Source organism: Pseudomonas sp. Pseusp18, from assembly GCF_059506005.1.
On the sequence record NZ_CP169240.1, the window covers coordinates 5616540 to 5844530 of the forward strand.

209 protein-coding genes, 6 tRNA genes and 3 rRNA genes (2 of these 218 running past the window's edge) are annotated in these 227991 nt (G+C 59.6%); 99 read left to right on the forward strand and 119 right to left on the reverse strand.

The window, feature by feature from the left end; translation table 11 throughout:
* The 5 genes from gatA to ACEN9A_RS25260 all read left to right on the forward strand — a co-directional run.
* Positions 1-35: the 3' end of an Asp-tRNA(Asn)/Glu-tRNA(Gln) amidotransferase subunit GatA gene (gatA, locus tag ACEN9A_RS25240; RefSeq protein ID WP_258671165.1), read on the forward strand. 1417 nt of this gene lie to the left of the window's left edge; 35 of the gene's 1452 nt are visible here — the last part of the coding sequence; the start codon falls outside the window, past its left edge; the stop codon is at positions 33-35.
* 10 nt (positions 36-45) lie between these two features.
* On the forward strand, positions 46-1491 hold the full coding sequence (gene gatB / locus ACEN9A_RS25245; protein WP_019647645.1) for an Asp-tRNA(Asn)/Glu-tRNA(Gln) amidotransferase subunit GatB: 1446 nt from the start codon (positions 46-48) through the stop codon (positions 1489-1491).
* A gap of 191 nt (positions 1492-1682) precedes the next feature.
* A complete protein-coding gene (locus ACEN9A_RS25250; RefSeq protein ID WP_007941217.1) occupies positions 1683-2057 on the forward strand; it encodes a septal ring lytic transglycosylase RlpA family protein in 375 nt (124 codons plus the stop codon).
* Between the two features lie 50 nt (positions 2058-2107).
* The gene (locus ACEN9A_RS25255; protein ID WP_258671166.1) at positions 2108-3169 is read left to right on the forward strand and encodes a calcium/sodium antiporter; all 1062 of its coding nucleotides are present in this window, start codon (positions 2108-2110) and stop codon (positions 3167-3169) included.
* Positions 3166-3546: a carboxymuconolactone decarboxylase family protein gene (locus ACEN9A_RS25260; protein WP_007941215.1), complete on the forward strand. Its 381-nt coding sequence runs from the start codon at positions 3166-3168 to the stop codon at positions 3544-3546. Before ACEN9A_RS25255 ends, ACEN9A_RS25260 begins: the two co-directional genes overlap by 4 nt.
* A 30-nt stretch (positions 3547-3576) precedes the next feature.
* On the opposite strand, the gene ACEN9A_RS25265 is transcribed toward ACEN9A_RS25260, so the two are convergent.
* The 15 genes from ACEN9A_RS25265 to ACEN9A_RS25335 all read right to left on the reverse strand — a co-directional run bounded on the left by ACEN9A_RS25265 (position 3577) and on the right by ACEN9A_RS25335 (position 20099).
* On the reverse strand, positions 3577-4518 hold the full coding sequence (locus ACEN9A_RS25265) for an AEC family transporter (RefSeq protein WP_018927222.1): 942 nt from the start codon (positions 4516-4518) through the stop codon (positions 3577-3579).
* Between the two features lie 129 nt (positions 4519-4647).
* Positions 4648-6951, reverse strand: a complete 2304-nt coding sequence (locus tag ACEN9A_RS25270) for a PqiB family protein (RefSeq protein WP_028940287.1) — start codon at positions 6949-6951, stop codon at positions 4648-4650.
* The gene (locus ACEN9A_RS25275; RefSeq protein WP_007941211.1) at positions 6944-7567 is read right to left on the reverse strand and encodes a paraquat-inducible protein A; all 624 of its coding nucleotides are present in this window, start codon (positions 7565-7567) and stop codon (positions 6944-6946) included. Before ACEN9A_RS25275 ends, ACEN9A_RS25270 begins: the two co-directional genes overlap by 8 nt.
* Positions 7554-8213: a paraquat-inducible protein A gene (locus ACEN9A_RS25280; RefSeq protein ID WP_258671167.1), complete on the reverse strand. Its 660-nt coding sequence runs from the start codon at positions 8211-8213 to the stop codon at positions 7554-7556. The genes ACEN9A_RS25275 and ACEN9A_RS25280 overlap by 14 nt, the downstream gene beginning before the upstream one ends.
* A 149-nt stretch (positions 8214-8362) precedes the next feature.
* A 5S ribosomal RNA gene (gene rrf / locus ACEN9A_RS25285) occupies positions 8363-8478 on the reverse strand.
* 154 nt (positions 8479-8632) lie between these two features.
* Positions 8633-11524: ribosomal RNA gene (locus ACEN9A_RS25290) — 23S ribosomal RNA — on the reverse strand.
* A gap of 246 nt (positions 11525-11770) precedes the next feature.
* A tRNA-Ala gene (locus tag ACEN9A_RS25295) sits at positions 11771-11846 on the reverse strand.
* A gap of 29 nt (positions 11847-11875) precedes the next feature.
* Positions 11876-11952 (reverse strand) — tRNA-Ile (locus tag ACEN9A_RS25300).
* Positions 11953-12034: 82 nt separating this feature from the next.
* A 16S ribosomal RNA gene (locus ACEN9A_RS25305) occupies positions 12035-13573 on the reverse strand.
* Together the 16S, 23S and 5S rRNA genes with 2 tRNA genes alongside form the textbook arrangement of a ribosomal RNA operon.
* 544 nt (positions 13574-14117) lie before the next feature.
* Positions 14118-14738, reverse strand: coding sequence for a protein-methionine-sulfoxide reductase heme-binding subunit MsrQ (gene msrQ, locus ACEN9A_RS25310; RefSeq protein WP_258671168.1), 621 nt, complete (start codon positions 14736-14738; stop codon positions 14118-14120).
* Positions 14738-15751, reverse strand: a complete 1014-nt coding sequence (gene msrP / locus ACEN9A_RS25315) for a protein-methionine-sulfoxide reductase catalytic subunit MsrP (RefSeq protein ID WP_258671169.1) — start codon at positions 15749-15751, stop codon at positions 14738-14740. Before msrP ends, msrQ begins: the two co-directional genes overlap by 1 nt.
* A gap of 63 nt (positions 15752-15814) precedes the next feature.
* The gene (gene pssA, locus ACEN9A_RS25320) at positions 15815-16672 is read right to left on the reverse strand and encodes a CDP-diacylglycerol--serine O-phosphatidyltransferase (protein WP_008006914.1); all 858 of its coding nucleotides are present in this window, start codon (positions 16670-16672) and stop codon (positions 15815-15817) included.
* 145 nt (positions 16673-16817) lie between these two features.
* Positions 16818-17834, reverse strand: a complete 1017-nt coding sequence (gene ilvC / locus ACEN9A_RS25325; protein WP_003228216.1) for a ketol-acid reductoisomerase — start codon at positions 17832-17834, stop codon at positions 16818-16820.
* A 46-nt stretch (positions 17835-17880) separates the two neighbouring features.
* Positions 17881-18372, reverse strand: a complete 492-nt coding sequence (gene ilvN, locus ACEN9A_RS25330) for an acetolactate synthase small subunit (protein WP_003205610.1) — start codon at positions 18370-18372, stop codon at positions 17881-17883.
* A gap of 2 nt (positions 18373-18374) precedes the next feature.
* Entirely contained in the window at positions 18375-20099 is a 1725-nt protein-coding gene (locus ACEN9A_RS25335) for an acetolactate synthase 3 large subunit (protein WP_026331976.1), read from the reverse strand.
* Between the two features lie 399 nt (positions 20100-20498).
* On the opposite strand from ACEN9A_RS25335, the gene ACEN9A_RS25340 reads away from it, so the two are divergent.
* Positions 20499-20921 carry a DUF4124 domain-containing protein gene (locus ACEN9A_RS25340; RefSeq protein WP_258671170.1) on the forward strand — a complete coding sequence of 141 codons (423 nt, stop codon included), beginning with the start codon at positions 20499-20501 and terminating at the stop codon, positions 20919-20921.
* A 20-nt stretch (positions 20922-20941) separates the two neighbouring features.
* Here the strand turns inward: ACEN9A_RS25340 and ACEN9A_RS25345 are convergent, their stop codons facing one another.
* Genes ACEN9A_RS25345 through mrcB form a run of 3 tightly spaced genes read right to left on the reverse strand, consistent with a single transcriptional unit; the run spans position 20942 to position 24346 of the window.
* Positions 20942-21277: a YqcC family protein gene (locus ACEN9A_RS25345; RefSeq protein WP_258671171.1), complete on the reverse strand. Its 336-nt coding sequence runs from the start codon at positions 21275-21277 to the stop codon at positions 20942-20944.
* The gene (locus ACEN9A_RS25350) at positions 21277-22011 is read right to left on the reverse strand and encodes a tetratricopeptide repeat protein (RefSeq protein WP_019582850.1); all 735 of its coding nucleotides are present in this window, start codon (positions 22009-22011) and stop codon (positions 21277-21279) included. Before ACEN9A_RS25350 ends, ACEN9A_RS25345 begins: the two co-directional genes overlap by 1 nt.
* A gap of 16 nt (positions 22012-22027) precedes the next feature.
* Positions 22028-24346, reverse strand: a complete 2319-nt coding sequence (gene mrcB, locus ACEN9A_RS25355; RefSeq protein WP_258671172.1) for a penicillin-binding protein 1B — start codon at positions 24344-24346, stop codon at positions 22028-22030.
* A gap of 118 nt (positions 24347-24464) precedes the next feature.
* On the opposite strand from mrcB, the gene ACEN9A_RS25360 reads away from it, so the two are divergent.
* From ACEN9A_RS25360 to ACEN9A_RS25370, 3 genes are all read left to right on the forward strand, one after another.
* Positions 24465-26021, forward strand: coding sequence for a bifunctional aminoglycoside phosphotransferase/ATP-binding protein (locus ACEN9A_RS25360; RefSeq protein ID WP_258671173.1), 1557 nt, complete (start codon positions 24465-24467; stop codon positions 26019-26021).
* Between the two features lie 91 nt (positions 26022-26112).
* On the forward strand, positions 26113-26457 hold the full coding sequence (locus ACEN9A_RS25365) for a pentapeptide repeat-containing protein (RefSeq protein WP_019582853.1): 345 nt from the start codon (positions 26113-26115) through the stop codon (positions 26455-26457).
* A gap of 243 nt (positions 26458-26700) precedes the next feature.
* The gene (locus tag ACEN9A_RS25370) at positions 26701-26973 is read left to right on the forward strand and encodes a TfoX/Sxy family protein (RefSeq protein ID WP_009050884.1); all 273 of its coding nucleotides are present in this window, start codon (positions 26701-26703) and stop codon (positions 26971-26973) included.
* 268 nt (positions 26974-27241) lie between these two features.
* Here the strand turns inward: ACEN9A_RS25370 and ACEN9A_RS25375 are convergent, their stop codons facing one another.
* From ACEN9A_RS25375 to ACEN9A_RS25385, 3 genes are read right to left on the reverse strand one after another with little or no spacing between them, the layout of a single operon-like run.
* Positions 27242-28108, reverse strand: coding sequence for a ChaN family lipoprotein (locus ACEN9A_RS25375; RefSeq protein ID WP_258671174.1), 867 nt, complete (start codon positions 28106-28108; stop codon positions 27242-27244).
* A gap of 12 nt (positions 28109-28120) precedes the next feature.
* Positions 28121-28888, reverse strand: a complete 768-nt coding sequence (locus ACEN9A_RS25380; RefSeq protein ID WP_258671175.1) for a heme ABC transporter ATP-binding protein — start codon at positions 28886-28888, stop codon at positions 28121-28123.
* Positions 28888-29871 carry a FecCD family ABC transporter permease gene (locus tag ACEN9A_RS25385; protein WP_258674215.1) on the reverse strand — a complete coding sequence of 328 codons (984 nt, stop codon included), beginning with the start codon at positions 29869-29871 and terminating at the stop codon, positions 28888-28890. The genes ACEN9A_RS25380 and ACEN9A_RS25385 overlap by 1 nt, the downstream gene beginning before the upstream one ends.
* A 248-nt stretch (positions 29872-30119) precedes the next feature.
* On the opposite strand from ACEN9A_RS25385, the gene ACEN9A_RS25390 reads away from it, so the two are divergent.
* On the forward strand, positions 30120-30437 hold the full coding sequence (locus tag ACEN9A_RS25390) for a Rieske (2Fe-2S) protein (RefSeq protein ID WP_007938052.1): 318 nt from the start codon (positions 30120-30122) through the stop codon (positions 30435-30437).
* Here ACEN9A_RS25390 and sfsA read toward each other — a convergent pair.
* Positions 30434-31141, reverse strand: a complete 708-nt coding sequence (sfsA, locus tag ACEN9A_RS25395; protein WP_258671176.1) for a DNA/RNA nuclease SfsA — start codon at positions 31139-31141, stop codon at positions 30434-30436. The genes ACEN9A_RS25390 and sfsA overlap by 4 nt on opposite strands.
* Positions 31141-32313: a pyridoxal phosphate-dependent aminotransferase gene (locus ACEN9A_RS25400; RefSeq protein WP_258671177.1), complete on the reverse strand. Its 1173-nt coding sequence runs from the start codon at positions 32311-32313 to the stop codon at positions 31141-31143. Before ACEN9A_RS25400 ends, sfsA begins: the two co-directional genes overlap by 1 nt.
* 334 nt (positions 32314-32647) lie before the next feature.
* Here ACEN9A_RS25400 and dksA point away from each other — a divergent pair, with 334 nt between their 5' ends.
* The 15 genes from dksA to ACEN9A_RS25475 all read left to right on the forward strand — a co-directional run bounded on the left by dksA (position 32648) and on the right by ACEN9A_RS25475 (position 52706).
* Complete coding sequence (gene dksA, locus ACEN9A_RS25405) at positions 32648-33088, forward strand: RNA polymerase-binding protein DksA (protein ID WP_007902025.1); 441 nt, start codon at positions 32648-32650, stop codon at positions 33086-33088.
* Positions 33089-33165: 77 nt separating this feature from the next.
* Positions 33166-34062 carry a tRNA glutamyl-Q(34) synthetase GluQRS gene (gluQRS, locus tag ACEN9A_RS25410; RefSeq protein WP_258671178.1) on the forward strand — a complete coding sequence of 299 codons (897 nt, stop codon included), beginning with the start codon at positions 33166-33168 and terminating at the stop codon, positions 34060-34062.
* A gap of 77 nt (positions 34063-34139) precedes the next feature.
* Positions 34140-34316, forward strand: a complete 177-nt coding sequence (locus ACEN9A_RS25415; protein ID WP_003176118.1) for a hypothetical protein — start codon at positions 34140-34142, stop codon at positions 34314-34316.
* On the forward strand, positions 34300-37254 hold the full coding sequence (locus ACEN9A_RS25420) for a sensor histidine kinase (protein WP_258671179.1): 2955 nt from the start codon (positions 34300-34302) through the stop codon (positions 37252-37254). Before ACEN9A_RS25415 ends, ACEN9A_RS25420 begins: the two co-directional genes overlap by 17 nt.
* 22 nt (positions 37255-37276) lie before the next feature.
* The gene (locus ACEN9A_RS25425; RefSeq protein ID WP_019582860.1) at positions 37277-38716 is read left to right on the forward strand and encodes a sigma-54-dependent transcriptional regulator; all 1440 of its coding nucleotides are present in this window, start codon (positions 37277-37279) and stop codon (positions 38714-38716) included.
* Between the two features lie 876 nt (positions 38717-39592).
* Positions 39593-40993, forward strand: a complete 1401-nt coding sequence (locus tag ACEN9A_RS25430; protein WP_018930200.1) for a polynucleotide adenylyltransferase PcnB — start codon at positions 39593-39595, stop codon at positions 40991-40993.
* A 3-nt stretch (positions 40994-40996) separates the two neighbouring features.
* Positions 40997-41482: a 2-amino-4-hydroxy-6-hydroxymethyldihydropteridine diphosphokinase gene (gene folK / locus ACEN9A_RS25435; protein WP_019650997.1), complete on the forward strand. Its 486-nt coding sequence runs from the start codon at positions 40997-40999 to the stop codon at positions 41480-41482.
* Between the two features lie 335 nt (positions 41483-41817).
* On the forward strand, positions 41818-42618 hold the full coding sequence (gene panB, locus ACEN9A_RS25440) for a 3-methyl-2-oxobutanoate hydroxymethyltransferase (protein WP_019650996.1): 801 nt from the start codon (positions 41818-41820) through the stop codon (positions 42616-42618).
* Positions 42615-43475, forward strand: coding sequence for a pantoate--beta-alanine ligase (gene panC / locus ACEN9A_RS25445; RefSeq protein ID WP_258671180.1), 861 nt, complete (start codon positions 42615-42617; stop codon positions 43473-43475). Before panB ends, panC begins: the two co-directional genes overlap by 4 nt.
* A 230-nt stretch (positions 43476-43705) precedes the next feature.
* Positions 43706-44086: an aspartate 1-decarboxylase gene (gene panD / locus ACEN9A_RS25450; RefSeq protein WP_003228271.1), complete on the forward strand. Its 381-nt coding sequence runs from the start codon at positions 43706-43708 to the stop codon at positions 44084-44086.
* 227 nt (positions 44087-44313) lie between these two features.
* Complete coding sequence (pgi, locus tag ACEN9A_RS25455) at positions 44314-45978, forward strand: glucose-6-phosphate isomerase (RefSeq protein WP_018930196.1); 1665 nt, start codon at positions 44314-44316, stop codon at positions 45976-45978.
* Positions 45979-46210: 232 nt separating this feature from the next.
* Entirely contained in the window at positions 46211-48148 is a 1938-nt protein-coding gene (gene acs, locus ACEN9A_RS25460; RefSeq protein WP_258671181.1) for an acetate--CoA ligase, read from the forward strand.
* Positions 48149-48344: 196 nt separating this feature from the next.
* Positions 48345-49361, forward strand: a complete 1017-nt coding sequence (locus ACEN9A_RS25465; protein ID WP_258671182.1) for a class I SAM-dependent rRNA methyltransferase — start codon at positions 48345-48347, stop codon at positions 49359-49361.
* A 94-nt stretch (positions 49362-49455) separates the two neighbouring features.
* Complete coding sequence (locus ACEN9A_RS25470; RefSeq protein ID WP_258671183.1) at positions 49456-52410, forward strand: DUF748 domain-containing protein; 2955 nt, start codon at positions 49456-49458, stop codon at positions 52408-52410.
* Complete coding sequence (locus tag ACEN9A_RS25475; RefSeq protein WP_007938996.1) at positions 52410-52706, forward strand: DUF2845 domain-containing protein; 297 nt, start codon at positions 52410-52412, stop codon at positions 52704-52706. The genes ACEN9A_RS25470 and ACEN9A_RS25475 overlap by 1 nt, the downstream gene beginning before the upstream one ends.
* Positions 52707-53033: 327 nt before the next feature.
* Here the strand turns inward: ACEN9A_RS25475 and ACEN9A_RS25480 are convergent, their stop codons facing one another.
* Together ACEN9A_RS25480 and ACEN9A_RS25485 are read right to left on the reverse strand one after the other, a co-directional pair.
* Positions 53034-53390 (reverse strand): BON domain-containing protein, encoded by a 357-nt coding sequence (locus tag ACEN9A_RS25480; RefSeq protein ID WP_019650991.1) that lies wholly within the window; start codon positions 53388-53390, stop codon positions 53034-53036.
* Positions 53391-53716: 326 nt separating this feature from the next.
* A complete protein-coding gene (locus ACEN9A_RS25485; RefSeq protein ID WP_019650990.1) occupies positions 53717-54127 on the reverse strand; it encodes a pilin in 411 nt (136 codons plus the stop codon).
* A 226-nt stretch (positions 54128-54353) separates the two neighbouring features.
* Here ACEN9A_RS25485 and pilB point away from each other — a divergent pair, with 226 nt between their 5' ends.
* Genes pilB through yacG form a run of 5 tightly spaced genes read left to right on the forward strand, consistent with a single transcriptional unit; the run spans position 54354 to position 58965 of the window.
* Entirely contained in the window at positions 54354-56054 is a 1701-nt protein-coding gene (pilB, locus tag ACEN9A_RS25490) for a type IV-A pilus assembly ATPase PilB (RefSeq protein ID WP_258671184.1), read from the forward strand.
* A gap of 2 nt (positions 56055-56056) precedes the next feature.
* Positions 56057-57274, forward strand: coding sequence for a type II secretion system F family protein (locus tag ACEN9A_RS25495; RefSeq protein WP_019650988.1), 1218 nt, complete (start codon positions 56057-56059; stop codon positions 57272-57274).
* Between the two features lies 1 nt (position 57275).
* Positions 57276-58148, forward strand: coding sequence for a prepilin peptidase (locus ACEN9A_RS25500; protein ID WP_258671185.1), 873 nt, complete (start codon positions 57276-57278; stop codon positions 58146-58148).
* Positions 58145-58768 carry a dephospho-CoA kinase gene (coaE, locus tag ACEN9A_RS25505; protein ID WP_026346004.1) on the forward strand — a complete coding sequence of 208 codons (624 nt, stop codon included), beginning with the start codon at positions 58145-58147 and terminating at the stop codon, positions 58766-58768. Before ACEN9A_RS25500 ends, coaE begins: the two co-directional genes overlap by 4 nt.
* Positions 58765-58965, forward strand: coding sequence for a DNA gyrase inhibitor YacG (gene yacG / locus ACEN9A_RS25510; RefSeq protein ID WP_007938961.1), 201 nt, complete (start codon positions 58765-58767; stop codon positions 58963-58965). The genes coaE and yacG overlap by 4 nt, the downstream gene beginning before the upstream one ends.
* Before the next feature lie 9 nt (positions 58966-58974).
* On the opposite strand, the gene ACEN9A_RS25515 is transcribed toward yacG, so the two are convergent.
* Both ACEN9A_RS25515 and ACEN9A_RS25520 read right to left on the reverse strand, forming a co-directional pair.
* Entirely contained in the window at positions 58975-59190 is a 216-nt protein-coding gene (locus ACEN9A_RS25515; RefSeq protein WP_007938959.1) for a hypothetical protein, read from the reverse strand.
* Positions 59191-59253: 63 nt separating this feature from the next.
* The gene (locus tag ACEN9A_RS25520; RefSeq protein ID WP_258671186.1) at positions 59254-59943 is read right to left on the reverse strand and encodes an energy-coupling factor ABC transporter permease; all 690 of its coding nucleotides are present in this window, start codon (positions 59941-59943) and stop codon (positions 59254-59256) included.
* Positions 59944-60830: 887 nt separating this feature from the next.
* Between ACEN9A_RS25520 and ACEN9A_RS25525 the strand changes: the two genes are divergently transcribed.
* Positions 60831-61073, forward strand: coding sequence for a DUF2790 domain-containing protein (locus ACEN9A_RS25525; RefSeq protein ID WP_018930181.1), 243 nt, complete (start codon positions 60831-60833; stop codon positions 61071-61073).
* A 9-nt stretch (positions 61074-61082) separates the two neighbouring features.
* Here the strand turns inward: ACEN9A_RS25525 and ACEN9A_RS25530 are convergent, their stop codons facing one another.
* The 3 genes from ACEN9A_RS25530 to ACEN9A_RS25540 are packed head-to-tail and all read right to left on the reverse strand — an operon-like array spanning position 61083 to position 64959.
* Entirely contained in the window at positions 61083-62351 is a 1269-nt protein-coding gene (locus ACEN9A_RS25530; protein WP_258671187.1) for an OprD family porin, read from the reverse strand.
* Between the two features lie 17 nt (positions 62352-62368).
* Positions 62369-63595, reverse strand: coding sequence for a benzoate/H(+) symporter BenE family transporter (locus ACEN9A_RS25535; RefSeq protein ID WP_258671188.1), 1227 nt, complete (start codon positions 63593-63595; stop codon positions 62369-62371).
* Entirely contained in the window at positions 63592-64959 is a 1368-nt protein-coding gene (locus tag ACEN9A_RS25540; RefSeq protein WP_258671189.1) for an aromatic acid/H+ symport family MFS transporter, read from the reverse strand. Before ACEN9A_RS25540 ends, ACEN9A_RS25535 begins: the two co-directional genes overlap by 4 nt.
* Positions 64960-65211: 252 nt before the next feature.
* Here ACEN9A_RS25540 and ACEN9A_RS25545 point away from each other — a divergent pair, with 252 nt between their 5' ends.
* The 6 genes from ACEN9A_RS25545 to ACEN9A_RS25570 all read left to right on the forward strand — a co-directional run bounded on the left by ACEN9A_RS25545 (position 65212) and on the right by ACEN9A_RS25570 (position 69960).
* Positions 65212-66315 (forward strand): AI-2E family transporter, encoded by a 1104-nt coding sequence (locus ACEN9A_RS25545; protein ID WP_258671190.1) that lies wholly within the window; start codon positions 65212-65214, stop codon positions 66313-66315.
* Between the two features lie 22 nt (positions 66316-66337).
* Positions 66338-66787: a potassium channel family protein gene (locus ACEN9A_RS25550; RefSeq protein ID WP_019650980.1), complete on the forward strand. Its 450-nt coding sequence runs from the start codon at positions 66338-66340 to the stop codon at positions 66785-66787.
* Between the two features lie 110 nt (positions 66788-66897).
* A complete protein-coding gene (locus ACEN9A_RS25555) occupies positions 66898-67524 on the forward strand; it encodes a DUF1780 domain-containing protein (protein ID WP_007938395.1) in 627 nt (208 codons plus the stop codon).
* A gap of 161 nt (positions 67525-67685) precedes the next feature.
* Entirely contained in the window at positions 67686-67859 is a 174-nt protein-coding gene (locus ACEN9A_RS25560) for a DUF3094 domain-containing protein (protein ID WP_007938396.1), read from the forward strand.
* Between the two features lie 60 nt (positions 67860-67919).
* Positions 67920-69218: an NAD(P)/FAD-dependent oxidoreductase gene (locus ACEN9A_RS25565; protein WP_019650979.1), complete on the forward strand. Its 1299-nt coding sequence runs from the start codon at positions 67920-67922 to the stop codon at positions 69216-69218.
* 340 nt (positions 69219-69558) lie between these two features.
* Positions 69559-69960 carry an HvfA family oxazolone/thioamide-modified RiPP metallophore gene (locus ACEN9A_RS25570; RefSeq protein WP_138866324.1) on the forward strand — a complete coding sequence of 134 codons (402 nt, stop codon included), beginning with the start codon at positions 69559-69561 and terminating at the stop codon, positions 69958-69960.
* A gap of 62 nt (positions 69961-70022) precedes the next feature.
* Here the strand turns inward: ACEN9A_RS25570 and ACEN9A_RS25575 are convergent, their stop codons facing one another.
* The 8 genes from ACEN9A_RS25575 to rluD form a co-directional block, all read right to left on the reverse strand.
* Positions 70023-71648, reverse strand: a complete 1626-nt coding sequence (locus ACEN9A_RS25575) for a methyl-accepting chemotaxis protein (protein ID WP_258671191.1) — start codon at positions 71646-71648, stop codon at positions 70023-70025.
* Between the two features lie 150 nt (positions 71649-71798).
* A tRNA-Pro gene (locus tag ACEN9A_RS25580) sits at positions 71799-71875 on the reverse strand.
* Positions 71876-71970: 95 nt separating this feature from the next.
* Positions 71971-72046: transfer RNA gene (locus tag ACEN9A_RS25585), tRNA-Lys, on the reverse strand.
* A gap of 5 nt (positions 72047-72051) precedes the next feature.
* A tRNA-Pro gene (locus ACEN9A_RS25590) sits at positions 72052-72128 on the reverse strand.
* Between the two features lie 9 nt (positions 72129-72137).
* A tRNA-Asn gene (locus ACEN9A_RS25595) sits at positions 72138-72213 on the reverse strand.
* A 317-nt stretch (positions 72214-72530) separates the two neighbouring features.
* Positions 72531-75095, reverse strand: a complete 2565-nt coding sequence (clpB, locus tag ACEN9A_RS25600; RefSeq protein WP_019650976.1) for an ATP-dependent chaperone ClpB — start codon at positions 75093-75095, stop codon at positions 72531-72533.
* A 130-nt stretch (positions 75096-75225) separates the two neighbouring features.
* Positions 75226-75948: a peptidoglycan editing factor PgeF gene (gene pgeF / locus ACEN9A_RS25605; RefSeq protein WP_019650975.1), complete on the reverse strand. Its 723-nt coding sequence runs from the start codon at positions 75946-75948 to the stop codon at positions 75226-75228.
* Positions 75945-76907: a 23S rRNA pseudouridine(1911/1915/1917) synthase RluD gene (rluD, locus tag ACEN9A_RS25610; RefSeq protein WP_007901932.1), complete on the reverse strand. Its 963-nt coding sequence runs from the start codon at positions 76905-76907 to the stop codon at positions 75945-75947. The genes pgeF and rluD overlap by 4 nt, the downstream gene beginning before the upstream one ends.
* 151 nt (positions 76908-77058) lie before the next feature.
* On the opposite strand from rluD, the gene ACEN9A_RS25615 reads away from it, so the two are divergent.
* The 4 genes from ACEN9A_RS25615 (at position 77059) to ACEN9A_RS25630 (ending at position 81367) form a co-directional block, all read left to right on the forward strand.
* Positions 77059-78075 carry an outer membrane protein assembly factor BamD gene (locus tag ACEN9A_RS25615; RefSeq protein WP_258671192.1) on the forward strand — a complete coding sequence of 339 codons (1017 nt, stop codon included), beginning with the start codon at positions 77059-77061 and terminating at the stop codon, positions 78073-78075.
* A gap of 136 nt (positions 78076-78211) precedes the next feature.
* The gene (locus tag ACEN9A_RS25620; RefSeq protein WP_007938406.1) at positions 78212-78445 is read left to right on the forward strand and encodes a PP0621 family protein; all 234 of its coding nucleotides are present in this window, start codon (positions 78212-78214) and stop codon (positions 78443-78445) included.
* The gene (locus ACEN9A_RS25625; RefSeq protein ID WP_258671193.1) at positions 78435-80024 is read left to right on the forward strand and encodes a sensor histidine kinase; all 1590 of its coding nucleotides are present in this window, start codon (positions 78435-78437) and stop codon (positions 80022-80024) included. Before ACEN9A_RS25620 ends, ACEN9A_RS25625 begins: the two co-directional genes overlap by 11 nt.
* Positions 80021-81367, forward strand: a complete 1347-nt coding sequence (locus ACEN9A_RS25630; protein WP_019650972.1) for a sigma-54-dependent transcriptional regulator — start codon at positions 80021-80023, stop codon at positions 81365-81367. Before ACEN9A_RS25625 ends, ACEN9A_RS25630 begins: the two co-directional genes overlap by 4 nt.
* A gap of 19 nt (positions 81368-81386) precedes the next feature.
* Here the strand turns inward: ACEN9A_RS25630 and thiO are convergent, their stop codons facing one another.
* Genes thiO through ACEN9A_RS25665 form a run of 7 tightly spaced genes read right to left on the reverse strand, consistent with a single transcriptional unit; the run spans position 81387 to position 88189 of the window.
* Positions 81387-82487: a glycine oxidase ThiO gene (gene thiO / locus ACEN9A_RS25635; RefSeq protein ID WP_258671194.1), complete on the reverse strand. Its 1101-nt coding sequence runs from the start codon at positions 82485-82487 to the stop codon at positions 81387-81389.
* Positions 82488-82543: 56 nt separating this feature from the next.
* Positions 82544-82945 carry a type IV pilin protein gene (locus ACEN9A_RS25640; protein ID WP_019581258.1) on the reverse strand — a complete coding sequence of 134 codons (402 nt, stop codon included), beginning with the start codon at positions 82943-82945 and terminating at the stop codon, positions 82544-82546.
* A 14-nt stretch (positions 82946-82959) separates the two neighbouring features.
* The gene (locus ACEN9A_RS25645; RefSeq protein WP_258671195.1) at positions 82960-86082 is read right to left on the reverse strand and encodes a pilus assembly protein; all 3123 of its coding nucleotides are present in this window, start codon (positions 86080-86082) and stop codon (positions 82960-82962) included.
* Positions 86069-86548, reverse strand: coding sequence for a pilus assembly PilX family protein (locus ACEN9A_RS25650; protein WP_258671196.1), 480 nt, complete (start codon positions 86546-86548; stop codon positions 86069-86071). The genes ACEN9A_RS25645 and ACEN9A_RS25650 overlap by 14 nt, the downstream gene beginning before the upstream one ends.
* An 11-nt stretch (positions 86549-86559) precedes the next feature.
* Positions 86560-87273, reverse strand: a complete 714-nt coding sequence (locus ACEN9A_RS25655; RefSeq protein ID WP_019650968.1) for a PilW family protein — start codon at positions 87271-87273, stop codon at positions 86560-86562.
* On the reverse strand, positions 87270-87719 hold the full coding sequence (pilV, locus tag ACEN9A_RS25660) for a type IV pilus modification protein PilV (RefSeq protein WP_026346003.1): 450 nt from the start codon (positions 87717-87719) through the stop codon (positions 87270-87272). The genes ACEN9A_RS25655 and pilV overlap by 4 nt, the downstream gene beginning before the upstream one ends.
* Positions 87716-88189, reverse strand: coding sequence for a GspH/FimT family pseudopilin (locus tag ACEN9A_RS25665; protein WP_064620450.1), 474 nt, complete (start codon positions 88187-88189; stop codon positions 87716-87718). The genes pilV and ACEN9A_RS25665 overlap by 4 nt, the downstream gene beginning before the upstream one ends.
* 131 nt (positions 88190-88320) lie before the next feature.
* Between ACEN9A_RS25665 and ACEN9A_RS25670 the strand changes: the two genes are divergently transcribed.
* Positions 88321-88878, forward strand: a complete 558-nt coding sequence (locus ACEN9A_RS25670) for a GspH/FimT family pseudopilin (protein WP_258674216.1) — start codon at positions 88321-88323, stop codon at positions 88876-88878.
* Here ACEN9A_RS25670 and ispH read toward each other — a convergent pair.
* The 6 genes from ispH to murJ all read right to left on the reverse strand — a co-directional run bounded on the left by ispH (position 88847) and on the right by murJ (position 96282).
* Positions 88847-89794, reverse strand: a complete 948-nt coding sequence (gene ispH, locus ACEN9A_RS25675) for a 4-hydroxy-3-methylbut-2-enyl diphosphate reductase (protein WP_018925888.1) — start codon at positions 89792-89794, stop codon at positions 88847-88849. The two genes, ACEN9A_RS25670 and ispH, sit on opposite strands and share 32 nt — an antisense overlap.
* An 87-nt stretch (positions 89795-89881) precedes the next feature.
* The gene (fkpB, locus tag ACEN9A_RS25680; protein WP_258674217.1) at positions 89882-90319 is read right to left on the reverse strand and encodes an FKBP-type peptidyl-prolyl cis-trans isomerase; all 438 of its coding nucleotides are present in this window, start codon (positions 90317-90319) and stop codon (positions 89882-89884) included.
* Positions 90320-90326: 7 nt separating this feature from the next.
* Complete coding sequence (lspA, locus tag ACEN9A_RS25685) at positions 90327-90839, reverse strand: signal peptidase II (RefSeq protein ID WP_007938422.1); 513 nt, start codon at positions 90837-90839, stop codon at positions 90327-90329.
* Positions 90832-93663, reverse strand: coding sequence for an isoleucine--tRNA ligase (ileS, locus tag ACEN9A_RS25690; RefSeq protein ID WP_204124866.1), 2832 nt, complete (start codon positions 93661-93663; stop codon positions 90832-90834). The genes lspA and ileS overlap by 8 nt, the downstream gene beginning before the upstream one ends.
* Entirely contained in the window at positions 93664-94614 is a 951-nt protein-coding gene (gene ribF / locus ACEN9A_RS25695; protein ID WP_019650963.1) for a bifunctional riboflavin kinase/FAD synthetase, read from the reverse strand.
* A gap of 129 nt (positions 94615-94743) precedes the next feature.
* Positions 94744-96282 (reverse strand): murein biosynthesis integral membrane protein MurJ, encoded by a 1539-nt coding sequence (gene murJ / locus ACEN9A_RS25700; RefSeq protein WP_258671197.1) that lies wholly within the window; start codon positions 96280-96282, stop codon positions 94744-94746.
* 387 nt (positions 96283-96669) lie between these two features.
* On the opposite strand from murJ, the gene rpsT reads away from it, so the two are divergent.
* Entirely contained in the window at positions 96670-96948 is a 279-nt protein-coding gene (gene rpsT / locus ACEN9A_RS25705) for a 30S ribosomal protein S20 (protein WP_007901883.1), read from the forward strand.
* A gap of 222 nt (positions 96949-97170) precedes the next feature.
* Here the strand turns inward: rpsT and ACEN9A_RS25710 are convergent, their stop codons facing one another.
* The 5 genes from ACEN9A_RS25710 to rplU all read right to left on the reverse strand — a co-directional run bounded on the left by ACEN9A_RS25710 (position 97171) and on the right by rplU (position 100928).
* Positions 97171-97635 carry a CreA family protein gene (locus ACEN9A_RS25710; RefSeq protein WP_007938427.1) on the reverse strand — a complete coding sequence of 155 codons (465 nt, stop codon included), beginning with the start codon at positions 97633-97635 and terminating at the stop codon, positions 97171-97173.
* A 12-nt stretch (positions 97636-97647) separates the two neighbouring features.
* Positions 97648-98766, reverse strand: a complete 1119-nt coding sequence (proB, locus tag ACEN9A_RS25715; RefSeq protein WP_258674218.1) for a glutamate 5-kinase — start codon at positions 98764-98766, stop codon at positions 97648-97650.
* Between the two features lie 137 nt (positions 98767-98903).
* Positions 98904-100127: an Obg family GTPase CgtA gene (gene cgtA, locus ACEN9A_RS25720; RefSeq protein WP_018925882.1), complete on the reverse strand. Its 1224-nt coding sequence runs from the start codon at positions 100125-100127 to the stop codon at positions 98904-98906.
* 195 nt (positions 100128-100322) lie between these two features.
* Complete coding sequence (rpmA, locus tag ACEN9A_RS25725) at positions 100323-100580, reverse strand: 50S ribosomal protein L27 (protein ID WP_003228360.1); 258 nt, start codon at positions 100578-100580, stop codon at positions 100323-100325.
* 33 nt (positions 100581-100613) lie between these two features.
* A complete protein-coding gene (gene rplU / locus ACEN9A_RS25730) occupies positions 100614-100928 on the reverse strand; it encodes a 50S ribosomal protein L21 (protein ID WP_007901869.1) in 315 nt (104 codons plus the stop codon).
* A 239-nt stretch (positions 100929-101167) separates the two neighbouring features.
* Between rplU and ACEN9A_RS25735 the strand changes: the two genes are divergently transcribed.
* From ACEN9A_RS25735 to ACEN9A_RS25745, 3 genes are all read left to right on the forward strand, one after another.
* Positions 101168-102136 carry a polyprenyl synthetase family protein gene (locus ACEN9A_RS25735; RefSeq protein ID WP_019650960.1) on the forward strand — a complete coding sequence of 323 codons (969 nt, stop codon included), beginning with the start codon at positions 101168-101170 and terminating at the stop codon, positions 102134-102136.
* A gap of 190 nt (positions 102137-102326) precedes the next feature.
* On the forward strand, positions 102327-102668 hold the full coding sequence (locus tag ACEN9A_RS25740) for a zinc ribbon domain-containing protein YjdM (protein WP_007938431.1): 342 nt from the start codon (positions 102327-102329) through the stop codon (positions 102666-102668).
* A gap of 204 nt (positions 102669-102872) precedes the next feature.
* Positions 102873-103130 (forward strand): PA4570 family protein, encoded by a 258-nt coding sequence (locus tag ACEN9A_RS25745; protein ID WP_018925879.1) that lies wholly within the window; start codon positions 102873-102875, stop codon positions 103128-103130.
* Between the two features lie 61 nt (positions 103131-103191).
* Here ACEN9A_RS25745 and bamJ read toward each other — a convergent pair whose 3' ends face one another.
* The 3 genes from bamJ to ACEN9A_RS25760 all read right to left on the reverse strand — a co-directional run bounded on the left by bamJ (position 103192) and on the right by ACEN9A_RS25760 (position 104856).
* Positions 103192-103809: a BamJ family beta-barrel-assembly machinery protein gene (gene bamJ, locus ACEN9A_RS25750; RefSeq protein ID WP_007938433.1), complete on the reverse strand. Its 618-nt coding sequence runs from the start codon at positions 103807-103809 to the stop codon at positions 103192-103194.
* A 130-nt stretch (positions 103810-103939) separates the two neighbouring features.
* Positions 103940-104233 carry a DUF6482 family protein gene (locus ACEN9A_RS25755; protein WP_258671198.1) on the reverse strand — a complete coding sequence of 98 codons (294 nt, stop codon included), beginning with the start codon at positions 104231-104233 and terminating at the stop codon, positions 103940-103942.
* A 134-nt stretch (positions 104234-104367) separates the two neighbouring features.
* On the reverse strand, positions 104368-104856 hold the full coding sequence (locus tag ACEN9A_RS25760; RefSeq protein ID WP_007938436.1) for a TIGR00645 family protein: 489 nt from the start codon (positions 104854-104856) through the stop codon (positions 104368-104370).
* A gap of 160 nt (positions 104857-105016) precedes the next feature.
* Between ACEN9A_RS25760 and ACEN9A_RS25765 the strand changes: the two genes are divergently transcribed.
* Positions 105017-106846, forward strand: a complete 1830-nt coding sequence (locus ACEN9A_RS25765; protein ID WP_258671199.1) for a hypothetical protein — start codon at positions 105017-105019, stop codon at positions 106844-106846.
* Between the two features lie 6 nt (positions 106847-106852).
* Here the strand turns inward: ACEN9A_RS25765 and ACEN9A_RS25770 are convergent, their stop codons facing one another.
* Both ACEN9A_RS25770 and ACEN9A_RS25775 read right to left on the reverse strand, forming a co-directional pair.
* A complete protein-coding gene (locus tag ACEN9A_RS25770; protein ID WP_019581273.1) occupies positions 106853-107194 on the reverse strand; it encodes a PA4575 family protein in 342 nt (113 codons plus the stop codon).
* A gap of 344 nt (positions 107195-107538) precedes the next feature.
* The gene (locus tag ACEN9A_RS25775; protein WP_019650957.1) at positions 107539-109977 is read right to left on the reverse strand and encodes a Lon protease family protein; all 2439 of its coding nucleotides are present in this window, start codon (positions 109975-109977) and stop codon (positions 107539-107541) included.
* A gap of 275 nt (positions 109978-110252) precedes the next feature.
* On the opposite strand from ACEN9A_RS25775, the gene ACEN9A_RS25780 reads away from it, so the two are divergent.
* From ACEN9A_RS25780 to ACEN9A_RS25795, 4 genes are all read left to right on the forward strand, one after another.
* Positions 110253-110741 carry a DUF3015 domain-containing protein gene (locus ACEN9A_RS25780; protein WP_019650956.1) on the forward strand — a complete coding sequence of 163 codons (489 nt, stop codon included), beginning with the start codon at positions 110253-110255 and terminating at the stop codon, positions 110739-110741.
* A gap of 106 nt (positions 110742-110847) precedes the next feature.
* Positions 110848-112701: an Lnb N-terminal periplasmic domain-containing protein gene (locus ACEN9A_RS25785; protein WP_258671200.1), complete on the forward strand. Its 1854-nt coding sequence runs from the start codon at positions 110848-110850 to the stop codon at positions 112699-112701.
* Positions 112702-112877: 176 nt separating this feature from the next.
* Complete coding sequence (locus ACEN9A_RS25790; protein WP_258671201.1) at positions 112878-113234, forward strand: hypothetical protein; 357 nt, start codon at positions 112878-112880, stop codon at positions 113232-113234.
* Positions 113235-113304: 70 nt separating this feature from the next.
* Positions 113305-113799, forward strand: coding sequence for a GreA/GreB family elongation factor (locus ACEN9A_RS25795; RefSeq protein ID WP_258671202.1), 495 nt, complete (start codon positions 113305-113307; stop codon positions 113797-113799).
* 87 nt (positions 113800-113886) lie between these two features.
* Here the strand turns inward: ACEN9A_RS25795 and ettA are convergent, their stop codons facing one another.
* On the reverse strand, positions 113887-115551 hold the full coding sequence (gene ettA / locus ACEN9A_RS25800; protein WP_018925869.1) for an energy-dependent translational throttle protein EttA: 1665 nt from the start codon (positions 115549-115551) through the stop codon (positions 113887-113889).
* A 278-nt stretch (positions 115552-115829) separates the two neighbouring features.
* Here ettA and ACEN9A_RS25805 point away from each other — a divergent pair, with 278 nt between their 5' ends.
* The 5 genes from ACEN9A_RS25805 (at position 115830) to ACEN9A_RS25825 (ending at position 124213) form a co-directional block, all read left to right on the forward strand.
* On the forward strand, positions 115830-119678 hold the full coding sequence (locus ACEN9A_RS25805; protein WP_258671203.1) for a sensor domain-containing protein: 3849 nt from the start codon (positions 115830-115832) through the stop codon (positions 119676-119678).
* A gap of 239 nt (positions 119679-119917) precedes the next feature.
* A complete protein-coding gene (gene glyA, locus ACEN9A_RS25810) occupies positions 119918-121171 on the forward strand; it encodes a serine hydroxymethyltransferase (protein ID WP_018925867.1) in 1254 nt (417 codons plus the stop codon).
* Positions 121172-121425: 254 nt separating this feature from the next.
* Entirely contained in the window at positions 121426-122739 is a 1314-nt protein-coding gene (locus ACEN9A_RS25815) for a C4-dicarboxylate transporter DctA (protein ID WP_018925865.1), read from the forward strand.
* Positions 122740-122792: 53 nt separating this feature from the next.
* Positions 122793-123497 (forward strand): FadR/GntR family transcriptional regulator, encoded by a 705-nt coding sequence (locus ACEN9A_RS25820; RefSeq protein WP_018925864.1) that lies wholly within the window; start codon positions 122793-122795, stop codon positions 123495-123497.
* Positions 123498-123523: 26 nt separating this feature from the next.
* Positions 123524-124213, forward strand: coding sequence for a GntR family transcriptional regulator (locus ACEN9A_RS25825; RefSeq protein WP_258671204.1), 690 nt, complete (start codon positions 123524-123526; stop codon positions 124211-124213).
* Between the two features lie 93 nt (positions 124214-124306).
* Here the strand turns inward: ACEN9A_RS25825 and yjiA are convergent, their stop codons facing one another.
* The 3 genes from yjiA to ACEN9A_RS25840 form a co-directional block, all read right to left on the reverse strand.
* Positions 124307-125278: a GTPase gene (yjiA, locus tag ACEN9A_RS25830; RefSeq protein WP_258671205.1), complete on the reverse strand. Its 972-nt coding sequence runs from the start codon at positions 125276-125278 to the stop codon at positions 124307-124309.
* Positions 125279-125399: 121 nt separating this feature from the next.
* Positions 125400-125597, reverse strand: a complete 198-nt coding sequence (locus tag ACEN9A_RS25835) for a YbdD/YjiX family protein (protein ID WP_007937254.1) — start codon at positions 125595-125597, stop codon at positions 125400-125402.
* A gap of 15 nt (positions 125598-125612) precedes the next feature.
* Complete coding sequence (locus ACEN9A_RS25840; protein WP_258671206.1) at positions 125613-127679, reverse strand: carbon starvation CstA family protein; 2067 nt, start codon at positions 127677-127679, stop codon at positions 125613-125615.
* 160 nt (positions 127680-127839) lie between these two features.
* Between ACEN9A_RS25840 and ACEN9A_RS25845 the strand changes: the two genes are divergently transcribed.
* Positions 127840-128208: a PilZ domain-containing protein gene (locus ACEN9A_RS25845; protein WP_019650945.1), complete on the forward strand. Its 369-nt coding sequence runs from the start codon at positions 127840-127842 to the stop codon at positions 128206-128208.
* A 31-nt stretch (positions 128209-128239) separates the two neighbouring features.
* Here the strand turns inward: ACEN9A_RS25845 and radA are convergent, their stop codons facing one another.
* From radA to katB, 3 genes are read right to left on the reverse strand one after another with little or no spacing between them, the layout of a single operon-like run.
* On the reverse strand, positions 128240-129607 hold the full coding sequence (gene radA, locus ACEN9A_RS25850; protein WP_019581287.1) for a DNA repair protein RadA: 1368 nt from the start codon (positions 129605-129607) through the stop codon (positions 128240-128242).
* Between the two features lie 45 nt (positions 129608-129652).
* Positions 129653-130207: an ankyrin repeat domain-containing protein gene (locus ACEN9A_RS25855; RefSeq protein ID WP_258671207.1), complete on the reverse strand. Its 555-nt coding sequence runs from the start codon at positions 130205-130207 to the stop codon at positions 129653-129655.
* 57 nt (positions 130208-130264) lie between these two features.
* A complete protein-coding gene (gene katB, locus ACEN9A_RS25860; protein WP_258671208.1) occupies positions 130265-131806 on the reverse strand; it encodes a catalase KatB in 1542 nt (513 codons plus the stop codon).
* 285 nt (positions 131807-132091) lie between these two features.
* Here katB and mscL point away from each other — a divergent pair, with 285 nt between their 5' ends.
* On the forward strand, positions 132092-132505 hold the full coding sequence (mscL, locus tag ACEN9A_RS25865; RefSeq protein WP_019650942.1) for a large-conductance mechanosensitive channel protein MscL: 414 nt from the start codon (positions 132092-132094) through the stop codon (positions 132503-132505).
* Between the two features lie 44 nt (positions 132506-132549).
* On the opposite strand, the gene ACEN9A_RS25870 is transcribed toward mscL, so the two are convergent.
* Complete coding sequence (locus ACEN9A_RS25870; RefSeq protein ID WP_019650941.1) at positions 132550-133326, reverse strand: ferredoxin--NADP reductase; 777 nt, start codon at positions 133324-133326, stop codon at positions 132550-132552.
* Between the two features lie 294 nt (positions 133327-133620).
* On the opposite strand from ACEN9A_RS25870, the gene ACEN9A_RS25875 reads away from it, so the two are divergent.
* On the forward strand, positions 133621-134331 hold the full coding sequence (locus ACEN9A_RS25875) for an autoinducer binding domain-containing protein (protein ID WP_258671209.1): 711 nt from the start codon (positions 133621-133623) through the stop codon (positions 134329-134331).
* Positions 134332-134503: 172 nt separating this feature from the next.
* Positions 134504-135628: a methyltransferase gene (locus ACEN9A_RS25880; protein WP_258671210.1), complete on the forward strand. Its 1125-nt coding sequence runs from the start codon at positions 134504-134506 to the stop codon at positions 135626-135628.
* Between the two features lie 71 nt (positions 135629-135699).
* Here ACEN9A_RS25880 and ACEN9A_RS25885 read toward each other — a convergent pair whose 3' ends face one another.
* The 3 genes from ACEN9A_RS25885 to ACEN9A_RS25895 are packed head-to-tail and all read right to left on the reverse strand — an operon-like array spanning position 135700 to position 138375.
* Positions 135700-135867, reverse strand: a complete 168-nt coding sequence (locus ACEN9A_RS25885; protein ID WP_081625770.1) for a DUF2474 domain-containing protein — start codon at positions 135865-135867, stop codon at positions 135700-135702.
* A gap of 57 nt (positions 135868-135924) precedes the next feature.
* Positions 135925-136932 (reverse strand): cytochrome d ubiquinol oxidase subunit II, encoded by a 1008-nt coding sequence (gene cydB / locus ACEN9A_RS25890; protein ID WP_018925814.1) that lies wholly within the window; start codon positions 136930-136932, stop codon positions 135925-135927.
* 3 nt (positions 136933-136935) lie between these two features.
* The gene (locus ACEN9A_RS25895; protein ID WP_258671211.1) at positions 136936-138375 is read right to left on the reverse strand and encodes a cytochrome ubiquinol oxidase subunit I; all 1440 of its coding nucleotides are present in this window, start codon (positions 138373-138375) and stop codon (positions 136936-136938) included.
* A gap of 526 nt (positions 138376-138901) precedes the next feature.
* On the opposite strand from ACEN9A_RS25895, the gene ACEN9A_RS25900 reads away from it, so the two are divergent.
* Positions 138902-140140, forward strand: coding sequence for an MFS transporter (locus ACEN9A_RS25900; protein ID WP_258671212.1), 1239 nt, complete (start codon positions 138902-138904; stop codon positions 140138-140140).
* A 9-nt stretch (positions 140141-140149) separates the two neighbouring features.
* On the opposite strand, the gene ACEN9A_RS25905 is transcribed toward ACEN9A_RS25900, so the two are convergent.
* Together ACEN9A_RS25905 and ACEN9A_RS25910 are read right to left on the reverse strand one after the other, a co-directional pair.
* The gene (locus ACEN9A_RS25905) at positions 140150-140701 is read right to left on the reverse strand and encodes a DJ-1 family glyoxalase III (protein ID WP_018925811.1); all 552 of its coding nucleotides are present in this window, start codon (positions 140699-140701) and stop codon (positions 140150-140152) included.
* A 67-nt stretch (positions 140702-140768) separates the two neighbouring features.
* Entirely contained in the window at positions 140769-141224 is a 456-nt protein-coding gene (locus tag ACEN9A_RS25910; protein WP_258671213.1) for a YolA family protein, read from the reverse strand.
* Between the two features lie 226 nt (positions 141225-141450).
* On the opposite strand from ACEN9A_RS25910, the gene ACEN9A_RS25915 reads away from it, so the two are divergent.
* Together ACEN9A_RS25915 and trmA are read left to right on the forward strand one after the other, a co-directional pair.
* A complete protein-coding gene (locus ACEN9A_RS25915; protein WP_019650933.1) occupies positions 141451-142746 on the forward strand; it encodes an NCS2 family permease in 1296 nt (431 codons plus the stop codon).
* Complete coding sequence (gene trmA, locus ACEN9A_RS25920; RefSeq protein WP_019650932.1) at positions 142743-143822, forward strand: tRNA (uridine(54)-C5)-methyltransferase TrmA; 1080 nt, start codon at positions 142743-142745, stop codon at positions 143820-143822. The genes ACEN9A_RS25915 and trmA overlap by 4 nt, the downstream gene beginning before the upstream one ends.
* A gap of 52 nt (positions 143823-143874) precedes the next feature.
* Here the strand turns inward: trmA and ACEN9A_RS25925 are convergent, their stop codons facing one another.
* Positions 143875-144321 carry a DUF2442 domain-containing protein gene (locus ACEN9A_RS25925; RefSeq protein WP_258671214.1) on the reverse strand — a complete coding sequence of 149 codons (447 nt, stop codon included), beginning with the start codon at positions 144319-144321 and terminating at the stop codon, positions 143875-143877.
* A complete protein-coding gene (locus ACEN9A_RS25930) occupies positions 144318-144746 on the reverse strand; it encodes a hypothetical protein (RefSeq protein WP_026346000.1) in 429 nt (142 codons plus the stop codon). Before ACEN9A_RS25930 ends, ACEN9A_RS25925 begins: the two co-directional genes overlap by 4 nt.
* 285 nt (positions 144747-145031) lie before the next feature.
* On the opposite strand from ACEN9A_RS25930, the gene ACEN9A_RS25935 reads away from it, so the two are divergent.
* The 3 genes from ACEN9A_RS25935 to ACEN9A_RS25945 all read left to right on the forward strand — a co-directional run bounded on the left by ACEN9A_RS25935 (position 145032) and on the right by ACEN9A_RS25945 (position 147374).
* Positions 145032-145943 carry a LysR family transcriptional regulator gene (locus ACEN9A_RS25935; RefSeq protein ID WP_258671215.1) on the forward strand — a complete coding sequence of 304 codons (912 nt, stop codon included), beginning with the start codon at positions 145032-145034 and terminating at the stop codon, positions 145941-145943.
* Positions 145944-146073: 130 nt separating this feature from the next.
* Positions 146074-146514, forward strand: coding sequence for a type II 3-dehydroquinate dehydratase (aroQ, locus tag ACEN9A_RS25940; protein WP_007937291.1), 441 nt, complete (start codon positions 146074-146076; stop codon positions 146512-146514).
* Positions 146515-146519: 5 nt separating this feature from the next.
* Positions 146520-147374 carry a shikimate dehydrogenase gene (locus tag ACEN9A_RS25945; RefSeq protein ID WP_258671216.1) on the forward strand — a complete coding sequence of 285 codons (855 nt, stop codon included), beginning with the start codon at positions 146520-146522 and terminating at the stop codon, positions 147372-147374.
* 108 nt (positions 147375-147482) lie between these two features.
* Here the strand turns inward: ACEN9A_RS25945 and ACEN9A_RS25950 are convergent, their stop codons facing one another.
* Both ACEN9A_RS25950 and quiC read right to left on the reverse strand, forming a co-directional pair.
* Complete coding sequence (locus tag ACEN9A_RS25950; RefSeq protein WP_258671217.1) at positions 147483-148160, reverse strand: TetR/AcrR family transcriptional regulator; 678 nt, start codon at positions 148158-148160, stop codon at positions 147483-147485.
* Between the two features lie 103 nt (positions 148161-148263).
* Positions 148264-150165, reverse strand: a complete 1902-nt coding sequence (gene quiC / locus ACEN9A_RS25955; protein WP_258671218.1) for a 3-dehydroshikimate dehydratase QuiC — start codon at positions 150163-150165, stop codon at positions 148264-148266.
* 490 nt (positions 150166-150655) lie between these two features.
* Here quiC and ACEN9A_RS25960 point away from each other — a divergent pair, with 490 nt between their 5' ends.
* Together ACEN9A_RS25960 and ACEN9A_RS25965 are read left to right on the forward strand one after the other, a co-directional pair.
* Positions 150656-151993: an MFS transporter gene (locus ACEN9A_RS25960; protein ID WP_018925801.1), complete on the forward strand. Its 1338-nt coding sequence runs from the start codon at positions 150656-150658 to the stop codon at positions 151991-151993.
* A gap of 97 nt (positions 151994-152090) precedes the next feature.
* Complete coding sequence (locus ACEN9A_RS25965) at positions 152091-153713, forward strand: methyl-accepting chemotaxis protein (protein WP_258671219.1); 1623 nt, start codon at positions 152091-152093, stop codon at positions 153711-153713.
* 6 nt (positions 153714-153719) lie between these two features.
* Here ACEN9A_RS25965 and ACEN9A_RS25970 read toward each other — a convergent pair whose 3' ends face one another.
* From ACEN9A_RS25970 to ACEN9A_RS25985, 4 genes are all read right to left on the reverse strand, one after another.
* The gene (locus ACEN9A_RS25970) at positions 153720-154598 is read right to left on the reverse strand and encodes a DMT family transporter (RefSeq protein WP_019650921.1); all 879 of its coding nucleotides are present in this window, start codon (positions 154596-154598) and stop codon (positions 153720-153722) included.
* Positions 154599-154715: 117 nt separating this feature from the next.
* Positions 154716-155531: a sugar phosphate isomerase/epimerase family protein gene (locus tag ACEN9A_RS25975; RefSeq protein WP_258671220.1), complete on the reverse strand. Its 816-nt coding sequence runs from the start codon at positions 155529-155531 to the stop codon at positions 154716-154718.
* A 2-nt stretch (positions 155532-155533) separates the two neighbouring features.
* Positions 155534-156589, reverse strand: a complete 1056-nt coding sequence (locus tag ACEN9A_RS25980) for a Gfo/Idh/MocA family protein (protein WP_258671221.1) — start codon at positions 156587-156589, stop codon at positions 155534-155536.
* Between the two features lie 145 nt (positions 156590-156734).
* Positions 156735-157511 (reverse strand): IclR family transcriptional regulator, encoded by a 777-nt coding sequence (locus ACEN9A_RS25985; RefSeq protein WP_018925796.1) that lies wholly within the window; start codon positions 157509-157511, stop codon positions 156735-156737.
* Between the two features lie 173 nt (positions 157512-157684).
* Here ACEN9A_RS25985 and ACEN9A_RS25990 point away from each other — a divergent pair, with 173 nt between their 5' ends.
* From ACEN9A_RS25990 to ACEN9A_RS26000, 3 genes are all read left to right on the forward strand, one after another.
* A complete protein-coding gene (locus tag ACEN9A_RS25990; protein ID WP_258671222.1) occupies positions 157685-159397 on the forward strand; it encodes an FAD-dependent oxidoreductase in 1713 nt (570 codons plus the stop codon).
* A gap of 195 nt (positions 159398-159592) precedes the next feature.
* Positions 159593-160486 carry a KPN_02809 family neutral zinc metallopeptidase gene (ypfJ, locus tag ACEN9A_RS25995; protein ID WP_018925794.1) on the forward strand — a complete coding sequence of 298 codons (894 nt, stop codon included), beginning with the start codon at positions 159593-159595 and terminating at the stop codon, positions 160484-160486.
* Complete coding sequence (locus tag ACEN9A_RS26000) at positions 160486-161448, forward strand: alpha/beta fold hydrolase (protein ID WP_258671223.1); 963 nt, start codon at positions 160486-160488, stop codon at positions 161446-161448. The genes ypfJ and ACEN9A_RS26000 overlap by 1 nt, the downstream gene beginning before the upstream one ends.
* Before the next feature lie 32 nt (positions 161449-161480).
* Here the strand turns inward: ACEN9A_RS26000 and ACEN9A_RS26005 are convergent, their stop codons facing one another.
* The 3 genes from ACEN9A_RS26005 to ACEN9A_RS26015 all read right to left on the reverse strand — a co-directional run bounded on the left by ACEN9A_RS26005 (position 161481) and on the right by ACEN9A_RS26015 (position 163616).
* Positions 161481-162074, reverse strand: coding sequence for an HAD family hydrolase (locus tag ACEN9A_RS26005; protein ID WP_258671224.1), 594 nt, complete (start codon positions 162072-162074; stop codon positions 161481-161483).
* On the reverse strand, positions 162071-162940 hold the full coding sequence (gene tesB / locus ACEN9A_RS26010) for an acyl-CoA thioesterase II (protein ID WP_028938855.1): 870 nt from the start codon (positions 162938-162940) through the stop codon (positions 162071-162073). The genes ACEN9A_RS26005 and tesB overlap by 4 nt, the downstream gene beginning before the upstream one ends.
* A gap of 106 nt (positions 162941-163046) precedes the next feature.
* Positions 163047-163616 (reverse strand): GNAT family N-acetyltransferase, encoded by a 570-nt coding sequence (locus ACEN9A_RS26015; protein ID WP_258671225.1) that lies wholly within the window; start codon positions 163614-163616, stop codon positions 163047-163049.
* Positions 163617-163706: 90 nt separating this feature from the next.
* On the opposite strand from ACEN9A_RS26015, the gene ACEN9A_RS26020 reads away from it, so the two are divergent.
* Both ACEN9A_RS26020 and ACEN9A_RS26025 read left to right on the forward strand, forming a co-directional pair.
* Complete coding sequence (locus tag ACEN9A_RS26020) at positions 163707-164627, forward strand: histone deacetylase family protein (protein ID WP_096479508.1); 921 nt, start codon at positions 163707-163709, stop codon at positions 164625-164627.
* Between the two features lie 185 nt (positions 164628-164812).
* The gene (locus ACEN9A_RS26025) at positions 164813-166054 is read left to right on the forward strand and encodes a TIGR03862 family flavoprotein (RefSeq protein WP_258674220.1); all 1242 of its coding nucleotides are present in this window, start codon (positions 164813-164815) and stop codon (positions 166052-166054) included.
* Positions 166055-166090: 36 nt separating this feature from the next.
* Here the strand turns inward: ACEN9A_RS26025 and rhlE1 are convergent, their stop codons facing one another.
* Entirely contained in the window at positions 166091-167425 is a 1335-nt protein-coding gene (gene rhlE1, locus ACEN9A_RS26030) for an RNA helicase RhlE1 (protein WP_258671226.1), read from the reverse strand.
* Between the two features lie 65 nt (positions 167426-167490).
* Positions 167491-168423 (reverse strand): drug/metabolite exporter YedA, encoded by a 933-nt coding sequence (yedA, locus tag ACEN9A_RS26035; protein WP_258671227.1) that lies wholly within the window; start codon positions 168421-168423, stop codon positions 167491-167493.
* 164 nt (positions 168424-168587) lie between these two features.
* Between yedA and ACEN9A_RS26040 the strand changes: the two genes are divergently transcribed.
* The gene (locus ACEN9A_RS26040) at positions 168588-169040 is read left to right on the forward strand and encodes an Lrp/AsnC family transcriptional regulator (protein ID WP_258671228.1); all 453 of its coding nucleotides are present in this window, start codon (positions 168588-168590) and stop codon (positions 169038-169040) included.
* Between the two features lie 153 nt (positions 169041-169193).
* On the opposite strand, the gene ACEN9A_RS26045 is transcribed toward ACEN9A_RS26040, so the two are convergent.
* The 3 genes from ACEN9A_RS26045 to ACEN9A_RS26055 all read right to left on the reverse strand — a co-directional run bounded on the left by ACEN9A_RS26045 (position 169194) and on the right by ACEN9A_RS26055 (position 171333).
* Positions 169194-169805 carry a 3'-5' exonuclease gene (locus tag ACEN9A_RS26045; protein ID WP_018925784.1) on the reverse strand — a complete coding sequence of 204 codons (612 nt, stop codon included), beginning with the start codon at positions 169803-169805 and terminating at the stop codon, positions 169194-169196.
* A gap of 22 nt (positions 169806-169827) precedes the next feature.
* On the reverse strand, positions 169828-170307 hold the full coding sequence (locus ACEN9A_RS26050; RefSeq protein WP_018925783.1) for a LabA-like NYN domain-containing protein: 480 nt from the start codon (positions 170305-170307) through the stop codon (positions 169828-169830).
* A gap of 252 nt (positions 170308-170559) precedes the next feature.
* A complete protein-coding gene (locus ACEN9A_RS26055) occupies positions 170560-171333 on the reverse strand; it encodes a DUF2076 domain-containing protein (protein WP_258671229.1) in 774 nt (257 codons plus the stop codon).
* 177 nt (positions 171334-171510) lie between these two features.
* Here ACEN9A_RS26055 and ACEN9A_RS26060 point away from each other — a divergent pair, with 177 nt between their 5' ends.
* Complete coding sequence (locus tag ACEN9A_RS26060; RefSeq protein ID WP_019581325.1) at positions 171511-172185, forward strand: YciC family protein; 675 nt, start codon at positions 171511-171513, stop codon at positions 172183-172185.
* Positions 172186-172259: 74 nt separating this feature from the next.
* Positions 172260-173339 (forward strand): endonuclease/exonuclease/phosphatase family protein, encoded by a 1080-nt coding sequence (locus ACEN9A_RS26065; protein ID WP_258671230.1) that lies wholly within the window; start codon positions 172260-172262, stop codon positions 173337-173339.
* A gap of 124 nt (positions 173340-173463) precedes the next feature.
* On the opposite strand, the gene hrpB is transcribed toward ACEN9A_RS26065, so the two are convergent.
* Positions 173464-175983: an ATP-dependent helicase HrpB gene (hrpB, locus tag ACEN9A_RS26070; protein WP_258671231.1), complete on the reverse strand. Its 2520-nt coding sequence runs from the start codon at positions 175981-175983 to the stop codon at positions 173464-173466.
* A gap of 97 nt (positions 175984-176080) precedes the next feature.
* Between hrpB and pmcY the strand changes: the two genes are divergently transcribed.
* Together pmcY and ACEN9A_RS26080 are read left to right on the forward strand one after the other, a co-directional pair.
* Complete coding sequence (gene pmcY / locus ACEN9A_RS26075) at positions 176081-176500, forward strand: periplasmic Zn2+ metallochaperone PmcY (protein WP_258671232.1); 420 nt, start codon at positions 176081-176083, stop codon at positions 176498-176500.
* 29 nt (positions 176501-176529) lie between these two features.
* Positions 176530-177426, forward strand: coding sequence for a cation diffusion facilitator family transporter (locus ACEN9A_RS26080; RefSeq protein ID WP_258671233.1), 897 nt, complete (start codon positions 176530-176532; stop codon positions 177424-177426).
* On the opposite strand, the gene ACEN9A_RS26085 is transcribed toward ACEN9A_RS26080, so the two are convergent.
* On the reverse strand, positions 177420-178517 hold the full coding sequence (locus ACEN9A_RS26085) for a DUF6515 family protein (protein WP_258671234.1): 1098 nt from the start codon (positions 178515-178517) through the stop codon (positions 177420-177422). The two genes, ACEN9A_RS26080 and ACEN9A_RS26085, sit on opposite strands and share 7 nt — an antisense overlap.
* A 448-nt stretch (positions 178518-178965) precedes the next feature.
* Here ACEN9A_RS26085 and ACEN9A_RS26090 point away from each other — a divergent pair, with 448 nt between their 5' ends.
* The gene (locus ACEN9A_RS26090) at positions 178966-179445 is read left to right on the forward strand and encodes an Lrp/AsnC family transcriptional regulator (RefSeq protein ID WP_007937367.1); all 480 of its coding nucleotides are present in this window, start codon (positions 178966-178968) and stop codon (positions 179443-179445) included.
* 279 nt (positions 179446-179724) lie between these two features.
* On the forward strand, positions 179725-179934 hold the full coding sequence (locus ACEN9A_RS26095) for a DUF2788 domain-containing protein (protein WP_007937369.1): 210 nt from the start codon (positions 179725-179727) through the stop codon (positions 179932-179934).
* On the opposite strand, the gene ACEN9A_RS26100 is transcribed toward ACEN9A_RS26095, so the two are convergent.
* From ACEN9A_RS26100 to ACEN9A_RS26115, 4 genes are all read right to left on the reverse strand, one after another.
* Entirely contained in the window at positions 179929-180564 is a 636-nt protein-coding gene (locus ACEN9A_RS26100; protein WP_258671235.1) for a pseudouridine synthase, read from the reverse strand. The two genes, ACEN9A_RS26095 and ACEN9A_RS26100, sit on opposite strands and share 6 nt — an antisense overlap.
* A gap of 71 nt (positions 180565-180635) precedes the next feature.
* Positions 180636-182135 (reverse strand): AMP nucleosidase, encoded by a 1500-nt coding sequence (amn, locus tag ACEN9A_RS26105; protein WP_018925774.1) that lies wholly within the window; start codon positions 182133-182135, stop codon positions 180636-180638.
* Between the two features lie 118 nt (positions 182136-182253).
* On the reverse strand, positions 182254-183903 hold the full coding sequence (locus tag ACEN9A_RS26110; protein ID WP_258671236.1) for an acyl-CoA dehydrogenase family protein: 1650 nt from the start codon (positions 183901-183903) through the stop codon (positions 182254-182256).
* A gap of 75 nt (positions 183904-183978) precedes the next feature.
* Positions 183979-186360, reverse strand: a complete 2382-nt coding sequence (locus tag ACEN9A_RS26115; protein WP_258671237.1) for a hybrid sensor histidine kinase/response regulator — start codon at positions 186358-186360, stop codon at positions 183979-183981.
* Between the two features lie 427 nt (positions 186361-186787).
* On the opposite strand from ACEN9A_RS26115, the gene ACEN9A_RS26120 reads away from it, so the two are divergent.
* The 4 genes from ACEN9A_RS26120 (at position 186788) to ACEN9A_RS26135 (ending at position 190320) form a co-directional block, all read left to right on the forward strand.
* The gene (locus ACEN9A_RS26120; protein ID WP_019581334.1) at positions 186788-187585 is read left to right on the forward strand and encodes a hydroxymethylpyrimidine/phosphomethylpyrimidine kinase; all 798 of its coding nucleotides are present in this window, start codon (positions 186788-186790) and stop codon (positions 187583-187585) included.
* Positions 187586-187617: 32 nt separating this feature from the next.
* On the forward strand, positions 187618-188241 hold the full coding sequence (gene thiE / locus ACEN9A_RS26125) for a thiamine phosphate synthase (RefSeq protein WP_018925770.1): 624 nt from the start codon (positions 187618-187620) through the stop codon (positions 188239-188241).
* A 16-nt stretch (positions 188242-188257) separates the two neighbouring features.
* Entirely contained in the window at positions 188258-189541 is a 1284-nt protein-coding gene (gene hemL / locus ACEN9A_RS26130; RefSeq protein WP_258671238.1) for a glutamate-1-semialdehyde 2,1-aminomutase, read from the forward strand.
* 224 nt (positions 189542-189765) lie between these two features.
* Positions 189766-190320, forward strand: coding sequence for a tetratricopeptide repeat protein (locus ACEN9A_RS26135; protein WP_258671239.1), 555 nt, complete (start codon positions 189766-189768; stop codon positions 190318-190320).
* Between the two features lie 178 nt (positions 190321-190498).
* On the opposite strand, the gene ACEN9A_RS26140 is transcribed toward ACEN9A_RS26135, so the two are convergent.
* The gene (locus ACEN9A_RS26140) at positions 190499-190828 is read right to left on the reverse strand and encodes a DUF1820 family protein (RefSeq protein ID WP_003185742.1); all 330 of its coding nucleotides are present in this window, start codon (positions 190826-190828) and stop codon (positions 190499-190501) included.
* Positions 190829-190962: 134 nt separating this feature from the next.
* Between ACEN9A_RS26140 and miaB the strand changes: the two genes are divergently transcribed.
* The 5 genes from miaB (at position 190963) to lnt (ending at position 196414) form a co-directional block, all read left to right on the forward strand.
* Positions 190963-192291: a tRNA (N6-isopentenyl adenosine(37)-C2)-methylthiotransferase MiaB gene (miaB, locus tag ACEN9A_RS26145; RefSeq protein ID WP_018925767.1), complete on the forward strand. Its 1329-nt coding sequence runs from the start codon at positions 190963-190965 to the stop codon at positions 192289-192291.
* Positions 192292-192538: 247 nt separating this feature from the next.
* Positions 192539-193543 carry a PhoH family protein gene (locus tag ACEN9A_RS26150; protein WP_019650896.1) on the forward strand — a complete coding sequence of 335 codons (1005 nt, stop codon included), beginning with the start codon at positions 192539-192541 and terminating at the stop codon, positions 193541-193543.
* Complete coding sequence (gene ybeY / locus ACEN9A_RS26155) at positions 193536-194030, forward strand: rRNA maturation RNase YbeY (protein WP_007937400.1); 495 nt, start codon at positions 193536-193538, stop codon at positions 194028-194030. Before ACEN9A_RS26150 ends, ybeY begins: the two co-directional genes overlap by 8 nt.
* Positions 194031-194035: 5 nt before the next feature.
* The gene (locus ACEN9A_RS26160) at positions 194036-194875 is read left to right on the forward strand and encodes a CorC family transporter (RefSeq protein WP_007909641.1); all 840 of its coding nucleotides are present in this window, start codon (positions 194036-194038) and stop codon (positions 194873-194875) included.
* Between the two features lie 15 nt (positions 194876-194890).
* Positions 194891-196414, forward strand: a complete 1524-nt coding sequence (gene lnt, locus ACEN9A_RS26165; RefSeq protein ID WP_258671240.1) for an apolipoprotein N-acyltransferase — start codon at positions 194891-194893, stop codon at positions 196412-196414.
* 42 nt (positions 196415-196456) lie between these two features.
* Here lnt and ACEN9A_RS26170 read toward each other — a convergent pair whose 3' ends face one another.
* The gene (locus ACEN9A_RS26170; protein WP_258671241.1) at positions 196457-197236 is read right to left on the reverse strand and encodes a YdcF family protein; all 780 of its coding nucleotides are present in this window, start codon (positions 197234-197236) and stop codon (positions 196457-196459) included.
* Between the two features lie 106 nt (positions 197237-197342).
* Complete coding sequence (locus ACEN9A_RS26175; protein WP_019650894.1) at positions 197343-197663, reverse strand: hypothetical protein; 321 nt, start codon at positions 197661-197663, stop codon at positions 197343-197345.
* Positions 197664-197943: 280 nt separating this feature from the next.
* Between ACEN9A_RS26175 and leuS the strand changes: the two genes are divergently transcribed.
* From leuS to ACEN9A_RS26200, 5 genes are all read left to right on the forward strand, one after another.
* Positions 197944-200550, forward strand: a complete 2607-nt coding sequence (gene leuS, locus ACEN9A_RS26180; protein WP_258671242.1) for a leucine--tRNA ligase — start codon at positions 197944-197946, stop codon at positions 200548-200550.
* Positions 200551-200640: 90 nt separating this feature from the next.
* A complete protein-coding gene (locus ACEN9A_RS26185) occupies positions 200641-201246 on the forward strand; it encodes an LPS-assembly lipoprotein LptE (protein ID WP_019650892.1) in 606 nt (201 codons plus the stop codon).
* A 39-nt stretch (positions 201247-201285) separates the two neighbouring features.
* The gene (holA, locus tag ACEN9A_RS26190; RefSeq protein WP_007937416.1) at positions 201286-202323 is read left to right on the forward strand and encodes a DNA polymerase III subunit delta; all 1038 of its coding nucleotides are present in this window, start codon (positions 201286-201288) and stop codon (positions 202321-202323) included.
* A 244-nt stretch (positions 202324-202567) separates the two neighbouring features.
* On the forward strand, positions 202568-202732 hold the full coding sequence (gene arfA / locus ACEN9A_RS26195; protein ID WP_065908951.1) for an alternative ribosome rescue factor ArfA: 165 nt from the start codon (positions 202568-202570) through the stop codon (positions 202730-202732).
* A 62-nt stretch (positions 202733-202794) separates the two neighbouring features.
* Positions 202795-204117 carry a lytic murein transglycosylase gene (locus ACEN9A_RS26200; protein ID WP_258671243.1) on the forward strand — a complete coding sequence of 441 codons (1323 nt, stop codon included), beginning with the start codon at positions 202795-202797 and terminating at the stop codon, positions 204115-204117.
* A gap of 94 nt (positions 204118-204211) precedes the next feature.
* On the opposite strand, the gene ACEN9A_RS26205 is transcribed toward ACEN9A_RS26200, so the two are convergent.
* From ACEN9A_RS26205 to ACEN9A_RS26265, 13 genes are all read right to left on the reverse strand, one after another.
* Positions 204212-205159 (reverse strand): S66 peptidase family protein, encoded by a 948-nt coding sequence (locus ACEN9A_RS26205; protein ID WP_018925758.1) that lies wholly within the window; start codon positions 205157-205159, stop codon positions 204212-204214.
* Between the two features lie 174 nt (positions 205160-205333).
* Positions 205334-206356: a lipoyl synthase gene (lipA, locus tag ACEN9A_RS26210; RefSeq protein ID WP_007937422.1), complete on the reverse strand. Its 1023-nt coding sequence runs from the start codon at positions 206354-206356 to the stop codon at positions 205334-205336.
* Position 206357: 1 nt separating this feature from the next.
* Positions 206358-207005, reverse strand: coding sequence for a lipoyl(octanoyl) transferase LipB (gene lipB / locus ACEN9A_RS26215; RefSeq protein ID WP_007937425.1), 648 nt, complete (start codon positions 207003-207005; stop codon positions 206358-206360).
* Positions 207005-207280 (reverse strand): DUF493 domain-containing protein, encoded by a 276-nt coding sequence (locus tag ACEN9A_RS26220; RefSeq protein ID WP_258671244.1) that lies wholly within the window; start codon positions 207278-207280, stop codon positions 207005-207007. Before ACEN9A_RS26220 ends, lipB begins: the two co-directional genes overlap by 1 nt.
* Positions 207281-207363: 83 nt before the next feature.
* Positions 207364-208521 (reverse strand): D-alanyl-D-alanine carboxypeptidase family protein, encoded by a 1158-nt coding sequence (locus ACEN9A_RS26225; protein ID WP_018925757.1) that lies wholly within the window; start codon positions 208519-208521, stop codon positions 207364-207366.
* Between the two features lie 183 nt (positions 208522-208704).
* On the reverse strand, positions 208705-209715 hold the full coding sequence (locus tag ACEN9A_RS26230; RefSeq protein ID WP_026286382.1) for a septal ring lytic transglycosylase RlpA family protein: 1011 nt from the start codon (positions 209713-209715) through the stop codon (positions 208705-208707).
* Positions 209715-210725, reverse strand: coding sequence for a lytic murein transglycosylase B (gene mltB / locus ACEN9A_RS26235; RefSeq protein WP_258671245.1), 1011 nt, complete (start codon positions 210723-210725; stop codon positions 209715-209717). Before mltB ends, ACEN9A_RS26230 begins: the two co-directional genes overlap by 1 nt.
* 17 nt (positions 210726-210742) lie before the next feature.
* A complete protein-coding gene (gene rodA, locus ACEN9A_RS26240; protein ID WP_019650887.1) occupies positions 210743-211846 on the reverse strand; it encodes a rod shape-determining protein RodA in 1104 nt (367 codons plus the stop codon).
* A 31-nt stretch (positions 211847-211877) separates the two neighbouring features.
* On the reverse strand, positions 211878-213773 hold the full coding sequence (gene mrdA, locus ACEN9A_RS26245) for a penicillin-binding protein 2 (protein WP_258671246.1): 1896 nt from the start codon (positions 213771-213773) through the stop codon (positions 211878-211880).
* 10 nt (positions 213774-213783) lie between these two features.
* The gene (gene rlmH, locus ACEN9A_RS26250) at positions 213784-214251 is read right to left on the reverse strand and encodes a 23S rRNA (pseudouridine(1915)-N(3))-methyltransferase RlmH (RefSeq protein ID WP_258671247.1); all 468 of its coding nucleotides are present in this window, start codon (positions 214249-214251) and stop codon (positions 213784-213786) included.
* A 9-nt stretch (positions 214252-214260) separates the two neighbouring features.
* Positions 214261-214755 (reverse strand): ribosome silencing factor, encoded by a 495-nt coding sequence (rsfS, locus tag ACEN9A_RS26255; RefSeq protein ID WP_019581345.1) that lies wholly within the window; start codon positions 214753-214755, stop codon positions 214261-214263.
* A 72-nt stretch (positions 214756-214827) separates the two neighbouring features.
* Positions 214828-215517: a nicotinate-nucleotide adenylyltransferase gene (gene nadD / locus ACEN9A_RS26260; RefSeq protein WP_018925751.1), complete on the reverse strand. Its 690-nt coding sequence runs from the start codon at positions 215515-215517 to the stop codon at positions 214828-214830.
* 1 nt (position 215518) lies between these two features.
* Positions 215519-216790 carry a glutamate-5-semialdehyde dehydrogenase gene (locus tag ACEN9A_RS26265; RefSeq protein ID WP_258671248.1) on the reverse strand — a complete coding sequence of 424 codons (1272 nt, stop codon included), beginning with the start codon at positions 216788-216790 and terminating at the stop codon, positions 215519-215521.
* Positions 216791-216967: 177 nt separating this feature from the next.
* On the opposite strand from ACEN9A_RS26265, the gene ACEN9A_RS26270 reads away from it, so the two are divergent.
* Both ACEN9A_RS26270 and ACEN9A_RS26275 read left to right on the forward strand, forming a co-directional pair.
* Complete coding sequence (locus tag ACEN9A_RS26270) at positions 216968-217666, forward strand: DNA-3-methyladenine glycosylase (protein ID WP_258671249.1); 699 nt, start codon at positions 216968-216970, stop codon at positions 217664-217666.
* A gap of 100 nt (positions 217667-217766) precedes the next feature.
* Positions 217767-219083, forward strand: coding sequence for a bifunctional DedA family/phosphatase PAP2 family protein (locus ACEN9A_RS26275; protein ID WP_258671250.1), 1317 nt, complete (start codon positions 217767-217769; stop codon positions 219081-219083).
* A 17-nt stretch (positions 219084-219100) separates the two neighbouring features.
* Here ACEN9A_RS26275 and ACEN9A_RS26280 read toward each other — a convergent pair whose 3' ends face one another.
* Genes ACEN9A_RS26280 through ACEN9A_RS26290 form a run of 3 tightly spaced genes read right to left on the reverse strand, consistent with a single transcriptional unit; the run spans position 219101 to position 220777 of the window.
* Positions 219101-219691, reverse strand: coding sequence for an LON peptidase substrate-binding domain-containing protein (locus tag ACEN9A_RS26280; RefSeq protein ID WP_018925747.1), 591 nt, complete (start codon positions 219689-219691; stop codon positions 219101-219103).
* Between the two features lie 10 nt (positions 219692-219701).
* Positions 219702-220418 carry an LrgB family protein gene (locus ACEN9A_RS26285; protein ID WP_007937459.1) on the reverse strand — a complete coding sequence of 239 codons (717 nt, stop codon included), beginning with the start codon at positions 220416-220418 and terminating at the stop codon, positions 219702-219704.
* Positions 220415-220777: a CidA/LrgA family protein gene (locus tag ACEN9A_RS26290; protein ID WP_258671251.1), complete on the reverse strand. Its 363-nt coding sequence runs from the start codon at positions 220775-220777 to the stop codon at positions 220415-220417. The genes ACEN9A_RS26285 and ACEN9A_RS26290 overlap by 4 nt, the downstream gene beginning before the upstream one ends.
* Before the next feature lie 193 nt (positions 220778-220970).
* Between ACEN9A_RS26290 and ACEN9A_RS26295 the strand changes: the two genes are divergently transcribed.
* From ACEN9A_RS26295 to ACEN9A_RS26305, 3 genes are all read left to right on the forward strand, one after another.
* The gene (locus tag ACEN9A_RS26295; RefSeq protein WP_018925744.1) at positions 220971-221426 is read left to right on the forward strand and encodes a MaoC family dehydratase; all 456 of its coding nucleotides are present in this window, start codon (positions 220971-220973) and stop codon (positions 221424-221426) included.
* A gap of 115 nt (positions 221427-221541) precedes the next feature.
* A complete protein-coding gene (locus ACEN9A_RS26300) occupies positions 221542-223257 on the forward strand; it encodes a C13 family peptidase (RefSeq protein ID WP_258671252.1) in 1716 nt (571 codons plus the stop codon).
* A gap of 27 nt (positions 223258-223284) precedes the next feature.
* A complete protein-coding gene (locus tag ACEN9A_RS26305; protein WP_019650883.1) occupies positions 223285-223926 on the forward strand; it encodes an oxidoreductase in 642 nt (213 codons plus the stop codon).
* 156 nt (positions 223927-224082) lie between these two features.
* Here the strand turns inward: ACEN9A_RS26305 and ACEN9A_RS26310 are convergent, their stop codons facing one another.
* The 4 genes from ACEN9A_RS26310 to ACEN9A_RS26325 form a co-directional block, all read right to left on the reverse strand.
* Complete coding sequence (locus ACEN9A_RS26310) at positions 224083-224367, reverse strand: YceK/YidQ family lipoprotein (RefSeq protein ID WP_019650882.1); 285 nt, start codon at positions 224365-224367, stop codon at positions 224083-224085.
* Positions 224360-224992 (reverse strand): flavin prenyltransferase UbiX, encoded by a 633-nt coding sequence (gene ubiX / locus ACEN9A_RS26315; protein ID WP_258671253.1) that lies wholly within the window; start codon positions 224990-224992, stop codon positions 224360-224362. Before ubiX ends, ACEN9A_RS26310 begins: the two co-directional genes overlap by 8 nt.
* Positions 224989-226338, reverse strand: a complete 1350-nt coding sequence (gene mpl / locus ACEN9A_RS26320) for a UDP-N-acetylmuramate:L-alanyl-gamma-D-glutamyl-meso-diaminopimelate ligase (protein ID WP_258671254.1) — start codon at positions 226336-226338, stop codon at positions 224989-224991. Before mpl ends, ubiX begins: the two co-directional genes overlap by 4 nt.
* 258 nt (positions 226339-226596) lie before the next feature.
* A protein-coding gene (locus ACEN9A_RS26325) for a sigma-54-dependent Fis family transcriptional regulator (protein ID WP_258671255.1) crosses the window boundary here: on the reverse strand, positions 226597-227991 show its 3' portion. Its footprint extends 519 nt past the window's final position; only the last 1395 of its 1914 coding nucleotides appear in the window; its start codon lies beyond the right edge, outside the window; the stop codon is at positions 226597-226599.

Genomic DNA, 227991 nt, shown 5'->3' on the forward strand with positions numbered 1-227991 from the left:
CTGACTGGCACACCCGCACCCCAACCGGCTTCTGAGGAGAAACACATGCAATGGGAAGTCGTGATCGGGCTGGAGATTCATACCCAGCTCACCACCCGGTCGAAAATCTTTTCCGGTAGTTCCACCACCTTCGGTTCCGAGCCGAACACCCAGGCCAGCCTGGTTGACCTCGGCATGCCCGGCGTATTGCCGGTGCTGAACCAGGAAGCGGTGCGCATGGCGGTGATGTTCGGCCTGGCCATCGATGCCGAGATCGGTCAGCACAACGTGTTCGCCCGCAAAAACTACTTCTACCCGGACCTGCCCAAGGGCTACCAGATCAGCCAGATGGAATTGCCGATCGTCGGCAAGGGCCACCTGGACATCGCCCTCGAAGACGGCACGGTCAAACGCGTCGGCATCACTCGCGCGCACCTGGAAGAAGACGCCGGTAAAAGCCTGCACGAAGAATTCAGCGGCGCCACCGGCATCGACCTGAACCGTGCCGGCACGCCGCTGCTGGAAATCGTTTCCGAGCCGGACATGCGCAGCGCCAAGGAAGCCGTGGCTTACGTCAAGGCGATCCACGCGCTGGTACGCTACCTGGGCATCTGCGACGGCAACATGGCCGAAGGCTCGCTGCGTTGCGACTGCAACGTGTCGATCCGTCCGAAAGGCCAGGCCGAGTTCGGTACTCGCTGCGAGATCAAGAACGTTAACTCGTTCCGTTTCATCGAGAAGGCGATCAACAGCGAAGTACAGCGCCAGATCGAGCTGATCGAAGACGGCGGCAAAGTGATCCAGCAGACTCGCCTGTACGATCCGAACAAGGACGAAACCCGTCCGATGCGCAGCAAAGAGGAAGCCAACGACTACCGTTACTTCCCCGACCCGGACCTGCTGCCGGTGGTCATCGAGGACTCGTTCCTCAATGACGTACGCGCCACCCTGCCAGAGCTGCCACCGCAGAAACGCGAGCGCTTCCAGGCGCAGTTCGGGCTGTCGGTGTATGACGCCAGCGTCCTGGCTACCAGCCGTGAGCAAGCCGATTACTTCGAGAAAGTCGTGAGCATCAGTGGCGACGCCAAACTGGCAGCCAACTGGGTCATGGTTGAACTGGGCAGCCTGCTGAACAAGCAAGGCCTGGACATCGACCAGTCGCCGGTTTCGGCCGAGCAACTGGGCGGCATGCTGCTGCGCATCAAGGACAACACCATCTCCGGCAAGATTGCCAAAGTGGTGTTTGAAGCCATGGCCAACGGCGAAGGCAGCGCGGACGAAATCATCGACAAGCGCGGCCTCAAGCAAGTGACCGACACCGGCGCAATCTCGGCGGTACTGGACGAGATGCTCGCGGCCAATGCTGAACAGGTCGAACAGTACCGCGCGGCAGACGAAGCCAAACGCGGCAAGATGTTCGGCTTCTTCGTCGGCCAGGCCATGAAAGCCTCCAAAGGCAAGGCCAACCCGCAACAGGTCAACGAACTGCTTAAAAGCAAGCTCGAAGGCTGATGAGAATGGAGCCAGCTCTCAATATTGGCTCCATTCCTTGTGGCGAGGGAGCTTGCTCCCGCTGGTCTGCGAAGCAGGCCCAAATCGGCAACCGCACTCTTTCAGCGAGAATGCATCAGCCGATTTTGCGACTGCTTCGCGGTCGAGCGGGAGCAAGTTCCCTCGCCACATTTATTTTGGGAGCCCTCCAAATGAAACGTCTGCTAAGCGCCTGCGCCCTGCTCTCCCTGCTGGCCGGTTGTGCCAGTACGGATACCATCGATCCACACGGCTACGACAAGACCGGTACGGCTTCGTATTACGGCGCCAAGCATCATGGCAAACGCACCGCCAGCGGTGAGCGTTTCAACCAGCATGGCCTGACCGCCGCCCATCGCCAGTTGCCGTTCGGCACCCGAGTGAAGATTACCAACCTGAATAACGACAGATCCTGCGTGGTGCGTATCAACGACCGCGGGCCATATTCCCGTGGACGCCTGATCGACGTGTCCCGTGAAGCGGCCGAACAGTTGGGCATGCTGCGCAGTGGCACCGCGAAGGTTCGCGTGCAAGCCCTCGACGACTGATAGATGGAGCGCTGACTATTTTCGGACTGGCCGATTTACCCCTGATCAGCGTGATTGAATTGCTCTGCGGTCTGTTTTTACTGATCGCCGGCGCCGAACTGATGGTGCGCGCCGCCGTACGCCTGGCCGCGCGCCTGCATGTGCGGCCACTGATCATCGGCCTGACCATCGTGGCCCTCGGCAGCAGCGCGCCGCAGATGGCGGTCAGCCTGCAAGCCACCCTGGCGCAAAACGCCGACATCGCCGTCGGCAGCGTGATCGGCAGCAGCATCTTCAACATCCTCGTCACCCTCGGGCTCTCCGCACTGATTATTCCGCTACGGGTTTCGCGGCAATTGGTGCGCCTGGATATTCCACTGATGATCGGCGCCAGCCTGCTGGTGTCCGTACTGGCGTGGAATGAAGAACTGACTCGGGTCGACGGCGTGATCCTGCTGACAGCGCTGGCGCTGTATCTGGGCTTGCTACTGCGTCAGTCACGGCACTCGTCCCGTCCGCCATCGGGGGCTCATGAAGCGCCGCAGGCACCGTGGTTCAGCAGTCTGCTGATAATTGTCGCCGGGTTGGCAATGCTGGTGTTCGCCGGGCACTTGCTGCTCGGCGCCGCTGTGGCGGTCGCGACCGACCTGGGGTTGTCGGAGCGGATCATCGGCCTGACCATCGTCGCCGTCAGCACGTCCCTGCCGGAACTGGCCACTTCGTTGATCGCCGCGTTGCGTGGCCAACGAGACATCGCGGTGGGCAACGTGATCGGCAGCAACCTGTTCAACCTCTTGGGCGTACTTGGGCTGACCGCGTTGATCGCGCCGTCACCGCTGTCGGTCTCGCCCAACGCGCTGGATTTCGATTTGCCGGTGATGCTCGGAGTCGCGGTGCTGTGCCTGCCGGTGTTCTATTCCGGCTACCGGGTGACCCGCGCCGAAGGCCTGCTGTTTTTGGGCTTGTACCTGGCCTATGGGCTGCACGTGGTGTCGTTCACCACGGGCATGCCGCTGGCCGGCAAGCTTGAACACCTGATGCTGTTTTTCGTTCTGCCGGCGCTGGTGGCGTTTTTACTGTTCACCTCGCTTCGCGCCTGGCGTCGCCAACACCACAAGAAGGAATTACCATGAGCACTGATAAGAAGCCTGGGGTTGAAATCCGCCGCCAAGTGATGGGCGACGCGTTCGTCGACCGCGCCCTGGGCAACGCCACCGAATTCACCCAGCCGCTGCAGGACTTCGTCAATGAGCATGCTTGGGGCGGCGTGTGGAACCGCGAAGGTTTGCCGCTGAAAACCCGCAGCCTGATCACTCTCGCTGCGCTGACCGCGCTGAAGTGCCCGCAAGAATTGAAAGGCCATGTTCGCGGTGCGTTGAACAACGGTTGCACGGTGGAAGAGATTCGCGAAGCGCTACTGCATTGCGCGGTGTATGCCGGTGTGCCGGCGGCGATCGATGCATTTCGGGCGGCGCAGGAAGTGATCGACACCTATCAGAAGCCGGAGTAGGCGACCTGAAGAACGCCGCAAGTCCCGAGGTTAGATCCACCCACCCCACTGCAACAAAAAGATCCCGATGTTGGTGGTGACCGCCGCCATCAGTGTAGTAATCACGATGATCGCCGCCGCCAGTTCATGATTGCCATTGGCCTGCCGGGCCATGACGAAACTGGCCGCGGCGGTCGGGCTACCGAAGTACAGAAACAGAATCCCCAACTCCGCCCCACGAAAGCCCCAGAGCCAGGCGCCGAGTGTCGCCAGCACCGGCAGGCCGATCATCTTCACCAGACTTGAACTGAGCGCCATCGTGCCGCTTTTGCGCATTGCCGCCAGCGACAACGTGCCTCCGATGCAGATCAATGCCAATGGCAAGGTGGTTTGCGCCAAATATTGACCGGACCTCTCCAGCCATCCCGGCAAGCCGATCTGGAACCAGGCAAATGGTGCGGCCGCAATCACACTGATGACCAGCGGATTGGCCATCACACTTTTGCAGATGCTCCACGGATCAGACTTGATCACCGGGCTGTAGACCGCCAGCACAATGGTTGAGAGCGTGTTGTAAAACAGGATCACCAGCGCCGCGAGAATCGCCCCAAGGGAAATGCCATAGTCGCCGTACATGCTCGCCGCCAGGGCCAGGCCGATTACCCCGTTATTGCCGCGAAACGCGCCTTGAGTGTAAATGCCCCGATCTTCCCGCGGGCATTTCCAGATCGCCCACCCCCAGGCAATTGCAAAGCACATCAGGGTCGCGACCGAGAAATAGATCAGCAGCGCCGGTTGCAACGCAGCGTGCAGGTCGGCATGCAAGATACCCAGAAACAGCAACGCCGGCATGGTGACATTGAACACCAGGGCCGACGCAGTATGGATGAAATTGTCGTTGATCCAGTCGATGCGCTTGAGCAGCACACCCAGAAACAGCATGGCAAACACCGGCGCAGTGATGTTCAGGGTTTCGAGGAAAATAGCCAGCATGCCGGGGGAACCTTGGGTGGGCGTCGTTAGGGGGCTAATGATAAGCCACCGGAGACGTCGGCGTCTGGTAGACCGTCTTCGCGGGCTTGCCCGCGAAGACGTCCTGATAAACGCCAAATTAACCTCGGGTTACTTACCGATAGAAATCTTCGGCGCCCAAGTCAGCCATTCATCTTCAAACTTGTCGAACAGCGGAAACGTTTGCTCGGGCCGCGCCGGGACACCCATGCGGTCGCCATCCGGTGTGGCAAAAGCGATACCGCCCTGGATCAGTGTCTCCAGCGATTCGGTGCGTATGGTTGCGCCTTTGAACAAGCCGTAGTCAAAACCAAAACCACTGGTGTTCCAGAACCGCGTGCCACTGCGTACCAATGGCGCGTATTTCGGCTCGATCAGGATGTGCACCAACACTCGATCCGCCGTCTGGCCCAGTTCATAGCCGGTTACTTTGCCCACCGTGATTTCGCGATAGGTGACGGGCACACCGGTCTTCAGCGAACCTCGACGAGCAGCACTCAATACCAGGCTCAAACCGGCCTCTTCCTTGGCGGTTTCCGGGGGATTGGTCAGGGCTACGAAGTCCTTTTGCGGACCGAGGTTCTTCGGCGCCGGTTGCACTTCGATGTACTGTCCTGTCACCAGTGTCTCAAGGTTGGACGTCTTGATCAGACCCAATTCGGGTTTGACCACCCAGAACTGACTGCCTACCCGAGCGATACGTTCCGGCACCTCAGTGATCCGCGCGGTCAGCAGCACTGATTGCAGGTCGTCACTGAGGTCAACGTCTTCGACCTTGCCGACGTCGAGGCCTTTGAACCGGATCGGCGTGCCCGTGCGCAGACCATCGGCGCGATCGACCTTGATGGTCACCACGGCGCCTTTCTGGTTTGCCTCTTCATGACTGGCGAACAGACGGAAACGTGGAATGCGCTTCCGCAACGGCGCTTTGGCTTCTGGGGTTTCGAAAGCAATGCCGCCAGCCATCAGGCTTTGCAACGACTCACTTTTGACCTGGATGCCACCGGTCAGCCCACCTGTCAGCGTAATGCCGCTGGCATTCCAGAAGCGCGTCGAGGCGTTGACCAGCCCCTCGTACTCCTTCTCGATGTGCACACCGATCACCAGCTGTTTTTTAGTGCGAGAGAACTGGTAGCTCTGCACCGAACCCACCTTGACCTGCTTGTAGAGAATCGGACTGCCGACTTCCAGTGAGCCTAGGTTTTCGGTGAACAGCACCAGATGCAGGCCCGGCGAACGCAGATCCAGCGGCGGCGCCTTGGCCCGCGCTTCGAACTCGCGCTGCGGTGCGCCCCCCTTGTCGCCAGGGCGCACGGCGATGTAGTTACCTTTGACCAATGCTTCCAGACCGGTGATACCAGCCAGCGAAATCGATGGTTTGACCACCCAGAACTGCGTGCCGGTGACCAGGTAATCCTCAGCCAATGGGTCGAGCGTCAGCTCGGCGGTTGCACTGGAGAGGTCCGGGTCAATCTTGAGCGCCTTCAGATTGCCGACCTGAATGCCTTTGTACATCACCGGTGTACGACCGGCCTGCAGGCCTTCGAAATCGCTGAGTTTGACCTTGACCCGAATACCGGCGGCGGCTGCATCGAAGTCTTCATAGAGACGGAACGGCAGGCTCGGGTCGGTGGGCGGGCTGTCCTTGCGGTTTTCCGGTGTAGCAAACGCAATACCACCAGCGACGATGCTGGCGAGGGACTCGCTACGCACTTTCACACCGGACAGGTTGGCATCGATGCTGATGCCGCTGGCATTCCAGAAACGCGTGTGTTTGCGTACCAGGCTGGCATAGGTCGGTTCGATGAAGACTTTGAGTTCAACGGTGTTCTGGTCCGCGGACAGCAAATAGCTTTTGATCTGACCGACCTGGATCTGCTTGTAGAACACCGGGCTGCCGCGATTCAGCGAACCAAGACGATCAGCCTTGATGGTCAGGTGCAGACCAGGCTTGGCGTCCGACAGCGGCGGCTCTTCGGCCAGGGCCTTGAACTTGCGGGTCGGCTCGCCCTCTCCCGGGCTGACAGCCACATAGTTACCCGAGACCAGCGTCTCCAGGCCCGTGATACCGGCCAGGGTTACGCTCGGCTTGACCAGCCAGAAACGCGTGCTGGTTCTGAGGTATTGCTCCACGTCCTTATTCATCTCGATAGTGGCGATCACGCCTTTGGCGCTGCCTTCGTCATCGAGTGTGAGGGCTTTCACCTTACCGACCGACATACCTTTGTAAACGACTTCGGTCTTGTTGGCCTGAATACCTTCGCCGCTTTCGAAGCGCACATGGATCTCAATGCCTGTCTCGCTATAGGCACGCCAGGCGAGCCAACCACCAATGAGCAAGGCGATAAGAGGCAATACCCAGATGGCAGACCAGTTAGAGGCCGGTCGGGTTTTCGCTGTAGGCAAATCAGTCATGGTCGTCGTCCGACTCCGTGTTATCCCAAATCAGTCGGGGATCGAAAGTTACTGCGGCAAGCATCGTCAGAATCACCACACTGGCGAAGGCGATGGCGCCAAGATTGGCTTCGACGCTGGCAAGCCGTCCGAAATTCACAACCGCCACCAGGATGGCGATCACAAAAATATCGAGCATCGACCAGCGGCCGATGAACTCGATAAAGCGGTACATCCATATACGTTGGCGTGCGGAAAGTGGCTGGCGGCGCTGCACCGAAAACAGCAGCAACCCGATGCCCACGAGTTTGAACGTAGGAACCAGAATACTGGCGATAAAAACCACAGCCGCGATGGGAATCATGCCGTGCTGAACCAGTTGGATCACGCCGGACATGATGGTGCTCGGATCGCCCTGCCCCAGGGAACTGACGGTCATGATCGGCAGCACATTGGCCGGGATATAAATAATCGCAGCAGTGACCAGCAGCGCCCAGGTACGCATCAGGCTGTTCGGTCGGCGCGCATGAACCAACGCACCACAGCGGGTGCAGACCTGCTCGTCAGTGCCAGCTTCCTGCTTGTTCAACTCGTGGCATTCGGCACAAATCAGAATGCCCGCATCAATCGCCCGCATGGGCATCTTCTCCTGATAATGCCTGCCAGATCTGGTGCGGCGACATCACCACTTCCAGCCAGACCTGGACCAACAACAAACTGATAAAGCACGCCAAACCAAGACCTACGGTAATCGCCGCCATATCGGCCAATTTGACGATCGCGACCAGCACGCCCATGAGGTAAACCTCAAGCATCCCCCAATCCCGAAGATGGTGATAAATGCGGTAGAGCAGCAAACCGTAACTGCGTCCGATATTGAATCGGATACTCAGCAGCACCACCAATTGGCAGAGCAGCTTGAGCAGCGGAATCCCCATGCTGCAGAGAAATACGACTGCTGCTACGCCCTGCATACCGGTATCGAACAAACCGACAACACCGCTCCAGACGGTGTCATTCGATGACTGCCCGAGTAGATGGAGCTGCATGATGGGTAAAAAGTTCGCGGGGATATACAACAACAGTGCGGCAATGACCAAGGCGAGACTGCGCTGCACGACATTGTGCCGATGGGCATACAGCTCATAACCGCAGCGTGGACAAATGGCCTTCTCACCATGGGCGAGTTCAGGCTTGCGCATCAGCAAGTCGCACTCATGACACGCCACCAAACCGTCCAGTGGTAAATCTGACAGCCCATGGGTGTCAACCGGATCTGGCATAAAGGCTCTGGCTCCAAAAAAGTTGGACCTATTCTAGTGCCCTGACTCGAAAATAACTGTGCAATTTTGTGTTGCCAGAGAAGTAGACTTTTTCTGCGGGCAAAACAAAACCCCTACCTGCATACGCAGATAGGGGTTTCGGAATTTAATCTTGACGATGACCTACTCTCACATGGGGAAACCCCACACTACCATCGGCGATGCATCGTTTCACTTCTGAGTTCGGGATGGGATCAGGTGGTTCCAATGCTCTATGGTCGTCAAGAAATTCGGGTACCGAACCGTCTTTCGACGCTTCAGCAAATTGGGTATGCGATAGTTTGTGCGGCTTTTGTGAATGGTTGCGAACTTTCGGTTCATTGCGTCTTCACACACCGCAATCTGGCCTCTTTCGAGTTCACAAATTGCTTGGGTGTTATATGGTCAAGCCTCACGGGCAATTAGTATTGGTTAGCTCAACGCCTCACAGCGCTTACACACCCAACCTATCAACGTCGTAGTCTTCGACGGCCCTTCAGGGGACTCAAGGTCCCAGTGAGATCTCATCTTGAGGCTAGTTTCCCGCTTAGATGCTTTCAGCGGTTATCTATTCCGAACATAGCTACCCGGCAATGCCACTGGCGTGACAACCGGAACACCAGAGGTTCGTCCACTCCGGTCCTCTCGTACTAGGAGCAGCCCCTCTCAAATCTCAAACGTCCACGGCAGATAGGGACCGAACTGTCTCACGACGTTCTAAACCCAGCTCGCGTACCACTTTAAATGGCGAACAGCCATACCCTTGGGACCGGCTTCAGCCCCAGGATGTGATGAGCCGACATCGAGGTGCCAAACACCGCCGTCGATATGAACTCTTGGGCGGTATCAGCCTGTTATCCCCGGAGTACCTTTTATCCGTTGAGCGATGGCCCTTCCATACAGAACCACCGGATCACTAAGACCTACTTTCGTACCTGCTCGACGTGTCTGTCTCGCAGTCAAGCGCGCTTTTGCCTTTATACTCTACGACCGATTTCCGACCGGTCTGAGCGCACCTTCGTACTCCTCCGTTACTCTTTAGGAGGAGACCGCCCCAGTCAAACTACCCACCATACACTGTCCTCGATCCGGATAACGGACCTGAGTTAGAACCTCAAAGTTGCCAGGGTGGTATTTCAAGGATGGCTCCACGCGAACTGGCGTCCACGCTTCAAAGCCTCCCACCTATCCTACACAAGCAAATTCAAAGTCCAGTGCAAAGCTATAGTAAAGGTTCACGGGGTCTTTCCGTCTAGCCGCGGATACACTGCATCTTCACAGCGATTTCAATTTCACTGAGTCTCGGGTGGAGACAGCGCCGCCATCGTTACGCCATTCGTGCAGGTCGGAACTTACCCGACAAGGAATTTCGCTACCTTAGGACCGTTATAGTTACGGCCGCCGTTTACCGGGGCTTCGATCAAGAGCTTCGCGTTAGCTAACCCCATCAATTAACCTTCCGGCACCGGGCAGGCGTCACACCCTATACGTCCACTTTCGTGTTTGCAGAGTGCTGTGTTTTTAATAAACAGTCGCAGCGGCCTGGTATCTTCGACCGGCGTGGGCTTACGCAGCAAGTGCTTCACCCTCACCGGCGCACCTTCTCCCGAAGTTACGGTGCCATTTTGCCTAGTTCCTTCACCCGAGTTCTCTCAAGCGCCTTGGTATTCTCTACCCAACCACCTGTGTCGGTTTGGGGTACGGTTCCTGGTTACCTGAAGCTTAGAAGCTTTTCTTGGAAGCATGGCATCAACCACTTCGTGTTCTAAAAGAACACTCGTCATCAGCTCTCGGCCTTAAGATCCCGGATTTACCTAAGATCTCAGCCTACCACCTTAAACTTGGACAACCAACGCCAAGCTGGCCTAGCCTTCTCCGTCCCTCCATCGCAATAACCAGAAGTACAGGAATATTAACCTGTTTTCCATCGACTACGCTTTTCAGCCTCGCCTTAGGGACCGACTAACCCTGCGTCGATTAACGTTGCGCAGGAAACCTTGGTCTTTCGGCGTGGGTGTTTTTCACACCCATTGTCGTTACTCATGTCAGCATTCGCACTTCTGATACCTCCAGCAAGCTTCTCAACTCACCTTCACAGGCTTACAGAACGCTCCTCTACCGCATCACCTAAGTGATACCCGTAGCTTCGGTGTATGGTTTGAGCCCCGTTACATCTTCCGCGCAGGCCGACTCGACTAGTGAGCTATTACGCTTTCTTTAAAGGGTGGCTGCTTCTAAGCCAACCTCCTAGCTGTCTAAGCCTTCCCACATCGTTTCCCACTTAACCATAACTTTGGGACCTTAGCTGACGGTCTGGGTTGTTTCCCTTTTCACGACGGACGTTAGCACCCGCCGTGTGTCTCCCATGCTCGGCACTTGTAGGTATTCGGAGTTTGCATCGGTTTGGTAAGTCGGGATGACCCCCTAGCCGAAACAGTGCTCTACCCCCTACAGTGATACATGAGGCGCTACCTAAATAGCTTTCGAGGAGAACCAGCTATCTCCGAGCTTGATTAGCCTTTCACTCCGATCCACAGGTCATCCGCTAACTTTTCAACGGTAGTCGGTTCGGTCCTCCAGTCAGTGTTACCTAACCTTCAACCTGCCCATGGATAGATCGCCCGGTTTCGGGTCTATTCCCAGCGACTAGACGCCCTATTAAGACTCGCTTTCGCTACGCCTCCCCTATTCGGTTAAGCTCGCCACTGAAAATAAGTCGCTGACCCATTATACAAAAGGTACGCAGTCACCCAACAAAGTGGGCTCCCACTGCTTGTACGCATACGGTTTCAGGATCTATTTCACTCCCCTCTCCGGGGTTCTTTTCGCCTTTCCCTCACGGTACTAGTTCACTATCGGTCAGTCAGTAGTATTTAGCCTTGGAGGATGGTCCCCCCATATTCAGACAAAGTTTCTCGTGCTCCGTCCTACTCGATTTCATGGCCAAGAGATTTTCGCGTACAGGGCTATCACCCACTATGGCCGCACTTTCCAGAGCGTTCCGCTAATCTCAAAGCCACTTAAGGGCTAGTCCCCGTTCGCTCGCCACTACTAAGGGAATCTCGGTTGATTTCTTTTCCTCAGGGTACTTAGATGTTTCAGTTCCCCTGGTTCGCCTCTTGCACCTATGTATTCAGTACAAGATAACCATCTTATGATGGCTGGGTTCCCCCATTCAGACATCTCCGGATCAAAGTCTGTTTGCCGACTCCCCGAAGCTTTTCGCAGGCTACCACGTCTTTCATCGCCTCTGACTGCCAAGGCATCCACCGTATGCGCTTCTTCACTTGACCATATAACCCCAAGCAATCTGGTTATACTGTGAAGACGACATTCGCCGAAAATTCGCGCGCTCAATTAAGAGCAACTCACAAATTTTACCTTAGCCTGATCCGTTACCAGTGAAAGTAACGTTCAGTCTATCTTTCTATCACATACCCAAATTTTTAAAGAACGATCTAGCCAAAGACTAGAAATCAACATTCACCATCATCACGATGGAATGCTCATTTCTAAGCTTTCAACAACAGAAGCAGTAGTGGTGGAGCCAAACGGGATCGAACCGTTGACCTCCTGCGTGCAAGGCAGGCGCTCTCCCAGCTGAGCTATGGCCCCGTATTTCTACAGGTATTCCCACACAAAATTGGTGGGTCTGGGCAGATTCGAACTGCCGACCTCACCCTTATCAGGGGTGCGCTCTAACCAACTGAGCTACAGACCCAATTTCGGGCTGCTTCGTATCGTCTTCTTCAATGAATCAAGCAATTCGTGTGGGAACTTATGGAGCAGCTGATGTCGTCGATTAAGGAGGTGATCCAGCCGCAGGTTCCCCTACGGCTACCTTGTTACGACTTCACCCCAGTCATGAATCACACCGTGGTAACCGTCCCCCCGAAGGTTAGACTAGCTACTTCTGGTGCAACCCACTCCCATGGTGTGACGGGCGGTGTGTACAAGGCCCGGGAACGTATTCACCGCGACATTCTGATTCGCGATTACTAGCGATTCCGACTTCACGCAGTCGAGTTGCAGACTGCGATCCGGACTACGATCGGTTTTGTGGGATTAGCTCCACCTCGCGGCTTGGCAACCCTCTGTACCGACCATTGTAGCACGTGTGTAGCCCAGGCCGTAAGGGCCATGATGACTTGACGTCATCCCCACCTTCCTCCGGTTTGTCACCGGCAGTCTCCTTAGAGTGCCCACCATTACGTGCTGGTAACTAAGGACAAGGGTTGCGCTCGTTACGGGACTTAACCCAACATCTCACGACACGAGCTGACGACAGCCATGCAGCACCTGTCTCAATGTTCCCGAAGGCACCAATCCATCTCTGGAAAGTTCATTGGATGTCAAGGCCTGGTAAGGTTCTTCGCGTTGCTTCGAATTAAACCACATGCTCCACCGCTTGTGCGGGCCCCCGTCAATTCATTTGAGTTTTAACCTTGCGGCCGTACTCCCCAGGCGGTCAACTTAATGCGTTAGCTGCGCCACTAAGAGCTCAAGGCTCCCAACGGCTAGTTGACATCGTTTACGGCGTGGACTACCAGGGTATCTAATCCTGTTTGCTCCCCACGCTTTCGCACCTCAGTGTCAGTATCAGTCCAGGTGGTCGCCTTCGCCACTGGTGTTCCTTCCTATATCTACGCATTTCACCGCTACACAGGAAATTCCACCACCCTCTACCATACTCTAGCTCGACAGTTTTGAATGCAGTTCCCAGGTTGAGCCCGGGGATTTCACATCCAACTTAACGAACCACCTACGCGCGCTTTACGCCCAGTAATTCCGATTAACGCTTGCACCCTCTGTATTACCGCGGCTGCTGGCACAGAGTTAGCCGGTGCTTATTCTGTCGGTAACGTCAAAACAATTACGTATTAGGTAACTGCCCTTCCTCCCAACTTAAAGTGCTTTACAATCCGAAGACCTTCTTCACACACGCGGCATGGCTGGATCAGGCTTTCGCCCATTGTCCAATATTCCCCACTGCTGCCTCCCGTAGGAGTCTGGACCGTGTCTCAGTTCCAGTGTGACTGATCATCCTCTCAGACCAGTTACGGATCGTCGCCTTGGTGAGCCATTACCTCACCAACTAGCTAATCCGACCTAGGCTCATCTGATAGCGCAAGGCCCGAAGGTCCCCTGCTTTCTCCCGTAGGACGTATGCGGTATTAGCGTTCGTTTCCGAACGTTATCCCCCACTACCAGGCAGATTCCTAGGCATTACTCACCCGTCCGCCGCTCGCCACCAGGTACAAGTACCCGTGCTGCCGCTCGACTTGCATGTGTTAGGCCTGCCGCCAGCGTTCAATCTGAGCCATGATCAAACTCTTCAGTTCAAACATCTTTGGGTTTTTAAGAAACCCTAAACTTGGCTCAGCAATCGTTGGTTACATCTTTGATTTCTCGCGGAGTAACTTGTGATGCTGATAATCTTGTTGACTATCAGTCTGACTCCACAAGCACCCACACGAATTGCTTGATTCAGTTGTTAAAGAGCGGTTGGTTAAGATCTTTCGTCTCAACCGAGGCGCGCATTCTACAGCAGCCTCTGTTGCTGTCAAGCGGTTATTTTCAGAAGTTTTCAAAGTTTCCTTTGCAACTTCAACCACTTGCGCTTCCGATCTCTCGTTAGCGGGAGGCGAATTCTACAGCGTTAGTCGCTGCTGTCAACACCTCTTTTTCTCCGCTTTCGACCGAGAAGATCGAACCGTCAATAAGGCGACAACACCCTGCCCTACCAACTCCTTCTGGCTTCGATAAACTGAAGCGTAACCGCTGCCTAAAACTGCGTAACTCATTGTTTACCAAGGAGTTTTCCGTTTCGACTGCGCCGGAAGTGGGGCGAATTATAGACGTCCAAAATCTGCCGTCAACCTTTAATTACGCCTTTCTTGCAGAAGGTACCTTTTTAACAATTAAGCGTGGAATTCGGCGGGTTACAGGCGGCAATCTCAAGACTAATAACAACGCGCCTATAGAAGCGTAGATCGCCCACTCCCTCAGATCGGCACGAACAATCCACAACATATGCAGCAGCCCAAGCCCGAGAATCACATAGACCAACCGATGCAATCTTTTCCAGCGAACGCCCAAACGCCGCTGACTGTAACGACTGGAGGTAACCGCCAGCACCAACAAACCGAGAAACCCCAGCACCCCGACGATAATGTACGGCCGCTTGCGCAACTCGATACCCAGTTGTGACCAATCAAAGCCGAGGATGAACGCCGTATAGCCGCTCAAATGCAAAGCCACATAGGCGAAACACCACAACCCCAACTGCCGTCGGACAGCTATCCACCCCGACCAACCGGTGAGCTTCTGCAAAGGCGTCATGCTTAACGTAATGAGCAGCAGGACAAGCGCCCCCAACCCCAGACGATCAACCAGCACCTTTCCCGGATCAGGCCCCAGCACATCCGCCCAGGCTTGATACAACCAAAGCAGCGGCCAAATCGCCGCGGCGATAAAGACACCAATACGCCAGAACAGATATCGCATCAGTAATTCTTCCGCAGATCGAGCCCTGCATATAAAGAAGCGACTTCATCCGAGTAGCCGTTGAACATTTGCGTGTCCCGCACATTGGGCTTGAACAGACCGCTCGGCAAACGTCTTTCCCGTGCCTGCGTCCAGCGCGGGTGGTCGACTGTCGGGTTCACGTTCGCATAAAAACCATACTCATTCGAGGCAATGCTCTGCCAGGTGGTTTTCGGCTGCTCACTGACCAGACTGATTCGCACGATGGACTTGATGCTCTTGAAGCCGTATTTCCACGGCACCACCAGACGTAGCGGTGCACCGTTCTGATTGGGCAACTCACGTCCATACATGCCTACAGCGAGAATCGCCAACGGATTCATCGCCTCATCCAGGCGCAGCCCTTCTACATATGGCCAGTCGATCAAGGCAAAGCCAGAACGCTGTCCAGGCATACTCTTGGGATCTTGCAGGGTTTCAAAGCGAATGAATTTGGCCTTGGACGTCGGTTCTACTTCCTTCAGCAAAGCCGAAATGGGAAAACCTATCCATGGAATGACCATCGACCAGGCCTCCACACAGCGAAGACGATAAATACGCTCTTCCAGCTGATAAGGCTTCATGAAGTCTTCCAGCGCATACCGCCCCGGCTTACCCACCTCCCCGTCTACCACCACGCTCCACGGTTCGGTTTTCAGCCCGCCGGCGTTGGCCGCAGGATCGCCTTTGTCGGTACCGAACTCATAGAAGTTGTTGTAGTGGGTCGCATCCTTGAAAGGCGTGATTGCTTCATCCTTGACGTTGACCGCGCCCCATTTAGTGGAAGGCAGTTTTTCGGCAAACCAGGACGGCGCCTTGCCAGGCTCGACATCGGCATAACGCGCAGCATCGTCGGCACTCGCCCAGCGCGGCAGAGTACTCACAGCCAAACCGGCGACAGCGGCGCCTAATATATTGCGACGGGAAAGGTAGAGAGATTCAGGCGTGACGTCCGACTCATGACAGTCAGACGCTTTGGGGACTTTGATCAGCATGGCAACTCCGCAGCAATGGAGGACAGATGCACCCATAGACTGCGGAGTATGAGGGAAATTACATTACTCGGCTTTTTTGTGCCGACGAAGACGCAGCAGGTACTGCACCGGCCCGGAAGCCGCATAGGCAAGGAAAACCAGCAGCAGGATGCGCGGCGGATCACTGAATACAACGGCAAATACCAGCACCACTGCCAGGATCGCGACAAAGGGAACGCGCCCCTTCAAGTCCAGCTCCTTGAAGCTGTTGTACTTGATGTTACTGACCATCAGCATGCCCGCGGCGGCGACCATCAGCGCAACCAGGAACGACATTTTGGAACCCTGAATGCCGTAATCGCTGAACGCCCAGACAATGCCCGCGACCACACCGGCCGCAGCCGGGCTGGCCAGACCGATGAAGTAGCGCTTGTCAGCGGTGCCGACCTGCGTGTTGAAGCGCGCCAGGCGCAACGCCGCACCCGCCACATAGATGAAGGCGACCATCCAGCCGACTTTGCCCATATCGCCCAAGGCCCAGCCGAATGCCAGCAAAGCCGGCGCGACGCCAAAGGCAACCATGTCCGACAGCGAGTCGTACTCCGCACCGAAGGCGCTTTGGGTGTTGGTCATGCGAGCGACGCGACCGTCGAGGCCGTCGAGCACCATGGCGACGAAAATCGCGATCGCGGCAAACGCAAAATATTTGCTCGCGCCGATTGCATCACCGGCACTCAAGGCGCTTTGGGCGCTCATCGAGTTGATAATGGAATAGAACCCTGCGAACAGGTTCGCAGTGGTGAACAGATTCGGCAGAAGATAGATACCACGATGCCGGACTTTACGGCCTTCAGCGTCATGCCCTTCTTCGATGTGCTCATCGATGGGCAGAAGGCTTTCGGCGTCAGAAGCCTGCTTTGGCTCTTCGGGACGTTCGCTCATGGACATTACCTTGCAACGGGGTGGAAAGTTTCGACAGGTGTCTGGGACGACGGTTCGACCGCAAACGATGCAGCTTTATACCAGAACCGGCGGATCCAAACGAAAAAACGCGGCCTAGGCCGCGTTTTCCGTACAAGCTCGTGACTTAGTTCTTGGCTTTGTCGACGATCTTGTTGGCACCGATCCACGGCATCATGGAGCGCAGTTGCTCACCGATGATTTCGATACCGTGAGCGGCGTTGTTACGACGCTTGGCGGTCATCGAAGGATAGCCGGTGGCGCCTTCGCTGATGAACATCTTGGCGTATTCGCCGTCCTGAATACGTTTCAGGGCGTTGCGCATGGCCTGACGGGATTCGGCGTTGATTACTTCCGGACCTGTCACGTACTCGCCGTACTCAGCGTTGTTAGAGATCGAGTAGTTCATGTTGGCGATACCGCCTTCGTACATGAGGTCAACGATCAGCTTCAGTTCGTGCAGGCATTCGAAGTAGGCCATTTCCGGCGCGTAGCCAGCTTCAACCAGGGTTTCGAAACCGGCTTTTACCAGTTCAACGGTACCGCCGCACAGAACGGCTTGTTCGCCGAACAGGTCGGTTTCGGTCTCGTCCTTGAAGGTGGTTTCGATGATGCCGGTACGACCGCCACCAACGCCGGCAGCGTAGGACAGTGCAACGTTTTTGGCGTTGCCCGAAGCATCCTGGTAGATAGCGATCAGGTCAGGGATACCGCCGCCTTTGACGAACTCGGAACGCACGGTGTGGCCCGGAGCTTTCGGCGCGATCATGATCACGTCGAGGTCAGCGCGCGGCACAACCTGGTTGTAGTGGATCGCGAAGCCGTGGGAGAAGGCCAGGGTGGCGCCTTTCTTGATGTTCGGCTCGATTTCGTTCTTGTACAGGGAGGACTGGAACTCGTCCGGGGTCAGGATCATGACCAGGTCGGCAGCTGCTACGGCGGAAGCAACGTCGGTCACTTTCAGGCCGTGGGCTTCGGCTTTGGCAACGGTGGCCGAACCTTTACGCAGGCCGACGGTAACGTCAACACCGGAGTCTTTCAGGTTGCACGCTTGAGCGTGGCCTTGGGAGCCGTAGCCAATGATGGCAACTTTCTTGCCCTGGATGATCGACAGGTCGCAGTCTTTATCGTAGAAAACTTTCATGAATTTCCCCTTTATATCTGGCCCTCAGGCCATTCGCTAATTTGGTTTAGATGCTCAGTACTTTGTCGCCGCGGGCAATCCCGGTGACGCCACTGCGTACGGTTTCCAGAATCGAGGCAGTGCCGATCGATTGAATGAAGCTGTCGAGCTTGTCGCTGGTACCGGTCAATTGAACGGTATACACGCTGGCGCTGACATCAACGATCTGCCCACGATAAATATCGGTGGTGCGCTTGATCTCGGCGCGCTGGGCGCCGGTGGCCTTGACCTTGACCAGCATCAGTTCGCGCTCGATGTGAGCACTCTCCGACAAGTCGACCAGTTTGACCACTTCGATCAGTTTGTTCAGGTTCTTGGTGATCTGCTCGATGATTTCATCATGGCCGACAGTGGTCAGCGTCAGACGCGACAAAGTCGGGTCTTCGGTTGGCGCCACGGTCAGGCTTTCGATGTTGTAGTTGCGCTGCGAAAACAGGCCGACTACACGAGACAGAGCGCCCGGTTCGTTTTCCAGAAGCAGGGAAATAATGTGCCGCATGATTAAGTACGCTCCGTCTTGCTCAACCACATATCACGCATGGAGCCGTCTTTGATCTGCATCGGGTAGACGTGCTCGCTTGTGTCAACCGAGATATCGATAACCACCAGGCGATCTTTCATGGCGAACGCCTCCTCCATCTTCGACTTCAAATCTTTCGAGTCGGTGATGCGCACGCCAACGTGACCATAGGCCTCTGCCAGTTTGACGAAGTCAGGCAGCGATTCCATGTAGGAGTGCGAGTGACGGCTGCCATAACTCATGTCCTGCCACTGGCGAACCATACCCAGCACGCCATTGTTCAGGATGACGATTTTTACCGGCAAACCGTATTGCAGGCAGGTCGACAGTTCCTGAATGTTCATCTGGATGCTGCCCTCGCCTGTTACACAGGCGACATCGTCATCCGGGAAGCTCAGCTTGATGCCCATGGCCGCCGGAAAACCGAAGCCCATGGTGCCCAGGCCACCGGAGTTGATCCAGCGATTCGGCTTGTTGAACTTGTAGTACTGCGCCGCGAACATCTGATGCTGACCCACGTCGGAGGTCACAAAGGCGTCGCCCTTGGTCACTTCGCACAGGGTTTCGATCACGGTCTGCGGCTTGATCACGCTGCCGTCGCCCTTGTCGTAAGGGAACAGACCGCGGTCACCGCGCCACTCATCAACTTGCTTCCACCAGCTGGCAACGGACTCCTTGTTCGGGGTCTCGCCGATTTCCTTGAGGATCGCGACCATTTCGGTCAGGACGCTCTCGACCGGGCCAACAATAGGCACGTCTGCCTTGATGGTCTTGGAAATCGAAGCCGGGTCGATGTCGATGTGAATGATCTTGGCATTCGGGCAGAACTTGGCCGGGCCGTTGATCACGCGGTCATCGAAACGCGCGCCGACTGCAAGGATCACATCAGCATGGTGCATCGCCAGGTTGGCGGTGTAGCTGCCGTGCATGCCGAGCATGCCGATGAACTGACGGTCGGTGCCAGGGTAGGCACCCAGGCCCATCAGGGTATTGGTCACTGGCAGGTTGAGCATCTTCGCCAGCTCGGTCAGCGGCGCAGAGCCACCACCGAGGATCACGCCGCCGCCCGAATACAACACAGGGCGCTTGGCCGCCAGGAGCATTTCGGCTGCCTTGCGGATTTGCCCGGAGTGACCGCGAACGGCCGGGCTGTAGGAACGCAGCTTGGCTTTTTTCGGGAAGATGTATTCGAACTTCTCGGCCGGGTTGGTCATATCTTTCGGGATATCAACAACGACCGGACCAGGACGACCGGATTGCGCCAGGTAGAACGCCTTCTTCATGACTTCCGGGATTTCCGAGGCGTGCTTGATCATGAAGCTGTGCTTCACGATCGGCCGGGAGATACCGATCATGTCGGTTTCCTGGAACGCATCGGTACCTACCATGGTGCTTGGCACCTGGCCGGAAATGATCACCATCGGAATGGAGTCCATGTAGGCCGTGGCAATACCGGTGATGGCGTTGGTTGCGCCCGGGCCGGACGTCACCAGTACCACGCCGGCTTTACCGGTGGCACGGGCATAGCCGTCAGCCATGTGGGTCGCAGCCTGCTCGTGACGAACCAGGATGTGGGTCACTTCCGGTTCTTTGAACAGGGCATCGTAGACATGAAGAAGAGCACCACCCGGGTACCCGTAGATATATTTGACGCCTTCGTCACGCAAGAAGCGGACGAGCATCTCACCGCCAGATAAAAGCTCCACGTTGTTCACCTCTAAAACGCCAGAATACCGCCCACATACAAGAGGACGGGTCTTAATAGGTTTACTTCTCGGCAGAGCATGAGCGACGGTGGTCGCCGACTACGTCAGCACTGACTGAGCAAGTATTGGGATCGTCCCAAGTGTTGCGGGCCTTTCCCACCCAGCGCGAGGTAACGCGTTGCGGGTGTAACAGGTCGGCGCGGATGTGCGCCTCATGATCTACCGAGTGGGTCTGCTTCTGGCAGTCCCTCTACAGCGGACTTTGGATTCTTCTGTTTCGCCCATCGCAAGTCAAGCCGTCAATGTGCTTTATTGAACTAAGCGCATGAGAACGCAAGAAAAAACCTTTAAACCGCAACTGTGTTAGCTTCAATTGCGCACCCCCGATAAGGAAATGGCATGCGAACGCTCATCTTCACCGCCAGCTTGCTGATCAGCCTGAGCCCTTTGTGCATGGCGGGTCAGATCTATAAATGGGTCGATGCCCAGGGCGTCACCCATTTCGATGCGCAACCACCCCAGGGCCGAGAGGCCACCTTGATGGTCACGCCCTCCCCGCCCGTCGGCAAGCCGAGCGCGCCATCGCGCGGCAACGTCATAGGCGATCAAAAAGCCATCGATAAAAAAGTGAAAAAGCAGGTCGCCGAGCAGCAGGCCCAGCTAAAAGTGTTCTGCGAACAGGCTCGGACGAACCTGGCTCAATTGCAGAACAATCCGAGATTGCGGGAGGAAGTCGACGGCGAGACGCGCCGCCTGACCGACCAACAACGTCAGGAGCGCATCACCGAAGCACAGAAACAGATTACGAAAAACTGCATGTAGGAGCTGTCGAGGGTTCGGGATCAGCGGGAAGCGGTGATCAACACGTCGAACTCTTTGAGCAAGACCTGAAGCTGCCGATCCTTGCCCCGGACGTTGCGGGAGGCGAAGACCATCTCGGCCATCTCCTGAATCCCCGATGCGTTGGGCAATGGCAGGTTCTGCTCCAGGATCGACTTCATCCTTGGCAGGAAGATCCATTGCAGCCACTGCTCGAAATCCAGCGTATCCACCGAAAACGGTTCAACGCTGGAGAGCGCCTCAGCGGACGGCGGCACTTCATCCCACCAACCCTGAACGCGCAGTTCGCGCTCGATCAACAGCAACTGCTCGGCAATCTTCGGAAAGCGCATATCCATCACAGCGAAACCTTGGCCTTCTGACGAGCCAACGCTGCACCGGCCGGGTCACCCTGCTTCTCACGGGCCTGGGCGATCAATTCCCACAGGCTGGCCTGAAGATCCGGACGCCCATTGGCGAACGTCAGGCCACGACGGGCAAACTGCTCGGCCTGCGCCGCATCACCTTGAGCCATACGTACCTGGGCCAGGCGATAAAGCACTTGCGGCTCGCGCGGTGCAACACGCTGGGCACGTTCGAGGCTGGAAGATGCGCCATTAAGGTCGCCACTGGCCTGTTGCTGCTGGGCGGTGGTCAACAATGCCAGGACCGGACCGTCCAGTTGCTCATCGGCGGACAGACCGCCGGAGTTCGCCGAAGGAATCCCGCTGGGCGTCGACGGCATGCTGTAACTGCCCTGATTGATCGGTGCCGACTGAACCGGCGAGGTATCGATCGGCCCTGGAGTAATCGGACCCGGGGTGATCGGCGAAGTGCTGATCGGTGCCGAGGAGACGGCGCCACCACCCGGGACCATCACCACGACCCCGGTGTCACCTTGCGGGATCGCCTGAGTCTGAGCTTGTACAGGACGTTTCACCGTCGACTGACGGAAACCGCCATTCGCCGAAATCCGCTCACTGTTGGAGACAGCAGTCCCGGCGTCCACAACCGGGATCGAACCACGCTGTACAGTGGAGCAGCCGCTGAGCAAAGCCACGGCAGTCACCGCTGGAATCAACCACTTGTTCACTTCAAATCCTCTTTGCTTAATTCATCCAGCCCTTGACCCAATCCATCACCGATTCAGCAGGGCTTTCGCCACCGCAAGCAGCACCGGGAGGCGGTTCGCTGCCGCGAATATACGGCATCTGCACCGCGCCTGGGCAGCTGGCTTCGGAACCTTGCCCGGTACGTGAATCGACCCAGGCCTGAACAATGTTATCCGGCTGCGGCATGTCCAGCGGCAGCGGATCGGCCTTGCGCATGAAACTGGTCCAGACCTGCAACGCACCGGTGGCACCGGTAAACGGTGTCTTGCCATTATCATCGCGCCCCAGCCAGACCACGGCCAGCAGATCCTGACTGAAACCGGCGAACCAGCTGTCCCGCGAATCGTTACTGGTACCGGTCTTGCCGGCCAGGGTCAGGGTTTTCGGCAACACGTTGTAAACCGAACTGCCGGTACCTTCACGCATGACGCGCTGCATGGCGTTCTGGATCAGGTAAATGGACGCCGGATCAAATTGCTGCTGAATCTGGAACGGATAACGCTTGAGCGGCTCGCCCTCGGCAGTCAGTACGCTGCGAATCCCGCGCATCGGCGTATTGAACCCGCCATTGGCCAGCGTCTGGTACATGGTCGCCACTTCGATCGGGGTCATACCGCCGGCACCGAGCAACATCGACGGGAACGCCGGGAACTCGCGACTCACCCCCAGTCGTGCCAGGGTCTTCAAGACATTCGGCACGCCCACCGCCAACCCGAGACGCGCGGTCGACAGGTTGTAGGAATGCGCCAACCCTTGGTACAGGAACACCGTGCCGTGGGAGCGGCGATCATAGTTCTGTGGTTTCCAGATCTGACCATCCGCGCCTTTGACCGAGAAGTAGTCATCCGATAGCCAACTGGTCAGCGTGTACTGGCTCGGCTTTTCAAGAGCGGTCAGATAAACCGCCGGCTTGATCAAAGAGCCGATCGGTCGCACCGCGTCCAACGCACGGTTAAAACCGGCAAAACTCGCCTGACGGCTGCCGATCATGGCCTGGACCTCACCGGTTTCCGGGTTGGTCACGACCATCGCCGCTTCCACGTCATCGGAACCCTTGCGCCCGGCCAAGCGCTTGAACGTGTCGTTGACCGAAGCTTCGGCTTTCATCTGCAGGATCGGGTCGAAACTGGTGAAGATTCGCAGCCCTTCTTCAGTCAAGTCTTCGTCGCGGTAGTCTTCGCGCAACTGACGTTTGACCAGATCGAGGAAGCCCGGGAACGAGCTGTCGGCCAACTTGCCGCGAGTGGTCACACCCAGTGGCATTTTCTTCGCCGCCTCAACCTGCTCGGCGCTGGCAACGCCTTGTTCCTTCAGAACATCGAGTACCAGATTGCGCCGCTCCAGCGCCCGCTCAGGGTTGCGACGCGGGTTGTAATAGGACGGCCCCTTGACCATGCCCACCAACAAAGCGACTTGATGCAGTTTCAGCTCGGACAATGGCTGCCCGAAGAAGAACTGGCTGGCCAGGCCGAAGCCGTGCACCGCGCGCTGACCATCCTGGCCGACGAACACTTCATTGAGGTAAGCCTCAAGAATTTCGCTCTTGTCGTAATGCAGCTCAAGCAACATCGCCATCATGGCTTCGGTGAGCTTACGGGTCAGGCTGCGTTCATTGGTGAGGTAGAAGTTCTTGACCAACTGTTGCGTCAGCGTACTACCGCCCTGGGTCATCTTGCCGCCCGAGGTGTTGACATAGATAGCTCGAGCAATCGACTTCGGCGACACGCCCCAGTGGCTGTAGAAATCCCGGTCTTCTACGGCAACCAGGGTTTCGAGCAGATACGGCGGAACCTGATCGATCTTGATCAGGATGCGGTCTTCAAGGTTTTTCGGGTAAATGCCGCCGATCAGCAGCGGCTCCAGTCGCACCACGGAAAGCTTCGAACCGTTGGTCGCCGAGAGCTCGGCCACGTAATCGCCGGAGAACCGCACGCGCACGGGCTGCGCCTGCTCCATGCCTTCATAGAACTGGAAGCCTCGGGTATTCAAGTCGACGGTATTGCCATTGACCGCCGCCGCGCCGGGGCCGTTGCTGACCGCTTCGCGCCGGTAGCCCAAGGCGTCGAGTTCGGTGAGGAAGTCGTCCTTGCTGAGCTTTTGTCCGACGAACAGCTCAAGCGGGCGCGCGTACACCTTGGCCGGGATGGTCCAGCGCTTGCCGGAGAACTTCTCCTGGACCACGGCATCGAGGTAAACCGCGAACCCGGCAAGCACCACAAGGCCGACCAGGCTGAGTTTAAGGGCCCAGCCCAGCCAGGGGCGCATGCCCTTGGAAGGTGGTTTTTTAGGGGTGCGGGGGGATCGGGATCGAGTCATGGCGGCGGATTATACGCACTTTATTCATCCTCAACAGGAGCCCTCTGAGGTTTGCGTCGGACGGACTTGCAGCCATAATGACGGCCTTGAATTCCCCCCAGACTCTGAAGGATCACCTGTGAGCCAGTCCCTGATCGCTGCCCTGCAAAACCCGGCCCTCTACCCGCATCCTGTAGAAGGGTTCCAGGTCATCGAGACCCATATTTCCTGGGTGATACTCACAGGCCCCTATGCTTATAAAGTGAAGAAGCCGGTGAATTTCGGCTTCCTCGACTTCACCAGCCTTGAGGCTCGCGAGCATTTCTGCGGTGAAGAGCTGCGCCTGAACCAGCGCTTGACCCATGACTTGTACCTTGAAGTGTTGCCGATCACCGGCAGCGCCGAGGCACCACAATTGGGCGGCGATGGTCCGGTTGTCGACTACGCCCTGAAAATGCGTCAGTTCCCACAAAGCCAACTGCTCAGCACCCTGCAAGCCAACGGCGAATTGACCACCGCGCACATCGACGAGATGGCCGCGCAGATCGCTCAATTCCACCTCAGCGCGCCGAAAGTGCCTGCCGAACACGAAGCCGGCACGCCGGACAGCGTCATGGCGCCGGTACGGCAGAACTTCGAACAGATCCGTCCGTTCCTCAGCGACAAGGCCGATCTGTTGCAACTCGAGGCACTGCAAGCCTGGGCCGAAAGCAGCTTCGAGCGCCTCAAGCCGCTGTTCGCCCAGCGCAAGGCCGACGGCTTCATTCGTGAATGCCATGGTGACATTCACCTGGGCAACGCTACCGTGATCGACGGCAAAGTGGTGATCTTCGACTGCATCGAGTTCAACGAACCGTTCCGCTTCACCGACGTTTACGCCGACACCGGTTTCCTGGCAATGGACCTGGAAGACCGCGGCCTGAAGAGCCTGGCGCGCCGTTTCATCAGCCAATACCTGGAACTGACCGGCGACTACCAGGGCCTTGAGCTGCTGAACTTCTATAAAGCCTACCGCGCGCTGGTTCGCGCCAAGGTCAGCCTGTTCAGCATGCCGGCCGAAGCCGACCCGGTGCAGCGCGCTACCACTCTGCGTCAGTACCGCAACTACGCCAACCTGGCGGAAAGCTACAGCACCATTCCTTCGCGTTTCCTGGCGATTACCCACGGTGTTTCCGCCGTCGGCAAAAGCCATGTGGCCATGCGCCTGGTGGAGGCATTGGGCGCCATTCGCCTGCGTTCGGATGTAGAGCGCAAGCGTATGTTCGGCGAACAGACCGTACCGAACGCCCCGCAGGCCGGCATTTATAGCGCCGACGCCAGCGTCGCCACCTATGCCCGTCTGCATGAAGTTGCCAATGTGATTCTGCGTGCCGGCTTCCCGGTGGTGATCGATGCCACTTATCTCAAGCGCGACCAACGCGACAGCGCGGCAAAAATCGCCGAGGCCACCGGCGCGCCGTTCCTGATCCTCGATTGCGACGCACCTCAAGCGGTGATCGAGAGCTGGTTGAAGCAACGCCAGGCGGACAACAACGATCCGTCCGACGCCAACCTGGCTGTTATCGCTGCCCAGCAAGCCAGCCGCGAAGCCCTGACGCCCGCAGAAATCCTCTGCAGCAAACGCGTCCAGACCAATGAAAGTGGCACCCTCGACACCGTCGTAGCGCAAATTCGCCAACGCCTGCCAGGCCTGTAAGAAACTATTTCAACCGTGAAGCCCTCGCCGGCTTCACGGCTGTCAAATAGTGGCACTATACTGGCGTCATAAAACCATCAGGTGATGTGACATGAGCCAGCCGAAACTTCTCGACACCCCGCTTTATGCCTTGCTGCACAAAGACGACATCACAAGCTTCAATAATGAACGCCCGAAAGATGGACCTATCGACATGGTCGGTGGTGACTTCCGCGGGCTCGATCTGCGTGAACTGAACGCCGACGGCATCGACTTCACCGATGCCTATTTCCGCTCTGCCGACTTGCGCGGCATCGACTTTCGCAACTCATCCCTGGAAGGCGCGAGCCTGGCCCACGCGCAGATCTCCGGCGCCTACTTCCCGCCAGAGCTGAGTGCCGATGAGATTCTGATGTCGATGAATTTCGGGACACGCCTGCGTTATCGCACCCGCTAAAAAGCGATGTTTCACTCAGTCCGGCGCCCCCCGCTTTGCGCTGGACTTTGTAGTTTTTTTGCTCGAAAACTCAATTTTCCATACGCCATCGGGTTGCATCAGCCACCTTTTCCCGCCGCTTCTTGAGTTTTCCTCTTAGAAGCTTTTGCGTCGAAACCGACCAAACAATCACGCTTTTCCTACTGATGGCTACACTGCTGAGAGGCTCGCCCACGCACCATTCGGCTGTCGCAAGGAGGCTTGATGAATGATGAACTGCAACACCTGAAGAATCTTGGCAAGACGTCGGCGCAATGGCTGCATGCCGTGGGCATCCACAGTGCCTCGGACTTGCGTCGGCTGGGAGCTGTGGATGCTTATCGGGCCGTGCGCACTCGCGGTTTTCGGGCGTCCAAGGTGTTGTTGTATGCGATTGAAGGCGCGTTGATGGATGTTCACTGGAACGACATTCCCGCCGAGCGCAAGGAAGCCTTGAACAAACAGCTGGATGCTATTTCGTCTCGCCACAAGAATTGAACGGATAATTTCACTCGAACGCACAGCCTGAAACCCAATGATTACGAGGCTTTCCAGCGAAGGAACGACGTAATTCACGGAAACGAGAAATCAGCGGTTGACTTGGTAATGAGAATCGATATGATTATCACAACTGGTCGCGAGACTGGTCGATATTCTGAAAAGCCCTTGGTTCGGACTCTCAGATTATCTCCTCATCAGGCTAATCACGGTTATTTGACCCGGCTCTTGCCGGGTCTTTTTTTGCCTGTGGAAAACTCACCTGATTTTATTGGCCTGACGGCTTGCCGAACTGCTTGCGCATTTGCGCGCAGTAATCCTGTGGCGGCGTGGCTGGCGTATACCAGACGTAATCAGCCATGGCCGGCGTGACCTCAGCGCCCTGCTCCGCCAGCATCAATACCGTTGGAGCCTGCTCACCCAGATCCAGCACATGGATCGGCACCCCGACATCCTTGCGTGCGTGGAACGCGCCGGCAAACAACAGTGAAGGCATCGGTGCCGCCAGTAATCGCTCGGCTATCCGCCGGTCACGCTGCTGCTGGACGGCCAGCATCGCGGGCATCTGTGATTCAGGCAACAAGCCGCAGTGGGAATCGCTGATCTGTGCCAGCAACTCATTCTTGACCGTGGGAGCGTTGGATCGCGTACCGCTCAATGTTGGCGGTTTGGCATAAACCGTACGGACTTCAGGCGTATCCAGATTGGCCGCCAGTAACGGGTATGGCCGAGTCAGGGCAAAACGAACGATCGGCCCGTATAGACTCCAGTCCCATCCCGGCTGCCAGGCCAATGCCCCGGCCAAGTCGGTCGGCAGCGGTGAGGCATGCCGAACGTCATCGACGCGCTGTTGCTGAGCCGGCGTCAGCATTTCCAGCAGCAGACTGCCTTGAGGCCGTCGCTCACCCAGTGCCTGCAATATCCACAATTGCAGTTGATGGTGATCACGATTGTCATGCTGCTCACCGACGATCAGCCGCGAAGGTTCAGCCAGCCGTGCAAGCAGTTCTTGCGCTGTCAGGACCTGACCGCTGCGCAGATCCCGGATTTCGCCGCTGACCGGCGGCGGTACCGCTACATGCTGGCAGGCACTCAGTAACAGCGCAGCCAGAAAAACTATCACGCGTGTTTTCATCCCTAAAACACCTCAGCGGGCGATGATCAGCGGATGCCCACGCTCCGGGTGCGGTTGCACCAATACTTCCAGCCCAAACACAGCCTTGAGCGGTTCCGGGCGCAATACCTGCTCCGGCGTGTCCAGCACCACAGGACGCCCACCTTCGAGCAGTAACAGGCGATCACAATAACGCGCCGCCAGGTTCAGATCATGCAAGATCACCAGCACCGCCGCACCGCGATCGGCGAATTCACGCACCGCTTGCAGAGTGGTGTGCTGATGCAGCGGGTCGAGCATCGACGTCGGCTCATCGAGCAACAACGTCTGCCCCGCCTCGCCCGGCCAAAGCTGCGCCAACACTCGCGCCAAATGCACCCGCTGACGTTCGCCGCCGGACAACGCCAGATAACTGCGACCGCTCAAGTGCCCCGCATCGGCCGCCTGTAGCGCGGCGGCGACAATCTCGTCATCCCGGACCCGACCGCTTTGATAAGGCAGGCGGCCCATGCCGACCACTTCTTCGACGCGAAAGGCAAAGTCCAGGGTCGACACTTGCGGCAACACCGCCAAACGCCGGGCTCGCTGCGCTCCGTTCCAATGACTCAGCTCACGCTCATCGAGCCAGACGCTGCCGTGGTCCGCAGGCAATTCGCCGCACAGGGCGCCGAGCAACGTGCTTTTGCCGGCGCCGTTAGGACCCAATACGCCGAGGACTTCGCCCGGCTTAAGCTCAAGGGTGATGTCCGTCAGGACAATCTTTCGACCGCGGCGGATTTGCAGGTTCTGCGTTCGCAACATCAGGCACGCCCCCTGAGCAATAAATACAGAAAGAACGGCGCGCCGATGAAGGCCGTGACAATCCCGATCGGCAACTCAGCCGGCGCCAGCGCCAGCCGCGCCACCAGATCGGCAAATAATAGGAGACTGGCCCCCGCCAACACCGACGCCGGCAACAACACCCGATGATCGGGGCCGACCAGCAGTCGCACCAGATGCGGCACCACCAGGCCGACAAACCCGATCATCCCCGCCGCTGCTACCGCCGCGCCGACACCCAGCGCCGTGCAGAACACCAATTCGCGCTTGAGTCCTTCGACGTCGATACCCAGGTGGCCGGCCTCCGACTCCCCCAGCAACAATGCGTTCAAGGCCTTGGCCCGACGCGGCAACCACAGCGCCACGCCGGTGCTCACCAGCAGCAACGGCCAGAGTCGCGCATAACTGGCGCCGTTAAGACTGCCCAGGTTCCAGAACGTCAGGGTGCGCAGGGTCGCGTCATCCGCCAGATAGGTGAAGAGCCCGACCGCCGAACCAGCCAGGGCAGTCAATGCAATACCAGCCAGCAGCATGGTCGCGACGTTGGTCTGGCCATCGCGTCGCCCCAGTCGATAGACCAGCGCCGTCACACCCAACCCGCCGAGAAACGCGCACACTGACAACAGATAAGGTCCGATGGATTCAGACAGTCCACCGAATACCGAGCCGCCGACAATCGCGATAGCCGCGCCCAGTGCCGCACCGCTCGACACCCCCACCAGGCCCGGGTCGGCCAGAGGATTGCGAAACAAGCCCTGCATCGCCACGCCGGACAGCGCCAGAACGCCGCCCACCGCCAAGCCCAGCAAGGTTCGCGGCAGGCGGATTTGCCCGAGGATCAGTTCGGCCTGCTCCAACCCGTCGGCAGCAATCGGCAGGCCGACCAAGCGCAGCGACGCGCGCAAGGTGTCGAACAACGGCAAACTCACCGGCCCTAACGCCAGCGACAGCCAGATCGCCAGCAAACACAACAGGCTCAAGCCAATGAACAACGCACGAGGTTTAATCAGAAGGGTCATTGGCCAGTCGTACCGGGATCGAACAGGTGCATAAACAGCCTCCTTTAAAGGTTTCCCAGGCATAGAGATGACAGGCCAAATATTCTCGGCATCCGGTAATCGCCCCGAGGGCGAGCTACCATTTGATAATTGCTTGCATTTGAACGTCAAGCTCGGACATTCCGGGTCACGAGCTGCTGGACTTGAGGATAGACATGAAGTTTCTTTGCACAGGCGCCGAATTGGCTGACGCCAGCAGTCGCGGTTTCGACGTCGACGGCCAGAAGCTCCTGGCCGTGCGCCGGGGCGGTCGGGTGTATGTGTATGAAAATCGCTGCCCGCACCGGGGCGTCGGACTGGAATGGAAACCCGACCAGTTTCTCGACCCCAGCAACAGCCTGATCCAGTGCGCGACCCACGGCGCACTGTTTCTGATCGAGGACGGTGAATGCGTCGCCGGCCCCTGCGCCGGGCAATCCCTGACTACCATCCTCTGCCGCGAGGATGAACAAGGGATCTGGGTTACGCTCTAAAGCAACACATCCAGCCGCCGATCGACCACCATCTCTTCGTGGGTCAAGCGCACGCCATACGCCAGCACTTCGACTCCACACGCCACCGCCTCACGCAACGCAGCTGCGTAGGCCGAATCGATTTCTTCGGCAGGACGTACCGCGTCAATCCCTGTCAGGCTCACGCAATACAACTGCACTGCCCGAATCCCGTCCCTGGCCAAATGCGCCAGTTCGCGCAAATGCTTGGCCCCGCGCTGGGTCACCGCGTCAGGAAATGCCGCCACTGCCGAGCCATCGAAGCCCAGGGTGACGCTTTTGACTTCCACATAAGCCGGGCCGCCCGGGTAATCGAGACGAAAATCGATGCGACTGCTTTCCTGACCGTAGGCCACTTCGCGCTTCAGTTCGGTAAAGCCGTTCAACTCGGTGATGACGCCGGCCTGCAACGCCTCCTCGATCAAGCCGTTGGCGCGCCCGGTGTTCACGCAAAACAGCCGCCCCTGTGGGGTTTCGCCAACTTCCCAAGTGCCGGGCAACTTGCGCTTGGGGTCGGTGGAGCGGCTGAACCAGACTTGCCCGCCCTCGACCTGGCAATTAAGCATCGAGCCAGTGTTCGGGCAGTGAATGGTCAGCAACTCGCCGCCAACGGTTTCGATATCGGCAAGAAAACGCTTGTAACGACGAATCAAGCGACCCTCTTCAAGGGGAGGATGAAAGCGCATCAGCCTTGCCAGCTCTTCAAACCGCGGGCGATCCGCTCGACTGCTTCTTGCAAGCGCGGAAGGCTTTGGGTGTAGGCAAACCGCACATGATGCCCGGCCTGATGACGCCCAAAGTCCAACCCCGGGGTAATCGCAACGTGCTCGGTTTCGAGGAAGTGTCGGCAGAACGCGAAGGCATCGCCGCCGAACTTGCTGATATCGGCGTACAAATAGAACGCGCCTTCCGGTTCAACGGCGATGCCGAAACCCAATTCCCGCAGGGCTGGCAGCAGGAAGTCACGACGTCGACCGAACTCGGCGCGGCGCTCCTCGAAAATGCTGATGGTGGCGGGCTCGAAGCAGGCCAATGCCGCGTGCTGGGCCATGCTCGGTGCACTGATGTAGAGGTTCTGGGCGAGCTTTTCCAGTTCACCGACCGCCGCTTCAGGCGCGACCAGCCAACCAAGGCGCCAACCGGTCATGCCGAAATACTTGGAAAAACTATTGAGGACGAAAGCGCTGTCATCGACTTCCAGCACGCTGACCGCGTCCGTGCCGTAAGTCAGGCCGTGGTAAATCTCGTCGACCACCAAATGACCGTGGCGGGCCTTGATCGCCGCGGACAGCCCGGCCAGCTCATCACGGGTCAGGATGGTCCCGGTGGGGTTGGCCGGCGATGCCACCAAGGCGCCGACGCTGTCGTGATCCCAATGACGCGCGACCAGGTCCGGGGTCAGTTGATAACGCACGTCCGGGCCGACCGGCACCAGTTGCGCCGCGCCTTCCACCAGGCGCAGGAAGTGCCGGTTGCACGGGTAACCCGGGTCGGCCAGCAGCCAGTGCTTGCCCGGATCCACCAGCAAGGCGCTGGCCAACAGCAACGCACCTGAGCCGCCAGGCGTGATCAGGATGCGCTGCGGATCGATGTTCAGCCCGTAGCGCTGCTGATAAAAGCCCGAAATGGCCTCACGCAGCTCGGGAATGCCGCGAGCGGCGGTGTAACGGGTCTTCCCCGCCGTTAGCGCAGCCTGGCCGGCCTGGATGATCGGCTCGGCGGTGGTGAAGTCCGGCTCGCCGATTTCCAGGTGAATCACGTCGTGGCCAGCCGCTTGCAGCTCGTTGGCCCGCGCCAGCAGGGCCATAACGTGGAACGGTTCGATAGCGCGACTACGCGCACTGTAGGACAGAGCCATTAGCCTTCCTTACAACGGGGAAAAGAATTGATTCTACCCAAGCGCAGGAACGAGCGAGAGTCTAAAGCGGTCAGAGCCCATATAATGCGGGCCTCAATTGATTCAAGCGTATGTCTCAGGTTTGGCTAAAATCAATAATTGATCAGGTCTCCTTAGCCACCAGACGAAGCTTTGCAATCTTTTGCAAGCACCACGGGCCGCGGGCTCGACATCCGGGAGTAGCGCGGTCCGATTTGATCTGGTAAGTTCGCCCGCTTGCAGCCGCAGGGCCGGCAGGTGTCGGTGATGGAGCAATCCTGCGCAATGGATTACAAGAGTAGAGGCGGTCCATTTCATGCCCACCCAAGCAAAGCAGCAAAATCAGTCGATCAGCGGCTTCGAACCCTACAAAGAAGTGAAGGGCGAAGAGTACATGGGCAAACCCATGCGTGCTCACTTCACCAAGATCCTGAACAAGTGGAAACAGGACTTGATGCAGGAAGTCGACCGTACTGTTGATCACATGAAAGACGAGGCGGCCAACTTCCCTGACCCGGCAGACCGTGCCAGCCAGGAAGAGGAATTCAGCCTCGAATTGCGCGCCCGCGACCGCGAGCGCAAGTTGATCAAGAAAATCGACAAGACCCTGCAATTGATCGAAGACGAAGAATACGGTTGGTGCGAGTCCTGCGGCGTCGAGATCGGCGTCAAGCGACTGGAAGCCCGCCCTACCGCCGACATGTGCGTCGACTGCAAGACCCTGGCGGAAATCAAGGAAAAGCAAGTCGGCAAGTAATCTCGACTTGAACGAAAGACGGAGCGTGCGAACGCTCCGTTTTTGTTTCTGACGCTTTTAGACGTTAAATAATCGCCATGACTGCCATCTCCTCCCCCACCTACATCGGGCGCTTCGCCCCCACGCCCAGCGGGCATCTGCATTTCGGTTCGCTGGTGGCCGCGCTAGCCTCATACCTCGACGCCCGTTCGGTCGGCGGGCGCTGGCTGGTGCGCATGGAGGATCTCGATCCGCCACGTGAGGAGCCCGGCGCTCAGGCGGCGATTCTCAAGGCATTGGAAAGCTACGGTTTCGAGTGGGATGGCGAGATGGTCCGACAGAGTGACCGGTACGCGGCCTACGCCGAAGTCCTCAATCGCCTGTTCAGCCAGGGCCTGGCCTATGCGTGCACCTGCTCGCGCAAGCAACTGGAGCCGTATCACGGCATCTATCCCGGGTTCTGCCGCAACGCGGGGCACGGCACCGAGAATGCGGCGATCCGCGTGCGCGTACCGGAGCTGGAATACCACTTCATCGACCGGGTGCAGGGCGAATTCCGTCAACACCTGGGCCGCGAGGTGGGTGACTTCGTGATTCGTCGCCGTGACGGGCTCTACGCCTATCAATTGGCGGTGGTGCTGGACGATGCCTGGCAAGGCATCACTGATATCGTGCGCGGCGCCGACCTGCTGGACTCCACGCCACGCCAGCTCTATCTGCAAGAACTGCTCGGCCTGCCGCAACCGCGCTACCTGCACATCCCGCTGATTACCCAGCCGGACGGCCACAAACTCGGCAAGTCCTATCGATCGCCGCCGCTGACCGAGGATCAGGCTACGCCGCTGTTGCTGCGCGCATTGCGGGCGCTGGGGCACACTCCCGTTTCCGAACTGAATGACGCCACACCACGGGAGGTGCTGAATTGGGGCATTGCCCACTGGGATGCGTCGCTGATCCCGCGCACACTGACGTTGCCTGAAGCGCAACTGCAGTGATGCCACTTGCAGTGGCGCACCCATCCGTTACCATCGCCGCACGTTTTCGGGCACGCGCATAAAAGAGAGAGGCCGGGATGTACATCTATCGCTTGGTCCTGCTCCTGGTAGTGGGGATTTATCTGTTCTCCCCGGCCATCATGGATTGGTGGATCGACGCCACTGGCGCCTGGTATCGCCCTTATTTGCTCTGGCTGATTCTGATCGTCGTGACCTTCATCCTGCAGAGCCAAAAAGATGCCGATGAGCTTTAGCCTGACCCAGATGATCCTGATCAGCGCCGCGTACCTGGCGGTGCTGTTCGGTGTGGCCTGGATCAGTGAACGGGGGATGATCCCCCGGGCGATCATTCGCCACCCGCTGACGTACACCCTGTCGCTGGGCGTTTATGCCAGTGCCTGGGCGTTTTACGGCACAGTGGGCCTGGCCTATCAGTACGGCTACGGTTTTCTGTCCAGCTACCTCGGGGTTTCCGGGGCGTTTCTGCTGGCGCCGGTGCTTTTGTACCCGATCCTGAAGATCACCCGCACTTACCAACTCTCGTCGCTGGCCGACCTGTTCGCGTTCCGTTTCCGCAGCACCTGGGCCGGCGCGTTGACGACAATTTTCATGCTGGTCGGCGTGCTGCCGTTGCTGGCATTGCAGATTCAGGCGGTGGCCGACTCCATCGGCATCCTCACCCGTGAGCCAGTTCAGCATCGCGTGGCCCTGAGTTTCTGCGCGCTGATTACGCTGTTCACGATTTTCTTCGGCTCGCGCCACATCGCCACCCGCGAGAAACATGAAGGCCTGGTGTTCGCGATTGCCTTCGAGTCGGTGATCAAGCTGATCGCGATTGGTGGCGTCGGCCTGTATGCGCTGTATGGCGTGTTCGACGGCCCGCAACAGCTGGAACTGTGGCTGCTGCAAAACCAGACCGCCCTCGCCGCCCTGCACACGCCTCTGCAGGAAGGCCCATGGCGCACGCTGCTGCTGGTGTTCTTCGCCTCGGCGATCGTCATGCCGCACATGTACCACATGACCTTTACCGAAAACCTCAACCCGCGCTCTCTGGTCAGTGCGAGCTGGGGCTTACCGCTGTTCCTGCTGCTGATGAGCCTGGCAGTGCCGCTGATTCTCTGGGCCGGGCTGAAACTCGGCGCCACCACCAATCCGGAATATTTCACCCTGGGCATCGGCATCGCCGCCAATAGCAAAGCCCTGGCGCTGTTGGCGTATGTCGGTGGATTGTCGGCGGCCAGCGGGCTGATCATCGTCACTACGCTGGCGCTGTCCGGGATGGCGCTGAACCACCTGGTGCTGCCGCTCTATCAGCCGCCGGCCGAAGGCAATATCTACCGCTGGCTGAAATGGACCCGCCGGGCACTGATCGTCGCGATCATCATGGCCGGCTACGGTTTCTACCTGATGCTGGGCGCGGAACAGGACCTGGCCAACCTCGGCATCGTCGCCTTCGTCGCCACGTTGCAGTTCCTGCCGGGAGTGTTGTCGGTGCTGTACTGGCCGACCGCCAACCGTCGCGGCTTCATCGCAGGCCTCCTGGCGGGGATTCTGGTGTGGCTGGTGACCATGCTGTTGCCGCTGGTCGGCAATCTGCAAGGCTTCTACATTCCGTTGCTGAACATGATTTACGTGCTGGACGACACCAGCTGGCACATGGCGGCAATTGCCTCGCTGGCCGCCAACGTGCTGATGTTCACCCTGATTTCACTGTTCACCAACGCCAGCCCCGAAGAGGCCAGCGCCGCCGAAGCCTGCGCGGTGGACAACGTTCGCCGCCCGCAACGCCGCGAACTGCATGCCGCCTCGCCTCAGGAATTCGCCACGCAACTGGCCAAACCGCTGGGTGCCAAGGCCGCGCAGAAAGAAGTCGAACAAGCACTGCGTGACCTTTATCTGCCGTTCGACGAACGCCGGCCTTACGCCTTGCGTCGTTTGCGTGACCGTATCGAAGCCAACCTCTCCGGCCTGATGGGCCCGAGCGTGGCGCAGGACATGGTCGAAACCTTCCTGCCCTATAAGGCCGGCGGCGAAAACTACGTCACCGAAGACATCCATTTCATCGAAAGTCGCCTCGAGGACTACCACTCGCGCCTCACCGGCCTTGCCGCCGAACTCGATGCCCTGCGCCGCTACCACCGCCAAACCCTGCAGGAACTGCCGATGGGCGTGTGTTCGCTAGCCAAGGATCAGGAAATCCTCATGTGGAACAAAGCCATGGAGGAGCTGACCGGGATTGCCGCGCAGCGCGTGGTCGGTTCGCGCCTGAGTACCATTGCCGATCCATGGAAAGAGCTGCTGCAAGGCTTCATCAATCTGCCGGACGAACACTTGCACAAGCAGCACCTGGCCCTCGATGGCCAGACCCGCTGGCTGAACCTGCACAAAGCGGCAATCGACGAACCGCTGGCACCGGGTAACAGCGGCCTGGTGCTGCTGGTGGAAGACCTGACCGAAACCCAGATGCTCGAAGACAAACTGGTGCACTCCGAGCGTCTGGCCAGCATCGGCCGACTGGCGGCCGGCGTGGCCCATGAAATCGGCAACCCGATCACCGGCATTGCCTGTCTCGCGCAAAACCTGCGCGAAGAACGTGAAGAAGACTCCGAACTCACGGAAATCAGCGGGCAGATCCTCGAGCAGACCAAACGCGTGTCACGCATCGTTCAGTCGCTGATGAGCTTCGCCCACGCGGGCGCTCATCAGCACAGCGACGAGCCCGTTTGTCTGGCGGAAGTGGCCCAGGATGCCATCGGCCTGCTGGCCTTGAACCGGCGCAATTTCGAAGTACAGTTCTACAACCTGTGCGACCCCGATCACTGGGTCGAAGGCGACCCGCAGCGGCTCGCCCAGGTATTGATCAATCTGCTCTCAAACGCCCGTGACGCCTCGCCTCCGGGCAGCGCAGTGCGCGTCAAGAGCGAAGCCGGCGAACACACGGTCGATCTGATCGTCGAAGACGAAGGCAGCGGTATTCCCTCGAGCATCATGGACCGACTGTTCGAACCCTTCTTCACCACCAAGGATCCTGGCGAAGGCACCGGTCTGGGCCTTGCACTGGTCTATTCCATCGTTGAAGAGCATTATGGACAAATCACCATCGACAGCCCGGCTGATGTTCAAAGCCAACGCGGCACCCGTATCCGGGTGACCTTACCGCGTCATGTCGAAGCGACGTCCGCTGTGAACTGAGACCGTCGAGAGTATCGAATCAATGCCGCACATTTTGATCGTCGAAGACGAAACAATTATCCGCTCCGCCTTGCGCCGTCTGCTGGAACGTAACCAGTACCAGGTCAGTGAAGCCGGATCCGTGCAGGAAGCACAAGAGCGTTTCAGCATTCCCACGTTTGACCTGATCGTCAGTGACCTGCGCCTGCCGGGCGCGCCGGGTACCGAGTTGATCAAACTCGGCCAGGGCACTCCGGTGCTGATCATGACCAGTTACGCCAGCCTGCGTTCGGCCGTCGACTCCATGAAAATGGGCGCGGTGGACTACATCGCCAAGCCTTTCGATCACGACGAGATGCTCCAGGCCGTCGCGCGAATCCTGCGTGACCGGCAATCGGCGCAAGCCAGCGGTGAGCCGGTCGTCGGCAAAGCGTCCAATGGTGCCGCAGCCAAAAGCGGTGTCGACAACAGCAACGGCGAAATTGGCATCATCGGCTCTTGCCCGCCGATGCAGGACCTGTACAGCAAAATCCGTAAAGTCGCGCCGACCGATTCCAATGTCCTGATCCAGGGCGAATCCGGTACTGGTAAAGAACTGGTAGCACGTGCCCTGCACAACCTGTCCAAACGCGCCAAGGCACCGATGATTTCGGTGAACTGCGCAGCCATCCCGGAAAGCCTGATCGAGTCCGAACTGTTCGGCCACGAAAAAGGCGCGTTCACCGGCGCCAGCGCCGGGCGTGCCGGGTTGGTGGAAGCGGCGGACGGCGGCACCTTGTTCCTCGATGAAATCGGTGAACTGCCACTGGAAGCCCAGGCCCGCCTGTTGCGCGTATTGCAGGAAGGTGAAATCCGCCGGGTTGGCTCGGTCCAGTCGCAGAAGGTCGATGTACGCCTGATCGCCGCGACCCACCGGGACCTCAAGAGCCTGGCGAAGATCGGCCAGTTCCGTGAAGACTTGTATTACCGCCTCCACGTGATCGCCCTGAAACTGCCGGCCCTGCGCGAGCGCGGTGCGGACGTCAATGAAATTGCCAATGCCTTCCTGGCGCGGCAGAGCGCGCGGGTCAACCGCACCGATCTGAAATTCGCCCTGGATGCCGAGCAAGCAATTCGGCATTACTCCTGGCCGGGTAACGTTCGCGAACTGGAAAACGCGGTCGAGCGCGCGGTGATTCTGTGCGAGAGCCCGGAGATTTCCGCCGAGCTGCTGGGCATCGACATCGAACTCAGCGATCTGGAAGACGACGATTTCATCGGCCTCGCGCCCCAGCAGGGCAACAGCGCCGGTAACACCAGCCACGAACCGACCGAAGATCTGTCCCTGGAAGACTACTTCCAGCACTTCGTACTCGAGCATCAGGACCACATGACCGAAACCGAACTGGCCCGCAAACTCGGGGTCAGTCGCAAATGCTTGTGGGAACGCCGTCAGCGCCTGGGCATCCCGCGGCGCAAGACCGGGGTGGCCAGCGAGAGCTGAACCGCGCCTGTCGGATGCGCGGGTAACACGTGACATTGTGGAAAAACTGTTACCTCAGCTTTTTCACGTAACAGAAGCCGGGGCTTACGGTAACGAAGCCCCGGTTTTTTTTGGCCTCGGAAAGCCCAATTAGCCCGCCTAACCCCTTGTTTTATTGGACTTCACAAAAGTTGGCACGCACCCTGCTATATGTTCAGTACAAGAACAATAACAAGTAATGCACAAGACAATAAAAATAAGACGAATCGACTCACGCACAATAAAAACAAGACGGCGAGAGGCGTAGCTAACTGATTCTTTTGGAGAGGCGTTGCATTTGGGGTTTGCCCCGCAACCAGGCCGAGAATAATAAAAAACTGTCTTAAGACAGTGCCTGAACTGGTTGGATCACACGATCATAGCAACACAGCGACCAAAGCAATCCGTTTGCTCTTGGCTCCCGATTGGGAGGGTCATGAAGGAAAACTTCATGGCGAGGGCGCTCAACAAAAACAAGAAGCCCGAAACCAATAATAAAAATAGAGCACGCAACTACTTCTGGGGGAGCTTCGGCTCCCCTTGTGGTTTCTGCCGTTTGGCATTCTCTGTCTGTAGCAGCTGCCGAGCAGCGCGAGTCTGCGTTCGACTGCGCAGCAGTCGCAAATACGGGCAACCGGTTCCTACTGACACACCGCAATCTCTGGTTTTACGACGGCTTCGCCGCCGAACGCAGCCTCGCGCTGCTCGGCAGCTGCTACAAAACCGCCCCTTTCAAGACATTCCCCTTCAAGCGCTTGCGCAGCTTCCTACACCATCCCCCGACTAAATGCTAGAATCCCGGCCCATCATGCGGTCATTCTTCGTTATGGCCGAACATTCCTTCAAACAGTGCATCCCATGCTGAAGAAGCTGTTCCAGTCATTCCGTTCTCCCCTGCGTCGTACGCAACACATCCGCAGCACGCCTGAAGTGCTCAATAGCGGCCAACATTCGCTGCAAAAGGCGCAATTCAGCCGTTACGCGGTCAACATCGTCGAACGCTTGCAGAACGCCGGTTACCAGGCTTACCTGGTCGGCGGCTGTGTGCGTGACATGCTGCTCGGCATCACGCCGAAAGATTTCGACGTCGCCACCAGTGCCACCCCTGAACAGGTACGGGCCGAATTCCGCAACGCGCGGATCATCGGTCGTCGCTTCAAACTGGTGCATATCCACTTTGGCCGCGAAATCATCGAAGTCGCGACCTTCCGCGCCAATCACCCGCAAAACGACGAGGACGAAGACAGCAACCAGTCTTCCCGCAACGAAAGCGGGCGCATTCTGCGCGATAACGTCTACGGCACCCTGGAAGAAGACGCGCAACGCCGCGACTTCACCATCAACGCCTTGTATTACGATCCGGTCAGCGAGCGCATTCTCGACTACGCCAATGGCGTACACGACATCCGCAATCACCTGATCCGCCTGATCGGCGATCCGAAGCAGCGCTACCAGGAAGACCCGGTGCGGATGCTGCGGGCCGTGCGTTTCGCCGCCAAGCTGAATTTCGGTATCGAGAAGCACAGCGCCCTGCCGATCCGCGATCTGGCACCGATGCTGCGCGAGATTCCATCAGCCCGTCTATTCGAAGAAGTGCTCAAGCTGTTCCTCTCCGGCCACGCCGCGGACACCTTCGAGATGCTGGTCGACCTGCAGCTGTTCGATCCGCTGTTCCCGGCCAGTGCCGAGGCGCTGGAATACAACCCGACGTACACCCACACGCTGATCAGTGAAGCACTGATCAACACGGACTTGCGGATCAAGCAGAACAAACCGGTCACCCCGGCGTTCCTGTTCGCCGCCCTGCTCTGGCCTGCCCTGCCGGCCCGCGTACTGCGCCTGCAAGAACGTGGCATGCCGCCGATTCCGGCGATGCAGGAAGCGGCGCACGAGTTGATTGCCGAACAGTGCCAGCGTATTGCGATTCCGAAACGCTTCACCATGCCGATCCGCGAGATCTGGGACATGCAAGAGCGTCTGCCGCGCCGCAGCGGCAAGCGTGCCGACCTGTTGCTGGACAACCCGCGGTTCCGTGCCGGTTACGACTTCCTGCTGCTGCGCGAAAGCGCTGGCGAACAAACTGATGGCCTGGGCGAATGGTGGACCGACTATCAGGACGCCAACGACAGCGAACGTCGGGACATGATCCGCGAACTCAGCGGCAAGGACGACGGCAGTGGTGCTCCGCGCAAACGTCGCCGCAGTGGCGGAGCCAAACGCAAACGCGCTGCCGGCGCCTCGAGCACGACAGGCGAATAAGCCATGGAACGCATCTACATCGGCATGGGCAGCAATCTGGCTGACCCTGCCGAACAGTTGCGCAGCGCTGTCGAGGCCTTGGCACGCTTGCCGCAGACCGAACTGGTCGGTGTTTCCGGGTTTTATCAAAGCGACTCGCTGCTGCCCGGCCAACCGCGTTATACCAACGCGGTCGCCGCTCTCGACAGCCGCCTCGCGCCGCTGGAGCTGCTCGATGCCCTGCAAGCCATCGAGAACGGACAAGGCCGCCAGCGCCTTGAACGCTGGGGCCCACGCACGCTGGATCTGGACATCGTGTTGTTCGGCGATCGACTGATCGACGAACCGCGCCTCAAAGTCCCTCACTATCACCTGCAGGAACGAGCCTTTGTGCTCTATCCGCTGGCCGAACTGGCACCGGCTGACTTGCGCCTGGCTGACGGCCGCACCCTCGCAGAATTACTCGCCGCCTGCCCGTTCGTCGGCCTGGAACGCCTCCCGGCAGCCTGAGTTGCCGCCAAAAGATCGCAGCCTTCGGCAGCTCCTACATACATCAGTAGGAGCTGCCGAAGGCTGCGATCTTTTGACGAGACAAGCCCATCGCTAATCTGCTGAATCGCATCAGTAACGTCGGTAACACCCCACACGTAACAATGCGGTAACACATGCAATTGACTTCCCGGGTTCTCCTCACGACTATAGGCGTCCCGCTGCCGCCAACGCGGCGCTAAAGGGCGCAGTCCAGGCCTTACAAGCACCACGAAAGAGGGTGCGCCTGTATAAATGACGAATCACGCGCGTTACTCGCAGTAGTTTTCATAGCGCCTGTAATGAGGATTTTTTTCATGCCAGCCATCACCCTGACCACGCTCCAGAGCCTCAAGCAGGCAGGTGAAAAGATCACCATGCTGACCTGCTATGACGCGACCTTCGCCCACGCCTGCAATGAGGCCGGGGTTGAAGTGCTGCTGGTGGGCGACTCCCTCGGCATGGTCTTGCAAGGTCACGACAGCACCCTGCCGGTGACCACTGCTGAAATGGCCTACCATGTGGCAGCCGTCAAACGCGGCAACACCGATGCCCTGATCCTCGCCGACCTGCCCTTCATGGCCTACGCCACCATTGAACAAACCATGACCAACAGCGCGCTGTTGATGCAGGCCGGTGCGCACATGGTCAAGGTTGAAGGGGCATTGTGGCTCGCGGACTCGATCCGTCTGCTGGCCGAACGCGGCATCCCGGTGTGCGCGCACATGGGGCTGACACCGCAATCGGTCAACATCCTCGGCGGCTATAAAGTCCAGGGCCGCAATGAGAACCAGGCACGGCAGATGCGTGCCGACGCGATTTCCCTGGAACAGGCCGGCGCGGCCATGCTGCTGCTCGAATGCGTACCGAGCGAACTGGCCGAAGAAATCAGCCAGGCGGTGAAGATCCCGGTGATTGGCATTGGCGCCGGCAGTGGCACCGACGGTCAGGTCCTGGTTCTGCACGACATGCTGGGCTTGTCCATGACCGGCCGCGTGCCAAAGTTCGTGAAGAACTTCATGACCGGCCAAACCAGCATTCAAGCCGCCTTGAGCGCTTACGTCACTGAAGTCAAAGCGGCGACTTTCCCTGGCATCGAACACGGATTCTCTGCATGAACACCGTAAAAACCGTACGCGAACTGCGGGCCGCGGTGGCCCGCGCCCGTAGCGAAGGCAAGCGCATCGGCTTTGTGCCGACCATGGGCAACCTGCACAGCGGGCATATCGCGCTGATTACCAAAGCCAGCCAACGGGTGGATTTCGTGGTCGCGAGCATTTTCGTCAACCCGCTGCAATTCGGCGCTGGCGAAGACCTCGACAAATACCCGCGGACCCTGGCCGCCGATCAGGAGAAACTGCTCCAGGCCGGTTGCCATCTGCTGTTTGCCCCAACCGTCGAAGAAATGTACCCCGACGGCATGGCCGGCCAGACCCGCGTCAGCGTTCCGCAACTGTCTGAAGGTCTGTGCGGTGCCAGCCGTCCGGGGCATTTCGAAGGGGTGGCGACGGTAGTCAGCAAACTGTTCAACATGGTCCAGCCGGACCTGGCGATCTTTGGCCAGAAAGACTTCCAGCAACTGGCGGTGATTCGCGCCCTGGTGCACGACCTGAACATGCCGATCCAGATCATCGGCGAACCGACCGTACGGGCCGCCGACGGTCTGGCGTTGTCGTCACGCAATGGTTTCCTCAGCGAAGAACAGCGGGCCATCGCACCAGAGGTCTATCGCACACTGACCCGGATCAGCGACGCGATCAAACAGGGCGAGCGCGATTACCCGACGCTGATCAACGAGCAGATCAAGCAACTGGAAGCCGCTGGCCTGCGTCCGGATTACCTGGAAATTCGCCATGCGCTGACCTTGCGTCCGGCGACAGCGCAAGATCGGGATCTGGTGATTCTGGCGGCGGCGTTCCTCGGCACGACGCGGTTGATCGACAACCTGCATCTGAACCTCGACACACCCGCATAAACACTGCAAAACCCTGTGGCGAGGGGGCTTGCCCCCGTTGGGCTGCGAAGCAGCCCCAAAATCTCTGATATATCAAAGATCCTGTGAGTGCTATGCACTCAAACGGGGGCAAGCCCCCTCGCCACAGGCCCGCTCCCACATTAGATCTGCGTCGTTTCCAGACTGTATTGCCGCCCACAAAGCCTTCGGGCAAACTGCCCCCCGTTCGATTCCGACCCGGGGAAACACTCATGCACGCCATCATGCTCAAGGCCAAGCTGCATCGCGCCGAAGTCACCCATGCTGTACTCGATTACGAAGGCTCTTGCGCCATCGACGGCGAATGGCTGGACCTGTCCGGCATCCGTGAGTACGAACAGATCCAGATCTACAACGTCGACAACGGCGAACGCTTCACCACCTACGCGATTCGTGGCGAAGAAGGTTCGCGCATGATCTCGGTCAACGGTGCCGCGGCCCACAAGGCCAAGGTCGGCGACCGCGTGATCATCTGCGCTTACGCTCACTACAGCGAAGCCGAGCTGCTCAACTTCAAGCCGCGCATGCTCTACATGGCGCCGGGTAACGAACTGAGCCACACCAGCAATGCCATTCCAGTTCAGGTCGCCTGACCGAACCGCCCCCCTGCCAGCTTTCCGTTTGTCGGACCGCTCCTGGTTAAATGTTAAAAAAGTACCGGGAGCAGGTCAGACAAAGTCAAGACAGATTGCAGCGCGAGGTTTACTGTATTCGCCCTGCGCCAGAAATCGTGTCGACGCAGTTGACCGGACGCCCACCCACAGCGCTCCGGGATTTTTAGTGTTCAAAAGGCCGTTCAAGTAAAAGGAAAACCGCAGCGATGGCGTATTACCGCACTCCTCACGACGTTACCGCTCTGCCCGCTTGGCAAGCGCTGAATGACCACCGCCAAGCCATGCAGGATTTCAGCATGCGCGAAGCCTTTAATGCCGATCCGCAGCGTTTTAATCAATTCACCCTCAGCAGCTGCGGCCTGTTTCTCGACTACTCGAAGAACCTGATCAACGCCGAGACCCGCAATCTGCTGGTGGGCCTGGCCAACGAAGTCGACCTCAAGGGCGCGATCAAAGCGCTGTTCTCGGGCGAAATCGTCAACGCTTCCGAAGGACGCCCGGCCCTGCACACCGCACTGCGCCGCCCGGTGGGCGACAAGCTGTCGGTCAACGGCGTCAACGTGATGCCCGACGTACACAAAGTGCTGAACCAGATCACCGATCTCGTGGGCCGTATCCACGACGGTCTGTGGCGCGGTTACACCGAGAAGCCGATCACCGACGTTGTGAACATCGGCATCGGTGGCTCGTTCCTCGGCCCCGAGCTGGTGTCCGAAGCGCTGCTGTCCTACGCCCAGAAAGGCGTGCGCTGCCATTACCTGGCGAACATCGACGGCAGTGAATTCCACGAACTGACCATGAAGCTGCGCGCCGAGACCACGCTGTTCATCGTCTCGTCGAAATCCTTCAACACCCTCGAAACCCTGAAAAACGCCCAGGCCGCCCGCGCCTGGTACCTGGCTCAGGGCGGTTCGGAAGCCGAGCTGTACCGTCACTTCATCGCCGTTTCCAGCAACAACGCGGCGGCCGTTGCGTTCGGTATTCGCGAAGAGAACATCTTCCCGATGTGGGACTGGGTCGGCGGCCGTTACTCGCTGTGGTCGGCCATCGGTTTGCCGATTGCCCTGGCCATCGGCATGTCGAACTTCAAGGAACTGCTGTCCGGTGCCTACACCATGGACCAGCATTTCCAGAGCGCGCCATTCGAACAGAACATGCCGGTACTGCTGGCGTTGCTCGGCGTCTGGTATGGCAACTTCTGGGGCGCGCAGAGCCACGCGATCCTGCCGTACGACCACTACCTGCGCAACATCACCAAGCACTTGCAACAGCTGGACATGGAATCCAACGGCAAGAGCGTGCGCCAGGACGGCACGCCAGTGTCCACCGATACCGGCCCGGTAATCTGGGGCGGCGTCGGTTGCAACGGTCAGCATGCTTACCACCAGTTGCTGCACCAGGGCACCCAACTGATCCCGGCCGACTTCATCGTGCCGATCGTCAGTTTCAACCCGGTGTCCGACCACCACCAGTGGCTGTACGCCAACTGCCTGTCGCAAAGCCAGGCATTGATGCTCGGCAAGACCCGCACCGAGGCTGAAGCCGAGCTGCGTGACAAGGGTATGGCCGAGGATGAAGTGCAAAAACTGGCCGCGCACAAGGTGATCCCGGGCAACCGTCCGAGCAACACCTTGGTGCTCGAACGTATCAGCCCGCGGCGTCTTGGCGCACTGGTCGCGTTGTACGAACACAAAGTCTTCGTGCAAAGCGTGGTCTGGGGCATCAATGCCTTCGACCAGTGGGGCGTGGAGTTGGGTAAAGAGCTGGGCAAAGGCGTCTACAACCGCCTGGTCGGCAGCGAAGAAACCCCGGCCGACGATGCTTCCACCCAAGGCCTGATCAACTACTTCCGCGGTCGTCACCGCGGGTGATAGGCTGAAGGGGCGGTTTACCCGCCCCTTCAACTTGCAGCACCGACAGTTCCACGGCACCGGGTTTACTGCAAAATCGGTGGCGTGCGCTATTACTGTGTAGGAGCTGCCGAAGGCTGCGATCTTTTGATCTTGTTTTTACAACCAGGATCAAAAGATCGCAGCCTTCGGCAGCTCCTACACGGGGTCGCGCAGCTCCCCTCTTGTCGCAAAACAAGAATAAGGAACCGTCATGTTCGATATCAGCACGTTCCCCAAAGCCGATGCCGTCCGCCGGGCTGCACAGTTGAGTCAGGACGACTATAAGCGCCTGTACCGTGAATCCATTGAACACCCCAGCACCTTCTGGGCCGAACAGGCCACACGGTTCCTCGACTGGAGCACGCCGTGGCAGACCGTTCAGCGGTACGACCTGAAAACCGGTGACGCAAGCTGGTTTGCCGGCGGAAAGTTAAACGTCAGTTACAACTGCATCGATCGTCATCTGGAAAAGCGTGGCGATCAAACCGCGATCATCTGGGAAGGCGATGACCCCGCCGAATCCATCCAGATCACCTACAAAAAACTCCATCACAACGTCTGTCGACTGGCCAACGTGCTCAAAAGTCGTGGCGTGAAGAAAGGCGACCGCGTGTGCATCTACATGCCGATGATCCCCGAAGCTGCCTACGCCATGCTCGCCTGTGCGCGGATCGGCGCGATTCATTCGGTGGTGTTCGGCGGATTCTCCCCAGACTCACTGCGTGACCGGATCCTCGACGCCGACTGCCGCACCGTAATCACCGCCGATGAAGGCGTGCGCGGCGGTAAATTCGTGCCGCTCAAACAGAACGTCGACAAGGCCCTGCAAAGTTGCCCGCACGTCAGCAGCGTGATCGTGGTCGAGCACACCCAAAACCAGGTGAATTGGGTTGAAGACCGCGACCTCTGGTATCACCAGGCCCTGCGCGATGTCGGTGACGATTGCCCGCCAGAGCCGATGGACGCCGAGGACCCGCTGTTCATCCTCTACACCTCCGGCAGCACCGGTAAACCCAAAGGCGTGCTGCACACCACTGGCGGCTACCTGCTGCAAGCGGCGATGACCTTCAAATACGTGCTCGACTATCGCGACGGTGAAGTCTTCTGGTGCACCGCCGATGTCGGCTGGGTCACCGGCCACAGCTACATTGTCTACGGGCCGCTGGCCAACGGCGCGACCACGCTGATCTTCGAAGGCGTACCGAGCTACCCCAGCACCTCGCGCTTCTGGCAGGTGATCGACAAGCACCACGTGAACATCTTCTACACCGCCCCGACCGCCCTGCGCGCGTTGATGCGTGAAGGTCCCGGGCCGTTGAAGGAAACGTCCCGCGAGAGCCTGCGCTTACTCGGCACTGTCGGCGAGCCGATTAACCCGGAAGCCTGGGAGTGGTATTTCAATACGGTCGGCGAGCAACGCTGCCCGATTGTCGATACCTGGTGGCAGACCGAAACCGGCGGCATCATGCTCAGCCCGCTGGTCAGCACCCAACGGATCAAACCCGGTTGCGCCACCCAACCGATGTTCGGCGTGCAACCGGTGTTGCTCGATGAGCACGGCAAGGAAATCAAAGGCGCCGGCAGCGGCGTGCTGGCCATCAAGTCCAGCTGGCCAGCGCAGATCCGTAGCGTCTACGGCGATCCGAAACGGATGGTCGAAACCTACTTCAAGCCCTACCCCGGCTACTACTTCACCGGCGATGGCGCACGCCGCGATGAGGATGGCGATTACTGGATCACCGGGCGCATCGACGACGTGATCAACGTCTCCGGGCACCGCATCGGCACCGCCGAAGTGGAGAGCGCGCTGGTGCTGCACGACAGCATCGCCGAGGCCGCCGTGGTCGGTTACCCCCATGACATCAAAGGCCAGGGCATCTACGCCTTCGTCACCCCCATGAACGGCATCGACCCCAACGACGATCTGAAGAAAGAACTGCTGGCCCATGTCAGCCTGGAAATCGGCAGCTTCGCCAAACCGGACTTGATCCAGTGGGCCCCGGCCCTGCCGAAAACCCGTTCGGGCAAAATCATGCGACGGATCCTGCGCAAGATCGCCTGCAACGAACTGGACAGCCTCGGCGACACCTCGACCCTCGCCGACCCGAGCGTGGTGCAAGGGCTGATTGATCAACGCCTGAACCAATAATGTTGCGCGCGGCCACCGGCCGCGCTGTGAGGCTTATTGTGGCGAGGGGGCTTGCCCCCGTTGGGCAGCGAAGCGGCCCAAAAAACTTGGCGCTCCCTCGAATTTTTGCCAGTGCTGCGCACTGGAACGGGGGCAAGCCCCCTCGCCACAGTGTTAAACTCCCGCGCCCTCAATACCCTCCAGCAAGGCGCCCAGCATGTCTTCCTTGAATCAGGCGCTGTGCGCCGCCCTTGATCGTCGCCAGGACCTGCTCGCCGAGCTGCATCAGCAAGGCACCGATTGCTATCGCCTGTTCCACGGCAGCCAGGAAGGTGCCGGCGGTTTGACCATCGACCGCTACGGCCCACAACTGTTGGTGCAAAGCTTTCATCAGTCACTGGAGCGCGACGCCCTGCTGCAATTGCACGAGATCGTCAATCAACAGCTGGGCCTCGATACCCTGCTGGTGTACAACGACCGTTCTCGCGGCAACTCGCGCATCGACCGCGAAGACACCGTCTACCGCGCGGACGAAGCAGCCCTGCAAGATTTGATCGGCCACGAATGGGGGCTGAATTATCGGGTTCGCGGGCGCCATGCCGGCCAGGATCCGTTGCTGTTTCTCGACCTGCGCAATGCCCGCGGCTGGGTCAAGGCGCACAGCAAAAACAAAAGTGTGCTGAACCTGTTTGCCTACACCTGTGGCGTCGGTCTCTGCGCTGCGGCCGGTGGTGCCAGCGAGGTGTGCAACCTGGACTTTGCCGAAGGCAACCTGGCGGTCGGCCGCGAGAACGGTCTACTCAACCCGCATTTGCCGACCATGGAATTTATCCAGTCCGATTACTTCCCGGCGATTCGTCAATTGGCCGGCCTGCCGATCAGCCAGCGTCGCGGGCAGAAACTGCCAAGCTATCAACGTCTGGAGCAGCGTCAGTACGATCTGGTGCTGCTCGATCCACCGGCCTGGGCCAAGAGTGCTTTCGGCACGGTCGACCTGCTGCGCGACTACCAGAGCCTGCTCAAACCGGCGCTGCTGACCACTGCTGATAATGGCGTGTTGATCTGCTGCAACAACCTGGCGAAGGTCAGCATGGACGATTGGCGCGAGCAAGTGCTGCGCTGCGCAGAGAAGGCCGGGCGCCCGGTGCGTGAGTGGACAGCGCTGACACCGGGCAGCGACTTTCCGTCGATGGATCAACAACCGCCGCTGAAAACGCTGATCCTGCAGCTCTGAAAATCCACACCCATTATCAGACAAATCCTATAAAGCGTGATTGCTTCGGAACCGCAAACGCATGCCATACTCCAAGGCACTCCGATTCCGACAGATGAAGCCACACATGCCCAAAGGATTGATCCGCGCTATCGGCGCCCTGTTAACAGCCCTGGCCCTTTACAGCCTGCTGGGGTTTCTGATTTTGCCGGGCATCGCGTTGCGGGTTGCCAACCAGCAATTGGCCAACTACGCCACGACGCCCGCGACGATTTCGCGGATCGAACTCAACCCGTTCAGCCTTGAAGTAACCCTTTGGGGCCTGATCATCGGCGAGCCGGGCAAGGAACAAGTGGGCTTCGAACGCCTGTACGCCAACCTGCAGATCGACAGCCTGTGGACCAAGGCGCTGCATCTGTCCGATATCGAACTGGACAAACCCAAGACCGAAATACTCTTCGGCAAGGACGGCCAGCTCAATCTTCTCGGGCTGTTCAAAATCCCCGCCAGCGAACCGACCCCGGTCGACCCGAACGCCAAACCCTTCCCGCTGCGCGTGGAGCGGATCAAACTGGCCGGCGGCTACGTGCACTTCGAAGATGCCCGGCCCAGCGAGCCCATCGAGTTCCTCTACGACAAACTCGATTTCGAGCTGAAGAACCTCAGCACCCTGCCCGACGACAACGCCGACATGACCCTGGTCGCGGTCGGCCCCGCCGGCGGGCAGATCGACTGGACCGGCAATTTCAGCCTGAGCCCGATCGCCTCTGAAGGTAAGCTGAAAATCACCGATGGCAAGATGAAATCCTTCTGGCCCTACGTGCGCGATGCAGTGCCACTGGTCCTGGAAAACGGTGTCCTGAACTTGAGCACCGACTACAAACTCAATCTGAACAAAGGCACCGAACTGCTGCTGGACAACGTCGCCGTCAGCGTTGCGCCTTTCGCCATCAAGGCGCCGGACGGCCGACCGCTGGCGAAGCTCGAACGTCTGGACATCAGCGACACCACCGTGGACCTGGCCAAGCAACAAGTGGTGGTCGGCAAGATCCGCAGCCAGAAACTGGAAACCTGGGCAGCCCTCGAAGCCGATGGGCAACTCGATTGGCAAAAACTGTTCGCCAGCCAGCCGTCCAAACAGGCGGCCAAAGCCAACGCCGAACCCACCAGCACACCCGCGGCAGCCGATTCACCGAAGCCCGAACCGACTGCGCCGAGCAAGCCCTGGCAGGTGCTGCTCAAAGACGTGCAACTGCGTAATTATCAGGTGCACCTGGCCGACCGCAAGGCACAACCCGCCGTAGCGCTGGAGCTCGGCCCGCTGAACCTGGACCTGCAGAATTTCGACAGCCTCAATGGCTCCCCTTTCAACCTCAAGCTCGACACGGGCGTGGGCAAGCAAGGCAAGATCATGGCGGACGGCACGGTCAATCTGGCCCCGATCAGCGCCAAACTGAACGTGCAGACCAGGGATATCGACCTGCGCGTCGCCCAGTCCTACATCAATCCGTTCATTCGCCTCGAACTGCGTAGCGGCATGCTGGGCAGTGATCTGGCGGTCGACTTGAAAAGCACCGAGCCGCTGGCGTTCAGCGTCACAGGTAAAGCCCAGATCGACCAGTTGCATACCCTCGACACTCTGAAAACCCGTGACTTCCTCAAGTGGCAACAGGTGGCGCTCGAAGGCCTGAACTATCAGCACGGCGACAGCCTGTCGATCGACAAGGTCAATCTGTTCCAGCCCTATGCGCGCTTCATGATCAACGATGACCGCACCACCAACATCGATGACCTGCTGATCCCGCAACCGGCCGACTCCGGCGCCAAGACCGCCGCCGCCAAACCGGCAACCGGAAGCGAAAAACCACTGGGCATCCACATTGGCAGCATCGCCATCAATGACGGTTCGGCAAACTTCGCCGACTTCAGCCTGACGCCGAACTTCGCCACCGCCGTCCAACAACTGAACGGCAACATCGGCACCATCGACAGCCGCCACGTAAAACCGGCCAACGTCGACGTCAAAGGCAAGGTCGACCGCTATGCGCCGGTGACCATCAAGGGCTCGGTCAACCCGTTCGACCCGATGGCCAGCCTGGACATCGCCACCAGTTTCAAACGGGTGGAACTGACGACCCTGACGCCCTACTCCGGCAAGTTCGCCGGCTACCGCATCCGCAAGGGCCGGCTCAATCTGGATCTGCATTACAAGATCACCAACGGTCAGCTCCTGGCCGAAAACAAATTGGTGGTCGAGCAGCTGCAACTGGGTGAAAAAGTCGACAGTCCGGATGCAGTAAGCCTGCCGCTGAAACTGGCGATTGCCTTGCTCAAGGATGTCGACGGCAAGATTTCCATCGAATTGCCGGTGAGCGGCGACCTGAACAACCCGCAGTTCAGCATCATGCCGATCATCTGGCAGACCCTGCGCAATCTGATCGTGAAGGCGGCCGCGGCGCCGTTCAAAATGATTGGCGGGCTGGTCAGCGGCGGTGGTTCAGAGGACTTGGGCACTGTGGCGTTTGCACCAGGTTCGAGTGACTTGAGCAAGGAAGCCGAAGCAACACTGATCAAACTGTCCCAGGCGCTCAAGGAGCGTCCGGCCCTGCGCCTGGAAATCGAAGGCACTGCCGCCAAGAGCAGCGACGGCCCGCTGCTCGCCGAGCAACGCCTGGAACGGGAATACCAGTACAACTACTACAAAATGCTCCAGCGCCGCGGCGACAAGGTGCCGGCCCAGGCCTCCATGCTGGAAGTGCCGGAAAGCGAGAAAGGCCCGCTGCTCGAAGGAATCTACCGCACACGCCTCAAGATCCAGCCGCCCGCGGAATGGAAGGATTTGGGCAAGGAAGAACGCAGCAAAAAAATGCGTGAAAGCGTGATCGGTTTCTGGAGCTCCAGCGAGGTTCTGTTGCGTCAGCTGGGCCAGGAACGGGCCAGCAGTATCAAGGACTACCTGGTGGACAAAGGGCAGTTGGCCGATGACCGCGTGTACTTCATCGACGCCAACCTCGGCGAGGCCGAAAGTGATGGCCGCGTGGTGACGGCCTTGCATCTGGATGCCGAGTGATGGGCGCGCAATGGCTTGTGAGCCTGGCCCTGGTATTGGCTGCCGGCCAAGCCGCGGCGGCCGATACCCTGCGCTGCGGCAGTCAATTGATCAGCGTCGGGGACAGGTCCAGCGAAGTGCTGCAAAAATGCGGAGAGCCCGTCGCCCGCGACCTGCTTGGCTACAAGCGCAGCGCCAATCGACGGGAAGAGTTTCAGGTCGAGGAATGGACCTACGGGCCCAACAGCGGGATGTACCAGTACCTGCGCTTTGAAGGAAACCGGTTGGTTCAAATCACCAGCAAACGCGGTAACTGAACCCACTACAAACCAATGTGTGGCGAGGGGGCTTGCCCCCGTTGGGGTGCGGAGCGCCCCTGAAACCCGTCACTGCGATCTTGAATGGGAAAGCGGTAACCGGTTTACGATTGCTTCGCAATCGAACGGGGGCAAGCCCCCTCGCCACAAAGGCTTGCTCCCACAGTTTTTTGCGTTGCTCCCAATAGAACAGGCCCCCGACACGAATGTCGGGGGCCTGTAACGGCCACGTCCATATGGCCTTTCGCATGAACTCTCAAAAAGCGACAGACGTATGACCTGGCCCGCCTGCCGCATCTTCTCCCGGTCCAGGCGAGAAGCCTTGCCTTACTCGGCTTTCAGGCCGTCAGCGGACACCGCTTTGACGCCTTTGATTTTCTTGGCAATGGCCACGGCGGTGGTTTTCTGAGCTTCAGTCACCGCAACAGTGGACGACAGCGACACGACACCTTTGTTGGTTTCGACTTTGATGTCGGTGCCAGGGATGCCTTTTTCAGTCACCAGGTCTGCTTTGACTTTGGTCGTGATCCAGGTATCGGAAGTAGCTTCCTTGGCTTTGGTCACTTCACCGGCGGCCAGCGTCATGGGAGCCTGGGTGGTTTGGGTGGTCTGTGCAAATGCAGCGTTGACCATCGTCAGGGTCAGCGCGGTAGCAGTAGCGGCAGCGATAGCGAACTTCTTCATACGAGTAACTCCTGTTCTTCTGGAAAGTCTGCTGCGTGTCGTCTTGTCAGCAGGGTTACCAGAGAGAGTGCGAACGCTGTGCCAACTAGCGACCTAAAAATAAATACCTATAAATCAACAACTTAATAAAAATGACAACTTTCGAAATCATGCAAAATGCATGAGTGCGACATTATCTACATGCAAGTTGCGGGTTTTAGCGTAGGCCTAAGGGCATGAATTGTCGGGGGTTTTCGTGATCATCCGAATCGCCCCCCGCCCAAATGACCAACAAAAATGCCCCGCGTCGTGAGAAGCGGGGCATTGTTTATGCCGGGTGGTATGGATCAGGTGCCGGTGCAGCCTTTAGGTGCGTACTCTTGTAGAGCCGTGGTGGCGCATGTCCAGCCACCGGCGAGGGTACGCGAAAGCGTAATGGTTTTGCTGAGCACAGGCCCTGGAGCATTGAGGATCGTGCAGGCAATAGTGCCCACACCGGTAGCGGTGGTACCCGATGCCGTAATCGTGCAGTTACCTGTAGTCGCCGTACCGCCGATCAAAGCGAGGGTAGGATCGGTACCCTGATTCATAATGTCTTCGAAAGGCACCTTCAGTGCCGAGATTTCCGCAAGCGCAGCGGTGACCTTCGCCCGTGATTGGTACTTCGAATACTGCGGCAACGCAAACGTCGCCAGAATCCCGATGATCGCCACCACGATCAGCAGTTCGATCAGGGTAAAACCATTTTGATTTTTCATAGACAGGCTCCATGCATGAGTCGAAATCTCATGATCTGTACAGGGTACAGCACAGGTCATGCCAAGTCGTATGCGCCCCTGCAGACTGGGCTCGGGATCACGACAAAGACCTTTCCTACCCCCAGGATCCGCACTTTCTGACACTTTTTGTCACCTCACCTCGGCTGGTTTGGTTCCACTGCTTGACTAGGCTATAAGTCATTAACCGCCTGCGTCCGGAATCCCAATGAATGACATTGCCCTTAGCGGTCTGGCCAAGCAATTGGTACTGGCCGAGCTGATCACTGATCAAAGTGCGCAACAGGCATATCAGCAAGCCCAACGCGATCGAGTCTCACTGGTCAGTTATCTGGTGCAAAACAAACTGCTGAAAAGCTGGCAGGTCGCCGAGGTGGCTTCGGAGCATTTCGGCATGGCCCTGCTGGACCTCAACTGCCTGGAAAAAGACACCCAGCCCAAGGGGCTGGTCAGCGAAAAACTGATCCGCCAGCACCACGCCCTACCCCTCTGGCGGCGCGGCAACAAACTGTTCGTGGGGGTTTCCGATCCGAGCAATCAACAGGTCATCAACGACATCCAGTTCAGTACCGGGCTGAACACCGAAGCCATCCTGGTCGAAGAAGACAAGCTCAGCGACGCCATCGAAAAATTCTTCGACAGCCACGCCACCGGCCTGGAAGAGATGGCCGATGTCGACCTCGACGGTCTGGACATCGAGTCGGTCGATGACCAGAAACAGGACACCATCGCCGGACAGGATACCGATGACGCGCCCGTGGTGCGCTTCGTCCACAAGATGCTGCTCGATGCGATCAAGAGCGGGTCTTCCGACCTGCATTTCGAACCCTACGAAAAAACCTACCGCGTGCGGATGCGCACCGATGGCATCCTGCATGAAGTCGCCAAGCCACCCACGCAACTGGCCAACCGCATTGCTTCCCGGCTCAAAGTCATGGCCAGTCTCGACATCTCCGAGCGGCGCAAACCCCAGGACGGGCGGATCAAGATGCGCCTGTCCAAGAGCAAGTCCATCGACTTCCGGGTCAACACCCTGCCGACCCTGTGGGGCGAAAAAGTGGTGATCCGGATCCTCGATCCGTCCAGCGCGCAAATGGGCATTGATGCCCTCGGCTATGAGCCGGAGCAGAAAGACCTGTACATGGCCGCCCTCAAACAACCACAGGGGATGATCCTGGTGACCGGGCCCACCGGTTCAGGCAAGACCGTGTCGCTCTATACCGGGCTGAACATCCTCAACACCGTCGACATCAACATCTCCACTGCCGAAGACCCGGTGGAAATCAACATGGAGGGCATCAACCAGGTCAACGTCAATCCCAGGCAGGGAATGGATTTCGCCCAAGCGTTGCGCTCGTTTCTGCGCCAGGACCCGGACGTGATCATGGTCGGCGAAATCCGCGACCTCGAAACTGCCGAAATTGCCATCAAAGCCGCCCAGACCGGGCACATGGTGCTTTCAACCCTGCACACCAACAGCGCCGCGCAAACCCTGACCCGCCTGCACAACATGGGGATTCAGGGCTTCAACATTGCGACCTCGGTCAGCCTGATCATTGCCCAGCGCCTGGCGCGCAAGTTGTGCAGCCATTGCAAGAAACCCATCGAGATTCCCCGCGAGACGCTGCTCAAGGAAGGCTTCCCCGAGGAACGCATCGGCTCGTTCACGATCTATGAACCGGTCGGCTGCAATCAATGTAACGCCGGCTACAAAGGGCGAGTGGGGATTTATGAAGTGGTAAAGAACACCCCTGACCTGCAACGGCTGATCATGGCCGAAGGCAATTCACTGGAGATCGACCTCCAGATGCGCAAGGACGGCTTCAACGACCTGCGCACCTCGGGCTTGCTCAAGGCCATGCAAGGCATCACCAGCCTTGAAGAAATCAACCGGGTCACGAAGGACTGAATATGGCGGTCAAAGCAGCGAAAATCAGCGTGTATGCCTGGGAAGGCACGGATCGCAAAGGTGCGAAAATGACCGGCGAGTTGACCGGACAAAATCCTGCGCTGATCAAGGCCCAGTTGCGCAAGCAGGGCATCAACCCGGGCAAGGTGCGGAAAAAGTCCACGTCCATTTTCAGTGCCGGTAAGCGCATCAAACCCTTGGACATTGCCCTGTTTACCCGGCAGATGGCGACCATGATGAAAGCCGGCGTACCGCTGCTGCAATCGTTCGAGATCATCGGCGAAGGCTTTGATAACCCGAACATGCGCAAGCTGGTGGACGAGGTGAAACAGGAAGTCGCGGCCGGTAACAGCTTCGCCGCGGCCCTGCGCAAAAAGCCCCAGTATTTCGACGAGCTGTACTGCAACCTGGTGGACGCCGGCGAGCAGGCCGGTGCCCTGGATACCTTGCTGGAACGGGTGGCGACCTACAAGGAAAAGAGCGAAAGCCTCAAGGCCAAGATCAAGAAAGCCATGACCTACCCGCTGGCGGTGGTGTTCGTTGCAATCATTGTGACCGGCATTCTGCTGGTCAAGGTTGTGCCGCAGTTCCAGTCGGTATTCTCGGGGTTCGGCGCCGAACTGCCGGCGTTCACCGTGATGGTCATCGGCTTGTCGGAGTTCATGCAGGACTGGTGGTGGATGATACTCGGCGTGCTGGCTGGGGGGATCTTCGGCCTGCGCCATGCCTTCAAGAATTCCCCGGGTTTTCGCGACCGGACGGACACCTGGTTGCTGAAACTGCCGCTGGTTGGCGCGCTCATGTACAAGTCCGCCGTGGCCCGATACGCCCGCACCCTGTCGACGACGTTTGCCGCCGGCGTGCCACTGGTCGAAGCCCTGGAGTCAGTGGCGGGCGCGACCGGCAATATCGTGTTCAAGCGAGCGGTGTTGCGCATCAAGCAGGACGTTTCGACCGGCATGCAGCTGAATTTTTCCATGCGTACCTCCGGCATCTTTCCGACCATGGCGATCCAGATGACGGCCATTGGCGAAGAGTCCGGTGCGCTGGACGACATGCTCGACAAGGTCGCGAGTTTCTACGAGGCCGAGGTGGACAACATGGTCGATAACCTGACCAGCCTGATGGAGCCATTCATCATGGTGGTGCTGGGTGTTATCGTCGGCGGGCTGGTGGTTGCAATGTACCTGCCCATCTTCCAACTCGGCTCAGCGGTCTGATATGTCCTTGAACGATTTTCTGAGCCTCAACCCGCTGGCCTTCGTGATTACCGCAGGGGTAATCGGCCTGCTGATCGGCAGTTTTCTCAACGTGGTGGTCTGGCGCCTGCCGAAAATGCTTGAGCGTGAATGGCGCCTGCAGGCCCATGACGTACTGGACTTGCCAGCCGAAGCCCCCGGCCCGACCTACAACCTGATATTGCCCCACTCCGAGTGTCCTCACTGCGGCCATCGGATTCGAGTGTGGGAGAACATTCCAATACTCAGTTATCTGTTTTTACGTGGGCGATGCTCGAGCTGTGCAGCGCCGATCAGTAAACGTTACCCGCTGACCGAACTGGCCTGCGGCCTGCTGTCGGCGTTCGTCGCCTGGCATTTCGGTTTCGGCTGGCAGGCCTGCATGGTGCTGGTCCTGAGTTGGGGCCTGCTGGCGATGAGCCTGATCGATGCCGAACATCAACTGTTGCCGGACGTACTGGTGATGCCATTGATGTGGTTGGGACTGGTCCTCAACAGCTTCGGGCTCTTCGTATCACTGCATGACGCGTTCTGGGGCGCGGTGGCCGGCTACATGGCGCTGTGGACAGTGTTCTGGCTGTTCAAGCTGGTCACCGGCAAGGACGGCATCGGTTACGGTGACTTCAAGCTCCTGGCGATGCTCGGCGCCTGGGGCGGCTGGCAGATCCTGCCCATGACCATTCTGCTGTCATCGCTGGTAGGGGCCATTCTCGGGGTTATTTTGCTGCGCCTGCGGGATGCGAAAACCTCGACGCCCCTACCCTTTGGACCCTATCTGGCCATTGCCGGCTGGATTGCCTTGCTCTGGGGTGGTCAAATAACCGGCTTCTATTGGCAGTTTGTCGGTTTGAAATGAATACCCCTGTGGAAAAACCCTGGATTCTCGGCCTGACCGGCGGCATCGGCAGCGGCAAAAGCGCGGCCGCGCAGCACTTCATCGACCTCGGCGTGCACGTGGTGGACGCCGATCATGCGGCTCGCTGGGTGGTCGAACCCGGTCGCCCGGCACTGGCAAAAATCGCCGAGCACTTTGGCCCCGGCGTGTTGCAAGCCGATGGCCAGCTGGATCGTGCGGCCCTGCGCAAGCTGATCTTCGAGGTGCCGGAAGAACGCCGCTGGCTTGAAGCGCTACTGCATCCGTTGATCGCCGAGGAAATCGCCCATCATCTGGCCAAGGCACAATCGCCTTATGCGATTCTGGTTTCGCCGCTGCTGATCGAGTCCGGGCAGTACGCCATGACCCAACGGGTCCTGGTGATCGATGCCCCGGAACAGTTACAGATCGAACGCACCCTGCAGCGTGACCAGACCAGCGAACAGCAAGTCCAGGCGATCCTCAAGGCTCAGTCCAGCCGACAGGACCGCGTGAGCCATGCCGACGATGTGGTGGTCAACGACCGCGACCTCGCCTGGCTGCACAGCGAGGTCGAACGCCTGCATCACTTTTACCTTACTTTGCGTGGAGGCCAGTCATGAGCCAAACCCCGACCGTCGATTGCCCAACCTGTGGCGCCCCTGTCGAATGGAGCCCCGAGAACAAATTCCGGCCATTCTGTTCGGACCGTTGCAAACTGATCGACTTGGGCGCCTGGGCGTCGGAAGAGCACAAGATCCCGGTGCCCCCCGATGCCGAGGACGAGTTGTTCAGCGGCGACTTCGACCCACGTCACTGATCCCGGCCATCAGGGCCGCATAAAGCCATAGTCCTGGCCCTCGTCGAGGTTCTCGGCGAGAAACCGCAACTCATCGGCCAGGTCTTCGATATTGCGTACTGCCTTGCTCTGCTGCACCACTGCACTGAGCAAGGCGCGCAGGCTCAATCCCGGATCGAAACCCACCTCTTGCGCCACATCCAGACTCTGACGCAGCTCCTGCCTGGCCCACTCGTAGACACTCATTTCGATGCTCCTGAAAGTTTTCCGAAGCATGGATTCGTCAACGTTTTTTGGATTTGATGTGGATCAAGATTCGGGATCGTCATCTTTCCAGGGCGCCGATAGATAGCGCGTGCGATTGAACGTCTCCAGCCATTCGGGGCAGAACACCACCAACGCGCTGACCACCATGCCGTTGATGAACGCTTCCGGAAAAATCAGCAACCACAGGTAACCAACAAAGTCTTCCAGCCAATACGGCATGGCGAATCGCTCGTCGTACCACAGCAGCGTGAGTGTCAGGATCAGGCACAACAAGGCCGACAGCGCAGCGGCAAAAAAACCGGAACAGAAGATGTACACGAAGGGATTACGTGGCTGCGCGCGCTCCACCAGGATGGCGCAGCACTCGGTGACCAGCACCGGCAGCAGAATCAGCAGCGCTCCGTTTACGCCGACAGCGGCCAGGTCCTGACGCCCGAGCAACACCAAGCCCACCTGCGCGACCAACCCGCCGACAATCGCCAACGGCCAATCCAGCAGTAAGGTCACGGCGGTCATGCCGATGAAGTGATAGGACACGCCGGTATCGAAGTCCCGTCGCACCAGCCACAGCATGAACAGCGCGAACACCGTACCGAACAGCAGATGCTGGCGACGGCTGTCGCTGAACAGTTCGACCCATGGCGCTCGCGCAATTGCCCAGATCAGCGCCGGTATATAGATCAGCCAACCCACCGTCAGGGTTTCGGATGACAGTAACTCGGCACCGATCATGGCTGGGCACACTCCCTTGTCTTGCCAGAAGAGAACAGGTCATCAGTCTACACCGCCCTTCGACATTGCTCTGGAGGGGCGTTTTAGGATTAGGGGGCATATGGCGGCTCTTTTCTGATCGTGTACATATCCGTTACTGCGGTAACGGCGACTTATGGTTTCGCTTTTACAGCGAGTCACTTTCGAAAAGCGCGAAAGTAACCAAAGCGCTTTTGCCCCTCCATTCGGTGCCTCGCCTAGGCTCGGCATGCCCTCACTCCGGCATTGCTCCGGGGGCCCGCCGCCATCGGCCATCCATGGCCGGGGGCGGCTACCGCGGCATCCCTGCCGCGGTGCCCCCTACGCAACGCCTGCGTTCGGCCTCTGGGAAAGGGGCGGACAGATCAAGATCAAAAACCAAAGCAACGGCAACGGCAAGATCAAAAGATCGCAGCCTTCGGCAGCTCCTACAGGGGAATGCGTTCACTTGAAGTCAGGCCGGCCGGTAGGCCGCCTCGCTTTGGCTTTTGCGGTGCACGCCCCCTCGAGAGACCGAGTGGAGGTTCTGCGCAGTGGGCAACCCGGCATGGATGCCGGGTTAGCCGCCCCCGGCCATGGATGGCCGATGGCGGCGGGCCCACGGAGCAGGACCGGAGCGAGGGCACCCTGAGCCTAGGCGAAGGGCCGAACGAAAGGGGCAAGAGCCTTTGGTTACTTTGGGCTTTTCAAAGTGACTCGCTGTAAGAGCGAAACCGCCAGCCGGCACTACCGCAGAAACGGATATGCACACGATCAAAGACCCAGCGATTGTTACATTTCCTGCAAGACTGAATCAGACCCAGCCCCCTTTATCCCCCGCAGGCAAAGACTAAAATTCAGACACTGGAACCCACACAGAGCACAGAAAAATGAAAACCCTGACCAGCCTGTTCCTGACCCTCGCCGCCACCTCGGCCCTGGCCGCCAACGAGCCAGCCGCTGCCACCCCGTACAACCCGGCACAGCCACTGGACATCGCCAAGGTCGTTTCAGTGACAGACACCGCAACCGCCTGCGGAGTCGTGCCAGCGACCATGGAATATATCGACCATCAGGGCCAGACCCATCGCGTGACGTACGAAGTCATGGGCAACTGCACCACCGATCTGTGATCGCCCCAGTCATAACAACTTCCATGTGTAGCTGAGAATCAGGCGATTCTCGTCGATATCACTGCGGTAGTTGGAGCGCGCCATGGCGTTGCGCACGCGGATCCCGAGGCCTTTGAGGCTGCCGCTTTGCAACACATAGCCGATGTCCAGATCGCGCTCGCGGTCCTTGCCTTCAAACCCCTTGCCGGTGTCGACGTTATTGCCGGTGATGTAACGCACGGTGCTGGTCAGCCCCGGCACGCCGAGGGCGGCGAAGTCGTAGTCGTAACGCGCCTGCCAGGAACGCTCATCGGTGTAGGCAAACTCATAGGTCGGCACCTCGTTGCCCAGCGGTGAGATGTTGGCAAACACTCGCGGAAAGGCGCTGTCGCCGAACATGCCCTGGTAGCCGACATAAAACGTGTGGCCCCCGCGCTTGGCCGACAGCAGGGAGAAGAACGCCTGGTTGTCGATATTGCCCAGCAACTTTTTGCCGTCTTCGCGCGAATCGTAATAGCCAAGGTTGGCGCCCAGGGTCCAGTCTCCCGCCGGCTCGCTGTGCTTGAAGCCGAGAAAGCGCTGGTTGTAGATATCTTCCAGTTGCCCGAACCAGGCGCTGACCGAACTGCGTTTATCATTGAACGCGTAGTCGGCGCCGGCAAAGTTGAAACCATCGCTGCTGACCTGACGCTGGGGTACATGACCGAGCATGGCTTGCATCTTTTCATCGCCAGCCTCGTTGCGCAGGCTGGTCGAACTCAAATGACCGCCCTGTAAGGTCAAGCCATCGATCTCATTGGAGCTGATGCTTGCGCCCTGATAACTGGGTGGCAGCAGACGGATATCGCTGAAGGCCAGCACCGGCAGGTTGGGTTGCAGTTCCCCCACCTTCAATTCGGTCTTGGAGTAACGCACCTTCAGCGCGCCCCCCAGACGACTGTATTCATTCGCCGCGCGTCCATCATCGTGCACCGGCAACAAACCGGTATTGACCCGATCCGGGCTGCTGTCGAGTTTGAGGCCGAGCAGGCCAATGACATCCACACCAAAACCGACAGGCCCCTGGGTGTAACCGGATTTGACGTTGAGAATGAAGCCCTGTGCCCACTCTTCGGCCTTCGACTGTTTATTGGCGCCGACGATGTCGGAAAAGTCTCGGCTGAAGTAGTAATTGCGCGCTTGCAAGGTGGCGGTGCTGTCTTCGATGATGCCGCCCTCGGCGGCCATCGCACCGGTGGAGAAACTCGAGACGACAGCGATGGACAACACTGAACCGGTTGTTGGAAAAATCTGTTTCATCGTTTTTTCTCTTATTTTTATTGATCGACAGGTTGAAGTGATTCGATTGCGGCGATTTCGCCGCTAGGGACGGGACGACGGGCGCTTAAAAACAAGTGGGTGACCATGCCGAAAATCAGTCCCCAGAAAGCGGCAGACAACCCAAACAGCGACATGCCCGAGGCGGTGGTGAGAAAGGTCACCAACGCGGCTTCACGATCACTCGGCACCGCCATTGCGCCAGCCAGTGCCCCGGCGATCGCGGAGAACAGCGCCAGCCCGGCCAGGGCTGCGATCAACTCCTTGGGAAACGCCGAAAACAACGAAACCAGCGTGGCGCCAAAGATCCCCAGCACCAAATAACAGAGACCGCCCACCACCCCGGCCACATAGCGTTTGCCCGGGTTTTCATGGGCCTCGCGACCGGTACAGATGGCGGCGGTAATCGCCGCCAGATTCAGCCCGTGACAACCGAACGGCGCCAACAGCGCAGTGCCCAACGCACTGCTGGCGATGATCGGGCCGGCGGGCGTTGAGTAGCCGCTGGCGCGCAGCACCGCCATGCCGGGGACAAACTGGCCGGTCAGCGCCACCATCACCAGCGGCAAGGCGATATTCAGCGTCGCGCTCAAACTGAACGCAGGCGTGATCCACACTGGCGTGGCCAAACCGATCACCAGCGCTTCGCGGTGCAAATCACCGGCGAGAAACGCGATGGAACAGCCCACCAGCAGCACCATCAACACCGCATATCGCGGCATCACCCGTTTGCAGATCAGATACGTTGCAAACATCGCCAGCACCAGCACCAGCAGCGGCTTGCCTTGCAACGAGACGAACAACCCGGTGCCGAAACTGAACAGAATCCCCGCCAGCATCGCCGCCGCAATCGCCGCGGGCAGTTTGCCGATGATCCGGTCAAATGCTCCCGACACCCCGACCAGAAAGATAATCAGGCTGCTGACCAGGTACGCGCCCACCGCTTCGGGCATGGAGATTCCCGGCAACAGCGCCACCAGCAACGCCGAGCCCGGCGCCGACCAAGCGATAATCACCGGCACCCGGTAACGCAGGCTCAAACCGATGCCGAGCACCGCGCTGCCGATGGAAATCGCCCAGACCCACGACGACAGCACTTCTCGCGAGAGGTGCGCGGTTTCGGCGGCTTGAAAGATGATCACCAAGGGGCCCGCGTAGGAAATCACCGTCGCGATAAATCCGGCGACGGCAGCCGACAAGGAAAAATCCCGGACTAACGTTTTCATGAAACGTCGCCGACAGACCCGCCAGGCGAACCATGGCGCAGGCCCGACAGCGCTTGTTTGACACTGCGCTGACTGCTGATCGCGAACACGGTCATGGCAATGGCGGCCACCGCACCGGGCAAGGCAAACGCCATGAAGTTCAGTTGCAGCGGCAGGCTGATCCCCAGCAAGGCACCACCCAGCAGCGGGCCGACGATAGCGCCGTTGCGGCCGATGCCCGACGCCCAGCCCAAACCGGTGGAGCGAATGGCCATGGAGTAGAACTGCGCGGCGCAGGCGTACAGCAGAATCTGCGAGCCGATGGTGGTGGCGCCAGCGATGGCGATCAGCAGGTACAACACCGGCATCGGACTGTTGAAGCCAAGCAAGGTGATCGATACGGCTGCACCGGCGAAGAACATCGCCAACACGCGCGGCAGGTTGAGTTTGTCACCCAGCACACCGCCGCCGACCGCGCCAAAAATGGCGCCGAAGTTGAGCACCAGCAGGAACGACAGGCTCGAGCCCAGGCTGTAACCGGCGTTTGCCATCAGTTTCGGCAGCCAGGAACTCAAGGCGTAGACCATCAGCAAGCAGCAGAAAAAAGCCAGCCACAGCATCAGCGTGCGCAGCGCCCGCCCCTCACGAAACAACTGCAACACCGGGGTGCCGCTGCCCTTCACTTCGCTCATGTGCAGCTGATCGCCGGTTTGCGCGATATACGCCGGATCGACTCGCTGGAGAATGTTGCGCGCCTCTTCATTGCGCCCCTGACGCAGCATGAAACCCACCGATTCAGGCAGGAAGTACATGATCAACGGCAACAGCAGCAACGGCAGCACCGCCACGTAAAACACCGACTGCCAACCGAAACTTGGGATCAGCACGATGCCGAGCCCCGCCGAGAGCATGCCGCCCACCGAGTAGCCGCTGAACATGATCGCCACCAGCGTGCTGCGGATTTTCTTCGGCGCGTATTCGTTCATCAGCGCCACGACGTTGGGCATCACCCCGCCAATGCCCAGCCCGGCAATGAACCGACAGAGGCCAAACTCGGTGGGGTCACTGGCAAAACCGTTGAGTACGGTAAAACCGCTGAACAGCATCACGCACAGGGTGATGGCTTTTTTACGACCGATCTTGTCTGACAGCGGGCCGAAAAACAGCGCGCCAAACATCATTCCAAACAGTGCATAACTTCCCAGTGCGCCGGCTTGCAGAGGACTGAGCCCCCACTCTTTCATCAGCATCGGCAACACCACGCCGTAGATCACCAAATCGTAACCGTCGAAAATGATGATCAGGGCGCACCAGAACAGCACCATCCAGTGAAAGCGGTTGAATCGTGCCTTGTCGATAACCTCATGTACGTCAATCTTGCGCATGGCATCTATCTCTTGTTGTTGTTTTTTTAAGAGTCGGTAACGCGGCTAACGTCCGTACAGCCGAGGGTAAAGTCGCCAGGCACGGGGCAATATCCGCTTTGCGCAGATCGCTATCCGTTTTGTGCACTGCCCGGAACCGGGCGTTGGGTGGGGAAAGAGGGGCTTGAATCAGAGAAACCTGTGGCGAGGAGCACGTCTATGCTGGACTTACACCGCTCATGCCTTTGCTCCTATCTACAGGAGGAAAAATCAATGGTTCCCACGCCCATTTCCGAGAAGGCTTTCTCTCGAGGTCTGCTCGATGTACTGATTCGTGCCGGGTTGATTGCCGTTCTGGTGGTTTTCTGCTTCCAGATATTCAGTCCATTCCTCGATCTGATGCTGTGGTCGATAATCCTGGCAATCACCCTCTACCCATCACAGGTCAGGTTCAAAGGCATGCTGGGAGACAAGGATGGGCTCAGCGCGACGCTGATTGTGCTGATCGCCATCTGCATCCTTATGGTGCCTGCCTATTTGTTGGGAACCTCGATTGCAGACTCCGTGGAACGGGCGATAAGCATGGTCAAAAGTGACAGTTTCCATATCCCCCCGCCGTCCGATGCGGTGGCCGGCTGGCCACTCGTGGGCAAACCCCTTCATGGCTTATGGACACAAGCTGTCACCAACCTGCCCGACCTGCTACAGAAGTTCATACCGCAAATCAAAGGTGTCAGCCTCTCCCTGCTGAGCAAGCTGGCGGGGGCCGGCATGGGGCTCCTGTTATTCATCTTCGCCCTGATGATTGCCGGTATTTTTTTAGCCTATGGTGAAAGTGGCCACCGCAGCGCAGTGCAAATCGCTTCGCGCTTCTGCGGCCCGGTCAAGGGACCGAAAATCACCGAGCTGTGCACCGCGACCATCCGGGCAGTGGCGTTGGGCGTGGTCGGCATCGCCTTCATCCAGATGCTGTTGATCGGCATCGGCTTTGTGTCCATGGGCATCCCCGGCGCAGGTCTTCTCGCCTTGGCGGTGCTGCTTATTGGCATCATGCAATTACCGGCCACCCTGATTACCCTTCCGGTCATCGTCTACGTCTTCGCGAACGAAGGTGCCAGTACGGCGACCATTGTGTTTGCCATCTATGTCTTCGTTGCGGGCCTGGTCGATAACGTCCTCAAACCGTTGCTGCTAGGTCGAGGTGTCGATGTGCCAATGCCGGTGGTGCTGATCGGTGCCTTGGGCGGCATGGTCACGAGCGGTATCCTCGGCCTGTTTATCGGCCCCGTGATACTGGCGGTCGGTTATCGGCTGTTCTGGCAATGGGTGGACGATCAAGCGCAAGAACCCGGGACAGACCACCAGGGACCGACCTGACACGTCTGCCGAGGATATCGCCATGCTGTTGAATCTACTCGCCGGTCTCCCCGTGATGCTGTTCTGCCTGCTGATGCAAGCCGTTTTCATAACTATCTGTTTGCGCCATTACGTGCATTTCAGGCATACCCATCCAAATCGCGAATCGCAATGGCTGAATATCCTGTTGCTGTCGATGGTCATGGTGCTGATGTTGCTCGGCAATTTCGTGCAGATCGTCATCTGGGCCACCCTGTTCATGTTGCTCGACGAATTCGACGAATTCGCCACTGCGCTCTATCACTCGGCAGTCAACTTTGCCACGCTGGGCTATGGCGATATCATCATGTCCCCACGCTGGCGTCTGCTTGGCCCACTGGAAGCCGCCAACGGCATCCTGATGTTTGGTGTCTCTACCTCAGTCATGACCGCTGCGGTGATGGATGTCATCAAACACAGCATGGAAAGGCTACAACAGCGCGAACACCTATAGGTACGTCAGAAAAAGCAGGTAAGGTTCTATCTGAAGAAATCGCGACAGCCTTTTTTCTTTTGCGACAGACTTTATTATTCAGATCACATTTGAACGCTAAGCTTGGGCCTATGGATGACTCAGATTATTTACGCCTGCTGACCATCGCGGCCGAGCAAGCCAACACGTTCCTTTCCAATGCCCGCAAATGGGAGCGTGAGCGTTGGGTTTGCCAGCGCCTGCTGCAAGGTCTGAACATTCCCTATCGCGCCGACGAGTTTGCCCCCGCCGGAGAGCCGCCGGACGTGCTGTTTCGCGACGCGAATTTCGAGGTGTTCTTCGTGCTCGACGAGGGCCGGCGCCTCAATGATGAATGGCGTGATGAGCTGCAACGTCGGCGCAGCGCGTTCTCCCTGAGCCAGCTGGTGCGCCGCGAGGCCAAGCCCCGGCGGATCCCGGCTAATGAATTTCTGCTGAGACTGGCGCCAACCTTGCGCAAAAAAGCCCACAACTACAAAGAGCGCGGCATGGACCTGGGGGATCTGGACATCATCGCCTTCGCCAGCCTCAAGCGCGAAGTGCTGGACCTCAACAGCCACTTCCCGCCCCCCACCGAATACCTGCGTCAAGGCTGGCGTTCGCTGTCGCTGGTCGGCCCGACCTTCGCCCGCGTGCTCTTCGCCCACCCGGACGCCCCGGATTTCCTGCGCAGCAACCTGGGACGCAGCATCGTCTTCGATGTCGGGATCAGCCTGTGAGTCCCGCCACAGATACCGGCAACCCTGCACAGGATGGCGCAATCACTGGCCGAATGTTACAAAGCGCAATCGTTCACCCGAACCACATGCACCGTTCAACGCTTGCAGACAATCTGCTGTAACGTCTGCACATTCAGCAACGTCTACCCGACGAGGCCTTTATGACCAGCCGCCTGAACCCCGACGACCAGAAGCATGTCGAAGAGTACCTGCACCTGTCCCAGCACCAAGTCGAGCGCCGGCCTTTCCGGCCGTGGATGCTCCTGGTGGTGGTGTTGGCAGTGACCATTGGCCTGGGCCTGTTGAGCCGACTTATCAGTTACCTGACGCTATGAGCTGCATCGCGCTCGCTCGGGTAATTGCACCGATTTCTTTTAGCCTTGCGAGATATCCCCATGACTCATCGTATTGTCATCGTTGGCGGCGGCGCCGGCGGTCTGGAGTTGGCTACCCGTCTGGGTAAGACTCTGGGCAAGCGCGGCACGGCCAGTGTGATGCTGGTCGACGCGAACCTGACCCACATCTGGAAACCGCTGTTGCACGAAGTGGCCGCTGGATCGCTCAACTCTTCCGAAGACGAACTCAACTATGTTGCCCAGGCAAAATGGAACCATTTCGAGTTCCAGCTGGGGCGCATGAGCGGGCTCGATCGCGCACAGAAGAGAATCCAGCTGGCCGCCACTTATGACGAAGCTGGTCTGGAACTGGTGCCGGCGCGCGAAGTGCCTTACGACTCGCTGGTGATCGCGGTCGGCAGCACCACCAACGACTTCGGCACTCAAGGCGCGGCGCAACACTGCCTGTTCCTCGACACCCGCAAACAGGCCGAGCGCTTCCATCAGCAACTGCTCAATCACTACCTGCGCGCGCACGCCGGACAGACCGACACCGTGCAACAGATCAGCGTGGCCATCGTCGGCGCCGGTGCCACCGGGGTCGAACTGGCAGCGGAACTGCACAACGCCGCCCATGAACTGGCGGCTTATGGCCTGGACCGGATCAAGCCGGAAAACATGCACATCACCCTGATCGAAGCCGGGCCACGGGTTCTCCCGGCGCTGCCGGAACGGATCGGCGGGCCTGTGCATAAAACCCTGGAGAAACTCGGGGTCAACGTCATGACCAATGCCGCGGTCAGCGAAGTGACCGCCGACAGCCTGATTACCGCCGACGGCCAGGTAATCAACGCCAGCCTCAAAGTCTGGGCCGCCGGGATTCGTGCGCCGGGTTTCCTCAAGGACATCGATGGCCTGGAAACCAACCGCATCAACCAGCTGCAAGTGTTGCCGACCCTGCAAACCACCCGCGACGAGAACATCTTCGCCTTCGGTGACTGCGCGGCCTGCCCGCAACCGGGCAGCGACCGCAATGTGCCGCCGCGCGCCCAGGCGGCCCACCAACAGGCTTCGTTACTGGCCAAATCGCTGAAACTGCGGATCGAAGGCAAGGCCCTGCCGGAATACAAATACACCGACTATGGCTCGCTGATTTCGCTGTCGCGTTTTTCGGCTGTGGGTAACTTGATGGGCAACCTGACCGGTAGCGTGATGCTCGAGGGCTGGCTGGCACGGATGTTTTACGTGTCGCTGTACCGCATGCACCAGATGGCACTGTATGGCGCGTTCCGTACGGCGATGTTGATGCTTGGTAGCAAGATTGGGCGTGGGACCGAGCCACGGCTCAAGCTGCACTAAATTTTCGGCGTCTGTCAGGGCCTCATCGCGGGCATGCCACGCTCCCACAGGATCTGCGTCGTACGCAAATATGCGGCCAACAAAGATTAACTGTGGGAGCGTGGCTTGCCCGCGATGCAGGCGCCTCGGTCTACCCCCGTGAACACTTCTGTGTCTCACTGTATCTCCCCCACGATTTCACCCCTTCGCTTACAAACTCCCTCCTTGCACGACACAGTAGCGATACACCACGCCCGCTAAATGGCCACACCCGAGCAAGGCACCGCCTGCTTCGGTCATCGCCGCACCTACGTGGCGTCCTTTATCGAACGGTTGTGTCGTGCAACCCAGGAGATTTGTAATGTCCCGTACCACTACTCTCAGCAAAAACACCGTTGGCCTGCTCGGCGCTGTCCTGGCCGGCGGCCTGATGTTGTCCGGTTCCGTATTCGCCGCGCAGCCACTGACCCAGGGCTACATGGTCGCCTCCGCCGAAACTTCGGTAAAAACCCCAGAAGGCAAATGTGGCGAAGGCAAGTGCGGCGATGCCTCGATGGCCAAGACCGACACCGATGGCGATGGTCAGGTGTCCCGTGCGGAGTTCCTGAAAGTGGCGCCCAAGGGCGACTTCGACAAGATCGACACTAACCACGATGGTCAAATCTCGGAACAAGAGGCTTTCGACAATGTGAAAGCCAGCTACGAAGCCAATGGCAAACAAATGCCAAAAGGCTTGTTCGAGCACCTGAAAGACAACAGCTAAGCCAATGAAGACCAGGCCCTGCTTCTCCATCGAGGAGCGGGGCTTTTTTTCGTCCGGCGGATTTACAACTGAAACCGCTGCACCATGGTCCGTAACGAATTGGCCAACTGCGACAGCTCATGGCTGGAGGCGCTGGTCTGATCGGCGCCAGCAGCGGAGCGTACCGACAAATCGCGAATGTTCACCAGGTTGCGGTCAACTTCACGCGCCACTTGCGCCTGCTCTTCGGCGGCGCTGGCGATCACCAGGTTGCGTTCGTGGATCTGGTGAACCGAGGCGGTGATGGTCTGCAGCGCCTCACCCGCATGCTCAGCCAACGCCAGGGTGCTGGCTGCCCGCGAGGAGCTGGCTTGCATGGAGTCCAGCGCCTGGGTTGAGCCAGTACGCATGCCCTGAACCATTTGTTCGATTTCCTGAGTCGATTGTTGCGTGCGGTACGCCAGGGCGCGCACTTCGTCGGCAACCACCGCGAAACCTCGACCGCTTTCGCCTGCTCGCGCCGCTTCAATGGCGGCGTTAAGAGCCAACAGGTTGGTCTGTTCGGCAATGGCACGAATCACATCCAGCACCTTGCCGATGTCCTGGGACTGGTTGGCCAACGATTGCACCAAGCCGCCAGTCGTCTGTACGTCGCTGGCAAGGGCGCTGATGGCTCTCACGGTTTCGCTCACTCGCTGCTGACCAACGTGTGCCGACTCACTGGATTGGCGCGTGGCATCGGAGGTAGAAACCGCATTGCGTGCGACCTCCTCCACCGCCGTGGTCATTTCGGTGACGGCCGTCGCCGCTTGTTCTATCTCGTTGTTCTGCTGTTGCAGATTCTGGGTGCTGTCGAGCGTGACCACGTTCAATTCATCGGCTGCCGTCGCCAATTGCGCCGCCGAACCGCTGATGCCCTGCAAGGTTTCACGCAAGTTGTGTTGCATGGTCGCCAGCGCCTTGAGCAAGCGGCTCACTTCGTCGTTGCCATGGGTTTCGATAGGACGGGTCAGATCGCCTCGTGCCACGTTTTCCGCAGCGTTCAACGCCTCTGCCAAGGGTTTGACGATGCTGCGGGTCAACAGCATCGCAAGGCCGACCGTGGCCAACGCCGCGAGGGCAATGAACAGGCTGACGATCATCCGGGAGCTGGCATAGTGCTCTTGGGATTTCTGGCTCTCGGCAGCCACTTGCCGGGTGAACAGTTCCGCCAGATCGTTGAGCTGTTTGCCCGAACCGTCGACAACGGTCTTCATGTCGACCAGCAGCAGTTTGGTCAGCTCGTCACGCTTCCCTTGCTCAGCGAGGGTGAAGGATTGGGCGATGCCGTTGCGGTAGGCGGCGAAGGTTTTTTTGAACTGGTCATACAACTCCTGGCCCTCAGGGGTAGTGACCAATTTGTCATAAGCGGCGATTTTCTCGCTCAACTCCTTGTCGCGCGTGTCCATCTGACTGCGGTAAGTGGCGATGTTCGTCGGATCCTGATCCAGGGCCATGCGCAGGGAAATGGTACGGATGCGCAGCATGAGCTCGCGGATCTCGTCACCGCCGCGAATGCTCGGCAACCATTGGGTCTCCACCGCCACCTCGCTGTCGCGAATGCTCGACATCTGCCCCAGTGCAAATACCCCGAGCAACGCCACCAGTACCGCGATCAAGGCAAAACCCAGCGCGGCGCGAGGGGCAATATTCAGCTGACGAAGAAACATAACGAGCGCCTTTGTTTTTATTGGCTGGAGTGGAGGCCCTGTCCGTGCCCCGTTAGCTCGTTATCGGCAAGTTGTACGATGACTTGAAACGATCTGCTTTTTCGCAGGCAAAAAAAATCCCCGTATCTTTCGATACGAGGATTTTTAATATGGTCGGGGTAAGGGGATTCGAACTCCTGACATCCTGCTCCCAAAGCAGGCGCGCTACCGGACTGCGCTATACCCCGGTAAAAAAAAGGCACCTTTGAAAGGCGCCTTCTGCGAACAGAGCTTTTGGCGTCTGATCTTAAGATTCGATTCCAGCGTTAACTGGTTTCAAAAATGGTGGGTCGTGTGGGATTCGAACCTACGACCAATTGGTTAAAAGCCAACTGCTCTACCAACTGAGCTAACGACCCAAAAATGGTCGGGGTAAGGGGATTCGAACTCCTGACATCCTGCTCCCAAAGCAGGCGCGCTACCGGACTGCGCTATACCCCGGTTTGAAATTGGCTCCGTGACCAGGACTCGAACCTGGGACCCAATGATTAACAGTCATTTGCTCTACCGACTGAGCTATCACGGAACTACATATTTCAATTACAACTGGTATTTCAATTTACAACTGTGAAGCTTGCTTCACCTCTTCGACCCGTTCGCATCGCTGCGTTCGTGTGTCTGAGGCGCGCTATTCTACAATCTTAAGCACCTCTGTCAACCCCCTAAATTGCTTTCAAGTTAATGATTTGCAACTTATTTCAGATTCCTGCTTGGGGAGCAGAAACCCCTTCGGGGTGACTTACTGCGGGGCGCACTTTACAAGCATTTTCCTTTGAGTTCAACAGCCTATCGAAAAAAAGGCCTCGCAATGCGAGGCCTCTTTCATTTTGTTGCCACCGGGGATCAGACAAAGACGATTTCGTCGTTCTCCACCACACCTTTGGCGGTCTCTCCGGGCATGAAACGACCCGATAGAATCAGCTGTGCCAGCGGGTTCTCGATCCAGCGCTGGATCGCCCGTTTGAGCGGCCGTGCGCCATAGACCGGGTCGTAACCGACGGCGATCAGCTTATCCATCGCTTCCGGACTCAGCTCAAGCTTCAGCTCGCGCTCGGTCAGGCGGCTGCGCAGGCGACCCAACTGGATCTCGGTAATGCCGGCGATCTGATCCCGAGCCAGCGGCTCGAAGATCACCACTTCGTCGACCCGATTGATGAACTCCGGCCGGAAGTGCGTGGAAATCGCATCCATCACCGCTGCGCGCTGCGCTTCGCGATCCCCTATCAGTTCCTGGATCTGCACCGAACCGAGGTTGGAGGTCATGACGATCACGGTATTTTTGAAATCCACCGTGCGGCCATGGCTGTCGGTCAAACGGCCATCTTCGAGCACTTGCAGCAAGATGTTGAACACGTCCGGGTGGGCCTTCTCGACCTCATCCAAGAGGATCACCGAGTAAGGCTTGCGACGCACCGCCTCAGTCAGGTAACCGCCCTCTTCATAGCCCACATATCCCGGTGGCGCACCAATCAGGCGAGCCACGGAATGTTTCTCCATGAATTCGGACATGTCGATCCGCACCATCGCCTCTTCAGTGTCAAAGAGGAACTCGGCCAGCGCCTTGCACAACTCGGTTTTACCGACACCGGTCGGGCCGAGGAACATGAACGAACCGCTCGGGCGATTCGGATCGGACAACCCGGCACGGGAACGCCGCACTGCGTTGGAGACGGCGATCACTGCTTCGTCCTGACCAATCACACGTTGGTGCAACAGGCTTTCCATCTTCATCAGTTTTTCGCGCTCGCCCTCGAGCATTTTCGCCACGGGGATGCCGGTCCACTTCGACACGACTTCAGCGATCTCTTCTTCAGTCACCTTGCTGCGCAACAACTGGTTTTCGCTTTTGCCGTGCTGGTCGACCATTTGCAGGCTGCGCTCCAGGTCCGGGATCACCCCGTATTGCAGCTCGGCCATGCGGTTCAGGTCGCCTTTACGGCGTGCGGCTTCCAATTCCTGACGGGACTGTTCGATTTTCTGCTGGATCTGCGCCGAACCATGAACTTCGGCTTTTTCCGAGTTCCAGATTTCTTCGAGGTCCGAATATTCACGCTCGTGACGGGCGATTTCTTCCTGCAGTTTTTCCAGACGTTTCTTCGCCGCGTCGTCGCTTTCTTTCTTCAGCGCCTGGGATTCCACCTTCAACTGAATCAGGCGACGCTCCAGACGGTCCAGCACTTCCGGCTTGGAGTCGATCTCCATGCGGATGCGGCTGGCGGCTTCGTCGATCAGGTCGATGGCCTTGTCCGGCAGCTGGCGGTCAGTGATGTAGCGATGACTGAGCTTGGCCGCGGCGATGATTGCGCCGTCGGTGATCGCCACCTTGTGGTGAACCTCGTAACGCTCTTTAAGGCCACGCAGGATGGCGATGGTGTCTTCTTCGCTCGGCTCGTCCACCAGGACTTTCTGGAAGCGCCGCTCGAGAGCCGCGTCCTTCTCTATATATTGGCGATACTCGTTGAGCGTGGTCGCGCCGACGCAATGCAGCTCACCGCGAGCCAATGCAGGCTTGAGCATGTTGCCGGCGTCCATCGAGCCTTCGCCCTTGCCGGCACCGACCATGGTGTGCAATTCGTCGATGAACAGAATGATCTGCCCTTCCTGCTTCGACAGTTCATTGAGCAGAGACTTGAGGCGCTCTTCGAATTCGCCACGGTATTTGGCACCGGCAATCAGCGCCCCCATGTCCAGAGACAACAGGCGCTTGCCTCTCAGGCCATCGGGCACTTCACCGTTGATGATGCGCTGGGCCAGGCCTTCGGCGATCGCGGTTTTACCCACGCCAGGCTCACCGATCAGCACCGGGTTGTTCTTGGTGCGGCGTTGCAGAACCTGAATGGTGCGGCGAATTTCGTCGTCACGGCCAATCACCGGATCGAGCTTGCCCTCTTCGGCGCGCTTGGTCAGGTCGATGGTGTATTTATCCAGCGCCTGACGCGATTCTTCGTGGTTGGCGTCATTGACTGCGTCACCGCCGCGCAGGTTGTTGATCGCATTTTCCAGGGCTTTCTTGCTCACGCCCTGTCCGAGCAGCAATTTGCCGAGCTTGCTGTTTTCGTCCATCGCGGCGAGCAGCACCAGTTCGCTGGAGATGAATTGGTCGCCCTTCTGCTGGGCCAGGCGATCGGCCTGGTTCAGTAGACGCGCCAGATCCTGCGACATGTTCACGTCGCCGGTCGGGTTCTGGATTTTCGGCAGCTGATCGAGCGCTTTGGTCAGTTCTTTACGCAGGCTGTTGACGTCGAAACCCACCTGCATCAGCAGAGGCTTGATCGAACCACCCTGCTGCTCAAGCATGGCTTGCATCAAGTGCGCCGGTTCAATGGCCGGATGATCGAGGCCGACAGCCAGGGACTGGGCGTCGGACAGGGCTAACTGCAGCTTGCTGGTTAAACGGTCTATACGCATGGGTTCACCTTCCTTTTGAGCAGGCCGGACCTATAAACATCCCGAATAAAGAAACCTGCCAGATACCGCTATAGATGTGGTCGATTCTGGGAGATTCAAGCGTCGTGCAGTTGATGTAGATCAGAGAAGTCTAGCGTTCGAGCCAGATCAGAGAGGCAAACCTGCCGGTGCGTGGACTGCGGCGGTAAGAAAAGAAGCGAGGATCAGTCACGGTACAGAATCCGCCGCCATAAACAGCGGTAACCCCGCGAGCGGCCAGACGTAAACGCGCCAGCTCATAGATGTCGGCCATGAACTTGCCGGCATTCTGGCTCGGCACGAAGGCTTGGGCGGCTTCAGGCAATTGCTGGACGAAGGTTTCGCGCACTTCCGGGCCGACTTCAAAGGCTTGAGGGCCTATGGCCGGGCCGAGCCAGACCAGCACGTCTTCGGGCGGTACAGCCAGACTGTCGAGGGTCGCTTCCAGCACACCCGCCGCCAGCCCGCGCCAACCGGCATGGGCGGCAGCGACGCGGGTGCCGGCACGGTCGCAAAACAGCGCAGGAAGGCAGTCGGCGGTCATAGCTGTGCAAGCAATACCGGGTGTTGCCGTCCAGCTGGCGTCGGCAGTGGCTACCAGGTTTGGGTCCGCTTGGGCCACGACAATGCCGTGAACCTGTTGCAACCAGGCCGGTTGAATCGAGAAACGATCGGTGAGGCGACGGCGGTTTTCGGCGACAGCTTCAGGGCTGTCGTCGACATGATCGCCCAGGTTGAGGCTGTCGAACGGCGCCAGACTGACGCCGCCCGCACGGGTGGTAACGCAGGCTTTGACGCTGGCCGGCGCGGGCCAGTCAGGCGTCAGCCAGGTCATCCGATGAACGCCTCGCGGTCTTGCTTGAGCAGCGACAGCAACCAGACGAAGTCATCCGGCAGTGGCGATTCCCAGCTCATGCGTTTACCGGTGGTCGGATGATCCAGCTCCAGGAACCGCGCATGCAGCGCCTGACGCGGGAAATTCTTCAGGGATTCGACCATGGTCACGCTGGCGGCCGGTGGAATACGGAAACGACCGCCGTAGGCAGGATCTCCGACCAACGGGTAGTTGATGTGCGCCATGTGCACGCGAATCTGGTGCGTACGACCGGTTTCCAGCTTCACCCGCACGTGAGTGTGGGAGCGGAAACGCTCGAGCACGCGGTAGTGACTGACGGCTTGCTTGCCACCTTCCATCACCGCCATGCGCTGGCGCTGTTGGCCGTGACGACCGATCGGTGCGTTGATCTTGCCGCCGGCCGTCACCACACCGATTACGATGCACTCGTAGATCCGGCTGACGCTGCGGCTCTGCAATTGCGTGACCAGCTGTGTCTGCGCCTGAATGGTCTTGGCCACCACCATCAGACCGGTGGTGTCCTTGTCCAGGCGATGCACGATACCGGCGCGGGGCACATTGATGATGTCCGGCACGTGGTGCAGCAAGGCGTTGAGCAAGGTGCCGTCGGCGTGACCGGCGGCCGGATGCACCACCAGGCCAGCGGGCTTGTTGATCACCAGGATGTCGTCGTCTTCATAGACGATGTCCAGCTCAATGTCTTGAGCGATCCATTCGCCCTGAGCTTCCTGCTCGGCAGTCAGTTCAAGAATGGCGCCACCGTGAACGATGTCTCGCGGGCGGATAACCGCCCCATCCACAGTCAGGCGGCCGTCTTTGATCCAGGCGGAAAGGCGCGAGCGCGAGTGCTCAGCGAATAATTGTGCGGCGACTTGATCGAGGCGTTGGCCGCCCAATTCGGACGGCACCTCTGCGCGAAGTTCAATTTTATCGGACATGCTCAGACTAGGCGTCGGCACAGCCTTTGGTTTCGGCTGCGCGCTTGTGGTTAAATACGGCGTCTTTTGCCCCGAGGCTTTTCAACGGGGCACTCATCATAACAGGACGGCCCCGCCCAAGACAGCGGCCGTCATAGGGACGCAAGCCGCCATGCAAGTGAAACACCTGCTGCTGATCGCCATCCTCGCATTGACCGCTGCTTGCTCATCGAAGGAAGTCGTAGACGAAAACCTGAGCGAAGTCGAGCTGTACCAGCAGGCTCAGCACGATCTGGATAACAATAGCTACACCGCCGCCACAGCCAAGCTGAAGGCCCTGGAGTCGCGTTATCCGTTCGGTCGCTATGCCGATCAGGCTCAACTCGAGCTCATCTACGCCAACTACAAGAACTCCGAGCCTGAGGCTGCGAAGTCCGCCGCCGAGCGATTCATTCGTCTGCACCCGCAGCACCCGAACGTCGATTACGCCTACTACCTCAAGGGTCTGACCTCTTTTGACCAGGACGTCGGCCTGCTGGCGCGCTTCCTGCCACTGGACATGACCAAGCGTGACCCGGGCGCTGCCCGCGACTCCTACAACGAGTTCGCCCAGCTGACCAGCCGCTACCCGAACAGCCGCTACGCGCCGGACGCCAAGCAGCGCATGATTTACCTGCGTAACCTGCTGGCGGCCTATGAAATCCACGTTGCCGACTACTACCTGACCCGTCAGGCCTACGTTGCCGCCGCCAACCGTGGCCGTTATGTAGTGGAAAACTTCCAGGAAACCCCATCGGTCGGTGACGGCCTGGCGGTGATGACCGAAGCCTACCAGCGCCTGCACCTGGACGAACTGGCTGCGACCAGCCTCGAAACCCTGAAACTCAACTACCCGAACCACCCAAGCCTGGTGGACGGTCAGTTTGTGCCGAGGGTAGCCGAAGCCGACAACCGTTCGTGGCTGAGCAAGGCCACCCTGGGCCTGATCGAATCCCGTCCGCCACTGCCGCCGGGCGAAACCCGCGCCAACCAGGACGTGCAGAAGCAGTTCCAGGATGCCAAGGACGCGATTCCGAACGAGCTCAAGCCTAAAGATGAAAACGGCGATGTGATCGAAGAACCGGAACCCGAGTCCAGCAACACCGACCGTTCCTGGTTCAGTCACATGACCTTCGGCCTGTTCGACTGACGCGGGGATGTTGTACCGGGAAGGCGCCTTTCGAGGCGCCTTTTTTATTGCCGGACTTTAGGGTGAGCGTATTGCGCTGTGCGCTTGACCCGTCCTTGGCTAAACTGCCAATTCATTAATCAAAAAGCAGCTCACCATGCTTCGTCTATTGTTCTGGATCGCCCTGATTGCCGCTGCCGTATGGTTCTGGCGCAAGTTCAAGGGCCCGACGTCGGTCGCCAATATGCCGCGCGAGCAAGATGCTCCGCCCATGGTTCGCTGTGCTCATTGCGGCGTACACCTGCCCCGCGACCGCGCGTTGAAACTCGAACAACAGTGGTATTGCAGCCAGGCTCACCTTGAGCAAGGCCCGGGCTCCAGTGATCGCTGAGACGCCCAGCCCAGGCAACAAACAGGCCCAGCGACTGCTGCGCCTCTATCACCTCTACCGCTTAAGCGTCGGCATCACCCTGGTGCTGTTGATCTCCAGCAACATGGACAACCAGTTGCTGAAGTTCGCCAATGACGACCTGCTGCGCAACGGCAGCTGGTTGTACCTGGTGCTGAATATCCTGCTGGTGGTCTTTCTGGGGAACACCCGGCGCCCCGCGCAGCTGTTCGGCCTGGCGCTGGTCGATGTCCTGCTGCTGTGCGGCCTGTTCTATGCCGCAGGCGGCATGGCCAGTGCCATCGGCAATTTGCTGATCGTCTCAGTGGCCATCAGCAATACCTTGCTGCGCGGGCGTTTCGGTCTGCTGATCGCAGCGGTCGGTGCCCTTGGCATTGTGGGTTTGAGCTTCATCCTGAGCTTCAACCACCCCGCCAGCCCCAGCGATTACCTGCAAATCGGCACCCTCGGCGCCCTGTGTTTTGCCGCGGCGCTGCTGGTGCAGGGCTTGACCCGACGATTGGAGGTCAGCGAAACCCTGGCCGAACAGCGGGCCAGTGAAGTGCTCGGTCTCGAAGCCCTCAACGCACTGATCCTGCAACGCATGCGCACGGGCATTCTGGTGCTCGACAACCAGCGGCGGGTGCAACTGGCCAATCACAGCGCCTTGACCTTGCTGGGGCAGGAAAAACTGGACGGCCAGTTGATCGACGATTACTCGACACCGTTGGTCGAGCGGCTCCAACTGTGGCTCAACAATCCAACGTTGCGCCCGCAAAGCCTGCAGATCGCCAGCAACGGCCTGGAGCTGCAACCAAGCTTCATTGCCCTGGACCAAAGCCCGCACCACCAGACGCTGGTTTTTCTCGAAGACCTCGCCCAAATCGCCCAACAGGCCCAACAACTGAAACTCGCGGCCTTAGGTCGCCTGACCGCCGGGATTGCCCATGAGATCCGCAATCCACTGGGCGCCATTAGTCATGCCGCGCAGTTACTGCAGGAATCCGAGGAACTGAACGGCGCGGACCGGCGTCTGACGCAGATTATTCAAGACCAATCTCAGCGCATGAATCGGGTAATCGAAAACGTCCTGCAATTGTCCCGTCGCCAGCAAACCGTGCCGCAACGGCTCGATTTGAAGCCGTGGCTGGAGCATTTCGTCGCCGAAACCCGCGAAGGCTCGAAAGAACATCAGCAGATTCACCTGCGCATCGGTTCGGGAGACTTCAAAACCCTGATGGATCCGGATCAGCTGACCCAGATTCTCGATAACCTGTTGCGCAATGCCTGGCGCCATAGCGCCCTCAAGCATGATCGGGCGCAGGCCTGGCTCGAGTTGTTTGTCGACCCGGACAGCCAGTTGCCGACCCTGGAAGTCCTGGACGATGGCCCCGGCGTTGCACCGGACCAGCGTACTCACCTGTTCGAACCGTTCTTCACCACCAGCAGCCAGGGTACTGGCCTGGGGCTTTATCTGTCCCGTGAGCTGTGCGAAAGCAATCAAGCCCGCCTAGACTTCAAATCACGCCAAGGCGGCGGCTGCTTTCGCATCACCTTTGCTCACGGACGGAAACAAAGTTGAACACGAGCCCACGGCAAAAAATCCTCATCGTCGACGACGAGCCGGATATCCGCGAACTCCTGGAAATCACCCTGGGACGGATGAAACTCGACACCTTCAGCGCACGCAACCTCGCAGAAGCGCAGGCGCTACTGGCTCGGGATACGTTCGACCTGTGCCTGACCGACATGCGCCTGCCTGACGGCACCGGTCTGGCGCTGGTGCAGCACATCCAGCAGCGCTATGCACAAGTGCCGGTGGCGATGATCACCGCCTACGGCAGCCTGGAGACAGCAATAAATGCCCTCAAGGCCGGCGCCTTCGACTTCCTGACCAAACCGGTCGACCTCACCCGCCTGCGCGAACTGGTCATCAGCGCCCTGAGCTTGCCAGCGCCAGGCGGCACCAGCAGCGGCATCGACCGTCGACTGCTGGGCGACTCGCTGCCAATGCGCAACCTGCGCAAACAAATCGACAAACTGGCCCGCAGCCAGGCTCCGGTGTACATCAGTGGCGAGTCCGGCAGCGGCAAGGAACTGGTCGCTCGACTGATCCACGACCAAGGCCCGCGCGCCAGCCGACCGTTCGTCCCGGTGAACTGTGGGGCAATCCCGTCAGAACTGATGGAAAGCGAGTTTTTCGGCCATCGCAAAGGCAGTTTCAGCGGCGCCATCGAAGACAAGCCCGGGCTGTTCCAGGCCGCCCATGGCGGTACATTGTTCCTCGACGAAGTGGCTGACCTGCCGCTGGCAATGCAGGTCAAACTGCTGCGGGCGATTCAGGAGAAAGCCGTTCGCAGCATCGGTGGCCAGCAGGAAACCGTGGTCGATGTGCGCATCCTCTGCGCCACACACAAAGACCTCGACGCCGAAGTCGCCGCCGAACGCTTTCGCCAGGACCTGTACTACCGCCTGAACGTGATCGAGCTGCGAGTACCGTCCTTGCGCGAACGCCGCGACGACATTGAGCTTCTGGCCAACAATATGCTCAAGCGACTGGCGGCCAGCACTGGCCAACCCCCAGCAAAACTCCACCCGCAAGCCCTCGAAGCGCTGAAAAACTATCGCTTTCCTGGAAACGTGCGGGAATTGGAGAACATGCTCGAGCGGGCTCACACCTTGTGCGAGAACAAACAGATCGAAGCCAGCGACCTGCGCCTGGCTGAAGGCAACTGCAACCCGGACGGCGGCGTGCCGGACCTGACACAGATCGATAATCTGGAAGCCTATCTGGAAAACGTCGAACGCAAACTCATCCTCCAGGCCCTGGAAGAAACCCGCTGGAACCGCACGGCGGCGGCCCAGCGATTGAATCTGTCGTTTCGGTCGATGCGTTACAGGCTGAAGAAATTGGGGCTGGATTGAACCGTTAACAGCTCTTCTGTCAGATTCGTCCGGCTGGCGCATACGGCGCAGGGTCGATAATCGGCGCCCGCCCCAGCATCACATCGGCAAACAACTGACACGACGCCGGCGCCAGCACCAGCCCGTTACGGTAATGCCCGCAATTGAGCCAGAGCCCGTCATATCCCGGCACCCGACCGATATAGGGGATTCCTTCAGGCGACCCGGGCCGTAACCCCGCCCAATGCCCCACCACCTCGGCATCCGCCAATGCCGGAATCAATTCCACCGCCGATGCCTTCAGGCTTTCCAGCGCGGTGTCGGTTGGCGTCTTGTCGAAGCCCTCATGCTCCAGCGTACTGCCGATCAGGATGTGCCCGTCGCGCCGGGGAATGGCATAACGCCCCTTGGCCAGGACCATGCTCGGAAGGAAGTCCGCTGCGCACTTGTAGAGAATCATCTGTCCCTTGACCGGTTCGACCGGCAGCTCCAGGCCCAGCTTTTTCAGCAAGTCACCGCTCCAGGCCCCCGCCGTCAAAACCACCTCATCACCCCGAATGGCCCCCATCGAGGTTTGTACCCCGACCACCGCAGAACCTTCCCGGATAAATTCGCTGACCTCGCATTGTTCATGGATCGTCACGTTCGGCAACGCCAGCAAGGCGGCCTTGAGGGACTTCACCAGCCGTGGATTACGCACATTGGCCACATCGGCCATGTAGATCGCCCGCGAAAAACCGTCGCCCAATACCGGCACTGCATCGTGGGCCGCAGAGATATCCACAGCCCGCAGCGGACGGTTCTCCCGTTTGGCCCAGGCGAGTGCTTCGGCTTCGTCATCCAGGTCCAGCCAATACAACCCGGTGGTGTGCACTTCAGGATCGACACCGGTGGCAGCGAACAAACGCTGGGCCAGTTGTGGATAAAAATCCTGGGACCAATGAGCCAGTGCAGTGACCGCCGGGCTGTAGCGCCATGGGTAGAGCGGCGAAACGATCCCGCCACCGGCCCAGGAAGACTCCTGACCGACGTTCGAGCGGTCCAGCAGCACCACGCTCTGCACTTCGGACGCGAGATTGAACGCCGTCAGCAGGCCAATCACCCCGCCACCGACAATCACCACTTGCTGTTCACTGCTCATGTTCTGATCCAACCGTTCAATAGACAGAGGGCGCAAAAGGCGCCCGAAAAAGGAACTCAGCGACCCCAGCAATCCTTGGTGGCCAGGCCGGACGCGGCATTGACCATGCTCCTGACACCGGTATTGGTGAGAGTGAAATCACCGCACTTGTCGCTGGCCATGGTCGAACCGGCCTTGCGTGTTGCCGTCAGCAGGAAGGTCTGATCGGTCAGGGTCGGGGTGATGGTGTAGAAATCATTGCCAGCGCTGAGGCCAGTGGCATTGGTGTAGACATTATTCTTCGAATAGAAACGCTCGAGGATCTGCGCCTGCTCGGAAAGCAACCCGGCGACTTCAGTACGGCGGCCCTTTTTTACGTACTCGGTGAGGCTCGGATAGCCAATGGTGATGACGATCCCGATGATCGCAATCACGATCATGATTTCGATCAGGGTAAAACCTCGGTTGGATCTGCGCATGCCTCAACTCTCACTTACTGTATTTGTCGCCACATGATGCGACGGCCGCTGCCGCCACCGGATTTTTCCACCAGAGTGGTCACGCCACCACCGGAGTCGTTCACAATCTTGCGGGTTGCGTCATTGACGACCGCGTTCAGGGTCGGGATACCACCGGTGAAGATCACCCCGCTGGAAATCGTGTCGTTGCTGTCGACCACCCCGTCGGCATTGGTGTCGAGTACCGCGTAATTGAGCATCTTACCGCTGAACGCATCGAGTTCGACCAGTTTGCCGGTACCGAAGCTGGCACAGGGGTCCACGGTATCCACGCTGAGCGTGGTAAAAACTATTCGCCCCGATACCAGGCTGGCCTGATAGATCACCCGCTCCCCCGTCAGCACGTTGTTGTACACCAGGGGCAAGTACCAGCCTTTCTTGGCCGGGTAGGTCACCTCGTTCTGGCTGGTGGTGATGAATTGCCCGGTGCTGCCCGAAAACACGCCGGTCACCGCCTGCGCCTGCAAACTGGAAACGGTGATTTGTCCTGCGCCCCCCTCGGCATCCCATACCGCGTAGAACGCCTGCAGATCCTTGTTGGTCTTGTCGGCAACCTCATTGAATTTGCCGGTGCCGAAAAACACCTCCTTGCCGCCCAACACGTGATCCGCCAGCAACGGTTGCGCGGTAATCGGCTGGGTCGCGCCACCTGCAGTGGTGAACAACGGCTTGCCGGAAAACGCCACGCCCCAGGTGTCAGGGGTGGTGCCACTCAAATCGAACTTCCACAACCGCCCTTTCAGGTCGCCCCCATAGGCAGCCTGCACCACATTCTGCGAGTTGACCCTGAGCTTCACCGACGACAGGCCGTTGGTGGTTTCGGTACTGTCGACCACGATTTTCTTAATCAGCGAGCCGTCGCGAATATCCACCACATACAACGCCGCCACCCCGGAGTTGCTGCCATAGCCATTGGAGATAAACGCAGCCCAGCGCCCATCAGCCAAGCGTGCCACTTCTGGACGTGCATAGGCATAACCCAGATCATTGAAAATGTTCGCTGTACTGGCCGTGGCCGGTGCGCTGACTTCCCACAGTGCCTTAGTCTCGTTACCAGCCGATGCGTCGAACAATTGCAGCGCATAAAAGGTTCTGCCGCCCGCCCCCGTTCCGCCAATCGCCAGGGTTTTCCAGGCGCTGTTGAGCTGGGCATCGAACACGCCGACCTGGCCATCGACCAGAAACTTGTGGCTCACACCGTTGATGTAAGTGGGATCAGCGATGTCGTTCAACGATGGCAGCACGCTGGAGGGCATGTAGGCATAACGCCTGACACCGTTGGCCGAGTTGATGATGTTTACAAAACCGTCGTTGGCATTCACCACCAGGCTGGCATTCATGTTGGCGGCTTTGGTGGTCAGGTAAGTGCTGTAGCTGGTGTCTGCCACCAGATCGGACGCGGTTTTGTCCGTAGGTGAGGCCAGCACGAGTGGCGAATTGATGATGTCACCGAGCAATACACTGCGAACTTTCAGCCCGGTTTTGTTGATGCCCTTGCTCCACTCCACCAGATCGTTGCCGTTGATGCCAGTGGGCAGTCCCTGGTTGAGGGCTGTCTGCTGCGCCGCAGAGAAATTGCTGTAAGCCAGGGTGACCGCCGCGTTGGTTTGCGTGTTCCAGGACTGGTAGGTCGGTGCAGTGGCGCCGGGCACGATGGTGGTGTCGGTCGTCCACAGCGCAGCGGCGGTGTTAACCGCGCCCGCCGACGTGAAGCCGAAGGACTTGATCGTACCCCGCCAGTCCTTGGGATCGTAGCTGGTCTGGAAATAGCTCGAGTTGCTGGTCAGGGTCGTGCCGCTGGCCACACCACTGCCACCTGAGCCGGCCTTGGAAGTGATGTCGCTCAGGGCAGCAGTCAGTGCATTGTTAAGTCCCGCACTGTCGCTCGCCTGGTAGTACTTGCCCTGCCCATAGGTCGCGGCATCCGCCAACATCTGGTTTGCAGCGGTGAAACCCACGGTATAGGTGTTCATGTACTGCCTGGGAAAATCCAGGGCGTTCCAACTTTTGCCAGTGGCATCGGTTCCCGTGGAGCGCATGTCGATGTCGAAGGCGAACTTGGCAATGTCATCCAGGTACAGGGTGTCGCCCTCATCATCGCCTGAGGGGTCGGCACCATCGTTACTGCTGATCCCGTCCCAGTTCGGTAACCGGCTGCCACCCAGCGGATCGTCGGTCGGAAAGGTTCGATCGTAGGTCGGCAGACCATCGCTGATCACCACCCCGTAGTTTTTCTGGCAACGGTACTGAATCGGACTGGTATAGGTGGCGGGCGTCGAGTTGTTGTACGGCGCCATGCCACGGAAATAACGAGTGATCTCGTAATAGGCTTCCGCCAGCGGCGTATTGGCTTGCGCACTCAGCTCGTCGATCCCGGCGATCAGTGAGGTGTAATTGGTATCGGCTTGAGCCTGAGTCACAGTGCCGCTGACCGCCGACAAATCGCTGATCGAGCGGGCGATGTAACCACCGTCATTCTTATGGTTGCCGACCGCCAGGTTGAATGTCGACAGGCCGATGCGTAGCGAACGGTTGTTGGCCACCAACGTCTTGGAAACGTTGCGCGCCACGTTCATCCGGTAATCGTTGGGGATCGAGCCGTCGGTGAAGTCCCGGTCAGTGTTGTTGGCCAGGCTGATCAGGTAGGACAAATAATTCGCCGTATACCGCGTGTCCTCGCTTCCCACCGGATCGGGAAGCTTCAGGCAAAGCGAATCCAGACCGAGAAGGCTGTTTTTATAAAAACCGTACCATCCGGCCTTCGAGCATGTTCCATGATTCAAACTCGACAAGGCGATATTGTTATCGGTCATGTCCAGGTCGCGGCCTTTGTTGCACGAACCATTGGAGAGGCAAATCGTCACCGGGGTGCGTACGACCGTCGGGTCGAAGCCGGCCGCCCAGATAATGTTGTTCATACTCCCCGAGTCATCGAGCAGCAGCATCACATTGGGAGGCACGGCGGCGGCGCTCAACAGCGGCGAATCCGAGGGCATGAAGGCGTAGGTCGGCGCGGCCAGATAAAGGCTCGAGGCCGCGCCGCAGAACAGCTGCAGTAACCAACGGCGCCAGCCTGTGCGGGTCTCAGTACTTCGCATAAATACTCTCCACCACACTGCGCGAGCTGCCCGCGATGCCTACGGCGGTCACTCGGTAAAGTGTTGCCGACGTGTTGCTCGCCACGTTCACGGCAGTCAGGGTAGTGCCGATGTTCTGCACTCCGTAAAAGCCGCTACCGGAAGCGATCCAGGTCACCCCCGAGGTGGAGTTGAACCCGGCGGCGGTGATGACCGACGCCTCGGCCGGCGGCGCGCATTGGCTGGTGCCACTGCAGACCGGCAATGAGTAGGAGTTCAGTTGCACCGCGCTTTCACCAACCCGCAACGCCGCTTCCGCGCCCTGGAACGACTGGTTGCGCAGGATCACGCTGCTGGTCATTTTCTCCTGCAACGTGGCGCTCTGCATCGACGAGAGACCGATCAACGTCAGCACCAGGAGAAACACCAGGCTGACCAACAGCGCCATGCCGCGCTGGGCGTGAGATGTCATGGGTGCACGACTCATCGGCCCTCCCCTCATTGCAACCGGTTGCGCAAGGCGGCAACTACGTTGAAGGTTTGATTGCGGACCCGGTTGTTCGGGTCGGTGAGGGTCAGCGTCAGCCGCACACTGCGGATTCGCGCCGGATCGGACGGATTGCTGCTATAGCTGGAGGCGGCTGTATCCGTAGCTGAGCTGGCGAGCCCGAAGCTCACGCCAAAAGCACTGACGTTATTGATGAGCACCGCCTGAGTCGGCGTGCCGGTGCCGGTGCCCATCAGCAGTTGGTTGTTGCTGAAGCTGTAGATCAGCCGCCTGATCGGAAACGCCAACTGCCCCGATGCCGGCGTGCGTAAACCGGTGTAGGCCGTCGCGGTATTTCGACAGTCGGAAACCACCGTCCAGGTCGGCACTCCGCCACTGCCGCCGACATCTGCGGTGACCAGCGTCAATTTGAGGTTGGCATTATCCCAACTGATCGGCGTGAGCAGGCTTGCATTGAAATCCCCCGCCGAGCTGGCGTCGGTAATCGTACCCAGACAACCGAACATGCCGACCATGCGAATTTCCTGAATCATCTTGCTCAGGACGAACCGTGCATCTTCCTGCATGCCGGCGGCAGTGCTCTGGCTGACGTAGGTGTTTTTGGCCGCGATGAAAATCTGCGCCACGCCCAGGATCACGATCAAGCTCAATGCCAGGGCTATCAGCAATTCGATCAGGCCGAAACCTCTGCTGGTTCTGTTCATGGTGTCGTCGCCGGATCAACGGTGGCGCGGCTGGTGAGGACGAAACTGCGGCGCGAATCGGCGATATTGGCGGCCCGGGAGTCGTCCCAGGTAATGGTGATGGTGTACACCCGCTGGTTGCGGACGATGCTGCCGGTGGCCGTGGCGCCGCCGAAATTGATGATATTGGTAGTGAAGTCGTAGAGGTCCTGATCCCGGGCCACGCTCAGGTTGCCCGAGGTCGGTGGCGTGACGGTGTAATCGGCGCCGGAGTTGGCGCGGATGCGGTCCATCATGTCGTAGGCGATAAAACTCGCCTGACTGGTCATCCGCGAGCTGTCGGTGTACTTCAGCGCATTGAGCTGAATCGCCGCCGCGCCCAACAGACCCACAGCCAGCACCAACAACGCGACCAATACCTCGATCAGCGTCATGCCCTCCTGTGCACGCTTGCTCCAACCCCTCATCCGCAACTTCCACCCAATAGAATTCGTCCGTTCAAACACACATTCAGCGTCCTGCTTTGCGCCCCCAGCACATAACTGATCACCACCGCCGTGGACGGCGCCGCCAAACCGCCGAGATTGTTGAAATCAATCGCGGTCACTCCTGAGGTTAGCGTCAGAGTTGCTCCGCTGCTCATCGCTGGAACAACCCGCAATACATTGGCCGGATTGCCAGTACCGTCATAAACGCTCAGCTCGCCGGTCCAGACACTGCCGCCGGCCGTCGGGCGAACCCGAGTGGTGAGGCCCCGATCAATCGCCTCAAGCCGTGCGTAATTGAGTGCCCGTTGCAAATCGCCGACCTCGGTGTCGGCCTTGTTGCTTTGCACCGAGCGGGTGAACGCCGGAACGGCCAGGGTAATCAGGATCAGAAACACCGCGAGCGTGACCAGCAGCTCGATCAGCGTGAAACCTTTTGTACGATGATCCATCAGTGCCCTCCGTTGCCGTCGGCTATACCTGCTTCTACACGCTAGAACATTCGACCGACAGATGTACGGTTGTTTTGCCATTACTCGCGCAAGGATCGCGCGGGCCGCAGCACTCCATGGAGGGAGATGACATGCATCAGCAAGGTTTCAACCTGATCGGACTGCTCATGGGACTGACAATTGTCGGGATTGTTCTGCACCTGGTCAGCCCGGCATTTGCAGCCCTGACAGAATCAAACCATCGGGAGCAAGCGGCGCAGTCAATTGTCAGTGGTATACGCACAGCCAGAACGGCTGCCATCACCCGCAATCAGAGCGTGGTGATTCACGCTATCAACGGCGACTGGAGCCAAGGCTGGCGGATCATTCTGGATATCAGCGGCAAAGGCCCGGAAGACAACAGCAATCCGCTGCTGGTTGAGCACATGAGTAGCACTCGGGTGCCGATTGTCGGCAATTGGCCGGTCAGGCGCTTCGTGCGTTTCAGCAGTCTGGGCCAACCGCTGATGCCCGAACGGGCATTTCAGGCAGGGACGCTACATATTTGTTCGGCTCGCGAGCCGGTCAGCCAGCTCCAGGTGGTGCTGGCGGCGAGCGGTCGAGTGCGCCTGGCCAACCATAAGGCTGAGCAGGCGCTGTGTCGAAAGGCGAAAAGTATTACAGCAGCGAACGCACGCGCAGCTCTTTAGGCATGGAGAAGGTGATGTTCTCCTCGCGACCGGCCAGTTCATCGGCCCCCGTGGCACCCCAGGCCTGCAATTGCTGGATCACGCCACGTACCAGCACTTCCGGAGCGGAGGCACCGGCCGTGATGCCAATACGCTCGACACCGTCGAACCAGCTCTTTTGCAGGTCTTCGGCACCGTCGATCAGATAGGCCGGGGTGGCCATGCGTTCGGCCAGTTCACGCAGACGATTGGAGTTGGAGCTGTTCGGGCTGCCAACCACCAGCACCACGTCGCACTCGTCCGCCAGTTGCTTGACAGCGTCCTGACGGTTTTGCGTGGCGTAGCAGATGTCGTCCTTGCGCGGACCGCCGATCGCCGGGAAACGTGTACGCAGGGCGTCGATCACGCGACTGGTGTCGTCCATGGACAGGGTGGTCTGGGTAACGAAGGCCAGCTTTTCAGGGTTGTTCACCTGCAACTCGGCGACATCTTTCTCGTCTTCGACCAGATAGATCGCGCCACCATTGCTGCCATCGTACTGGCCCATGGTGCCTTCGACTTCAGGATGGCCAGCATGGCCGATAAGGATGCATTCACGGCCGTCACGACTGTAACGCGCGACTTCGATGTGCACCTTGGTCACCAGCGGGCAGGTCGCGTCGAACACCTTCAGGCCACGACCTGTGGCTTCGGTACGCACGGCCTGGGAAACGCCGTGGGCGCTGAAGATCACGATCACGTCGTCCGGCACCTGATCCAGTTCCTCGACGAAGATCGCCCCACGGGCACGCAGGTCTTCGACGACGAATTTGTTATGGACCACTTCGTGGCGCACATAGATCGGCGGCCCGAAGACTTCCAGGGCGCGGTTGACGATTTCGATCGCCCGGTCCACACCGGCGCAGAAGCCACGGGGGTTGGCGAGTTTGATTTGCATGCTGTGCCTCGTGTCTTGCGCGCAAGAAATAGCGAAAACAGTGAAAAACCTGTGGGAGCGAGCCTGCTGTGGCTCGCTCCCACAACTTTACAGCGCTTTGACGTTGATGATCTCGACGTCAAAGGTCAAGGTCTTACCGGCGAGCGGGTGGTTGAAGTCGATGGTCACTTGCGCGTCATCGAATTCCTTCACCACGCCTGGCAGCTCGGTATTGGCCGCATCATTGAAGATCACCAGCAATCCTGGCGACAGTTCCATGTCCTGGAACTGCGAGCGCGGGATGATCTGCACGTTTTGCGGGTTAGGCTGGCCAAAAGCGTTTTCCGGCTCGATGGCCAGGCTGCGCTTGTCGCCGGCCTTGAAGCCGAACAGCGCGGCCTCGAAGCCTGGCAACAGGTTGCCGTCGCCGACCTTGAAGGTCGCCGGGGCTTTATCGAACGTGCTGTCGACGGTGTCGCCGTTCTCCAGGCGCAATGCAAAGTGCAAGGTGACTTCCGTGTTCTGGCCGATACGCTGTTCAGCCAATACCTGTTCAGTCATGAACGGTTTCTCCGGTCTTCTTACTTTTGAACATATCCAGTGCAAGCATCACGGCACCGACAGAAATAGCACTGTCAGCAAAGTTGAACGCCGGGAAATACCAGCGGTTCTGCCAGTGCACCAGAATGAAATCGATCACATGGCCCAGGGCAATACGATCGTACAGATTGCCCAGCGCGCCACCCAGCACCAGGGCCAGCGCAATCGCCAGCCAGGTTTCGTTGCGCCCCAAGCGCTTGAGCCAGATCACCAGCACCGCACTGACCACCACCGCGATCAAGGCAAACAACCAGCGCTGCCAGCCGGAGCTGTCAGCCAGGAAGCTGAACGCCGCGCCAGTGTTGTAGGCCAGGGTCCAGCTGAATAAATCGGGGATCACCACGATTTGCTGGTACATCTCGAGCTTGCCTTCGAAGTAGAACTTGCTGGCCTGGTCGATGACCAGGACCAGCAAACTCAACCAGAGCCAGCTCAGCCGTCCGAAACGGCCAGCCGCATTAGGCATAGTGACGAACCTCGCCCGCGCCGCTGATGTTGTCGACGCAACGACCGCAGATTTCCGGATGTTCCGGGTTCACGCCGACGTCTTCACGGCAGTGCCAGCAACGGGCGCACTTGGCGTGAGCCGACTTGACGATCTTGAGCTTCAGGCCGCTGACTTCGGTGACCACGGCATCGGCCGGTGCCTGCACCAATGGCGCAACACTGGCGGTCGAAGTGATCAGCACGAAACGCAGTTCGTTGCTCAGCTTGGCCAGGTCGGCGCTCAGCGCGTCTTCGGCGAACAGCGTCACTTCGGCTTGCAGGTTGCCACCGACGGCCTTGGCTGCACGCTGGATTTCCATTTCCTTGTTGACCGCAACCTTGACCGCCATGATCCGGTCCCAGTAAGCGCGATCCAGCTCGAAGCCTTCCGGCAGTTCGCTCAGGCCTTCGTACCAGGTGTTGAGCATCACAGACTCGTTACGCTCGCCCGGCAGGTATTGCCACAGCTCGTCGGCGGTGAACGCCAGGATCGGCGCGATCCAGCGCACCAGCGCTTCGCTGATGTGGAACAGCGCGGTCTGGCACGAACGACGGGCCTTGCTGTCGGCGCCAGTGGTGTACTGGCGGTCCTTGATGATGTCCAGGTAGAAACCGCCCAGCTCCTGCACGCAGAAGTTGTGGATCTTGGAATAGACGTTCCAGAAGCGGTATTCGCCGTAGTGCTCCTGCAGCTCGCGTTGCAGCAACAGCGTGCGATCCACGGCCCAACGGTCCAGGGCGAGCATTTCTTCGGCCGGCAGGAGGTCGGTGGCCGGGTTGAAACCGGTCAGGTTGGAAAGCAGGAAGCGCGCGGTGTTACGGATACGCCGGTAAGCGTCCGCACTGCGTTGCAGGATCTGCTCGGAAACCGCCATTTCACCCGAGTAATCGGTGGAAGCGACCCAAAGACGCATGATGTCGGCGCCCAGGGTGTCGTTGACCTTCTGCGGCGCGATCACGTTGCCCAGGGACTTGGACATTTTGCGACCGGATTCGTCGACGGTGAAACCGTGGGTCAGCAGTTCGCGGTACGGTGCGTGGTCGTCGATGGCGCAACCGGTCAGCAACGACGAGTGGAACCAGCCGCGGTGTTGGTCCGAACCTTCCAGGTACAGGTCGGCGCGTGGGCCGGTCTCGTGACCCATCGGGTGCGAACCGCGCAGGACGTGCCAGTGCGTGGTGCCCGAGTCGAACCAGACGTCCAGGGTGTCGCTGATCTTGTCGTACAGGGGCGCTTCGTCACCGAGCAACTCGGCGGCGTCCATCTTGAACCAGGCTTCGATGCCTTCGACTTCGACGCGCTGGGCGACGATTTCCATCAGTTCGACGGTGCGTGGGTGCAGTTCGCCGCTTTCCTTGTTCAGGAAGAACGGGATCGGCACGCCCCAGTTGCGCTGACGGGAGATGCACCAGTCCGGACGGTTGGCGATCATCGAGTGCAGGCGCGCCTGGCCCCAGGCCGGGACGAATTTGGTGTCTTCGATGGCTTTGATCGCGCGTTTGCGCAGGGTGTCGCCCGCTGCTGGCTCTTTGTCCATGCCGATGAACCACTGCGCGGTGGCGCGGTAGATCAGCGGGGTCTTGTGACGCCAGCAATGCATGTAGCTGTGTTCGATGGTGGTGGTGTGCAGCAGCGCGCCGACTTCGGTCAGTTTATCGACGATGGCCGGATTGGCCTTCCAGATGAACTGGCCGCCGAAGAACTCCAGCGATGGCACATACACGCCATTGCTTTGCACCGGATTGATGATGTCATCGTTGACCATGCCGTACTTCTTGCAGGTCACGAAGTCGTCTACGCCGTAGGCTGGCGAGGAGTGAACCACGCCGGTGCCCGCGCCCAGTTCGACGTAGTCGGCCAGGTAAACCGGCGACAGGCGATCGTAGAACGGGTGACGGAAGTTGATCAGTTCCAGCGCTTTACCGGTAGTGGTGGCGATCACCGAACCTTCCAGGCTGTAGCGGGCCAGGCAGGACTCGACCAGTTCTTCAGCCAGTACCAGCAGCTTGTCGCCGACGTCGACCAGGGCGTAGTTGAACTCCGGGTGAACGTTCAGCGCCTGGTTGGCCGGGATAGTCCACGGAGTGGTGGTCCAGATCACGATCGAAGCAGGTTTGCCCAACGACGGCAGACCGAACGCGGCAGCCAGTTTGGCTTCGTCGGCGATCGGGAAGGCCACGTCGATGGTCGCGGACTTTTTGTTCTCGTACTCGACTTCCGCTTCAGCCAGGGCCGAACCGCAGTCAAAGCACCAGTTCACAGGCTTCAAGCCCTTGAACACGAAGCCACCCTTGACGATTTCCGCCAGGGCGCGGATTTCACCGGCCTCGTTTTTGAAGTCCATAGTTTTGTACGGGTTGGCGAAGTCGCCCAACACACCCAGACGGATGAATTCGGACTTCTGGCCTTCGATCTGCTCGGTGGCGTAGGCACGGCACAGTTCGCGGGTCTTGTCGGCGCCCAGGTTCTTGCCATGGGTCACTTCGACTTTGTGCTCGATCGGCAGACCGTGGCAGTCCCAGCCCGGAACATAAGGTGCGTCGAAACCCGACAGGGTTTTCGAGCGGATGATCATGTCCTTGAGAATCTTGTTCAGCGCATGACCGATGTGAATCGTGCCGTTGGCGTACGGAGGACCGTCGTGCAGTACGAACTTCGGACGATCCTTGCCAATCTCGCGCAACTTACCGTACAGGCCAATGCTGTCCCAGCGCTGCAGAATCTGCGGTTCGCGCTGAGGCAGGCCGGCCTTCATTGGGAAGGCGGTGTCCGGAAGGTTTAGCGTGGCTTTATAGTCGGTCATTTAAGGCTCTTCATTAGCGATTGGCGCTAGGTGCGACAGGGCACGGGCGGCGGCGATATCCGCATTGATCGCCGTCTTAAGCGCCTCCAGAGAGGCGAAACGCTGCTCTTCACGCAGCTTGTGGTGGAAAACCACCGTCAAACGCCGGTCATACAGATCGCCGGCAAAATCTAAAAGGTGCACTTCGAGGTGGGCTTTGCCATCCCCTTCGACCGTTGGCCGCACACCAATATTGGCGACGCCTGGCCAGGTCTTGCCATCGATGTCGACGCTGACCAGGTAAACCCCGCTCAACGGCACACGGCGACGCTTGAGTTGCACGTTGGCCGTGGGCGTACCCAGCTGGCGCGCCAGCTTCTGGCCGTGCAGGACCCGCCCGGCAATCCGGTACGGGCGACCGAGCAGTTGCTCGGCCAAGGCGAAATCGGCAGCCGCCAGAGCATTGCGGACCTGAGTGCTGCTGACACGAATGCCGTCCAGCTCGACGGTCTGCGCTGCTTCGACGGTAAAGCCCTGAAGGACGCCGGCCTGTTGCAAGTAGTCGAAATCCCCCAGCCGGTCGCAGCCAAACCGGAAATCGTCACCGACTTCCAGATGCTGCACGCCGAGGCCGTCCACCAGAATGGTATCGACGAATTCTCTGGCGCTGAGTTTGCTCAGGCGATGGTTGAAAGCCAGGCACAACACCCGGTCGACACCTTCTTCGGCCAACAACTGCAGTTTGTCCCGCAGACGAGCCAGACGGGCCGGGGCGGTTTCCGGAGCGAAGAACTCCCGCGGCTGCGGCTCGAAAATCACCACGCAGCTGGGCACGCCCAACTCGAGCGCACGCTCTCGCAGCCGGACCAGGATAGCCTGGTGGCCACGGTGAACACCGTCAAAGTTGCCAATAGTGGCGACACAGCCCCGATGCTGGGGGCGCAGGTTGTGGAGACCTCGAACCAGCTGCATAACGCGCTTCTTGCTCATAAAGTGGTCGATTATAACCACACCCGGCGGCCGACGACAGGCAACACCGTAACCCAAAGTAATCGAGCCGACAAAACTGCCGGTTCGCCCATGATTATCGAGATAACGTCTTCAGCTCAAGGCCTTGCGATTGAAGTCGCGCAAACGGAAGCCCATCAACAGCAACATGCCGAAATACGCCACGACGCCAGCGATCACCAATGCACCCAGACGCAGCAGCCGCTCAAGCATAGGCCCCTGCCCCCAGGCCGGCATAAAGTGCATCGCACCCAGCAATACTGCAGACATCACCGCTACCGCCACCAGCAATTTGAGCCCGAACTTCGCCCAGCCCGGTTGCGGCTGATACATCTGCTGCTTGCGCAGTTGATAAAAAAGCAAACCGGCGTTGATGCAGGCACCCGCGCTGATGGCCAGGGCCAGGCCGGCGTGCGCCAGCGGACCGATCAGCACCAGGTTGAACAGCTGGGTGACGATCAGGGTGAAAATCGCGATTTTCACCGGCGTGCGGATGTTTTGTTGCGCATAGAAGCCAGGTGCCAGCACTTTAATCACAATAATCCCCAGCAAGCCGACGGAATAAGCGATCAACGCACGCTGGGTCATGGCCGCATCGAAAGCACTGAACTGGCCGTACTGGAACAGTGAGGCCGTCAGCGGCTCAGACAGAATCCCCAGCGCCAGGGCGCACGGCAACACCAGCATGAAGCACAGGCGCAGCCCCCAATCGAGGATTCGCGAGTATTCGTGGCGATCCTGACTGGCATAGGTCTTGGCCAGGGTCGGCAACAAAATCGTGCCCAGCGCCACACCCAGCACGCCGGATGGCAACTCCATCAGGCGGTCGGCGTAATACATCCAGGACACGGAACCGGCCACCAGGAACGAGGCAAAAATAGTATTGATGATCAGCGAAATCTGACTCACAGAAACCCCGATGATCGCGGGCAGCATCTGTTTCATGACCCGCCAGACACCGCTATCGCGCAGATTCAGGCGCGGCAAAACCAGCATGCCGATTTTCTTCAGGTGTGGCAGTTGAAACAGCAACTGCGCCAGCCCGCCCACCAGAACAGCCCAACCCAGCGCCATCACCGGCGGATCGAAGTACGGCGTCAGGAATACCGCAAAGATGATCATGCTGACATTGAGCAGGGTCGGCACGAAGGCTGGCACCGAGAAGCGGTTCCAGGTGTTGAGGATCGCCCCGGCCAGCGATGACAGGGAGATCAGCAATATATAAGGAAAAGTGACCCGCAACAGATCGGTGGTCAGCTGGAATTTTTCCGGAGAATCGACAAAACCCGGTGCCGTGGCCCAGATAACCCAGGGGGCGGCGAGCATGCCCAACGCAGTGACCAGCGCCAGTACCAATGTCAGCAGGCCTGAGACGTAGGCAATGAAGGTCCGCGTCGCCTCCTCGCCCTTCTGGCTTTTGTATTCAGCAAGAATCGGCACAAAGGCCTGGGAAAACGCCCCTTCGGCAAAGATCCGCCGCAGCAGATTGGGCAGTTTGAAGGCGATAAAGAAGGCGTCGGTCGCCATTCCGGCACCAAATGCACGGGCGATTAGAGTGTCACGAACAAACCCCAACACCCGGGAAAGCATCGTGATAGAGCTGACAGCGGCCAACGATTTGAGCAGATTCATTGAAAGAGTTTGTGCCTGTCGATAAACAGCAGGCGAACAACGCGCCCACTTATGCGATACTCCGCGCCGCAACAGCACAGAGCCAAAGCTCGCGAGTTTACAGGTCGCGCGCCGGAAAGAAATATCCAGCGCACCGCCCCCTTGAAAACGTAGCGAGCGAAGGCAAGACAAGGCGAAAGCAGGCGAGAAAGCGGAGTTGACTTTAGTCAATGAGCATTTTGAGTCTGCTTTCAACGCTGTATTGCCGAGCGCAGTAGTTTTCATGGGGCCGGAACCGGCCACTTAGCGGAACGTCTCTTCCGCCCTTGACAAGCCATCAACTCATCGGCATGATTCGCGGCCTATTTTGTTTGCTATTTCCTAAAAAGTCTTTCGAGGAGCTCGACGGTGGCCAACACACCTTCCGCCAAAAAACGTGCAAAACAGGCTGAGAAGCGTCGCAGCCACAACGCCAGCCTGCGTTCCATGGTTCGTACCTACATCAAGAATGTAGTTAAAGCCATCGACGCAAAAGACGCTGCTAAAGCTCAAGCTGCTTACGTTCTGGCCGTGCCAGTTATCGACCGTATGGCCGATAAAGGCATCATCCACAAGAACAAAGCTGCTCGCCATAAGAGCCGTCTGAATGGCCACGTCAAGGCCCTGAACGTTGCCGCTGCTGCCTAAGCGACGCGCTCGTTAAAAAACCGACCTCAGGGTCGGTTTTTTATTGCCTGCGATTTAGCAAATGTGGCGAGGGGGCTTGCCCCCGTTCGATTGCGCAGCAATCGTAAACCGGTCACCACTTTCTGATTCAAGATCGCGGCAACTGATTACAGGGGCGCTTCGCACCCCAACGGGGGCAAGCCCCCTCGCCACACAGACTCCCACACCTGGACCTGCGTCAGATTACTGGGCGTGAGTCCACGGCAGAATCGGAATCGCCGTCACCGCATTCTGCGGACTGCCCTCGATCAAACGATCGCTGTAGACCAGATACACCAGGGTATTGCGTTTCTTGTCGAGGAATCGCACCACCTGCATAGTCTTGAATACCAGCGAGGTGCGCTCCTTGAACACCTCCTCGCCATCCTTGAGCTCACCCTTGAAGTTGATCGGCCCGACCTGGCGACATGCAATAGACGCTTCAGCGCGATCCTCGGCCAATCCCAGACCACCTTTCACGCCACCCGTCTTGGCGCGCGACAAGTAACAGGTCACGCCCTCCACCTTCGGATCATCAAACGCCTCGACAACGATACGGTCGTTCGGGCCGACGAATTTGAACACCGTCGACACCTGGCCAATCTCCTCGGCCGAGGCCAGCAGCGGCATCGCCAACAACAAGCCCAATAATCCTTTTGCCACACGCATTCAGGTATTCCTTCAGACCAGAATCAGGTTATCCCGGTGAACCAGCTCCGGCTCCGCCATGTAACCCAACAGACCGATAATCGCCTCAGACGACTGACCGATGATTTTTTGCGCTTCCAGAGCGCTGTAGTTAGCCAGGCCACGGGCGATTTCACGACCGTCCGGCGCCACACATACCACCATTTCGCCGCGACGGAAGCTGCCCTGGACCAGCTTTACACCTACCGGCAGCAAACTTTTATTGCCTTGGGACAGCGCGGTCACCGCACCCGCGTCCAGCACCAGCGTGCCGCGAGTCTGCAGATGCCCGGCCAGCCACTGTTTGCGGGCCGCCAGCATGCCGCGCTCAGGCGACAGCAAAGTGCCGATGCGCTCGCCAGCCTTGAGGCGATCCAGCACTCGCTCAATACGGCCACCAACGATGATGGTGTGCGCACCGGAGCGCGCCGCCAGACGCGCAGCGCGCAATTTGGTCTGCATGCCGCCACGCCCCAGTGCACCACCAGTGCCACCAGCTACCGCATCGAGCGCCGAATCATCGGCCCGCGCCTCGTAAATCAGCTTGGCGTCGGGATTGTTGCGCGGATCAGCGTCGAACATGCCGTCGCGATCGGTGAGGATCACCAGCAAATCAGCCTCGACCAGATTCGCCACCAGCGCCGCCAACGTGTCGTTATCGCCGAAACGGATTTCGTCAGTGACCACGGTGTCGTTTTCGTTGATCACCGGGATCACTTTCAACTCGACCAGCGCACGCAGGGTGCTACGAGCATTCAGGTAGCGCTTGCGGTCGGACAAATCGTCGTGAGTCAGGAGAATCTGTGCGGTATGCCGACCATGTTCGGCGAAGCTCGACTCCCAGGCCTGCACCAACCCCATCTGACCGATGGCGGCAGCCGCCTGCAACTCGTGCATCGCACTGGGTCGTGAGGTCCAGCCCAGACGGCTCATGCCCGCCGCCACCGCCCCAGAGGACACCAGCACCAGCTCAACGCCCGCCTCATGCAGGGCAACCATCTGCTCGACCCAGACACCCATTGCCGCGCGATCCAGGCCCTTGCCGTCCGCCGTCAGCAAAGCGCTGCCGATCTTCACGACCCAACGCTGCGCACCTGTCACCTTGCTCCGCATCATCTTCAACCTTAGCTTGAGGGCAGCGCGACCTGGCACTGCCCGTGACGTTATTCGTGATTCTTCGTGACCAACAGTCGATTTCCAGACACTAAAACGCCGCTCCTGTGAGCGGCGCTTAAGTTTATCGCAACGAATCAGTCACGCACGTAAATGATTTCCGGACCATCTTCGTCATCCACATCTTCTTCGTCCCAATCGTCGTCACCGATGTCATGGACCGACTTCACGCCGCTGCGGCGCAGGGCACGCTGATCGTCCAGCGCCTGCAACTGGGCGCGAGCTTCATCTTCGATGCGCTGATCGAGCTCAGCCAACTCTTCCTTGTAGGCCGGGTCGTTAGCCAGGCGATCGGCGCGATCTTCCAGGTAACGCATGATGTCGTGGCACAGACGCTCGGTGCCTTGCTTGGCGATCGCCGAGATCACATAGACCGGACCAGTCCACTCCAGACGATCAACGATCTCCTTGACGCGAGCATCGTGCTCTTCCTCAAGGATCTGGTCACACTTGTTCAGCACCAGCCAGCGATCACGCTCAGCCAGGGACGGGCTGAACTTGGTCAGCTCGCTGACGATCACTTCAGCGGCATCCGGCGCACTGGTGTCATCCAGCGGCGCCATGTCGACGAGGTGCAGCAGCAGACGCGTACGCGACAAGTGCTTGAGGAAGCGAATCCCCAGGCCTGCGCCGTCGGAAGCACCTTCGATCAGGCCCGGAATATCCGCAACCACGAAGCTCTTCCAGCGATCGACACTGACCACACCCAGGTTCGGCACCAATGTGGTGAACGGGTAGTCAGCGACTTTCGGCTTGGCGGCCGACACCGAGCGAATGAAAGTACTTTTGCCGGCGTTCGGCAAACCGAGCAGACCGACGTCCGCCAACACCTTCATTTCCAGCTTCAGGTCGCGCTGCTCACCCGGCTTGCCCGGCGTGGTCTGGCGCGGCGCACGGTTGGTACTGGATTTGAAACGAGTGTTACCCAGACCGTGCCAGCCGCCCTGAACCACCATCAGCTTCTGGCCGGCCTTGGTCAGGTCGCCGATAACTTCCTGGGTGGCAGAGTCGATCACCGTGGTACCGACCGGCACCCGCAGGATCAGATCCTCACCTTTTTTGCCGGTGCAGTCGGTGCTGCCACCGTTGGAACCGCGCTCGGCATCGAAGTGCCGGGTGTAACGGTAGTCGACCAGGGTGTTCAGATTTTCGTCGGCCATCATGTAGATGGAACCGCCATCACCACCGTCGCCGCCGTTCGGGCCGCCGTTTTCAATGAATTTCTCTCGACGGAAACTCATGCAACCGTTGCCACCGTCGCCAGCCTTTACTCGAATCGATACTTCATCAACAAACTTCATAACAAAACGCCTCTCGCCATACGGACGAGCCGAAAAACAACCAAGACATAAGACTCTTGCAAAAATGAGCGCAGCGACCTCAATCAACGACCGCCAATACAGCGCTGGAGCCCATCACAAACAGCTTTGCAAGAGACTCACCCCACAAACGAAAAAGCCCCGTCGCAAGACAGGGCTTTTCCAGCGATCGCGCAATTAAGCTGCGACGACGCTCACGTAACGACGACCGAAGGCGCCTTTTACTTCAAACTTGATCACGCCTTCGATTTTCGCGAAGAGGGTGTGATCTTTACCCATGCCAACGCCGTAGCCAGCGTGGAATTGGGTGCCGCGCTGACGCACGATGATGTTACCGGCCTTGATGACCTGGCCGCCATACATCTTCACGCCAAGGCGTTTGGCTTCTGAGTCGCGACCGTTACGGGTACTACCACCAGCTTTTTTGTGTGCCATGAGTTCAATTCTCCTAGTGAGGAATTAGGCTGATTAAGCCTGAATACCGGTGATTTTGATCTCGGTGTACCACTGGCGGTGGCCCATACGCTTCATGTGGTGCTTACGGCGACGGAACTTGATGATGCGGACTTTATCGTGACGACCTTGGGAGATCACTTCAGCCACAACGGTAGCGCCAGGAACAACTGGAGCGCCGATATTCACGTCGTCGCCATTGGCAACCAACAGAACGCGATCAAAAGTTACGGATTCGCCGGTAGCGATTTCCAGTTTTTCGATCTTCAGGTATTCACCTGGAGCAACTTTGTACTGCTTGCCACCAGTAACGATTACTGCATAAGACATGGTATTTCTCCGATAATCCTGCTCACCCAGCTCTTTATAAGAAGAGGTATTGGCTGGCATGGCTGCATAAGGCTGGAAGGCCTGTTTGCATTGCGTAAGGCAGGTGCTGCCCAGGAAGTTCAGGGTGCGCGATTGTACGCAAGCTACTCTGGCGTTGCAAGTGGCCGTCCATCGCGCCTTGACAGGCCCGGACGTGGGTCCTAGCATGCCGCGCAACCCTTCTGGAGCAACTGTCGCTGATGCAACCCCAAGCTTTCTACCGCGCGGTGGCGGACGATTTTAGCGCCGTCGACGGCATCATCAAGAAGCAGCTGACTTCCCGAGTGCCGCTGGTATCGAAAATCGGCGACTACATTACCTCGGCTGGCGGTAAACGCCTGCGTCCCTTGCTCGTACTGCTATGCGGCAAGGCACTGGGCCGCGAAGGCGATGACCTGCGCCTGCTGGCCGCGACCATCGAGTTCCTGCACACCGCCACCCTGCTGCACGACGACGTCGTCGACATGTCCGGCATGCGCCGTGGCCGTTCGACCGCCAATGCCATGTGGGGCAACGCGCCGAGCGTGCTGGTGGGTGACTTCCTGTATTCGCGCTCTTTCGAAATGATGGTCGAACTGGGCTCCATGCCGGTGATGAAGATCCTTTCGCAAGCCACGCGCATCATCGCTGAAGGCGAAGTGTTGCAGCTGTCGAAGGTCCGCGACGCCAGCACCACCGAAGAAACCTACATGGAAGTCATTCGCGGCAAAACCGCGATGCTCTTCGAGGCTTCGACCCACAGCGCCGCAGCCCTGGCCGGCGCCTCGCTGGAACAGAGCGAAGCGCTGCGCACCTTTGGCGATCACCTGGGCGTAGCCTTCCAACTGGTCGACGACCTGCTGGACTACCGTGGCGATGCCGAGACCCTGGGCAAGAACGTCGGTGACGACCTGGCCGAGGGCAAGCCTACGCTGCCGCTGATCTACACCATGCGCGAAGGCACTCCGGAGCAGGCCGCGCTGGTTCGTCAGGCGATCCAGAAAGGTGGCATCGAAGACCTGGAAAGCATTCGCGAAGCGGTCGAAGCTTCCGGCTCGCTGGATTACACCGCGCAACTGGCCCGCGACTACGTGGCCCGTGCGATCAAGTGCCTCGACGCCCTGCCCGCCAGCGAATACCGCGATGCTCTGGTGGAATTGAGTGAATTTGCGGTCGCTCGCACGCACTGATTTCACAACAAAAGATCGCAGCCTCGTTTCACTCGACAGCTCCTACGGTGACCGCGTTAGTCAACATTCCTGTAGGAGCTGTCGAGCAGAGCGAGGCTGCGATCTTTTGATCTTTTGCTGCTCGCTCCCTCCCGCGATAAAACCCTATATAATGTGCGCTTTTTAGCCATCCTGAATCCAAGGAGCCTTAGTGAGCACGTTGCCACCCTGCCCGAAATGCAATTCCGAATACACCTACGAAGACGGCGCACAGCTGATCTGCCCGGAGTGCGCCCATGAGTGGTCCGCCAACGGCGAAGCCGAAGTAGCGTCCGACGATACCGTGAAAAAGGACTCGGTCGGCAACGTCCTGCAGGACGGCGATACCATCACCGTGATCAAGGACCTCAAGGTCAAAGGCACTTCCCTGGTGGTCAAGGTCGGCACCAAGGTCAAGAACATCCGCCTGTGCGATGGCGACCACGACATCGACTGCAAGATCGACGGCATCGGCCCGATGAAACTCAAATCCGAGTTCGTCAGAAAAGTCTGAGCCCGCTGTATTCCATCCCGCGCCCTGCGTGGGATGGTGCTTTACCCTCCCCGCGTCACCCAGCACTCCTCGCAATAGCCAAACGCCAGCCGTTTTGACCTTACGCAATCCTTACCCGATAAAAAACGCAAACCGCCAATAGGCCCTTGCTATTTAATGAATAGGAATTATTCTCATTGAAACCAATCAATGGAGATGAGACCCATGACTTATTTGATCGATGCCTGGCTGGACCGCCCACATCCCTACCTCAGAATCCTGCATCGGGAAACCGGGGAAGTCTGTGCGGTGCTTGAAGAAGAAGCCTTGAACGAGCTGCAGGATCAGGGTGATCTGGACGTCAATGGCCTGAGTTCCAGTGAGCCGGTGGTACTCAAGGAACTGGTGCGCAATCTATTTCTGTTTTGCTATGCCCGGGCGTTGCGCCCGAGTCATGACCTGAATACCAAGTTCGAGGTATGAAGATCATTTGTAAAAATGCCGGAGCTGGCCCTGCAGGAGCGGGCCAGCTCCAACACCGGGATTACAGAACGTCGAGCAGTTCGACGTCGAATACCAGTACGCTGTGCGGCGGAATACTGCCAACGCCTTGAGCGCCGTAAGCCAGTTCGCTCGGCACGTACAGACGCCATTTGCTGCCCGCGTTCATCAGTTGCAGGGCTTCGGTCCAGCCGGCGATAACGCCGCCCACCGGGAATTCTGCAGGCTGGCCGCGCTCGTAGGAGCTGTCGAACACAGTGCCGTCGATCAGAGTGCCGTGGTAGTGAGTGCGCACTTGATCCTCACGGGTTGGCTTGGCGCCTTCACCTTGGGTCAGCACTTCGAATTGCAGGCCCGAAGCCAGAGTAGTGATGCCTTCACGCTTGGCGTTTTCAGCCAGGAAAGCCAGGCCTTCGCCAGCAGCAGCTTCAGCCTTGGCAGCCGCTTCGGCTTGCATGATCTCGCGGATCACCTTGAAGCTGGCGGACATTTCTTCCTGGCCCACACGGCTTGGCTTACCGGCGAACGCGTCGGTCAGACCCGCCAGGATTGCGTCCAGGCTCACGCCCGGTGGCGGATTGTCACGCAGCTGGTCGCCCAACTGACGGCCAATGCCGTAGCTGACGCGGGTTTCATCGGTGGACAGATTTACTTCGGACATGACACTGCTCCGCTGTGCGGACGGCCCTGGAACTTGCCGTGCGTGCACAGCGCATCCCGGAGCGCCCGGAATCAAAAGGGCGAGCAGACTAGCACAGATGCCGCCACGTTGATGAGCGGCGTCAGCCCTGTTACGCAGTACGGAAGGTGCTCGGTAATTTCGGACTTTCCTCGGCGCTGGTACCGCACATTTCATCATGGGCCGAGGTATATACAACGTTGAATGGCTTGGGACAGGCGTGAAGCACTTCACGCGCATGCTCGACCGAGCGCAGCTGCAATGTCTCGCCATGAGCATCGAGCACTGGATGCGCCGCACCATGCATCCGAGCTTCCAGCACGTAGAACACGCCTTCCATCGAGATCAGGTTCAACTCATCGATCTTTCCGGCGATGGCATACGCATTCAACTCTTGCAGGTTCATGAGCGCACCTCACGCAGTGGAGAGCCAGGGTTCTTACAGGGATATGCCTCGACGCGCCAAAGTACAAGCCACAAACGACACCGCCCGTCTGTTTCGCAACAGACGGGCGGTGCGGTGGAGCAAGTAAGGGTGGATCAGTGCTTGGTCAGCTTGTCCAGATAACCCATGGCAAACGCCGACACCACGAAGGTCATGTGGATGATCACGTACCACTGCAAATGCTCAGGATCGACGTTCTTGGCGTCCATGAAAATCCGCAGCAAGTGGATCGACGAAATTGCCACGATGGAAGCCGCGACCTTCATCTTCAACGAAGACGAATCCATGGTGCCCAACCAGTTGAGCTTCTCCTTGCTGTCGTCGATATCCAGTTCGGAAACGAAGTTCTCGTAACCGGAAATCATCACCATTACCAGCAAGCCGCCTACCAGCGCCATGTCGATCAGCGACAACAACACCAGAATCAGATCCGACTCGGCCATCGAGAACACGTTAGGGATGACGTGGATGACTTCCTGGAAGAATTTCAGTGCCAACGCCAGCAAGCCCAGCGACAAACCGAAATAGATCGGCGCCAGCAACCAGCGGGAGGCGTACATTGTATTTTCGATAAAGCGTTCCATTGAATCTCACACAAGGGGCTGGAAATGGCGGCGAGTATAACAGCCGCCTGTTACACCCAGAAACCGCCGGAAAATCCGCAACCTGCGTGTGTGTGACAAAGTTTTTCTGCTAGTGTCCAGATCAATGACAGGTCAGCGACATCGGACAGGAAAACTGGAAATGGATGTGCGATTGCCCTTAACGAGTGCCGGACTTTGCCTCGCATTGCTGCTCGGTGGTTGTTCACCCAGCGATGAGAAACGCCAGGTCAGCCTCGAAGAAAAGACCGCGCAATTCGAAAAGTCTCTGGAGGCGATCAAGGATCCGAAACTCAAGGACGTCGTGACCGAACTCGGCGGTTCACTGCTGCTGCTTGAGCGTGCGCAACTCAAGCTCGACAGTAAACCGGTGGTCACCGAATACGGCGAAGATGCCCTCGCCGTATTCAAGCACTACCCCACGCCCCAGGCGCTGGTCGACACCTACATCAACGGGCTGTTCGTGCTGCACAAGGAGTCCAGCTCGGATTACCTGACCGATCTGCAACCGGTATTCCCCCTCCACTTCAACACCCCTGGCGCATTCCTTTTCCCTCATGACCTGGAATGGCAATCGGTGACCCTCAGCAACAAGCGCGTCATCGCGTTTCAGCCGGAATGGTCGGAAACCGATCCAGGAATCCAGCTGAGCCCGTCGAGCTCCAACCTGACCAACCCCGATGACTTGACGGTGACCTACCCCTTCATCGAAGGCCTGGGTGTGGACAAGAAGAACCTGCCACAACCGGTGAGTCTGCAAGGCAAGGTGGAGGTCATCGCCCCGCGCCGACTCTACAGCTTCGACCTGACGAAAAAGGACATCGGCCAGACGCGCACCAATGACAACCTCAGTGTCACGCTGCTGAAGCTTGAAAAAAACCATGCCGAAATCGAATTCAGTAACAGCGCACCACCAGCCCCCGAGGTTCGCGATACACCGCCCAACCCGCTGATCGTTCAGGCCAGGGACACCACCGGACAATTCCTCTCGCGCTCGGGCGCGATCAATGAAACCGCCGCGCAAATTGCGTTCTATCAAAAACAACTGGCGCAAATGCAACAGCAGAAAGCCTGGAGCGAAGCGTTCGAAAAACAGCTCGAGGACGACCAGCGCGCCTTTGAAAAACAACAAACCCGACAGTACGCCAAGGTGTACTTCAACGGACCGATCGACACGCTCGAAGTCAGCTTGCTGGACTTCTCGGCGGTCACGGTGACCCGCAAGAACCTAAACCTGCCGGTACGCCGCTTCGACCCGCACACGACGGAAAAAACCATCCAGCCACTGGCCTTGCCCGTGGTGGTATACGACGACCAGGCTGCGACCTGGCTCAAGGGTGCGACGCTGGACGAGAACCAACTGAAAAAAAGCATCAGTATCAGCCAGTCGATCGATGATCCAAGCGCCGCGCGCATCGATTTCGATCACCCCAGAAGCTTCAATGACGAACTGCTCGGCACCTCGTTCAATCCCGGCGAAAGTCCCGTGACGTTTTTTACCCAAGACAGCAATGGCCGGCGCGACGGGCCGATCGAGCTGCCACCGGAGGCGTATCAGGTCGACCCGCTACGCGGCAGCATCACCTACGATCTGAATCTGTTTGCAGAAACTCCGGCCTACGCAGTGGGCTCCATGCCGCTGTTCCTGGCGACTGTCGACAAGCAAACCTACGACGCCCACCAACTGCCCAAGGGCCTGGCGCTCAAAGGGAATGAGTTGGTGGTTGATCTGAAGCTGTTCCCCGACCAGGACTGGCGCTTTTTCGCCAAGGACGACAGTGGCAACTATCTGAAGGAGATTCTTTCGGTCAGTCACGACGCGAATGCGCAAGGTCCGGGGTTATTCGCAGTGCATTACTTCTACGGCCAGCCCACACGTCTGGAAACTTATCAGCGAACCAACCTCACCACCGTGCAATACGGTTTCGAGGTCAAACTCGACAAGACCGAGCCAGGTAACCTGGATCAATAGCCTGGATCAGCCTTCAGGTCGAAACCCGGGACCGGCAAGGTTGTGGAAACGGCCACCGTTGATCTCTCGCAACTGGGCTTGCAGGTGCAGGCACCAGATTTGCGGGTCATCGGCCAACTCGTAGCCATGCAGGGTCAGACTTTCGACGATGGTGTCGAGGATCGATTCAGCCACGACCGGCCCACGGAACGGGCCTTGAGCCTTGATGGCTGAAGGTTGCTCGCCGGCCATTCCGGCGGCAAAAAGCAAGGTCCACATGCCCGTATCTCCCGCCAGCGGGCGGATAGCACATTCGATACGGGTCACAAGGCCCAGGCATTGACGGGTGAGGCAGAGGTTGCGCGACATGGCGGCGACCCTCGGTAGATCCGGTATTCAGCCTCCACGGGAAGGCTGTCTCGATCCAGTGATAACTGTCGATATCCTTGAGCAGAGAATAGAAGAAAAGTTCAGCTCGCACGCGGCCCGCGGCCAGAAGGCGCCGAGTGGTCGCCGTGCAAATATTGACGCCAGACTTGTGGCGAGGGGGCTTGTCGGACCGCCGCACCGCCCCGTTGGGCAGCGAAGCGGCCCCGAAATTTATCAGACAGACCTCATCGCCGATTTGACGACTGCTACGCAGCCGAACGGGGCGGTGCGGCGGTCCGACAAGCCCCCTCGCCACAGGGAGCCTCCTCAGGTTCGAGATTGACTCAGGCTGGTTTGACTTCCAGCAATGCTTCCTGCGCCAACTCCTTTTCGGCCTCCTTGAGGTCTTCCTCGCTGACCATTTCAGCGATCACCCGCAAGCGTTCCACCACCCGCGCGTTGACGCTGCCCTCGGGAAAGTCGCCATTCTCATCCGGCGTACCGGCCGGCTCGCCGACCAACAGGCTCAGGGCTTCGTCGGCCTGGCGCACCGCGTAGACATGGAACTGCCCCGCGCGCACCGCCGCCAGCACCTTCTCGTCAAGCATCAGCGTGGCGACGTTAGCCTGAGGAATGATCGCTCCCTGCTCGCCCGTCAGGCCGCGAGCCTCGCAGAGCCGGAAGAAGCCTTCGATCTTCTCGTTGACCCCGCCTACCGCCTGCACTTCACCGAATTGGTTGATCGAACCGGTAATCGCAAAGCACTGCTTGAGTGGAGTTTTCGACAAGGCCGAGATCAGCGTGCAGGCCTCGCCCAACGATGCGCTGTCGCCGTCGACGTAACCGTAGGACTGCTCCAGGGCGATGCTTGCGGAAATCGCCAACGGGAATTCCTGGGCATAGCGGCTGCCCAGGTACCCGGTGAGGATCATCACGCCTTTGGAGTGAATCGGCTGGCCGAGGTTGACCTCGCGCTCGATGTCGACGATGCCGCTGCCGCCCGGATACACCGTGGCGGAAATCCGCGCCGGTATCCCGAAGGCCGAATCGCCGACTTCCAGTACCGTCAGCCCGTTGCACTTGCCGACCGCCGCGCCATCGGTGTCGATCAGAATGATCCCGGCCAGCATGTCATCGAGAATCCGCGCCGAAACTCGCCCGGTACGGGTAGCCTTGGCCTTGAGCGCACGCTCGATGTGCCCGGCGTCAGTCATCTCGTCACCCGCCAGGTCACGAATGAAATCTGCCTCGCTGACCAGTTGGAACAGATCGCCGATCCGTGCCGACAAACGTCCCTGGTGCTCGGCCAGACGTGCGCTGTAAGTCGCCAGACGCGCCACCGCATCCGCGGTCAGCGGCGCCATGCCTTCTTCCGAGGTACGGGTTTTGAGCAACTGGGCGAACTGCTCCAGGCTTTCGTCGACCATCGGAATGTCTTCATCGAAATCAACCAGGACGCGGAACATCTCCTGGAAGTCCGGATCGAGGTCTTGCAGCGTGTAGTAGAGCTGCCGGGCGCCGATGATCACGACTTTGACCTGCAACGGAATGTGTTGCGGCGTCAGCGTCACGGTGGCAAGACGGCCCAGCTCACCCAGTGGCGATTCCATTTTCAGCTTGCGCGATTGCAAGGCACGCTTGAGCGCATCCCACACGAATGGCTCGCTGAGCATTTTTTCCGCTTCGAGGATCAGGAAACCGCCGTTGGCCCGGTGCAAAGCACCCGGTCGCAGCTGCCGATAGGTGGTGTAGAGCGCACCCTGATCGGTGCTGTATTCGATGCGGCCGAACAGGTTGTCGTAGGTCGGGTGCGGCTCGAACACCACCGGCGCACCGCCGCTGTGCGGATGCCCGACCACCAGGCTCGGGGCGTATTGCTCTTCAAGCAATTTGCGGGCGACGGCGTCGGTCTTGCTGTCGTCCACCAGTTGCTCGACCACCGTTTTAAGCAGGTACACCTGCATCGCTTGCAAGTAACCGCAAACGCCTGCGTTTTCCGCGTACTTTTCCGACAGCGGCGCCAGCAATGGCTGCAAGGCCAGAGTGATGGTTTCTTCGTTGAGCTGGCGCAGCTGATTGCTCGACTCGCGCTTCCATTGCGGCAGGCTGGCGAGTTCTTCGTTCAACCGCTCTTCGAGCCCGGAAATGTCATCATGAAAGCGCTCGCGCTCGGCTTCCGGCAACTGGGCGAATTCCGCCTCATCCAGGGCCTTGCCTTCGCTCATCGGGGTGAAGGCAATGTTGCTGCTGTCGCGGTAGAGCGCGACGTCTTTCTCCAGCGCCAGACGCTCGATCACATCCAGCGCACGGTCATAACGCTGGTTGAAGGCGCGATCGATGGCGCTTTTCTTCTGCTGGTAGGACGGGTGCTCGAACACTGCCGGAAAGGTCGCCAGCAGGTTGTCGATCAAGCCGTTGATGTCACCGATAAAGGCGCCGGCGGTGCCCGACGGCAATTCCAGGGCGCGAGGCTCGCGAGGCTCATCGAAATTATTGACGTAGACCCAGTCGGCCGGGGTCTGCAGGCGTTTGCCTTCGGCCTTGAGGTAGCGTTTGACGAACGAAAACCGGCCGGTGCCGGGCTCGCCCATGACGAACACGTTGTAACCGGGGCGCGGCATGGCCACACCGAACTGCAAGGCTTCGACCGCACGTTCCTGGCCAAGCACACCGCGAAAGGGCTCCAGATCATTGGTGGTAGAGAAGCTGAACTGTTCAGCGGAAAACGGACGGGTCAGCGCTTCAGGCGCTAGACGCAAGCTGGCAGCAACAGGATCAGGCATCGGGCTTCCTTACATCAGGCGGGGCAGATAACGGCATTCTGGCGCTGCCCGTACCCACTGGCAAGGCGCACCTCAAGCCAAAGCTTAGACAAGCCCCCATCCTCGGGCCGCGCGGGTCAAAATCAAGGTTTTCAGGGAATGTTTCGCAAAAAATCACGGAACCCCTGGAACCTGCCTAAACTCCAAACTGCGCGGCTGGAACGAATAACCGGCCCACTGGCACCATTAGGGGCCAGCACCCTGTCCATTGGTATGCACACAAAGAGAACATAGCTATGAAACGGATTCTTCTTGGTACTCTCTTCACCGTTGTATCCATCAACGCCATGGCTCAGGCGCCAGGCGGTCCGGACTGCGGTTGGGGCAACATGCTGTTCGAAGGTCAGCGTGGCACCCCGGCACACTTCCTGGCATCCACCACCAACGGCACCTCAGGTAACGCAACTTTCGGCATGACCTCCGGTACCAACGGTTGCTCGACCAATGCGGCGCTGACCTATGGCGGCAAATCCTGGCTCGCCATGAATGGCATGATGAACGAGCTGTCCGAAGACATGGCTAAAGGTCAGGGTGAAGCGCTGACCACTTACGCCGTGGTACTGGGTGTGGCGCCGGAAGACCGTGCGCACTTCGCCACCGTGACTCATCAACACTTCCAGCAAATTTTCAGCAAAGCTGACGTGACCGCTGAGGATGTGCATACCAACACCCTGGCCGTACTGAAGAACGATCCTCGTCTGGCCAAGTACGCCACTCAAGCTTAAGCTCGACCCGTCCCGCTCTCTTTGGGGAGCGGGTTTTATTTTTTGACCCTGGCTCTTTTTCGCTGCCTCCTTGGGTCTTCGTTTCTTTCGACTTAAGTTGCTCACTATGCTCAAACGCCTTGCCTGGCTGGCGCTCTGTGTCTGCGCCCCGCTGTCCGCCGCGCCCCACATCGACAATCAACGTTTGCAGCAACTGGCCAACGACCCCTTCTGGATTTCGCTGGGTCATTACGAAACCGCCAAGCTCGGTGGCTGGCGCAGCTATGTCAGCGACAAAAAATTCTTTCTCGCCTCCGACGGCAACGAACACCCCGACCGCGAACTGGCGGCGACCGTACAGGCGCTGTATGCCCCGACCAGTGCCGGCGAGCAGCATGCGCAATGCGTCTATCCGGCCCGTACTCGCTGGCTCAAGGCGCAACTTGACCTGACGGATCTGCCGTCGCTGGACTGTGCTGAATTCAAGCAATGGTTCAAGGACGTTTCGCCCCACAGTGCGGTGATGATTTTCCCGGCCGCCTACCTGAACAGCCCGTCGTCGATGTTCGGCCATACCTTGCTGCGCATCGATCAGGCCGATGTGCAGCGCGACAAGACCTCGCTGCTGAGTTACGCGATCAACTTCGGCGCCTACATCGAAGGGTCGGACAACAGCATTTTGTACGCGTGGAAAGGCCTGATGGGTGGTTATCCGGGGCTGTTTGCACTGGTGCCCTATCAGGAAAAACTCTCGGAATACCGTAGCCTCGAAAACCGCGACCTATGGGAATACCGCTTGAACCTGACCCAGCAGGAAACCGAGCGCATGGTCGAGCATGTCTGGGAGCTCAAGCAGATCCAGTTCGACTACTTCTTCTTCGATGAAAACTGCTCCTATCGCCTGCTTGAGCTGCTGCAGGTGGCGCGGCCGGGCCTGAAGCTGACCGATCAGTTCCCGTTGACCGCCATTCCCACCGACACCGTCAAAGCGGTGAAACAGGCCGGACTCGTGGAGTCGATCGAATATCGCCCGTCCCGCGAGCGTGAACTGCTGAGCCGCGCGCAGCCGTTGACCGATGAAGAGCAGCAGTGGGTGCTGAAAGTCAGCGCCGATCAGAAGCAATTGCAGGAACCGGCGTTCAAGGCGCAACCGCGCGCGCGACAGGCGTTGATCATCGATGCGGCCTATCGTCTGGAGCGTTATCGCGCCAACGGCCAGGAACGTGACCCGCAACGAGCTCAGCGCAGTTTTGAATTACTGCGCGCGATCAATCAAAACCCGCCTCCTGAACTGGATATTGCGCGACCTGGCTTGCCCGAGGATGGCCACGAGTCCCGCACCTGGCAGGCCGGCATCGGCACCCGGGGCGACAAAGCCTTCGGCGAATATGGCCTGCGCATGGCCTACCACGACCTCAACGACAACGCTGAAAGTTTCCCCCTTGGCGCGCAGATCGAAATCCTGCAGATGAAGCTGCGCCAATACGAAGGCAATCACTGGCAGTTGCAGCAACTGGACCTGGCGACCATCCGCTCCCTGACCCCGCGCAACGCGCTGTTGCAGCCGCTGTCGTGGCAAGTCACCGGCGGCCTGGAACGTGTACCGGGCAAGCATGATGACGAAACCCTGGTCAGTCATGTCAATGGTGGTGGCGGCGGGACCTGGCAACTGAGCGACGACATGCTCGGGTTCGCCTTGGGCACCGTGCGCGTGGAGCACAACAACGACTTCGCGGGCTTCATTGCCCCGGCAGCGGGCTTCAACAGCGGTTTGCTGTGGAAAAACCCGCTGGGGAATTTCAGCCTGGAAGCCAAGGGCGATTACTTCACCAACGGCGAAGTGCGCCGGAGCATGAGCCTGAATCAGCAGTGGGAGTTGTCGCGCAACCTCGGGCTGCGCCTGAGTGCCCAACGCGAATTCAGCCATCTGGCATCTCCTGAAAACGAAGTGATGCTTGAAGTGAAGTGGTATCACTATTGATCGTTGCTTAACCGCAAAAGATCGCAGCCTTCGGCAGCTCCTACAGGACCGCATGTAACCGCACTTTTTGTAGGAGCTGCCGAAGGCTGCGATCTTTTGACCTTTCTTTCACTCCCATCCGACAAATCCGCTTCTAGACTTCCCCTATAGGCCGTTGAACGGCCCTGGAGTCCGAGATGTGGCGTTGCGTGGGTGTGTTGGGGTTTTTGCTATTGATTACAGGGTGTCAGTCCACCCACGAGGATCTGATCGCCAAAGGGTATCCGCCGGCGTTCGCCGATGGCTTCGATGACGGTTGCAGCAGCGGTCGACAAGCCGCCGGGGCGATTACCGGTGAATTTCGCAAAAACGTCCCGCGCTACCTCAAGGACAAGCAATACGCCGAAGGCTGGACCGATGGCTTCCGTCAGTGCCAGGCCATGCGCGAAAACGAGGATCGAAACGAGTACAGGGAACGCCATTGGGACGAGCGCGAACGGGCCTGGCAACAGCAGAAAGACCGGGACGCCGCGCGAGCCTATCGCTCGCAATAAGTCGTTTACAGACATTTGTCGAAACTTAAAGCCTGCGACCATGGCCCAAACCCTATAACGGGAGAAAAGCATGAGTCGCGCCTTCGTCAATGAAGATAACGCCGCCGCACAAGCCGACCTGCCAGTCGAACGACAGGTCAGCGCGCAGCCCAATTACGTCACGCCCGCCGGGCTCATGCAGCTTCAGGCGAAAGTCGCCGCGCTGCAAAGCCTGCTCGACGAGGAAAGCGCCAAAGGTGACCTGGCCGACAAGCAGCGCCAGGCTGACCTCGATCGCGACTGGCGCTACTTCAAGCAGCGCCTGCAAAGCGCACAGGTGGTCGCACAAGCCTCCTCGACCGACAAAGTGCAGATTGGCAATTGGGTGACCTTTGCCGACGAGCACGATCATGAACAGCGCGTGCAATTGGTCGGAGAAGACCAGGCGGATGCCGCCCATGGGCTGATCAATTGGAGTTCGCCGCTGGGACGGGCGTTGCTGGGCGCGCACAAGGGCGATGAAGTGCTGTGGAAGCGGCCGGCGGGGGATTTGGTGATTGAGGTGCTGGCCATAGAGATCGGGTGATCTTCAGGCCGCCACGATCTTGCTGAACGCCCATAAAAAAACGGAGCCCCCGAAAGGCTCCGTTTTTTTTATGCGACCAACCTGAAATCAGGCCAGTTTCTTGTGCCGTACGCGGTGCGGCTGGGAGGCCGCTTCGCCGAGGCGTTTCTTGCGATCGGCTTCGTACTCGGTGTAGTTGCCTTCGAAGAACACCGCTTGCGAGTCGTCTTCGTACGCCAGGATGTGCGTCGCGACGCGGTCAAGGAACCACCGATCGTGAGAGATCACAATGGCGGCGCCCGGGAAGTCCAGCAAGGCTTCTTCCAGGGAACGCAGGGTTTCAACGTCGAGGTCGTTGGACGGTTCGTCGAGCAGCAGGACGTTGCCGCCCTCTTTCAGGGTCAGGGCCAGGTGCAAGCGACCACGCTCACCGCCGGACAGGTCCTTGACGAACTTCTGCTGATCGCCACCCTTGAAGTTGAAACGACCGACGTAGGTACGCGACGGGATCTCGTAGTTGCCGATGCGAATCTGGTCGGAACCATCGGAGATCTGCTGGAACACAGTCTTGCTGCCATCCAGGTCTTCACGGCTCTGATCGACGCACGCCAGTTGCACGGTTTCGCCGACTTCGATGCTGCCCGAATCCGGAGTTTCCTTGCCCATCAGCATGCGGAACAGGGTCGATTTACCGGCACCGTTACCACCGATCACGCCAACGATGGCGCCTTTAGGCATGGAGAACGACAGGTTGTCGATCAACACGCGATCGCCGTAGCCCTTGGTGACGTTCTTGAATTCGATGACCTTGTCGCCCAGGCGTGGACCGGCCGGGATGTAGATCTCGTTGGTTTCGCTGCGCTTCTGGAATTCCTGCGATTGCATTTCTTCAAAGCGTTGCAGACGAGCCTTGGACTTGGACTGGCGGGCCTTGGCGCCTTTGCGCACCCACTCCAGTTCTTCCTTCATGGCCTTTTCGTGAGCCGATTGCTGCTTGGATTCGGCCGCCAGACGATCGGACTTGGCTTCGAGCCAACCCGAATAGTTGCCCTCGTACGGGATACCGGCGCCGCGGTCGAGTTCGAGGATCCAGCCGGCAACGTTGTCCAGGAAGTAACGGTCGTGCGTGATCGCAACCACGGTGCCCGGGAAATCGTGCAGGAAGTGCTCCAGCCAGGCGACGGAGTCGGCGTCCAGGTGGTTGGTTGGTTCGTCGAGCAGCAGCATGTCCGGGGCGGACAGCAGCAGGCGGCACAGGGCCACACGACGCTTTTCACCACCGGAAAGATGTTCAACCCTGGCATCCCAGGCCGGCAGACGCAGCGCATCGGCAGCGACTTCCAGTTGGCGATCCAGGTTGTGGCCATCGCTGGCCTGCAGGATGGCTTCAAGTTTGGCTTGCTCTGCAGCCAGCTTGTCGAAGTCGGCATCCGGATCGGCGTAGGCCGCGTAGACCTCGTCCAGACGCGCCTGGGCGTCCTTGATCACGCTGACCGCTTCCTCGACCACTTCACGCACGGTCTTGGTCGGGTCCAGGATCGGTTCTTGCGGCAGGTAGCCGATGTTCAGGTCCGGCATCGGACGGGCTTCGCCGTCGAACTCGGTGTCGACGCCTGCCATGATTTTCAGCAGCGTGGACTTACCCGAACCGTTGAGGCCGAGGACGCCGATTTTGGCGCCGGGGAAGAACGACAGCGAAATGTTTTTCAGGATTTCCCGCTTCGGCGGAACAACTTTGCCCAGCCGATGCATGGTGAAGACGTATTGAGCCATGGAGAACCTAGGGTCAGTGACTGATGAATGATTGGAGCGCAGGCGATGCCCGGCCAGGCCATGCGCGTCGTTCGTTTGATGGGTATCAAGGCGGCGCGCTGAAAAAACCTAGGAGCTGGAACGCTCCCGCGTAACCGGCAAAGCTACCTCATTGACAGAAGGCAGTCCAGCCGAGCGGGGCTGGCACTTCGCCACAACTCAAGGCATGCTAGCCGCCCTTCGGGCGTCCGGCTTATAGTGCACGCCGCGCCAGTCCAGCCAAACCGCAGGATTACAGTTTGTCCAATGTCACTCCGCCACCGTCCGCGAGCGTGCTCAACCCTGGGCTCGGCTCGCCCCTGCGCGGAAGCTTGAAGGGCGCGCTGGCGACGCTTGTGCTGTTGCTGCTCGCATTGCTGTTCTGGCAGTTGCTGGATCAACTGCGCGAAACCCAGAAAAACCAGCGCCAGTACACCATCGACTACACCGCCGACCTGGCTTCGCAAGTCAGCCTCAACATGGCGCTCAACGCCCAGATCGCCCTTAATCTGCTACCGATCGTCGAACAACCGCAAAGCGCCGACGAACAGCAGGCATTGCTGCGCAAACTGCAACAGTCGCTGCCCGACCTGCGCAGCCTGGCGCTGCTCAGCCCTTCCGGGAAAGTCCTGAGTGACAGCGCCGTCGACAGCCAGGACGCCAACTACCTGAGCGAACTGGTCCAGCGCAGCCGCGCCCAGGCCCACTATTTCAGCAATGCCGATGACGGCTCGGTGGTGCACCTGCTCCTGCATCAGGCCAGCGGCAGCACTCGCGGCTACTGGGCCCTGCGCCTGACACCGACATTTTTCTCTTCATTGACCAAACAGGGCGACGCCGGCATTCGCCCCCAGTGGCTGGTGGAAAACCGCATCAATCATCAGATCATCAGTCGCGATGACGCCCTGGCTTCAGCCAAACCCGCGGTGCTGACACCCGACGAACTGACCAACAGCGTGTTGACCGTCCCCCTGAGCAGCAGCGACTGGCAACTGCGCGGACTGTTCGACCGGCAACGGGTGATCGAACAACTGCTGCCGGCATTCATCGGCAAATGCCTTCTGGGCCTGGCCTTCTCACTGTTACCGTTCATCGCTTTGCTGAACATTCGTCGCCGCCAACGCCAACTGCATGAAGGCCGCCGACGCTATCAGGACATCTTCGAAGGCACCGGCGTTGCCCTGTGCGTGCTGGACCTGTCCGGGCTCAAAAGTTTTTTCGACAAGGAGCAACTCACCAGCAGCGAGCAGCTGAGAACCTGGCTCGAGATACCGGAGCAACGCCAGCAACTGTTGCAGGAACTGCGCATCACCGAAGTCAACCAGGTCGCCCTGCAACTGCTCAACGTCAATTCCTGCGATCAGGCCTGGAAACTACTGATCAACGGCTGCCCACTGGACTGCACGGCCATCGGCAATCAAGTGCTCGAAGCGGTGCTCCACCAGCAGAAACAGCTTGAGCTGGAAATCAAGCTTCAGGACGCCAATGGCCGCGACCAGCACTTGTGGCTCGTGCTGCGCCTGCCGGAAGATCAGCCCGACTATAGGGCGGTGATCCTGAGCATCAGCGACATCACCAGCCGCAAACTCATTGAGCTTTCGCTGCTGGAGCGCGAAGGATTCTGGTCCGATGTGGTGCGTACCGTGCCGGATCATCTGTATGTGCAAGACGTGATCAGCCAGCGGATGATCTTCAGCAACCATCACCTGGGGCAGACGCTGGGTTACAACCGCACCGAGCTGCACCAGATGGGCGAGTACTTCTGGGAAATCCTCTTGCACCCGGAAGATGCCGACTACTACCACCGCTCTCGCCAGTCTCAGCGTCAGGCGGGTTATACCCAATTGCTGCAGTGCCAGCTGCGCTTCCGTCATCGCGATGGCAAATGGCGGCGTTTCGATATTCGCGAACAGGCCCTGGCGCGGGACAAGCACGATCAGGTCACGCGCATCATCGGCGTGGCCAAGGACATCACCGAGCAGATCGAAGCCAGTGAATCCCTGCGCGACAGCGAGCAGCGCTACCGGATGCTCGCCGAAAGTATCAGCGACGTGATTTTCTCCACTGACAGCAAGATGGCGCTCAATTACGTCAGCCCCTCGGTACAAGCGGTGCTGGGCTTCGACGCCGACTGGATATTCCAGAACGGCTGGCAATCGACCATCGCCAACCCGCAACAACTGAGCGGCATCTACAGCCTGATGGACCGGGTCAGCAAAGCGCTGGATAAACCCGATCAACTGACACTGCTGCGCAGTCAGGTGCAGACCCAACTGTTTTTGTTCGACTGCCTGCGGGCCGACGGACGCAAGATCCCTATCGAGTTGCGTCTGGTGTTGGTCTGGGACGAACACGGCGCCTTCGAAGGTGTGCTCGGGGTCGGTCGCGACATCAGCCAGCAACGCCGGGCCGAGAAAGACCTGCGCATGGCGGCCACGGTATTCGAGCACTCGACCTCGGCGATTCTGATCACTGACCCGGCCGGCTACATCGTCCAGGCCAACGAGGCCTTCAGTCGAGTCAGCGGCTATGCGGTGTCCCAGGTGCTCGATCAGTTGCCGAACATGCTCACCGTCGACGAGCAGCAGGAAACTCATCTGCGCTACGTGCTCAAGCAGTTGCATCAGCACAGCACCTGGGAAGGCGAAGTCTGGCTCAAGCGTCGCAACGGCGAGCACTACCCGGCCTGGGTCGGGATTACGGCGGTGCTCGACGACGAAGGCGATCTGGCCAGTTATGTGTGTTTCTTCAGCGACATCAGCGAACGCAAGGCCAGTGAGCAACGGATTCACCGCCTCGCCTATTACGACGCCCTGACCCACCTGCCCAACCGCACGCTGTTCCAGGATCGCCTGCACACCGCGCTGCAGTCGGCCGAACGGCAGAAGTCCTGGGTGGTGCTGATGTTCCTCGACCTGGACCGCTTCAAGCCGATCAACGACTCCCTGGGCCATGCCGCCGGCGACCGCATGCTCAAGGAAATGGCCACGCGCCTGCTCGGCTGCGTCGACGATGACGACACCGTGGCGCGCATGGGCGGTGATGAGTTCACATTGCTGCTGCAACCCCGGGTCAACCGCGAGATCGCGCTGAACCGGGCGATTCACGTGGCCGAACAGATCCTCGCCAGCCTGGTGAAACCGTTCGTGCTCGAAGGCCGCGAGTTCTTCGTCACCGCCAGTATCGGCATCGCCCTGAGTCCTCAGGACGGTAGCGAACTCAGTCAGCTGATGAAGAACGCCGACACCGCGATGTACCACGCCAAGGAGCGCGGCAAGAACAACTTCCAGTTCTATCAGGCCGACATGAACGCCAGCGCCCTGGAGCGTCTCGAGCTGGAAAGCGACTTGCGCCACGCCCTGGAACAAAACGAATTCGTGCTGTACTACCAGCCGCAATTCAGCGGCGACGGCAAACGCCTGACCGGCGCCGAAGCCCTGCTGCGCTGGCGCCATCCGCGCCGCGGCCTGGTGCCGCCGGGAGATTTCATTCCGGTGCTCGAAGAGCTCGGGCTGGTGGTGGATGTCGGCGACTGGGTGATCGGTGAGGCCTGTCGTCAACTCAAGACCTGGCACCAGGCCAAGGTGCGGGTGCCGAAGGTCTCGGTGAATATTTCGGCCCGGCAGTTCTCCGACGGGCAGCTCGGCACACGGATCGCCACCATCCTCAGGGAAACCGGCCTGCCGCCGGCGTGCCTGGAGCTGGAGCTGACCGAAAGTATCCTGATGCGCGAAGTCAGCGAGGCGATGCAGATCCTCGCCGGTCTGAAAAACCTCGGCCTGAGCATTGCGGTCGACGACTTCGGCACCGGTTATTCATCGCTCAACTACCTCAAGCAATTCCCGATCGATGTGCTGAAAATCGACCGCACCTTCGTTGATGGCCTGCCGTCGGGCGAGCAGGATGCGCAGATTGCCCGGGCGATCATCGCCATGGCCCACAGCCTCAATCTGGCGGTAATCGCCGAGGGCGTGGAAACCCACGAACAGCTCGACTTCCTGCGCGAGCATGGTTGCGATGAGGTTCAGGGCTACCTGTTCGGCCGCCCGATGCCGGCCGGCCGGTTCGAAGCGCAGTTCAGCAATGATGCGTTGTTCATGTTCGACTGAAGAGGAACTTCTGTGGCGAGGGAGCTTGTCGGATCGCCGCACCGTCCCGCTCGAGTGCGTAGCGCTCGCAAGATTTGGGGCCGCTTCGCAGCCCAGCGGGAGCAAGCTCCCTCGCCACAGACATTGAAAATCCTGCGCATGAACACCACTTGTCTGCGACATGATGTCCTTTCATATGCCATCTAAAACCCATTGGGTTAGAATGCCTCCCTTTTCTGCCCCGATCCTTGAGGACCGCCATGTTCAGCCGTGATTTGACTATTGCCAAGTTCGACGCCGACCTTTTTGCCGCCATGGAGCAAGAAGCTCAGCGTCAGGAAGAACACATTGAGCTGATCGCTTCGGAAAACTACACCAGCCCTGCGGTGATGGAAGCTCAAGGCTCGGTACTGACCAACAAGTACGCCGAAGGTTACCCAGGCAAGCGTTACTACGGTGGTTGCGAGTTCGTCGACATCGTCGAGCAGCTTGCAATTGATCGAGCCAAGGAACTGTTCGGCGCCGATTACGCCAACGTTCAGCCGCACGCCGGTTCGCAAGCCAACAGCGCCGTTTACCTGGCCCTGCTGCAAGCGGGCGACACCATTCTGGGCATGAGCCTGGCTCACGGTGGTCACCTGACCCACGGCGCCAGCGTTTCGTCCTCCGGCAAGCTGTACAACGCCGTTCAGTACGGCATCGATGCCAATGGCCTGATCGACTACGACGAAGTCGAGCGTCTGGCCGTTGAGCACAAGCCGAAAATGATCGTGGCCGGTTTCTCTGCCTACTCGCAGGTTCTGGACTTCCCACGCTTCCGCGCTATCGCGGACAAGGTTGGTGCTTACCTGTTCGTCGACATGGCCCACGTGGCCGGTCTGGTCGCCGCTGGCGTCTACCCGAACCCGGTGCCTTTCGCTGACGTGGTGACCACCACCACCCACAAAACCCTGCGCGGTCCACGTGGCGGCCTGATCCTGGCTCGCGCCAACGCCGACATCGAGAAGAAGCTGAACTCCGCAGTATTCCCGGGTGCCCAGGGCGGCCCGCTAGAGCACGTGATCGCTGCCAAGGCGATCTGCTTCAAGGAAGCGCTGCAGCCTGAGTTCAAGGCCTACCAGCAACAAGTGGTGAAAAACGCCCAAGCCATGGCCGGCGTGTTCATCGAGCGCGGTTTCGACGTGGTGTCGGGCGGTACTCAGAACCACCTGTTCCTGCTGTCGCTGATCAAGCAGGAAATCTCCGGTAAAGACGCCGACGCCGCACTGGGCAAAGCGTTCATCACCGTGAACAAGAACTCGGTACCGAACGATCCACGCTCCCCGTTCGTCACCTCCGGCCTGCGTTTCGGTACCCCGGCTGTGACCACTCGCGGCTTCAAGGAAGCAGAGTGCAAAGAGCTGGCCGGCTGGATCTGCGACATCCTGGCTGACCTGAACAACGAGGCGGTGATCGATGCCGTTCGTGAGAAGGTCAAGGCCATCTGCAAGAAACTGCCGGTGTACGGCGCTTAATTGCCCCGCTAAACCGCAGCAATGAAAAAACCGGCCAGTGATGGCCGGTTTTTTTTCGTCCGCCATAAAGATCAATGGGGTTAGCACCACTGGTCAGACCGGTCATGCCAATTTTTAGATTTTCACTTGTAATCCCGAAAAAACTCAGCGTAGACTGCGCCTGCACTGGACATACCGGTAAGACCACAATAATTAAGTCCTGAATCTGATGCGCTTGGCGCACGGCAGCCAGGACACCGACCAGGATTCCTCCCATGCTCAGATGGTGCTCGCGTTCAATCTTCCTTCAAGTGGTTCTCGGACTGGTGCTCGGCATCGTCTGCGGGCTGACCCTTCCCGAATACTCCGCCCAACTCAAACCCCTTGGCGACGGCTTCATCAAACTGATCAAGATGCTTATTGGCCTGATCGTGTTTTGCGTGGTGGTCAGCGGCATCAGCGGTGCCGGTGACCTGAAGAAGGTCGGACGCATCGGCCTCAAATCGGTCATCTACTTCGAAATACTGACCACCATCGCCCTGGTGATCGGCCTGGTGTTCGCCTTCACGACCGGCATCGGCAGCGGCGCGAACATTCATCTTGAGCAGCTCTCCGCCGCCGACATGGGCGACATCGCCCAGCGCGGTCAGCACATGCACACCACCACGCAGTTCCTGATGGACCTGATTCCGACGTCGGTGATCGGCGCCTTCGCCGACAACAACATCCTGCAAGTCCTGCTGTTTTCGGTGCTGTTCGGCAGCGCGCTGAACCTGGTGGGTGAAGCGGCGTCGGGTATTTCCCGGCTGATCAACGAGCTGAGCCATGTGATCTTCCGCATCATGGGCATGATTGTGCGCCTGGCGCCGATCGGCGTCTTCGGCGCCATCGCCTTCACCACCAGTAAATATGGCCTGGACTCGCTGCAACACTTGGGCAGCCTGGTCGGCCTGTTTTACCTGACTTGCGCGGCATTCGTGGCGCTGATTCTCGGCCTGGTGATGCGCCTCTCGGGTCTGCGGATGTGGCCGCTGCTCAAGTACCTGCGCGAAGAACTGCTGATCGTCATGGGCACCGCTTCTTCCGACGCCGTGCTGCCACAAATCATGCGCAAGCTTGAGCATCTGGGCATCGGCAGCTCCACGGTCGGGCTGGTGATTCCGACCGGGTATTCGTTCAACCTTGATGGTTTTTCGATCTACCTGACCCTGGCCATTGTGTTCATCGCCAATGCCACCGGCACGCCGCTGGCCATGACTGACCTGCTGACGATTCTGCTGGTGTCACTGATCACCTCCAAAGGTGCCCACGGGATTCCCGGCTCGGCGCTGGTGATTCTCGCCGCCACCCTGACGGCGATCCCGGCAATTCCGGTGGTGGGCCTGGTGCTGGTGCTGGCGGTGGACTGGTTCATGGGCATCGGCCGGGCACTGACCAATCTGATTGGTAACTGCGTCGCCACGGTGGCCATTGCCCGCTGGGAAAAGGACATCGATATCCAACGGGCAAACAAAGTGCTGTCCGGCCAGGTGGGTTATACCTTCCAGCCGAGAAAACCGGTGGTCCCGGCACATCAGCAGGAATTTTAAACAACGTGTGCCTGCCCACGGGCAGGCACATTTATCGCGATCTGGAGCGAACAGTGATTACCTCGTCAACCGTCGTAAATTCAGTGGTAGAAAAACTTCGGGCCGCGCTGGCCCGCGGTCAGTGGCGCTCCGGCGACATGCTGCCAGGCCAGCGTGAACTGGCCGAACAACTGGGCATCAGCCGCCCAAGCCTGCGCGAAGCGGTGATCGTGCTGGAAACCCTCGGGCTGGTACGCTCGATGCCGGGCAAAGGCGTGGTGGTGCTGGAGGCCAATCTCAGCGACAGCCAAAGCCACGACAGCGCAGTCGCCGGGGCCAGCCTGGAAGACGTGCTGCAACTGCGCTACACCCTCGAACCGTTCATCGTCGGCCTGGTGGCGCAGTCCATCAGCAGCAAGGAAGTCGGGCAACTGCGCCTGACCCTGATGGACATGCGCGAAGCCCTGGAAGCCAATGACAGCGAGGCCGGTGTGAACGCCTACATCGCGTTCCACGAAGAGTTGTTCACCCTGACCTCGAACCCGATTTTCCAGAGTGTGGTGCAGCAGACCAGCAACGCCCTCAAGCAAAGCGCCGACGTGCTGCGCAATTCTCCCGAGCACTTGGCTGAGCGCCTTGAAGAAAGCGAAGCCATGGTACGAGCGATCCGCAGCAAAAACAGCGCCCAGGCCAGCGCCGAAATGCGTCGGCACATCCTTCGGGAAGGTCAACGGATGGGCATCGAATTGAATATCCCGGACGACCACCTCGGCAGTTGACCCCCTCTTCGAACTGGAGACAGGCCATGAACAGCTTCGCCTCACCACAAACGCTTATTGCCCTGCCCTTTCGCCCGCCGGTGGATGATCTCTATTCGCGGATCTTCGACGCGATTCTCGAACAGCGCATCAATGCGGCCAGTCGTTTTACCGAAGATAGCCTGGCGCAGATGTTCGGTGCCAGGCGCAGTGACATTCGTGGTGTGCTGACGCAGTTGTCCCATCAGCAGATCATCATCCTGCGGACTAATCATCGCCCCCGGGTCGCCGCGCCCGATGCCGAGCAGACGAGGCAAACGCTGCATGCCCGACGACTGACCGAAATCACGCTGGCTCGACTGGCCTGCCAGCAACCTCGCCCACAGGACCTGAAACGCCTGCGCGCCTTGATCGACAGCGAACGCCAATGCACGTCGCGTGGTCCGGCCATTCGATTGTCTGGGGAGTTTCATCTGCAACTGGCCGAAATGGCGGGGAACGCACCGTTGGCGCATTTTCTCGGGAGTCTGGTGCCGCTGACTTCGCTGGCGATTGCGCAGTTTGATGCGCAGGCGGAGGGTTATTGCACGTGGCAGGCGCACGAAGGCATTTTGAATGCGGTTGAGTGCGGGGATGTGGCAATGGTAGTGATGTTGATGACCCGGCATCTGGATCATTTGGAAGAGACATTACTGAACTCAGAACCGGTATCTCGCCGAAATCGTGTTGCCGGTTAGATCGCCTTCGCGGGCAAGCCTCGCTCCTACAGTTTTGATCATCTGTAGAAGCGAGGCTTGCCCGCGAAGACGTCATCATCGACGAACACAGTTTCAATCCGCCGCAACCCGCGCAAACCCCTCGCGAATCTTCTCTTCCGGCAACTCATCTGCAATGAACACGATCACGCTTTCGCGTGTGTCATCGTCCGCCCACTCGGTATCCCAATCGAAACCGTACAGTTTCAGCACGCCCTGGAACACCATGCGCCGCGGCTCACCAAGAATGTTCAAAACGCCTTTGTAGCGCAGCAATTGCTTGCCATGGTCTTCCAGCAGTTCGTTCATGAACTCGCTGAGCTTGTCGATATCCAGCGGTTTGTCGGTACGCAGCACCAGGCTGGAAATGCGATCGATGGAGGGCGCCTTGCTCACCGGGCGCAAACTCACGCCACCACCGAGGTCGGCATTGAGGTTGAAGCCACGCACATCGAGCAATTCGGCCAGATCAATCTTGCCGTGGTCGACCACACGAATCGGTGCGCGGCGGTTGATGCGGGTCAGGCGCTCGCTGAGGGCAGTGAAGGTCGGCTCATCCACCAGATCGCGCTTGCTCACCAGCAAGCGGTCGGCAAAACCGATCTGCGCCTGGGCGATGGTCTGGGTCAGGTGCAGGTCGGCATGAGCCGCGTCCACCAGGGTGATGATGCCGTCGAGGATGTAGCGTTCGCGCAGCTCTTCATCGATAAAAAAGGTTTGCGCCACCGGGGCCGGGTCGGCCAGACCGGTGCATTCGATCACCAGGCGGTCAAAGGCGATTTCGCCACTGTCCAGGCGCTCCAGTAGCAGGTACAGCGCTTTGGTCAAATCGGTGTGGATGGTGCAGCAGACGCAGCCGTTGGACAGCGTCATCACTTGCACAGGCTCGTCGCCCAACAGTTGGGTGTCGATGCCGGCGTCACTGAACTCGTTTTCGATCACGGCGATTTTCAGGCCGTGCTCGGCTTTGAGCAGGTGGCGCAACAAAGTGGTTTTACCAGCGCCGAGGAAGCCGCTGAGGATCGTGACAGGGATTGGCGCTAACAAAATAAGATCTCCCGGACGCAAAAAAACTGTAGGAGCCAGGTTTGCCGGCGAAAGCATCTTGAAGATCGCCTTCGCCGACAAGCCCTGCTCCTACAGTGGTGTGTTACCTAAACCGCGTACATCAACAGCACTTCGGTCCACCCTTGCCGCCGTAACGAGCCTCTTGGCGCTCCCGAAAGAACGCCTCGTAACTCATCACCGGTTTGTCCGGGTGTTTGGTTTGCATATGCTCGACGTAGTTGTCGTAGTCGGGCATGCCGACCATCAGGCGCGCGGCCTGACCGAGGTATTTACCGAGGCGGCTCAGGTCATTGAACATGGTGCAATCCTCAGGTTACGCATCCGGCAGAGCCTGGAATGGCGATTCTTTATCCGTGCGTTCTTTGGTGCCCCAGGCGGCAATACCGACCTTGAGCGCATAGAACAGGATGCTGAACACCACGAACAGGAACAGCGCGGTCAGCGTTGCGTTGGTGTAGGCGTTGTAGATCACGTGCTGCATCTGCTCGATGCTCTTGGCCGGAGCGAGGATCTGACCGCTGGCCAGGGCATCACTGTACTTCTTGGCCAGCGACAGGAAGCCGATCGCCGGGTTGGCGTCGAACAGCTTGATGAAGCCTGCAGTGGTGGTGCAGATCAGCAACCAAACGGCTGGCAGCATGGTGACCCAGATATAGCGTTGGCGTTTCATTTTGATCAGCACAACGGTTGCCAGCATCAGCGCGATACCGGCCAGCATCTGGTTGGAGATACCGAACAGCGGCCACAAGGTGTTGATGCCACCCAGTGGATCGATCACGCCTTGGTACAGCAGGTAGCCCCACATCGCCACGCAACCGGCGGTGGCTATCAGGTTGGCGGTCCAGGACTCGGTGCGTCTCAGCGCCGGTACGAATGAGCCGAGCAAGTCCTGCAGCATGAAACGCCCGGCACGGGTACCGGCGTCGACCGCGGTCAGGATGAACAGTGCTTCGAACAGGATCGCGAAGTGGTACCAGAACGCCATGGTGTTTTCGCCCGGCAGCACGCTGTGCAGGATCTGCGCGATACCGACCGCCAGGGTCGGCGCACCGCCGGCACGGGCCAGGACGGTGGTTTCACCGATGTCCTTGGCCACCGCCTGCAACGCTTCCGGCGTGATGGCAAAGCCCCAATTGCTGACCGCTGTCGCTACCGCCACCACATCACCGCCGACAACCGCGGCCGGGCTGTTCATGGCGAAGTACACGCCCGGTTCGATCACCGAAGCGGCCACCATCGCCATGATCGCCACGAAGGACTCCATCAACATGCCGCCGTAACCGATGTAGCGAGCGTTGACTTCATTATCCAGCAGCTTCGGCGTGGTGCCGGAGGAAATCAGCGCGTGGAAACCGGATACCGCACCACAAGCGATGGTGATGAACAGGAACGGGAACAGCCCGCCCTTCCACACCGGTCCGGTGCCGTCGATGAACTGGGTCAATGCCGGCATTTTCAGCACGGGCATGGTGATCAGAATGCCGATCGCCAGCGCAACGATGGTGCCGATCTTGAGGAACGTGGACAGGTAATCACGCGGCGCCAGAATCAGCCACACCGGCAACACGGCTGCCACGAAACCGTAGCCGATCAGCATCCAGGTGATCTGGACCCCGGTAAAGCTGAACGCCTTGGCCCACACCGGGTCAGCGGCGATCTGCCCGCCCAGCCAGATCGAACCCAGCAGCAACGCCACGCCGATCACCGAGATTTCACCGATACGGCCAGGACGGATGTAGCGCATGTAGACGCCCATGAACATCGCGATCGGGATGGTCGCCATCACGGTAAAGATGCCCCACGGGCTTTCGGCCAGGGCCTTGACCACGATCAGCGCCAGCACCGCGAGGATGATGATCATGATCAGGAAGCAGCCAAACAGCGCGATGGTCCCGGGGATGCGGCCCATTTCTTCACGAACCATGTCGCCCAGGGAGCGACCGTTGCGGCGGGTGGACATGAACAGGACCATGAAGTCCTGAACCGCACCGGCCAGCACCACGCCGGCAATCAGCCACAGCGTACCGGGCAGGTAGCCCATCTGCGCCGCCAACACCGGACCGACCAGCGGCCCCGCGCCGGCGATGGCCGCGAAGTGGTGACCGAAAAGGATGTGTTTGTTGGTCGGCACGTAGTCCAGACCATCATTGTTGATTACGGCAGGTGTAGCCCGACGTGAATCGAGTTGCATCACATTGTTAGCGATGAACAGGCTGTAGTAGCGGTATGCGACAAGATAGATAGCGACTGCTGCGACAACGATCCACAAGGCGTTGATCGCCTCGCCTCGGCGCAATGCCACTACGCCCAGGGCGCACGCTCCTACGACTGCCAGCAGCAGCCAGGGTAAGTGGCGTAGCGGGCTATTATTATTTTTCATTTTATGATTCCAGCCAGAGTGGACAAGAAAGACAGCCATCCCGAGTTTAGCGCTACTGGCCTCAAAGGCCACCCCCAACGTTGGTCTAGATAAGGGATTGCGTGGCGGCTGATGCAAAGCCCGGTCTATAGTCAGTGCACCATGCAGAGAGGGTCAGGCCATGAGCGAACAGCATTCCGATCGCCGCCGTTTCAAGCGCATCGCCTTCAGTGCAAAGGCCGAACTGAGCCAGGACGGACAGCGTTGGCCGGTGCAATTACTCGACCTGTCGCTCAAGGGCATGCTGATCCAGCGTCCCGAGCCCTGGTCAGGCGACGCCAGCCAGCCCTTCGCAGCCGATATCCATTTGAACAACGAGGCCGAGATCCGAATGGACGTGCAGCTGACCCACGATGGCAAGGGCCAGTTGGGTTTTGTCTGCCTGAATATCGGGCTGGAATCGATCGAACACCTGAGGCGGCTGGTCGAGCTGAACCTCGGCGATCCCGAAGAGTTGGAGCGGGAGTTGGGAGCGCTGATCGCCCCCTGATTCGCTTCCTACAAGGATTGCGATCACATGCTTATTCGAACAGTGCGTCGAGGGCCTGTTCCAGCCGCGTCACGGCGATAATCTGCAACCCCGGCGGCGGCTCTTTCGGCGCGTTGCCCTTGGGCACGATGGCGCGTTTGAAGCCGTGCTTGGCCGCTTCTTTCAAGCGCTCCTGGCCACTCGGTACCGGGCGTACTTCACCCGACAACCCGACTTCGCCAAACACCAGCAGATCGTGCGGCAGCGGCCGGTTGCGCAAACTGGACATGACCGCCGCCATCAGCGCCAGGTCGGAAGCGGTTTCCAGGACCTTCACACCACCGACCACGTTGAGGAACACGTCCTGATCGTGGGTCGGGATGCCGCCGTGGCGGTGCAAAACCGCCAACAACATGGCCAGGCGATTCTGATCCAGACCGAGCGTCACCCGGCGCGGGTTGGCCAGGTGGCTGTCATCTACCAGCGCCTGGACTTCCACCAGCATCGGCCGGGTGCCTTCCCACGTCGCCATGACCACACTGCCCGGGACTTCTTCCTGAGCGCGTGTCAGGAAAATCGCCGAAGGGTTGGAGACTTCTTTCAGTCCTTTGTCGGTCATGCCGAACACGCCCAGTTCATTCACCGCACCGAACCGGTTTTTCACCGCCCGCAGCAAACGCAGGCGACCATCGGATTCGCCTTCGAAATACAGAACGGTGTCGACCATGTGCTCCAGCACTCGGGGGCCGGCCAGAGCGCCTTCTTTGGTGACATGGCCCACGAGGAAAATCGCCGTGCCGCTTTGCTTGGCATAGCGCACCAGCAATGCCGCACTTTCGCGCACCTGGGAGACACCGCCCGGTGCCGATTGCAGTTGCTCGGTAAAGATCGTCTGAATCGAGTCGATCACCATCACCTTGGGCTTTTCCTGCCGGGCGGTGGCAATGATGGTTTCAATGCAGGTTTCAGTCATTACCCGCAGTTGATCCTGAGGCAAGCCCAGCCGCCGGGCACGCATGGCCACTTGTTGCTGGGACTCTTCGCCGGTGACATACAGCGCCGGCATGCTCTTGGCGAGGTTGCACAAGGTTTGCAACAGAATCGTCGACTTGCCGATACCGGGGTCACCACCGATCAACACCACCGAGCCATCCACCAGGCCGCCGCCCAAAACGCGATCTAGCTCGCTGGACGCCGTGGAGAACCGCGGAATTTCTTCGACGCTGACTTCGGCCAGGGTCTTGATCTGTGCCTGCTGGCCGGTCCAACCGGTGCGACCGCTGGGGGCCGCGGCGCCGCCACTCTCCACCATGGTTTCGGTCAGCGTGTTCCAGGCCCCGCATTCGCCGCACTGGCCGGCCCACTTGGGGAAGGTTGAACCGCACTCGGTGCAGCCGTACATGCGCTTGGCCTTGGCCATCTGAACTCCCGGCAAAAACCGCGATGATAGCTCAGCTGACGCGGATCAGCGCGGCGCCGCCGTGCGGATTTCACCGCTGGCCAGACGCGCGGCACTGTTGCCCAACGGATCCTCGGCGTTCAGGTCCGCCCCTTTGGCCTTGAGTGCGTCGAGCAACTCGACGCGCTTGAACAATCCGGCATACATCGCGGCAGTCTGCCCGGCGCCGTTGCGTTGGTCGGGGCTGCAATTGGCGGCCAGCAGGGTTCGAGCGATCTGCACTTCGCCTTTGAAAATCGCGCCCATCAGCGCGGTATTGCCGCGTTGATCCTGAGCGCAGGCGTCCGCCCCGGCCGCCAACAAACGCTCCACGGCGGCACCCTGACCATGATAGGCGGCCAGTATCAACGCGGTGTAACCCTTGCTGTCGCGGGTGTCGAGGGAATAGCCGGCTTCGATGAAGGTCTCGAGCATCGGCACATCACCCCGTCGAGCGGCATCGAAATAGTAATCCTGTAATTGCGCTTTCAGCGCCTCGGGGTCCTTCGAGATTTGCGGCTCAGCCCCGGCGAGCACACTGAGTGACCAGCACGCCAGAAACACAGACAAATAAAGACGCATGGCAGCGCTCCTTGATCAGACGGGACCTCGCGTGAGGCCCCGCTTCGGACAGATAGATCAATCGACCAGCTTGGCCGCCAGCGTCTTGACCCGGGCCAGATCACCCTTGGCCACTTTGGTTACTCCCGTCCCGTATTCCGGGTCGGCCTTATAGAGGAAGGACAAGATGATGTGCTTGCTCTCGTCATCGGTGGTGGCCAGGGAGCCGCCGAAGCTGTCGATCAGGTCCTGACGCTCCTTCTGTGTGAACGAGCGATACAGATCGCCGGCCTGCTTGAAGTTCTGCTCACGTTGAATCTTCGCCTGCTGCGTGCTGCCCGACAGGGTCGACTGGCTGTAACGCGCAGTTTGCGGCTCCTCACGGGGCAGCAGACGGCTCGGCTGGTAATTCACCCCCGTGCTGCTGGCGCCGATGTTCATCGCACCATCCTGATTACCGTTGTTCACGGCGATTTTCGGTGCGTTGATCGGCAACTGCAGCGCATTGGCCCCCAGGCGATACAGTTGGGTATCGGCATACGAGAACACTCGCCCCTGCAATAAGCGATCTTCCGAAGGCTCGATACCCGGAACCAAGTTGGCCGGGGCCATCGCCACTTGTTCGGTTTCCTGGAATACATTCGCCGGATTACGGTTCAATACCATCTGTCCAACTTTTCGCTCAGGAACACCAGGCCAGATCTTGGTGGCGTCCAATGGATCGAAATCAAACTTGGACAAGTCTTGAGGTTTTAGAACCTGGACGTACAAGTCCCACTTCGGAAAATCACCCTTGTTAATATGAGCGACCAAGTCGTTAGTCATATGACTGTAGTCTTGACCTTGAACATTGGTAACTTCTTTGGGGTCGAGATTTTTTATCCCCTGCAAACTTTTCCAGTGAAACTTTACATAGTGAACTTCGCCCTGGGCGTTAACCAACTTGTAGGCATGTACACCGTTGCCGTCCATCTCCCGATAGCTGGCCGGGGTGCCGGAGTTGGAGTACAACTCGGTCAAGGTGCGAGTGGCTTCCGGAACATGAGAGAAGAAATCGAAACGACGGGAGTCATCGTCAAGATTGGTGCGCGGGTCCGGCTTGAAGGCATGGACCATGTCCGGAAACTTGATGGCGTCCCGGATGAAGAAGGTCGGGAAATTGTTGCCGACCAGGTCCCAGTTACCGTCTGCGGTGTAGAACTTGGTGGCGAACCCCCGTGGGTCACGCAGGGTTTCCGGTGAGTGGTTGCCATGGACCACTGCGGAGAAGCGCACAAATACCGGCGTGCTCTGGCCGCCGGCGAATACCTTGGCCTTGGTCAAGTCACTGAGGTCGTCAGTCACGGTGAACGTGCCATGGGCGCCGGTGCCACGGGCATGCACCACACGCTCAGGAATGCGTTCACGGTCGAAACGCTGCAGCTTCTGAATCAACTGTACATCTTGCAACAGCACCGGCCCGGTCGCGCCGGCGGTTTGCGAGTTCTGGTTGTCGCCGACTGCGGCACCATTATCACGGGTCAACGTCGCAGCGTTGATGGAGAAGGACAGCAGGCTGACGGTCAGAACGCCGAAGGTACGACGGAGGGGAAAAGCCCCGAGGCCAAGGGGAGTTGTCATGGAAGTTTCCTCTGGTTTTATTAAGCGCATCCTGGTGCGCACCACAGAGGCTAGTGACCCAAAGGCCAAAACATAAATAGAAATCCCGTACCGGGCCGATAGCAAAAAGGTTCTGGAAATCCCGGTCTAGAGCGGGTAGACGCGCGCGAAGAGTGGCATTTTGTAAACTAATTGCAGGAAGATGTGTCGATAGACACGGGCATTGTAAGAAGGTGTTTCAAGCAAGGGGCGCTTTGCTGATTTACACTGCGTTCACCAACCTCATCTGTAACAAGGAAATAACCTATGGGCGTGATAAGTGAGTTCAAGGCCTTCGCGGTCAAAGGTAATGTGGTCGACATGGCCGTCGGTATCATCATCGGCGCTGCCTTCGGAAAAATCGTTTCTTCGTTTGTCGGCGATGTGGTGATGCCGCCAATTGGCTTGCTGATCGGTGGGGTGGACTTCAGTGATCTGGCCATTACGCTCAAGGCCGCTAACGGTAGTGTCCCGGCAGTGGTGCTGGCGTACGGCAAGTTCATCCAGAGCATGATCGACTTCATCATCGTTGCCTTCGCGATCTTCATGGGCGTCAAGGCCATCAACCGTCTGAAACGCGAAGAGGCCGTTGCGCCAACCCTGCCGCCGGTTCCGACCAAGGAAGAAGAATTGCTGAGCGAGATCCGCGATCTGCTCAAGGCTCAGAACAATCGGCCCTGATCGCTGATTGCCCAAAGAAACGGCGCCTTCGAGGCGCCGTTTGTTTACCAGTAGGTTTCCACCGCCACTTGGCCAGGTCGGCGACTGAGGCTCAAGTGCATGTCCCGTTGTTTCAATAGCTTGCGCGTCTCATCGATCATCTGTGGGTTACCGCAGAGCATCACCCGTGAATGCTCGGCTGTCAGTGCTACACCAGCCGTCTGTTCCAGTTCGCCATTCTCAATGAGGCTGGTGATCCGCCCGTTCAAGGCACCCGGATGCTGTTCGCGGGTGACGGTGGGAATGAATTGCAGTTTGTGCGCGTACTCGGCCAGGTAGTCACGCTGCGCCAGCTCCGCAATCAATGCCTGGTACGCCAGCTCCCGCGCTTCGCGCACGCTGTAGACCAGGATGATTCGTTCGAATTTCTCCCAAACTTCGAAGTCCTGCAGGATCGACAGAAACGGCGCCACGCCCGTGCCTGTGGATAACAGCCAGAGATCACGGCCATCGACGAAGCGATCCAGCGTCAGATAACCGAAGGCCTGACGGTCGACCAGCAGCGTATCGCCAGCTTCCAGCCGACTCAGTTCACTGGTGAATTCCCCTCCCGGCACAACAATGGAGAAGAATTCGAGGAACTCGTCATAAGGCGAAGAGACCATGGAATAAGCTCGCCACACCGTGCTGCCGTCTGCTTTGGTCACGCCCAAACGGGCGAATTGCCCCGCGCGAAAACGAAAGCCCGGATCCCTGGTAGTGCGCAGGGTAAACAGATTGGGAGTCAATGGCTGGACGTCAAGCAGCGTCTGGCGAGTGAATTTTTCTGCACTGGCAGTCATGGGTCGCTCCATTCAACAGATGACCCCAGTGTCCCGCAAAGCGCTCTGTGTAAACACCGATGAATTGTAATGTCTTTCATCCAGGCAACAAAACAGTACAACAATAAAAATAAATACATGAACGTTGGATTTTGTCTTTCCATAGAAAATAGCTAAGAACCAGTTATGTCGCTGCACGCTTTTTTAAAGAGCAAAATAGTTCAGCATGCTTGTAAGAATTCTCCTACACTCTGGGACGTGCCGGATCTTGGATCCAATCGGCACCCCCGAAGAAAGTCCGCATGGAGTTACCCAATGAAAGTGTGGAAGGAGTCACAGTTAACACAGCTTTCTTGCGCTCAAGAAATAAAGACTGCATATGAGATGTCGCTTAATTTCGTCAAAAATATGGGCTTTAATTTCTGTGCATTTTCAATAACATCCCCAACAACAGGGACACGCCACCATAAGATAAATCTGAATAATTACCCTAGCGGATGGAATGCGAAATATGAAAAAGAACATTTCAGTGAGATTGATCCAGTACTAGCCCATTGCAATCATTCCGAATGGCCGATTCTCTGGCAGGATGAGATCTTTTCAAAGACACAGACGTTGTGGCAAGCCCAAAAAAATCAGGGTTTGCAGTTTGGCTGGTCGCAATCCGTTCATGATAAGAACGGGCTTTGCAGCATGCTGAGCGTGGCCAGAACCCATAGCCCGATTACCGCATATGAACTGTACAAAAATCTGGGCTACGCGACGTTTATTAGCCGTCACCTGCACGGGCTTGTCGCGAAAGACCTGCGTGTCTCCTCGCTGAAGCCGGCTACGGCGCATTTATCATGCAGAGAAGTTGAAGTGCTGAAATATTCAGCCGAAGGCAAGACAGCCTGCGAGATCGCAATCATCCTCAGCCTGAGCGAAAGCACAGTAAATTTCCATATAAAGGGCGCTATCCGCAAATTTGGCGTCAACAACAAGATTGCAGCGGTGATCAGCGCAGCAAGATCGGGGGTTATCTGAAACTGTTCGAATCAGGTAATCCCTGCGAGTAATCCGGACGAAAAAAACGTACCATTGCGATCCGTTCTGAGTGATGCCGTGGAAAGTTCCACGACGCTGTCCGCTCGGATGGTTCCGCCCGCTACAACGCCCCGAAGCGGCGGCCCCCCGTTGATTATCAGAGCCCCGCCTCATGCCCCTGCTCGAAACCCCCTTCGCTCAACTCGACCTGATCCGCCAGCCAGAACAGCAGAACGAACCGCTGCAAGCGTTTGATGCCGCAGACGAATACCTGCTCAATCATCTGGCCGGGCAACAACCGACAGCAGATACTCGCGTACTGGTACTCAACGACAGCTTCGGCGCATTGGCCGCTAGCCTGGCGGGCAAGGTCCGGGTGACCAGCAGCGGCGATTCATTTCTGGCCTTTCAGGGGCTCGAAAAAAACCTCATGCGCAACGGCCAGGCGTTTGATGCGGTGCCGAGCGTACCTGCCAGCGAAGCCTTCGTCGGACCGTTTGACCGGGTATTGATCCGGGTACCGAAAACCCTGGCCCTGCTGGAAGAGCAACTGATCCGGCTACAGGGTCAATTGGCTCCCGGTGCTCAAGTGATTGCCGCCGCGATGGTCAAGCACCTGCCACGTGCCGCGGGCGATCTGCTGGAGCGCTACATCGGCCCGGTGCAAGCCTCGCTGGCCGTGAAGAAGGCTCGGCTGCTGATCGCCACGCCCGAAGCCAAAGCCCCCGCTGTCTCTCCATACCCGACGCGCTATCGACTCGACACGCCTGCAATCGAACTGCTCAATCACGCCAACGTGTTCTGTCGCGAAGGGCTGGATATCGGCACGCGAGCCTTTCTGCCGCATTTGCCGAACAACCTCGGCACAGCGCGGGTCGCCGATCTGGGGTGTGGCAACGGCGTGCTGGCGATCGCCAGCGCCCTGCAAAACCCCGAGGCCCATTACACATTGGTGGACGAGTCATTCATGGCCGTGCAATCGGCCGCTGAAAACTGGCGCGCGGCGCTGGGTGATCGTGACGTGATCGTACGTGCCGGCGATGGGTTGGCGGGGCAGGAACCCCAATCCCTCGACGTGGTGCTGTGCAATCCGCCATTCCACCAACAGCAAGTGGTCGGCGATTTCCTGGCCTGGCGGATGTTCCAGCAAGCGCGCGAAGCGCTGGTGGTGGGCGGCGCACTGTACATCGTCGGCAACCGTCATCTGGGCTATCACAGCAAGCTTGCGCGGTTGTTCCGCGGCGTCGAACAAGTGGCCGCTACCCCCAAGTTCGTGATTCTCAAGGCTCGCAAATAAAAGCAGGCAAAAAAAACCCTCCGTCGCAGGAGGGTTATAAATCCGTGCCGCAAGGCAACGGGATGGGAATTTCAGTGGGTACTCAGGCCCGCGGCATTCATGAACATGCGCATCAGCGTGGCCACGATGAACAGTGCCCCAACGCTGCCTGCCCAGATCAACGCCAGCCAGCCGAGTCGTTGCCAAAGCGGCTTTTTCTCTGCGGCTTCGATTTCCTGCAAATCAGGTTTGCCAGCCATCATCGCGTTCTCCTCTGCAACGGCGCAGGTATCAACCTTGCGCCGTATTCGTATGGGCTAGTGGTAACCGTCTTCGTGGGTGACCTTGCCGCGGAACACGTAGTAGCTCCAGAAGGTGTAACCCAGGATGAACGGGATGATGAACAGCGTGCCCACCAGCATGAAGCCCTGGCTCTGCGGCGGTGCGGCAGCGTCCCAGATCGAAATCGACGGCGGCACGATGTTCGGCCACAGGCTGATACCCAGACCGCTGTAGCCGAGGAAGATCAGCACCAGGGTCAGCAGGAATGGCGTGTAATGCGCATTGCGAGCCACCGCGCGAATCAGACCGTACAGAGTCACCAGTACCAGAATCGGCACTGGCAGGAACCAGAACAGATTCGGCAGGGTGAACCAGCGTGCGGCGATCTCGGCGTGGGCCAACGGTGTCCAGACGCTGACGATGCCAATCACCGCCAGCAACACGAAGGCCAATGGTCGCGCCAGGTCATGCATCTGCTCCTGCAGCTTGCCTTCGGTCTTCATGATCAGCCAGGTGCAACCGAGCAGCGCATAAGCCACGACCAGCGCCGCGCCACAGAACATCGTGAACGGCGTCAGCCAGTCGAGTGAACCACCGGCAAACTGACGATTGACCACCGGCAGCCCATCGATGAACGCACCCAATGCCACGCCCTGGAAGAAGGTCGCGGCGATCGAACCACCGATGAATGCCTTGTCCCACAAGTGGCGCTTGGCGTCCTTGGCCTTGAAGCGAAACTCAAAGGCCACGCCACGGAAAATCAGCCCGATCAGCATGAAAATCAGCGGCAGGTACAACGCCGAGAGCACCACCGAATAGGCCAGCGGGAAGGCGCCGAACAATGCCGCGCCGCCCAATACCAACCAGGTTTCGTTGCCGTCCCAGACCGGGGCGACGGTGTTCATCATCACGTCACGGTCGGTCTTGCCCTTGATGAACGGAAAAAGAATCCCGATCCCCAGGTCGAAGCCGTCCATGACCACGTACATCATGATGCCGAAGATGATGATCACGGCCCAGATCAGCGGAAGATCAATACCCATGATTCAAATCTCCTTGGTCAGGCTGTGGTTGTGATCGCCGTCACCGTTGTCGTCGGCGGCGGACAGCGGACGGGCCGGCGTGCGCTTCTGGCCAGGACCGCCTTCGTTGGTTTCCTTGCCTTCGTCGATCTTCGGCCCTTTGCGCACCAGGCGCATCATGTAGCCAAGACCGGCACCAAACAGCGCGAAATACACCACAACGAACATGATCAAGGTGATGCTCATCTGCACGAAGCTATGCCCGGAGGACGCATCCGCCGTGCGCATCAAGCCGTAGACCACCCACGGCTGACGGCCGATTTCAGTGGTGAACCAGCCGGCGAGAATCGCGATCAGGCCGGATGGGCCCATCCACAGCGCCAGGTACAGGAACGGACGCGAGGTATACAACGTGTCGCGCTTGCGCAGCCACAGACTCCACAAACCGGTGAAGATCATCAGGAACCCCAGGCCGACCATGATCCGGAACGACCAGAACACGATGGTCGAATTCGGCCGGTCTTCAGGCGGGAACTCCTTGAGCGCCGGTACCTGTTTGTCCAGGGTGTGGGTCAGGATCAGGCTGCCCAGGTACGGAATCTCGACCGCGAATTTGGTCTTTTCGGCTTTCATGTCCGGCCAGCCGAACAGGATCAACGGGGTTGGTTCATCGCCGACATTTTCCCAGTGACCTTCAATCGCAGCGATTTTCGCCGGCTGGTGCTCGAGGGTATTGAGGCCGTGGAAGTCACCGATGACGGCTTGGATCGGCGCCACGATCAGCGCCATCCACATGGCCATCGAGAGCATGGTGCGGATGGCCGGGTTGTCCTTGCCGCGCAGCAAATGCCAGGCCGCCGACGAACCGACGAAGAAAGCGGTAGCGACGAATGCCGCCGTGGCCATGTGCATCAGGCGGTAGGGGAACGAAGGGTTGAAAATCACCGCCAGCCAGTCCACCGGGATGACTTGCCCATTGACAATCTCGTAGCCCTGCGGGGTCTGCATCCAGCTGTTGGAGGCGAGAATCCAGAAGGTCGAAATCAAGGTACCGATGGCGACCATGACCGTGGCGAAGAAGTGCAGCTTGCGCCCGACCCTGTTCCAGCCGAACAGCATGACGCCGAGGAAACCGGCTTCCAGGAAGAACGCGGTGAGCACTTCGTAGGTCAGCAACGGCCCGGTCACGGAGCCGGCGAAATCCGAGAAGCGGCTCCAGTTGGTGCCGAACTGATAGGCCATGACCAAGCCGGACACCACACCCATGCCGAAGTTGACGGCAAAGATCTTCGACCAGAAATGGTACAGATCGCGGTAAGTGTCGTTGTGCGTCTTCAGCCACAGGCCTTCGAGTACCGCCAGGTAACTCGCCAGGCCAATGGTGATGGCCGGGAACAGGATGTGGAACGAAATGGTGAACGCGAACTGAATCCGGGCGAGATCAAGTGCCTCCAAACCGAACATAAGTCTTCCTCTGTCAGGTAATACTGGCTGAAGGCTTGCGGCCTGCACCCACTGCCCCCACGGTTATGGAGTGTGGCGAATTTGAACTCGTTCTTTTTCTACCATCATCACAACGTAGGGAATCTGGCCATCTGGCCGCCGGATCATTTCCACGAAGGGTCTTGATCTGGATCAAGCAACGTTGAAAGAGTAGTCGCATTTTTGCCGATGGACGGTGTGGTCTATTGCCGCGTGACAGGTTGCCTCACGGGTTTGGTCATGCGTTGCAATGCATTCCCTGTGGCGAGGGAGCTTGCTCCCGCTCGGCTGCGCAGCAGTCGTAAAATCGGGTAACGCGATGTGCCTGTGGTGTGGGGTAGCAGGTTCGGGGCTGCTTCGCATCCCAGCGGGAGCAAGCTCCCTCGCCACAGGGTATTTGTATGTTCTGTGGGATCGGTGTCTAGCTAACTAAATTTTCCGCGCTCGCAACCTCTGGTTACAGGTTGGTGATAATCTCGCCCTTCCCCTCACCCAGACTTGCCTTCAGATGCCCAGCCAAGCGCCCCTGCTGTTACGTCATCACCGCCCTTTTATTGCGTTCTGGCTGGCTCGGGTATTTACCGCCAGCGGTTTTCAAATGCTGACCGTGGCCATCGGCTGGAATCTGTATCAACTGACCGGCAATGTGCTCGATCTGGGTCTGGTGGGTCTGGTGGAATTTGCCCCGCGGGTGTTGTTCATGCTGCACACCGGGCATGTGGCGGATCGCTATGACCGGCGCAAGGTCGCGGCGATCTGTCAGTCCGTGCAAGCGCTGATCGCCCTGTCGCTGGCCATCGGCAGCGCGACTGACCATGTCACCCGGGAGATGATCTTCATCCTCGCATTCCTGCTCGGCGCCGCCCGCTCCTTCGAGATGCCAACCACCCAGGCCTTGCTGCCGAGCATCGTGCCCAGTGCCTTATTCCCGCGCGCGGTTGCTGCCGCGCAATCTGCGCAGCAATCGGCCACCATCGTTGCCCCGGCGCTGGGCGGTTTGCTTTACGCCTTCGGCAGCGTCTGGGTGTATGGCCCGACGGTGATCCTCTACCTCATCGCCTGTGCGCTGATGCTTAACCTACCGGCTCGGCAGACACCGTTGAACAAGGGCAAGGCAACCCTGGATTCGCTGCTCGCAGGCATCCGCTTCATTCGCAGCCGTCCGGATATTCTCGGGGCGATTTCCCTGGATCTGTTTGCCGTCTTGCTGGGTGGCGCGACTGCGCTGCTGCCGGTGTTCGCCAAAGATATTCTGCTGACCGGCCCTTGGGGTCTGGGCCTGCTGCGTTCGGCCCCGGCGGTGGGCGCACTGCTGATGTCGCTGTTTCTGGCGCGATTTGCCGTGGAACGCAACGTCGGACGGGTGATGTTTACCGCCGTGGGTGTATTCGGCGTGGCGACCATCGCTTTCGGCCTGTCGACTTCGTTCTGGTTCTCTCTCGCTGTGTTGGTGGTTTTAGGCGCGGCAGACATGATCAGCATGGTGATCCGCGCCTCGTTCGTGCAGCTGGAAACCCCGGACGAGATGCGCGGCCGGGTCAGTGCCGTGAATGGCTTGTTCATCGGTGCTTCGAATCAGCTCGGCGAATTCGAGTCTGGCTTGACGGCCCACTGGTTCGGCACCGTACCGGCCGTGGTGATGGGCGGCATCGGCACACTGATAGTGACCGGGGCCTGGGTCAGACTGTTCCCGACCCTGGCCAACCGCGACCGCATGCATGTGCCAGTGGAAGAGGTCAGGGCCTGAAGCAGTCTTCTACACCAGCAATTCCCCCGCCACCGCCGACCGCGTGGCTTTGCCGCAGAGTTGCTCCACCAGCGTCAGCGCAAACTCCAGTGCGGCGCCCGAACCCTGGGCGGTGATGCAGTTGCCATCGACCACCACCGGTTGATCGACGAAGTTGCAGCCCGACAATTGATGGCTGACGGAAGGCAGGCACGTCATGCGCCGCTGACGCAGCACGCCAAAAGTCTGCAGCGCCAGCGCCGGCGCTTCGGCAATGCCGGCGAACAAGCGCCCGGCGGCGACCTGGTCCTTGATCAATTGTTGCAGGGGTTGGTGGGCCGCCAAATGCTGCGCCCCCACGGCGCCGCCGGGCAAAACGATCAAGTCGAAGGGTTGGGCCAGCAAATCGACCAGCATCGCATCGGCGGTCAGGCGGGTGCCGCGAGCGCAGGTCAGCATGCGCCGCGACTCGATACTGGCCACCACCACTTCAACCTTGGCGCGGCGCAGAACATCGATCAGGGTCACGGTTTGCAGATCGTCGATGCCCTCGGCGAGGGTAATCAGGGCTCTAAAGGTCATGGGCGCGGTCCAGAGAATGATCTTTAAAGCGTAGTCAGCTTTCCTGCCCCTTGTTCGAGCCTGGCCGTTACTTGATGTAAAGCTGCGTCGACATCGTGTTGCCCGGCGCGTTGATGGAGGTGTTGCTGAATGTGAAGATGCCGTCCTGCTTGCCTGCCAGGTTGAAGATGTACAGATAGCCGACAGTTTTTTTCCCGGCTGAGCACTCGGTCAGGTTGCCGGTATCAAAAGCACAGACAGGGGTCCGGGTGCCATCCACTTCGAAACCGTCCAGGGCAACATGGGCTTCGCGACCGTAACCGACTTCCAGCACGTACACCTTGATGTTCGGCCCCTGGTGATCGCAACGGGTCTGCTCCTGCTTGTCCGCAATATCTTCAAAGCCACAGTTGGGCGACTCGACCTTGAGCACCTTGACCTGACTCAGTGGTGGAGCCGACGCTGCCGAGGCGGTTTGGGCACCCAGGAACAACGCGATCAACATTGCGAATGCGGCAACCACGCGCGTGCTCATGTACTTCATATTCCGCCCTTCCCCGCCCTAAAAAAACAGCGCGCAGTATGGCGCAGTTCCCTTTTTGGCAAAACATCGACGACGATCGCAGCCATAAGCAGCCATGGCTCCACGCTGCTGGTATGATGCGCGGCTTTTTCCGACCCACAGAAAATTCCCAGGCGCCTACGGCGGTCTGTGCTTTGCTGTTGAGGTCGATACATTCACGGCGCCGGGCGCGCCACGGGGAGCAGACATGCTGGAAAGGCTGTTTCAACTCAAGGCACACAACACCAACGTGCGGACCGAGATTCTGGCGGGCGTCACGACCTTTTTGGCCATGGCCTACATTCTGTTCGTCAACCCGAGCATCCTCGGCGAGACCGGCATGGACAAAGGCGCGGTGTTTGTCGCCACCTGTCTGGCAGCTGCCATCGGCTCGACAACCATGGGCCTGATCGCCAACTACCCGATCGCCCTGGCACCGGGCATGGGCCTGAACGCCTTCTTCACCTATACCGTGGTCCTGCACATGGGCCATACCTGGCAAGTGGCACTCGGCGCGGTGTTCCTCTCGGCGGTGATGTTTTTCCTGCTGTCGATCTTTCGCATCCGTGAATGGATCATCAACAGCATCCCGTTGGCGCTACGTTCGGCGATTGCCGCCGGCATCGGCCTGTTCCTGGCACTGATCGCCCTGCACAACGCCGGCATCGTCGTCAGCAACCCGGCGACCATGGTCGGCCTCGGTGACCTGAAGCAACCGGCGCCGATCCTCGCGACCCTGGGTTTTGCCCTGATCGTCGCGCTTGAAGCCCTGAAAGTCCGCGGTGCGGTGCTGATCGGCATTCTGTCGGTGACCATCGTTTCCATCCTGTTGGGCTTCAGCCCGTTCGGCGGCGTGATGTCGATGCCACCGTCGCTGGCGCCGACCTTCCTGCAACTGGACATCAAAGGCGCACTGGACATCGGTCTGGTCAGCGTGATTTTCGCGTTCCTGTTCGTCGATCTGTTCGACAACTCCGGCACCCTGATCGGCGTCGCCAAGCGCGCCGGCCTGATGGGCAAGGACGGCCACATGCCGAAAATGGGCCGCGCCCTGATCGCCGACAGCACCGCGGCCATGGCCGGTTCGTTGCTGGGCACCTCGACCACCACCAGCTACATCGAATCCGCAGCCGGCGTGAGTGCCGGTGGCCGCACCGGCCTGACGGCCATCGTGGTGGCGATTCTGTTCCTGCTGGCGCTGTTCTTCTCGCCATTGGCGGCCAGCGTTCCAGCCTTCGCCACGGCGCCTGCATTACTGTTCGTCGCCGTATTGATGACATCCGGCCTGGCGGAAATAGACTGGGACGACATCACCGTCGCCGCACCGGTCGTGGTCACCGCCCTGGCCATGCCATTCACGTACTCCATCGCCAACGGCATCGCCTTCGGTTTCATCTCCTGGACCGCCACCAAGTTGTTGTCCGGTCGCGGCCGTGAACTGAATTCGGCGCTGGTGATTCTGTCGATTCTGTTCGTGATCAAGTTGGGTTGGTTCAACGCATGACTTTTGATTCCCAGGCTTATGCCGTTCAGCTCGAAGAAAAGGTCACGCGCCTGCGCGACCTGCTGGCCCCGTTCGATGCGCCCGAACCAGTGGTGTTTGATTCGCCGCTGAAAAACTTCCGCCTGCGTGCCGAATTCCGCCTGTGGCGTGAAGCCGGCGAGCGCCACTACGCAATGTTTTCCCAGGAAGACAAACGCACACCGATCCTGATCGAAGAATTTCCGATCGCAAGCCTGCGCATCAATGAGTTGATGCCGCAGCTCAAGGCGGCGTGGCAAGCGAGTGCAGCCCTGAGCCACAAACTGTTTCAGGTGGAGTTTCTGACCACGCTGGCCGGCGATGCGATGATCACCCTGTGCTACCACCGCCCGCTGGACGAGCACTGGCACACGGCGGCGTCGAAGCTGGCAGCCGACATGAACGTCAGTATCATCGGTCGCTCGAAGGGCAAACGCGAAGTGATCGGTCACGATTACGTGGTCGAGCAACTTGAAGTCGGCGGCCGTACCTTCAGCTATCGCCAGCCGGAAGGCGCGTTCACCCAGCCCAACGGCACGGTGAACCAGAAGATGCTCAACTGGGCGTATGACGCCCTTGGCGATCGTTCCGACGATTTGCTGGAGCTGTATTGCGGCAACGGCAACTTCACTTTGCCGCTCGCTACCCGCGTGCGCAAAGTGCTGGCCACTGAAATCAGCAAGACCTCGGTCAACGCAGCGCTCAGCAACCTGAGCGAAAACGCGGTGGATAACGTCACGTTGGTGCGTTTGTCTGCCGAAGAATTGACCGAAGCCCTGAACGAAGTTCGCCCGTTCCGTCGCCTGCACGGCATCGACCTCAAGAGCTACGAGTTCGGTAGCGTGTTCGTCGATCCGCCCCGCGCCGGAATGGACCCGGATACTTGCGAACTGACCCGGCGCTTCGACAACATCCTCTACATCTCCTGCAACCCGGAAACCCTCGCGGCCAACATCGCCCAACTAAACGACACTCACCGCATTACTCAATGCGCGATGTTCGACCAGTTCCCGTGGACCCATCACATGGAATCCGGAGTGTTGTTGACCCGTCGTTGAATGCAGTCGTTATACAAATCAGCCGTCCTTGGGACGGCTTTTTTGTAGGCGATCAAAGAGCCGCATCGACCTTGCGTGGGCGACCGCCCTTCTTGCCGTTGGCCCGAGCTGCCTCGGCCTTGGCGGCGCTGCTCTGACGACCATTGCGCGAGGCGATCACCGAGGCCGCCATATCCATCAGCGGCTTGCTCGCCGAAATCAAACCGGCGATGGACACCTGCAGATCCTTGTCTTCATGAAAAAGCGCGGCGCCGGCGAAACCGACTTTCAGGCCGGCGAAATCATCGGCCTCGAAACCATCGAATTCCGGGTAGTTTTTCACTGGCAACAACACACTGCTGCCATCTTCGAAACCGACGGCGAGGCATGGATCAAGGAAGATCACCGTCGTTGCATTCAATCCACTGCGACGGCGTAACTCGCCACTCTCGATCGCTTCGTCCAAAACGCCTTCGGTCACAGGGTGATCTACCTGCATTTTTGCGCTTATCGTTTTCATAATTCGATCTCCACGCCCTCCGGTGCTCCCATCAGCGTCAATAAGGTCTTGTTTCCTTCAGGCTCATAGCGAGCCGAACCAATCATGTAAGTCGTGCTGGCAACCCTCTTCATCACGACCACTTCATTGCCCTGCCAATCCCATAACTGATTGTCGAGGCAGGCCGTCTGCAATTTGCTCCACCAGATGCCACGGGCTCGCCGCAAATGGGCAGGTTGCCTGAGCGCCTGGCGTAACCCCTCCAGCATGGCCAGAGGAGGTCGATGCGAATGAGGAATGACATCCCAGAGCTCTACGCCGTTGTGCCAGAAGCTGAACCGAAAGCGTGCGCTCCATGTGCCTCCATCGACGTGAACATGTGGCGGGCAATGCTCATCACGCAACATGACTACCAGTGACAACCCCTTGTAGCGGCATACATTCATGCTAACCCATCCGTTAGGTTATAGAATCCGAAGATTCGCCATTCCTTGAAAAATCCGATAACTGGCGCTAACCGTTCGATCAGCTGACCACGTTTGAGCCTAGCGTTTCAGGTCGACCGCCCCCTGCCAATCAGGGCAAAAAAGAGTAAGCAATCCTTTCACTGCCAATATCTGGTCGGTGATGAACTCAACGGCGCTGGTGGTTGAAACGAACCCTGTATTTGTACGTCTGCATTTGATAAATACCACCTCGGGCATCCCATTTGATTCTTGGTGTAATCAATCATGCAGCGACATTTCGACGATCTTCAGCTCGGCAGCATCGAACTGTTTTGCCTGGCCGCCGAAGCCGGCAGCTTTACCGCTGCGGCCCTGGTGGCGGGTGTGACCCCGGCTGCGGTCAGCCGCTCGGTGTCGCGGATGGAAGAACGTCTGGGTGTGCGGCTGTTCGCGCGTACCACCCGCAGCGTCAAGCTGACCGACAGTGGCCGGCGCTATTTCGAGGAGTGTCGCCTGGCCCTTGCGCAATTGGTCGAGGCTCAACGCGAGGTCATGGGCCAACAGCAGGAACCCTCCGGCACCTTGCGTATCAGCATTCCCACCACCTATGCCCACCACCGCATCCTGCCGCTGCTGCCGGCGTTCCGGGCGCGTTTTCCCGCCGTGAAAGTCGAGGCGCACATCAGCAATCGCAACATCGATTTCGTCGGCGAAGGCTATGACATGGCCATCCGTGTGCGGGCGATTCCCGACTCCGGGCTGATTGCCCGGCCACTGGAGGACGCCGCGCTGGTGATGATTGCCAGCCCTGACTATCTGAAGCGTGCCGGCACGCCACAGACCCTCGACGACCTGGCGCACCACGAATGCATCCAGTTCGAGCTACCCAGCAGCGGGCGGCGGATTGCCTGGCTGTTCAACGATAACGGCGTGCCTTTGGAGATTCTGGCCGAGGGCAATTACTGCTGCTCCGATGACGTACTGGGCGGTGTGACGCTGGCGAAACACGGCGCCGGGCTGTTTCAAACCTATCGCTTCATCGTCGAAAACGAACTGGCGGATGGCTCGCTGGTGGAAGTGCTCAAGCCCTATGGCGGGCGCTCCCGCCCCTTCACGTTGCTGTATCCGCAAAGCCGCCATGTGCCGTTGCGGCTCAGGGCGTTTATCGATTTTCTGGTTGAGCGTCTTCCGCGCTGAATGTTCGATCACCGCACAGATAATCCAGGGCCGGCGCCTCTTCAATTGACCTTATTAACCAGTTAGTACAATTTATCTCCACAGGCTGAGACCCTCGGCCAATGCCAAAAATAATAAGTGGAGAGACCCAATGTCCCCTATCGTTCTGGTGCTCAACGGCCCGAACCTGAACCTGCTCGGCACCCGTGAACCGGCGACTTATGGCCACGAAACCCTGGCGGATATTTCAGCGCTGTGCGGTCGCGCCGCTGAAGAGTTCGGCCTGAAGGTGGAGTTTCGCCAGACCAACCATGAAGGCGAACTGCTCGACTGGATTCATGCCGCCCGTGGCCGCTGCGCCGGGATCGTCATCAACCCGGCCGCCTGGACTCACACCTCGGTCGCCATTCGCGATGCGTTGGTCGCCAGCGAACTGCCAGTGATCGAAGTGCACCTGTCCAACGTCCATGCCCGCGAACCCTTCCGGCATCACTCCTTTGTCTCGTCCATCGCCACGGCGGTGATGTGCGGCTTCGGCAGCCACGGCTATCGTTTGGCGCTGGAGCATTTCAGCCAACGTTTGAAAGGTTAAGCGTGATGACACAGAACACCGTGGTATTGGCCGGGCTGATCGGCGCCGGCATTCAGGCTTCCCGCACTCCGGCGCTGCACGAGCACGAAGGTGATGCGCAGGGTCTGCGCTACCTGTATCGACTGATCGATCTGGATCAGCTGAAACTCGACAGCGGCGCCCTGCCCGATCTGCTGATGGCCGCCGAACGGATGAATTTCACCGGGCTGAACATCACCTTCCCGTGCAAGCAGACAATCATCCCGTTGCTCGACGAATTGTCGCCGGAAGCCCGCGGCATTGGCGCGGTGAACACGGTGGTGCTGAAGGACGGCAAACGCATCGGCCACAACACCGATTGCCTGGGCTTCGCCGAAGGGTTTCGTCGTGGCCTGCAAGACGTTGCCCGTGAGCGTGTGGTGCAAATGGGCGCCGGTGGCGCAGGCGCGGCGGTGGCCCACGCGTTATTGAGCGAAGGCGTACAACTGCTGAGCATTTTCGATGTGGATCACAGCCGGGCTCAGTCACTGGCGAACAACCTCAATCAGCATTTCGGTTTTGGCCGCGCCGTGGCCGGTCACGACTTGCCAGGCACGCTGGGTCAGGCTGACGGGCTGGTAAATACCACGCCGATGGGCATGAAAAAACTACCGGGCATGCCGGTGCCGGTAGAGCTGCTTCGGGCGCAGTTGTGGGTAGCGGAGATCGTTTACTTCCCGCTGGAAACCGAACTGCTGCGCAACGCTCGTGCGTTGGGTTGCCGAACCCTGGACGGCGGCAACATGGCGGTGTTTCAGGCGGTGAAGGCGTTTGAATTATTCAGCGGCGTGGCGCCGGATGCCCAGCGGATGCTGGCGCATTTTCAAAGCATGAATGGTTGAAATGCAAAAGATCGCAGCCTCGTTTCACTCGACAGCTCCTACAAGTACCCATACCCCTGTAGGAGCTGTCGAGTGAAACGAGGCTGCGATCTTTTAAGGTCCTGAAAATCAGGCCTGCAGATACCGCAACACCGACTCGCAGATCATCTCCCGATGACGCTGCTTGATACTTTCGTCCGGCAAGTCGATCTGAAAGATCTCACCGAAGGTATGACGGTTCGACACGCGATAGAAGCAAAACGAACTGATCAGCAGGTGCACATCCAGCGGATCGAGGCCGGCGCGGAATACACCCTCTGCGGCCCCGCGACGCAAAATCTCGCCCAGTGAATCGAGGATGGTGTTGTTCATCGCCTTGATCGCATCGGAGCGCTTCACATACTCGGCGTTGTGAATGTTCTCGATGCAGACGATGCGCACGAAATCAACGTTGCGATCATGGTGATCGAAGGTGAATTCCACCAACCGTCGAATCGCCTCCACCGGCGCCAGCTCGGCCAGGTGCAAGCGACTTTCGGTGCTGCGGATATCCCCGTAGAGCTTTTCCAGAACCTCGACGTAGAGCTGTTCCTTACTGCCGAAGTAGTAATAGATCATGCGTTTGGAGGTGTGGATGCGCTCGGCGATCGCATCGACGCGCGCACCGGAAAGCCCCTGCTGGACGAACTCGACAATAGCCTCTTGAAGGATGTTCTCGCGGGTTTTTTCCGGGTTGTTCTTGCGACTCTTGCGAGGCTCGGCAATTGGCTTTTCGGGCGCTACGGAGAGTTCTGAAATTATTGTCATTGCGGGCTCACGGCCATCACTGCACAAGTAGGCGATTATGGGCCGCTGCGCACAGTGAAGGAAGCCACGCGGCAGCGGTTTTGTACCCGTGTTTACGATTTTCCTACAACTTTGTCTGACGTACGCCACCACTTCGGGATTTGGCCATGGCCGCCAGTCGCACGGCTACGTTGGCCGCGCCGTAACCCGCATAGCCGTTTTTGCGCTGGATGATTTCAAAGAAAAACCGCCCTTCGAACGGCTCGGTGTACACGTGAAACAGCTCGCCGCCCTGGGCATCGCGGTCGTAGAGCACGTTGAAATACGCCAGCTCGCTGAGGAACTCGTCATCGAAATCGAAGCGTGCGGCGAGGTCATCGTAGTAGTTGAGCGGGATATCCAGTAGCGGCACGCCCGCCTCCTTGGCGCGGCTGACTTCGGCAAAGATGTCATCACAATCGAAAGCGATGTGATGCACGCCGGAACCGCGATAACTCGACAGTGCGTGTGAGATCGCGGTGTTGCGATTTTCGGAAATGTTCAGCGGCAAGCGGATCGAACTGCAACGGCTGCGCAAGGCACGGCTCTTCACCAGACCATACGGGTCGGGCAGCACCACTTCATCGTCGGCTTCGAAATCCAGCAGGCTCTTATAGAACAGCACCCAACTGTCGAGGCTGTCGGCGGGCAGTGCCATGGCCATGTGGTCGATACGCTTGAGGCCGCCGCTGGCCACGGCTGTGGGTTGCAGATTGAAGTCAGTGCCATAGACGTCGGCATCCTGGTCCACCAGGTAAATCAGACTGCCGTCCGGCGCACGCACGGCTGCCAGTTCAAGTTCATTGGGGCCTACCAGCCCACGATACGGCTGGCCTTTGTAAGCCACGGCTCGGGCCAACGCACTGGCGCTGTCCTTGACCCGCACGGCGGTGGCGCACAGCGATGGCCCATGGGCCTCGAAAAAACTGTGGGCGAAGGAATAAGGTTCGGAGTTGAGGATCAGGTTGATATCGCCCTGACGCAACAGGCTGACACTCTTGGAACGGTGTTGCCCAGCCTTGACGAAACCCAGCCGCTCCAGCCAATGGGACAACTTCGCGCCGAGGCTTTCGTCCACGGCGAACTCAAGAAACTCGATGCCGTTGTATTCGCTGGCGCCTGGGGTGTCGAACAAAATGTCGCGATTGGCCACAGGCGTGGCTTCCTGCTCCAGACGCTCGCGGGTTTTCTCTTCCAGGTACAGCAACGAACGCAAGCCGTCGGCGGCGTTGGCCCGGGGTGGCGCGGCGCGGAAACCGTCGTTGAAGATCTCCAGTGACAGCGGTCCGGTGTAGCCACTCTTGATGATCGGCGCGAGGAACCCCGGCAGATCGAATTCGCCCTGCCCCGGGAAACAACGGAAATGCCGGCTCCACTCCAGCACGTCCATGGCCAGGATCGGCGCGTCGGCCATTTGCACGAAGAAGATCTTGTCACCGGGAATCTCGGCGATCGCCTTCGGGTCGCCCTTGAGCGACAGCGTATGGAAACTGTCCAGCAACACGCCGAGGTTCGGATGGTCGGCCTGGCGAACGATGTTCCACACCTGTTGATATGTGTTCACGTGGCGGCCCCAGGCCAGCGCTTCGTAACCGATCCGCAAACCACGAGCGCCGGCCCGTTCGGCGAGCAGGCGCAAGTCGTCGACCAGGATCTGCTCATCGCCGATGGAGTCGGCCGAGGCGTTGCTGCACACCAGCACCAGGTCGGTGCCCAGCTCTTGCATCAAATCGAACTTGCGCTCGGCCCGCTCCAGATTGCGCGGCAGGCGATCGCGGCGGCAACCTTCGAAATCCCGAAAGGGTTGGAACAGTGTGATCGCGATCCCGAGATCAGCGCACATCTGCCTGATTTCCCGTGGGCTGCCGTCGTAGTAGAGAAGGTCGTTCTCGAAAATTTCCACCCCGTCAAATCCGGCGGCGGCGATGGCTTCTAGTTTTTCCGGCAGGGTACCGCTCAAGGAAACGGTGGCAATGGAACGCAGCATGTGTCGACTCCCGGTGGTGGGGACATTCTTGTTGGGCAAATTATTGGCTTGACGAATCCGCACAGCAATTCAAAGTGTACTACCCGGTTAGTTTTGCGGGCGATTATCGAACACAATGGCGGTTGGCGAATTGACGATTTTTCGTCCACTGCGCACCATCGACACCACATTGAGTCCGGTCACGACCCCATGGACTCGGTTACCAAAGACCCTGAACACCACATAAAAATTTCAAAAAACGGGTACACGCTCATGCGCTCATTCAACGCCTTGTTTGCTTGCTCCACCGATCTCACGCCAGACCTGGTGTCCATCCGAACCTTGCGCCCACTCGGCCGAACTGCGCCGCTCGCTGAATAAAACGTTGTCGTCGCCTGACGAAAACACCTCAGCCGATCAATCTCATCCGCGCCCGTCGCCATCGATTGATCACGCGCCCTTGAAGTCCCGACAAGCCTCGCTTGTCAGTCATTGAACGGATGGCACACACATGTTTCCTTCTCAAAGCTCTCGCGTGGCTTCGGCCCAAAGCGTCGCCACTGGCGGCATCGGCGACAAAATCCGCGGCGCCATGGCCGTCGGCAAAACCCGCTGGGGAATGCTGGCGCTGGTATTTTTCGCCACCACCCTGAACTACATCGACCGCGCCGCCCTGGGCGTCATGCAGCCGATCCTGGCCAAGGAACTGAGCTGGACGGCGATGGACTACGCCAACATCAACTTCTGGTTTCAGGTCGGCTATGCCGTCGGTTTCGTGCTGCAAGGCCGGTTGATCGACCGGGTCGGCGTGAAGCGCGTGTTCTTCTTCGCGGTACTGCTCTGGAGCCTGGCCACCGGCGCTCATGGCCTGGCCACTTCGGCGGCGGGCTTCATGGTCTGCCGGTTCATTCTCGGTCTGACCGAAGCCGCCAACTACCCGGCCTGCGTGAAAACCACCCGGTTGTGGTTCCCGGCTGGCGAGCGCGCCGTGGCCACCGGTATTTTCAACGCCGGGACCAACGTCGGTGCGATGTTCACACCGATGCTGCTGCCACTGATTCTTCACGCTTGGGGCTGGCAAGCCGCGTTCCTGTGCATGGCGGCGCTGGGCGGCATCTGGTTGCTGTTCTGGGGCCTGAAGTACTTCAACCCGGAAGATCACCCGAGCGTTAAACAATCGGAACTGGACTACATCCAGAAGGAAGTCGAACCGGAACAATCCCGCGTACCGTTCTCGCGAATCCTGCGCATGCGTGGCACCTGGGCCTTCGCCCTCGCCTACTCGATCACCGCGCCGGTGTTCTGGTTCTACCTGTACTGGCTGCCGCCGTTCCTCAATCAGCAATACAACCTGGGGATCAACGTGACCCAGATGGGAATTCCGCTGATCATCATCTACCTCACGGCTGACTTCGGCAGCGTCGGCGGCGGGATCCTGTCTTCGTTCCTGATCGGTCGCGGGATCAACCCGATCAAGGCCCGACTGATGTCCATGTTCCTGTTCGCCTGCTGCATCATCGGCGTGGTCATGGCCGCCGGTTCGAGCAGCCTGTGGCTCGCAGTCTTCGCCATCTCCCTGGCCATTGGCGCGCACCAGGCCTGGACCGCGAACATCTGGAGCCTGGTGATGGACTACACGCCTAAACACATGATGAGTACGGTGTTCGGCTTCGGTGGCATGTGCGCGGCGATCGGCGGGATGTTCATGACCCAGTTGGTCGGCCACATTCTGACCATCACCAACAACAACTACACCGTGTTGTTCACCATCATTCCGGCGATGTACTTCATCGCGCTGACCTGGATGTACTTCATGGCACCGCGCAAGATTCCGACCGTAAAAGATTGATACACCACAAACGCAGGCCTGATCCCGGGCCTGCGTTTTTTTATGGCCGCGATTTATCCATTTCACCCTTTTTTTCTCACAGCCACAGAGGCACACCATGTCGCCAGGTAACTTGAGCATCGCCAAACGTGCCGTGATCAGCTTCGGCGTCATCGCCCTGCTGGTCCTGTTGCAGGGGCTGTTCGCCCTTAAACAGGTCGCGCAAGTCCGCGCCACCGGCCAGCACACTGAAAACGTCTCCCTGCCCAGCATTCGCCACCTGGGTGAAATCCGCGACTACATCCTGAGCATTCGCGTGCTCAGCCTGCGCATGGCGCTCAACCGCGATCCAAAGGTGCTCGATGCCACCGTCACACGTCTGCACCAAGTGCAGGGTTGGCTTGCAGAGACGCTGGAAAAATTCACTCCGCTGGTCGGTGATTACAACCGGGGGCCGTACGAAAAGTTCGTCACCACCGTCACCAGTTACCGCCAGGCGCTGGCGCAATACGAAGCGCTGTCGCGGGAAAACCGCAGCGAAGAAATGACCGCGTTGCTCAATGGAAAAATCCAGGACTACTCGACCCAGACCGGTGACCAGTTCGCCGAGTTGATGGCGCTTTCCGCCAACGAAGTCAGCCTCTCGGCCAACCAGGCTGACTCACTCTACAATCAGGTAAAAATCACCGTGATCGGTGCGCTGATAGCCGTCGCGCTCCTGACCCTGTGCCTTGCCTGGCTGTTGATACGCAGCATCGTCATGCCGATCCGTCAGGCGGTCGACGTGGCCGAGCAAGTGGCCGCCGGTGACCTGAGTCAACCGATCCGCAGCCACGGCGCCGATGAAACCGCACGCTTGCTTAAGGCCCTGTCGGCCATGCAGACCAGCCTGCGGGAAACCCTGCAACTAATCAGCGGCACGTCGACTCAACTGGCGGCCGCCGCCCTGCAGATGAATCAAAGCACTCAACAGGATTCCAGTCGGCTGCAACAGCAACACAATGAAATCGAGCAGGCCGCCACGGCCGTCAACGAAATGACCGTCGCGGTGGAAGAAGTGGCACGCAACGCGGTGTCGACTTCCGACAGCACCAGACAGTCCACACAGCAAGCCAATCAGGGCCAGGCCCGGGTGATTGAAACCCTGGATTCGATTCAGGCGATGAGCGGCAATGCGGGCATCGCGCTGCAACAGGTTCAGACCCTGGCCGAGCAGTCCCGGGAAATCGGCAAGGTGCTGGACGTGATCCGCGCCATCGCCGAACAGACCAACCTGCTCGCGCTCAATGCCGCCATCGAGGCTGCGCGGGCCGGTGAAGCCGGACGTGGCTTCGCGGTGGTGGCCGATGAAGTTCGGGCGCTGGCGCATCGCACTCAGCAATCAACCCGGGAGATCGAACAGATCATTGGCCGGGTTCAGGGCGATACCAACGGTGTGGTGATGTCGATGCACGACAACAGTCAGCGTGTCGCCGAAACCTTGTCGATTGCTGAACAGGCCGGGCTGGCACTGGCAGAAATCACCCGGGCGATGGAGCAGATCCATGAACGTAACCTGGTGATCGCCAGCGCCTCGGAAGAACAGGCGCAGGTGGCCCGTGAGGTGGATCGTAATCTGCTGAACATCCGCGACCTGTCGCTGGAAAGCGCCGACGCCGCGACCCGGACCAGCGCCACCAGCCAGGAGTTGTCGCGACTGGCGGCAGGCCTGCAAAACCTGGTGGTGCGTTTCAAATTTTGACCGGGTTCAGCGGCGGCTTTGTTGCCACGCCGCCGCCAACCCGCTGCAGCAAATCACCGCGATCCCGACCACCGTGGTCAGGGTCGGCGTGTGAGAAAACAGCAACCAGCCGAGCAAACCGGCAAAGACAATCTGGCAATAGCCGAACGGTGCCAGCAGCGCGGGGGCGGCATGGCGGAACGCCTGGGTCAAAAACAGGTGCGCCGTCATCCCGCAGGCGCCCAGTGCAACCATCATCAATCCATGCCCAAGGCTTGGCACTTTCCAGAAGAACGGCACCAGAGCACTCATCACCAGGGTGTTGCACAGGCCGGCGAAGAAGTTACTGGTGGTCGGGCTGTCGATTTCACTGAGCTTGCGGGTGAGCAATTGATAGAAGCAGAAAAACAGCGCCGAGCAGAGTGGCAGCAAGACTGCTGGCGTGAACAGATCACCGCCGGGATGGACGATGATCAACACGCCGACAAATCCGCAAATCACTGCGATCCATTGGCCACGAGTGACCCGCTCACGCAGCAGTGGCACCGACAACGCGGTGACCAGAACCGGAGCGAGAAAGTTGACCGCCGTGGCTTCGGCCAATGGGATGTACTGCAAACCGGTGGTGAAGAACAAACTGGTGCCCAACAGGCACAACGCCCTGAACAACTGCAGCAACGGACGTTTGGTGCGCAGGACGCGCAACCCCGATTGCGGCAGGAAAATCCCGGCCATCAGCAAGGTGTGAACCACATAGCGGGCCCAAACCACCATGACGATCGGATAGAAACCCGATAGATATTTCGACAAGGCGTCGTGACTGGAAAACAGGAAGGTCGCGACGACGATCAGCAGAATCCCTTTGAAGGGTTGGTTTACGCCGGAGAGCGGTGTGCTGACGGTCATGAGCGATCCTTTTTTTTACATCGAAAGTCAAAGGCTTCGCCGGCAAGCCTCGCTCCTACATGAACACTGGATAACCTGTGGGAGCGTGGCTTGCCCGCGATAGGTGCGCAGCACCGCTTACCGCCGCGCCAACAATTCCCGGGTTTTATCCAACGCCATCTGCGCCCGCTGCAACCCGCTCACGCCCTGTTCCAGCAACTTCACGGTGGGAATCTCCAGGCTTAACGGGATATCGGCCGGCAAACCCTGCAACAACCCCGCCAGATCACAATCACCATCGCCCGGAAAACGCCGTTCGTTACGCGCCTGACGCAAAATCTCCGCCATGTCCGTTGGCCGTGGTCCCGCAACATCGCACAGCTGTGCATACCGTAACCGTGACGGGGCAACTTTGGCCAGATCTTCCAGCCGCGAACCCGATCGGTCGAAATGGAACGCGTCCACCAACACCGCGCCGTTTTCACGGTCAGCGTTTTCGACGATGCGCACCGCTTGTTCAAGATCGCGCGCATCGGTCCACGGCATGAACTCCAGATGCGGATGCAGCCCATAAGGTGCCGCCAGATCACACAGCCGGGCGAAGTTCTCGGTGAGTCGTTGTTCGTCGGAATCGTTACCGGCCACCAGCAATTCACTGGCACCCAATTGCGCCCCGACCGCCAGAATCTTCTCGAAGTCGGCGACGACGGTTTGCGGTTTAAGACGCAGGATTTCAACATCCAGCACACGAATGCCGGTATCGCGCAGCCGCGCCAGTGTCTCACGCCGTAAACCGACATCGGCTACCAGCGCAAAGTGATGTTCTTCGGGTGTCGCCGGTTCAAGGCGTAATCCGACATGGCTGTAACCGGCACGCGCCGCAACGTCCACCATCTGCGGCGGAGACAACTCCAGCACGGTCAGGCTGGCCAGGGAAAAGATCCGCTCACTCATGTTCATTCCTCGATCAACATCGGGGTGCAGGCACGACCGGTTTCGGCGGCCTCGCGAATCGCTTCAACCAGCGCCAGGGTGCGCGCAGCATCGGCAGCGCTCACCAACGGTTCGACTTCCCGGCGCGCCACGCGCACGAAATGCTGCAACTGCAAACGCAATGCTTCATCGGCGCAGAAGCTTTCCTGCTCCGCCAGCAACGGTTGATGCCATCCGCCATCGACGTCGGCGTAATGCCAGCGCTTGAGCTGCGGAATGCTCAACGCACCGCCCGTCCCGGCCAGCAAGTAACACGGCTGATCGGCCTGGCGCGGATAGACCGGGTTCTCCCCGGAATCCAGCTCCCAACTCCAGGGCGCCGCCACCGCGTCGGAACCGGTCAGGCTGCCCAGTGCGCCATTGTCGAACTGCAGCAACACCGCCGCGCAATCTTCGTTGGCAAACCCGCGCACCGCATTGCTGGTGATCGCCTGCACCTGCCGCACTTCGCCGCAAAGATGACGCAGCAGGTCGAGGTCATGAATCAGGTTGGTCAGCAACATCCCCGCACCGGGCTCGCGGCGCCATGACGTTTCGAAATAGCTGTCGGGTTTGCGCAACTGCCAGAGCGCCGTCACCGTCGTCAGCTGCCCCAAAGCGCCACCCTGCACCAGTTCATGGGCGCGGACGATCAACGGATTGTGCCGGCGATGATGGCCGACCAGCACGGGAACACCGGTGGCTTTCGACGCAGCCACCAGTTCGCGCGCTTCATCCAGGTGCACACCGACCGGTTTTTCCAGTAGCACCGGCACGCCGGCGGCGAGGCAATCGAGCGCCGTGCTGATGTGGAGCGTGTTCGGGTTGGCGACGATCACTGCGTCTGGCTTCGCCTGGTCCAGCATCTGACGGTGATCCGCGAAATACCCCACGCCCCATTCGCCCGCGAGGCCTGCCGCTTGTGGCCCGGGATCGGCCACCGCACACAACGTCGCTTGCGTCAGGGTTTGCAGATGCCGGTAATGCTGCTGGCCCATGTTGCCGGCACCGATCAGGGCGATGCGAAGGGGCGAAGTCATGCTGCGGTCCTCTTGTGATTATTGTCGGAGGGATGAATTCCAATAATTTAGAACCTGGTTCCAGATTCTTACAGGAGTAACGGCAACTTGTGTTCGAACAACGCACAGATTCGCATAGCCCACATATGGGTTTGTGCGGGCAGAATTAGACGAACAACTCCGAAGCCAGGCTTGCGGCAGACAGCTCCTCAGTGAACTTCAACAACAGCGGCGCCAGTTCATGCAACCGTGCCCCCGGCATCCGCGCGCTTGGCCCGGCAATGCTCAGCACACCGATCACTCGACCGTCGCCTGGGTGGCGCACCACCGCCGCAATCGCCGAGGTGCCCACTGCCGAACTCTCTTCGACCCAGGCGTAGCCCTGCTCTCGCGCCAGACGCAGGCGCTCCAGTAACTCAATGTTGGAACGCGGCGCGTTCGGCCCCAGGTCTTTCGGCCGTTCGCTCCCCTGACGCTCCACCAGCGACAACGCTTCGGCATCGCTCATGCACGCCAGCCATGCATGGCCCGACGCGGTGTAGAACAAGGGCGCATCACGGCCCATGTCCGGGTCGTAGCGCAGGCCCGAGCGGGCACCCTGAGACTTGGCGATCCAGACCTGGCGCTCGCCTTCAATAACGCCAAGGCGCACCAGCTCGCCGGTTTCCTCGGCCAGGCGATCGAGCACCGGTTGCACGATATCGGCGCCGCTGCTCGACAGGTAACGGAAACCCATCGCCACCAGTTTGGTCGACAGGTGATAGCGCAGGTTCTCCGGATTCTGTCGCACGTAACCCAGCCGAATCAGCTCGGTGAGCAGACGGTGGGTCGCGCTTTTGGGGATGTCCAGTTGCTCCGCCAACGTCTGCATCGGCAGGCCGCGAGGGTCACTGGTGAGGCTTTCCAGCACGCTGAAAACACGTTCGATCTGACTGCCGGCCATGGGGGGGTTCCACTCGAAATTTTGCCGATTCTAAAAGACAAACCACGTAATGCGAAATCTGGAACCCGCTGTCCGATAACCGCCCTCTTTACGCAGTGAATGGTTGCCGGGATCAATCAAGCCTTTATATTTTCTGGAATCAAATTCCAAAAACAACCTGGAGCTTTTAAACGATGCCTGCCGACTCTCCCCTCCTTGCGGACATCGAATGCGATGTGCTGATCGTCGGCTCCGGTGCGGCCGGATTGTCCGCAGCTGTAACCGCAGCCTGGCATGGCTTGAAAGTGATCGTGGTCGAGAAAGACCCGGTGTTCGGCGGCGCCACGGCGTGGTCCGGCGGATGGGCCTGGGTGCCGTGCAATCCTCTGGCGCGTCGTGCCGGCATCGTTGAAGACGTCGAGCAACCGCGCACTTACCTGAAGCACGAATTGGGTGAGCGTTACGATCCGGCGATGATCGACGCGTTCCTTGAGGCTGGCCCGCGAATGGTCGCGTTCTTCGAGCAACACACTGCCCTGCAATTCGCCGATGGCAACGCCATCGCCGACATTCATGGCGACACGCCGGGCGCCGGCACCGGCGGACGGTCGGTGATCGCTGCGCCTTATGACGGACGAAAAGTCGGCAAGCTACTGAAGCGCCTTCGCAAAACCATGCGGGAAACTTCGTTCATGGGCATGCCGATCATGGCGGGGGCGGACCTGAGCGCATTTCTCAACCTGACGCGCTCTTTGCCCGCTGCATGGCACGTGACCCGGCGCTTCACTCGGCACTTGTTCGACCTCATTGTTCATGGCCGGGCGATGCAACTGGTCAACGGCGTGGCGCTGGTTGCGCGGTTGGCAAAGTCCGCCGAAGACCTGGGCGTCTTGCTCTGGGAATCGGCACCGGTGACCGAGTTGCTTCGCGAAGGCGATCAGGTGCAAGGCGCGATCGTCAGTACCGCCAAAGGCAAAATCCGCATCCATGCACGCAAGGCCGTGGTGCTCGCGACCGGAGGTTTCGCCAATGATATCGAGCGGCGCAAGGCGCTGTTCCCCCGCACACCAACCGGCAACGAACACCTGGCGCTGCCGCCTCTCGGCGTCGCCGGTGATGGTTTGCGATTGGGCGAAAGCGCCGGTGCGCGGGTCAACACCGACATGGCATCGCCCGTGGCCTGGGCGCCGGTTTCGCAAGTGCCGCACAGTGACGGCAGCATCGGCCACTTCCCGCACATCATCGAACGCGGCAAACCGGGGATCATCGGTGTGCTGAGCAACGGCCGGCGCTTCGTCAACGAAGCCGACGGCTACTACGACTACGTGACGGCCATGGTCGCCGCCGCACCGCTGGGCGAAGAAGTCGCCTCCTGGCTGATCTGCACTCATGGTTTTCAACGGCGTTATGGCCTGGGAATTTCTCGGCCGTTTCCGGTGCCGCTGTCATCCTTTATCCGCAGCGGTTATCTGAAAACCGGCAACACTGTCGAGGAATTGGCCCTGGCCTGCGGCATCGACCCAAACGGATTGCGCAGCACGGTGGATGAATACAACCGGTGTGCGCGCAACGGCGAAGATCCGTTGTTCGGTCGTGGCTCGACGCCCTACAACCGCAAACAGGGCGATGCGTTGCAGCAACCCAACCCGTGCGTCGCGCCGATTGAACAAGGCCCGTTCTACGCCGTGAAGGTCCAGCCTGGCTGCTTTGGCACCTTCGCCGGGCTCAAGGTCAATGAACATGCCCAGGTTCTTGGCGAGTCGGGGCAGGCCATCGCCGGGTTGTATGCAGCGGGCGGCGACATGGCCAGTATCATGGGCGGGCACTATCCCGCCGGCGGTATCAATCTCGGCCCGGCGCTGACCTTCGGCTACATCGCTGCCCGGCATATCGCCGATATAGAGTGAGTTTGATCAGTGATTCTCGAGACAAGCATTCGCCCACTCGGTAAAAACCTGTCGCCCTGAAGGAATTCGCTGGGCTATCCGTGTTCAATACAAGTCTGAAATGTTCCGTGCGCAGTAAAAGACAGACGACCGGACTGGCGCCGCTCTCACTGACCAGCAACACTCATCACCATATTCAAACGAGGACTCACCCCCATGCTATGGAAAAAAGGCCGACGCAGCGACAACGTGGTCGATGCCCGTGGCGATGATGTCGGCGGTGGGGGTGGCGGGATGCGCTTCGGCGGGGGCAAGGGCCTGAGCCTGACCGCGATCCTGTTGATCGTCGGGATCGGCTGGATCACCGGCCAGGACCCGATGCAGATCCTCGGTCAATTGACCGGACAAATGAGCGAGCAATCGGCTCCGGCCACCACCCACACCCGCAAGGCACCGCCGGCCAATGATGAAAACGCCGAATTCGTGCGCTCGATCCTCGGCGACACCGAAGACACCTGGGGCCAGATTTTCCAGCAGGCCGGTCGGCAATATAAAGACCCGACCCTGGTGCTGTTCAGCAATCAGGTGAACTCGGCGTGCGGATTGGCGACATCGGCGACTGGTCCGTTCTATTGCCCGGCAGACCAGAAGGTCTACCTGGACATGGGTTTCTTCCAGGAAATGTCCCAGCGTTTTTCCGCCGCAGGTGATTTCGCCCAGGCCTACGTGATCGCTCACGAAGTCGGACACCACGTGCAGACCTTGCTCGGCGTTTCGGCGAAGATTCAGACCGCTAGGCAGCAGGGCCGGCAAATGGAGGGCGACGGTGGTTTGCTGGTGCGTCAGGAACTGCAGGCCGATTGCCTGGCCGGGGTCTGGGCCAACATTGCGCAGAAGCGCCTGAACTGGCTGGAACCCGGTGACATCGAAGAAGCCTTGAACGCCGCCAACGCCATCGGCGATGACCGCTTGCAGCAGCAAGGTCAGGGCCGCGTGGTACCGGACTCATTCACTCATGGTACGTCAGCGCAAAGGGTGCGCTGGTTCAAAGCCGGATTTGCACAAGGCCAGGTTGGCCAGTGCGATACCTTTGCCGCGAAGAATCTGTAATGCACAAGTGGTTGTTAGCTCTGTTGATCACCTGCACAAGCGCCCAGGCTGCCGAGCAGGGGGTCAAGGAGATCAGTTCCGGGCGCCTGCTGTTGAGCGCCGGCGAAATCGCGGTGGGCATCGGCCCGACACCGGCGAAGAACATCGAACGGGTGCTGATCATCATTCATGGTCGTTTGCGCAACGCTGAAACCTACCGCCAGAACGCCGAGCACGCGGCCCAGCAAGCCGGGCAAAGCGATAACACCTTGGTGCTCGCCCCGCAGTTTCTCAATGAAACCGACATCGCGAGCCACCCGGTGCCTGACAGCGTTTTACGCTGGCACGGCAATGACTGGATGGCCGGCGGCTTATCCACCGCGCCATTTACGCTGAGCTCCTACGCGGCGCTCGACGAAATCATCGCTCGCCTGGGTGATCGGCGACAGTTTCCGGACGTGAAGCAAATCGTCATTGCCGGTCACTCGGGCGGCGCTCAGGTGGTTCAGCGTTACGCCATGTTGAGCCACCCTCAGCCAGCCCTCGACACAGCAGGGGTGAAGGTGCGCTATGTGATCGCCAATCCTTCGTCGTATGCCTATTTCAATGAGCAACGGCCGGTGGCGTTCAGTCATGCGGGGTGTCCGAACTTCAATCGCTGGAAGTATGGACTGGCGGACTTGCCCGCCTATGCCGATGGACAAACGCCTGCGCAGCTGGAAGAAAACTACATCAAACGCGACATCGTTTATTTGCTCGGGCAGCAGGACATCGACCCGAATCACCCGGCGCTGGATAAAAGTTGCGAAGCCAAAGCCCAGGGCGCTTCTCGTTTGATTCGCGGGCGCAATTATTTCAATTATCTGAAACGGCGCCATCCTCAAGGGTTGAGTCAGCAGCTGATTGAAGTGCCCGGGGTTGGACACAATGGCGACGGGATGTTTACCTCGCCTGAGGGGCAGAAGGCGTTGTTCGGGCAGTGAGTTTTGGGGCGTCTGATCGGACGCCCAATCTCTCAAGCCGAAAGCAGCTGCCGCAACTCCACGCAATCGCGCGCATGCCAATCGGTCAATTCCGGCCACGGATTATCCGGCAGGTTCACCAGCACCGTCCGCGTCCCCGCCGCCCGGCCGCAATCCAGGTCGAAGCGGTAATCACCGACCATCACCATTTCACTCGCCGGCACCTTCCAGGCTTCGGCCAGTCTCAGTAAACCACCAGGATGCGGTTTGGGCGGCGCTTCATCGCGACCCAGTACATCCTCCACCGCAAAGCAATCGGCCAGGCCAATCGCCTCCAGCGTGACATGCGCCAGCTCACGGGCATTGCGCGTGAGAATACCCAGGCGATAACCGCGCCCGGCCAACTCACGCACCAGTTCCACCGCGCCCGGAGCCGGTTTCGAACCCAGCGCCAGATCCCGCTCGTGTTCCAGCAGCCACGCATGTTTGGCCGACGCTTCTTCGGCCGGCAGCCCAGCGAGGTGAGTGAGGATGTCGTGTTCTGCAGGAATCGCCAACGCCACGCGGATCGCCGCGAAGTCATGCACGGCCACGGTCAGGGTGCCGTCCATGTCGAACACCCAGTGCCGCACCTCGGCCAGGCTCATATCCAGTCCTTGCGATGACGAATCAGGCCTTCCTGAGTGACCGAGGCCACCAGTTGCCCGGCACGGTTGAACACGCTGCCACGGGAGAATCCACGCGAGTTGCCGGCCCACGGGCTGTCCATGGCGTACAGCAACCAGTCATCGGCGCGCAGGTCGGCGTGGAACCACAACGCGTGATCAAGGCTGGCGACCTGCATGTCTTTCTGCCAGACCGATTTGCCATGGGGCAGCATCGAGGTGGTCAGCAGGCCGAAGTCCGACGCATAAGCCAGCAGGTATTTGTGCAGCGCTGGAGTGTCAGCCAACGCACCATCGGCGCGGAACCAGACGTATTTGACCGGATCGGCAGGCTGCGGGTTGTAGGGATCTTTCTCGGTCACCGGGCGGAATTCGATCGGTTTCGGGCACAGCAGCTTTTCGCGCATGTGCTCTGGGATGAGGTGCGCCCGTTGCTGGGTGAGTTCCAATTCTGACGGCAGATTTTCCGGGCCGACCACTTGCGGCATTTCGCTCTGGTGCTGGAAGCCTTCTTCGTCGTACTGGAACGAGGCGCTGCAGGTAAAAATCGGGTTGCCCTTCTGGATCGCCGTCACCCGGCGCGTGCTGAAACTACCGCCATCGCGCACCCGATCGACCTGATACACCACCGGCAACTTCGCATCGCCCGGACGCAGGAAGTAACCGTGCATCGAGTGCACATGGCGCGTCTCTTCGACTGTCTGACTGGCCGCCGACAGGGACTGGCCGAGCACCTGGCCGCCGAACAACTGACGGAAACCCAGGTCCTGGCTGCGGCCACGGAACAGGTTTTCTTCAATCGGTTCCAGGGTCAGCAGGTCTACCAGATCTTCCAACACTTGGCTCATTCAGACTCTCCTCACACAAAGCAATGCCGCGCAGTCTTGGCTGCGGCGGTCGATTCAGTTTATGGCCCGGTTCAACATGAGGGCCATTGTAAACGTCCGTGCCTGCTTATCCATGCAAGGTTTGCAGCCATTGCTCACGGGTGATGCGGTACAACACGTGCGGGCGCAGCAGATGATCCTCTGCAAGCCTTGGGTGCTCGAAGTCATCGGCGGGGGCATGGTGCATGCCGATCGCCTGCATGACTTTTTGCGAAGGCAGGTTGGTTTCGGTGGTGAACGCCACGACCTCTTGCAGCGCCAAGCGATCAAACCCACAGCGCAGAGCGGTCCATGCCGCCTCGCTGGCATAACCCAGGCCCCAGTGCTCGCGCGCCAGGCGCCAGCCGATTTCGATGGCTGGCGTGAACGGTGCGTCAAAGCCGACCACACTCAGCCCGGTAAACCCGATGAACGCTCCGGTGTCCTTGCGCTCCAGTGCCCAGAGGCCGAAACCATGCTCGGCAAAGTGCCCGCGAACCCGCCCGATCAGCGCGGCACTTTCCAGCCGACTCAAGGGCGCCGGAAAATAACGCATCACCTGTGGATCGGCGCACATCGCCGCAAACGCCGGCAAATCCTCATCGCGCCACTGCCGTAATGACAGTCGCGCGCTTTCGAGTTCCAGTATCGGCTCCATCGTGCCCCTCCCCTCTGTTTCCATGCCGCAAGTCTACATCGCTGGTAGGATCGTTCACTCATTCCTACAGGCTTCCCCGATAAATCAGCCATGCCCCTGCCCCTGATCTACCACGAAGACTACAGTCCCGAGTTCCCGGCGGATCACCGCTTCCCCATGGACAAGTTTCGCCTGCTGCGCGATCACCTGGTGGACAGTGGCCTGACCCGTGACATCGACCTGCTGCGCCCGGAGCTGTGCCCGGCGGATATTCTCGCCCTCGCCCATGACCCTGCGTATATCGAACGCTACATGGATGGCGAGTTGTCCCGCGAAGACCAGCGGCGCCTTGGCCTGCCCTGGAGCGAAGCACTGGCCCGGCGCACAGTGCGGGCGGTCGGCGGTTCGCTGCTGGCGGCCGAACAGGCGCTGGAACATGGCTTGGCTTGTCACCTGGCCGGCGGCACACACCACGCGCATTACGATCACCCTGCCGGGTTCTGCATCTTCAATGACCTGGCGGTGATCAGCCATTACCTGCTGGAAAGTGGCCGGGTGAATCGGGTGTTGATCTTCGATTGCGATGTGCATCAGGGCGACGGGACTGCACGAATCCTGCACAACACCCCAGAAGCGGTGACCGTTTCCCTGCACTGCGAAAAGAATTTTCCTGCACGCAAAGCCGAAAGCGACTGGGACATCCCGTTGCCGATGGGCATGGGCGATGCCGATTACCTGAAGGTGGTGGACGATGCGCTCAACTATTTGCTGCCGCTCTATCAACCGGATCTGGTGCTGTACGACGCCGGTGTCGACGTGCACAAGGATGACGCCCTGGGTTATCTGAAGCTGACCGACGAAGGCGTCGCCGCTCGTGATGAAAGCGTGATGCGCCATTGCCTGGGCCGGGATATTCCGGTGGTCGGCGTGATCGGCGGCGGCTACAGCAAGGACCGCAAGGCCCTGGCGCGCCGTCATGGCATCCTCCATCACAGCGCCCAACGGGTGTGGCAGTCATCAGGTTGTCATTGATGTGTGAGTCTTTACCCACAATGCCTGTGGAACCGCCTGTGGATAACCTGAGTGAAAGGGCCTGCAGCCCATGCGGGGTATAGGTTACAGAGCGGTGGTTGTTTTTTAACCAGCCCTCGAATCCTCCCACAGGGAACAGGGCTGGTAGAATGCGCGGCTTATTCCGCCACGCCGCAGCTCTCGCCATGACCCAGCCCTCCACTTCCCTCCCCCCTCAAGTCGCCATCATTGGCGGCGGCCCCGCCGGCTTGATGGCGGCTGAAGTGTTGAGCCAGGCCGGGATCAAGGTCGATCTGTACGACGGCATGCCTTCAGTGGGGCGAAAATTCCTGCTCGCCGGGGTCGGCGGCATGAACATCACCCACTCCGAGGCCTACCCGGCATTTCTCTCACGCTATGCCGAACGGGCGCCGCAGATTGCCCCGCTGTTACGCTCGTTCGGCGCCGAAGCCTTGTGCCAATGGATTCATGACCTGGGTATCGAAACCTTTGTCGGCAGCTCCGGCCGGGTGTTTCCCACCGACATGAAAGCCGCGCCCCTGTTGCGTGCCTGGCTCAAACGCCTGCGCGATGCCGGCGTAGTTATCCACACCCGCCATCGCTGGCTCGGTTGGGATACCAACGGTGATTTGCGCATCGACAGTCCCGAAGGCGAAAAAACCGTTCACGCGGATGCGAGCCTGCTGGCACTCGGCGGCGGCAGCTGGTCGCGTCTCGGCTCGGACGGTGCCTGGATGCTGCCGCTGGAACAGCGCGGTGTAGGGCTGGCGCCGTTGCAACCGAGCAATTGCGGCTTCGAGGTGCAGGCCTGGAGCGAATTGATGGTCAGCAAATTCGCCGGCAGCCCGCTGAAAAACATCGCCATCGGCCTCAATGACGACGTGCCACGACTCGGCGAGTGTGTGATCACTGCCACGGGGATTGAAGGCAGTTTGATCTACGCCCTGTCGGCAGCGATCCGCGAAGCGATCAATCAACACGGCTCGGCAACCCTTCACCTCGATCTGTTACCAGGCAAGCCTGTGGATAAAATCCAGGCGGCGCTGAGCAAACCGCGCGGCTCACGCTCCATGGCCAAACACCTGCACAGTCAGCTTGGGCTTGATGGCGTGAAAGCAGCATTGTTGCGGGAACTGACCCCGGCCGAGTGCTTTACCGATCCGGCGCTGCTGGCCAAAGCGATCAAGGCATTGCCGCTGACGCTGGTGAAAACCCGACCATTGGACGAAGCCATCAGCAGCGCCGGTGGCGTGATGTTCGAGGCGATGGATGAACGTTTGATGCTCAAGCAACTACCCGGCGTGTTCTGCGCAGGGGAAATGCTCGATTGGGAAGCGCCGACCGGCGGCTATCTGCTGACCGCGTGTTTCGCCAGTGGGCGAGCGGCGGGGTTGGGGATGGTGGAGTGGTTGAAGCACCGACGCTGATCGTTCCCACACTGCGTGGGAACGATCTTCAGAGGATCAAGGCTTACGCTTACGCGGCCCGGTATTGAACACTGGCACTTTACGCACCGGCTTGATCGAAGGCTCCGGCGCTGACGCATCACCGCTCTCGACCCATTTACCCAGGTTGCGCTTGCCGCCACCGGAGGTTTTGGGCTTCTTCGGTTTTTTCGGCTTCTTGATCACCTGACCGCTGGCATCGGTATCCGGCACGCGGTGTTCAGGTTCGAAGTCCGGCTCCATCTGGCGAGTCAACGTCTGACGGGTCAACATCTCGATGGCTGACAGCTGATTCACTTCATCGGCGCAGACCAGCGAAATCGCCTGCCCGGTTGCACCCGCACGGCCGGTACGACCAATGCGGTGGATGTAGTCCTCTGCCACGATCGGCAGGTCGAAGTTGACCACCAATGGCAAATCTTCGATATCCAGACCACGGGCAGCGACGTCGGTGGCCACGAGGATCTGCACTTCGCTGGCCTTGAAGCGATCCAGCGCCCGCTGGCGAGTTGCCTGGGGTTTGTCGCCGTGGATGCCGTCGGCATTGACGCCCAGGCCCTGGAGTTTTTCCACCAACGCGTCTACGCCGTTACGGGTCTTGGCGAACACCAGCACCTGCTTCCACTTGCCCTTGCGCATCAAGTGAATGAACAACTCCGGCTTGCGCTTTTTGTCCACCGTCACCACCCATTGCTTGACGGTGTTGGCGGCCACGTTGCGCGGGCTGACTTCGATGCTCAACGGGTCGTTGAGCATTTGCCCGGCCAGCATGCGGATGGCATCGGAGAAGGTCGCGGAGAACAACAACGTCTGGCGTTTCTTCGGCAGCGCCTTGTAAATGTTCCCCAGCTCTTCGGAAAAACCCAGATCGAGCATGCGATCGGCTTCGTCCAGCACCAGGGTTTGCAGCTGGTTGAACTTGAGCGCGTTCTGGCGGAACAGGTCGAGCAAACGGCCCGGGGTCGCCACCAACAGGTCGACGCCTTTGCGCAGCTTCATCATTTGCGGGTTGATGCTGACGCCGCCGTACACCGCGTAGGTGCTCAACGGCAGGTTCTCGGCGTACTGGCGCACGGCTTCGTGAACCTGCTCGGCCAGTTCGCGGGTCGGCACCAGAATCAGCGCGCGCACGGAGTTGGCGCTGACCTTCGGCCCTTCCATGGTCAGCAATTGCAGCAGCGGCAAGGCGAAACCGGCGGTTTTGCCGGTACCGGTCTGGGCCGCAGCCATCAGGTCGCGACCGGCCAGCACCGCCGGAATCGCTTGCGCCTGAACCGGCGTCGGGGTCTGGTAACCAAGCGTCTCGAGGGCGCGCAGCAAGGGTTCGATCAGGCCAAGGGTGGCGAAAGTCATGGGAGTACCGTAGGAAAATTCAGCGCGATTGTGCGAAACAAGTGTGCAATGGCGCGCAGTTTACCCTAATTCGCGCGGGATTCTGTCGGCACCACTACGGCAGGGGCAGGCCGATCTGTGCCACGGCGCCACTGCGGCAACCCGATCAACACCACGGCACTGATGATCACCGCCATGGCCAGCGTTTCCTCGATACCGATGGTCTCGCCGACAAACACGATCCCCAGCAACACCGCCACCGCAGGGTTGACGTAGGCATAACTGGTGGCCGCGGCCGGACGCACGTGTTTCAACAGGTACATGTAGGCGTTGAAGGCGATGATCGAACCGAAGAGGGTCAGGTACGCCAGCGCCGCCCAGCCTTCGATCGGCGGCAGACTTTCCAGACGCTCACCACTCACCGCACTGCCGATCAGCAACACCACGCCACCCACCAGCATCTCCACGGCACTGGCCATCGCGCCCTGAGGCAACGGCAAATGTTTGCTCCACACCGAGCCGAAGGCCCAGGACGCCGCCGCGAACACCAGCAACGCTGCGCCCAACGGGCTCGATTGCAGGTTGGAGCCGAGGTTGAGCATGGCAATGCCGATCAGCCCGAGCACAATCCCGGCCCATTCGAGACGGGTATTACGCGCGCCCCAGAAATATCCGCACAACAAGGTAAACAGCGGCACCGTCGCCACCGCCAACGCGGCCACGCCAGAGGCTACGCCCGTATGCTCGGCGACGCTCACCGCACCGTTACCGCATGTCAGCAGCAAAATCCCGATGATCCCCGCCGCTTTCCACTGTGCCCAGGTCGGTGCCGGTGCTCCACGCCAACGCAGGTAGGCGTACATCAACGTCCCGGCGAGCACGAAGCGGATACCGGCGAGCAGCAACGGCGGCCAGTACTGCACGCCGATGCGAATCACCAGGTAGGTCGACCCCCAAATCACGTACAACGCGAAAAAAGCAGCGATCAGCGGTAAGGAAAAACGGCGTAGACCAGACATGGGCAGCTCGATGAACAAGACAAGGAGAGCCGCTATTCTAGAAAGGCCAACAGCGGAAAATAAGCTACAAAACCTGTTTATAGCGCCGGTACACTTTTCAAAACACGGAGTTCGACGCTATAAACCGTGCTTTCGAAAGTCAGTCACTTTTCAGGTAGGCCACGATGGACAAATACGACCGCATGCTCCTCAGCGCCCTGCTGGAAAACGGTCGTGCGTCCTACGCCGATCTGGCGCGAAAGGTGAACCTGTCCGCTCCGGCGGTGGCCGAACGCGTTGACAAACTTGAAGCCTGCGGGGTGATCACTGGTTACCAGGCGAAAGTCGACATGTCCAAAATCGGCCTGCCGATCCAGTGCGTCATCGAACTGCGCCTGAACCAGCACGGTAAACAGAAAACCTACGACGAACTGATCAAAATCCCACAGCTCACCGAGTGCCATCGCGTCACCGGCGACCCGTGCGTGATCATGCAAGCGGCGGTGGGCTCGATGCCGGAGCTGGAAGAGTTGATCAACCGGATCGCCGCGTTCGGGTTCAGCAAGACCTCGATTGTGTTGTCCAGTGCCATCGAAAAGCGGGTGCCGTTGGGGCAGCTGGAGGGGAATGGCAAATAGTTCTCCTGTAGGAGCTGTCGAGTGAAACGAGGCTGCGATCCTTTGACTTTTAAGATCTAGATCAAAAGATCGCAGCCTCGTTTCACTCGACAGCTCCTACAGAGGTTCAGGGGGCCAGTGATTCAGGGGATCAGGGGTTCAGCAGTGCTTCCGTCAGAACCCGCGATACCGCTTCAAATGCTCATTGATCTTCGCCGCCGGTACTTTCTGCAGGCTGCACAACAGATCATGGGACAACTCGCGCAATCCATGCTTTTGCCGCAGCTCTTGCGCCAGATGCGCCGTCAGGTTGGCGGCCATTTCCGCATCGGCCATGGCCCGGTGAGCCTTGCCGGTATTGGGCAGGCTGGCGAAGGTGGTGAGGGTGCCGAGTTTGTGGTTCGGCGCAGCGGGCATCAGGCGGCGGGCGAGTAACAGCGAGCAGGCAAAGTTCTGCAGACGTGTACGTTTGATTCGCCCGAGCTCGTAGTCCCAGAACTTCTGGTCGAACGCAGCGTTGTGCGCCAGCAGCGGCGTAATGCCGACAAATTCGTTGACCTCGTTCATCACCTGCTCGGCCGAGGGCGCAGTGCGCAGCATGGCGTTGCTGATGCCGGTCAGTTGTTCGATGAACGCCGGCACCCGCACGCCGGCATTCATCAGGCTTTGGTAACGCTCGACGATGCGCCCCTGTTCAAGAATCACCACGGCAATTTCCGTGGCCCGGCAGCTGCTGCTCGGGGAGATCCCGGTGGTTTCAAAGTCGATGACTGCTATGCGTTCCAAACCTGTTTCAACTCCGTAAAAATCAATTCTTGAGCAGCAACGCGCCTTCGATCGGTACGTAACGACTGGCGGCGCGGATCAGCGAGTTGGCCGTCAGGCCCGGCACGCCGTAGGCCACCGCCTGCACACCGTGCTTGGCGATGATGCGCTCCAGCAGCATGTCGAAATCGCCGTCGCCAGAGGCCAGCACCACTTCGTCGACATGGTCGGCGGCGTCCATGATGTCGAGGGTAATGCCCACGTCCCAGTCGCCTTTGGCCGAACCGTCGCTGCGCTGGATGTAAGGCTTGAGCTTCACGACGAAGCCGAGGTTACGCAGGATCTGCTGGAACTGCTGCTGTTTGCTGTCGCCACGATCGATCGCATAGGCATAGGCCTCGACGATCTGCCCCTGCTTGCTGACGTCAGCCCACAAAGCGGCGTAGTTGAAGTGGCAACCATAGGCCTGACGCACGGTGTAGTAGAGATTCTGGACATCGGCGAACACTGCGATTTTTTTCACCGTACATCCTCTCAGCGCGTTGGCGCGCGGGGTCGTGGCGCGTTGGCGCGCGGGCAGGATCAGGCTCCAGGCCCGAAAAGTCGCCCAGTATGCCAGCCCGAAGGATTGTTCCGCGAATAATCGGCCGTGTGGCGAGGGAGCTTGTCGGAACGCCGCAGCGTCCCGCTGGGGTGCGAAGCGGCCCCCTTGCTTTGAAACCCAAGGGGCCTGCTACGCAGTCCAGCGGGAGCAAGCTCCCTCGCCACAGGTGAATCAGATGAAAGAGTCGTCGTCATCGCCACCGAAGAACGATGAACCGTCATCGTCGTAATTCGCGTCGGTGAAACCGCCCTGATCGCTGGAGTTGTCAGCTACGCGCTGATCATTGCCCCAACCGCTGCTATCGCTCTGATCGTTGACCTTGGCCGGTTCTTCCTTGATGACTTCAACCACTTCCGGCTGCTGATTGTGATGGAACAGGCTGCTGATGCCTTGCGCCAGCATCACGCCACCGGCCACGCCCGCTGCCGTTTTCAACGCACCGCCGAGGAAACCGCTGCCGACAGGCTGTTGCGGTGCGTAATTCTGCGAAGGCGGCGCTCCGAAATTCTGCTGAGCAGGCGGTGCACCGAAGTTTTGCTGCGGCTGCGAGTTGAACGACGGCCGTCCTGGTTCACGCCAGCCGCCATTCGAGGGGGCTGCGCTTTGCGTCGGCGCAGGCTGCGGATCACGGGAAGCGCCACCGAAGATGCTCGACAAAAAGCCGCCGCTTGGCGCCGGCGCCGCTGTCTGCGCCTTGGCCTGTTGCAGTTCGGCCTGCAATTGCTGCACTTGCTGGGTGAGTTGCTTGTTCTGTTCGTCGAGGCTCTTGATGGCTGCCTCTTGCACCAGAATCGCCTGGGTCATGAAATAGCCCGCCGCTGGTTGGCGAGTCAGGTGTTCCTTGATCCGCGCCTCAGCCTGGGCGTCGCGCGGGGCTGAGTCCGTTTCGGCCTGTTGCAGCCGGGAAAACAGTCCATCGATCAGGGTTTGTTCTTCGCTGTTCATGGCGACCTCGTAGATTGCCGGGAATATCATTGCCCTCACCCACAGTGGATAAGGTGCTCACCAGTAATGGGGCTGATACAGGATGTTTCAATGACCTTTACCGAACGTTTACGTTTGTGCCCCGAAGGAGTTGATCGGTTAAAGTGAGGCACTGCTTTCAACCTGCGATACCGACTGATGAATTCGTTCGATGTACTGCGTGACTCTCTGTATTTCTTCAAGCGCAATCTGAGCCAGATCGTGCAGCTATGCCTGCCGCTGGTGATTGTCGAGGCGCTGCTGCAACAAGTGGTCGACCGCTCCACCGGGCCGGACAGTTTCGCCGGCATCAGTGTGATTGTCGGCTTGCTGGTGTATCCGCTGTACACCGCCGCGCTGATCCTGTTTCTCGATGCCCGCAGCCGAGGCGAATCGCCGCGTACCCGCGACCTGTTGGCAGCCGCTGCGACCCTGTGGCCGCGCTTCGCCGTGCTGACCGCCCTCAATACGTTGCTGATCCTGATCGGCCTGTCGCTGTATTTCCTGCCGGGCATCTGGCTGATGGTGACGCTGGCGTTCGGCGAGTACCTGTTGGTGCTGCGCGGCTTGGCACCGCTGGCGGCGATGAAGGAAAGCCTGCGCCTGACCCGCGGGCATTTCATCCGCATTCTGGTGTGCATTCTGTGCGTGATGGGCCCGCTGTGGGTGCTCAAGGGAGCGACACTGGCGGTTTACCCTGACCCGCAGAACCCGGTGATCTCGCTGCTGATCGACAGCGCCCACAGCTTCCTGCAGCTGTTCACCAGCGTGGTGCTGTTCCGTTTGTTCATGCTGATCGCCGATGCACCCGAGAAATCTGATGAGCGGCTCTGACCGCTCTACCCTTGGGCTTTGGCGCTGCTCTCGGTTATGCTCGGGGTCAATCTTGTAACGCGATAAGCCGAGCGATGCCCCGTCTACTGCGCTACACCCTGCTGTGCCTGTTGATCGCCATCAGCCTGATTGCATTGCTGATCTACAGCCTGACCTGGCGCCCCGACGCCAAGGAAGCGCTGCCGGTCAGTTGCAACGCCCAGGCGCCGACGCTGGTGCCCGGCCAGGCGCTGAAGGTGATGACCTGGAACGTCCAGTACCTGGCCGGCAAGCGCTATGTGTTCTGGAACGACCTGGCCGCAGGAGACGACGAATCCCCTACACCTGAAGACATGGCCTTCAGCCTCGACGAAGTGGCGCGGGTGATTCGCGACGAGCAACCGGACATCGTGCTGTTGCAGGAACTCGATGACGGCGCCAAGGCCAGCGACTACCAGAACCAGTTCAAATTGCTTCAGGATCGGGTCACCGACCTGTATCCATGCACCGCTCAGGCCTTCGACTGGAAAGCGGACTTCGTGCCTGAACCGCATATTTTCGGCAGCGTTGGCCGGCAATTGGCAACCCTGAGCCGCTACCGGATCGAACACGCCGAACGCCTGCAACTGCCGGTCGCGCCGGCCAACGTCATCAGCCGGCAGTTCAAACCAAAAGACGCCTTGCTGGTCACGTACCTGCCATTGAACGACGGTGGCCAGATGGCCGTGCTCAACACCCATCTGGACCGCGCCACCCAGCTCGACGATTCCTTGCAAACCCAGGTGACCGCCGTGGCCAAGGTGCTCGACAAGTTCGAAAGCCGCGGCACGCCGTGGTTGATCGGCGGAGATTTCAATCTGTTGCCACTGGGCCAGTATCAACGCCTGCCCGCCGAGCAACGCAGGCTCTACTCCGCCGACAGCGCGCTGCATGTGCTGTGGGACAAATACCCGATGATCCCCACCAACAACGAAGCCAGCGGTATCGACCGGGCGCAATGGTTGACCCATTACCCGAACGATCCCGGCTTGAACGGGCCGGACCGGACCGTCGACTACCTGTTTTACAGCCCGCGCATCAAACGGGTCGAAGCGCGGGTGCGGCAGGACGATACGTTGCGCATTTCCGATCATTTGCCGGTGATTGCGCGGTTTCTGTTGCCGGCTGTGCCGTAGATTGGCGGTGCCAGGGGAAAAGATCGCAGCCTTCGGCAGCTCCTACAGGGATCGCGTGCACATGGGAAATATCGGGTGCACCCGGTCAACGTAGGAGCTGGCGCAGCCTGCGATCTTTTGATCTTCAGCTTTTACGAGGTTTGATCCGCGCCGTCGCCTCGGCCACCAGCGGATCATCCGGCCAATAGTGCTTCGGATACCGCCCCTTCAAATCCTTCTTCACCTCGGCATACGTACTGCGCCAGAAGTTCGCCAAATCCTGAGTCACCTGCACTGGCCGCCGCGCCGGGGACAGCAAATGCAGTTTGACCACCTGCCGGCCACCGGCAATCCGCGGGGTCTCGGCCAGGCCGAACAACTCCTGCAACCGCACCGCCAGAATCGGCGGCTGCTCGCTGTAATCCAGACGAATCGATGAACCCGACGGCACGCTCAAATGATGCGGCGCCAGCTCATCCAGCCGTTGCGGCAACGGCCACGGAAGCAAGTTGTGAACGATGCTCGACAGGTCCAGATTGGCGAAGTGACTGAGCCGCGAGACTTTCCCCAGATAGGGCATCAGCCAGTGTTCGAGGCTTTTGAGCAATGTTGCGTCGCTGACATCCGGCCATTCGCTCTCGCCTTTACCCGCGAGATCCAACTGCCGCAACAACGCCACCCGCGCCTGCCACTGACGCAGCGCTGGCGTCCAGGGCAACAGCTCCAGACCTTTGCGCCGCACCAGATTCACCAACGCCTGGCTGCGAGCACTTTCATCGAGCCCGGTCAGCGGTTCGCGACTGAGGATCAATTCACCGACCTTACGCTGACGCTCGGCCCGCAGCACACCTTCGCGCTCATCCCAATCCAGTTGATCGACGCAGCGCACCTGTTCCGCCAGCACGGAGTCGAACAACGCCGGATCAAAATCCGTCGCCAGATAAATCCGTTCTTCACGCTGGCCCTGACGACTGCCCAGATCGGCGATCACCAACCACGGTTGCTTCATCAGGCTGTCCGCCTCGGCAAACAATGCCGCACGACCGTTGGCCAGGCGATATTCAGCGCCACCGGCCCGCCGCTGTTGGGCGACCCGATCGGGATAAGCCAATGCCAGCAACGCACCGAGCCAACGCGGATGTTCGGGATCGCTGACCGGCTCCGACGCTTTGCCGCGCAAATAACCGCGATACTGCCGCGCCAGTTGCCGGGCCCGTTGAACACCGCCCTGCGCACCGCGAGCGGCCCGCTCTTCGCCGGATAACAGCACCAGTCGGCTGTGCAGGTCTGCGCCAGCACCACGCAAGATATCGCGCTCGCCGAGCAGTGCCGCGACATCACAGGCCATGTCAGCCAGGCCGAGCGCCTGGCCACGCAACAGCAAATGGGCGATCCGAGGATGGGCCGGCAGTTCGGCCATGGCCTGACCATGACGGGTCAGCGCTTCACCCTCCAGCGCACCCAAACGCTCAAGCAGATCCTGAGCCTGTGCATAAGCCGCTGCCGGAGGAACATCCAGCCAAACCAATTGCCCCGGTGTCACGCCCCAACGACCGAGTTGCAAGGCCAGCCCGGCAAGGTCCGCCGAGAGTATTTCCGCACTGGCGTAAGCCGCCAGTTGTTCGTGCTGATCCTGCGACCACAAGCGATAACACACGCCAGGCTCCAAACGCCCGGCCCGGCCCGCGCGCTGCGTGGCACTGGCCTTGGAGATGCGTTGAGTATCCAGGCGGGTCATGCCGCTGCCGGGGTCGAAACGCGGCACGCGCGCCAGCCCGGCATCGATCACCACGCGCACGCCATTGATGGTCAGGCTGGTTTCGGCGATGTTGGTGGCCAGCACCACTTTGCGCTTGCCCGCAGGCGCCGGTTCAATCGCCGCACGCTGCGCCGCCAGGTCCAGTTCGCCGTGCAACGGGCACAGCAACACAGGCGTGCCCTCGCCCAGCGCATCGACCAATTGTTGATGCACCCGCCGAATTTCCGCCTGCCCCGGCAGAAATACCAGAAGGCTGCCGGTCTCATCGTTCAGCGCATCAAGGATGGTCTGCACCACCTTTGGCTCGATGAACTCACCGGGCTGAAACGGCCGGCCCCAGCGCATCGCCACCGGGTACATGCGACCTTCGCTGCGCAGGATTGGCGCGTCATCCAGCAACCCGGCCAGGCGTTCGCCTTCCAGGGTCGCCGACATCAAGAGAATTTTCAGCGGTTGATCGTCGCGGAACAGTTCCCGGCCATTCAGGCTCAGGGCCAAGGCCAGGTCGGCATCGAGGCTGCGTTCGTGGAACTCGTCAAAGATCAGCAAGCCCACGCCTTCCAGTGCCGGGTCATCCTGCAAGCGCCGGGTGAGGATGCCTTCGGTGACCACTTCGATGCGGGTATTGGGGCCGACCTTGCTGTCGAGACGAATGCGATAGCCCACGGTTTCGCCGACCTTCTCGCCCAATTCACTGGCCAAGCGCTCTGCCGCCGCCCGCGCCGCCAACCGGCGCGGTTCGAGCATCAGAATGGTCTGCCCGGCCAGCCACGGCTCATCGAGCAAGGCCAACGGCACCCGGGTGGTTTTACCGGCACCGGGCGGTGCTTCGAGCACGGCTTCGTGGCGTGTAGCGAGGGCTTCACGCAGGGCGGGTAAAACTTCATCAATTGGCAAAGAAATCATGCTGGCTCCCAAACAGAGGGCCGAGTATAACGGCGTTCAGCGCGGTCCTAATTCATATCGACGATGCTTCGTTTCCAGATAACCCAGGAGATTTCAAATGCGTGCTCCCTTTCGCTTGATCGGCGGTGTATTGATCGCGTCCTTGCTGACCCAGGTGACCGCCTGCGGTTCGATTTTCTATCCGGATCGCCGCGGCCAGATCGACGGCAAGATCGACCCGGCCATCGCCGCGCTGGATGCCGTGGGCCTGCTGTTCTATATCATCCCCGGCCTGATCGCCTTTGCAGTGGACTTCGCCACGGGTGCGATTTACTTCGAGCCCGGCCGGACCGCTCAGGTGGCCCCGGAAAAACTCAAGGAAGCCATCGGCGCCGACGGCAAGGTCGATAACCACAAGTTGCAGACTATTCTCGAAAGTGAACTGGGCCGCAGCTTCCCGCTGGACGATCCGCGTCTGATCCAGCACAGGGGCAGCGCCCAGCAACTGGCTATGTTCGGCCTGCAACCGGCTGCATAATTCGTGCATTTGAAGGAACCACAGCACTGATGACTACCCCTACCGACCACGCCCGCCTGCTGCGGCTGGCGACGCGCGCCTCGGTGGCGGTCGCGTGCATATTGATCATCGCCAAAGCCATCGCCTGGTGGCTGAGCGGCTCGGTGAGCATGCTCGCCGGGTTGACCGACTCGGCACTCGACGGCGTCAGCTCGCTGCTCAATCTGCTGGCCGTGCATTACGCCTTGCGCCCGGCCGACAACGATCATCGTTATGGGCACGGCAAGGCCGAATCATTGGCGGGCATGGCTCAGGCGCTGTTCATTGGCGGCAGCGCAGTGCTGATTGCCTTGCAGGCGATCGAACGGTTGAAACATCCGGAGCCGATAGGCGCAGCGTGGCTCAGCATCGGGGTGATTGTGTTCTCCCTCGTCCTGACCGTGGCCCTGCTGATGTTGCAGCACCGGGTAATCAAGGCTACCGGTTCCAACGCGGTGAGCGCCGACTCCTTGCATTACCGCTCGGACCTGCTGCTCAACGGCGGCATTCTCGTGGCGCTGGTGCTGGCCGGGTTTGGCTGGCAGCAAGTCGACCCTTGGTTCGGTCTGGGGATCGCTGCTTACATCCTCTGGAGCGCAATTCAGATCGCCCGGGAAAGTTTTGCAGTGCTGATGGATGAAGAGTTACCGACTGATGTCAGCCAGCACATGCTCGAACTGGCCTGCAGCGTACCGGGGGTTCTGGGTGCCCACGACTTGCGCACGCGGATTTCCGGTAACCAGTGGTTCGTGCAATTGCATCTGGAATTGCCGGGGGACTTGACCCTGTCAGTCGCCCACGGCATCAGCGATCAAGCCGCCGATGCGATTCATGCCGTCTACCCGCGAGCCGAAGTGCTGGTGCACGCCGACCCGCAGGAAGTGGTGAAGGCCGCCAGGGCTCAGTAACTCACTTGATAACCGCGACTGCTCAGGCAGTTGCCCTGGGCCTGTCGGTAAACTTGCACCACCGACGGATCCGGTCGGTAGGTGGCGGTACGTGGATCGAAACCGCTCTGTTGCACGGCCCAGCGATAACATTCATAAGCGTCCCGGCTGACTTCCTCCGGCGACTGGCCGTTGGCCGGATACGCCACCACGTCATAACCATTGCTCACCGGTTGCGGCTGCACGGGCGGTTCGACCACGACGTAATCTTGAGTGCTCTCCTGGTAGGCGTAATACGCGCCGGCCGCCAGGAACAACAGCGTGCCACCGATCCACACCTCACGGGCGTAATCGGGCAAATAGCTGACACGAATCCCTCGAGGCGGCTGAACCACCACATAACGCGGGCCTTGCGGGCGATACCAATACCCACCGGAATAGAAATAATCCTGGCCACGATACGGCACACGGAAGTGACGCTCCTCCGGGAAGCGGTCGATCACGTACCCCGGACGATACTGCGGACCGGGGCCCCAGCCATTACCGTGCCCATCCGGGCGACCGGGCCAGCGACGGTCATCGTGACGCGGCTCCCGCCCCCCGGTCTGCCATGGCTGGTTGTAATTGTTACGCCACCGCTCGTCCTGATAGTAGCCACGCCGCGGTTCCTGGGTCTGGCGCACGGTATCGGGCCGACTCTGGATTGGCAGATTATTACTCGGTTGTTGCGGCGCTCGCTCCTGAACGTTTGGATCGTGTAGCGGACGGTTCTGCCACTGGCCACCCTGAACGCTGGAGTCGTGCGGCGTACGGTTCTGCCACTGGCCGCCCTGATTGTTGGACTCGTGCGGCGCCCGGTTCTGCCACTGGCCACCCTGATTCTGGTCGTGGAGCTCAAACTTGCGACTGTTGTCGCCACGAATGATTTCGGTGTTCTGCGGGCGTGGCTGATTGCTGCCGCCACGGCCCTGGCCCTGTTCATTGCCCCGATGATCAGGCCCATGCTGCCCGCCATCGGGGCCGCGGTTCTGCGGTTCATCGGCAAGCGATTGTGCAGTGACACTCACACACAGCAAACCAACACCGGCCAAACGCCAGATGCGCGATTTCATGCTTTTCCTCACGGCGGGTTAGGGCCTGTACGTAAGACTGGGAAAGCGCAGGCCGGTTCTGCAACAGGTTATCAGTCACGTAACTTTTTTATTGAGCGGCTTTTTATTAAGGGCATGCCAAATTGCGGGCAAGAAAAAAGGGAGACCCGTCGGCCTCCCTTTGAGAACTTCGTCCGTGCTCGACGCTTATGACGTCGGCTCACCTCACGCCGTCTTCTGGACAGTGTGTAGCTCGGGGGCCGACGCATCCCCGGTGGGGGTGGCGACCGCAGCTGGCCTGATTGGGCGAGCCGCACTGGACTGTTTGTCCGAGCAGTGATTCTGGTGATAAGAATAGGCCCGGAGCACCGACAGAGGATTGCGAAGATTGCTCAAATAAACATCACTTGCGCAATTTTTAACTCAGGATAGATAATCTGCCGCAATAGTTATGACAAAGGCCTGATTGATGAGCAAACTCGACCGATACGACCTGAGTATTTTGGCGGAATTACAGCGCGACGCGCGCATCTCCAATCAGGAGCTGGCCGAACGCATCGGCCTGTCGCCTTCGCCTTGCTCGCGGCGGGTCAAGCAACTGGAAGACGACGGCTACATCTCCCGCCAGGTCGCCTTGCTGGACCGCAAGATGCTCGGCCTGAGCCTGACCGCCTACGTGCTGATCGGCATGGACCGCCATACTCCCGAGCGCTTCGAGAACTTCGAAGCCGCCATTCGCACGTTACCGCAAGTGCTGGAATGTAGCCTGGTGACGGGGATGGATGCGGATTATCAGCTCAAGGTGGTGGTGCCGGACATGGATCACTATCAGAAGCTGCTGCTGGGGCATCTGACCCGGATTGAAGGGGTGACGAGTGTACGGTCGAGTTTCGTGTTGAACCAGGTGCTCAATAGCACGGAGTTGCCTTTAACCCATTTGCGCAGCTGAGATACCCCCTTCTGTAGGCTGTAGAAGCTGTGTAGGAGCTGTCGAGTGAAACGAGGCTGCGATCTCTTGATCTTGCTCTTTAAATACAACATCAAAAGATCGCAGCCTCGTTTCACTCGACAGCTCCTACGGCGCCTACACAGTTCATACAAGAGCGGTTCTGGCGTCAGCCAGGGCGACGAATGACTGCGGCACACCGACGCAGGTCAATACCCCGCCAATCCCCCTTGGCGTATACTCCTCCGGCCTTTTTAGCCCCGCCCGCGCTGGAGATATTCGATGGATCCTGCAGTTTTCGAAGAGTGGATGATGACTGGCCTGGTCAGCATCCTGATCATTTTCATGGGCTTCATCGTCTGGGATCTGGCAAAAAAATCCAAAGCCGGGCGCTTCGGCTCGTTCATTCTGTTCTTTGTGCTGGGGTTGGGCGTGGCCGCATTCGTGATCAAAAGCGTGGTCATCGGCCTGATCGAATCCGGCACACTATAAACGCGCCGGCACTTCCTTCCACTGGCCCTGATCGAGCCCTTCGATCGACCAGTCACCGATTTTGACCCGCACCAGGCGCAACGTCGGCAAGCCGACCGCTGCGGTCATGCGTCGCACCTGACGGTTGCGCCCCTCGCGAATCACCAATTCCAGCCAACTCGTCGGCACGCTTTTGCGAAAGCGCACCGGCGGGTTGCGTGGCCACAGTTGCGGCTCATCCAGTTGTCGCGCTTCGGCCGGCAAGGTCATACCGTCGTTCAATTCAACGCCATCGCGCAAACGCTGCAACTGCTCGGCGGTTGGCTCGCCTTCCACTTGCACCCAGTAAGTCTTGGCCAGTTTGTGTTTCGGGTCGGCAATCCGCGCCTGAAGCTGGCCGTCGTTGGTCAGCAGCAACAAGCCTTCGCTGTCACGGTCCAGCCGTCCTGCCGGGTAAATCCCCGGAATCTCGATAAAGTCCTTGAGCGTCGCCCGCCCTTCGCCGTCGCTGAACTGCGTCAGTACATCGAAAGGTTTGTTGAACAGAATCAGCCTCGGCTCGGCCGGTGGCGCTTTGGCGACACGGCGCGGGGCTGATTGCGGTTTGTTCGCGCCTGGGCGGCGAGAGTCGGGACGTTGAGGACGAGACATGAGCAAAGGAACATCTAACGGTCAGGGCCGCTAATGCTAGTGCCCCAACCGTCAAATGACCATGAGAACAATCAGCGGAACGGCGGCTCGTCGAAGCTGCGCAGTTTGCGTGAGTGCAGCGAGTTGAGCTCGGTGCGCAACAGATCCACCGCCTCGATACCGATCTTCAAGTGCTGGCTGACCGCGCGCTCATAGAACGCGTTGGCCGAACCCGGCAGTTTGATTTCGCTGTGCAGCGGTTTATCCGACACGCAGAGCAACGTGCCGTAGGGCACCCGCAAGCGATAACCCTGGGCGGCAATCGTGCCGCTTTCCATGTCCACCGCCACGGCGCGGGACAGGTTGATCAGCGGGCGTTCCTGCGCCCAGCGCAGCTCCCAGTTACGGTCGTCGTAGGTCAACACGGTGCCGGTACGCAGGCGTTTCTTCAGTTCGTCGCCCTTTTCACCGGTGATGTTGGCCGCCGCTTGCTGCAACGCCAACTGCACTTCGGCCAAGGCCGGAATCGGAATGTTCGGTGGCACCACCCGGTCGAGAATCCCGTCGCGACGCATGTAGGCGTGTGCCAGCACGTAATCGCCAATGGTCTGCGACTGACGCAAGCCGCCGCAGTGGCCGATCATCAGCCAGCAATGCGGACGCAACACGGCCAAATGGTCGGTGATGTTCTTGGCGTTGGACGGGCCGACGCCGATGTTCACCAGAGTCACGCCATGGCCGTCGCTGGCGATCAGGTGATAGGCCGGCATCTGGTAACGATGCCAGACCACGCCCGCGGCAATCGCCGAGGCTTCGCCATGGTCCATACCCTTTTCGATGATCACGTTGCCCGGCAACACCATGCGCACAAAACGCGGGTCTTTGCGCAGTTGTTCCAGGCCATGAACGATGAACTGGTCGACGTAACGGTGGTAGTTGGTCAACAGAATCCACGGCTGCACATGCCGCCAGTCGCTGCCGGTGTAGTGCACCAGTCGGCGCAGGGAGAAGTCCACCCGCGCGGCATCGAACAGGGCCAATGGCAGCGGGTCGGTGTTTTCCCAATCGTACAAGCCATCGGCGATGCCATCGGTGGCGGCCGACAGATCCGTACTCGGGAACACCCGCGCCAGTACCGCCGCCGTGACGCCGGAGCCGGCCAGTTCATCGCCCTGCTCGACCACGTACGGATAAGGAATGTTCTGCTGGCTGACGCCGACTTCCACGGTCACGGTGAAGTCGTGCATCAACGGAACGAGTTGTTCCAGCAGGTATTTGCGAAAGGCTGCCGGATGAGTGACGGTGACGCTGTAGGTCCCCGGCAATTGAACCTTGGCATAGGCGCGAGTGGTCTGTGGGACTTCGCCCTGGCAGAGGTAGGTCAGACGCAACTCGGGATAACGAAACAGGGCACGCTGTTCAGCGTCCGGCTCGACGCGATCCTTGAGATAACGCTTGAGCGCTTGATTCAGCGCTGTGGTTGCACGCTCGTGCAAGACAGCAAGCCGGTCAACGGCTTGCTCGGCGGTTTGAACGACAATAAACGCTTCGGTCACGATCAGCTTCCTGTGTTCTGACTTGCAGACCTTCATCTTGCCTGCATCATCGCTTCACGGGAACAGTGAAAAAAGATCGCAGCCTTCGGCAACTCCTACAGAGGGTCGTCGTACACCTGTAAGAGGCTGCCGAAGGCTGCGATCTTTTCGCCCTTCAGAAGCCCTGCGGTGTCGAGCGGGCCACAATCGCTTCCACATCCAGCCCACGTGGCAACGTTCCATACACCCGACCGGCCGAACCGAGCCGGCTGGCGATGAACGCATCACTAACCGCCGCATTGCCAGCCTCCAGCAACAGCCTGGCCTGAAGCCCCAAGGCGATGTCTTCGGTGAGCTGGCGGGCGCGGTATTGAATGTCGTCGGTGTCCTTGAACGCCTTCTGCAACTGGCCGATGTGTGTGGCCAGGCGTTTGTCGCCATGGCCATCGCCCAACTCGTTGAACAGCACATCGAGCACGCCCGGTTCTTTCGACAACGCGCGCAACACGTCGAGGCATTGCACGTTGCCGGAACCTTCCCACGTCGAGTTGACCGGTGCCTCACGGTACAGTCGCGGCAAGATGCTTTCTTCGACGTAACCGGCGCCGCCCATGCATTCGGCCGCTTCGTTGATCATCGCGGGCGCGCGTTTGCAGATCCAGTACTTGCCCACTGCCGTCACCAACCGAGCGAATTTCGCTTCGTGCTCGTCATCCAGATGATCCAGCGCTCGCCCCATTCGCAGGCTCAACGCCAGGGAGGCTTCGCTTTCCAGGGCCAGGTCGGCCAGCACGTTTTGCATCAAGGGTAGTTCGCTGAGCAACTTGCCACCGACCTTGCGGTGGGCGCAGTGATGGCTGGCCTGGGTCAAGGCCTGGCGCATCAGCGCGCTGGAGCCGACCATGCAATCGAAACGGGTCATGGCGACCATTTCGATAATGGTCGGAACGCCCCGGCCCTCTTCGCCGACCATCCAGGCCAGGGCGCCACGGAACTCCACCTCGCTGGAGGCGTTGGACCAGTTGCCGAGTTTGTTTTTCAGCCGCTGTATGTAGAACTGATTGCGCGTGTCATCCGGGCGATGACGCGGCAGCAGGAAACAGGTCAGCCCTTTGTCGGTCTGGGCCAGGGTCAGGAAGGCGTCACACATTGGCGCCGAGCAGAACCATTTGTGGCCCACCAGTTCATACGCCTGGCCCGGCCCTCCGGCACCCACCGGATAGGCCTTGGTGGTGTTGGCCCGCACGTCGGTGCCGCCCTGTTTCTCGGTCATCGCCATGCCGATAGTGACCCCGGCCTTATGGGCCATACCAACATTGCGCGGGTCGTATTCGGTGGCGAGGATTTTCGGCAGCCATTGCCGGGCCAAATCCGCTTGCAGGCGCATCGCCGGGACGCTGGCGAAAGTCATGGTTAATGGGCAACCGCTACCGGCCTCAGCCTGACTGTGCAAATACGTCATGGACGCGCGAGCCACATGGGCGCCCGGTTGCGGATCGGTCCAGGGCAACCCTGTCAGGCCATGCTCCACCGCCGTGCGCATCAACTGGTGATAAGCCGGGTGAAACTCCACCAGGTCGATGCGATGGCCGTAACGGTCATGGCTGACGAACACCGGTTTGTTCTGATTGGCCGCAAACCCGGCCTCCATCAGCGGCCCGCCGGCCAATGCGCCGTAAGCGTCGATCCGCGACTCGGCCCAACCAGCATCGAACCGCCGCGACCACTCCTGCAAAGGCAGGTCGATGCGATAGAGGTTGGTGCCGTCCAGCGACGGTGGCTGGTTGGTGACTTCGTGGGTTTCGGCGAACTGATGCAGGTTCATGACGGGACTCCTTTGGTCAGCCAAGGGATTTTCAGTTAAGCACCGCCCCGAGGCTGAACAAAGTGGCATATCTGCCTAACTGTCGGCGCTTTCGCCTTGTCCAGAACAGAGCACCCGTCGATAGAGCGCGGCCTGCAAGTCCTCGAATTTCACCGGTTTGTTCAGGTAGTCGACCAAGGTGTCACTCGAGCAGTGCACTCGGTCCGCACTCAGGGCAATCATGAACACGGGTAATTCGGCGCAACCCGGCAACGCACGGATCCGGCGGAAGATGGAGGCGCTGTCCACTGGCGGCAACTGGCAATCGAGCACTACCGCGTCAACGGCTTCACACTGCAATTGATCGAGCGCAGCAAGGCCACTGTCAGCGGTGCGTACCCGGAACCCAAGCTTGAGCAACATGCCGCGCATCACCAATTGATTGATGCTGTTGTCATCGACCAGCAATACCGTGCACTCCTGGGGCAAGCGCAGGCCGGTGGTTTGCCGGGTGATCGAGGGGGTGGGATCCACCACCGACAGCTCGAATTCGACGTCGAGCTGGAAGCGGCTTCCACGGCCCAGTTCCGAACGATGGCTCAGGCGGCCGCCGAGCAAGTCGACCAACTGCTGACAAATCGCCAAGCCAACGCCTAGGCCGCCATATTCGCGGGTCATCGAGCCGTCGAGCTGGAAGAAGCGCTGGTACAGCGTCGCCTCCCCCAAATCGGTAAAACCGATGCCGGTGTCGATCACCGCAAAAGACAGCGCCAGACGACCGGGCTCCGCCGCCGGTTTACCCGTCACCCGCAGCGCCAGACCACCGACTCGGGTGAATTTGATTGCGTTGTCCAGCAAGCATTCCAGGCATTGCGCCAGCTTGCCGCTGTCGCCGAACAAACGATCCGGCAACCCGGGCGTTACCTCGACCTTGAAGTCCAGCGACTTGCCCGACGCATTGCCGTCGAACTGCCCGCGCAAAGACTCGACCATACTGCGCAAGCTGAACGTGTCCGGATAGACCTTGAGCTTGCCGGCCTGCAATTCGGTCAGGGTGAGGATGCCGTTGACCATGCGCATCATGTCCCGCGCCGAACCTGCCGCCGTTTGCTGATACTGCTCCAGCTCTGGGTTCATCTCGACGGTCTGCATCAGCTCCAGCGAACCGATCACACCGTTCATGGGCGTGCGCAGTTCGTGGGTCAACGTGGCGAGGAATTCGTCCTTGAGCCTGTTGCTGTGAGCCAGTTGCTGGTTCAGCACCTCAAGTTTCTGGCCGGCGTCGAACAACGTCTGTGCCTGTTGCTCGCGCATGGCGTTGATACGATCGGCCAGGGCCAGGGACAGCAATGCCACTTCAATCGCCGAGCCGATCTGGCTGGCGTACATGGTGAGGAACACGTTGGGCAAATACCCCAACACCATCATCGTGTTGACGACGCCTCCGAGCAAAAATGCCGACCAGGCAATGATGAAGTAGCGCGCCACCCTCAAGCCACGCCACCAGGCGAAAATCCCGGCAGCGAAAATCACCACGGTAAAGACCAGTGCCAACGCCGTCGCCAGACGCAGGGCCAGGGCGTAACTGGTCATCAAAGACAACCCGACCACCAGCCCGCTGAACGCGATCAGCGCCAATAGCACACGGTCCAGCCAGCGGCTGTGGGTGGCCGTCCGCAGGAAGCTGCGGGCAAACTGGCTGCCGAACAACCCCGAACAGCCGATGAAAAACGGCGTCGCGGCATTGGCCCACCACGGATTGTTCGGCCAGAAATACTCCACGGCCGCGCCGTTCACCGACAGCTGATACAAGCCGAACGAGGCGATGTAGACGATGTAATAGAGGTAACTGGTATCGCGCACACTGAGGAAGATGAACAGGTTGTAGACCAGCATCCCCAGCAACACGCCGTAAATCAGCCCCAGCACATAAAGCCGCACCGGCTGCTCTTCAAGGTAAGCAGTGCTCGACCACAAGGTGACGGGCGCCTGGATCGAGCCTTCGCTTTGCAGACGCAGGTACACGGTTTGCGCCTGCCCGGGCGCAAAGCTCAGACCGAACAGATAGTTGTTCTGACGAATTTCGCGAGTGGCGAACGGCAACGCATCGCCCGTCTGTCGGACCAATTGATAGTCGCCGCCAGCATCGGGCAAGTACAAATCAAGGTGATCGAGGGGCGGATAGGCCAGTTCCAACAGCCAGGTTCGTTGCGCCGTCGGATTGGTCGGACGGTATTGCAGGTCGATTTTCAGCCAGAACGCCGAACGCGAATAGCCGGCGTTGAGGGTGGCTTTATCGTGGGGTTTGAAGTGCCCGGCCGCTGCTTGCGCACGGACATCGGCAATGGTCGCTTGACCGCCCGCGTCTTCATAAACCTGCATCGTTCGGCCCAGGGGAAGGCTCTGGGTGAACTCGTCGAACTCGACGGCGCTCGCCAGGAGGGGCAAGCACAACAGCAACATCAACAAATAGCGCATTTAAGCCCCAGCGTGGCCTGTCCGGTTCTGTCAGGAAGCCCCCCATTCCTTTTGAGTAGACGTAAAACCGGTATTACCTGTTATTGGTTTGGATCCACTCTAGCATAGCCGTTAGTGGCCATTGAACACCATTGAAATTTTTCCTACAAAGGCTCTAGAACGGGCGTTCCAGCGCCACGCATTGAGTTAGAGCGGTTGGCTTGATCAGGCCGCGACATTGTCCCGGTGGGTGATGAACCCTGTGGCGAGGGGGCTTGCCCCCGTTGGGGTGCGAAGCGGCCCCCTTTGCCTTCTGCCCGGAACACCGCGTCGGCAGATTTACGACTGCTTCGCAGCCGAACGGGAGCAAGCTCCCTCGCCACAATGTATCGGCCGGACTGGACGTCGCAACACCCGAAAAACATGTTTGGTGGTAAGCTCGCGCACCATGAATATCTACAGCTCTCGCCCCGTTGTCCTCTGTCTCTCCGGCCACGACCCTAGTGGTGGCGCCGGCTTGCAGGCAGATATCGAAGCCCTGCTCGCCCAGGGTTGCCATGCGGCTCCGGCCGTCACCGCCCTGACCGTGCAAGACACGGTCAACGTCACTGACTTCCGCGTGCTCGATCGCGAGTGGGTACTGGCCCAGGCCAATGCCGTGCTCAACGACTCCGAAGTCGCCGCCGTCAAACTGGGTATGCTCGGTTCCCTGGAAATGGTCGACACCGTGGTCGAACTGCTTTCAGCGCACCCGCATTTGCCAGTGGTCTGCGACCCGGTGCTGCGCGCCGGCGGTGGCGGACGACTGGGCAAGGACGAAGTCGGCTACGCCATGCGCGAACGCTTGCTGCCGTTGTCGATCATCGCCACCCCTAACCTTCCCGAAGCCCGCATCCTCGCCGAACTGCCCGAAGGCACCGCCGACGAGTGCGCGGAAAAACTCCTGCCATTCGTCAAACACCTGCTGATCACCGGCGGCCATGGCGACGAACACGAAATCCACAACCGCCTGTACAGCCGCGACGGTCGCCGCGAAACCTTTACCTGCCAGCGCCTGCCCGGCAGTTATCACGGTTCCGGTTGCACGCTGGCCAGCGCCCTCGCCGGTCGCCTGGCCCAGGGTGAACACCTCGCCAGTGCCGTACAGAGCGCGCTTGACTACACTTGGCGCACCCTGCGAGATGCGGAACAGCTGGGCAAAGGCCAGTTCGTGCCCCGCCGTCTGCCGCTGGATTTCTGTTCGTAACTTTCGATGCGTAAAGCGCAGAGGCTTGTCCGATGAAACTACGTGGCCTGTACGCCATTACCGACAGCCAGCTACTGGCCGGTAAATTTCTTTCGTACGTGGAGGCGGCGCTCGAAGGCGGCGTCACCCTGCTGCAATACCGCGACAAAAGCAGCGACGAGGCCCGCCGCCTGCGCGAGGCCGAAGCCCTGCGTGATCTGTGCGATCGCTACAAGACCCAGCTGATCATCAATGACGACGCCGAACTGGCCGCGCGCCTGAATGTCGGCGTGCACCTGGGCCAGACTGATGGCCCACTGATGCCGGTGCGAGCACTGCTCGGGCGTCAGGCGATCATCGGCTCGACCTGCCACGCGCAACTCGAACTCGCCGAACAAGCCGCCAAAGAAGGCGCCAGTTACGTCGCCTTCGGCCGCTTCTTCAATTCCAACACCAAGCCTGGCGCACCGACGTGCAGCCTCGACTTGCTTGACCAGGCCCGCAGCAAACTGCACCTGCCGATCTGTGCGATCGGCGGCATCACCCTGGACAACGCCGCCCCGCTGGTGGCCCACGGCGTCGATCTGTTGGCGGTGGTGCATGGCCTGTTCGGCGCCGAGAGCACGGCTGAAGTGACGCGTCGCGCCCGCGCCTTTAACGAATTGTTCAAATCCTGATTTTGAGAGCCAAATAATGTCTCGTTCCGAAACCCTGTTTGCCAATGCCCAGAAACACATCCCCGGAGGCGTGAACTCGCCGGTTCGTGCGTTCAAGAGCGTTGGCGGCACGCCGTTGTTCTTCAAACACGCCGAAGGCGCCTACGTCACCGACGAAGACGACAAGCGTTATGTGGATTACGTCGGTTCCTGGGGCCCGATGATTCTCGGCCACAGCCACCCGGACGTGCTGGACGCGGTACGCAAACAGTTGGAGCACGGCTTGTCCTACGGCGCCCCGACCGCGATGGAAACCGAGATGGCCGATCTGGTCTGCTCGATCGTGCCGTCGATGGAAATGGTGCGCATGGTCAGCTCCGGCACCGAAGCGACCATGAGTGCGATCCGTCTGGCCCGTGGTTTCACCGGTCGCGACAGCATCATCAAATTCGAAGGCTGCTACCACGGCCACTCCGACAGCCTGCTGGTCAAGGCCGGCTCCGGCGCCCTGACCCAAGGCGTACCGAGCTCGGCCGGTGTACCGGCGGCGTTCGCCAAACACACCCTGACCCTGCCGTTCAACGACATCGACGCGGTCGAAACCATGCTCGCCGAAGTCGGCCAGGACGTGGCGTGCATCATCGTCGAACCGGTGGCCGGCAACATGAACTGCGTACCGCCGGCACCGGGTTTCCTCGAAGGCCTGCGGACCCTGTGCGACAAGCACGGCGTGGTGCTGATTTTCGACGAAGTGATGACCGGTTTCCGTGTCGCCCTCGGCGGTGCCCAAGCCTATTACGGCGTAACACCGGACCTGAGCACCTTCGGCAAGATCATCGGTGGCGGCATGCCCGTGGGCTGCTTCGGCGGCAAACGCAAAATCATGGAACACATCGCGCCACTGGGCCCGGTCTACCAGGCCGGTACGTTGTCGGGTAACCCGCTGGCGATGGCGGCTGGCCTGACCACGCTTCGTCTGATCAGTCGTCCGGGTTTCCACGCCGAGCTGAGCGACTACACCAGCCGCCTGCTCGATGGCCTGCAACAGCGCGCCGATGCCGCCGGCATTCCGTTCGTGACCACTCAGGCCGGCGGCATGTTCGGTCTGTACTTCAGCGGCGCCGACGACATCGTCACCTTCGATGACGTCATGGCCAGCGATGCGAACCTGTTCGGGCGCTTCTTCCACCTGATGCTCGAGGGCGGCGTGTACCTGGCGCCGAGCGCCTTCGAAGCCGGCTTCACCTCGATCGCCCACGGCGAAACCGAGTTGAAACTGACGCTGGACGCCGCCGAACGTGCCTTCGCCGCACTGAAGTAAATCTGCGACGCTGACGTTGGCGATTGCCAGCGTCAGCTTTCACCTACATCCGCAGCCTTTTTCCTGCTCAGCTGCCAATAATCCCCCGCAAAGTGGGTGATATAGTCCCCGCGCAGCAGAAAAACGAGTAAAGACTTTGTAAGGTTGGCCCTGCTTATTTCATAATGCGCGCTTATTGGATCCCTCGACGGGTCCGCGCGCCCCTCAGAGGTAAGTCGATTCCCATGAACCGCACCGGCCGCACCCTTGCATTGGGCTGCCTGTTGCTCCTTCAGCCCCTGCTCGCGCTCGCACAAGCAGGCGGCAACTCGTTGTTGATCCCGGCGATGGGTCGCTGCACCCTCAATACTCAGCCGCAAGACCTGACGCAAGCGCTCGCCGCCTGCCAGAAAGCGTCGGATGAAGGGGATGCGCAAGCGCAATACGAGTTGGGTGAGTTCTACTACGAAGGCAAAAACGCGCCGCGCGACCTCAATAAAGCCCTGAGCTACTTCGAAAAGGCCTCGCTGCAAGGTCATGCCCAGGCGCAATTCAAACTCGGCACCATGTTCTTCCATGGCGAAGGTGTACCGGCCAATAACATTCAGGCGTATATCGTGCTGAAAATGGCCGCGGTCAACGGCGCCGAAGACGCGCTGGACACCGCCGACGAAGTCGCCGAAAAAATGCCCCGCGAAGACCTGGAGGTTGCTACCCAGGTGCTGGGGCAAATTTTCCGTAAATACCTGATGGAATTGCAGAGCGCCGACGGGCGTACGCCGTTTTCGCCACTTCCCTGAATCGACAGAGCCCCCTGTGGCGAGGGAGCTTGCTCCCGCTCGGCTGCGCAGCAGTCGTAAAACCCAAGAACGCGGTGTGCCAGACTTATCGTGATTGCAGATCTCGGGGCCGCTTCGCGCCCCAGCGGGAGCAAGCCCCCTCGCCACAACAAGCTCCTTCAGCCAATCAACCTGCTGCTTACTTCTCAGGCATCGGCATCGGAAACGGCATGACATTACCGACCGCTCCGCGGGCTTCGCTGATTTTCGGCGTGCCGAGGCGCTCGACCTCGTCGATGCGCACGATCGAATGCATCGGCACAAAACTGCGCACAACGCCTTCGAACTGAGCCTTGAGCTTTTCCTCGCTCGGATCGACGACCACTTGTGTGCGCTCGCCAAAGACGAACTCTTCCACTTCCAGAAAGCCCCACAGATCACTTTGATAGATCTGCTTGGCGTACATTTCGAACACCTGGCCCTGATTGAGGAAAATCACCTTGTAGATTGGAGCTTCACGTTTGGTCATGGTGGGCGGGTAACACATCGGGGATAAAAATGAGGGCGCGAACTATAGCATAGCCACCGGACGCGCAGCGGTAGGAACCTTGGGACATGTTCCCTATAATGCGCGGTTCTTTGAATCACGTGATGAATCTTTCCATGGCCAAGAAGCTTTACATCGAAACCCACGGTTGCCAGATGAACGAGTACGACAGCTCGCGCATGGTCGATCTGTTGGGTGAACATCAGGCCCTGGAAGTCACTGCCCGCGCTGAAGACGCCGACGTGATCCTGCTCAATACCTGCTCGATCCGTGAACGCGCCCAGGACCGGGTGTATTCCCAGCTCGGCCGCTGGCGCGAACTGAAACTGGCCAATCCGGAAATGGTCATCGCCGTCGGCGGTTGCGTGGCCAGCCAGGAAGGCGCGGCCATCCGTGATCGCGCTCCGTATGTCGACGTGGTGTTCGGCCCGCAGACCCTGCACCGCCTGCCGGAAATGATCGACGCCGCGCGCGCTACCAAACTGCCGCAAGTCGACGTCTCGTTCCCGGAAATCGAAAAATTCGACCACTTGCCCGAACCGCGCATCGATGGGCCGAGCGCTTACGTGTCGGTCATGGAAGGCTGCAGCAAGTACTGCACCTTCTGCGTGGTGCCTTATACCCGCGGTGAAGAAGTCAGCCGGCCGTTCGACGACGTGATTGCCGAGATCATCCACCTGGCCGAAAACGGCGTGCGCGAAGTGACCCTGCTGGGGCAAAACGTCAACGGTTATCGCGGGACCACTCACGATGGTCGCCTGGCCGACCTGGCGGAATTGATCCGGGTGGTCGCCGCTGTCGATGGCATCGACCGGATTCGCTACACCACTTCGCATCCGCTGGAGTTCTCCGACAGCCTGATCCAGGCCCACGCCGACGTGCCGGAACTGGTAAAACACCTGCACTTGCCGGTGCAATCGGGCTCCGACCGGATCCTCGCGGCGATGAAGCGCAACCACACTGCGCTGGAGTACAAGTCCAAACTGCGCAAATTGCGGGCCGCCGTGCCAGGGATCTGCATCAGCTCGGACTTCATCGTCGGCTTCCCGGGTGAGACCGAGAAAGACTTTGAACAGACCATGAAGCTGATCGAAGACGTCGGTTTCGACTTCTCCTACTCGTTCGTCTACAGCCAGCGCCCGGGTACCCCCGCCGCCGACCTGGCCGACGAAACGCCGGAAGAACTGAAAAAAGAACGCCTGAACGCCCTGCAACATCGCCTGAACCAGCAAGGGTTCGAGATCAGCCGACAAATGGTGGGCTCCATTCAGCGGATTCTGGTCACCGATTATTCGAAAAAAGACCCTGGCGAACTGCAGGGTCGCACCGAGAATAACCGTATCGTCAACTTCCGCTGCGACAATCCGACCCTGATCGGCCAGTTCGCCGACGTGCACATCGACGCCGCGCAACCGCACTCGCTGCGGGGCTCGTTGATCCAATAACAGCAGGCCAGAGAGGCTTTGTGGCGAGGGAGCTTGCTCCCGCTCGGTTGCGAAGCAGCCGCAAACCAGACACCTCGATCATCCTGAAAGATTGAGGCTGGATGATTTGGGAGCGTTTCGCACTCCAGCGGGAGCAAGCTCCCTCGCCACAGTTATCCAGTGAGACTGCTTTAAGAGCTTTCGCACCCAGGCGACTGGCGTTATCCTTTATTTCATCAATATTGCCCCAGGGCGGCTAAATACGACCTTGAACGCACCCATAGAACCACATCGCTTCATCCTCGAGCCTTTTGAAGCTCGCCGCTTCGCCAATCTGTGCGGGCAATTCGACGAGCATCTGCGCTTGATCGAACAGCGCCTGACCATCGAGATCCGCAACCGCGGAAACCAGTTCGAACTGATCGGCGAGCCCAAGCACACCACCTCCGCGGAAAACCTCCTGCGTCGCTTGTACCGGGAAACCAAGGGTACCGAGCTGTCGCCGGACATGGTTCACCTGTTCCTGCAGGAATCGGCCGTCGAGGAACTGGACAACCACTCCCCCGCCGAACCGTCCGTCGCCTTGCGCACCAAAAAAGGCATGATTCGCCCTCGCGGCTTGAATCAACTGCGCTACGTGAAGGAAATCCTCGGTAACGACATCAATTTCGGCATCGGCCCTGCCGGTACCGGCAAGACCTATCTGGCTGTTGCCTGTGCGGTAGACGCACTGGAACGCGAGCAGATTCGTCGCATTCTGTTGGTGCGTCCGGCGGTTGAAGCGGGTGAAAAACTCGGCTTCCTGCCCGGCGACCTGTCGCAAAAAATCGACCCGTACCTGCGCCCGCTCTACGACGCGCTCTACGAAATGCTCGGCTTCGAATATGTCGCCAAGCTAATCGAGCGTCAGGTCATTGAAGTCGCGCCACTGGCCTACATGCGCGGCCGCACGCTGAACAATAGCTTCATCATCCTCGACGAAAGCCAGAACACCACCGTCGAACAGATGAAGATGTTCCTGACCCGGATCGGCTTTGGCTCTACGGCGGTCATCACCGGTGACATCACCCAGGTCGACCTGCCACGCGGCACCAAGTCCGGGTTGCATCATGTGATCGAAGTGCTCAAGGACGTTCCGGGCATCAGCTTCACCCACTTCCAGCCCAAGGACGTGGTGCGCCATCCGCTGGTGCAACGCATTGTCGAGGCGTACGAGCGCTTCGAAAATCGCGCTGCCGATGCCGCGCCAAAGGACACCCCACGCGATGCTTGAGCTTGATCTGCAACTGGCGAGCGACGCACCTGCCCCGAGTGAAGCCGAGTTTCGTCAATGGTGCGAACTGGCCCTGCGCCAGCGCACCGCCGACTCCGAGCTGACCATTCGTCTGGTCGACGAAGAAGAAGGCCGCGAACTCAATCACACCTGGCGGCAGAAGGATTACGCCACCAACGTGCTGTCATTCCCGGCCGACGTGCCGGACGAGTTGCTGGATATCCCGTTACTGGGAGATCTGGTGATCTGCGTGGCCGTGGTCGAGCGCGAAGCCGCCGAACAAGGCAAGGCACTCAACGCCCATTGGGCGCATCTGGTCATTCACGGCTGCTTGCATCTGCTTGGTTACGACCATATAGATGACGACGAAGCCGAAGAAATGGAAGCACTGGAACGAACGTTGCTAGCAGAACTGGGTCATCCGGACCCTTACGCGGACGACGAAACAGACACATCCCCTATCGTTACAACAAAGGATTCAGAGTAATCGCTATGAGCGAAGATCGATCGAGCAACGGGCAGAAGTCTTGGCTGGGTAAGCTCACCCAGGCTTTTGCCCACGAGCCGAAAAACCGCCAGGAGCTGCTGGAGCTGCTGCGCGATGCACACCAAAACAAGTTGCTGGACAGCGAAGCGCTGGCCATCGTCGAAGGCGCCATCCAGGTTGCAGACCTGCAAGTACGGGACATCATGGTCCCGCGCTCGCAGATGATCAGCATCAAGGCGACCCAGACACCTCGCGAGTTCCTGCCTGCCGTGGTCGATTCGGCCCACTCCCGCTACCCGGTGATCGGCGAAAGCCATGATGACGTGATGGGCGTGTTGCTGGCCAAGGACTTGCTGCCGTTGATCCTCAAGGAGAACGGCGACAGCTTCAACATCAAGGACCTGCTGCGCCCGGCCACCTTCGTGCCCGAGTCCAAGCGCCTGAATGTGCTGCTGCGCGAATTCCGCGCCAACCATAACCACATGGCCATCGTCATTGACGAATACGGCGGCGTGGCCGGTCTGGTGACCATCGAAGACGTGCTCGAACAGATCGTCGGCGACATCGAAGACGAGCATGACGTCGAAGAAGACAGCTACATCAAGCCGCTGCCCAGCGGTGACTTCCTGATCAAGGCCCTGACGCCGATCGAGAACTTCAATGAGTTCTTCGACAGTGAATTCTCCGACGACGAATTCGACACCGTCGGCGGTCTGGTGATGAGCGCGTTCGGGCACTTGCCAAAACGCAACGAAATCACCGAAATCGGCGCCTATCGCTTCCGCATCCTGAACGCCGACAGCCGTCGGATTCATTTGCTGCGCTTGACACCAATCGCCCGGTAAAAATTAAGGAAAGAAATGCGCTGGATGACCCGCCCCGGCTGGCCCGGTAACCTGCTGGCCGTGGCGGCCGGTGCACTCACCACCCTGGCCTTGGCGCCATTCGATATCTGGCCGCTGGCATTGCTGGCGGTCGGTTTCTTTTACGCCGGTTTGCGCGAACTGAGCCCCCGTCAGGCCTTGGGCCGTGGCTGGTGTTTCGGTTTCGGCCTGTTTGCCGGCGGAACCAGCTGGATCTACTACAGCATTCACAACTTCGGCGGCGCATCTGTACTGCTGGCCGGGTTCTTGATGCTGCTCTTCACCGCAGCGATTGCCTGGTTCTTCGCCCTGCCCGCCTGGATTTGGGCGCGCTGGCTGCGCCGTAACGAAGCACCGCTGGCCGATGCCCTGGCGTTTGCAGCGTTGTGGGTGGGCCAGGAAGCCTTTCGCGGCTGGTTCCTCACCGGTTTCCCATGGCTCTATTCCGGTTACAGCCAGCTCGACGGCCCATTGGCCGGGCTCGCGCCGGTCGGCGGGATGTGGCTGATTTCCTTCGCGCTGGCCCTGACCGCTGCGCTGATCTACAACGCACCGCGCCTGATTCGCACCGCTCGCAAGGGCTTTATTGTCGCTGGCGTATTACTGCTGGCCGGCCCTTGGGTGATCGGCATGGCGCTCAAGGAACACGCCTGGACCAGCCCTTCGGGTGCGCCGCTGAGCGTCGCGGCGATTCAGGGCAACATCGAACAAAGCATGAAATGGGACCCGTCGCAGATCAACGCGCAGCTGGCGCTGTACCGCGACATGAGCTTCAGCTCCAAACCCGTCGACCTGCTGATCTGGCCGGAAACGGCGGTCCCGGTGCTCAAGGAGTCCGCCGAGGGCTACCTGAACATGATGGGCAGCTTCGCAGCAGAGCGTAAATCCGCGCTGATTACCGGCGTGCCGATTCGCCAGGAAGTCCGTCACGAGAAACGTTACTTCAACGGCATTACCGTGGTCGGTGAAGGTGATGGCACGTACCTGAAGCAGAAACTGGTGCCATTCGGCGAATACGTTCCGTTGCAGGAAGTCTTGCGCGGCCTGATCGCGTTCTTCGACCTGCCGATGTCCGACTTTGCCCGTGGACCGGCCGATCAACCGCTGCTACAGGCCAAGGGCTATCAGATTGCGCCGTACATCTGCTACGAAGTGGTCTACCCGGAATTCGCCGCCGGCCTCGCTGCCCGCAGCGATTTGCTGCTGACCATCAGCAACGACACCTGGTTCGGCACCTCGATCGGCCCATTGCAACACTTGCAGATGGCGCAGATGCGCGCCCTTGAGGCCGGCCGCTGGATGATCCGCGCCACCAATAACGGTGTGACCGGCCTGATCAACCCGTTTGGTCAGATCACTGCCCGGATCCCGCAGTTCGAACGCGGTATTCTGTACGGCGAAGTGGTGCCAATGCATAACCTGACGCCGTATCTGCAATGGCGTTCGTGGCCGTTGATCATCATTTGCGTGCTGTTGTTTGGCTGGGCGTTGATGGCCAACCGGATGGCGAAGACCGTTTAACTCAGGCCTGGTGATCATTCCCATGCACTGGCGTGGGAATGATCACTCCTCAACAGGCTCGCCTCGATAGAACATCCAATACCCGATCTGCCCCACGAGCTCATTCATCAACTGCCCCGATTGCCAGATCGATTTGAATTCCGGCATCCAGCCACCCAGCGGCCGCGCATTGTCCACGCCTAAAAACCCCACCGGCGCCGGCACCACCTCAAATCCGGCCTGCTCAAAGCTCCAGACCGCCCGCGGCATATGCCACGCCTGAGTCACGACCACCACCCGTTTGATCCCCTGCGGCAACAATACCTGGGCGCTGAACTGCGCGTTTTCCCAGGTTGTGCGGCTGCGCCCTTCCTGCCAGCGTACGGTCACGCCAAAATCATCGAGCAACGAATCTGCCATCAGCTGCGCTTCAGTCGGCGGTGTCCCGTAATGCAGGCCGCCACTGGTCAGAATCGGCAAGCCGGAAGCCTTGGCCAGACGTGCGGCATAACGCTCGCGCCCAAGACCTACGCCGGTGGGCTGGTCGACGCCCCAGGCCAGGTCGCCACGCTCACGCCCGGAACCCAGCACCACGATCGCGTCGGCGCGCTGGCCCAGGGTGGCCCATTCCTCGCGTACGAGCGGCGGCTCGCGCTCCAGAACCCTGGCAGTCCACTCCACCATGACTGGCAGGCTCATCAACCAGAAGCCGCCCACACCCATAACGAAGCACGCCCCCGCCAGCCTCGGCCTTGAGCGGCGCCACCACCAGGCGAGTACCAGCAACAGCAAAAGAACGCCGGGCGGCAATAGAAGTTGTTTAATGAAATAACGAAAAGGCATCGGGCATCTCCATAGATGCCCGAAGCCTAAGTGGGTTAACGCAATGCGACAACAAATGCGGAAGGACTTTATTTCAAAAAACCATATGCGATGGTTTCAAGTGTCCTTACTTGAACTGCAGAGACCGGACCTTTACCGCGCCTCCGCCGGGTGTCTTATCCTTGAGCCAGAGGATCTTGGCCGTACGTGGTGCCTCGAGTTGCTTCATTGCTGCTGACAAGCATCCGTGCGTTTCACGTTCACTGCGGTCCAGATAGGCCTTGACCAGTTCAAACTCTGCGGGGGTCAAACCACGCAGTTCCAGCTCCAGGGGACGCTCGTCGCGAAGCCGTCCAGCGGTTTTGGCCGCGTCCAAGGCCATTGCGAGACGGTCGATCAGTCTTTCGTACAACTCCGGTTTTGTAGCTTTTTGCTGTGAATCAACCATCCATCACCTCATTGAAGATAAGACTCACTCCCCTTTTAGAGCTTAGCTTCGCTGAAAAAACCGGCTGAGCGCCGCGACCAACGGCCCTTGGGGCGGGAATTGGCCGCGCCCTTGCGTGTAATCAGGGTTTCCCTCGGTAGAGTGCCGTCATGTATGCTACGGCGCTTCCTGTAACTCCACTTCCAGCTCGGCTGGGCAGCGAAACGCCGATTTGGCGTCATCACCGTCCAGCGTTGCATTGAAGAGGATTAGGCCACCCCTATTCAGTTCAAAAGTAGCCATGCACGAACAATATCAGCCCCGTGAAATCGAAGCCGCCGCCCAGTCGTTCTGGGACGAGCAAAAGTCCTTTGAAGTCAGTGAACAGCCAGGCAAGGAGACTTTCTACTGCCTGTCGATGTTCCCTTACCCCAGCGGCAAGCTACACATGGGGCACGTGCGCAACTACACCATCGGCGACGTGATCTCCCGCTACCAGCGCATGCAAGGCAAGAACGTCCTGCAACCCATGGGTTGGGACGCCTTCGGCATGCCGGCGGAAAACGCCGCGATGAAGAACAACGTAGCGCCCGCCAAGTGGACCTACGAAAACATCGCCTACATGAAAAGCCAGCTGCGCAGCCTGGGCCTGGCGGTGGACTGGTCGCGCGAAGTGACCACCTGCAAGCCTGATTACTACCGCTGGGAACAATGGCTGTTCACTCGCCTGTTCGAAAAAGGCGTGATCTACAAAAAAAGCGGCACCGTGAACTGGGACCCGGTCGACCAGACCGTTCTGGCCAACGAGCAAGTGATCGACGGTCGCGGCTGGCGTTCCGGCGCGCTGATTGAAAAGCGCGAAATCCCGATGTACTACTTCAAGATCACCGCTTACGCGGATGAGCTGCTGGAGAGCCTCGACGAACTGACTGGCTGGCCTGAACAGGTCAAGACCATGCAGCGCAACTGGATCGGCAAATCCCGCGGCATGGAAGTGCAGTTCCCGTACGACGTCGCTTCCATCGGTGAAGCCGGCGCGTTGAAAGTCTTCACCACCCGTCCGGATACCCTGATGGGCGCAACCTACGTTGCCGTGGCCGCCGAACACCCTCTGGCTGCCCTGGCGGCGCAGAACAATCCTGAACTGCAAGCGTTCATCGCTGAATGCAAGGGCGGCAGCGTTGCTGAAGCCGACGTCGCCACTCAAGAGAAAAAAGGCCTGCCGACCTCGCTGTTCGTCGAGCACCCGCTGACCGGTGAGAAACTCCCGGTATGGGTCGCCAACTACGTGCTGATGCACTACGGCGATGGCGCGGTCATGGCGGTTCCGGCGCACGACGAGCGTGATTTCGAGTTCGCCACCAAGTACAACCTGCCGATCAAATCCGTGGTACGCACCAGCTCCGGTGACACCAACCCGGCCCCGTGGCAGGACGCTTACGGCGAGTACGGCACGCTGATCAACTCCGGTGAGTTCGACGGCCTCGACTTCGCAGGCGCTTTCGACGCCATCGAAGTCGCACTGATCAAGAAAAACCTCGGCGCCTCGCGCACCCAGTTCCGTCTGCGCGACTGGGGCATCAGCCGTCAACGCTACTGGGGCTGCCCGATCCCGATCATCCACTGCGATACTTGCGGTGATGTGCCGGTCCCGGAAGATCAACTGCCCGTGGTGCTGCCGGAAGACGTGGTACCGGACGGCGCTGGTTCGCCGCTGGCGCGCATGCCCGAGTTCTACGAATGCGCTTGCCCGAAATGCGGCGCACCGGCCAAGCGTGAAACCGACACCATGGACACCTTCGTCGAGTCCTCGTGGTACTACGCTCGTTACGCCTCGCCGCACTTTGAAGGTGGCCTGGTAGAAAAATCGGCGGCCGACCACTGGTTGCCGGTGGATCAGTACATCGGCGGTATCGAACACGCGATTCTTCACCTGCTCTATGCGCGCTTCTTCCACAAGCTGATGCGCGATGAAGGCCTGGTGAGCTCCAACGAGCCGTTCAAGAACCTGCTGACCCAGGGCATGGTCATCGCCGAGACTTACTACCGTCGCGAAGCCAATGGTGCCTACACCTGGTTCAACCCGGCGGACGTCGAACTCGAACGCGACAGCAAGGCCAAGGTCATTAGCGCCAAGCTGATCGCCGACGGTCTGCCGGTGGAAATCGGCGGCACCGAGAAGATGGCCAAGTCGAAGAACAACGGCGTCGACCCACAGTCGATGATTGACCAGTTCGGCGCAGACACCTGCCGCCTGTTCATGATGTTCGCCTCGCCACCTGACATGAGCGCGGAATGGTCCGACTCCGGAGTAGAAGGTTCGCACCGCTTCCTCAAGCGCGTCTGGCGCCTGGCTCAAGCGCACGTCACTCAGGGCCTGCCGGGCAAACTGGATGTCGCCAGCCTGAACGACGAGCAGAAAGCCATTCGCCGTTCGATCCACCAGGCCATCAAGCAGGCCAGCCACGACGTCGGCCAGAACCACAAATTCAACACCGCCATCGCCCAGGTGATGACGCTGATGAACGTGCTGGAAAAAGCCCCGCAAGGCACCGAGCAGGATCGCGCGCTGATTCACGAAGGTCTGGAAACCGTGACTCTGCTACTGGCCCCGATCACCCCGCACATCAGCCACGAGCTGTGGCATCGCCTGGGCCACGCTGACCCGGTGATCGACGCCGGTTGGCCGGTGCTGGACGAAAGCGCCCTGGTACAGGACAGCCTGCAACTGGTCATTCAAGTGAATGGCAAGCTGCGCGGCCACATCGAAATGCCAGCCAGCGCCAGCCGCGAAGAAGTTGAAGCCGCCGCACGGGCCAACGAAAACGTCCTGCGCTTCGTCGATGGCCTGACTATTCGCAAAGTGATCGTAGTGCCCGGGAAACTGGTCAATATCGTCGCCAGCTAAAAATTGGATCGGGCGCCAGGTGAGCCTGGCGCCGAGTAAAACCTTTCGGGCCGGTTGACCGGCCCACATGGTTTCAAGGGGAGCAACAAGATGATCAAACGCAATTTGCTGGTGATGGGCCTTGCAGTCCTGCTGAGCGCCTGCGGTTTCCACCTGCGTGGCACCGGCACCACCGAACTGGCGATCAAGGAACTCGATCTGAGCGCCCGTAACGCCTATGGCGAAACCGTGACGCAAATGCGCCAGATGCTGGAAAGCAGCGGCGTCAGGGTCTACAGCGGCGCACCTTACAAACTGGTGCTGACCGATGAGCAGGAAAATCAACGCATCCTCAGCTATGCCGGTGCCGGCCGTACTGGCGAGTACCAGGTGAACAGCGTGCTCAATTACGACATCCGTGGTCAGGGTGACCTGCCTCTGCTGAGTGACAAGCTTGAAGTGCAGAAGGTGTTCATCCACGACGGCAACAACCTGGTAGGTTCCGACCAGGAAGCCAACGATGCCCGCCGCGAGATTCGTCGTGAACTGATTCAACGCATGATGCTGCGTCTGCAACAGCTGACTCCGACTCAGTTGGAACAGCTGCAACAGACCGCCGACGCCCGGGCCAAGGCTGAAGCCGCCGCGCTGGAAGCGGCACAGAAGGCTGAAGCGGAGACTCCGCGTCAGTCGCCTGTCGAACTGCCGCAGCAGTAAGACTTACGGGGCGCTCAGGCGCCCCGTTCGCCTCTTCTTATGAAACTCGCCCCCGCCCAACTCGGCAAACACCTGCAAGGCGCTCTTGCGCCGGTCTACATCATCAGTGGCGATGACCCACTGCTGTGCCAGGAAGCCGCCGACGCCATTCGCGCCGCTGCTCGCCAACAAGGTTTCGATGAACGCCAGGTCTTCGCCGCCGACGCCAGTTTCGACTGGGGTACGCTGCTGCAGGCTGGTGCAAGCATGTCGCTGTTTGCAGAAAAACGTCTTCTGGAACTGCGCCTGCCCTCCGGCAAACCTGGTGACAAAGGCGCCGCCGCGCTCATCGAATACTGCTCGCGCCCGGCCGAAGACACGCTGCTGCTGATCAGCCTGCCCAAGCTTGATGGCAGTGCGCAGAAAACCAAGTGGGGCAAGGCGCTGGTCGAAGGTCCGCAGACCCAGTTCGTGCAGATCTGGCCCGTGGACACCAACCAGTTGCCCAGCTGGATTCGTCAACGACTGTCCCAGGCCGGGCTTTCCGCCAGCCAGGACGCCGTCGAACTGATCGCTGCTCGGGTCGAAGGCAACTTGCTGGCTGCCGCCCAGGAAATCGAAAAGCTCAAGCTGATGGCCGAAGGTGGCCAGATCACCGTCGAAACCGTGCAAGCGGCGGTGGCCGACAGTGCGCGCTTCGATGTCTTCGGCCTGACCGACGCGATCCTCAACGGCGAAGCCGCTCATGCCCTGCGCATGCTCGAAGGGCTGCGCGGCGAAGGCGTCGAACCGCCGGTGATTCTCTGGGCGCTGGCCCGTGAACTGCGCCTGCTGGCCAACCTGTCGCTGCAATACAGCCAGGGCGTGCCGCTGGACAAAGCCTTCAGCCAGGCCCGACCGCCGGTCTGGGACAAGCGCAAACCGCTGATGAGCAAGGCACTGCAACGCTACTCGGCGCAACGCTGGGCGCAGTTGCTGCTCGAAGCACAGCGCATCGACGCGCAGATCAAAGGCCAGGCGGCGGGTTCACCGTGGATGAGTTTGAGCCGGTTGACCTTGTTGATGGCCGGGCAGAGATTGTCGTTGCCTGCCGAGTAAGCACGCTCTCTGTAGCAGCTGGCGAAGCCTGCGTTCGGCTGCGAAGCAGTCGCCAAGTCAGACGACGCAGTGTGTCAGGATGATTCCGGACTCAGGGTTTACGACTGCTGCGCAGCCGAACGCAGGCTTCGCCAGCTGCTACAGGGCGATCGGCGAAAGGTCCTACGCAATGCGGGACTAGACAGAACCCCAACTTCGGCCGATGATTTGTCCCGCAAAATCCACTCACTTGCGAGAAATCATCATGAGTAAAAAGCCATCCAGGCATGGCCCCAACAAGGCCAAATCCATCATCGCCCAGCCACTGTTCCGCAGCCGTCAGGAACGAGCCGGCAAGGGCAAAGGCAGCTACCGCCGCGAAGCCTTCCAGTCTAATAGCTGGGAGGCTTCTTACTTTCTGGCAGCCTGAAAGGCAAGCCATCGCTCAACATGTTAAGGTCTGCACCTGATTCGTATCCTCTGGACCTGTGCATGCCCCTTTGTCTTTCCCGTCGTTGGCACCTTCGCCAATTGATAGCTGCCTCCAGCCTCGTTCTGCTTGTCGCCTGCGCGGAAAAACCCACCGCCGCCGACGCCCAGCCGCTTCAGACCCAAGCCGTTGCCACGGCCCCTGCGGTCATTCCGCCGGTGGTTCCGACCGGTGAGAATCTCGACATCCAACCCACCCAGACCTTTGCCGAATGGCAGGCGGGTTTTCGCAAAGACGCCCTCGCCGCCGGCATTCGCGCCGACCTGTTCGACCGTGCCTTTGCCAATGTCAGCCTGGACGCCAGCGTGATCCGTGCCGACCGCAGCCAGCCGGAGTTTACTCGTCCGGTGTGGGAATACCTCGATGGCGCGCTGTCGCCGCTGCGGGTGCGCAAAGGTCAGGCACTGGTCAGCCAGTACGCCGATATCCTGCAAAGCATCGAACAGCGCTATGGCGTCGACCGTCAGGCACTGGTCGCGGTGTGGGGCATGGAGAGTAACTTCGGTCAGTTCCAGGGCAACAAGTCAGTGATCAACTCCCTGGCAACCCTGGCCTATGAAGGTCGACGCCCAGGCTTTGCTCATGCGCAGCTGATCGCTGCCCTGCAAATCCTGCAACAGGGCGATATTGAACCGGAGAAAATGCTCGGCTCCTGGGCAGGCGCCATGGGCCAGACCCAGTTCATCCCGACCACCTACAACACCCACGCCGTAGACTTCGACGGCGATGGCCGGCGTGACATCTGGAACAGCGCCGCTGATGCACTGGCCTCGACTGCGCATTACCTGCAAAGCTCTGGCTGGCAGAAAGGCCAGCCGTGGGGCTTCGAAGTCCAACTGCCGAGCAGCTTCAATTACGTCCTGGCCGATGGCGCGATTCGCAAAAGCGTCGCCGAGTGGCAGCAACTGGGGATCACCCTGCCCAATGGTGTCCAGGTTCCGGCCGGTTCCGAACACCTGTCGGCCGCCCTGCTCCTGCCGGCAGGCTATCGCGGCCCGGCATTCCTGATCTTCGATAACTTCCGCGCAATCCTCAAGTACAACAACTCTTCGTCCTACGCCTTGGGCGTGAGCCTGTTGTCTGAGCGTTTCAATGGCGGTGGCCTGATCAACGGTCTATGGCCAAAAGATGACTTGCCGCTGAGCCGTACCGAGCGAATCGAGCTGCAAACCCTGCTGAGCGCCCGGAACTATGACGCCGGCACCCCCGACGGCATCATCGGCGCCAATACCCGTAAAGCAATCCGCAGCGCGCAGCAGTCGTTTGGCTGGCCGGCGGATGGGTACCCTACGCACAAGTTGCTCGAAGGTTTGCGTAACCGCTAAAAGCAAAAGATCGCAGCCTTCGACAGCTCCTACAGGGTTTTGTGTACACCTGCAGGAACTGCCGAAGGCTGCGATCTTTTTTTGCGATGTGTTGTTACTTGATCACCACATCCTGCTCCAACACCAACGTCTTGCTCCCCGCATCCAGCCTGACCAGCGCCCCCATCGGTAACGTCAGGTTCGGGTCGCAATGCCCGCTACGCCATCCGGCCAACACAGGTATGCGCAACGACGCGAAGGTCTGCTTGAGCAAGCCCTCCAGCGCGATTGTGTCCACACCCGCCACATCCCCCACCAGAACCCCGCGCAACTTGTGCAGCGTGCCGGCCAGACGCAAATGGGTCAGCAGCCGATCAATGCGATAAAGCGGCTCGTTGATGTCTTCGATGAACAGGATGGCACCCTCGGCGTCGATCTCGTAAGGCGTGCCCATGGTCGCGGCGATCATCGACAGATTGCCCCCCAGCAAACGCCCGTGAGCGATGCCTGGCGAGACGGTCGTCAACGGATAGGCCACCGGGTGCGCCAGCACGCTGTCCGCCGTCACTTGCCCGCGCAACATGTTGAAAAACGAGGACTCGGTGGGTTTCTGCTTGTCACCCAGCAGGTCAGCATTGAGCATCGGGCCGTGAAACGTCACGAAACCCGCATAACGGCTGATTGCCAGGTGCAGTGCAGTAATATCGCTATAGCCGATGAACGGTTTGGCATTGTTGCGCAGTAACTCGAAATCGATGCGATCGAGCAAACGCGGCGTACCGTAACCGCCACGCAAACAGATGATGGCGTCGACCTCGCTGTCGGTAAATGCCGCGTGCAAGTCATTGAGCCGCACATCGTCGCTGCCGGCCAGGTAGCCGTCTTTCTCGTAAACGCCGGGGAACACTCGCAGCGAATAGCCGCGAGCGCGCATCCAGGCAATCGCTTTATCGGTGTCCAGGGCAGCGGGGCCGGCAGGCGCAATGACGCCGATCAGCCCTGCAGGCGGCAAGGCCGGAACAGGGACGTGAGGACAAAGGGTGTGGGTCGGTCGAGCAGTCATCCATGATTCTCCCTGTGTGAATGCTTCAGCACACAGTAGTCAGGAACGGGAATAAACAAAAGAGGGTCAGTCGCACCACGGCTTGCAGGAAAAGCCTGAAGAGGATGTGGGCACCGCCAATGAAAACGCCCGCAAGGACTAACCTTGCGGGCGTGCTCTTTTTTCAGCGCGGAATCAGGACGACATCAATTCGGCCTTGACCAGCTTCGCCTGCTCGTCGGCGTGGTACGAGGAGCGTACCAGCGGGCCGGAAGCGACGTTCTTGAAGCCCATCTTGTAACCTTCCTCGGCAAACCAGGCGAAGGTGTCCGGGTGCACGAAGCGCTGGACCGGCAAGTGGCTGCGGGACGGTTGCAGGTACTGGCCCAGGGTCAGCATGTCGATGTCGTGTTCGCGCATGCGTTTCATGACTTCGATGACTTCTTCGTCGGTTTCGCCCAGACCCAGCATCAGGCCGGACTTGGTCGGAATGTGCGGCATCATCTGCTTGAAGCGTTGCAGCAGGGTCAGCGACCACTGGTAATCCGACCCCGGACGCGCAGCCTTGTACAGGCGCGGCACGGTTTCCAGGTTGTGGTTGAACACATCCGGCGGCTCGGCGGCGGTGATTTCCAGCGCGATGTCCATACGGCCACGGTAGTCCGGAACCAGGGTTTCGAGCTGTACGTTCGGCGACAGTTTGCGGATTTCGCGGATGCAGTCGGCAAAGTGCTGGGCACCGCCGTCACGCAGGTCGTCGCGGTCTACCGAGGTGATGACCACGTATTTCAGTTTCAGGTCGGCGATGGCGATTGCCAGGCTTTCCGGCTCGTTCACGTCCAGAGGCTTTGGACGGCCGTGGCCGACGTCGCAGAACGGGCAACGACGGGTGCAGATGTCGCCCATGATCATGAAGGTCGCGGTGCCGCCGGAGAAGCACTCGCCCAGGTTAGGGCAGGATGCTTCTTCACAAACGCTGTGCAGCTTGTGCTTGCGCAGCAGGGCCTTGATGCGATCGACCTCCGGGGAAACCGGGATGCGCACGCGAATCCAGTCGGGTTTCTTCGGTAGTTCGGTGGTCGGGATGATCTTCACCGGGATGCGTGCAACCTTCTCGGCGCCGCGCAGCTTGACGCCGGCTTCAACCTTGGCACGCGGGGCCGGACGCTCGGTGACATCGAGCGTCGGGATCATGGTTTGCACTGCATCAGTAGTCATATCAATCGATTCCGCCCGTTAGGGTCGTCTGCTCAGCATAGTCGAGGTGTTTGACGAGCTGCGCGCGCAGCCGGGCACTTACCTCGGCAAATTCAATCGGTCCTGCGTGATCGCGCAGCTGGGTCATCGCCAGCCCGGCATAGCCGCAGGGATTAATCCGTCGAAACGGTTCCAGGTTCATATCCACGTTCAGGGCTAGGCCATGAAAGGAACAACCGTGGCGGATCCGCAGACCCAAGGACGCGATTTTCGCGCCATCGACATAGACACCCGGTGCATCCGGCTTGGCGGATGCGGTCACGCCGTAACTGGCCAGCAACTCGATCAGGCACTGCTCCATGCGGCTGACCAGGTCACGCACGCCGAACCCCAGCTTGCGCACATCCAGCAACAGGTAGGCTACCAATTGGCCTGGACCGTGGTAGGTCACCTGACCACCGCGATCGACCTGCACCACCGGAATATCGCCCGGCAGCAACAGGTGCTCAGCCTTGCCGGCCTGGCCCTGGGTGAACACCGGAGGGTGCTCGACCAGCCAGATCTCGTCGGCGGCATCGCTGCCGCGTTCGTTGGTGAAGCGTTGCATGGCATGCCAGACCGGCTCGTAAGCCATCTGGCCGAGTTCGCGAAAGCCCAGCGTGCCAGGCATCACAGCACCATGTGCACGAAGCCGGTAGCCCGCAGTTCGCTGTTGATGTTGTACAGCTGGTCCTGGTCGGTGGCGACGATGTGCAACTGAATCGTGGTGTACTTGCCGTTGGTGCTTTGGCGCTCATCAACGCGGTCATGGTTGATCGTCGCGTGTTTCTTGACGATCTCGATGATCTTGTCTTTGTTGCCTACACCCGTATCGCTGATCACCTTAACCGGGTAATCAATGTTGGGGAATTCGATCTTAGGCGCCTTTACTTCGGTATCGGTCATGGCGTAACGGCCTCGTAAGCGTAAGCCGTGGCGACAGCAAGGCCCCACGCCGGATCAGCGCGGGGCCATGCAGGTGCACACTATCAGTTGAACAAGCCGTAGAAGAATAGACGGATGCTATCCCACATGCGGCGGAAGATACCACCCTCGTCGACCGCGTCCAGAGCGATCAGGTCGGCGCTGTGCACCACTTTGTCGTCCAGTTTCACTTCGACTTTACCGATCACGTCGCCCTTGGCGATTGGCGCAACCAGTTGCGGGTTCATGGTCATGCTGGCAGCAAGCTTCTTCAGCTGGCCTTTGGGCAAGGTCATGGTCAGGTCTTCAGCCAGGCCGGCCTTGACTTGATTGGTGGTGCCTTTCCAGACAGGTGCCTGAGCCAGCTCGGCGCCTTTCTGATAGAAGGTCTGGGTTTCGAAGAAGCGGAAACCGTAAGTCAGCAGCTTCTGGGTTTCGGCAGCACGAGCCACTTCGCTGTTGGTGCCGAACACCACGGCGATCAGGCGCATGCCATCACGTACGGCCGAAGACACCATGCAGTAGCCGGCTTCGTCGGTGTGACCGGTTTTCAGACCGTCGACAGTCTTGTCGCGCCACAGCAGCAGGTTGCGGTTAGGCTGCTTGATGCCGTTCCAGAAGAACTCTTTCTGCGAGTAGATCGCGTAGTGAGCCGGGTCTTCGTGGATGATCGCGCGAGCCAGCACGGCCATGTCGTGAGCAGACGAGTAGTGCTCAGGGTTCGGCAGACCGGTCGGGTTCATGAAGTGGGTGTTGGTCATGCCCAGATCAGCAACGGTTTTGTTCATTAGGTCGGCGAATGCGTCTTCGCTGCCGGCGATGTGCTCGGAGAGCGCAACACTGGCGTCGTTGCCCGACTGAATGATGATGCCGTGCAGCAGGTCGCTGACGGTAACTTGCGAGCCGACCTTGATGAACATCCGCGAACCACCGGTACGCCAAGCGTTCTCGCTGACGGTCACCGGATCGTTTTCGCCGATCTGGCCACGACGGATTTCCAGGGTCGCGATGTACGCGGTCATCAGCTTGGTCAGGCTGGCCGGCGGCAGACGCTGGTCACCGTTGTTCTCTACCAGCACGTTGCCGCTGCTGGCGTCCATGAGTACGTAGGCTTTGGCGGCCAATTGCGGTGGCGACGGCATCATCTCGACCGCGAAAGCCGCGGGTGAGAGGAGCAGCGGGACTAGCAGGCACAGGCGTTTGGCAAAGGTGGTGATGTTCATCCGTCTCTCGAAATCGCTAATGGAAACTGCCCTAAGGCAAAACTAATCAGACAACTTTTCAAAAAGCTGTCACGTGTTCAGTTGCTCACTCTGTAACCCTTGCCGGGCTTTTGTTCTTCAACGAGCCAACAACCCGGTTCGCCCCCCAAAACCGCAAGCGAACCGTCAATCAAGTACTACGTGTTACTCGGCGCTGACCAGGCTCGGTGAACCGAGATTGGCCAGCCGCACGCTGTTCTGCACCTGCTGGATTTCACCCGCAGAGCCGATCGGCCCCATGCGCACCCGATGCAGTGTCTGCTGGTTACGCACGATCGAGCTGATGAACACCGGAGCGCTCACCATCCCGCTGAGCTTCGATCTCAGGAGTTCTGCAGCGTCCGGGTTGGCGAACGCGCCCACCTGCAGATACTGGCCAGAGGCTGGTACAGAAGCGTTTTTTTTTGCATCGATCTGCACAGGCACAACGGCCGCGGCGTGTTGCTGCGGCGGTGGCGTCCATTGCTCGACGGTGCCAGTGGAAGCCGTCACGGTCGGCGCGGCATTTTGCGCCACTTGCGGCTCGTTGAGCATCAACGGTGCCGGACGACCTTTCTGCGCCCACCATTCTTGCGGATCGATGCCTTCGACCTTGACCCGCGCCGTGCCGATTTCAGCGTAGCCAAGCTTCTTGGCGGCCGCGTAGGACAAGTCGATGATCCGGTCTGAATAGAACGGCCCACGGTCATTGACCCGCAGAATCACCGTCTTGTTGTTGTCCAGGTTGGTCACCCGAACGTAACTTGGCAGTGGCAAGGTCTTGTGGGCGGCGCTCATGCCATACAGGTCATACACCTCGCCGTTGGCGGTGTTCTGGCCGTGGAACTTGGTGCCGTACCAGGACGCCGTGCCCGACGCGACGTAGGTCTTGGATTCCTGCAGCGGGAAGTAGGTCTTGCCCAGCACGGTGTACGGGTTGGCTTTATAAGGACCGCTGTGCAGGGTCGGCGTGGCATCCGGGATGCGCGATACGTCGACATCCCACCAGGGTGCGCCATCCTTGTGCGCCCGGTTGATATCCAGGCCGGGGGCCGAACGAACGGCGGTGGAAGACTTCTGAGTCGGCGAGCGGCTGGTCGAACAACTGGCGACCAGCACCGCCAACGCGGCGAATGCCATGAGCTTCAGGGGTTTATTCATAGGCAATGCCCGCATTACTTGACGCCCCGTGCTTGGACCAGCTGTTCAGACAGTTGATGTACGGCCATGGCGTACATCACGCTGCGGTTATAACGCGTGATCGCGTAAAAATTCGTCAGGCCCATCCAGTATTCGGGGCCATTGTCACCTTCCAGGCGGAAAGCCGTGACCGGCATATCATCGCGCAGCGCATCATGACTCGACCAGCCCAGCGCCCGCAACTCCCCGACGGTTTTCGTCGGTTCGATGCCATCGGTCAGCCCGTCGTCCACCTGATCGCCGCGCACATCGGCGCGGCTGACCACAGGTTCGCCGGCGACCCAGCCGTGTTGCTTGAAATAACTGGCGACGCTGCCGATGGCATCGTCCGGGTTGGTCCAGATATTAATGTGGCCGTCACCGTCGAAATCCACCGCATAGGCGCGAAAACTGCTCGGCATGAATTGCGGCAAGCCCATGGCCCCGGCGTAGGAGCCTTTGAGGGTCAACGGGTCGACCTGTTCTTCTCGGGCCAGCAGCAGGAACTCACGCAATTCCTTGCGGAAGAAATCAGCACGGGGAGGATAGTCGAAACCCAGGGTCGACAAGGCGTCGATCACCCGATAATTACCGGTATTGCGACCAAAAAAGGTCTCAACACCGATGATCGAGACGATCACCTGCGCCGGCACACCGTATTCCTGCTCGGCGCGAGCCAGCACCGCCTCGTGCTGACGCCAGAAGTCCACGCCACGGGCGATGCGCGCGTCGGTGATGAACATCGGGCGATATTCTTTCCACTGCTTGACACGTTCGGCGGGTTTGGAGATCGCGTCCAGAATCGTCTGCTTGCGCTCGGCTTCGCGGAACACGCCCATCAGCTGTTCACCGGCAAAGCCGTAGTCACGGGTCATTTCACCAACGAACTCGGCCACCTGGGGTGAACCTTCGTAATCGCCGGCCAATGCTTCCTGCACGGAACCAAGGATGCTCACCAGGCCGACCCACGGTGCGTATCGAGTCGCCCAGCCACGCATTACTTGCATTGAAATCTTCACCTTATTCAAACCTGCGCGATCCACTTGCGATGGGTATGGATCGACATCAAAACCCCAAACGCTGACAGTAGCGTCACCAGCGAAGTTCCTCCGTAGCTAATGAACGGCAACGGCACCCCCACCACCGGCAACAGGCCACTGACCATACCGATGTTGACGAAAACGTAAACAAAAAACGTCATGGTCAGGCTGCCCGCAAGCAATTTGCCAAACAATGTCTGGGCCTGGGCGGTAATCACCAGCCCGCGACCGATCAACAGCAGGTAAATCAGCAACAGCGCGCAGATACCGACCAGGCCGAACTCTTCGCCAAGGACCGCAATAATGAAGTCGGTGTGGCTTTCTGGCAGGAAGTCCAGGTGCGACTGGGTACCGAGCAACCAGCCCTTGCCGAACACGCCACCGGAACCGATGGCCGCTTTCGACTGAATGATGTTCCAGCCCGTGCCCAGCGGATCGCTTTCGGGGTCGAGGAAGGTCAGGATTCGCTGCTTTTGATAGTCGTGCATGATGAAGAACCACATCGCCACGGCCACCGGCACGGCGGCGGCGATCACGCTGAGGATCCAGCGCCAGCGCAGGCCGCCCATGAACAGCACGAATGCGCCACCGGCGAGGATCAGCAACGAAGTACCGAGATCGGGCTGACGCACGATCAGAATGAACGGGACACCGATCAGCACCAGACTGATCCCCACGTGCTTGAGCTGTGGCGGCAAGGAACGCTTGGCCAGGTACCAGGCGATGGTCGCCGGCATCAGGATCTTCATGAATTCCGAGGGCTGGAAGCGGATCACCCCGGGGATATTGATCCAGCGGGTGGCCCCCATGGCGTTGTGGCCCATGACGTCCACCACCACCAGCAAGATCACGCCGACCACATAGCCGAGCGGCACCCAGCGGGCCATGAAGCGCGGTTCGAATTGGGCGATGACGATCATCGATATCAGGCCGATACCGAAGGAAGTGGCTTGCTTGGCCAACAGATCCCAGCTCTTGCCGCTGGCCGAATACAGCACGAACAGGCTGCCGGCGGCGAGGGTCAGCAGCAGGATCAGCAGCGGGCCGTCGATGTGCAGGCGTTGCAACAGCGTCGCACGGCGACGCATCACATCCTCGCTTGAGAGCATGCGATCGAAATTATTCTTCACGGGCCGTAGCCTCCGCACTGATAGGGCTGGCGTATTCGGCTTTCAGTCGGCCGTCCTGGTCGAGGAGCCAGGCGTCCATCACTTGGCGCACCACCGGCGCGGCGACGCCGGAGCCGGACTCGCCGTTCTCGACCATCACCGACACCACGATTTTCGGGTTGTCGGCCGGCGCGAAGCCGACGAACAAGGCGTGGTCGCGGTGGCGCTCCTGCACCTTGGAGCGGTCGTACTTCTCGCCCTGCTTGATCGCGACCACCTGGGCCGTACCACTTTTGCCGGCGATCCGGTATTGCGCGCCGATCGATGCCTTGCGCGCCGTACCCCGGGCACCGTGCATTACCTGCTGCATACCGTGATTGACCTTGGTCCAGTCCGACGGGTCGCGCAGGATAATGTCCGGCATCGGATTTTCATCCTTCGGCTTCTCGCCCTCGATGGTCTTGGCCAGGTGCGGACGATTCCAGACACCCTTGTTGGCCACCAGTGCCGTGGCCTGCGCCAGTTGCAACGGAGTGGACTGCATGTAGCCCTGCCCGATCCCCAGAATCAGCGTCTCGCCCGGGAACCAGGCCTGACGACGGGTCACGCGCTTCCATTCCCGTGTCGGCATCAGCCCCGGCGACTCTTCGAACATGTCCAGGGAGACCTTCTGGCCAATGCCGAATTTGCTCAGGTAGGACGACAACCGATCAATCCCCAGCTTGTGCGCCAGGTCATAGAAGTAGGTGTCGTTGGAGCGCATGATCGCCGTGTCGAGATCGACGAAGCCGTCACCGGTACGGTTCCAGTTGCGGTACTTGTGATCGTAGTTGGGCAGCATGTAGTAGCCCGGGTCGAACACCCGGGTCGACGCCGTGACCACGCCCGCATCCAGGCCGGCAATCGCCACCGCTGGCTTGATGGTCGAACCAGGCGGGTACAGACCGCGCAGCACGCGGTTGAACAGTGGCCGGTCGATGGAGTCACGCAGCTCGGAGTAGGCCTTGAAACTGATGCCGGTGACGAACAGGTTCGGGTCGAAACTCGGCTGGCTGACCATCGCCAGCACTTCGCCGGTCGCCGGATCCAGCGCCACGACCGCGCCACGGCGACCGCCGAGTGCAGCTTCGGCGGCTTCCTGCAATTTGATGTCCAGGCTCAGGACGATGTCCTTGCCGGAAATCGGTTCGGTACGTTTGAGTACCCGCAGCACGCGGCCACGGGCGTTGGTCTCGACTTCTTCGTAACCGACCTGACCGTGCAATTCGGGCTCGTAGAAGCGCTCGATGCCGGTTTTGCCAATTTGATGGGTGCCGCTGTAACTCACCGGGTCCAGAGTCTTGAGCTCTTTCTCGTTGATCCGCCCCATGTAACCCACCGAGTGCGCAAAGTGCGCGCCCTGTGGATAGTGACGAACCAGTTGCGCGACCACTTCCACGCCCGGCAGACGGAACTGGTTCACCGCGATGCGGGCGATCTGCTCTTCGGTCAGCTCGAACAGGATCGGCACCGGCTCGAACGGCCGACGCCCCTGACGCATACGCTTCTCGAAGATCACCCGGTCCTCGGGCGTCAGCTCCAGCACTTCGACGATTACGTCGAGCACTTGCTGCCAGTCGCCGGAGCGTTCGCGGGTCATGCTCAGGCTGAAGCTGGGCCGGTTGTCGGCCACCACCACGCCATTGCGGTCGTAGATCAGCCCGCGAGTCGGCGGAATCGGCTGCACATGGACGCGGTTGTTTTCCGACAGGGTCGAGTGGTACTCGTACTGGATCACCTGCAGGAAATACAGCCGCGCGATCAGCACGCCGATCAGCGTCACTACCGCAATAGCCCCGAACACGACGCGGCCACGCACCAGACGGGCGTCTTTTTCGTGGTCCTTGATGCGGATCGGCTGGGACATGAGGGCAGAACTACTTGTGGTAAGGGTGGCCGGACAGCACTGTCCAGGCACGATACAGCTGTTCGCCGATCAGAATCCGCACCAGCGGGTGCGGCAACGTCAACGGCGACAACGACCAACGTTGATCCGCCCGGGCACAGACTTCCGGCGCCAGCCCCTCGGGGCCGCCGACCATGAAATTCACCGTGCGCGAGTCCAGCCGCCAGCGATCGAGTTCGGCCGCCAGTTGCTCGGTGCTCCAGGGCTTGCCGTGGACTTCGAGGGTGACAACGCGCTCGTTCGGCCCGACCTTGGCCAGCATGGCTTCGCCTTCCTGACGGATAAAGCGCGCCACGTCGGCGTTCTTGCCGCGGGTGTTGAGCGGAATTTCCACCAGTTCCAGCGCCAGCTCGGAAGGAAGACGCTTGGCATATTCATGCCAGCCTTCTTCCACCCACTTGGGCATGCGTGAACCGACGGCGATCAGTCGCAGTCGCACAGCGTTCCCTTATTGCTGGTCTTTGTTGAGCTTGGTGAAATGCTCATGGGTGTTCTCAGGGCTGTGGTGTGCAGCGCTGGCAGAACGGCTTTGCTCGGCACCGGCCCACAGGCGTTCCAGGTCATAGAACTGGCGCGCCGAGGCAGTCATCATGTGCACGATGACGTCGTCCATATCCAGCAGTACCCAGTCGCTGTCGCCCTTGCCTTCTTCACCCAGCGGCTTGACGCCTTGGGCTTTGACGGCTTCGCGGACCTTGTCCAGCATCGCGCCGATCTGGCGGTTGGACGTACCGGTGGCGATGATCATGTAGTCAGTGATGCTCTGCTTTTCACGAACGTCGATCACCTGAATGTCCTGGGCCTTGACGTCTTCCAGGGCCGCTACGGCAACCTTGACCAGCTCTTCGCCGGCCAGTGGTGCGCCAGTTGGCGCTTCTACTGGCAGCGGTGCGCTCTTGAATGTGCCCTTGCGCTTTACTTTGTTTACGTCTTTGTCAGTCATATAAAACTCGTTTTGCTCGTATGTTCGGGCGCTTCGATACACGCATTCACGTGCCTTGAAGCGCGCCCTTTTTCAGTTCGACGCACGGTAAAGTCCGTGCGCATCGATGTAGGCCAGGACCGCGTCGGGCACCAGGAAACGTACCGACTTACCGCTGGCCAGCAGTTGACGGATCTGGGTGGCGGATACCGCGAGCGGTGTCTGCCAGACGAATGCAATCTGTCCGCTCGGCCCTTTGAGGGCCAGCGGGTCGCTCACCGAACGTGCTGCCAGCAGGTTGCGCAAGGCATCCGGCGGTTCGCTGTCGGCATCCGGGCGTTGCAGCACCAGGATGTGGCAATGCTGGAGCAACTCTTCCCAGCGGTGCCAAGTGGGCAGGCCGCAAAATGCGTCCCAGCCCAAAAGTAGAAAAACCTGGTCTGACGCGGCAAGTTCGGCGCGCATCAGTTCCAGGGTGTCGATGGTGTAGGACGGCTTGTCCCGCTGCAATTCGCGGGCATCCACCACCAACGGTGCCACACCGGCCACCGCGCACTTGACCATCGCCAGACGGTCCTTCGCCGATACCTGCGGCTTGTCCCGATGGGGCGGCCTGGCACTGGGTGTCAGACGCAACTCATCGAGCGCCAGCGATTCGGCGACTTCCAGCGCACCGCGCAAATGGCCGATGTGCACCGGGTCGAAGGTCCCGCCCAGTACGCCAATGCGTCGAGGCCGGGGCTCGCTGGCGGTCACAGGGGCTGACGGGTCGAGGTCGCCCAAGTCAGAGCGACTCCTGGCCGCGCAACTGACCATCACCGACCACGATGTACTTCTCGCAGGTCAGACCTTCGAGGCCCACCGGGCCGCGGGCGTGCAGCTTATCAGTAGAAATGCCAATCTCGGCACCCAATCCGTATTCGAAGCCATCGGCGAAGCAGGTCGGGGTGTTGATCATCACCGAGGACGAATCGACTTCAGCCACGAAACGCCGGGTGTCGGCCAGGTTTTCGCTGACGATCGAGTCGGTGTGATGGGAGCCGTACTGGTTGATGTGCTCGATGGCCTGATCCAGCCCGTCGACCACGCGAATCGAGAGGATCGGCGCCAGGTATTCGGTGGTCCAGTCTTCTTCGGTGGCCGCGACGGCCTCGATGATCGCCCGGGTGCGCTCACAACCACGCAGTTCGACGCCTTTTTCGCGGAACTGGGCAGCCATCGCCGGCAGAAACTCTTTGGCGACGGCTTGATCGACCAACAGGGTTTCCATCGCGCCGCAGATGCCGTAACGGTAAGTCTTGGCGTTGAATGCGATGCGCCGGGCTTTCGGCAGATCGGCGTGGGCACTGACGTAGACGTGACAGATGCCGTCCAGGTGCTTGATGACGGGCACGCGGGCATCGCGGCTGACCCGTTCGATCAGGCCACGGCCGCCACGGGGCACGATGACGTCGACGTATTCGGGCATGGTGATCAGCGCGCCGACGGCGGCACGGTCGGTGGTTTCGACCACTTGCACCACCGCGGCCGGCAGATCGGCCTCGGCCAGGCCGCGCTGGATGCAGGCGGCAATGGCGCGGTTGGAGTGAATCGCTTCGGAGCCGCCACGCAGGATGGTCGCGTTACCGGACTTCAGGCACAGGCTGGCAGCATCGATGGTCACGTTCGGCCGGGATTCGTAGATGATCCCGATCACGCCCAACGGCACGCGCATCTTGCCGACCTGAATGCCCGACGGCCGATAACTCATGTCACGGATTGCGCCGACCGGGTCCGGCAGAGCCGCGACCTGACGCAAACCGACGATCATGCCGTCGATGCGCGCCGGGGTCAGCGCCAGGCGTTCCAGCAGGGCCGGCTCAAGACCATTGGCACGGCCGGCGGCCAAATCCAGTTCATTGGCTGCGGTCAGCTCGGTGCGGGAGGCGTCCAGCGCATTGGCAGCCGCCTGCAAGGCGCGGTTTTTCTGCGCGGTGCTGGCACGGCCGATCACGCGGGAAGCTTCGCGGGCGGCGCGACCCAAACGGGTCATGTAGTCAAGAACGGACTCAGTCATGGTCTGCTGTGGTCTTGGTAAAGAGGAAAGCGGCAGATTATAGCTGTCGCGTCTCGGGACTAACAGCGGTGACGGGCGGATGGTCGAAATGGAAGGCAAATTGCCGACGTTCAGCCGTGATTAAGTTGCATATTGTTATCATCACGACTCAATCAGCCCTGATAAACGCTGTTCATCATGACTAACCTGACTGTTCGTGCATCCGAAACGCGCCCACCAAAGGCGCTGCCGGATGCATTTTTCGACCGCGACGCCCAAACGCTGGCCCGGGATCTACTGGGCAAAATCATCCGCCACCGGGTCGACGACCTGTGGCTCAGCGCCCGGATTATCGAGACCGAAGCCTATTACTGCGAAGAAAAGGGTAGCCACGCCTCCCTGGGCTACACAGAAAAGCGTAAGGCTTTGTTTCTGGATGGCGGCCACATCTATATGTATTACGCCCGCGGCGGCGATTCCCTGAACTTCAGTGCCCAAGGTCCGGGCAATGCGGTGCTGATCAAATCCGCCTATCCATGGGTCGACGAACTGAGCGGGCCAGCCAGCCTGGCGCAGATGCTGTTGAACAATCCCGACGCCAAGGGCCGCCCTCGCCCCTCGCAAAAGCTGTGCGCCGGGCAGACCTTGCTGTGCAAGGCGCTGGGGCTGAAGGTGCCGGTCTGGGACGCCAAGCGCTTTGACCATGAAGTGCTGCTGGTGGAAGACATCGGGCCTGCGCCCGGCCACATCATCCAGACCACCCGCCTGGGCATCCCCCAGGGGCGCGACGAACATTTAATGTACCGCTTCGTCGATGCGGCTTACGCGCCGTACTGCACTCGCAATCCGATGCGTCGGGGTCAGGTCGAAGGGCGCGATTATTTTTTGCTGACTTGAAACATGCCCGGGCAAACGGGAATCCCAGTGGAAGCGGTCTTTCAGCATTTGGGAGATTCGTCCCTTTGGGGCCAAGTGAACATTCGATGGAGTTGTTTTTATGGGCCCATGGCTCGATAGCGTGACCGGTTGGCTGACGGTCAATCCGCAGTGGCTGGCCTTGGCAGTGTTCCTAGTGGCGTGTGTGGAGTGCCTGGCGATTGCCGGGCTGATCGTACCCGGTACGGTGTTGTTGTTTGCCGTGGCAGTACTGGCCGGCAGTGGCGCACTGTCGCTGGGTGAAACATTGCTGCTGGGTTTCCTCGGCGGCGTGCTGGGCGACATCGTTTCGTATTTCCTGGGGCGACATTTCCACCAGAACATCCGGCGCCTGCCGGGGTTGCGCCATCATCCGGAATGGATCGCCGGGGCCGAAGCGTATTTTCAGCGTTATGGCATTGCCAGCCTGTTGGTCGGACGCTTTATCGGCCCGTTGCGACCAATGCTGCCGATGGTCGCCGGAATGTTCGACATGCCCTTCCCCCGCTTCGCCGCCGTCAGCCTGTTGGCCGCCGCGGGCTGGAGCGTTGCCTATCTGCTGCCCGGCTGGGCCACCGGCGCGGCGATTCGCTTGCCATTGCCCGAAGGGTTCTGGCCCGAAGCCGGGATCGTTGCCGGCAGCATCGCCGTCATGGTGGGCTTGAGCATTACCAGCAGCATGCGCCGCCATCGCAAGGCGACGATGCTGATCACCGGCATGAGTTTTCTAATTCTGGCGGGACTGTTCATCGGCTATCCGCACCTGACCGCCCTCGACCAAGGGTTGATGACCCTGGTGCAGGAACACCGCAGCCCGATGCTCGATGAAGTAGCCGTGGTGTTCACGCTGATTGGCGAGTTCCGCAACATGTTTATGTTCAGCGCCCTGCTGATTGCCTTGCTGTTGCTGACGCGACAATGGCGGCACGCGATCTTTGCCGGCAGCACATTGCTTTTCACCGCGCTGGGCAACACTGCAACCAAACACTTTTTCGCCCGCATTCGCCCGGAAGTGCTGAGCGATCCACTGACCAGCTACAGCATGCCCAGCGGCCACGCCTCGGGCTCGTTTGCGCTGTTTCTAACCCTCGCGGTGCTGGCCGGTCGCGGGCAGCCGCCGCGGATGCGCCTGACCTGGTTGCTGCTGGGTTGTTTGCCGGCGCTGGCGATTGCCCTGTCGCGGGTGTACCTGGGGGCGCATTGGCCTACCGATGTGCTGGCCGGAGCGATGCTGGCGGCATGCGTGTGTGCGGTGAGCCTGTGGCTGACGCAACGCCAGACGCCGCTCAACACCATGCCACCCAAGGTCTGGTGGCTGGTGTTGCCGTCGCTGGTGGCGTTGTTCGGATTCTTTGTGTTGAGGCATTTGCCGCATGCTTTGTTGCGGTATGCGTATTAGAAGATCAAAAGCGGACGTCAGGCAAACAACTCACCCTGCAACTCATCCAGCAACGCCTGAATCGCATCCAGCCGTTGCTGCGGATCATCGAGTTGCAGCAAGTCGATCTTGTCCACCTCGGAAAACGGCAACAGGTACGCCAACTGATTGGCCAGCGACTGTTGCCCCGTCGCTTCAGTGCCCATGCTCAGCGCTTCGACCATCGGGTGTTCCGCCAAGGCCTTGAGCAGCGCGACCAGGTCGGCGTCTTCATCCTGTAACGGTTGTTCAGGCTCATCTTTGAGCCACTCGACTTCGGCGACGATCAACTGGTCGCGCTGCACCTCGGTGCGCACCACGTGGAAACGCCGCCCGCCCTTTACCCGAATGCCCAACAGGCCGTTGTCCTGCTGATGGAAATCGGTGATCAGCGCCTCGCACCCCACGCGAGCGTAGCCTTCAGGAGCGATGCCGACTTCTTCACCCTCGAGAATGCACACCACGCCGAAGCCACTGCCCTGTTTCATGCAACGACCGATCATGTCCAGGTAGCGCGCCTCGAAAATCTGCAAGTCGAGGATGCAGTCCGGAAACAGCACCGTGTTCAGCGGAAAAAGCGGCAAACTCATAGACATTTCCTTACACCACCATCGACACCGCCAACGGCAGGAATACCGCCGTGGCCACGCCCATCAGACTCATCGCCAGCGCCGCGAAGGCGCCGCACTCTTCACTTTCCTGCAAGGCCACGGAGGTGCCGACCGCATGGGCGGTCATGCCCAGTGCCATACCGCGAGCCTCCGGACTGTGGACACCGAGACGGGTCAAAAGACTCGGCCCGAAGATCGCTCCGATCACCCCGGTAATCAACACGAACACCGCCGCCAGCGCCGCGACGCCACCAATCTGCTCCGCCACCAGCATGGCAATCGGCGAGGTGACCGACTTGGGGGCCATGGTCATCAAGATCATGTGTTCGGCACCGAACCACCAACCCAGCAGCACACCCATGCCCGTGGCGACGACGCCACCTATCACCAGCGTAGTAAATATCGGCCAGAACAACTGTCGAATCCGCCGCAGGTTGAGGTACAGCGGCACCGCCAGCGCAACAGTGGCTGGCCCGAGCAAGATACTGAGGATCTCGGTGCTCTTGCGGTACTCAACGTAACTCAGGCCGCAACTAACCAGCACGCCGATGACCAGCAGCATGGAGACCAGCACAGGTTGCAGAAAAATCCAGCGGGTTTTCTCGAACGCCGCCAGCACCAATTGATACGCGCCCAGCGTAATGCCGATGCCGAACAGCGGATGATGAATCACCGACGCCCAGGCGCCGTGCCAATCGAACATCATTGGCTGTCCTCGGAATGGGCGTGACGCTTGACCATGCGCTGCATCAGCACCCCGGCGAAGGCCATCGACAGCACCAGCGACAACACCAGCGCACCGGTGATCGCCCAGAAATCCGCTGCAATGTCAGTGGCATAAACCATCACCCCCACAGCCGGCGGCACCAGCAGCAACGGCAAGTAGCGCAGCAGGCTGCTGGCCGCAAGGTTCAGCGGCTCGCCGACTTGACCACGGCTGACCAGATACCCCAGCAGCAACAGCAGGCCAATGATCGGCCCCGGCAGCACCGGCAAAAACAGATGATTGAGGGCTGTGCCGAGCAATTGAAACAGCACCAGCCAGGTCAGGCCACGTAACAACATCCATCCTCTCCCGCGCTCTCCCCCACCAAGCAGGGGCCGGACATTATAAGCATGCCCACGCTATGAATCGGCATTCGCCAAAAGCATGGTCAGTTGACCGGAGCAATTTGTCATGTTGATCTAAAGTGGTTCGCAGGGAGGTCAAGTCCCCCACTCGAAAAACTATAAATCCGATGAACCAAGGAGAGTCTCAATGCCCTATGTTCCAGTTGCAGAGCTCAAAGATTATGTCGGCAAGGAACTCGGATGTTCCCAATGGCTCACCATCGACCAGGAACGCATCAACCTGTTCGCAGAAGCCACAGGCGATTATCAGTTCATCCATGTCGACCCGGTCAAAGCCGCGCAAACGCCTTTTGGCAGCACCATCGCCCATGGTTTCCTGTCGTTGTCGCTGATCCCCAAACTGATGGAAGACATCCTCATCCTGCCCGAAGGCGCGAAGATGGTGGTCAACTATGGCCTGGACAGCGTGCGTTTCATCCAGCCTGTGAAGGTTAATTCCAGGGTTCGACTCAAGGTCGACATGAACGACGTCACCGAGAAGAAACCCGGCCAATGGCTGCTCAAGGCCACCGCTACGCTTGAAATCGAAGGATCGGACAAACCGGCCTATATCGCCGAGCCATTGTCCCTCTGCTTCGTCTGACACATGCCTGATTGCGAAGCAGCTCATGCTGTTTCGCGCGGTGTCTGTGCCGTGTCTCTATAAATGCGACACATAGCTGCGGCATACTCCGTCGCCTAATTGCCCGGATCCCGCTATGCGCTCACTTGCACTCCTTGCCCTGACCCTGATGCTCACCGCTTGCGGCGATGGCGAATCGCTGTTGCCCCCCGACGCCCGCCTGCCGGACGGCGGACGCTATCGTGGTGATCTGGTCAACGGCTTGCTGCAAGGCGAGGGTCGCATCGATTACCCGAACGGCAGCTGGTACGCCGGTCACTTCGACAAAGGCCAATGGCATGGCCAGGGCGAATGGCACGGCAGCAACGGCGAGGTCTATCGTGGGCAGTTCCAGCAGGGGCTGTTCGACGGCCAGGGCACGCTGACCACCACCGGCAGCAGCTACACCGGCGGTTTCAAGGCCGGTCGACGGGACGGAGAAGGCACCCTCAAAGAAAACGCCATGACCTATCGCGGCGAATTCAAGGCCGACCAATATTCAGGGCTCGGTCGTCTGGAACTCGAAGACGGCAGCCAGTACCAGGGTCAGTTCGCCCACGGCAAACCCAACGGCGAAGGCCAGCGCAGCGATGGCAGCGGCAATCAGTTCACCGGGCATTTCGTCGATGGCCAACTGGAAGGCAACGGTACTTTCAACAGCGCCGATGGCGATATCTACGTCGGTGGGTTCAAGAACAATCAATTGCATGGCAAGGGCCGCTACGAAAACGCCGATGGCGATGTCTGGATCGGTCAGTTCAAGGAAGGCGTGCTGAACGGCAAGGGCGAGTTGATCGGCGCCGACGGCAGTCACTACATCGGTCAGTTCAGCGACTGGCGCTTCACCGGCCAGGGCCGCCTGAACCTGGCCGATGGCAGTTTCTATATCGGCCAGTTCGACGGCGACAACTATCAGGGCAAAGGCACGTTGGTGCTGACCGATGGCACGGTGCTGAGCGGCACCTGGATCAACAGCCAGCGCGTGCGCGACGCCGACGGCAAGCTGCTGCCCGACACCCTGGAACTCGGCTTGCTGGCCCAGGGCCGCTTGCTCGACGAAGCACTGGCCAACGTGCCGGCCTCGACTCCGGCGGTCGAACTGTACACCTTGACCCTGGGCGGTGACGGCAAGCAGAGCGTGTTCCTGCGCGAATCCGACTACGTCGCCAACATGCTCGCCAGCCGTTTCGGCGCTTTCGGCCAGATTCGCCTGGTCAACCATCGCGACCACCTCGGCGACCGGCCGATGGCCACCCGGGAAAACCTGCGCCGCGCCGCCCAGACCCTGGCCGAACGCAGTGGCCCGGAGGACTTGCTGTTCATTTACCTGACCAGCCATGGCTCCAGTGAACACGAGCTGGTACTCGACCAGCCACGCATGGAACTGGCCGACCTGCCGGCCGACGAACTCGCCGCCGTCCTCGCGCCCCTGAAGAAGCGCGACAAAATCATCGTGATTTCGTCTTGCTATTCCGGCGGCTTCATCCCTGCCCTCAAGGATGAACACACCCTGATCATGACCGCCTCGCGCGCCGACCGGGTGTCCTTCGGGTGTTCGGAAGAAGCCAACTTCACCTATTTCGGCGACGCACTGTTCGCCCAGGCGCTGAACCAGACCGACGATCTGGAGCAAGCCTTCAAACGGGCCAGCGCCACCGTGGCCGAGCGTGAGCTGGCGGACAGCTTCGAAGCTTCCGAACCGCAGATATGGGCACCGAAAGCCGTGCTCGCCCATTGGCAATTGTTACGCAAGCAGCAGGCACGAAAGGCATTGCAAAGTGTCTCTATCAGCAAGGATGAAAAGAGCAACTAAGCTGAACAGTATCAAGGGGGAATTTTTATGTACTTGACGCCTCAGCATGTATTGCTTGCCGGAGCTACCGGGTTAACCGGTGAACATTTGCTTGACCGTCTGCTCAACGAGCCAACGATTGCACGCGTATTAGCCCCCTCACGCCGGCCACTGGCCGAACACCCTCACCTGGAAAACCCGGTTGGTGACCCGACGGTGTTTCTGCCGCAATTGAACGGTCGCGTCGACGTCGCCTACTGCTGCCTCGGCACCACGATCAAGCAAGCCGGCTCCGAGGAAGCGTTTCGCGCGGTGGACCTGGACATGGTCGTGGCCTTCGCCAAACGTGCCCGGGAAATGGGCGCACGGCACCTGATCGTGATCAGTGCCTTGGGGGCCGACCGCAGATCGCCGATTTTCTATAACCGGGTTAAAGGCGAGATGGAACACGCATTGCGCGCGCAGAATTGGCCGCAGCTGACCATCTGCCGGCCTTCGCTGTTGCTGGGCGATCGCGCCGAGCCGCGACTGGCCGAACGGGTTGCCGGTCCGTTGTCGAAATTGATTCCGGGCAAATACCACGGCATCGAAGCCTGCCAACTGGCCCGCGCCATGTGGCGCCTGGCGCTGGAAGAGCAGGATGGCGTACGGATTGTCGAGTCGGATGAGTTGCGCAAGTTAGGCAAGTGATTTCAGATCGATATCGGACCTGTGGCGAGGGGGCTTGCCCCCGTTCGGCTGCGAAGCAGTCGTAAATCCAGGCGATTTGGTGCAACTGAAGAAACGGAGGGCCGCTACGCGACCCAACGGGGACAAGCCCCCTCGCCACAGGGAGCGCAGCTACCCTCACAATCCGCCGGTCGCCTGAAACCCAACGCCTAAAACCGTCAACAACGACAACGGCAACAGCAGTGTGTCGAGCAACGCACTGGCTGGCAGATCGACGCCGGGATAACTCGGCGCCTCTGCGCCAAATCTGTCCATGGCGCAGCACCCGCCGTTCATTGCATACAAATCCAGACGCGTCCCCGAATACACCACCGGCGCCCCGGGCTTGGCGGCATCGAGGGTGCGCGCCGTGGCGCAGCCCGTCAGTTGCACCGCCAGCAGAATGATCAGCAGCTTATTCATCACTGCTCAAATGGTGTTCACCCCAGCGCGGCAGCATGTCTTGCGGAATGTTCAGCAGATTGAGAATTCGCGCCACGACGAAGTCGATCAAGTCATCAATGGTTTGCGGCTGATGATAGAAGCCTGGCGATGCCGGCAGAATCGTCACGCCCATGTTCGACAGCTTGAGCATGTGCTCCAGATGGATGCTCGAATACGGCGCCTCGCGCGGTACCAGAATCAGCTGGCGGCGCTCCTTCAACGTCACGTCGGCCGCCCGCTCGATCAAGTTGTTGCAGGCACCGGTCGCGATAGCCGACAAGGTTCCGGTGGAACACGGCACCACCACCATCGCCGCTGGCGAGCCGGAACCCGATGCCACCGGCGACATCCAGTCTTCCTTGCCGTACACCCGAATCTGCCCGACGGCGGCACCGGTGTATTCAGTAAGGAAGGCTTGCATCATCTGCGGCTTGGACGGCAGCGAGACATCGGTCTCGGTGGCCATCACCAGCTGCGCGGCCTTGGAAATCAGGAAGTGCACCTCGCGGTCTTCACGCACCAGGCAGTCGAGCAGGCGCAAGCCGTACTGGGCGCCCGAAGCGCCGGTCATCGCCAGCGTGATGCGTTCCGGCCCGTTGTTCATTGCAGCGCCTCGGCCAGTTTGCCGTGCAGGCCGCCGAAGCCGCCGTTGCTCATGATCACCACGTGAGTGCCGGGCTGGGCCTGGCTCTTCACGCGCTCGATGATGCCTTCCAGCGAATCGCTGACAATCGACGGCACGGTGCACAATGCCGCCGTGGCACCCAGGTCCCAACCGAGGTTGGCCGGCGAATACCAGATCACCTGATCGGCATCGACCACGCTTTCCGGCAAGCCATCGCGGTGAGCACCGAGCTTCATGGAGTTGGAGCGCGGCTCGATGATCGCGATCAGCGGCGCATCACCGATGCGCTTGCGCAAACCGTCGAGGGTGGTGGCGATGGCGGTCGGGTGGTGGGCGAAGTCGTCGTAGATGGTGATGCCACGGACTTCCGCAACTTTTTCCATCCGGCGCTTCACGCTTTTGAACGCGCTCAGTGCCGCGACGCCCATCGACGGCACGACGCCGACGTGACGCGCAGCGGCCAGGGTGGCCAAGGCGTTGGCGACATTGTGCTGACCGGTCATGTCCCACTCGACCACGCCTTGAGCGACGCCTTCGAACATCACTTCGAACTTCGAGCCATCTTCACTGAGCAGTTTGACCTGCCATTGACCGCCGGCGCCGGTGGTTTGCACTGGGGTCCAGCAGCCCATCTCGATCACGCGCTGCAAGGCCGGCTCTGTGGTCGGATGGATCACCAGGCCTTCGCTCGGAATGGTCCGCACCAAATGGTGGAACTGTCGCTCGATGGCCGCCAGATCAGGGAAGATGTCCGCGTGATCGAACTCCAGATTGTTCAGGATCGCCGTGCGCGGGCGGTAGTGAACGAACTTGGAGCGCTTGTCGAAGAATGCGCTGTCGTATTCGTCGGCTTCAATCACGAAGAACGGCGTATCGCCCAGACGCGCCGACACCGAGAAATTCTGCGGCACGCCACCGATCAGGAAACCCGGGCTCATGCCGGCGTGTTCCAGGACCCAGGCAAGCATGCTGCTGGTGGTGGTTTTGCCATGCGTGCCGGCAACCGCCAGCACCCAGCGGCCTTGCAGTACGTGATCCGCCAGCCACTGCGGGCCGGAGACGTACGGCAGGCCTTTGTTCAGCACGTACTCGACCGCCGGGTTGCCGCGGGACATGGCATTGCCGATCACCACCAGGTCCGGGGCCGGATCGAGCTGCGCCGGGTCGTAACCTTGGGTCAACTCAATGCCCTGGGCTTGCAGCTGAGTGCTCATCGGCGGGTAGACGTTGGCATCGGAGCCGGTCACGCGATGGCCCAGCTCTTTGGCCAGAACCGCCATCGAACCCATGAAAGTGCCGCAAATACCAAGAATATGAATGTGCATAGTCGACCTCGTAAAACATGGCCGCAGGTTAGCGTAGGGAGGGGAAAATCGCACTCTTTAGCTGAACGTGGCACAACCGCCTGGCTGATCGAGCGCGTTTTTTTGTGGCGAGGGAGCTTGCTCCCGCTGGGTTGCGAAGCAGCCCCAAAACCAGCCAACGCGGTGTGCTAGCTGGATCACGGTTGCCAACTTTACGACTGCTGCGCAGCCGAGCGGGACGGTGCGGCGATCCGACAAGCTCCCTCGCCACAAAAACGCTTATCGGGCGATGCCGTGTTTGCGCAGCTTCCGGTAGAGGGTATTGCGGCTCACGCCCAACTGCTCGGCTGTGTGGGTCATGTGCCAGCGCTGCTGTTCCAGTACGTTGAGCAACGCCAACCGCTCGGCATCGTCCAGCGGATATTCGGACGGCTCTTCAATCGTCGCCACCGTCACCGGCCGGGCCTGACGAATCATCGCCGGCAAATCTTCCAGTCCGATCCGACCGCCGTCACACAACGCCGCCAGAGTCCGCAGCACATTGCGCAACTGCCGCACGTTCCCCGGCCAGGCAAAATCCAGCAAGGCCTGCCGCGCCGCAGCATCAATCAGCACTGTCTCCCCGCCCGCCTCTTCGGCCAGCAGAAAGTCGAGCAACTGTGATTTATCCGTGCGCTCGCGCAACGCCGGCAATGCGACTTCCAGCCCATTGAGCCGGTAATACAAATCCTCGCGGAAACTGCCGTCCTGCACCCTTTCGAGCAGGTTACGGTGAGTGGCGCTGATGATCCGCACATTGACCGATTCCGGCTCGCCGCCAATCGGCACCACCTGACGGTCTTCCAGCACCCTTAATAGCCGGGTTTGCATGCTCAGCGGCATGTCGCCGATTTCATCCAGGAATAATGTCCCGCCATCGGCCTGCTGCAACTTGCCGCGCATGCCTTCCTTGCGGGCACCGGTGAAACTGCCGCCGCGATAGCCGAACAGCTCGCTTTCGATCAGGCTTTCGGGGATCGCCGCGCAATTGAGGGCGACGAACGATTTTTCTGCCCGCTGACTGGCCTGATGCACGGCCTTGGCGAAAGCCTCCTTGCCACAGCCGGTTTCACCGTTGATCAGCAACGGCACATCCCGCTCGAACACCCGCAAGGCCTTGCGGAAGTCTTCCTGCAGCGCGGCGTCACCCAGGCAAATACCTGACAGCCGTGGACGCTCGACCACTGCCGGGCTTTGCACCACGGGTGCCGGAATGCTGCGCGGCTGCCCGCGCAATACAGCAAACAGCCGCCGCCCGTCGCGGGTGCGCAACGGCCAACTGGCGCTGGCATTGGCGCTCGCGCGGCCGAGCAACTCGTCCAGAGAGCAATCGAAGAACGCCTCCACCGGCTGGCCCAACAGCCCGCCGCGAATATGCCCCAGCAAATTCAGCGCACTCTGATTGACCGCACAGATCCGCCCTTCGCCGTCGAACGCCAGCAGCCCTTCGCTGAACAGTCCGACGGATTCGGCTTGCAAGTGAAAACGCAGCAGCCATTGATTGTCGAAGTAACGCAGGAAATAACAGCTCTCGATCATCTTCGCCGACAGATTGACCAGGGCCATGGTGTGAAACTGGCTCTGCCGCGAAACCTCGTGACGCGCCGACGACACGTCGAGCACCGCAAGCAACTC

Coding starts and splice junctions, on each gene's coding strand:
- gatB (WP_019647645.1), top strand. CDS start 46: ATGCAATGGGAAGTCGTGATCGGGCTGGAGATTCATACCCAGCTCACC.
- ACEN9A_RS25250 (WP_007941217.1), top strand. CDS start 1,683: ATGAAACGTCTGCTAAGCGCCTGCGCCCTGCTCTCCCTGCTGGCCGGT.
- ACEN9A_RS25260 (WP_007941215.1), top strand. CDS start 3,166: ATGAGCACTGATAAGAAGCCTGGGGTTGAAATCCGCCGCCAAGTGATG.
- ACEN9A_RS25265 (WP_018927222.1), bottom strand. CDS start 4,518: ATGCTGGCTATTTTCCTCGAAACCCTGAACATCACTGCGCCGGTGTTT.
- ACEN9A_RS25270 (WP_028940287.1), bottom strand. CDS start 6,951: ATGACTGATTTGCCTACAGCGAAAACCCGACCGGCCTCTAACTGGTCT.
- ACEN9A_RS25275 (WP_007941211.1), bottom strand. CDS start 7,567: ATGCGGGCGATTGATGCGGGCATTCTGATTTGTGCCGAATGCCACGAG.
- ACEN9A_RS25280 (WP_258671167.1), bottom strand. CDS start 8,213: ATGCCAGATCCGGTTGACACCCATGGGCTGTCAGATTTACCACTGGAC.
- msrQ (WP_258671168.1), bottom strand. CDS start 14,738: ATGCGATATCTGTTCTGGCGTATTGGTGTCTTTATCGCCGCGGCGATT.
- msrP (WP_258671169.1), bottom strand. CDS start 15,751: ATGCTGATCAAAGTCCCCAAAGCGTCTGACTGTCATGAGTCGGACGTC.
- pssA (WP_008006914.1), bottom strand. CDS start 16,672: ATGAGCGAACGTCCCGAAGAGCCAAAGCAGGCTTCTGACGCCGAAAGC.
- ilvC (WP_003228216.1), bottom strand. CDS start 17,834: ATGAAAGTTTTCTACGATAAAGACTGCGACCTGTCGATCATCCAGGGC.
- ilvN (WP_003205610.1), bottom strand. CDS start 18,372: ATGCGGCACATTATTTCCCTGCTTCTGGAAAACGAACCGGGCGCTCTG.
- ACEN9A_RS25340 (WP_258671170.1), top strand. CDS start 20,499: ATGCGAACGCTCATCTTCACCGCCAGCTTGCTGATCAGCCTGAGCCCT.
- ACEN9A_RS25345 (WP_258671171.1), bottom strand. CDS start 21,277: ATGGATATGCGCTTTCCGAAGATTGCCGAGCAGTTGCTGTTGATCGAG.
- mrcB (WP_258671172.1), bottom strand. CDS start 24,346: ATGACTCGATCCCGATCCCCCCGCACCCCTAAAAAACCACCTTCCAAG.
- ACEN9A_RS25365 (WP_019582853.1), top strand. CDS start 26,113: ATGAGCCAGCCGAAACTTCTCGACACCCCGCTTTATGCCTTGCTGCAC.
- ACEN9A_RS25370 (WP_009050884.1), top strand. CDS start 26,701: ATGAATGATGAACTGCAACACCTGAAGAATCTTGGCAAGACGTCGGCG.
- ACEN9A_RS25375 (WP_258671174.1), bottom strand. CDS start 28,108: ATGAAAACACGCGTGATAGTTTTTCTGGCTGCGCTGTTACTGAGTGCC.
- ACEN9A_RS25380 (WP_258671175.1), bottom strand. CDS start 28,888: ATGTTGCGAACGCAGAACCTGCAAATCCGCCGCGGTCGAAAGATTGTC.
- ACEN9A_RS25390 (WP_007938052.1), top strand. CDS start 30,120: ATGAAGTTTCTTTGCACAGGCGCCGAATTGGCTGACGCCAGCAGTCGC.
- sfsA (WP_258671176.1), bottom strand. CDS start 31,141: ATGCGCTTTCATCCTCCCCTTGAAGAGGGTCGCTTGATTCGTCGTTAC.
- ACEN9A_RS25400 (WP_258671177.1), bottom strand. CDS start 32,313: ATGGCTCTGTCCTACAGTGCGCGTAGTCGCGCTATCGAACCGTTCCAC.
- dksA (WP_007902025.1), top strand. CDS start 32,648: ATGCCCACCCAAGCAAAGCAGCAAAATCAGTCGATCAGCGGCTTCGAA.
- gluQRS (WP_258671178.1), top strand. CDS start 33,166: ATGACTGCCATCTCCTCCCCCACCTACATCGGGCGCTTCGCCCCCACG.
- ACEN9A_RS25415 (WP_003176118.1), top strand. CDS start 34,140: ATGTACATCTATCGCTTGGTCCTGCTCCTGGTAGTGGGGATTTATCTG.
- ACEN9A_RS25420 (WP_258671179.1), top strand. CDS start 34,300: ATGCCGATGAGCTTTAGCCTGACCCAGATGATCCTGATCAGCGCCGCG.
- ACEN9A_RS25425 (WP_019582860.1), top strand. CDS start 37,277: ATGCCGCACATTTTGATCGTCGAAGACGAAACAATTATCCGCTCCGCC.
- ACEN9A_RS25430 (WP_018930200.1), top strand. CDS start 39,593: ATGCTGAAGAAGCTGTTCCAGTCATTCCGTTCTCCCCTGCGTCGTACG.
- folK (WP_019650997.1), top strand. CDS start 40,997: ATGGAACGCATCTACATCGGCATGGGCAGCAATCTGGCTGACCCTGCC.
- panB (WP_019650996.1), top strand. CDS start 41,818: ATGCCAGCCATCACCCTGACCACGCTCCAGAGCCTCAAGCAGGCAGGT.
- panC (WP_258671180.1), top strand. CDS start 42,615: ATGAACACCGTAAAAACCGTACGCGAACTGCGGGCCGCGGTGGCCCGC.
- panD (WP_003228271.1), top strand. CDS start 43,706: ATGCACGCCATCATGCTCAAGGCCAAGCTGCATCGCGCCGAAGTCACC.
- pgi (WP_018930196.1), top strand. CDS start 44,314: ATGGCGTATTACCGCACTCCTCACGACGTTACCGCTCTGCCCGCTTGG.
- acs (WP_258671181.1), top strand. CDS start 46,211: ATGTTCGATATCAGCACGTTCCCCAAAGCCGATGCCGTCCGCCGGGCT.
- ACEN9A_RS25465 (WP_258671182.1), top strand. CDS start 48,345: ATGTCTTCCTTGAATCAGGCGCTGTGCGCCGCCCTTGATCGTCGCCAG.
- ACEN9A_RS25470 (WP_258671183.1), top strand. CDS start 49,456: ATGAAGCCACACATGCCCAAAGGATTGATCCGCGCTATCGGCGCCCTG.
- ACEN9A_RS25475 (WP_007938996.1), top strand. CDS start 52,410: ATGGGCGCGCAATGGCTTGTGAGCCTGGCCCTGGTATTGGCTGCCGGC.
- ACEN9A_RS25480 (WP_019650991.1), bottom strand. CDS start 53,390: ATGAAGAAGTTCGCTATCGCTGCCGCTACTGCTACCGCGCTGACCCTG.
- ACEN9A_RS25485 (WP_019650990.1), bottom strand. CDS start 54,127: ATGAAAAATCAAAATGGTTTTACCCTGATCGAACTGCTGATCGTGGTG.
- pilB (WP_258671184.1), top strand. CDS start 54,354: ATGAATGACATTGCCCTTAGCGGTCTGGCCAAGCAATTGGTACTGGCC.
- ACEN9A_RS25495 (WP_019650988.1), top strand. CDS start 56,057: ATGGCGGTCAAAGCAGCGAAAATCAGCGTGTATGCCTGGGAAGGCACG.
- ACEN9A_RS25500 (WP_258671185.1), top strand. CDS start 57,276: ATGTCCTTGAACGATTTTCTGAGCCTCAACCCGCTGGCCTTCGTGATT.
- coaE (WP_026346004.1), top strand. CDS start 58,145: ATGAATACCCCTGTGGAAAAACCCTGGATTCTCGGCCTGACCGGCGGC.
- yacG (WP_007938961.1), top strand. CDS start 58,765: ATGAGCCAAACCCCGACCGTCGATTGCCCAACCTGTGGCGCCCCTGTC.
- ACEN9A_RS25515 (WP_007938959.1), bottom strand. CDS start 59,190: ATGAGTGTCTACGAGTGGGCCAGGCAGGAGCTGCGTCAGAGTCTGGAT.
- ACEN9A_RS25520 (WP_258671186.1), bottom strand. CDS start 59,943: ATGATCGGTGCCGAGTTACTGTCATCCGAAACCCTGACGGTGGGTTGG.
- ACEN9A_RS25525 (WP_018930181.1), top strand. CDS start 60,831: ATGAAAACCCTGACCAGCCTGTTCCTGACCCTCGCCGCCACCTCGGCC.
- ACEN9A_RS25530 (WP_258671187.1), bottom strand. CDS start 62,351: ATGAAACAGATTTTTCCAACAACCGGTTCAGTGTTGTCCATCGCTGTC.
- ACEN9A_RS25535 (WP_258671188.1), bottom strand. CDS start 63,595: ATGAAAACGTTAGTCCGGGATTTTTCCTTGTCGGCTGCCGTCGCCGGA.
- ACEN9A_RS25540 (WP_258671189.1), bottom strand. CDS start 64,959: ATGCGCAAGATTGACGTACATGAGGTTATCGACAAGGCACGATTCAAC.
- ACEN9A_RS25545 (WP_258671190.1), top strand. CDS start 65,212: ATGGTTCCCACGCCCATTTCCGAGAAGGCTTTCTCTCGAGGTCTGCTC.
- ACEN9A_RS25550 (WP_019650980.1), top strand. CDS start 66,338: ATGCTGTTGAATCTACTCGCCGGTCTCCCCGTGATGCTGTTCTGCCTG.
- ACEN9A_RS25555 (WP_007938395.1), top strand. CDS start 66,898: ATGGATGACTCAGATTATTTACGCCTGCTGACCATCGCGGCCGAGCAA.
- ACEN9A_RS25560 (WP_007938396.1), top strand. CDS start 67,686: ATGACCAGCCGCCTGAACCCCGACGACCAGAAGCATGTCGAAGAGTAC.
- ACEN9A_RS25565 (WP_019650979.1), top strand. CDS start 67,920: ATGACTCATCGTATTGTCATCGTTGGCGGCGGCGCCGGCGGTCTGGAG.
- ACEN9A_RS25570 (WP_138866324.1), top strand. CDS start 69,559: ATGTCCCGTACCACTACTCTCAGCAAAAACACCGTTGGCCTGCTCGGC.
- ACEN9A_RS25575 (WP_258671191.1), bottom strand. CDS start 71,648: ATGTTTCTTCGTCAGCTGAATATTGCCCCTCGCGCCGCGCTGGGTTTT.
- clpB (WP_019650976.1), bottom strand. CDS start 75,095: ATGCGTATAGACCGTTTAACCAGCAAGCTGCAGTTAGCCCTGTCCGAC.
- pgeF (WP_019650975.1), bottom strand. CDS start 75,948: ATGACCTGGCTGACGCCTGACTGGCCCGCGCCGGCCAGCGTCAAAGCC.
- rluD (WP_007901932.1), bottom strand. CDS start 76,907: ATGTCCGATAAAATTGAACTTCGCGCAGAGGTGCCGTCCGAATTGGGC.
- ACEN9A_RS25615 (WP_258671192.1), top strand. CDS start 77,059: ATGCAAGTGAAACACCTGCTGCTGATCGCCATCCTCGCATTGACCGCT.
- ACEN9A_RS25620 (WP_007938406.1), top strand. CDS start 78,212: ATGCTTCGTCTATTGTTCTGGATCGCCCTGATTGCCGCTGCCGTATGG.
- thiO (WP_258671194.1), bottom strand. CDS start 82,487: ATGAGCAGTGAACAGCAAGTGGTGATTGTCGGTGGCGGGGTGATTGGC.
- ACEN9A_RS25640 (WP_019581258.1), bottom strand. CDS start 82,945: ATGCGCAGATCCAACCGAGGTTTTACCCTGATCGAAATCATGATCGTG.
- ACEN9A_RS25645 (WP_258671195.1), bottom strand. CDS start 86,082: ATGCGAAGTACTGAGACCCGCACAGGCTGGCGCCGTTGGTTACTGCAG.
- ACEN9A_RS25650 (WP_258671196.1), bottom strand. CDS start 86,548: ATGAGTCGTGCACCCATGACATCTCACGCCCAGCGCGGCATGGCGCTG.
- ACEN9A_RS25655 (WP_019650968.1), bottom strand. CDS start 87,273: ATGAACAGAACCAGCAGAGGTTTCGGCCTGATCGAATTGCTGATAGCC.
- pilV (WP_026346003.1), bottom strand. CDS start 87,719: ATGAGGGGTTGGAGCAAGCGTGCACAGGAGGGCATGACGCTGATCGAG.
- ACEN9A_RS25665 (WP_064620450.1), bottom strand. CDS start 88,189: ATGGATCATCGTACAAAAGGTTTCACGCTGATCGAGCTGCTGGTCACG.
- ACEN9A_RS25670 (WP_258674216.1), top strand. CDS start 88,321: ATGCATCAGCAAGGTTTCAACCTGATCGGACTGCTCATGGGACTGACA.
- ispH (WP_018925888.1), bottom strand. CDS start 89,794: ATGCAAATCAAACTCGCCAACCCCCGTGGCTTCTGCGCCGGTGTGGAC.
- lspA (WP_007938422.1), bottom strand. CDS start 90,839: ATGCCTAATGCGGCTGGCCGTTTCGGACGGCTGAGCTGGCTCTGGTTG.
- ileS (WP_204124866.1), bottom strand. CDS start 93,663: ATGACCGACTATAAAGCCACGCTAAACCTTCCGGACACCGCCTTCCCA.
- ribF (WP_019650963.1), bottom strand. CDS start 94,614: ATGCAGCTGGTTCGAGGTCTCCACAACCTGCGCCCCCAGCATCGGGGC.
- murJ (WP_258671197.1), bottom strand. CDS start 96,282: ATGAATCTGCTCAAATCGTTGGCCGCTGTCAGCTCTATCACGATGCTT.
- ACEN9A_RS25710 (WP_007938427.1), bottom strand. CDS start 97,635: ATGCGTGTGGCAAAAGGATTATTGGGCTTGTTGTTGGCGATGCCGCTG.
- proB (WP_258674218.1), bottom strand. CDS start 98,766: ATGCGGAGCAAGGTGACAGGTGCGCAGCGTTGGGTCGTGAAGATCGGC.
- cgtA (WP_018925882.1), bottom strand. CDS start 100,127: ATGAAGTTTGTTGATGAAGTATCGATTCGAGTAAAGGCTGGCGACGGT.
- rpmA (WP_003228360.1), bottom strand. CDS start 100,580: ATGGCACACAAAAAAGCTGGTGGTAGTACCCGTAACGGTCGCGACTCA.
- rplU (WP_007901869.1), bottom strand. CDS start 100,928: ATGTCTTATGCAGTAATCGTTACTGGTGGCAAGCAGTACAAAGTTGCT.
- ACEN9A_RS25735 (WP_019650960.1), top strand. CDS start 101,168: ATGCAACCCCAAGCTTTCTACCGCGCGGTGGCGGACGATTTTAGCGCC.
- ACEN9A_RS25745 (WP_018925879.1), top strand. CDS start 102,873: ATGACTTATTTGATCGATGCCTGGCTGGACCGCCCACATCCCTACCTC.
- bamJ (WP_007938433.1), bottom strand. CDS start 103,809: ATGTCCGAAGTAAATCTGTCCACCGATGAAACCCGCGTCAGCTACGGC.
- ACEN9A_RS25755 (WP_258671198.1), bottom strand. CDS start 104,233: ATGAACCTGCAAGAGTTGAATGCGTATGCCATCGCCGGAAAGATCGAT.
- ACEN9A_RS25760 (WP_007938436.1), bottom strand. CDS start 104,856: ATGGAACGCTTTATCGAAAATACAATGTACGCCTCCCGCTGGTTGCTG.
- ACEN9A_RS25765 (WP_258671199.1), top strand. CDS start 105,017: ATGGATGTGCGATTGCCCTTAACGAGTGCCGGACTTTGCCTCGCATTG.
- ACEN9A_RS25770 (WP_019581273.1), bottom strand. CDS start 107,194: ATGTCGCGCAACCTCTGCCTCACCCGTCAATGCCTGGGCCTTGTGACC.
- ACEN9A_RS25775 (WP_019650957.1), bottom strand. CDS start 109,977: ATGCCTGATCCTGTTGCTGCCAGCTTGCGTCTAGCGCCTGAAGCGCTG.
- ACEN9A_RS25780 (WP_019650956.1), top strand. CDS start 110,253: ATGAAACGGATTCTTCTTGGTACTCTCTTCACCGTTGTATCCATCAAC.
- ACEN9A_RS25785 (WP_258671200.1), top strand. CDS start 110,848: ATGCTCAAACGCCTTGCCTGGCTGGCGCTCTGTGTCTGCGCCCCGCTG.
- ACEN9A_RS25790 (WP_258671201.1), top strand. CDS start 112,878: ATGTGGCGTTGCGTGGGTGTGTTGGGGTTTTTGCTATTGATTACAGGG.
- ACEN9A_RS25795 (WP_258671202.1), top strand. CDS start 113,305: ATGAGTCGCGCCTTCGTCAATGAAGATAACGCCGCCGCACAAGCCGAC.
- ettA (WP_018925869.1), bottom strand. CDS start 115,551: ATGGCTCAATACGTCTTCACCATGCATCGGCTGGGCAAAGTTGTTCCG.
- glyA (WP_018925867.1), top strand. CDS start 119,918: ATGTTCAGCCGTGATTTGACTATTGCCAAGTTCGACGCCGACCTTTTT.
- ACEN9A_RS25815 (WP_018925865.1), top strand. CDS start 121,426: ATGCTCAGATGGTGCTCGCGTTCAATCTTCCTTCAAGTGGTTCTCGGA.
- ACEN9A_RS25825 (WP_258671204.1), top strand. CDS start 123,524: ATGAACAGCTTCGCCTCACCACAAACGCTTATTGCCCTGCCCTTTCGC.
- ACEN9A_RS25835 (WP_007937254.1), bottom strand. CDS start 125,597: ATGTTCAATGACCTGAGCCGCCTCGGTAAATACCTCGGTCAGGCCGCG.
- ACEN9A_RS25840 (WP_258671206.1), bottom strand. CDS start 127,679: ATGAAAAATAATAATAGCCCGCTACGCCACTTACCCTGGCTGCTGCTG.
- ACEN9A_RS25845 (WP_019650945.1), top strand. CDS start 127,840: ATGAGCGAACAGCATTCCGATCGCCGCCGTTTCAAGCGCATCGCCTTC.
- radA (WP_019581287.1), bottom strand. CDS start 129,607: ATGGCCAAGGCCAAGCGCATGTACGGCTGCACCGAGTGCGGTTCAACC.
- ACEN9A_RS25855 (WP_258671207.1), bottom strand. CDS start 130,207: ATGCGTCTTTATTTGTCTGTGTTTCTGGCGTGCTGGTCACTCAGTGTG.
- katB (WP_258671208.1), bottom strand. CDS start 131,806: ATGACAACTCCCCTTGGCCTCGGGGCTTTTCCCCTCCGTCGTACCTTC.
- mscL (WP_019650942.1), top strand. CDS start 132,092: ATGGGCGTGATAAGTGAGTTCAAGGCCTTCGCGGTCAAAGGTAATGTG.
- ACEN9A_RS25870 (WP_019650941.1), bottom strand. CDS start 133,326: ATGACTGCCAGTGCAGAAAAATTCACTCGCCAGACGCTGCTTGACGTC.
- ACEN9A_RS25875 (WP_258671209.1), top strand. CDS start 133,621: ATGAAAGTGTGGAAGGAGTCACAGTTAACACAGCTTTCTTGCGCTCAA.
- ACEN9A_RS25880 (WP_258671210.1), top strand. CDS start 134,504: ATGCCCCTGCTCGAAACCCCCTTCGCTCAACTCGACCTGATCCGCCAG.
- ACEN9A_RS25885 (WP_081625770.1), bottom strand. CDS start 135,867: ATGGCTGGCAAACCTGATTTGCAGGAAATCGAAGCCGCAGAGAAAAAG.
- cydB (WP_018925814.1), bottom strand. CDS start 136,932: ATGGGTATTGATCTTCCGCTGATCTGGGCCGTGATCATCATCTTCGGC.
- ACEN9A_RS25895 (WP_258671211.1), bottom strand. CDS start 138,375: ATGTTCGGTTTGGAGGCACTTGATCTCGCCCGGATTCAGTTCGCGTTC.
- ACEN9A_RS25900 (WP_258671212.1), top strand. CDS start 138,902: ATGCCCAGCCAAGCGCCCCTGCTGTTACGTCATCACCGCCCTTTTATT.
- ACEN9A_RS25905 (WP_018925811.1), bottom strand. CDS start 140,701: ATGACCTTTAGAGCCCTGATTACCCTCGCCGAGGGCATCGACGATCTG.
- ACEN9A_RS25910 (WP_258671213.1), bottom strand. CDS start 141,224: ATGAAGTACATGAGCACGCGCGTGGTTGCCGCATTCGCAATGTTGATC.
- ACEN9A_RS25915 (WP_019650933.1), top strand. CDS start 141,451: ATGCTGGAAAGGCTGTTTCAACTCAAGGCACACAACACCAACGTGCGG.
- trmA (WP_019650932.1), top strand. CDS start 142,743: ATGACTTTTGATTCCCAGGCTTATGCCGTTCAGCTCGAAGAAAAGGTC.
- ACEN9A_RS25925 (WP_258671214.1), bottom strand. CDS start 144,321: ATGAAAACGATAAGCGCAAAAATGCAGGTAGATCACCCTGTGACCGAA.
- ACEN9A_RS25930 (WP_026346000.1), bottom strand. CDS start 144,746: ATGAATGTATGCCGCTACAAGGGGTTGTCACTGGTAGTCATGTTGCGT.
- ACEN9A_RS25935 (WP_258671215.1), top strand. CDS start 145,032: ATGCAGCGACATTTCGACGATCTTCAGCTCGGCAGCATCGAACTGTTT.
- aroQ (WP_007937291.1), top strand. CDS start 146,074: ATGTCCCCTATCGTTCTGGTGCTCAACGGCCCGAACCTGAACCTGCTC.
- ACEN9A_RS25945 (WP_258671216.1), top strand. CDS start 146,520: ATGACACAGAACACCGTGGTATTGGCCGGGCTGATCGGCGCCGGCATT.
- ACEN9A_RS25950 (WP_258671217.1), bottom strand. CDS start 148,160: ATGACAATAATTTCAGAACTCTCCGTAGCGCCCGAAAAGCCAATTGCC.
- quiC (WP_258671218.1), bottom strand. CDS start 150,165: ATGCTGCGTTCCATTGCCACCGTTTCCTTGAGCGGTACCCTGCCGGAA.
- ACEN9A_RS25960 (WP_018925801.1), top strand. CDS start 150,656: ATGTTTCCTTCTCAAAGCTCTCGCGTGGCTTCGGCCCAAAGCGTCGCC.
- ACEN9A_RS25965 (WP_258671219.1), top strand. CDS start 152,091: ATGTCGCCAGGTAACTTGAGCATCGCCAAACGTGCCGTGATCAGCTTC.
- ACEN9A_RS25970 (WP_019650921.1), bottom strand. CDS start 154,598: ATGACCGTCAGCACACCGCTCTCCGGCGTAAACCAACCCTTCAAAGGG.
- ACEN9A_RS25975 (WP_258671220.1), bottom strand. CDS start 155,531: ATGAGTGAGCGGATCTTTTCCCTGGCCAGCCTGACCGTGCTGGAGTTG.
- ACEN9A_RS25980 (WP_258671221.1), bottom strand. CDS start 156,589: ATGACTTCGCCCCTTCGCATCGCCCTGATCGGTGCCGGCAACATGGGC.
- ACEN9A_RS25985 (WP_018925796.1), bottom strand. CDS start 157,511: ATGGCCGGCAGTCAGATCGAACGTGTTTTCAGCGTGCTGGAAAGCCTC.
- ACEN9A_RS25990 (WP_258671222.1), top strand. CDS start 157,685: ATGCCTGCCGACTCTCCCCTCCTTGCGGACATCGAATGCGATGTGCTG.
- ypfJ (WP_018925794.1), top strand. CDS start 159,593: ATGCTATGGAAAAAAGGCCGACGCAGCGACAACGTGGTCGATGCCCGT.
- ACEN9A_RS26000 (WP_258671223.1), top strand. CDS start 160,486: ATGCACAAGTGGTTGTTAGCTCTGTTGATCACCTGCACAAGCGCCCAG.
- ACEN9A_RS26005 (WP_258671224.1), bottom strand. CDS start 162,074: ATGAGCCTGGCCGAGGTGCGGCACTGGGTGTTCGACATGGACGGCACC.
- tesB (WP_028938855.1), bottom strand. CDS start 162,940: ATGAGCCAAGTGTTGGAAGATCTGGTAGACCTGCTGACCCTGGAACCG.
- ACEN9A_RS26015 (WP_258671225.1), bottom strand. CDS start 163,616: ATGGAGCCGATACTGGAACTCGAAAGCGCGCGACTGTCATTACGGCAG.
- ACEN9A_RS26020 (WP_096479508.1), top strand. CDS start 163,707: ATGCCCCTGCCCCTGATCTACCACGAAGACTACAGTCCCGAGTTCCCG.
- ACEN9A_RS26025 (WP_258674220.1), top strand. CDS start 164,813: ATGACCCAGCCCTCCACTTCCCTCCCCCCTCAAGTCGCCATCATTGGC.
- rhlE1 (WP_258671226.1), bottom strand. CDS start 167,425: ATGACTTTCGCCACCCTTGGCCTGATCGAACCCTTGCTGCGCGCCCTC.
- yedA (WP_258671227.1), bottom strand. CDS start 168,423: ATGTCTGGTCTACGCCGTTTTTCCTTACCGCTGATCGCTGCTTTTTTC.
- ACEN9A_RS26040 (WP_258671228.1), top strand. CDS start 168,588: ATGGACAAATACGACCGCATGCTCCTCAGCGCCCTGCTGGAAAACGGT.
- ACEN9A_RS26055 (WP_258671229.1), bottom strand. CDS start 171,333: ATGAACAGCGAAGAACAAACCCTGATCGATGGACTGTTTTCCCGGCTG.
- ACEN9A_RS26060 (WP_019581325.1), top strand. CDS start 171,511: ATGAATTCGTTCGATGTACTGCGTGACTCTCTGTATTTCTTCAAGCGC.
- ACEN9A_RS26065 (WP_258671230.1), top strand. CDS start 172,260: ATGCCCCGTCTACTGCGCTACACCCTGCTGTGCCTGTTGATCGCCATC.
- hrpB (WP_258671231.1), bottom strand. CDS start 175,983: ATGATTTCTTTGCCAATTGATGAAGTTTTACCCGCCCTGCGTGAAGCC.
- pmcY (WP_258671232.1), top strand. CDS start 176,081: ATGCGTGCTCCCTTTCGCTTGATCGGCGGTGTATTGATCGCGTCCTTG.
- ACEN9A_RS26080 (WP_258671233.1), top strand. CDS start 176,530: ATGACTACCCCTACCGACCACGCCCGCCTGCTGCGGCTGGCGACGCGC.
- ACEN9A_RS26085 (WP_258671234.1), bottom strand. CDS start 178,517: ATGAAATCGCGCATCTGGCGTTTGGCCGGTGTTGGTTTGCTGTGTGTG.
- ACEN9A_RS26090 (WP_007937367.1), top strand. CDS start 178,966: ATGAGCAAACTCGACCGATACGACCTGAGTATTTTGGCGGAATTACAG.
- ACEN9A_RS26095 (WP_007937369.1), top strand. CDS start 179,725: ATGGATCCTGCAGTTTTCGAAGAGTGGATGATGACTGGCCTGGTCAGC.
- ACEN9A_RS26100 (WP_258671235.1), bottom strand. CDS start 180,564: ATGTCTCGTCCTCAACGTCCCGACTCTCGCCGCCCAGGCGCGAACAAA.
- amn (WP_018925774.1), bottom strand. CDS start 182,135: ATGAAGGTCTGCAAGTCAGAACACAGGAAGCTGATCGTGACCGAAGCG.
- ACEN9A_RS26110 (WP_258671236.1), bottom strand. CDS start 183,903: ATGAACCTGCATCAGTTCGCCGAAACCCACGAAGTCACCAACCAGCCA.
- ACEN9A_RS26115 (WP_258671237.1), bottom strand. CDS start 186,360: ATGCGCTATTTGTTGATGTTGCTGTTGTGCTTGCCCCTCCTGGCGAGC.
- ACEN9A_RS26120 (WP_019581334.1), top strand. CDS start 186,788: ATGAATATCTACAGCTCTCGCCCCGTTGTCCTCTGTCTCTCCGGCCAC.
- thiE (WP_018925770.1), top strand. CDS start 187,618: ATGAAACTACGTGGCCTGTACGCCATTACCGACAGCCAGCTACTGGCC.
- hemL (WP_258671238.1), top strand. CDS start 188,258: ATGTCTCGTTCCGAAACCCTGTTTGCCAATGCCCAGAAACACATCCCC.
- ACEN9A_RS26135 (WP_258671239.1), top strand. CDS start 189,766: ATGAACCGCACCGGCCGCACCCTTGCATTGGGCTGCCTGTTGCTCCTT.
- ACEN9A_RS26140 (WP_003185742.1), bottom strand. CDS start 190,828: ATGACCAAACGTGAAGCTCCAATCTACAAGGTGATTTTCCTCAATCAG.
- miaB (WP_018925767.1), top strand. CDS start 190,963: ATGGCCAAGAAGCTTTACATCGAAACCCACGGTTGCCAGATGAACGAG.
- ybeY (WP_007937400.1), top strand. CDS start 193,536: ATGCTTGAGCTTGATCTGCAACTGGCGAGCGACGCACCTGCCCCGAGT.
- ACEN9A_RS26160 (WP_007909641.1), top strand. CDS start 194,036: ATGAGCGAAGATCGATCGAGCAACGGGCAGAAGTCTTGGCTGGGTAAG.
- lnt (WP_258671240.1), top strand. CDS start 194,891: ATGCGCTGGATGACCCGCCCCGGCTGGCCCGGTAACCTGCTGGCCGTG.
- ACEN9A_RS26170 (WP_258671241.1), bottom strand. CDS start 197,236: ATGCCTTTTCGTTATTTCATTAAACAACTTCTATTGCCGCCCGGCGTT.
- ACEN9A_RS26175 (WP_019650894.1), bottom strand. CDS start 197,663: ATGGTTGATTCACAGCAAAAAGCTACAAAACCGGAGTTGTACGAAAGA.
- leuS (WP_258671242.1), top strand. CDS start 197,944: ATGCACGAACAATATCAGCCCCGTGAAATCGAAGCCGCCGCCCAGTCG.
- ACEN9A_RS26185 (WP_019650892.1), top strand. CDS start 200,641: ATGATCAAACGCAATTTGCTGGTGATGGGCCTTGCAGTCCTGCTGAGC.
- holA (WP_007937416.1), top strand. CDS start 201,286: ATGAAACTCGCCCCCGCCCAACTCGGCAAACACCTGCAAGGCGCTCTT.
- arfA (WP_065908951.1), top strand. CDS start 202,568: ATGAGTAAAAAGCCATCCAGGCATGGCCCCAACAAGGCCAAATCCATC.
- ACEN9A_RS26200 (WP_258671243.1), top strand. CDS start 202,795: ATGCCCCTTTGTCTTTCCCGTCGTTGGCACCTTCGCCAATTGATAGCT.
- ACEN9A_RS26205 (WP_018925758.1), bottom strand. CDS start 205,159: ATGACTGCTCGACCGACCCACACCCTTTGTCCTCACGTCCCTGTTCCG.
- lipA (WP_007937422.1), bottom strand. CDS start 206,356: ATGACTACTGATGCAGTGCAAACCATGATCCCGACGCTCGATGTCACC.
- lipB (WP_007937425.1), bottom strand. CDS start 207,005: ATGCCTGGCACGCTGGGCTTTCGCGAACTCGGCCAGATGGCTTACGAG.
- ACEN9A_RS26220 (WP_258671244.1), bottom strand. CDS start 207,280: ATGACCGATACCGAAGTAAAGGCGCCTAAGATCGAATTCCCCAACATT.
- ACEN9A_RS26225 (WP_018925757.1), bottom strand. CDS start 208,521: ATGAACATCACCACCTTTGCCAAACGCCTGTGCCTGCTAGTCCCGCTG.
- ACEN9A_RS26230 (WP_026286382.1), bottom strand. CDS start 209,715: ATGCGGGCATTGCCTATGAATAAACCCCTGAAGCTCATGGCATTCGCC.
- mltB (WP_258671245.1), bottom strand. CDS start 210,725: ATGCAAGTAATGCGTGGCTGGGCGACTCGATACGCACCGTGGGTCGGC.
- rodA (WP_019650887.1), bottom strand. CDS start 211,846: ATGCGTCGCCGTGCGACGCTGTTGCAACGCCTGCACATCGACGGCCCG.
- mrdA (WP_258671246.1), bottom strand. CDS start 213,773: ATGTCCCAGCCGATCCGCATCAAGGACCACGAAAAAGACGCCCGTCTG.
- rsfS (WP_019581345.1), bottom strand. CDS start 214,755: ATGACTGACAAAGACGTAAACAAAGTAAAGCGCAAGGGCACATTCAAG.
- ACEN9A_RS26265 (WP_258671248.1), bottom strand. CDS start 216,790: ATGACTGAGTCCGTTCTTGACTACATGACCCGTTTGGGTCGCGCCGCC.
- ACEN9A_RS26270 (WP_258671249.1), top strand. CDS start 216,968: ATGACTAACCTGACTGTTCGTGCATCCGAAACGCGCCCACCAAAGGCG.
- ACEN9A_RS26275 (WP_258671250.1), top strand. CDS start 217,767: ATGGGCCCATGGCTCGATAGCGTGACCGGTTGGCTGACGGTCAATCCG.
- ACEN9A_RS26280 (WP_018925747.1), bottom strand. CDS start 219,691: ATGAGTTTGCCGCTTTTTCCGCTGAACACGGTGCTGTTTCCGGACTGC.
- ACEN9A_RS26285 (WP_007937459.1), bottom strand. CDS start 220,418: ATGATGTTCGATTGGCACGGCGCCTGGGCGTCGGTGATTCATCATCCG.
- ACEN9A_RS26290 (WP_258671251.1), bottom strand. CDS start 220,777: ATGTTGTTACGTGGCCTGACCTGGCTGGTGCTGTTTCAATTGCTCGGC.
- ACEN9A_RS26295 (WP_018925744.1), top strand. CDS start 220,971: ATGCCCTATGTTCCAGTTGCAGAGCTCAAAGATTATGTCGGCAAGGAA.
- ACEN9A_RS26300 (WP_258671252.1), top strand. CDS start 221,542: ATGCGCTCACTTGCACTCCTTGCCCTGACCCTGATGCTCACCGCTTGC.
- ACEN9A_RS26305 (WP_019650883.1), top strand. CDS start 223,285: ATGTACTTGACGCCTCAGCATGTATTGCTTGCCGGAGCTACCGGGTTA.
- ACEN9A_RS26310 (WP_019650882.1), bottom strand. CDS start 224,367: ATGAATAAGCTGCTGATCATTCTGCTGGCGGTGCAACTGACGGGCTGC.
- ubiX (WP_258671253.1), bottom strand. CDS start 224,992: ATGAACAACGGGCCGGAACGCATCACGCTGGCGATGACCGGCGCTTCG.
- mpl (WP_258671254.1), bottom strand. CDS start 226,338: ATGCACATTCATATTCTTGGTATTTGCGGCACTTTCATGGGTTCGATG.